The organism is Mycobacterium sp. IS-1556 (assembly GCF_001499985.1).
GTDB lineage: Bacteria > Actinomycetota > Actinomycetes > Mycobacteriales > Mycobacteriaceae > Mycobacterium.
Genome location: NZ_LQIM01000039.1, coordinates 57672 through 285488 on the forward strand (window position 1 = coordinate 57672; position 227817 = coordinate 285488).

Annotated in this window: 209 protein-coding genes, 1 tRNA gene, 1 other RNA gene and 3 pseudogenes (2 of these 214 running past the window's edge); 102 read left to right on the plus strand and 112 right to left on the minus strand. The window is 65.8% G+C overall.

What is annotated here, in order from left to right:
- From AU187_RS20305 to AU187_RS25235, 4 genes are all read left to right on the plus strand, one after another.
- Positions 1-338, plus strand: the 3' portion of a protein-coding gene (locus tag AU187_RS20305) for a molybdopterin-dependent oxidoreductase (RefSeq protein ID WP_059100848.1). Its footprint begins 1201 nt before the window's first position; the window shows 338 of its 1539 coding nt (coding positions 1202-1539); its start codon lies beyond the left edge, outside the window; its stop codon occupies positions 336-338.
- 119 nt (positions 339-457) lie between these two features.
- On the plus strand, positions 458-2005 hold the full coding sequence (locus tag AU187_RS20310) for an ATP-dependent DNA ligase (RefSeq protein WP_059100849.1): 1548 nt from the start codon (positions 458-460) through the stop codon (positions 2003-2005).
- A gap of 49 nt (positions 2006-2054) precedes the next feature.
- Complete coding sequence (locus tag AU187_RS20315; RefSeq protein WP_059167232.1) at positions 2055-4346, plus strand: carbon starvation CstA family protein; 2292 nt, start codon at positions 2055-2057, stop codon at positions 4344-4346.
- Positions 4347-4357: 11 nt separating this feature from the next.
- A complete protein-coding gene (locus tag AU187_RS25235; protein WP_502687780.1) occupies positions 4358-4495 on the plus strand; it encodes a YbdD/YjiX family protein in 138 nt (45 codons plus the stop codon).
- Between the two features lie 9 nt (positions 4496-4504).
- Here the strand turns inward: AU187_RS25235 and AU187_RS20320 are convergent, their stop codons facing one another.
- Complete coding sequence (locus AU187_RS20320; protein WP_059100851.1) at positions 4505-5728, minus strand: cytochrome P450; 1224 nt, start codon at positions 5726-5728, stop codon at positions 4505-4507.
- Between the two features lie 37 nt (positions 5729-5765).
- Positions 5766-6794, minus strand: coding sequence for an LLM class F420-dependent oxidoreductase (locus AU187_RS20325; RefSeq protein ID WP_059100852.1), 1029 nt, complete (start codon positions 6792-6794; stop codon positions 5766-5768).
- Positions 6795-6879: 85 nt separating this feature from the next.
- Between AU187_RS20325 and AU187_RS20330 the strand changes: the two genes are divergently transcribed.
- Entirely contained in the window at positions 6880-8370 is a 1491-nt protein-coding gene (locus AU187_RS20330) for an acyl-CoA carboxylase subunit beta (protein ID WP_059100853.1), read from the plus strand.
- A gap of 59 nt (positions 8371-8429) precedes the next feature.
- Here the strand turns inward: AU187_RS20330 and AU187_RS20335 are convergent, their stop codons facing one another.
- The 6 genes from AU187_RS20335 to AU187_RS20360 all read right to left on the minus strand — a co-directional run bounded on the left by AU187_RS20335 (position 8430) and on the right by AU187_RS20360 (position 14672).
- Complete coding sequence (locus AU187_RS20335; RefSeq protein ID WP_502687781.1) at positions 8430-9503, minus strand: TIGR03857 family LLM class F420-dependent oxidoreductase; 1074 nt, start codon at positions 9501-9503, stop codon at positions 8430-8432.
- Positions 9467-9841: a nuclear transport factor 2 family protein gene (locus tag AU187_RS20340; protein WP_059100855.1), complete on the minus strand. Its 375-nt coding sequence runs from the start codon at positions 9839-9841 to the stop codon at positions 9467-9469. Before AU187_RS20340 ends, AU187_RS20335 begins: the two co-directional genes overlap by 37 nt.
- The gene (locus AU187_RS20345) at positions 9838-10914 is read right to left on the minus strand and encodes a phosphotransferase (protein ID WP_059100856.1); all 1077 of its coding nucleotides are present in this window, start codon (positions 10912-10914) and stop codon (positions 9838-9840) included. The genes AU187_RS20340 and AU187_RS20345 overlap by 4 nt, the downstream gene beginning before the upstream one ends.
- Positions 10911-12017, minus strand: a complete 1107-nt coding sequence (locus AU187_RS20350) for an alpha/beta hydrolase (protein ID WP_059100857.1) — start codon at positions 12015-12017, stop codon at positions 10911-10913. Before AU187_RS20350 ends, AU187_RS20345 begins: the two co-directional genes overlap by 4 nt.
- Complete coding sequence (locus tag AU187_RS20355) at positions 12014-13639, minus strand: flavin-containing monooxygenase (protein WP_059100858.1); 1626 nt, start codon at positions 13637-13639, stop codon at positions 12014-12016. The genes AU187_RS20350 and AU187_RS20355 overlap by 4 nt, the downstream gene beginning before the upstream one ends.
- A 103-nt stretch (positions 13640-13742) precedes the next feature.
- On the minus strand, positions 13743-14672 hold the full coding sequence (locus tag AU187_RS20360) for an acyl-ACP desaturase (RefSeq protein WP_059100859.1): 930 nt from the start codon (positions 14670-14672) through the stop codon (positions 13743-13745).
- Positions 14673-14876: 204 nt separating this feature from the next.
- Between AU187_RS20360 and AU187_RS20365 the strand changes: the two genes are divergently transcribed.
- From AU187_RS20365 to AU187_RS20380, 4 genes are read left to right on the plus strand one after another with little or no spacing between them, the layout of a single operon-like run.
- Positions 14877-15923, plus strand: a complete 1047-nt coding sequence (locus AU187_RS20365) for an aromatic ring-hydroxylating oxygenase subunit alpha (protein ID WP_059100860.1) — start codon at positions 14877-14879, stop codon at positions 15921-15923.
- Complete coding sequence (locus AU187_RS20370; protein WP_059100861.1) at positions 15920-16531, plus strand: cysteine hydrolase family protein; 612 nt, start codon at positions 15920-15922, stop codon at positions 16529-16531. The genes AU187_RS20365 and AU187_RS20370 overlap by 4 nt, the downstream gene beginning before the upstream one ends.
- Positions 16532-16538: 7 nt before the next feature.
- A complete protein-coding gene (locus tag AU187_RS20375; RefSeq protein ID WP_059167233.1) occupies positions 16539-17153 on the plus strand; it encodes a PaaI family thioesterase in 615 nt (204 codons plus the stop codon).
- A gap of 8 nt (positions 17154-17161) precedes the next feature.
- On the plus strand, positions 17162-18844 hold the full coding sequence (locus AU187_RS20380) for an acyl-CoA synthetase (protein WP_059100863.1): 1683 nt from the start codon (positions 17162-17164) through the stop codon (positions 18842-18844).
- On the opposite strand, the gene AU187_RS20385 is transcribed toward AU187_RS20380, so the two are convergent.
- Positions 18828-20267, minus strand: a complete 1440-nt coding sequence (locus AU187_RS20385; protein WP_059101125.1) for an aldehyde dehydrogenase family protein — start codon at positions 20265-20267, stop codon at positions 18828-18830. The genes AU187_RS20380 and AU187_RS20385 overlap by 17 nt on opposite strands.
- A gap of 169 nt (positions 20268-20436) precedes the next feature.
- Here AU187_RS20385 and AU187_RS20390 point away from each other — a divergent pair, with 169 nt between their 5' ends.
- Genes AU187_RS20390 through AU187_RS20400 form a run of 3 tightly spaced genes read left to right on the plus strand, consistent with a single transcriptional unit; the run spans position 20437 to position 23136 of the window.
- Positions 20437-21222 carry a coniferyl-alcohol dehydrogenase gene (locus tag AU187_RS20390; RefSeq protein ID WP_059100864.1) on the plus strand — a complete coding sequence of 262 codons (786 nt, stop codon included), beginning with the start codon at positions 20437-20439 and terminating at the stop codon, positions 21220-21222.
- A gap of 58 nt (positions 21223-21280) precedes the next feature.
- Positions 21281-22492, plus strand: a complete 1212-nt coding sequence (locus AU187_RS20395; protein WP_059167234.1) for a cytochrome P450 — start codon at positions 21281-21283, stop codon at positions 22490-22492.
- Positions 22489-23136 (plus strand): TetR family transcriptional regulator, encoded by a 648-nt coding sequence (locus AU187_RS20400; protein ID WP_156425561.1) that lies wholly within the window; start codon positions 22489-22491, stop codon positions 23134-23136. Before AU187_RS20395 ends, AU187_RS20400 begins: the two co-directional genes overlap by 4 nt.
- Here the strand turns inward: AU187_RS20400 and AU187_RS20405 are convergent.
- Entirely contained in the window at positions 23120-24598 is a 1479-nt protein-coding gene (locus AU187_RS20405; protein WP_156425571.1) for an aldehyde dehydrogenase family protein, read from the minus strand. The two genes, AU187_RS20400 and AU187_RS20405, sit on opposite strands and share 17 nt — an antisense overlap.
- A 193-nt stretch (positions 24599-24791) precedes the next feature.
- On the opposite strand from AU187_RS20405, the gene AU187_RS20410 reads away from it, so the two are divergent.
- On the plus strand, positions 24792-26006 hold the full coding sequence (locus AU187_RS20410; protein ID WP_059100868.1) for a CaiB/BaiF CoA transferase family protein: 1215 nt from the start codon (positions 24792-24794) through the stop codon (positions 26004-26006).
- Between the two features lie 93 nt (positions 26007-26099).
- Here the strand turns inward: AU187_RS20410 and AU187_RS20415 are convergent, their stop codons facing one another.
- Positions 26100-28283 carry a molybdopterin-containing oxidoreductase family protein gene (locus AU187_RS20415; RefSeq protein ID WP_082683942.1) on the minus strand — a complete coding sequence of 728 codons (2184 nt, stop codon included), beginning with the start codon at positions 28281-28283 and terminating at the stop codon, positions 26100-26102.
- A 62-nt stretch (positions 28284-28345) separates the two neighbouring features.
- Here AU187_RS20415 and AU187_RS20420 point away from each other — a divergent pair, with 62 nt between their 5' ends.
- Positions 28346-29491 (plus strand): thiolase family protein, encoded by a 1146-nt coding sequence (locus AU187_RS20420; RefSeq protein WP_059100869.1) that lies wholly within the window; start codon positions 28346-28348, stop codon positions 29489-29491.
- A 102-nt stretch (positions 29492-29593) separates the two neighbouring features.
- On the plus strand, positions 29594-30418 hold the full coding sequence (locus AU187_RS20425) for an alpha/beta fold hydrolase (protein WP_059100870.1): 825 nt from the start codon (positions 29594-29596) through the stop codon (positions 30416-30418).
- Between the two features lie 64 nt (positions 30419-30482).
- Here the strand turns inward: AU187_RS20425 and AU187_RS20430 are convergent, their stop codons facing one another.
- Genes AU187_RS20430 through AU187_RS20465 form a run of 8 tightly spaced genes read right to left on the minus strand, consistent with a single transcriptional unit; the run spans position 30483 to position 40292 of the window.
- A complete protein-coding gene (locus tag AU187_RS20430) occupies positions 30483-32030 on the minus strand; it encodes an MCE family protein (RefSeq protein ID WP_059100871.1) in 1548 nt (515 codons plus the stop codon).
- Between the two features lie 3 nt (positions 32031-32033).
- A complete protein-coding gene (locus tag AU187_RS20435; RefSeq protein WP_502687782.1) occupies positions 32034-33191 on the minus strand; it encodes a virulence factor Mce family protein in 1158 nt (385 codons plus the stop codon).
- On the minus strand, positions 33188-34798 hold the full coding sequence (locus tag AU187_RS20440) for a virulence factor Mce family protein (RefSeq protein WP_059100873.1): 1611 nt from the start codon (positions 34796-34798) through the stop codon (positions 33188-33190). Before AU187_RS20440 ends, AU187_RS20435 begins: the two co-directional genes overlap by 4 nt.
- A gap of 2 nt (positions 34799-34800) precedes the next feature.
- Entirely contained in the window at positions 34801-36354 is a 1554-nt protein-coding gene (locus AU187_RS20445; RefSeq protein ID WP_059100874.1) for a virulence factor Mce family protein, read from the minus strand.
- On the minus strand, positions 36351-37391 hold the full coding sequence (locus tag AU187_RS20450; protein WP_059100875.1) for a virulence factor Mce family protein: 1041 nt from the start codon (positions 37389-37391) through the stop codon (positions 36351-36353). The genes AU187_RS20445 and AU187_RS20450 overlap by 4 nt, the downstream gene beginning before the upstream one ends.
- Positions 37388-38620, minus strand: a complete 1233-nt coding sequence (locus AU187_RS20455) for an MCE family protein (protein ID WP_059100876.1) — start codon at positions 38618-38620, stop codon at positions 37388-37390. The genes AU187_RS20450 and AU187_RS20455 overlap by 4 nt, the downstream gene beginning before the upstream one ends.
- A 6-nt stretch (positions 38621-38626) precedes the next feature.
- On the minus strand, positions 38627-39496 hold the full coding sequence (locus tag AU187_RS20460; RefSeq protein ID WP_059100877.1) for an MlaE family ABC transporter permease: 870 nt from the start codon (positions 39494-39496) through the stop codon (positions 38627-38629).
- 1 nt (position 39497) lies between these two features.
- Positions 39498-40292, minus strand: coding sequence for an MlaE family ABC transporter permease (locus tag AU187_RS20465; protein WP_059101127.1), 795 nt, complete (start codon positions 40290-40292; stop codon positions 39498-39500).
- A 294-nt stretch (positions 40293-40586) separates the two neighbouring features.
- Between AU187_RS20465 and AU187_RS20470 the strand changes: the two genes are divergently transcribed.
- Entirely contained in the window at positions 40587-41282 is a 696-nt protein-coding gene (locus AU187_RS20470) for a TetR/AcrR family transcriptional regulator (protein WP_059100878.1), read from the plus strand.
- Positions 41283-41318: 36 nt separating this feature from the next.
- Here the strand turns inward: AU187_RS20470 and AU187_RS20475 are convergent, their stop codons facing one another.
- The 10 genes from AU187_RS20475 to AU187_RS20520 form a co-directional block, all read right to left on the minus strand.
- The gene (locus tag AU187_RS20475; RefSeq protein ID WP_059100879.1) at positions 41319-41807 is read right to left on the minus strand and encodes a nuclear transport factor 2 family protein; all 489 of its coding nucleotides are present in this window, start codon (positions 41805-41807) and stop codon (positions 41319-41321) included.
- A complete protein-coding gene (locus tag AU187_RS20480) occupies positions 41804-42784 on the minus strand; it encodes an NAD-dependent epimerase/dehydratase family protein (RefSeq protein ID WP_059100880.1) in 981 nt (326 codons plus the stop codon). Before AU187_RS20480 ends, AU187_RS20475 begins: the two co-directional genes overlap by 4 nt.
- Before the next feature lie 85 nt (positions 42785-42869).
- Positions 42870-44069: an acyl-CoA dehydrogenase family protein gene (locus AU187_RS20485; RefSeq protein ID WP_059100881.1), complete on the minus strand. Its 1200-nt coding sequence runs from the start codon at positions 44067-44069 to the stop codon at positions 42870-42872.
- Positions 44070-45125, minus strand: coding sequence for an acyl-CoA dehydrogenase family protein (locus tag AU187_RS20490; RefSeq protein WP_059100882.1), 1056 nt, complete (start codon positions 45123-45125; stop codon positions 44070-44072). It abuts the gene before it with no gap.
- Complete coding sequence (locus AU187_RS20495) at positions 45125-45982, minus strand: amidohydrolase family protein (RefSeq protein WP_059100883.1); 858 nt, start codon at positions 45980-45982, stop codon at positions 45125-45127. The genes AU187_RS20490 and AU187_RS20495 overlap by 1 nt, the downstream gene beginning before the upstream one ends.
- Complete coding sequence (locus AU187_RS20500; protein ID WP_059100884.1) at positions 45979-47595, minus strand: acyl-CoA synthetase; 1617 nt, start codon at positions 47593-47595, stop codon at positions 45979-45981. The genes AU187_RS20495 and AU187_RS20500 overlap by 4 nt, the downstream gene beginning before the upstream one ends.
- A gap of 1 nt (position 47596) precedes the next feature.
- Complete coding sequence (locus AU187_RS20505; protein WP_059100885.1) at positions 47597-48817, minus strand: amidohydrolase family protein; 1221 nt, start codon at positions 48815-48817, stop codon at positions 47597-47599.
- Positions 48814-49668, minus strand: a complete 855-nt coding sequence (locus AU187_RS20510) for an enoyl-CoA hydratase (protein ID WP_059100886.1) — start codon at positions 49666-49668, stop codon at positions 48814-48816. The genes AU187_RS20505 and AU187_RS20510 overlap by 4 nt, the downstream gene beginning before the upstream one ends.
- 85 nt (positions 49669-49753) lie before the next feature.
- Positions 49754-50761, minus strand: coding sequence for a dihydrodipicolinate synthase family protein (locus tag AU187_RS20515; RefSeq protein ID WP_059100887.1), 1008 nt, complete (start codon positions 50759-50761; stop codon positions 49754-49756).
- A 16-nt stretch (positions 50762-50777) separates the two neighbouring features.
- Complete coding sequence (locus tag AU187_RS20520; RefSeq protein ID WP_059167235.1) at positions 50778-51575, minus strand: SDR family NAD(P)-dependent oxidoreductase; 798 nt, start codon at positions 51573-51575, stop codon at positions 50778-50780.
- A gap of 140 nt (positions 51576-51715) precedes the next feature.
- Between AU187_RS20520 and AU187_RS20525 the strand changes: the two genes are divergently transcribed.
- Positions 51716-52462, plus strand: coding sequence for a TetR/AcrR family transcriptional regulator (locus AU187_RS20525; protein WP_172800326.1), 747 nt, complete (start codon positions 51716-51718; stop codon positions 52460-52462).
- A 52-nt stretch (positions 52463-52514) separates the two neighbouring features.
- Here the strand turns inward: AU187_RS20525 and AU187_RS20530 are convergent, their stop codons facing one another.
- The 4 genes from AU187_RS20530 to AU187_RS20545 form a co-directional block, all read right to left on the minus strand.
- Positions 52515-53690, minus strand: coding sequence for a thiolase family protein (locus AU187_RS20530; protein WP_059101129.1), 1176 nt, complete (start codon positions 53688-53690; stop codon positions 52515-52517).
- Positions 53691-53755: 65 nt separating this feature from the next.
- Entirely contained in the window at positions 53756-54631 is an 876-nt protein-coding gene (locus AU187_RS20535) for an enoyl-CoA hydratase/isomerase family protein (protein ID WP_059100889.1), read from the minus strand.
- Between the two features lie 9 nt (positions 54632-54640).
- Positions 54641-55435, minus strand: a complete 795-nt coding sequence (locus tag AU187_RS20540) for a FadR/GntR family transcriptional regulator (RefSeq protein ID WP_059100890.1) — start codon at positions 55433-55435, stop codon at positions 54641-54643.
- The gene (locus tag AU187_RS20545) at positions 55432-56082 is read right to left on the minus strand and encodes a hotdog family protein (protein ID WP_059100891.1); all 651 of its coding nucleotides are present in this window, start codon (positions 56080-56082) and stop codon (positions 55432-55434) included. Before AU187_RS20545 ends, AU187_RS20540 begins: the two co-directional genes overlap by 4 nt.
- Before the next feature lie 95 nt (positions 56083-56177).
- On the opposite strand from AU187_RS20545, the gene AU187_RS20550 reads away from it, so the two are divergent.
- The 6 genes from AU187_RS20550 to AU187_RS20575 are packed head-to-tail and all read left to right on the plus strand — an operon-like array spanning position 56178 to position 63035.
- A complete protein-coding gene (locus tag AU187_RS20550; protein ID WP_059100892.1) occupies positions 56178-56984 on the plus strand; it encodes an enoyl-CoA hydratase/isomerase family protein in 807 nt (268 codons plus the stop codon).
- 15 nt (positions 56985-56999) lie between these two features.
- Positions 57000-57809 (plus strand): enoyl-CoA hydratase/isomerase family protein, encoded by an 810-nt coding sequence (locus AU187_RS20555; RefSeq protein WP_059100893.1) that lies wholly within the window; start codon positions 57000-57002, stop codon positions 57807-57809.
- The gene (locus tag AU187_RS20560; RefSeq protein ID WP_502687783.1) at positions 57806-58603 is read left to right on the plus strand and encodes an enoyl-CoA hydratase/isomerase family protein; all 798 of its coding nucleotides are present in this window, start codon (positions 57806-57808) and stop codon (positions 58601-58603) included. The genes AU187_RS20555 and AU187_RS20560 overlap by 4 nt, the downstream gene beginning before the upstream one ends.
- Complete coding sequence (locus tag AU187_RS20565; RefSeq protein WP_059100894.1) at positions 58603-60042, plus strand: class I adenylate-forming enzyme family protein; 1440 nt, start codon at positions 58603-58605, stop codon at positions 60040-60042. Before AU187_RS20560 ends, AU187_RS20565 begins: the two co-directional genes overlap by 1 nt.
- Positions 60035-61543, plus strand: coding sequence for a class I adenylate-forming enzyme family protein (locus tag AU187_RS20570; RefSeq protein ID WP_059167236.1), 1509 nt, complete (start codon positions 60035-60037; stop codon positions 61541-61543). Before AU187_RS20565 ends, AU187_RS20570 begins: the two co-directional genes overlap by 8 nt.
- The gene (locus AU187_RS20575) at positions 61536-63035 is read left to right on the plus strand and encodes a class I adenylate-forming enzyme family protein (RefSeq protein WP_059100896.1); all 1500 of its coding nucleotides are present in this window, start codon (positions 61536-61538) and stop codon (positions 63033-63035) included. Before AU187_RS20570 ends, AU187_RS20575 begins: the two co-directional genes overlap by 8 nt.
- On the opposite strand, the gene AU187_RS20580 is transcribed toward AU187_RS20575, so the two are convergent.
- Genes AU187_RS20580 through fabG form a run of 4 tightly spaced genes read right to left on the minus strand, consistent with a single transcriptional unit; the run spans position 63032 to position 66847 of the window.
- Positions 63032-63700 (minus strand): GntR family transcriptional regulator, encoded by a 669-nt coding sequence (locus tag AU187_RS20580; protein WP_059101131.1) that lies wholly within the window; start codon positions 63698-63700, stop codon positions 63032-63034. The genes AU187_RS20575 and AU187_RS20580 overlap by 4 nt on opposite strands.
- Positions 63701-63702: 2 nt before the next feature.
- Positions 63703-64896, minus strand: a complete 1194-nt coding sequence (locus tag AU187_RS20585; RefSeq protein WP_059100897.1) for an acyl-CoA dehydrogenase family protein — start codon at positions 64894-64896, stop codon at positions 63703-63705.
- Positions 64893-66107 (minus strand): acetyl-CoA C-acetyltransferase, encoded by a 1215-nt coding sequence (locus AU187_RS20590; RefSeq protein WP_059100898.1) that lies wholly within the window; start codon positions 66105-66107, stop codon positions 64893-64895. Before AU187_RS20590 ends, AU187_RS20585 begins: the two co-directional genes overlap by 4 nt.
- The gene (fabG, locus tag AU187_RS20595) at positions 66107-66847 is read right to left on the minus strand and encodes a 3-oxoacyl-ACP reductase FabG (RefSeq protein ID WP_059100899.1); all 741 of its coding nucleotides are present in this window, start codon (positions 66845-66847) and stop codon (positions 66107-66109) included. The genes AU187_RS20590 and fabG overlap by 1 nt, the downstream gene beginning before the upstream one ends.
- 123 nt (positions 66848-66970) lie before the next feature.
- On the opposite strand from fabG, the gene AU187_RS20600 reads away from it, so the two are divergent.
- Both AU187_RS20600 and AU187_RS20605 read left to right on the plus strand, forming a co-directional pair.
- A complete protein-coding gene (locus AU187_RS20600; protein ID WP_059167237.1) occupies positions 66971-68143 on the plus strand; it encodes an acyl-CoA dehydrogenase family protein in 1173 nt (390 codons plus the stop codon).
- A complete protein-coding gene (locus AU187_RS20605) occupies positions 68140-68964 on the plus strand; it encodes a mycofactocin-coupled SDR family oxidoreductase (protein WP_059100901.1) in 825 nt (274 codons plus the stop codon). The genes AU187_RS20600 and AU187_RS20605 overlap by 4 nt, the downstream gene beginning before the upstream one ends.
- Before the next feature lie 13 nt (positions 68965-68977).
- On the opposite strand, the gene AU187_RS20610 is transcribed toward AU187_RS20605, so the two are convergent.
- Complete coding sequence (locus AU187_RS20610; protein ID WP_059100902.1) at positions 68978-69430, minus strand: MaoC family dehydratase; 453 nt, start codon at positions 69428-69430, stop codon at positions 68978-68980.
- Positions 69431-69463: 33 nt separating this feature from the next.
- Entirely contained in the window at positions 69464-70360 is an 897-nt protein-coding gene (gene purU / locus AU187_RS20615; RefSeq protein WP_082683941.1) for a formyltetrahydrofolate deformylase, read from the minus strand.
- 181 nt (positions 70361-70541) lie between these two features.
- Here purU and AU187_RS20620 point away from each other — a divergent pair, with 181 nt between their 5' ends.
- From AU187_RS20620 to AU187_RS20630, 3 genes are all read left to right on the plus strand, one after another.
- The gene (locus tag AU187_RS20620; RefSeq protein ID WP_059100904.1) at positions 70542-71780 is read left to right on the plus strand and encodes an acyl-CoA dehydrogenase family protein; all 1239 of its coding nucleotides are present in this window, start codon (positions 70542-70544) and stop codon (positions 71778-71780) included.
- Between the two features lie 11 nt (positions 71781-71791).
- Positions 71792-72916 (plus strand): acyl-CoA dehydrogenase family protein, encoded by a 1125-nt coding sequence (locus tag AU187_RS20625; RefSeq protein ID WP_059100905.1) that lies wholly within the window; start codon positions 71792-71794, stop codon positions 72914-72916.
- Between the two features lie 145 nt (positions 72917-73061).
- Complete coding sequence (locus AU187_RS20630; protein WP_059100906.1) at positions 73062-73937, plus strand: universal stress protein; 876 nt, start codon at positions 73062-73064, stop codon at positions 73935-73937.
- 22 nt (positions 73938-73959) lie between these two features.
- Here the strand turns inward: AU187_RS20630 and AU187_RS20635 are convergent, their stop codons facing one another.
- Genes AU187_RS20635 through AU187_RS20645 form a run of 3 tightly spaced genes read right to left on the minus strand, consistent with a single transcriptional unit; the run spans position 73960 to position 76760 of the window.
- A complete protein-coding gene (locus tag AU187_RS20635; RefSeq protein WP_059100907.1) occupies positions 73960-74592 on the minus strand; it encodes a TetR/AcrR family transcriptional regulator in 633 nt (210 codons plus the stop codon).
- 3 nt (positions 74593-74595) lie between these two features.
- Positions 74596-75687, minus strand: coding sequence for an NAD(P)H-dependent amine dehydrogenase family protein (locus AU187_RS20640; RefSeq protein ID WP_059100908.1), 1092 nt, complete (start codon positions 75685-75687; stop codon positions 74596-74598).
- Positions 75684-76760: a Rieske 2Fe-2S domain-containing protein gene (locus AU187_RS20645; RefSeq protein WP_059100909.1), complete on the minus strand. Its 1077-nt coding sequence runs from the start codon at positions 76758-76760 to the stop codon at positions 75684-75686. The genes AU187_RS20640 and AU187_RS20645 overlap by 4 nt, the downstream gene beginning before the upstream one ends.
- Positions 76761-76880: 120 nt before the next feature.
- On the opposite strand from AU187_RS20645, the gene AU187_RS20650 reads away from it, so the two are divergent.
- Entirely contained in the window at positions 76881-77795 is a 915-nt protein-coding gene (locus tag AU187_RS20650) for an NAD(P)H-dependent flavin oxidoreductase (protein ID WP_059100910.1), read from the plus strand.
- On the opposite strand, the gene AU187_RS20655 is transcribed toward AU187_RS20650, so the two are convergent.
- Entirely contained in the window at positions 77792-79165 is a 1374-nt protein-coding gene (locus AU187_RS20655) for a hypothetical protein (RefSeq protein ID WP_059100911.1), read from the minus strand. The genes AU187_RS20650 and AU187_RS20655 overlap by 4 nt on opposite strands.
- A 324-nt stretch (positions 79166-79489) precedes the next feature.
- Here AU187_RS20655 and AU187_RS20660 point away from each other — a divergent pair, with 324 nt between their 5' ends.
- Positions 79490-80461, plus strand: coding sequence for an enoyl-CoA hydratase/isomerase family protein (locus AU187_RS20660; protein ID WP_059101132.1), 972 nt, complete (start codon positions 79490-79492; stop codon positions 80459-80461).
- 123 nt (positions 80462-80584) lie between these two features.
- Positions 80585-81787, plus strand: coding sequence for an NAD(P)/FAD-dependent oxidoreductase (locus AU187_RS20665; protein ID WP_059100912.1), 1203 nt, complete (start codon positions 80585-80587; stop codon positions 81785-81787).
- Here the strand turns inward: AU187_RS20665 and AU187_RS20670 are convergent, their stop codons facing one another.
- The 3 genes from AU187_RS20670 to AU187_RS20680 are packed head-to-tail and all read right to left on the minus strand — an operon-like array spanning position 81788 to position 83908.
- Positions 81788-82054: a YdeI/OmpD-associated family protein gene (locus AU187_RS20670; RefSeq protein ID WP_059100913.1), complete on the minus strand. Its 267-nt coding sequence runs from the start codon at positions 82052-82054 to the stop codon at positions 81788-81790.
- Positions 82055-82100: 46 nt separating this feature from the next.
- Positions 82101-82787 carry a nitroreductase family protein gene (locus tag AU187_RS20675; protein WP_059100914.1) on the minus strand — a complete coding sequence of 229 codons (687 nt, stop codon included), beginning with the start codon at positions 82785-82787 and terminating at the stop codon, positions 82101-82103.
- Positions 82784-83908, minus strand: coding sequence for an NAD(P)H-dependent amine dehydrogenase family protein (locus AU187_RS20680; RefSeq protein WP_059100915.1), 1125 nt, complete (start codon positions 83906-83908; stop codon positions 82784-82786). Before AU187_RS20680 ends, AU187_RS20675 begins: the two co-directional genes overlap by 4 nt.
- A 95-nt stretch (positions 83909-84003) precedes the next feature.
- Between AU187_RS20680 and AU187_RS20685 the strand changes: the two genes are divergently transcribed.
- A complete protein-coding gene (locus AU187_RS20685; RefSeq protein WP_059101133.1) occupies positions 84004-84912 on the plus strand; it encodes an enoyl-CoA hydratase in 909 nt (302 codons plus the stop codon).
- Between the two features lie 89 nt (positions 84913-85001).
- On the opposite strand, the gene AU187_RS20690 is transcribed toward AU187_RS20685, so the two are convergent.
- The gene (locus AU187_RS20690) at positions 85002-86012 is read right to left on the minus strand and encodes an acyl-CoA dehydrogenase family protein (RefSeq protein WP_059100916.1); all 1011 of its coding nucleotides are present in this window, start codon (positions 86010-86012) and stop codon (positions 85002-85004) included.
- Between the two features lie 102 nt (positions 86013-86114).
- On the opposite strand from AU187_RS20690, the gene AU187_RS20695 reads away from it, so the two are divergent.
- The gene (locus tag AU187_RS20695) at positions 86115-87275 is read left to right on the plus strand and encodes an acyl-CoA dehydrogenase family protein (protein WP_059100917.1); all 1161 of its coding nucleotides are present in this window, start codon (positions 86115-86117) and stop codon (positions 87273-87275) included.
- Here AU187_RS20695 and AU187_RS20700 read toward each other — a convergent pair.
- Positions 87264-88064 carry a TetR/AcrR family transcriptional regulator gene (locus AU187_RS20700; protein WP_059101134.1) on the minus strand — a complete coding sequence of 267 codons (801 nt, stop codon included), beginning with the start codon at positions 88062-88064 and terminating at the stop codon, positions 87264-87266. The genes AU187_RS20695 and AU187_RS20700 overlap by 12 nt on opposite strands.
- Positions 88065-88289: 225 nt before the next feature.
- On the opposite strand from AU187_RS20700, the gene AU187_RS20705 reads away from it, so the two are divergent.
- Positions 88290-89477 carry an amidohydrolase family protein gene (locus AU187_RS20705; protein ID WP_059101135.1) on the plus strand — a complete coding sequence of 396 codons (1188 nt, stop codon included), beginning with the start codon at positions 88290-88292 and terminating at the stop codon, positions 89475-89477.
- 71 nt (positions 89478-89548) lie between these two features.
- Here the strand turns inward: AU187_RS20705 and AU187_RS20710 are convergent, their stop codons facing one another.
- From AU187_RS20710 to AU187_RS20725, 4 genes are read right to left on the minus strand one after another with little or no spacing between them, the layout of a single operon-like run.
- The gene (locus tag AU187_RS20710) at positions 89549-90373 is read right to left on the minus strand and encodes an enoyl-CoA hydratase/isomerase family protein (protein ID WP_059100918.1); all 825 of its coding nucleotides are present in this window, start codon (positions 90371-90373) and stop codon (positions 89549-89551) included.
- Between the two features lies 1 nt (position 90374).
- On the minus strand, positions 90375-91448 hold the full coding sequence (locus tag AU187_RS20715; protein WP_059100919.1) for a hydroxyacid dehydrogenase: 1074 nt from the start codon (positions 91446-91448) through the stop codon (positions 90375-90377).
- The gene (locus AU187_RS20720; RefSeq protein WP_059100920.1) at positions 91445-92560 is read right to left on the minus strand and encodes a TauD/TfdA family dioxygenase; all 1116 of its coding nucleotides are present in this window, start codon (positions 92558-92560) and stop codon (positions 91445-91447) included. The genes AU187_RS20715 and AU187_RS20720 overlap by 4 nt, the downstream gene beginning before the upstream one ends.
- A gap of 32 nt (positions 92561-92592) precedes the next feature.
- The gene (locus tag AU187_RS20725) at positions 92593-93423 is read right to left on the minus strand and encodes an HpcH/HpaI aldolase family protein (RefSeq protein ID WP_172800327.1); all 831 of its coding nucleotides are present in this window, start codon (positions 93421-93423) and stop codon (positions 92593-92595) included.
- 37 nt (positions 93424-93460) lie between these two features.
- Between AU187_RS20725 and AU187_RS20730 the strand changes: the two genes are divergently transcribed.
- The gene (locus AU187_RS20730; protein ID WP_059100921.1) at positions 93461-94606 is read left to right on the plus strand and encodes an acetyl-CoA acetyltransferase; all 1146 of its coding nucleotides are present in this window, start codon (positions 93461-93463) and stop codon (positions 94604-94606) included.
- Positions 94606-95016 carry a Zn-ribbon domain-containing OB-fold protein gene (locus tag AU187_RS20735; RefSeq protein WP_059100922.1) on the plus strand — a complete coding sequence of 137 codons (411 nt, stop codon included), beginning with the start codon at positions 94606-94608 and terminating at the stop codon, positions 95014-95016. Before AU187_RS20730 ends, AU187_RS20735 begins: the two co-directional genes overlap by 1 nt.
- Here the strand turns inward: AU187_RS20735 and AU187_RS20740 are convergent.
- Positions 95009-96531, minus strand: a pseudogene (locus AU187_RS20740) (class I adenylate-forming enzyme family protein). The gene AU187_RS20735 and the pseudogene AU187_RS20740 sit on opposite strands and share 8 nt — an antisense overlap.
- A 106-nt stretch (positions 96532-96637) precedes the next feature.
- Between AU187_RS20740 and AU187_RS20745 the strand changes: the two are divergent.
- On the plus strand, positions 96638-97504 hold the full coding sequence (locus tag AU187_RS20745; RefSeq protein ID WP_059100924.1) for an SDR family oxidoreductase: 867 nt from the start codon (positions 96638-96640) through the stop codon (positions 97502-97504).
- Between the two features lie 3 nt (positions 97505-97507).
- Here AU187_RS20745 and AU187_RS20750 read toward each other — a convergent pair whose 3' ends face one another.
- Positions 97508-98317, minus strand: a complete 810-nt coding sequence (locus AU187_RS20750; RefSeq protein ID WP_502687785.1) for an enoyl-CoA hydratase/isomerase family protein — start codon at positions 98315-98317, stop codon at positions 97508-97510.
- Between the two features lie 98 nt (positions 98318-98415).
- On the opposite strand from AU187_RS20750, the gene AU187_RS20755 reads away from it, so the two are divergent.
- From AU187_RS20755 to AU187_RS20785, 7 genes are all read left to right on the plus strand, one after another.
- Entirely contained in the window at positions 98416-99675 is a 1260-nt protein-coding gene (locus AU187_RS20755; RefSeq protein ID WP_231740386.1) for a hotdog family protein, read from the plus strand.
- Positions 99676-99742: 67 nt separating this feature from the next.
- Positions 99743-100549 carry an enoyl-CoA hydratase/isomerase family protein gene (locus tag AU187_RS20760; protein WP_059100927.1) on the plus strand — a complete coding sequence of 269 codons (807 nt, stop codon included), beginning with the start codon at positions 99743-99745 and terminating at the stop codon, positions 100547-100549.
- A gap of 8 nt (positions 100550-100557) precedes the next feature.
- Complete coding sequence (locus tag AU187_RS20765; protein ID WP_059100928.1) at positions 100558-101805, plus strand: acyl-CoA dehydrogenase family protein; 1248 nt, start codon at positions 100558-100560, stop codon at positions 101803-101805.
- Positions 101802-102614 carry an enoyl-CoA hydratase/isomerase family protein gene (locus tag AU187_RS20770; RefSeq protein WP_059100929.1) on the plus strand — a complete coding sequence of 271 codons (813 nt, stop codon included), beginning with the start codon at positions 101802-101804 and terminating at the stop codon, positions 102612-102614. Before AU187_RS20765 ends, AU187_RS20770 begins: the two co-directional genes overlap by 4 nt.
- A complete protein-coding gene (locus AU187_RS20775) occupies positions 102611-103411 on the plus strand; it encodes an enoyl-CoA hydratase/isomerase family protein (protein ID WP_059100930.1) in 801 nt (266 codons plus the stop codon). The genes AU187_RS20770 and AU187_RS20775 overlap by 4 nt, the downstream gene beginning before the upstream one ends.
- Positions 103408-104859: a class I adenylate-forming enzyme family protein gene (locus AU187_RS20780; RefSeq protein ID WP_059100931.1), complete on the plus strand. Its 1452-nt coding sequence runs from the start codon at positions 103408-103410 to the stop codon at positions 104857-104859. Before AU187_RS20775 ends, AU187_RS20780 begins: the two co-directional genes overlap by 4 nt.
- A 275-nt stretch (positions 104860-105134) precedes the next feature.
- The gene (locus AU187_RS20785) at positions 105135-106313 is read left to right on the plus strand and encodes an amidohydrolase family protein (RefSeq protein WP_059100932.1); all 1179 of its coding nucleotides are present in this window, start codon (positions 105135-105137) and stop codon (positions 106311-106313) included.
- 65 nt (positions 106314-106378) lie between these two features.
- On the opposite strand, the gene AU187_RS20790 is transcribed toward AU187_RS20785, so the two are convergent.
- Genes AU187_RS20790 through AU187_RS20805 form a run of 4 tightly spaced genes read right to left on the minus strand, consistent with a single transcriptional unit; the run spans position 106379 to position 111273 of the window.
- A complete protein-coding gene (locus tag AU187_RS20790; RefSeq protein ID WP_059100933.1) occupies positions 106379-107914 on the minus strand; it encodes a class I adenylate-forming enzyme family protein in 1536 nt (511 codons plus the stop codon).
- A complete protein-coding gene (locus AU187_RS20795; RefSeq protein WP_059100934.1) occupies positions 107914-109116 on the minus strand; it encodes an acyl-CoA dehydrogenase family protein in 1203 nt (400 codons plus the stop codon). The genes AU187_RS20790 and AU187_RS20795 overlap by 1 nt, the downstream gene beginning before the upstream one ends.
- Complete coding sequence (locus AU187_RS20800; RefSeq protein ID WP_059100935.1) at positions 109113-110072, minus strand: acyl-CoA dehydrogenase family protein; 960 nt, start codon at positions 110070-110072, stop codon at positions 109113-109115. The genes AU187_RS20795 and AU187_RS20800 overlap by 4 nt, the downstream gene beginning before the upstream one ends.
- 7 nt (positions 110073-110079) lie before the next feature.
- Positions 110080-111273 (minus strand): amidohydrolase family protein, encoded by a 1194-nt coding sequence (locus AU187_RS20805; protein ID WP_059100936.1) that lies wholly within the window; start codon positions 111271-111273, stop codon positions 110080-110082.
- Positions 111274-111476: 203 nt separating this feature from the next.
- On the opposite strand from AU187_RS20805, the gene AU187_RS20810 reads away from it, so the two are divergent.
- A complete protein-coding gene (locus AU187_RS20810; protein ID WP_059100937.1) occupies positions 111477-112586 on the plus strand; it encodes an acyl-CoA dehydrogenase family protein in 1110 nt (369 codons plus the stop codon).
- 10 nt (positions 112587-112596) lie between these two features.
- Positions 112597-113496, plus strand: coding sequence for a TIGR03619 family F420-dependent LLM class oxidoreductase (locus AU187_RS20815; RefSeq protein ID WP_059100938.1), 900 nt, complete (start codon positions 112597-112599; stop codon positions 113494-113496).
- Here the strand turns inward: AU187_RS20815 and AU187_RS20820 are convergent.
- Positions 113486-113923, minus strand: a complete 438-nt coding sequence (locus AU187_RS20820; protein ID WP_059100939.1) for a nuclear transport factor 2 family protein — start codon at positions 113921-113923, stop codon at positions 113486-113488. The genes AU187_RS20815 and AU187_RS20820 overlap by 11 nt on opposite strands.
- Positions 113924-113973: 50 nt before the next feature.
- Here AU187_RS20820 and AU187_RS20825 point away from each other — a divergent pair, with 50 nt between their 5' ends.
- The 3 genes from AU187_RS20825 (at position 113974) to AU187_RS20835 (ending at position 116360) form a co-directional block, all read left to right on the plus strand.
- Positions 113974-114615 carry a cysteine hydrolase family protein gene (locus AU187_RS20825; protein WP_059100940.1) on the plus strand — a complete coding sequence of 214 codons (642 nt, stop codon included), beginning with the start codon at positions 113974-113976 and terminating at the stop codon, positions 114613-114615.
- An 84-nt stretch (positions 114616-114699) separates the two neighbouring features.
- Positions 114700-115896 (plus strand): amidohydrolase family protein, encoded by a 1197-nt coding sequence (locus tag AU187_RS20830; RefSeq protein ID WP_059100941.1) that lies wholly within the window; start codon positions 114700-114702, stop codon positions 115894-115896.
- Positions 115893-116360: a MaoC family dehydratase gene (locus tag AU187_RS20835; protein ID WP_059100942.1), complete on the plus strand. Its 468-nt coding sequence runs from the start codon at positions 115893-115895 to the stop codon at positions 116358-116360. The genes AU187_RS20830 and AU187_RS20835 overlap by 4 nt, the downstream gene beginning before the upstream one ends.
- Before the next feature lie 25 nt (positions 116361-116385).
- Here AU187_RS20835 and AU187_RS20840 read toward each other — a convergent pair whose 3' ends face one another.
- The 7 genes from AU187_RS20840 to AU187_RS20870 are packed head-to-tail and all read right to left on the minus strand — an operon-like array spanning position 116386 to position 124455.
- Complete coding sequence (locus AU187_RS20840; protein ID WP_231740387.1) at positions 116386-116850, minus strand: Rv2253/PknI dimerization domain-containing protein; 465 nt, start codon at positions 116848-116850, stop codon at positions 116386-116388.
- Positions 116851-116870: 20 nt separating this feature from the next.
- Positions 116871-118469, minus strand: a complete 1599-nt coding sequence (locus AU187_RS20845) for an MCE family protein (protein WP_059167238.1) — start codon at positions 118467-118469, stop codon at positions 116871-116873.
- A complete protein-coding gene (locus tag AU187_RS20850) occupies positions 118469-119680 on the minus strand; it encodes an MCE family protein (RefSeq protein ID WP_082683939.1) in 1212 nt (403 codons plus the stop codon). Before AU187_RS20850 ends, AU187_RS20845 begins: the two co-directional genes overlap by 1 nt.
- Complete coding sequence (locus tag AU187_RS20855; protein ID WP_059100945.1) at positions 119680-121062, minus strand: MCE family protein; 1383 nt, start codon at positions 121060-121062, stop codon at positions 119680-119682. Before AU187_RS20855 ends, AU187_RS20850 begins: the two co-directional genes overlap by 1 nt.
- A complete protein-coding gene (locus tag AU187_RS20860; protein WP_059167239.1) occupies positions 121059-122153 on the minus strand; it encodes an MCE family protein in 1095 nt (364 codons plus the stop codon). Before AU187_RS20860 ends, AU187_RS20855 begins: the two co-directional genes overlap by 4 nt.
- Positions 122150-123178 (minus strand): MCE family protein, encoded by a 1029-nt coding sequence (locus AU187_RS20865; RefSeq protein WP_059100947.1) that lies wholly within the window; start codon positions 123176-123178, stop codon positions 122150-122152. Before AU187_RS20865 ends, AU187_RS20860 begins: the two co-directional genes overlap by 4 nt.
- A complete protein-coding gene (locus tag AU187_RS20870) occupies positions 123175-124455 on the minus strand; it encodes an MCE family protein (RefSeq protein ID WP_502687784.1) in 1281 nt (426 codons plus the stop codon). The genes AU187_RS20865 and AU187_RS20870 overlap by 4 nt, the downstream gene beginning before the upstream one ends.
- Positions 124456-124851: 396 nt before the next feature.
- Here AU187_RS20870 and AU187_RS20875 point away from each other — a divergent pair, with 396 nt between their 5' ends.
- Entirely contained in the window at positions 124852-125601 is a 750-nt protein-coding gene (locus AU187_RS20875; protein ID WP_156425560.1) for a GntR family transcriptional regulator, read from the plus strand.
- Positions 125602-125634: 33 nt separating this feature from the next.
- Here the strand turns inward: AU187_RS20875 and AU187_RS20880 are convergent, their stop codons facing one another.
- The 3 genes from AU187_RS20880 to AU187_RS20890 form a co-directional block, all read right to left on the minus strand.
- Complete coding sequence (locus tag AU187_RS20880) at positions 125635-126636, minus strand: hypothetical protein (protein WP_059100950.1); 1002 nt, start codon at positions 126634-126636, stop codon at positions 125635-125637.
- A gap of 210 nt (positions 126637-126846) precedes the next feature.
- Complete coding sequence (locus AU187_RS20885) at positions 126847-129234, minus strand: CaiB/BaiF CoA transferase family protein (protein ID WP_059100951.1); 2388 nt, start codon at positions 129232-129234, stop codon at positions 126847-126849.
- Entirely contained in the window at positions 129231-130688 is a 1458-nt protein-coding gene (locus tag AU187_RS20890) for an aldehyde dehydrogenase family protein (RefSeq protein WP_059100952.1), read from the minus strand. Before AU187_RS20890 ends, AU187_RS20885 begins: the two co-directional genes overlap by 4 nt.
- A gap of 277 nt (positions 130689-130965) precedes the next feature.
- Between AU187_RS20890 and AU187_RS20895 the strand changes: the two genes are divergently transcribed.
- The 9 genes from AU187_RS20895 to AU187_RS20935 all read left to right on the plus strand — a co-directional run bounded on the left by AU187_RS20895 (position 130966) and on the right by AU187_RS20935 (position 138308).
- Positions 130966-132138 (plus strand): cytochrome P450, encoded by a 1173-nt coding sequence (locus tag AU187_RS20895; protein ID WP_059101138.1) that lies wholly within the window; start codon positions 130966-130968, stop codon positions 132136-132138.
- A complete protein-coding gene (locus tag AU187_RS20900; protein WP_059100953.1) occupies positions 132138-133319 on the plus strand; it encodes an acyl-CoA dehydrogenase family protein in 1182 nt (393 codons plus the stop codon). Before AU187_RS20895 ends, AU187_RS20900 begins: the two co-directional genes overlap by 1 nt.
- 12 nt (positions 133320-133331) lie before the next feature.
- A complete protein-coding gene (locus AU187_RS20905) occupies positions 133332-133886 on the plus strand; it encodes an FAS1-like dehydratase domain-containing protein (protein WP_059100954.1) in 555 nt (184 codons plus the stop codon).
- Positions 133886-134299 (plus strand): Zn-ribbon domain-containing OB-fold protein, encoded by a 414-nt coding sequence (locus AU187_RS20910; RefSeq protein WP_059100955.1) that lies wholly within the window; start codon positions 133886-133888, stop codon positions 134297-134299. The genes AU187_RS20905 and AU187_RS20910 overlap by 1 nt, the downstream gene beginning before the upstream one ends.
- A gap of 14 nt (positions 134300-134313) precedes the next feature.
- On the plus strand, positions 134314-135426 hold the full coding sequence (locus tag AU187_RS20915; protein ID WP_059100956.1) for an acyl-CoA dehydrogenase family protein: 1113 nt from the start codon (positions 134314-134316) through the stop codon (positions 135424-135426).
- Positions 135423-135875 carry a MaoC family dehydratase gene (locus AU187_RS20920; RefSeq protein WP_059100957.1) on the plus strand — a complete coding sequence of 151 codons (453 nt, stop codon included), beginning with the start codon at positions 135423-135425 and terminating at the stop codon, positions 135873-135875. Before AU187_RS20915 ends, AU187_RS20920 begins: the two co-directional genes overlap by 4 nt.
- The gene (locus AU187_RS20925; protein ID WP_059100958.1) at positions 135872-137044 is read left to right on the plus strand and encodes a lipid-transfer protein; all 1173 of its coding nucleotides are present in this window, start codon (positions 135872-135874) and stop codon (positions 137042-137044) included. The genes AU187_RS20920 and AU187_RS20925 overlap by 4 nt, the downstream gene beginning before the upstream one ends.
- A 29-nt stretch (positions 137045-137073) precedes the next feature.
- Positions 137074-137676, plus strand: a complete 603-nt coding sequence (locus tag AU187_RS20930; protein ID WP_059100959.1) for a TetR/AcrR family transcriptional regulator — start codon at positions 137074-137076, stop codon at positions 137674-137676.
- Positions 137677-137750: 74 nt separating this feature from the next.
- The gene (locus tag AU187_RS20935) at positions 137751-138308 is read left to right on the plus strand and encodes a hypothetical protein (RefSeq protein WP_156425559.1); all 558 of its coding nucleotides are present in this window, start codon (positions 137751-137753) and stop codon (positions 138306-138308) included.
- Positions 138309-138325: 17 nt separating this feature from the next.
- On the opposite strand, the gene AU187_RS20940 is transcribed toward AU187_RS20935, so the two are convergent.
- The 3 genes from AU187_RS20940 to AU187_RS20950 form a co-directional block, all read right to left on the minus strand.
- Positions 138326-139555 carry a cytochrome P450 gene (locus AU187_RS20940; RefSeq protein WP_059167241.1) on the minus strand — a complete coding sequence of 410 codons (1230 nt, stop codon included), beginning with the start codon at positions 139553-139555 and terminating at the stop codon, positions 138326-138328.
- Positions 139552-140757 carry a CaiB/BaiF CoA transferase family protein gene (locus AU187_RS20945; RefSeq protein ID WP_231740388.1) on the minus strand — a complete coding sequence of 402 codons (1206 nt, stop codon included), beginning with the start codon at positions 140755-140757 and terminating at the stop codon, positions 139552-139554. The genes AU187_RS20940 and AU187_RS20945 overlap by 4 nt, the downstream gene beginning before the upstream one ends.
- Positions 140758-140846: 89 nt before the next feature.
- Complete coding sequence (locus AU187_RS20950) at positions 140847-141395, minus strand: nuclear transport factor 2 family protein (RefSeq protein ID WP_082683938.1); 549 nt, start codon at positions 141393-141395, stop codon at positions 140847-140849.
- Between the two features lie 107 nt (positions 141396-141502).
- Between AU187_RS20950 and AU187_RS20955 the strand changes: the two genes are divergently transcribed.
- Entirely contained in the window at positions 141503-143116 is a 1614-nt protein-coding gene (locus AU187_RS20955; RefSeq protein ID WP_059100963.1) for a class I adenylate-forming enzyme family protein, read from the plus strand.
- On the opposite strand, the gene AU187_RS20960 is transcribed toward AU187_RS20955, so the two are convergent.
- Genes AU187_RS20960 through AU187_RS20970 form a run of 3 tightly spaced genes read right to left on the minus strand, consistent with a single transcriptional unit; the run spans position 143113 to position 146469 of the window.
- The gene (locus AU187_RS20960; protein ID WP_231740389.1) at positions 143113-144210 is read right to left on the minus strand and encodes a dihydrodipicolinate reductase; all 1098 of its coding nucleotides are present in this window, start codon (positions 144208-144210) and stop codon (positions 143113-143115) included. The two genes, AU187_RS20955 and AU187_RS20960, sit on opposite strands and share 4 nt — an antisense overlap.
- A complete protein-coding gene (locus AU187_RS20965) occupies positions 144207-145271 on the minus strand; it encodes a spirocyclase AveC family protein (RefSeq protein ID WP_059100964.1) in 1065 nt (354 codons plus the stop codon). Before AU187_RS20965 ends, AU187_RS20960 begins: the two co-directional genes overlap by 4 nt.
- 1 nt (position 145272) lies before the next feature.
- Entirely contained in the window at positions 145273-146469 is a 1197-nt protein-coding gene (locus AU187_RS20970) for a cytochrome P450 (protein WP_156425557.1), read from the minus strand.
- A gap of 170 nt (positions 146470-146639) precedes the next feature.
- On the opposite strand from AU187_RS20970, the gene AU187_RS20975 reads away from it, so the two are divergent.
- The 4 genes and pseudogenes from AU187_RS20975 to AU187_RS20985 all read left to right on the plus strand — a co-directional run bounded on the left by AU187_RS20975 (position 146640) and on the right by AU187_RS20985 (position 149043).
- Positions 146640-147281, plus strand: coding sequence for a hypothetical protein (locus AU187_RS20975; protein WP_059100966.1), 642 nt, complete (start codon positions 146640-146642; stop codon positions 147279-147281).
- Positions 147281-147475, plus strand: a complete 195-nt coding sequence (locus tag AU187_RS25240; RefSeq protein WP_082683937.1) for a (2Fe-2S)-binding protein — start codon at positions 147281-147283, stop codon at positions 147473-147475. Before AU187_RS20975 ends, AU187_RS25240 begins: the two co-directional genes overlap by 1 nt.
- Positions 147472-148226: pseudogene (locus AU187_RS20980) on the plus strand (SDR family oxidoreductase). The gene AU187_RS25240 and the pseudogene AU187_RS20980 overlap by 4 nt, the downstream one beginning before the upstream one ends.
- A 13-nt stretch (positions 148227-148239) precedes the next feature.
- The gene (locus AU187_RS20985; RefSeq protein WP_059100967.1) at positions 148240-149043 is read left to right on the plus strand and encodes an SDR family NAD(P)-dependent oxidoreductase; all 804 of its coding nucleotides are present in this window, start codon (positions 148240-148242) and stop codon (positions 149041-149043) included.
- A 6-nt stretch (positions 149044-149049) separates the two neighbouring features.
- Here AU187_RS20985 and AU187_RS20990 read toward each other — a convergent pair whose 3' ends face one another.
- Positions 149050-149892: an SDR family oxidoreductase gene (locus AU187_RS20990; RefSeq protein ID WP_059100968.1), complete on the minus strand. Its 843-nt coding sequence runs from the start codon at positions 149890-149892 to the stop codon at positions 149050-149052.
- An 82-nt stretch (positions 149893-149974) separates the two neighbouring features.
- Between AU187_RS20990 and AU187_RS20995 the strand changes: the two genes are divergently transcribed.
- Positions 149975-151060, plus strand: coding sequence for an NAD(P)H-dependent amine dehydrogenase family protein (locus AU187_RS20995; protein WP_059167248.1), 1086 nt, complete (start codon positions 149975-149977; stop codon positions 151058-151060).
- On the opposite strand, the gene AU187_RS21000 is transcribed toward AU187_RS20995, so the two are convergent.
- Together AU187_RS21000 and AU187_RS21005 are read right to left on the minus strand one after the other, a co-directional pair.
- On the minus strand, positions 151053-152108 hold the full coding sequence (locus AU187_RS21000) for an NAD(P)H-dependent amine dehydrogenase family protein (protein ID WP_059100969.1): 1056 nt from the start codon (positions 152106-152108) through the stop codon (positions 151053-151055). The genes AU187_RS20995 and AU187_RS21000 overlap by 8 nt on opposite strands.
- Before the next feature lie 12 nt (positions 152109-152120).
- Complete coding sequence (locus tag AU187_RS21005; protein ID WP_059100970.1) at positions 152121-153359, minus strand: cytochrome P450; 1239 nt, start codon at positions 153357-153359, stop codon at positions 152121-152123.
- Between the two features lie 139 nt (positions 153360-153498).
- On the opposite strand from AU187_RS21005, the gene AU187_RS21010 reads away from it, so the two are divergent.
- A complete protein-coding gene (locus AU187_RS21010) occupies positions 153499-154563 on the plus strand; it encodes a dihydrodipicolinate synthase (protein ID WP_059167242.1) in 1065 nt (354 codons plus the stop codon).
- Positions 154564-154690: 127 nt separating this feature from the next.
- Here the strand turns inward: AU187_RS21010 and AU187_RS21015 are convergent, their stop codons facing one another.
- A complete protein-coding gene (locus tag AU187_RS21015) occupies positions 154691-155839 on the minus strand; it encodes an ABC transporter substrate-binding protein (RefSeq protein WP_059100972.1) in 1149 nt (382 codons plus the stop codon).
- Positions 155840-155879: 40 nt separating this feature from the next.
- On the opposite strand from AU187_RS21015, the gene AU187_RS21020 reads away from it, so the two are divergent.
- From AU187_RS21020 to AU187_RS21035, 4 genes are all read left to right on the plus strand, one after another.
- The gene (locus AU187_RS21020) at positions 155880-156512 is read left to right on the plus strand and encodes a TetR/AcrR family transcriptional regulator (RefSeq protein WP_059101142.1); all 633 of its coding nucleotides are present in this window, start codon (positions 155880-155882) and stop codon (positions 156510-156512) included.
- Positions 156513-156627: 115 nt separating this feature from the next.
- On the plus strand, positions 156628-157416 hold the full coding sequence (locus AU187_RS21025) for an SDR family oxidoreductase (protein ID WP_059100973.1): 789 nt from the start codon (positions 156628-156630) through the stop codon (positions 157414-157416).
- A 28-nt stretch (positions 157417-157444) separates the two neighbouring features.
- Positions 157445-158899, plus strand: a complete 1455-nt coding sequence (locus AU187_RS21030) for an aldehyde dehydrogenase family protein (RefSeq protein WP_059101143.1) — start codon at positions 157445-157447, stop codon at positions 158897-158899.
- Positions 158900-160063 (plus strand): NDMA-dependent alcohol dehydrogenase, encoded by a 1164-nt coding sequence (locus AU187_RS21035; protein ID WP_059100974.1) that lies wholly within the window; start codon positions 158900-158902, stop codon positions 160061-160063.
- 73 nt (positions 160064-160136) lie between these two features.
- Here AU187_RS21035 and AU187_RS21040 read toward each other — a convergent pair.
- The 3 genes from AU187_RS21040 to pgm form a co-directional block, all read right to left on the minus strand.
- Positions 160137-160209, minus strand: a tRNA-Ala gene (locus AU187_RS21040).
- 55 nt (positions 160210-160264) lie between these two features.
- A complete protein-coding gene (locus AU187_RS21045; RefSeq protein ID WP_059100975.1) occupies positions 160265-161521 on the minus strand; it encodes an MFS transporter in 1257 nt (418 codons plus the stop codon).
- The gene (gene pgm / locus AU187_RS21050; protein ID WP_059100976.1) at positions 161518-163164 is read right to left on the minus strand and encodes a phosphoglucomutase (alpha-D-glucose-1,6-bisphosphate-dependent); all 1647 of its coding nucleotides are present in this window, start codon (positions 163162-163164) and stop codon (positions 161518-161520) included. The genes AU187_RS21045 and pgm overlap by 4 nt, the downstream gene beginning before the upstream one ends.
- 64 nt (positions 163165-163228) lie before the next feature.
- Between pgm and crcB (AU187_RS21055) the strand changes: the two genes are divergently transcribed.
- The 5 genes from crcB (AU187_RS21055) to mbtN all read left to right on the plus strand — a co-directional run bounded on the left by crcB (AU187_RS21055) (position 163229) and on the right by mbtN (position 167046).
- Complete coding sequence (gene crcB / locus AU187_RS21055; protein ID WP_156425556.1) at positions 163229-163600, plus strand: fluoride efflux transporter CrcB; 372 nt, start codon at positions 163229-163231, stop codon at positions 163598-163600.
- Positions 163585-163962: a fluoride efflux transporter CrcB gene (crcB, locus tag AU187_RS21060; protein ID WP_059167243.1), complete on the plus strand. Its 378-nt coding sequence runs from the start codon at positions 163585-163587 to the stop codon at positions 163960-163962. The genes crcB (AU187_RS21055) and crcB (AU187_RS21060) overlap by 16 nt, the downstream gene beginning before the upstream one ends.
- 65 nt (positions 163963-164027) lie before the next feature.
- A complete protein-coding gene (gene mbtL, locus AU187_RS21065; protein WP_082683936.1) occupies positions 164028-164297 on the plus strand; it encodes a mycobactin biosynthesis acyl carrier protein MbtL in 270 nt (89 codons plus the stop codon).
- Complete coding sequence (gene mbtM / locus AU187_RS21070; RefSeq protein ID WP_082683935.1) at positions 164294-165874, plus strand: long-chain-fatty acid--ACP ligase MbtM; 1581 nt, start codon at positions 164294-164296, stop codon at positions 165872-165874. The genes mbtL and mbtM overlap by 4 nt, the downstream gene beginning before the upstream one ends.
- Positions 165871-167046: a mycobactin biosynthesis acyl-ACP dehydrogenase MbtN gene (gene mbtN / locus AU187_RS21075; RefSeq protein WP_059100979.1), complete on the plus strand. Its 1176-nt coding sequence runs from the start codon at positions 165871-165873 to the stop codon at positions 167044-167046. Before mbtM ends, mbtN begins: the two co-directional genes overlap by 4 nt.
- A gap of 112 nt (positions 167047-167158) precedes the next feature.
- Here the strand turns inward: mbtN and AU187_RS21080 are convergent, their stop codons facing one another.
- The 3 genes from AU187_RS21080 to AU187_RS21090 form a co-directional block, all read right to left on the minus strand.
- Positions 167159-167770: a GNAT family N-acetyltransferase gene (locus tag AU187_RS21080; protein WP_059100980.1), complete on the minus strand. Its 612-nt coding sequence runs from the start codon at positions 167768-167770 to the stop codon at positions 167159-167161.
- Between the two features lie 75 nt (positions 167771-167845).
- A complete protein-coding gene (locus AU187_RS21085) occupies positions 167846-168541 on the minus strand; it encodes an Ntn hydrolase family protein (protein ID WP_059100981.1) in 696 nt (231 codons plus the stop codon).
- A 32-nt stretch (positions 168542-168573) separates the two neighbouring features.
- Entirely contained in the window at positions 168574-168939 is a 366-nt protein-coding gene (locus AU187_RS21090) for a DUF488 domain-containing protein (protein ID WP_059100982.1), read from the minus strand.
- A 19-nt stretch (positions 168940-168958) separates the two neighbouring features.
- Here AU187_RS21090 and AU187_RS21095 point away from each other — a divergent pair, with 19 nt between their 5' ends.
- On the plus strand, positions 168959-169153 hold the full coding sequence (locus AU187_RS21095) for a hypothetical protein (protein ID WP_059100983.1): 195 nt from the start codon (positions 168959-168961) through the stop codon (positions 169151-169153).
- Positions 169154-169155: 2 nt separating this feature from the next.
- Here the strand turns inward: AU187_RS21095 and AU187_RS21100 are convergent, their stop codons facing one another.
- Positions 169156-169695, minus strand: coding sequence for a TetR family transcriptional regulator (locus AU187_RS21100; RefSeq protein WP_059100984.1), 540 nt, complete (start codon positions 169693-169695; stop codon positions 169156-169158).
- Positions 169679-170125 carry an SRPBCC family protein gene (locus tag AU187_RS21105; RefSeq protein WP_059100985.1) on the minus strand — a complete coding sequence of 149 codons (447 nt, stop codon included), beginning with the start codon at positions 170123-170125 and terminating at the stop codon, positions 169679-169681. Before AU187_RS21105 ends, AU187_RS21100 begins: the two co-directional genes overlap by 17 nt.
- Positions 170126-170249: 124 nt before the next feature.
- Between AU187_RS21105 and AU187_RS21110 the strand changes: the two genes are divergently transcribed.
- Positions 170250-170969, plus strand: coding sequence for a TVP38/TMEM64 family protein (locus AU187_RS21110; RefSeq protein ID WP_059100986.1), 720 nt, complete (start codon positions 170250-170252; stop codon positions 170967-170969).
- Here AU187_RS21110 and AU187_RS21115 read toward each other — a convergent pair.
- From AU187_RS21115 to AU187_RS21135, 5 genes are read right to left on the minus strand one after another with little or no spacing between them, the layout of a single operon-like run.
- On the minus strand, positions 170966-171565 hold the full coding sequence (locus AU187_RS21115; protein WP_059100987.1) for a carboxymuconolactone decarboxylase family protein: 600 nt from the start codon (positions 171563-171565) through the stop codon (positions 170966-170968). The genes AU187_RS21110 and AU187_RS21115 overlap by 4 nt on opposite strands.
- A 2-nt stretch (positions 171566-171567) precedes the next feature.
- Entirely contained in the window at positions 171568-172428 is an 861-nt protein-coding gene (locus AU187_RS21120) for a TIGR03619 family F420-dependent LLM class oxidoreductase (RefSeq protein WP_059100988.1), read from the minus strand.
- The gene (locus AU187_RS21125) at positions 172425-173255 is read right to left on the minus strand and encodes a TauD/TfdA dioxygenase family protein (RefSeq protein WP_059100989.1); all 831 of its coding nucleotides are present in this window, start codon (positions 173253-173255) and stop codon (positions 172425-172427) included. The genes AU187_RS21120 and AU187_RS21125 overlap by 4 nt, the downstream gene beginning before the upstream one ends.
- A gap of 6 nt (positions 173256-173261) precedes the next feature.
- Entirely contained in the window at positions 173262-173585 is a 324-nt protein-coding gene (locus tag AU187_RS21130; protein WP_059100990.1) for a hypothetical protein, read from the minus strand.
- Positions 173582-174880: an aromatic ring-hydroxylating oxygenase subunit alpha gene (locus AU187_RS21135; RefSeq protein WP_059100991.1), complete on the minus strand. Its 1299-nt coding sequence runs from the start codon at positions 174878-174880 to the stop codon at positions 173582-173584. The genes AU187_RS21130 and AU187_RS21135 overlap by 4 nt, the downstream gene beginning before the upstream one ends.
- A gap of 130 nt (positions 174881-175010) precedes the next feature.
- Between AU187_RS21135 and AU187_RS21140 the strand changes: the two genes are divergently transcribed.
- The 3 genes from AU187_RS21140 (at position 175011) to AU187_RS21150 (ending at position 177207) form a co-directional block, all read left to right on the plus strand.
- A complete protein-coding gene (locus AU187_RS21140; protein ID WP_059100992.1) occupies positions 175011-175928 on the plus strand; it encodes a LysR family transcriptional regulator in 918 nt (305 codons plus the stop codon).
- A gap of 162 nt (positions 175929-176090) precedes the next feature.
- Complete coding sequence (locus AU187_RS21145) at positions 176091-176261, plus strand: hypothetical protein (protein ID WP_156425554.1); 171 nt, start codon at positions 176091-176093, stop codon at positions 176259-176261.
- A gap of 148 nt (positions 176262-176409) precedes the next feature.
- Positions 176410-177207 carry a SigB/SigF/SigG family RNA polymerase sigma factor gene (locus AU187_RS21150; RefSeq protein WP_059101146.1) on the plus strand — a complete coding sequence of 266 codons (798 nt, stop codon included), beginning with the start codon at positions 176410-176412 and terminating at the stop codon, positions 177205-177207.
- 18 nt (positions 177208-177225) lie between these two features.
- Here AU187_RS21150 and AU187_RS21155 read toward each other — a convergent pair whose 3' ends face one another.
- A complete protein-coding gene (locus AU187_RS21155) occupies positions 177226-177588 on the minus strand; it encodes a Zn-ribbon domain-containing OB-fold protein (RefSeq protein WP_059100994.1) in 363 nt (120 codons plus the stop codon).
- Positions 177589-177676: 88 nt separating this feature from the next.
- On the opposite strand from AU187_RS21155, the gene AU187_RS21160 reads away from it, so the two are divergent.
- Positions 177677-178870 (plus strand): thiolase family protein, encoded by a 1194-nt coding sequence (locus AU187_RS21160; RefSeq protein ID WP_059100995.1) that lies wholly within the window; start codon positions 177677-177679, stop codon positions 178868-178870.
- 10 nt (positions 178871-178880) lie between these two features.
- Here the strand turns inward: AU187_RS21160 and AU187_RS21165 are convergent, their stop codons facing one another.
- A complete protein-coding gene (locus AU187_RS21165; protein WP_231740391.1) occupies positions 178881-179753 on the minus strand; it encodes an extracellular catalytic domain type 1 short-chain-length polyhydroxyalkanoate depolymerase in 873 nt (290 codons plus the stop codon).
- Positions 179754-179841: 88 nt separating this feature from the next.
- Positions 179842-181173 (minus strand): APC family permease, encoded by a 1332-nt coding sequence (locus AU187_RS21170; RefSeq protein WP_059101148.1) that lies wholly within the window; start codon positions 181171-181173, stop codon positions 179842-179844.
- Between the two features lie 186 nt (positions 181174-181359).
- Here AU187_RS21170 and AU187_RS21175 point away from each other — a divergent pair, with 186 nt between their 5' ends.
- Both AU187_RS21175 and AU187_RS25560 read left to right on the plus strand, forming a co-directional pair.
- Positions 181360-182796, plus strand: coding sequence for a glycoside hydrolase family 183 protein (locus AU187_RS21175; protein WP_156425553.1), 1437 nt, complete (start codon positions 181360-181362; stop codon positions 182794-182796).
- Positions 182797-183304: 508 nt separating this feature from the next.
- Complete coding sequence (locus AU187_RS25560; protein WP_156425552.1) at positions 183305-184891, plus strand: hypothetical protein; 1587 nt, start codon at positions 183305-183307, stop codon at positions 184889-184891.
- Between the two features lie 125 nt (positions 184892-185016).
- Here AU187_RS25560 and AU187_RS21185 read toward each other — a convergent pair whose 3' ends face one another.
- Positions 185017-186777, minus strand: a complete 1761-nt coding sequence (locus tag AU187_RS21185; RefSeq protein WP_059100997.1) for an N-acyl-D-amino-acid deacylase family protein — start codon at positions 186775-186777, stop codon at positions 185017-185019.
- A gap of 90 nt (positions 186778-186867) precedes the next feature.
- Here AU187_RS21185 and AU187_RS21190 point away from each other — a divergent pair, with 90 nt between their 5' ends.
- On the plus strand, positions 186868-188202 hold the full coding sequence (locus AU187_RS21190; protein ID WP_059100998.1) for an aromatic ring-hydroxylating oxygenase subunit alpha: 1335 nt from the start codon (positions 186868-186870) through the stop codon (positions 188200-188202).
- Positions 188174-188809 carry a TetR/AcrR family transcriptional regulator gene (locus AU187_RS21195; protein ID WP_059100999.1) on the plus strand — a complete coding sequence of 212 codons (636 nt, stop codon included), beginning with the start codon at positions 188174-188176 and terminating at the stop codon, positions 188807-188809. The genes AU187_RS21190 and AU187_RS21195 overlap by 29 nt, the downstream gene beginning before the upstream one ends.
- A gap of 125 nt (positions 188810-188934) precedes the next feature.
- On the opposite strand, the gene AU187_RS21200 is transcribed toward AU187_RS21195, so the two are convergent.
- The 4 genes from AU187_RS21200 to AU187_RS21215 are packed head-to-tail and all read right to left on the minus strand — an operon-like array spanning position 188935 to position 193813.
- The gene (locus AU187_RS21200) at positions 188935-189357 is read right to left on the minus strand and encodes a Zn-ribbon domain-containing OB-fold protein (protein WP_059101000.1); all 423 of its coding nucleotides are present in this window, start codon (positions 189355-189357) and stop codon (positions 188935-188937) included.
- Between the two features lie 5 nt (positions 189358-189362).
- On the minus strand, positions 189363-190583 hold the full coding sequence (locus AU187_RS21205) for a thiolase family protein (RefSeq protein ID WP_059101001.1): 1221 nt from the start codon (positions 190581-190583) through the stop codon (positions 189363-189365).
- A gap of 18 nt (positions 190584-190601) precedes the next feature.
- Positions 190602-192815 (minus strand): acyl-CoA dehydrogenase family protein, encoded by a 2214-nt coding sequence (locus tag AU187_RS21210; protein ID WP_059101002.1) that lies wholly within the window; start codon positions 192813-192815, stop codon positions 190602-190604.
- Positions 192812-193813 (minus strand): NAD-dependent epimerase/dehydratase family protein, encoded by a 1002-nt coding sequence (locus tag AU187_RS21215; protein WP_059101003.1) that lies wholly within the window; start codon positions 193811-193813, stop codon positions 192812-192814. The genes AU187_RS21210 and AU187_RS21215 overlap by 4 nt, the downstream gene beginning before the upstream one ends.
- Before the next feature lie 103 nt (positions 193814-193916).
- Here AU187_RS21215 and AU187_RS21220 point away from each other — a divergent pair, with 103 nt between their 5' ends.
- The 4 genes and pseudogenes from AU187_RS21220 to AU187_RS26065 form a co-directional block, all read left to right on the plus strand.
- Positions 193917-194489 (plus strand): TetR/AcrR family transcriptional regulator, encoded by a 573-nt coding sequence (locus AU187_RS21220; RefSeq protein ID WP_059101004.1) that lies wholly within the window; start codon positions 193917-193919, stop codon positions 194487-194489.
- Positions 194486-195352, plus strand: a complete 867-nt coding sequence (locus AU187_RS21225) for an alpha/beta fold hydrolase (RefSeq protein ID WP_082683933.1) — start codon at positions 194486-194488, stop codon at positions 195350-195352. Before AU187_RS21220 ends, AU187_RS21225 begins: the two co-directional genes overlap by 4 nt.
- A 142-nt stretch (positions 195353-195494) precedes the next feature.
- Positions 195495-195947 carry a hypothetical protein gene (locus AU187_RS21230; protein ID WP_059101005.1) on the plus strand — a complete coding sequence of 151 codons (453 nt, stop codon included), beginning with the start codon at positions 195495-195497 and terminating at the stop codon, positions 195945-195947.
- 1817 nt (positions 195948-197764) lie between these two features.
- Positions 197765-200131: pseudogene (locus tag AU187_RS26065) on the plus strand (cation-translocating P-type ATPase); the annotation flags it as partial.
- A 92-nt stretch (positions 200132-200223) separates the two neighbouring features.
- Here the strand turns inward: AU187_RS26065 and AU187_RS26070 are convergent.
- A complete protein-coding gene (locus AU187_RS26070; protein WP_353612203.1) occupies positions 200224-200391 on the minus strand; it encodes an Rv1535 domain-containing protein in 168 nt (55 codons plus the stop codon).
- Between the two features lie 21 nt (positions 200392-200412).
- On the opposite strand from AU187_RS26070, the gene AU187_RS21240 reads away from it, so the two are divergent.
- The 5 genes from AU187_RS21240 to AU187_RS21260 all read left to right on the plus strand — a co-directional run bounded on the left by AU187_RS21240 (position 200413) and on the right by AU187_RS21260 (position 203263).
- Positions 200413-200685, plus strand: coding sequence for a hypothetical protein (locus tag AU187_RS21240; protein ID WP_059101007.1), 273 nt, complete (start codon positions 200413-200415; stop codon positions 200683-200685).
- Between the two features lie 100 nt (positions 200686-200785).
- The gene (locus AU187_RS21245; RefSeq protein WP_059101008.1) at positions 200786-200998 is read left to right on the plus strand and encodes a three-helix bundle dimerization domain-containing protein; all 213 of its coding nucleotides are present in this window, start codon (positions 200786-200788) and stop codon (positions 200996-200998) included.
- 60 nt (positions 200999-201058) lie between these two features.
- Positions 201059-201904 carry a mycofactocin-coupled SDR family oxidoreductase gene (locus tag AU187_RS21250; protein WP_059101009.1) on the plus strand — a complete coding sequence of 282 codons (846 nt, stop codon included), beginning with the start codon at positions 201059-201061 and terminating at the stop codon, positions 201902-201904.
- Positions 201905-202009: 105 nt separating this feature from the next.
- The gene (locus AU187_RS21255; protein WP_059101010.1) at positions 202010-202273 is read left to right on the plus strand and encodes a hypothetical protein; all 264 of its coding nucleotides are present in this window, start codon (positions 202010-202012) and stop codon (positions 202271-202273) included.
- 225 nt (positions 202274-202498) lie between these two features.
- Positions 202499-203263, plus strand: coding sequence for an SDR family NAD(P)-dependent oxidoreductase (locus tag AU187_RS21260; RefSeq protein WP_059101011.1), 765 nt, complete (start codon positions 202499-202501; stop codon positions 203261-203263).
- 363 nt (positions 203264-203626) lie between these two features.
- Here the strand turns inward: AU187_RS21260 and AU187_RS21265 are convergent, their stop codons facing one another.
- On the minus strand, positions 203627-204355 hold the full coding sequence (locus tag AU187_RS21265; RefSeq protein WP_059101012.1) for a YwaF family protein: 729 nt from the start codon (positions 204353-204355) through the stop codon (positions 203627-203629).
- A gap of 15 nt (positions 204356-204370) precedes the next feature.
- Positions 204371-205957 (minus strand): serine hydrolase domain-containing protein, encoded by a 1587-nt coding sequence (locus tag AU187_RS21270; protein ID WP_059167249.1) that lies wholly within the window; start codon positions 205955-205957, stop codon positions 204371-204373.
- A 183-nt stretch (positions 205958-206140) separates the two neighbouring features.
- Here AU187_RS21270 and AU187_RS21275 point away from each other — a divergent pair, with 183 nt between their 5' ends.
- Both AU187_RS21275 and ponA2 read left to right on the plus strand, forming a co-directional pair.
- Entirely contained in the window at positions 206141-206953 is an 813-nt protein-coding gene (locus AU187_RS21275) for a DUF1906 domain-containing protein (RefSeq protein WP_059101013.1), read from the plus strand.
- Between the two features lie 150 nt (positions 206954-207103).
- Positions 207104-209626, plus strand: coding sequence for a transglycosylase/D,D-transpeptidase PonA2 (gene ponA2, locus AU187_RS21280; protein ID WP_059101014.1), 2523 nt, complete (start codon positions 207104-207106; stop codon positions 209624-209626).
- Positions 209627-209704: 78 nt separating this feature from the next.
- On the opposite strand, the gene AU187_RS21285 is transcribed toward ponA2, so the two are convergent.
- The 6 genes from AU187_RS21285 to AU187_RS21310 form a co-directional block, all read right to left on the minus strand.
- Positions 209705-209956, minus strand: a complete 252-nt coding sequence (locus AU187_RS21285; protein ID WP_059101015.1) for a hypothetical protein — start codon at positions 209954-209956, stop codon at positions 209705-209707.
- A gap of 125 nt (positions 209957-210081) precedes the next feature.
- Positions 210082-210585, minus strand: a complete 504-nt coding sequence (locus tag AU187_RS21290) for a DUF2505 domain-containing protein (protein ID WP_059101016.1) — start codon at positions 210583-210585, stop codon at positions 210082-210084.
- Between the two features lie 55 nt (positions 210586-210640).
- Entirely contained in the window at positions 210641-214747 is a 4107-nt protein-coding gene (locus tag AU187_RS21295; protein ID WP_059101017.1) for a papain-like cysteine protease family protein, read from the minus strand.
- Entirely contained in the window at positions 214747-215031 is a 285-nt protein-coding gene (locus AU187_RS21300; RefSeq protein ID WP_059101018.1) for a hypothetical protein, read from the minus strand. The genes AU187_RS21295 and AU187_RS21300 overlap by 1 nt, the downstream gene beginning before the upstream one ends.
- Positions 215032-215040: 9 nt before the next feature.
- Positions 215041-220503, minus strand: coding sequence for an alpha/beta hydrolase (locus AU187_RS21305; protein ID WP_059167244.1), 5463 nt, complete (start codon positions 220501-220503; stop codon positions 215041-215043).
- A 105-nt stretch (positions 220504-220608) separates the two neighbouring features.
- On the minus strand, positions 220609-221658 hold the full coding sequence (locus AU187_RS21310) for a methyltransferase (protein WP_082683931.1): 1050 nt from the start codon (positions 221656-221658) through the stop codon (positions 220609-220611).
- Positions 221659-221870: 212 nt separating this feature from the next.
- On the opposite strand from AU187_RS21310, the gene AU187_RS21315 reads away from it, so the two are divergent.
- The 3 genes from AU187_RS21315 to AU187_RS21325 are packed head-to-tail and all read left to right on the plus strand — an operon-like array spanning position 221871 to position 223017.
- A complete protein-coding gene (locus AU187_RS21315; RefSeq protein WP_059101020.1) occupies positions 221871-222200 on the plus strand; it encodes an ArsR/SmtB family transcription factor in 330 nt (109 codons plus the stop codon).
- A gap of 2 nt (positions 222201-222202) precedes the next feature.
- Positions 222203-222658: an SRPBCC family protein gene (locus tag AU187_RS21320; RefSeq protein WP_059101021.1), complete on the plus strand. Its 456-nt coding sequence runs from the start codon at positions 222203-222205 to the stop codon at positions 222656-222658.
- A gap of 2 nt (positions 222659-222660) precedes the next feature.
- Positions 222661-223017 carry a VOC family protein gene (locus tag AU187_RS21325; RefSeq protein WP_231740392.1) on the plus strand — a complete coding sequence of 119 codons (357 nt, stop codon included), beginning with the start codon at positions 222661-222663 and terminating at the stop codon, positions 223015-223017.
- A gap of 82 nt (positions 223018-223099) precedes the next feature.
- Here AU187_RS21325 and AU187_RS21330 read toward each other — a convergent pair whose 3' ends face one another.
- The gene (locus AU187_RS21330) at positions 223100-223645 is read right to left on the minus strand and encodes a TetR/AcrR family transcriptional regulator (RefSeq protein ID WP_059101022.1); all 546 of its coding nucleotides are present in this window, start codon (positions 223643-223645) and stop codon (positions 223100-223102) included.
- 99 nt (positions 223646-223744) lie between these two features.
- Here AU187_RS21330 and AU187_RS21335 point away from each other — a divergent pair, with 99 nt between their 5' ends.
- Genes AU187_RS21335 through AU187_RS21345 form a run of 3 tightly spaced genes read left to right on the plus strand, consistent with a single transcriptional unit; the run spans position 223745 to position 226242 of the window.
- Positions 223745-224890, plus strand: a complete 1146-nt coding sequence (locus AU187_RS21335; RefSeq protein WP_059101023.1) for an FAD-dependent oxidoreductase — start codon at positions 223745-223747, stop codon at positions 224888-224890.
- A 34-nt stretch (positions 224891-224924) separates the two neighbouring features.
- Positions 224925-225917, plus strand: a complete 993-nt coding sequence (locus AU187_RS21340; RefSeq protein WP_156425550.1) for an MBL fold metallo-hydrolase — start codon at positions 224925-224927, stop codon at positions 225915-225917.
- Positions 225918-225966: 49 nt separating this feature from the next.
- Positions 225967-226242 (plus strand): hypothetical protein, encoded by a 276-nt coding sequence (locus AU187_RS21345; RefSeq protein ID WP_059101025.1) that lies wholly within the window; start codon positions 225967-225969, stop codon positions 226240-226242.
- 271 nt (positions 226243-226513) lie between these two features.
- Here the strand turns inward: AU187_RS21345 and ssrA are convergent.
- Together ssrA and AU187_RS21350 are read right to left on the minus strand one after the other, a co-directional pair.
- Positions 226514-226882, minus strand: a transfer-messenger RNA (tmRNA) gene (ssrA, locus tag AU187_RS25255).
- Positions 226883-226979: 97 nt separating this feature from the next.
- A protein-coding gene (locus tag AU187_RS21350; RefSeq protein ID WP_059101026.1) for a maleylpyruvate isomerase family mycothiol-dependent enzyme crosses the window boundary here: on the minus strand, positions 226980-227817 show its 3' portion. The gene runs 8 nt beyond the window's last position; the window shows 838 of its 846 coding nt (coding positions 9-846); its start codon lies beyond the right edge, outside the window; the stop codon is at positions 226980-226982.

Consider the following 227817-nt stretch of genomic DNA (forward strand, 5'->3'; position numbering starts at 1 on the left):
CGCGGATCGACGTGCCGCGCAGCGGCCAGGACGTGCCGCGCGGTGCGGTGACGTTCGGCGGCGTGGCGTGGGCGCAGAACCGCGGGGTGCGCAACGTCGAGGTGCGCATCGACGGCCCCGAAAGCCAAGGCGACTGGCAGCAGACCGATCTCGGCGCCGCCTATTCCGACGAAACGTGGCGGTTGTGGAGCTTTCCATGGCAGGCCACCCGGCCGGGGCGCCACACGATCACCGTGCGGGCCACCGACAACACCGGTGCGGTGCAGACCGCCGACGTCGCCGACCCGGTGCCCGACGGCGCCACCGGCTGGCACAGCGTCGAGTTCACGGTCACCTAACGCATTGCCGCCTGACCCCACCCACCGCGAGTGACCGTGTCTGCACACCGACACGCCGCGATTGCCGGTACAAATGCGGTCACTCGCGCATCTTCAGAGACCCGTGACAGGCTGAACCCGTGCAGTTGCTCGACGTCGCGACCGCGTCCACGGAAGTCGGCGCCTCATCGTCGCGGCTGGCCAAGACCGCCACGATCGCCGATCTGCTGCGCCGGGTCGGCGACGAGGGCGACGCCGATCAGGTGGCGGTCGTCGTGTCATGGCTGTCGGGTGAGTTGCCGCAACGCCAGATCGGCGTCGGTTGGGCCGCGCTTCGCTCGATGCCGGAACCGGCGACGGCCCCATCGCTGACGGTGCCGGAGGTCCACGCGCGGTTCACCGAGATCGGACTGGTCGCGGGCAAGGGCTCGCAGGCGCGGCGCGCCGAGTTGCTCGCCGGGCTGTTCGGCGCCGCAACCGGCGTCGAGCAGACGTTTCTGCGCAGGCTGCTCGGCGGCGAACTGCGCCAGGGCGCGCTCGTCGGCGTGATGGCCGACGCGGTCGCCAAGGCCGCCGGGGTGCCCGCCGCTGCGGTGCGCCGTGCCGCCATGCTCGGTGGCGACCTGCCCGCCGTCGCGGCCGCTGCCCTGACCGAGGGCGAGGCGGCGCTCGAACAGTTCACGCTCACGGTCGGGCGCCCCGTCGGCCCGATGCTGGCGCAGACCGCCGCGGGCGTCGCCGAGGCTCTCGAACGTCTCGGCGGCACAGCCGTTTTCGAGGCCAAGCTGGACGGCGCCCGAGTACAGGTGCACCGATCCGGTGACGCCGTGTCGATCTACACCCGCAGCCTCGACGACGTGACCGCCCGTTTGCCGGAGGTCGTCGACGCGGCATTGGCCCTGCCCATCACAACCTTGATAGCCGACGCCGAGGCGATCGCATTGCGAGCCGACGGACGTCCGCACCGCTTCCAGGTCACGGCGTCGCGCTTCGGTCGCTCCGTCGACATCGCCGCCGCCGCGACGGCGCAACCGTTGTCGGTGTTCATCTTCGACCTGCTGCACGTCGACGGCGTCGATCTGCTGGACAAGCCGACCCGAGAGCGTATCGAGGTGCTGGACGCGCTTGTCCCGAAGGTCAACCGGGTCGACCGCCTGGTCTCCGACGACCCCGCGAAAGCGCGGGAGTTCCTGGAGGTCACGCTGGCGGCGGGCCACGAAGGTGTGATGGCGAAGTCGCTCAGCGCGCCCTACGAGGCGGGGCGCCGCGGCGCCGGATGGCTCAAGGTCAAACCCGTGCACACCCTCGATCTGGTCGTCCTGGCGGTCGAGTGGGGATCAGGCCGTCGCACCGGCAAGCTGTCCAACATCCACCTCGGCGCCAGGGATCCCCGCACGGGCGAATTCGTCATGCTCGGAAAGACTTTCAAGGGCATGACCGACGCGATGCTCGAGTGGCAGACCGCGCGGTTCCTCGAGTTGGCCGACGGGCCGACCGACGGCTACGTCGTGAAGGTGCGACCCCAGCAGGTGGTCGAGATCGCGTTCGACGGCGTTCAGGGCTCCTCGCGCTACCCCGGCGGAATGGCTCTGCGATTCGCCCGGGTACTGCGCTACCGCGACGACAAGAGCCCCGCAGAAGCCGACACCATCGACACGGTGCGCGCCTTCTACCAGCGCGGAAGCTAAAGCGACCGTTTTTACACGTGGCCGATGCGGCCGATGAAAAGATCGCCACATGGCATCCCCAACCGCTGCATCGCAGCGCACAGAGGAAACCGACGGCGACGTCACCTACGTCCGCACCGACAAGGATCTGCCCCCGGTGGCGATCATCGACCGGTCGCCGATCACCGCCAGACACCGGATCGTCTTCGGGATCATCGCCGTGCTCGGCGCGCTCGCCTGGGCGGTGATCGCGTTCTTCCGCGGCGAGACGGTCAACGCGGTCTGGTTCGTGATCGCCGCGATCTGCACCTACGTCATCGGATTCCGGTTCTACGCCCGGCTCATCGAGATGAAAATCGTGCGTCCGCGCGACGACAACGCCACGCCCGCCGAGTTATTCGAGAACGGCACGGATTACATGCCGACCGATCGCCGGGTGTTGTTCGGCCACCACTTCGCCGCGATCGCCGGCGCCGGTCCGCTCGTCGGCCCCGTCCTCGCCATGCAGATGGGCTACCTTCCCGGCACCATCTGGATCATCATCGGTGCCGTCCTGGCCGGCTGCGTGCAGGACTATCTCGTGTTGTCGATCTCCACCCGGCGGCGCGGCCGTTCACTCGGGCAGATGGCCCGCGACGAACTCGGGGCCATCGGCGGGGTGGCCGCGATCGTCGGTGTGCTCGTCATCATGGTGATCCTGCTGGCGGTGCTGGCGTTGGTGGTCGTCGGAGCCCTCGCCGAAAGTCCGTGGGGTGTCTTCTCGATCGCGATGACGATCCCGATCGCGATCTTCATGGGGTTGTACCTGAGGTTCTTTCGCCCCGGCCGGGTATCGGAAGTGTCGCTGATCGGTGTCGGCCTGCTGCTGCTCGCAGTCGTCGCCGGCGGGTGGGTCGCCGAAACATCATGGGGCACCGACTGGTTCACCCTGTCGAAGGTGAGCCTGTCGTGGGCCATCATCGTCTACGGCTTCGCCGCCTCGGTCCTGCCCGTATGGTTGCTGCTGGCCCCCCGCGACTACCTGTCGACGTTCATGAAGGTCGGCACCATCGCCCTGCTGGCGGTGGGCATTCTGCTGGCCCGACCGGCCATGGAGGCACCGGCGGTTTCGGCGTTCGCCGGCCAGGGCACCGGCCCGGTGTTCGCAGGATCACTGTTCCCCTTCCTGTTCATCACAATTGCCTGCGGTGCACTGTCGGGCTTTCACGCGCTGATCTCGTCCGGCACCACGCCCAAGCTGTTGGAGAAGGAAGGACAGATGCGGCTGATCGGCTACGGCGGCATGCTGACCGAGTCGTTCGTCGCGATCATGGCGCTGATCACCGCGGCCATCCTCAACCAGCACCTGTACTTCGCAATCAACGCGCCTGCGGCGTCGACGGGGGCCACGGCGGAGACCGCAGCCGCCTATGTCAACGGCCTGCCGATCGACAGTCCGCCGATCAGTGCCGACGACATCACCAGAGCCGCCGAAAGCGTCGGCGAAGAGTCGATCGTTTCCCGCACCGGTGGCGCACCGACGCTGGCGTTCGGCATGTCCGAAGTGCTGAGCAAGGTCTTCGGCGGTGACGCGCTCAAAGCGTTCTGGTATCACTTCGCGATCATGTTCGAAGCGCTGTTCATCCTCACCACGGTCGACGCGGGCACCCGGGTCGCCCGGTTCATGCTCTCCGACGGCCTGAGCAACCTGGGCGGCCCGCTGCGAAAGCTCAAGGATCCGAGTTGGCGTGTGGGCGCGTGGATCTGCAGCCTGATCGTGGTGGCGGCGTGGGGCAGCATCCTGTTGATGGGCGTCACCGATCCGCTCGGGGGCATCAACACGCTGTTCCCACTGTTCGGCATCGCCAACCAGCTGCTGGCGGCGATCGCGCTGACGGTCGTGACCGTGGTCATCGTGAAGAAGGGCCTGCTGAAATGGGCCTGGGTGCCGGGCATCCCGTTGCTGTGGGACCTGACGGTGACGATGACCGCGTCCTGGCAGAAGATCTTCTCGGGCGATCCCAAGGTCGGCTACTGGACGCAGCACTTCCAGTATCGCAACGCCAGGGATGCGGGTGAGACGGCGTTCGGCGCGGCGAAGGACGCCGACCAGCTCGACGCGGTCATCCGCAACACCTTCATCCAGGGCACGCTGTCGATAGTGTTCGCGCTGCTGGTTCTGATCGTGTTCCTCGCCGGGGTCGTCACGGTGTTCCGGGCGGTTCGCGGCACCGCCCTGCCGTCGACCGAAGACGAACCGGTGCCCTCGCGGCTGTTCGGACCCAGGGGTCTTGTCATGACCAAACCCGAGAAGGAGGTGCAGAAGCAATGGGACGCGTTGTCGAAGTCGCACGCAAGATCGGTTGGCACTGGGGCACATTGATAGGCGACCTGATGGGCGACACCCACTATCGTCGCTATGTCGAGCACCGGATGCGCACCCATCCGGGTGAACCGGTGCTCTCCGAACGGGATTACTGGCGGATGCGCCACGCCGCCGCCGACACCAATCCGAGCGCGCGCTGCTGCTAGCGACGACCGCTACGGTGACAGCGAATAGCGGATCGGCAGATGCTTGAGTCCGCCCACGAAAGTCGTTGCGACGAACTGCGGTTCGCCGGCCAACTCGACCGCTTTCAGGCGCGGCAGCAACTCGGTGAAGAAACTGTTCACCTCCATGCGGGCCAATGCGGCCCCCAGGCAGAAGTGCACGCCGTATCCGAACGCGATGTGTTTGTTCGGGTCGCGCCCGACGTCGAAGCGGAAGGGGTCGTCGAAGATGTCCTCGTCGCGATTACCCGAGACGTAGGACAACAGAACCGATTCCCCCGCCGCGATCGATACACCACGGATGGTGGTGTCCTCAGCGGCGGTGCGCATAAAGGCCTTCACCGGTGTGACCCAGCGGATCATCTCTTCGGTCGCCAGTGGCATCAGTCCAAGATCGGCGCACAGCCGCTGACGCTGGTCGGCATTCTCGATGAGCGCCAGCATCCCTCCGGAGATGGTCGCGCTCGTCGTGTCATGTCCTGCCGCGGCGATGATCGCGTAGTACGAGATCGTGTCGATGTCCGACAGCGGCTCACCGTCGATGGTCGCGTTGGCGATCGCCGATGCCAAATCATCGGTCGGGTTCTCGCGGCGTGAGGCGGTCAGCGCGGTGAAGTACTCGAACATCTCCAGCAACGCCGACATCTGCTCGGACGGGTCGGTACTACGCTTGAATTCGTCGTCGTCGCTGCCGAACAACTCCTGAGTGAGCTTGAGCATCAGTGGGAAGTCCGACTCCGGGATGCCGAGCAACGACATGATGACGTAGAGCGGGAAATTGACGGCGACCTGTTGGACGAAGTCGCACTCGGACCCGATCGTCATCATCTTGTCGACGTACACTTTGGCGAGTTCGTCGACGCGAACCTTCAACGCACGCATGGCCTTCGGCCGGAACCAGTCTGCGCCGATCGCCCGCACGACGCGGTGCTGCGGGTCGTCCATGTGGATCAGGGTGCGCACGCCGATCGCCGCCTGCTGTTCGTCACCCTCCTCGGTGACCAGCACCGGTCGCGGGTAGTTGGTGAACAGTGTGTTCGCCCGCTCGATGTCCATGATGTCCGCGTGCTTGGTGATCGCCCAGAACGGGCGGTAGTTCGGCACATCGACCCATGACACGGGGGCGTTCGCGCGCAGATGCGCCAGCGACGCATGCAGTTTCGCCTCGTCGGTGTAGGCCCGCGGGGTGGCGAAGACCTTGGCCGCCTCGTCCATCATCGGTGTGCTCACAAGCAACTCCTCGCCAGAACTGTCATATGCCGCGTAACTCCTTCAGCACCTGGGAGACGCTCTCTTCAGCAACCGACGAGGGAAATCCGATCATTACCCGGTCGATCAACCCGTCGCAGCGGTCCCGAATCTGCGCCGCCAGCTTGTCGATCGGCGCGACGACTGCGAACGCTTCGAGGATCTCGTCGTCGATCAGCGTGCCCATCGCATCCCACTGCCCCGCCAGGCTCAACCGGTGCAGTTCGGTATGCAGATCGCCCCAGCCGTGCAGCTCGAGGACCTTGCGATAGGCCGGCGTCGACCCGTAGAACGCGATCTGTTTTCGGGTGGCGACGGCGGCGGCGGTGAGGTCGCGTTCCCGCTCTCCGGTGACGACGAAGATCGGACAGGACACCTGAAAGTCGCTGCGTTGGCGGCCCGATCGGGCCATTCCGCGCTGCAGCGCCGGCGTGGTCACCTCGGCGAAGTAGCGCTTGGTCGTGAATGCGTGCGCCAGAATCCCGTCGGCCACCTCGCCGGCCAACTCCGTCATCGCCTCACCGACCGCGGCGAGGAACACCTTGGGCACACCGTAGTCGTGTGGTTCGGGCGTGAACATCGGCGTCATCAGCTTGTGCGTGTAGAAGTCGCCCTCGAACTCGAGGCGGGTGCCATCTCGCCAGCACGCCCAGATCTCTTGCATCGCGACAACGAACTCGCGCATGCGGCGCACCGGGTGACTCCACGGCATGCTGAACCGCTTCTCGATGTGCGGCTTGATCTGGGAACCGAGACCCACGATGAGCCGGCCGCGCGAGTAGTCCTGCAGATCCCAGCCGATGTTGGCGATTGTCATCGGATTACGTGCGAACGCGACCGCGATGCTGGTTCCCAGTTCGAGGGTTTCGGTGTGCTCGGCCGCGAGGGTCAGCGGCAGAAACGGGTCGTGGTTGACCTCGGCCGTCCAGCAACCGTCGTAGCCGCGTCGCTGCAGTGTGCTCGCCGCTCTTGCGATGTTGGCGAGCTGGCTGGAAACCGCCCCGTCGACCTTGAGGGCGGCGCCGCTAAGCATGGTCGTAGACGCTACAGTAAGCGATTCAGTATGGTCAACGCGGACATCTGAGTGCAACGATCGCCGTGCGGAGACAGGAGTTGTGATGGCCGAGGCAGAAGGCTGGGAGCACACGCTCGACGAGTTGTCCCGTCGACGCCGTCATGCCCACGGCATGGGTGGCACCGAGCGACTGGAAAAGCACCACGGCAAAGGCAAGCTCGACGCCCGCGCGCGCATCGAGCATCTCTTGGACAAGGGCACGTTCCGCGAGTTCGGCACGCTGGTCGGCGGTGACATCGCCGCCGACGGCATCGTCGCCGGCTCGGGATTCGTCGACGGCAGGCCGGTGATGGTCGGCGCCGAGGACTTCACGACGCTGGCGGGCAGCATCGGTCCAGGCGGGAACGCCAAGCGTTATCGGTTGGCGGAGTTGGCGTTGCGGGACAGAGTTCCGCTGGTGATGCTGCTCGAGGGCGCGGGTTTTCGGCCCAGCGGTGAGCACTACGGCCGCACACCGACCGACCTGCTCGCGCAGGCGCAGTGCTCGGGCAAGGTGCCGATGGTCGCGGGCCTGTTCGGGCCGTCGGCGGGCCACGGCGCACTCGTCGCCCCCGTCTGCGACTGGACGGTGATGAGCAGTCAGGGCGCAATCTTCACGGCGGGGCCGCCGGTGGTGAAAGAGTCGACGGGCGAGGAGATCTCGAAGGAAGACCTGGGCGGGCCCGCCGTGGCGCTCGCCAGCGGCGTCATCCACAACCTCGCCGACGACGACGAAGCCGTGCTCGACGACATCCGCCGCTATCTGTCCTACTTCCCGTCCAGTGCGTGGTCGTATCCGGAATCGCTTTCCGACGATGCCGAGCCGCGGACGACGTCGGAACTGCTCGACATCGTGCCCCGCGGCAACCGGCGCGTGTACGACATGCGACGGGTGCTCGACGTGGTCTTCGACCGCCCCGACTGGTTCGAGGTTCAGCCGAAGTTCGGCGCTGCCATCATCTGCGCGCTGGCCCATCTCGGCGGCCACCCCGTCGCGGTGGTGGCGAACCAGCCCCAGGTCCTTGCCGGTTCGATCGATGCCGATGCCGCCGACAAGGCCGCCCACTTCATCGCGGTTGCCGACTCGTTCCATCTGCCGATCGTGTTTCTGGCCGACAATCCCGGCATGCTGCCCGGCAGCCGGTCCGAGAAGAGCGGGGTGTTGCGCAGCGGCGCCCGGATGTTCGCCGCGCAGACCGCCGCGACGACGATCAAGCTGCATGTCACGTTGCGGAAAGCCTATGGTTTCGGCTCAATGGTGATGTCGCTGTTGGGGTTTGACAACCAGAGCGCGACGTTCGCCTACCCGGGAGCGACGATGGGCGCGATGAGCGCGGCCGCGCTCAGCAAGGCGTCCCACGCCGCCGAGGATGTCGAGGCACGCCTACGGCGGATGGAGGTCGAGGCATCGTTCCGATCGGCCGGCCACCTCGGCTTCGACGAGCTGATCCATCCCGAGGAGACCCGGAATGCGTTGTTGTCGGCGCTGCAGCGGGCGGTCTACAGCCGCCAGGCCGCCGCCGAGCCGGTGTCCCGCACGGTGATCACGCCGTAGCCATTTGCGATTTCGGTGTCGTTGGTTGCGCTCACCGCACCTGCCGACACCGAAATCACTCACGAAGCGCGGTAGGCGGCGACGATCGGCTCGAGCTCGTCGGGGGTGGCGCCGTGCATGATGAGCGCGTCGGCGCCGTAGTCGAATTCCTTGCGAATGCGGTTCACGCACTGCTGCGGCGAACCGGTGGCCGCGGGTTCGAGCCATTCGTCGGGAATCAGCGTGGCGATGTGCTCGATCTGTTCGGCATTCGCCTTGTGGTCGATACCGCCGGGGATGGACTGCACCACCTTGTCGTCCCGGAAGCGCTGCAGCACAGCAGGATCCCAGCCGTTGGTGTTGATCAGCAGATCGCCGTAACCCTGTAGATAGGTGGCCAGCCGGGCCACCGTCTTCTTCAGGCGCAGCTCTTCGGGCAGGTGGTCGCCGACCGTGGCGAAACAGGACCACACCCGCACACTGGCCGGGTCGCGGCCGGCCTGTTCGGCGGCGTCCTTGACGGTCTTGACGGCGCGCTGCAGCGTCTCGGGGGTGAAGTAGGTGTGCAGAATGACATCGTCGAATGCCCGCCCGCCCAGGGCGAGCGTCTGCGGGCCGAACGCGACGATCGCCAACCGGATGTCCTCCTTGAAATCGGGGTCGAGGAAGAGCACCTGATACTTGCCGATCGGGCCGTCGTGGTTGAAGATCACCTCGCCGTTCCACAGCCTGCGCATGACGTGGGCGAAATCCTCCATCTGCGCCGTGGTCACCGACGGGATGCCGAACGCCCCGTACATCGCCGCCACCCCCCGGCCGATGCCGAGGGTGAACCGGCCCCCGGAGAGCCGGTGCATCGTGGTCGCCCACGATCCGGTGATCAACGGGTGGCGGGTGTTGTGATTCGTTGCCGCCGTGGCGATCTGCACCCGCGTGGTGACCGCGCACGCCGCGCCGACCAGCGACGACGCCTCCTTGACGTTCCACCGCTCGGAGATGAAGGCCGTACCGAACCCGAGCTCTTCGCCGCGGCGCGCCTCGTCCATCAGCGACGCCGGGCCTTCACCCCCGGCGCCGGCCAGCAGGTAGTAGCCCAGTTCGTCGAGCACCCGATCCGTCACGCCCAGACTCCTTGTTTGTAGCCGCAGTTCCACACTTCGACGATCCTGCCGTCGACCACCCTGAAGATCTCCATGCTGCCGATCGTGGTCTCCGTTCCGTCCTTGAGCTTCATCGGCGACTGGTAGACGATCGCGACGTGCTCGCCGTCATCGCCGGCCACCACCAGGTTCAGGTCGAACCGGATGCGTTCGGAGACATCCCACATGTCGATGACCCGCCGCACCGCCTGGTCGTGGGTGAGGGTGTGCGCTTCGCCTACCTCGTGGCGGATCACGGTGTCGCCCAACAACTCCTCGGCGAGCGCGAAATCGCGCCGATTCCATACCACCAGGTTGTACAACTCCACCACCTCGCGGGCAGACCGGGTCACCCGAACACCTCCAGGGCGTCGATCGCGTCGATGGCCGCGACCGCCCTGTCGGTGAGCGTCAGGCACAACCGCCGGGACCGGTCGGGCATCGTCGCCCACCCGTTGAGCGTGATCACCGGCAGGACCATCAGGTAGACGGCGGCGTAGCGGTATTGCCGCCACGCCTCGTCGATTCCGTAATCGGTGACACCGTGCGCCGCGACGTGGTCGAGGTACTCACGCAGGAGTGCCTTGTCGTGGCCCGCCCTGACCGCGGTCGGCAACCCCTGAGTCACGAGGTAGGCCACATCGGCAGCGCCCGCACCACGGGCGGCGAACTGGAAGTCCACCACCTTCATCTGCTCGCCCGCGAAGAACAGGTTGTCGGCGCGGATGTCGCCGTGCAAGAGCATGTCGCGTTCGGTGAGCACGGGCAGCGCCTCGACCGCGCGTTCGGCGAAGCGCTCGGCGAATGCGGCCACCGCCGCCGGCACCGCTTTCTCGGTGTGTGCGCGGTAAACCTCCCAACCGGGTCCGAAGGCCGGCAACAGCAGGTCTCGCGCGATCGGCGTATCGATGCTCGGAAATTGGCGTATCGCAGTCGCATTGAGCCCTCGGCATGTCCATGCGTGCAGGCCGGCCAGTTTGCCGATGCAGGTGCGGGCACGTTCCATCGACAGGCCCGTCAGATGGTCGGCGTTGTCCCAGCCCTCGAGGTCTTCGAGCAGGAGCACGAAGTCGACGCTGTTGTCGGCCACCCGTGCCGTGTACACACGCGGCGTCTGCATCGGGGTGCGTCCGGCGATGTCGCGGTAGAAGGCCAGCTCGCGCCGGTAACCGCCGAGCAGCTCCATCGCGCCGCGCGCCTCCGACACCGCGGGCAGCTTGGCGATCAGGGTGGGCGGCACCTCGCTGCCGGTCAGGTGCAGCCGGTAAAGCAACGACGAGAACCCGCTGTCCATCGCAATCTGCTCGGCGCGAACCGCTCTCACGATCGCAGTGCCCATGCCGGCGTCGTTGCGAAGCGCCTCGGTCAACCAGGCGGCGCCCACGTCGTCGATGCCGGCTGGTACCGCGGCCATGCTCGCTGTCATGTAGCGCTCCGCTGCGGGCTGACCGTCGCGAGGAACCGCTCGGAAGCGGCCTGCACCCCTCCGGCGAACAGGTGCCCCACGTGGCTGCCGCGATGCCAGTAGAGCTCACCGCCCCAGCGTTCGTGCAGCCGCTCGGCGGGTTCGCGTCGGGCCATCTGGTCGTGCCACGCCCCGACGATCAGCCGCCGTTCGGGCGGTGGTGAAGGTTCGAGCGGGTGATAGTCGACGAGCGACATCATCTGCTCGACGGGTTCTGAACACAGCAAGTCGATGGTGTCGTGCACCGACGGTCCCCACCTGCCCAGGTGCGCGGCGATCATCGCGTTGAGCCCGAAGATCGGGGTGTACACGGCGACGGCGTCCACCTCCTCGAGATGGGCGACCAGGCCCGCCACCGGGCTGCCCATCGAAACACCCGACACCGCAAGGGTACTGGCCTGCGGTCGCAGCCAGCGGACCACCGCCCGCACCTCGGAGACAGCCCTGATCACGCCCGCCAGGTTGTTCAGTGGGTCCATGTTCGGATAGGTCGGCCACCGCCGACGCCGGACCCCGCAGCCGGGCTGGACCGGCAGCGCGATGTTGTACCCGAGCCGGTCCTGAAGCCGTCGGGCCCGGGAGAACACGAGATCCATCGGTCTGCCCTGGCCGGCGCCGTGCACCCACACCAGCCACGGTCGCGTCTCGTCACCGTGTCGGCACAGGTGCACCACCGCGGTCGCCGGGCCGCCGAATTCGGCCAGCGGTTCCGGCAGGTGCGGATCATGTACGAAGACCAGCTGCTCGTACCGGTCCCGGCCGAATCGGCGTCGCCGGATCATCTTCGGCTGCAACGGATCCGGTTCGGCGTGTACAGCCGCCGATGAGCGCGAAAGCTGCTGCGCTGCGGTCACACAAGAGTCGATCGAGCGCTCCAGCCTCGGCGGTGGCGCGGCCAGCGTCATACCGGTCAACGCCAACTCGTCGAGCACGACCTCACCCAGTTGTCGAACACCGCTCACAGAGACCGGTTTCCAGCCGTCTTCCCGCAGCGCGGCATGGGCACGCGGCACCACGCCGGCGAAGTCGCGGCCGACGCGGTAGGCGCGCTCAGCCGCTCTCATGAAAGCTTGAACCCGGTGTAGCCGGCCTCGGCGATCTCGTCGCAGCGCCGCCGGTACTCCGGAATGCCTGCGGTGTAACCCATGTACATCCGCTTCTTACCCGGCACGTTGCCGCCGTTGTACCAGGAGTTGCATGTCGGATGGGCGAGCACCGTCGGCGCCACGAGGGCGGTGGTGTGTTCGACCCAGTCTCGCTGCGCGTCCGGCAGCGCCTCGATGGCGCGGTACCCGTTGGCCCGTAGGTACGCGATGCAATCGCCGATCCACTCCACGTGCTGTTCGAGCGCGGTGACGAAATTGCTTGCAGGCGCCGGGCTTCCGGGCGCCTGCACGATGAACAGGTTCGGGAAACCGGCCACCGCGATCCCGAGATAGGTGTAGGGCCCCTCGGAGGTCCAGAAATCACCGAGCGACGTGCCGTCGCGGCCGGTGGTGGCGATGCGGGTGAGCGCCCCGGTCATCGCGTCGAAACCGGTGGCGTAGACGATCACATCCAGCTCGTGGCTGCCCTGCTCGGTGCGGATGCCCCTCGGCGTCACCTCGACGATCGGCCCCTTGCGCAGGTCCACCAGCGTCACATTGTCGCGGTTGAACGTCTGGTAGTAACCCTGGTCGATGATCGGACGCTTACACCCGAACGGATGCGTCGGCGTCAGCGACGCCGCCGTCTCGGGGTTCTCGACGATGCGCGCCACGGCCTCGCCGTACAGCTTGGCGGCCATCTGGTTGGCCTCGATGTCGAAGAACACGTCACCCCAGCTCAGCGCACCGATGACACCGCCCTCCTCGACGGCGCGTACCTGCTCTTCGCGTGTCGCCGTCTTCAGCGGAGGTTTGGCCAGCATCTCGAACATCACCGAGAACGCGCTGAGCCGGGCCGCCCCCACGGCATGCTCGCGCTGCGCCGCACGGATTCCGGCGTAATTCGCCTTCAGTTCGTCGAGTTCGCCGTCGTAGAACGCGCGCATTCGCCACGGCAGCGTGTAGGCGGGCGAGCGCTGGAACACGGTGAGGTGACCCGCCTCCTGCGCGACGACCGGGATCAGCTGGACACCTGTGGAGCCGGTGCCGATCACGCCGACCCGCTTGCCGGTGAGATCGACGCGCTCCGTCGGCCACCGACTGGTGAACAGCGACAGCCCTTCGAACGTGTCCATGCCGGCGATGTCCGGTTCCAGGGGCACCGACAGGATGCCGGCAGCCGCGACGACGAAGGGCGCGACGAACGACTCCCCCGACGCTGTCCGCACCCGCCACTCTGCGGCGGCTTCGTCGAAGCTCATCGCGGCGACCTCGGAGCCGAAGCGGATGTCGCGCCGCAGATCGAGGCGGTCGGCGACGAAATTCAGGTACGCCTCGATTTCCGGTTGAGCGGGCATGGTCTCGGTCCACACCCACTCCTGCTGGATCTCGTCGGAGAAGCTGTAGGAATACTCGATGCTCTCGATGTCGCAACGAGCTCCCGGGTACCGATTGAACAGCCAAGTGCCCCCGACGTTCTCGGCCTTCTCGAGAACGACGGCCCGCAGCCCCTGTTCCCGCAGTCTGTGCAGTGCGTAGAGACCCGAGAAGCCTGCGCCGACGACGATCGCGTCGAAGCGGGCCGGACTGGAAACACTCACGGAGTCACCTCACGTTCGCGGCGTCAGAGATACTGTAATCATTACAGTATCTCGACCAGTCCGTGGGCGCGTTTCGACGAAGCGAGACGAAGGAGGCCGACCGTCAGCTGGACGACGCTCCTGCGGCCGCCAGCCGTTCCTGGCGGCGCTGCTCGTATTGCGTGGCACGGGCATCGACGAGGTCGAGAAAGGCCGCCAGTTCGTCGCGCGCCTGCGCGCCCCGGCCGTCCAGGTCGTCGCGCTCGAACACCTTCCAGAACCGCAACACTGGACGTAACACATCGTCGAGATGCGAACGCAGGTCGTAGATGCCCGCCTTGGCGATCGTCACGGCGTTCTCCGCGAAACCGGGCATCGTGCCTCCCGGCATCTGGAAGTTGACGACTTCGTGAGCGATCGCCAGCATGGTTTCATTCGGCGCGAGGTCGAGCGCCGCGTCGACCAGGTTCCGGTAGAAGACCATGTGCAGGTTTTCGTCGGTCGCGACCCGGCTCAGAAGTTGTTCGGCGACGGGACATCCAGAGGCCCGTCCGGTGTTGCGGTGGCTGATCCGCGTCGCCAGCTCCTGAAAGGACACGTAGGCCAGCGCCTCCAGCATCGACTTGTCGCCAGAGTCGTACCCGGCGGCCGTGTGCACCATGCGACCACGCTCGAGCGCGACAGGGTCGACGCCGCGGGTGACGATGAGATAGTCGCGGATCGCGATGCTGTGCCGGGCCTCTTCGGCGGTCCACTGACCGACCCACTGGCCCCAGGGCCCGTCGAGCCCGAACCGCATGGAGATCTCGCGGTGGTAGGAGGGGAGGTTGTCCTCGGTCAACAGGTTCACGACCATGGCGGCCTTCGAGACCTCGTCGAGGGGCGAATCCTGCGGTACCCAGTCCTGCCCGCCGAGCAACGCGAAGTCTCGGCCGCGGCTCCATGGCACGTAGTCGTGTGGATTCCAGGATTTCGCCATCGCGAGGTGGCGGTGCAGATTCGCCTCTACCACCGGCTCCAATTCGATGAGCAGCGCCTCTTGGGTTGTCGTCATCGAGACTCTCCCGTTCCCAACACCTGCGGATGTGGAACCTACGCTAGCGTAGGTTCCCGCGATTCAAGAGGCGTATCGCAGATTGCCCGCAAAGGAATGCAATACGGCCTCATTGGGGCGAACGCTCATACATGACCTTCCGCGCACCGATGCTGAAACGGCTACTGTAAGATTTTCCGTATCGAGGCAGGCAGAGGAGGCGACGTGAAAGTCCCGTTCACCTGGAAGGTCACCGGCTGGTTCATGATCGGCTGGTCGGCAGAGTTCGAGCGCAACGAGGTCAAGCCGCTGCGGTACTTCGGCGACGACCTCGTCGCCTACCGCGACGACGCCGGCGAGCTGCATCTGCTGTCGGCGCATTGCCGCCATCTCGGCGCGCACATCGGCCACGGCGGCAAGGTCGTCGGCGACTGCGTCGAGTGCCCGTTCCACGGTTGGCGCTGGGGACCCGACGGGACCAACCGCTACATCCCGTATCAGCCCGAAAAGCCGAACAAGGCGCTGCGCCTGCGGGTCTACCCGGTCGTCGAGCAGTACGGCTGCGTGTTCGCCTGGCATCAACCGGACGGCAAGGAACCGCAGTGGGAGATGCCCGACCTGTTTCACAAGTTCCCGCAGTTTCCGACCGACCCCGACGCGTATTACCGCCCGTACCCGGAGTTTTCGAGTCGTGCCGAACGCGAGCCGGTGCACCCGCAGATCGTCGCGGAGAACGGTCCCGACAGCGCCCACTTCCACTACGTCCACGGCGCCACGGTCACCCCCGTGTGCCTCAATTGGGAAGCGGTCGACGAGGAATGGCGCTTCCTGACGGGGTGGCCTGACACCCGCAGCGATGACCCCGCGAAGATGGCGCTGTACATCCACAGCCACTTCTCCGGGCTCGGCTTCGCGATCAGTGCGTTCGAAGGATCGTCGAACCACCGCCTGATCTTCGCCTGCACACCGGTCGAGGACGGCTACTCGGACATGTTCTATTCGATCTGGTGGCCCCGGGTGCCCGGCGACGCCTCCGATGTGCCGCCGGACCATGTGCGCGAGCAGGTGGAGCGGCAGTTCATGGGCACGGTGTGGGACGACCTCAACATTTGGCGGTATCAGGAGTACATCGAACGTCCCGCGTTGTCCAAGGTCGACGCGAAGCCGTATATGGCCATGCGCAAGTGGGCGACCCAGTTCTACGAAATTCCCGCCACCCCACCCGGTGAAATTCCCGCCACCCCGCCCGGCGAGGTGCCCGCGACGGTATGAGACCCGACCTCGCCGACATCGCGGCCCCCGGCCACACCGCGATCGTCACCCAGGAGTGCCAGGGCGCGGTCGTCGGCCCCGACGCCGGGCTCAAAGCCCTGGCCGACGAGGCCCGTCGCGAGGCCATTCCCAACATCGAGCGGCTGTTGCCGGCGGCCCGCAGCGCGGGTGTGACTGTGGTGCACTGCCTTGTTCAGCGCCGTCCCGACGGGAAGGGAGCCAACCACAACGCGAAGATCTTCTCGTTCGGCGGCGCCGTCGCGATCGCCCCCGGCACCCCCGGCGCCGAACTGCTGCCGGAACTGGGGCCCGAAACCTCCGACGTCGTGCTGCGCCGGTCGCACGGGATCGGCCCGATGGGCGGGACGGACCTGGACGCGGTGCTGCGCAATCTCGGGGTGACGACGATCGTCGCCGTCGGGGTCTCGGTCAACGTCGCGATCACCAACCTGGTGATGGACGCCGTCAACGCCGCGTACCACGTTGTCGTACCGCGCGACGCGGTGGCAGGAATCCCCACCGCTTACGCCGACGCGATCATCGACAACACGTTGTCGCTTCTGGCGACGATCACCACCACCGACGAGCTGATCGAAGCGTGGAAGTAATAGACGAGTGACCGACACCGAGGACGACATCCGCGAATTCGCCCGGGTGCAGCCGACTCTGGGGACCGGGGAGATGGGCCGCTTCCTCGCGGCCATGCGACGGCTCCAGGACATCACGGTCTCAACCAATCCCGATGCCGCGCTATGGGATCGCACCGCCGAACTCCTGGAGAACGTCTGCGAGCAACTGGAGCCACACAAGGCACCCGCCGGAGTGGCGCCCGCGGGCCGGGCGCCGAACCTGCCCGGCAACGGGCACCCTCTGATGCCGCCCTGGCAGATGGTGGCGTCCGGGTCCGACGAGGTCACCATGCGCGGACAGTTCAGCCGATTTCACGTCGGCGGCAACGAGGCCGTGCACGGCGGGGTGGTCCCGCTGTTCTACGACTGGCATTTCGGCATGGTGGTTTCGGCCGCCGGCCGCCCCGACAGCCGCACCGCATACCTGCATGTGGACTACCGCCGCGTGACGCCCATCGATGTGCCGTTGGAGTCGCGGGCCTGGACCGACTCGGTGGACGGGCGAAAACTGTTCGTGAGGGCGGCGATGACCGACCTGGACGGCAACGTACTATCCGAGGCCAACGGTCTGATGATCAAGTTGCTACCACACCAGCCCTGAGAGGCACGATGTCCGATCCGCTCACCACGCCCACGCCGTCCGGCACCACCGAGTTCACCGTTCCAGCAGCCGCCGACACCGTCGCCGCCGCGATCGGCGACCGCGCGTTCCTCATTCAGGGAAAACGTCGCTATACCTACGCGCAGGTCGTCGAACGCGCCAACCGGCTGGCGGCCTTCCTGCACAGCCGCGGCCTTGGGTGCCATGTCGAGCGCTCTGAGTTGGCCGGCCACGAGGTGGGCCAGGACCTGCTGGGCATCTACGCCTACAACGGACCGGAGTACGTCGAGGCGATGCTCGGCGCCTGGCGGGCCCGGGCCGCGCCGTTCAACGTCAACTACCGCTACGTCAAGAACGAACTGCAGTACCTGCTCGCCGATTCCGGCGCCACCGCGCTGCTCTACCACGCCGCGTTCGCGCCGCGCGTCGCCGAGGTGCTGCCGGATCTGCCCCACTTGCGGGTCCTGATCCAGATCGCCGACGAGTCGGGTAATGATCTGCTCGACGGCGCAGTCGATTACGAGTCGATCGTCGGATCGGGCGCTGCGGTGCTGCCGCCATTGGAGCCCTCGCCCGACGATCTCTATGTGCTCTACACCGGGGGCACGACCGGCATGCCGAAGGGTGTGCTCTGGCGTCAGCACGACATCTTCATGACCTCGTTCGGCGGCCGTAGCCTCTACACCGGCGAACTCGCTCACTCCTACGACGACATCACCAAACGGGTCATCGAGGCGCCGGAGTCGCGCTTGATGATCCTGCCGCCGCTGATGCACGGCGCCGCGCAGTGGGCGGTGATGACGGCGATGACGACAGGCCAGTCGGTCGTGTTCTCCACTGTCACCGAGCGGTTCGATGCCGACGAAGTGGTGGCCACCATCGAACGCGAGAAGGTGATGGCCGTGACGGTCGTCGGTGATGCGATGGCGCGACCGCTCGCCGACGCGATCGAACGCACCGACGCCGACCTGTCGTCGCTGGCCGTGGTGGCCAACGGTGGCGCGCTGTTGACACCGACCGCCAAACAGCGCCTCATCGACGTCAAACCGGGATTGATCGTCGTCGACGGGGTCGGCTCTTCGGAGACCGGCGCGCAGATGACGCACATGTCCGCCTCTGGCGCAGTGGCAACCGGCAAGTTCAACGCCGGACCCGACACCTACGTCGCCTCCGAGGATCTCAGCAAGCTGCTGCAACCGGGCCACGAGGGGATGGGCTGGCTGGCGCAACGAGGTTATGTGCCACTGGGTTACAAGGGCGACGCGGCCAAGACGGCCAAGACGTTCCCGGTGATCGACGGTGTGCGCTACTCGGTGCCCGGCGACCGTGCCCGCCATCTCGCCGACGGGTCCGTCGAACTGCTCGGCCGCGACTCGGTGACCATCAACTCCGGCGGCGAGAAGATCTTCGTCGAGGAGGTCGAGATGGCGGTCGCATCGCATCCGGCCGTCGCCGACGTGGTGGTGTCCGGCCGGCCCAGCGAGCGTTGGGGCCAGGAAGTTGTCGCCATCGTCGCCTTGGCCGAGGGTGCCAGCGCCGAACCGCAGGAACTCATCGACCACGCTGCGACGTCGATCGCTCGGTACAAGCTCCCGAAAGCCGTGGTGTTCCGGCCGGCGATCGAGCGCAGCCCCGCGGGCAAGGCCGACTACCGGTGGGCCCGCGAGCAGGCGATCAGCGGCGACGCCTGAGCCGACGCCGGGTTCGGTTGCGCGCCAAGCGCAGACCCAGCGCTGTGGTCGCGCGCATCGACGGTGTGAACGGCGGAGCCGCACGTCCGGTGATGGTGAATGGCAGATCCGTGCCGACCACCGTGCGGTAATGGCTGAACGCGTCGAATCCGGCCTTGCCGTGGTAGGCGCCCATCCCGCTGCGCCCAACGCCGCCGAACGGGGCCGCCGACGGAATCATCTGCGCGGCGAAGTCGTTGCGCGCCACGCCGCCGCTGCGGGTGCTGCCCACGAAGCGGCGGAAATCGACGTCGTCCGGGCCGTACCAGTAGGCGACCAGCGGTGAGGGCCGCCGGTTGATGTAGTCGATCGCCTCATTGAGATCGCGGTAGGACTGCACCACCAGCACGGGCCCGAAGATCTCGTCGCGCGCGATCGCCATTCGGTCATCGACGTCACGCACGATGGTAGGAGCGATCTTTCGGGTGTCGTGGTCCGGCAGGATCTCACCGGCCGGGGCGACGGTCTCGATCCGCGCTCCCTTGGCGCGCGCGTCGTCGATGAGCCCGACCACCCTGTCGTAGTTCGCATGGTTCACCGACGAACAGTAGTCGTCGTTGCCTACGATTGTCGGAAACATCTCGCGCAGTGTGCGTTTCGCCGTGTCCACGAACGCGTCCACCCCATCGTCGGGCACGAAGACATAGTCCGGACAGACGCAGACCTGTCCCCCGTTGATCATTCGCGAGCGTGCGATGCGCGCGGCCGCCCGGTTCAGGTCCGCCTCGCGGGAGACCACGACGGGGTTCTTGCCCCCGAGCTCCAGCGTCACGGGCACCAGGTTCTCGGCTGCCGCCCGCTGCACCTGCGCGCCGACGGACGGCGAGCCGGTGAAGAACAAGTGGTCAAACGGCAGCGCCGAGAACGCCGCCGCGACCTCGGGTCCGCCGGTCACCACGTCGAGCTCGGCGACGTCGAAGTACCTCGGTGCCAACGACTTCATCAGAGCGGCTGTGTCCGGCGTGATCTCCGACATCTTGATCATCACGCGGTTGCCCGCGGCGAAAGCGGCGACGGCCGGAAGCACCACGAGGTTGAGCGGGAAGTTCCAGGGACCGATGATCCCGACGACCCCCAGCGGCGAGGGGTTCACCTCGGCCCGCAGACCGAACAGCCGCGCGGCACGCATCAACCTTGTCGACCGCATCCACTGCGGCACATGCGTTCTGGTGTGTTCGATGACGGACATCATCCCGAGTATCTCGGTGAACATCGTTCCGGTTCTCGGCCGGGTGCCGTAGTCGGCGGCCATGGTGTCGACGAATTCGTCGGCGTTGTCCAGCACCAGAGAAACCAACCGGTCGATACGGTCGCGCCGTACCGCGACGCTCGGCGCGCCGTCGGCGAGGAATTCGCGCCGCTGCCGCTCGAGGTTCGCGTGCATGACCTCATGCTCGAGGGTCACCGCGCCGCTGGTCTGAATTGTGCTCTCGCTCATCGCACCACCAATTGTGGGAGTGATTGTCTGAAAGACCGGAATTGTTTACTGTCGTCCTTACAGTCAGCCATTCGATGATACGCCGGCGACGCGCGACGGCGAAGGAAACGGTGAGATGAGCGGCAAACGCAAGATCCTCGTGGTGGGCGCGGCATCCGGCATCGGGGCGGGCGTCGCCGCTCATTTCCACGAGCGTGGCGATCACGTCCTGGCGGTCGACATGCGCGAGCAGCGAACCGCGGCAACCGAGTACGCGCGTTGCGATCTGCGTGACGGCGACAGCATCCGCGACCTGCTCGCCGGCATCGGGCCAGGATGGGACATGCTGGCGCACGTCGCGGGTGTGCCCGGCACCGCACCGGCCGCCGACGTGCTCAAGGTCAACTACCTCGGTATGCGGTTGATGGCCGAAGGCATGCTTCCCCTGCTGCGCGAGGGCGGCTCGATCGTGGCCGTGGCCTCCACCGCTGCGCTCGGGTGGGAGCAGCGCACCGAGACGCTCTCCGGGCTGCTCGAACTCGCCGACGCCGACGCCGTCGAGCGCTGGCAATCGCAACAGGATCCGGACTATCCGGTGTACAGCACGTCGAAACAGGCGGTGATCCTCTACGCCAAGCGACTTGCGGGCCCGGCATGGGCGAAGTACGGCGTACGTGTGAACACCGTGAGCCCCGGGCCGGTGGAGACGCCGATCCTCACCGACTTCGAACAGACGATGGGCAAGGAAGTTCTGGACATGTGCCGGGCCACCGTCGGTCGCCACGCGTCGGTCGATGACATCGTGCCGGTGATCTCGTTCCTAGGCTCCGCGGCGGCGCGCTGGATCACCGGCCAGGACCTACAGGTCGACGCCGGATTCGTCAACGCGATGACCGCCGGTATGCCGGTCCAGCTGTTATAGTCTACTGTAATCATTACAGTACCTCTCGCAGGAACTATCCGAGCCCCTGGAGTGACCGGTGGGAAGCCCCGTTCAGGACGTCGCCCCCGACGAAGTGGCCGACCTCCTCCGTGACCCCTATCCCCTGTTCGCACAGCGGCGCAGCGACACCAGTGGGGTCTTTCGCGGCAGCGTCATGGACTGGTCCAAGACACCGGAATCCATGCGGCCCGAACATCTCTACGCGGCAGTCTCGTTCGATGCGGTCAACCGGGTGTTCCGCGATGGCAAGGTGTTCAATTCCCAGATCTACGACAGCACCATCGGCCTGTTCATCGGTCCGACGATCCTGGCGATGGAAGGCAAGAAGCACTGGGAGCACCGCAACCTCGTCTCCGCGGCGTTCAAGTCGAGATCGCTGGCGCAGTGGGAACCGCTGATCGTCCGCCCCGTCGTGACCGCACTGATCGACGAGTTCGTCGACAGTGGCCGGGCGGATCTGGTGCGCGATTTCACCTTGGAGTTCCCCACCCGGGTCATCTCGAAGCTGTTGGGCTTGCCCGAGGAGGACCTGCCGTGGTTCCGCAAGCGTGCCGTCGAACTGATCAGCTACACCATCAAGTACAAGCGGGCTTTCGAGGCGTCCGCTGCGCTCAAAGACTATTTCCTGGAACAGATCGAGCGGCGTCGATCCAAGCCGACCGAAGACATCATCGGTGATCTGGTCTCCGCCGAGATCGACGGCGAGAAGCTCAGCGACGAGGCGATCTATTCGTTCTTGCGACTGCTGTTGCCCGCCGGACTGGAGACCACCTTCCGCTCGTCGGGCAACCTGCTGTACCTGTTGCTGACCCATCCCGAGCAGTTTCGGGCCGTACAGGCCGACCGCGACCTGATTCCGGCTGCCATCGAGGAGGGGCTGCGCTACGAGACACCGCTCACGACGGTGCAGCGGTACGCGACCGCGAAGACGGAACTGGAGGGTGTTGAGATCCCCGAGGGATCGGTGATCGACGTGTGTATCGGCTCGGCGAACCGGGACGAAAAGCGCTGGGAGCGCTCCGAAGAATTCGACATCTTCCGCAAACGTGTACCGCACATCTCCTTTGCCGCGGGCGAGCACACCTGCATGGGGCTGCATCTGGCCCGCATGGAGACCAGGGTGGCGGTCGAGTGCCTGCTGGACCGCCTGACCAACATCACCCTCGTCACCAATGACAACCCCCACATCTGGGGCCAACCCTTCCGGTCACCCACGGCGCTGCCTGTGACATTCGACCCGGTCGGCTGACGGTGCCCGCAACGGGAGCGGGAGAAACCCGCGCACGTCGCGACCGCGGGTCGATCAGCGCCGACGAGATCCTCAACGGCGCACTGGAAGTCGCCGCAGAGGTGTCGATCGACAATCTGAGCATGCCGCAACTGGCCAAGCACCTGGGGGTCGGGGTCACCAGCATCTACTGGTACTTCCGCCGCAAGGATGATCTGCTCGACGCGATGACGGATCGGGCGTTGCAGCGGTTCGAGTTCACGGTGCCGACCATCTCAGCGTCGAATTGGCGAGAGTCGCTGCGTGATCACGCGCTGGCCATGCGCCGACGATTCCGCGCCGACCCGATTCTCTGCGATCTGATGCTGATCCGTGGACATTACGGCCATCGGGCCATCCACGGCGCGCTGCAGAAACTCGAACAGCCGATCGGGGCGCTGATCGAGGCGGGGCTCAGCGCCGAGCAGGCGGTCGAGACGTACGGCGCGATCTCGGTGCACATCCGGGGCTCGGTGGTTCTCGAACGGTTGCAGGAGCGGACCGAGGGCTTCCCGTCCCAGCGCGCCGACGGCGGTAGGTACATCGGGTTCGCCGACGACATCGACTTCGACTACATCCTGGACAGCATCCTCGACCAGGCCGAAGCGATCATCGCGACGGCGTAGCGCTCGATCTGGGTGCGCGGTAGGCCACGGTCTTCGATTCCAGATACTGCTCGAAACCCTCGATGCCGCACTGCCTTCCGACACCGCTGTTCTTGAAACCACCGAACGGCGCGTCGGCGCCGTAGAACATGCCGCCGTTGACCCCGAACGAACCGGTGCGGATGCGACGGGCGATCGCCATGCCCCGTTCCAGCGAGCGTGAGGACACGGCGCCCGCCAAGCCGAAGGCGCTGTCGTTGGCGATGCGGACCGCTTCGTCGTCGTCGTCGAACGGCAGCACCACCAGGACGGGTCCGAACACCTCCTGCTGGGCGATCGCCGCGCCGTTGTCGACACCGACGATCACCGTCGGCGCCACGTAGTGCCCGCCGGACAAGTGGTCGGGGAGGTTCGCGACGATCCCACCGCCGGTGGTGATCTCGGCGCCGTCGGCGCGAGCCTGATCGATCGCGTCGAGGACCCGTCGCTTCTGCGCCGCGCTGATCACGGGGCCGACGAGGGTCTCCGGGTTGACCGGGTCCCCAACGGGCACAGCCTGATACGCCGCGGTGACGGTTGCGACGGCGTTGTCGAACATCGACCGGTGAACCAGCATGCGCGTGGTGGCGGCACACGCCTGCCCGGCGTGCACGCACACCCCGACCGCCGACCCGACGATCGCCGCGGGAGGCGCGTCGTCGAGCACGATCGACACCGATTTGCCGCCCAGTTCCAGAAACATCCGCTTCATCGTGTCGGCACCCGCACGCATCAGCAGCTTGCCGACCGCGGTGGAGCCGGTGAACGAAATCATGTCGACGCGTGCGTCGGTGCCGAGCAGCGCGGCCACGTCGTTGGACGGCGTCGGCACGACGTTGACGACGCCGGGCGGGATGTCGGTGTGTTCGGCGATGAGCCGGCCGAGACGCGTCGCGTTCCACGGGGTGTTCGGATCGGGCTTGAGCACGACGGTGTTTCCGGTCGCGAGCGCGGGACCGAGCTTGTTGAGGATCACCTCGATCGGGAAGTTGGACGGTGTGATCGCGGCAACGACGCCGACCGGTTCCTTGACGACGATCCGCACATTGCGGTCACCGAACAGGCCTCCGCCGTCGAGCGTGCGCTCCCACGGAAAGTCGAGCATCAGCCGCGCGGGATAGCGCAGCGCGTCCGCCAAGGGCCAATCCAGTTGTGCCGACCGGGTCGTCATCTCGGGACAGCCGACCTCGGCGATCAACTCCTCGCGCAAATCGTCCTGCTCGGCTTCGACCGCGGACTGCAGCTGATCGAGACAACGCGCCCGCAATCGGCGGTTGGTCCGCCAGTCGGTCTCGTCGAACGCCCGGCGCGCGGCCGCGATCGCGCGGTCCATGTCGTGGGCGTCGGCGGCAGCGGTACCTCCCAGAAGCTGGCCGGTGGCCGGGCTCACGTTGTCGAACTGTTCCCCGGACGCCGACGCGACCAGTTGTCCATCGATGAGCATCCGCGATTCGGCGCGCGCGCCTGCCCGCCTGCCGACGTCGATGCTGGTCTCGATCCGTTCTTCTGCATTCCTCGCGGCGCTCACCCAGCTACCTCGTACAATCAGACATTGCGGGACGACTAACTGTAAAGCTTACAGTAAGCTATTACAACAGCCGGGTGACGAGTACAAGGGAGCCGATTTGGTCAGGGTCATGGAGGGCGTGCGCGTCCTCGAGGTCGCACAGTTCACGTTCGTTCCGGCGGCGGGGGCCATCCTCGCCGATTGGGGCGCCGACGTCATCAAGGTCGAGCACCCGGTGCGCGGCGACACCCAACGCGGCTTCATCAACATGGGCGGCTTCCAACTCGACCCCGACCGGCACCCGCTGATCGAGCACCCGAACCGTGGCAAGCGCAGTGTCGGCATCGACGTGTCGAAACCGGAGGGCCAGGAGGTTCTCTACGAGATCGCCAAGACCGCCGACGTCTTCCTCACGAACTACCTTCCGGCGCAGCGACAGAAGAACAAGTTCGACGTCGAGCACATTCGCGCCGCGAATCCGGAGATCATCTACGCGCGCGGCAGCGCATACGGCGACAAGGGCCCCGAGCGTGACGTCGGCGGCTTTGACGGCACCGCGTTCTGGACCCGAAGCGGAGTAGGCCACGCCCTGACGCCGGAGGAGATCGGCGGGGCGCTGTCGCAGGGTATTCCGGCGTTCGGCGACTCGATCGGCGGCATGAACATCGCGGGCGGGATCTCGGCCGCACTGTTCCATCGGGCGCGCACCGGCGAGGCCGTCGAACTCGACGTATCGCTGCTGAGCACCGCATGGTGGGCAGCCGGCGCCAGCGTGACACAGGGCATGGAGACCGGCGAGACGATGCGTTCGCTGATGCCCGACGCGACCGGGCCGAGCGTCAACCCGTTCATGGCGAACTATCTGACCTCCGACGGCGGCACCATCAACCTGTGCATCGTCAGCCCGACCGGCTACATCCGCGACGCTTTCATCCACCTCGGGCTGCCGGAACTGGCCGACGATCCGCGCTTCTGCGACGTCATGCCGTTGATCGAGAATGCCTCCGCCGCAGCCGAACTCATCGCCGCGTCGATCCGCAGCAAGCCGTTCGACTACTGGCGCGAGCATCTGAAGACGATGAAGGGCCAGTGGGCGCCGTTCCAAAGCCTGCTCGACCTCGGCAGCGACGAGCAGGCGCTGGCCAACGACATGGTCGTCGAGGTCGACGCGGCCGACGGCGGTGAGCCGTTCAAGGTGGTTCGCGGGCCGGTGCAGTTCAATCACGAGCCGCTGGAGACGACGCGAGCCCCGCAGGCCAGCGAGCACACCGAACTGGTCCTGATGGACATCGGGATGGACTGGGACCGCATCGAAGCACTCAAGGACTCCGGCGCAATCGCCTGATTATCGCGAGGGCCCACACGCAGTCGGGGACGACCGTGTTTGCCCGCTGACACGCCGCCGCAGATGTACATTTCGCGGTCGCTCGCGACGGAGCTACACCCGCTCCACCCGTACGGGCACTCCGGTCAACCACGCCATGCCCGACAGCGGTTCCACATCTGCCGGGTCGCTGGACGTCAACCGGTTCACGTTGGCGCCACCGGCTCGATTGGCCAGCCGCCAGCTTCCAGTTCCCTTGTGGCCCCAGCCGTGTGGCACCGCGACGACGCCGGACACGAGATCCTTCGTCGTCAGCACCGGCACGGTGATGGCGCCGTACGGCGACCTGATGCTCACCTCGTCGCCGTCCGCGATGTGCTGCTCGGCCGCGTCGTCGACATGCATCAGCGCATGCTGGCGACGATCACCTCGCATCAGCAGCGGTGAGTTGTGCATCCACGAGTTCTCCGAGCGTGGCTCGCGCAAACCGATCATCCGCAGTGGGTAGCCGTCGGGCAGCGCGCGCTGCGACAGCTTGGCCAGTTCGTCGGCAATTCCGGGGTGGGCCAACCGCATCCGACGCGACAGGTAGCCGACGGCATCGCGCAGTACACCCGTGCGGATGTGCGGTGAGAGCACGACGCCGTGCGGATGCTCCTCGGTCAGCCGTCGCAGTGTCAGACCGCCACGGCGCAGGCCGAACCTGTCGCCGCCCTCCGACATTCGCACCAGCGCGTCGATCATTGCCCGTGGCGAAGCCTCGAACCCGATGAGACGCCCGAGCTTTCGCACACCCGTGAACGCCGCGAAAGCGGGCACTCGACGAGCCAGCCGCCGGGCCAGGTCCTCGACGATGTCCCACTCCCCGCGCGCCTCGCCCACCGGTGCGAGGACCGCTTCCGTCGCTTGGCGGAACGGCGTGGCCTGAAACCCTTGAAACGTGTACGGGAAGTCGTCGCGCTCGTACATCGTCGTGGCGGGCAGGATGTAGTCGCATTGGGCGCTCGTCTCGGTGACGTAGAAGTCGAGCGCGACCGACAACTCGAGGTCACCGAACGCCGCCTCGAGTTCCTCGCCGTTGGGCACCGACAGCACGGGGTTTCCGGCCGAGACGAACATCGCCCGGATTCTGCGGTTACCTGGAGTGGTGATCTCCTTGGCCATCAGCGCCGCGGGCTCGGACCCGATCGCGCTGGGGACCCCGCTGATCCGCGAGCGCTTCCGCCTGTACGACCGCCGCATGACCGCACCCATCGCGACGTTCTGCCACTTCTGACCGACGGTGTGCATGGAGCTGAACACCGAACCACCCGGCACATCGAGGTTGCCCGCCACCAGGTTCACGGCATCGATCAGATAGGTGGTCAGCGTGCCGTGGCTACCTACACAGGTGCCGAGCCTGCCGTAAACGGCCGCACGCGGAGTGTCCACCAGGTCGCGCGCCAGGGCCCGCACGCTGCCCGCGTCGATCCCGGTCCGGGTTGCCGTCGACTCCGGAGTGAAGGGCCGGCACATCTCGTGCAGCCAGTCCACGCCGTCGGCCTTCCGTTTCACGGCGGGGATGTCGACCATGCCGTCGGCGAACATCACGTGCAGCAGCGAGAGCAACAACAACGAGTCGGTGTCCGGGACGATGCCGAGCCATTCGAACGCCACAGCGGTCTCGCTGCGCCGCGGGTCGACGATCACCACGCGCCCGCCGCGCTTGACGATGTCGTGCATGCGGTCCTTGATCCGCGGTGCGGTGAGGAAACTGCCATGTGACACAACCGGATTGGCGCCCATCATGACCAGCAGATCGGTTCGGGTCAGGTCCGGGATCGGCACGGACGTCGGCACGCCGTAGAGCAACTGGCTCGCGATGAGCCTGCTGTTGGTGTCCTGCGACGATGCGGTGAAGTAGTGGCCGTGACGGCCGAGGCCCTTCATGAACAGCAGCGCCGCGAACGTGTGCGCATAACTGAACGCGCCGGGATTGCCCATGTACCAGCCGACCGCACCCGAGCCGTGGCGGCGAAGGATGTCCGAGAGTCGCCCAGCGATATCGGCCATCGCCTCGTCCCAGCCCACCTCTTCGAAGCCGGTCGGCCCTCGGCGCAGCGGCCTCGTCACCCGATCGGGATCGTTGACGACCTCGGTGAACGCAATGCCCTTCTGGCAGGCGAAGCCGGCCGACAGCGGGTGCTCCTTGTCCGGCCGCAGTGCCACCAGACGGCCGTCCTCGACCGTCGCGATCATTCCGCACAGCGGTTCGCAGATCCGGCAGAACGTCGGCTTGTGCTCGATGACCGTGGCCACGCCGATTACGATACTGTAAGCATTACAGTTCGCATAGGCCCGGCTCAGGAGGAATGCGCAGAATGAATGACGTCGCGATCATCGGTGTCGGACTGCATCCGTTCGGCCGCTTCGAAGGCAAATCCGCGATGGAGATGGGCGTCGACGCGATCTTCGCCGCGGTCGCCGACGCCGGCGTGGAATGGAAGGACATCCAGTTCGCCACCGGCGGCAGCTGGACCGTCGCCAACCCCGACGCGATCGTCGGCATGGTGGGGCTGTCCGGTATCCCGTTCACCAACGTGTTCAACGCCTGCGCGACGGCGGCGAGCGCCGCCAAAGCGTGCGCCGACGGAATCCGGCTGGGCGACTATGACATCGGCATCGCGATCGGTCTGGACAAACATCCGCGCGGCGCGTTCACCGAAGACCCCGCCCTCGTCGGCATGCCGCGGTGGTACGCCGAGAACGGCCAGTACCTGACCACCCAGTTCTTCGGCATGAAGGCCAATCGCTACCTGCACGAGCACGGCATCAGCCAGCAGACCCTGGCCAAGGTCGCGGCCAAGAACTTCCGCAACGGCGCGTTGAATCCGAACGCGTTCCGCCGCAAGCCCATCCCCGAGGACCAGATCCTCAACTCCACGATGCTGAACTATCCACTCACCCAGTACATGTTCTGCGCTCCCGACGAGGGCGCGGCAGCGGTGGTCATGTGCCGCGCCGACATCGCCGAGCGGTACACGTCCAAGCCGGTGCACCTGCGGGCGGTCGAGGTCCGCACCCGCAAGTACGGCGCCTACGAGGTGAACACCACGTTCGCGCCCGTCGAGGAGGACGTCGCGCCGACGGTCTACGCCGCCAAAGCTGCGTTCGAAAAGGCCGGAGTGGCACCCGAAGACGTCGATGTCATCCAGTTGCAGGACACCGACGCCGGGGCCGAGATCATCCACATGGCCGAATGCGGCTTCTGCGCCGACGGCGAGCAGGAGAAGCTGTTGGCCGACGGCGCCACCGAGATCACCGGTTCTCTGCCGGTCAACACCGACGGCGGTCTGATCGCCAACGGCGAGCCGATCGGCGCGTCCGGCCTTCGGCAGATCCACGAACTGGTCCGCCAACTACGCGGCGAGGCGGGCGACCGCCAGGTTCCCGGGGAACCGAAAGTCGGCTTCTCCCAACTGTATGGCGCGCCGGGCACCGCCGCCGCGACGATCCTGACGAGGTGACGCCCACTGCTCGCCAGGGCGGGTTTTGACACGTCTCATCGCGGTATGCGTGAAACAACTCCACACTCGACGCAACGACCCTTGGCGGGCATGCTGTAGACCATGCCCACCATCACCACGAGCGACGGCGTCGACATCTTCTTCAAGGACTGGGGTTCGGGACAGCCCATCGTGTTCAGCCACGGCTGGCCGTTGTCGGCCGACGACTGGGACACCCAGATGCTGTTCTTCCTGCAGCACGGATACCGTGTCGTCGCCCATGACCGTCGTGGCCACGGCAGGTCGTCGCAGGTCGCCGACGGTCACGACATGGACCATTACGTAGACGATCTCGCCGCGGTCGTCGAACACCTCGACCTGCGCGACGCGATCCATGTCGGGCATTCGACCGGCGGCGGGGAGGTCGCGCATTACCTGGCGCGGCACGGTGAGAGTCGAGCTGCCAAGGCCGCGCTCATCAGCGCGGTGCCGCCGCTGATGGTCAAGACCGAGGCCAATCCCGACGGACTGCCGAAGGACGTGTTCGACGACCTGCAGGCGCAATTGGCCGCCAACCGCTCGGAGTTCTACCGCGCGCTACCGTCCGGGCCGTTCTACGGATTCAACCGCCCCGGTGTCGAGGCGTCCGAAGCAGTCATCGAGAACTGGTGGCGCCAGGGCATGATGGGCGGCGCCAAGGCGCACTACGACGGCATCGTCGCGTTCTCGCAGACGGACTTCACCGAGGACCTCAAGAAGATCACCATTCCCGTACTGGTCATGCACAGCGAGGACGACCAGATCGTGCCGTACGTCGCCGCGGGGCCGCGCTCGGCCGAACTGCTGTCGAACGGCACGTTGAAGACCTACCAGGGATTTCCGCACGGCATGCCGACCACGCACGCCGACATCATCAACGCCGACCTGCTGGAGTTCATCCGGTCCTGAGCCATACTTCATCACCCGGCGCGACAGCCGGGACCAATCCTGTTGTCGGGCCGATCATTTGAACTCATCCGGCCGGCGCCAGCATGTGCTTCCATCCGTCATCTCCGGTGTGCGTCGAATGTTCGACTCCGTACTTGACTCCGTTGGGGGCGACGACTTCTCCGCTGGACGGGTTGTACGTCGCCGCGGGAGGAGTGTTCGGGGTGTAGTCGCACGGGTTGGGCTGTTGCCCGCTGCACTGGACGGTTCCCGAACCCGGCGGCGACAGCGGATCGCTGACTGGCGGTGGCGTGCCGGGCAACAGATCGGCGGGCAGCGGGTTCAGGCCGGTGTTCACCGACGGCGCGGGGATCACCCTGCCGGGCTCCACCGGGTGATCGCAGCGCGCGGCCGGCGCCGGGCAGCTCAAGATCTGATTGGGATCCCCGTACCACGGGTTGGTGCCCAGCGGGACGTAAGGCTCGTCGCTGCGGCACTCCCGGGGAGTCGCGGCGCGCTTGCCGGGGACGTCGACACAGGGGATGTTGCGCGATCCGCGAACCACGTTGGCGGCGGTGTCCTTTGGGATTTTGCAGTACATGCCCGCCGGTAACGGCGCCTTACTGGTGTCGGCGGTTGCGCGCCATTCCGAGGCCGGCAGGAACCCGGTGAAGCACGGCGGCGGCTGGTTGATGCTGAACGCGAAATCCAGCACGATGTCCTCTCCAGATGCGGTTGCCGTCTGCGCGATCGACGTGAGCTGAGGAAGCAGCACCAGCAACTGTTCGGCGTTGGCGTGGTAGCGCTTGAGCATGTCGAGCACGATCGCGAGATTGGCCAGTGTCTGCGGAAGCGATTCGCCGACGCCGGCGAACACCGCATTGAGCTGATCGGCGAGCGGTGCCGCGTTTGACAGGATGCTGTCGAGGTTTTGGTCCGTCTCTGCGGCCTGGCGGGCCAGGATGTTCGACCGGGCGGCCCAGCGTTCGATGGAGTCGGCGGAGTTGACCTGGCTGTCGAGTATGGGGCCCGAATGCGCGATGATGTCGTTGACGGCGTCGATGTTCGCTTTGAAATCACCGACGGTCGCTTGAGTGGAGTCGACGAGGCGTTGCAGCGCCGGCCCCAGCCCGCCGACAGCCTGGGACGTCTCGTCGAGCAGCGAGGCGATCTTGTCCTCGGGCAGCGCCGCCAACCCACGGTTGGCGGCGTCCAGTGCGGGCCCGATCGCGGCCGGCACTGTGGACTTGGTGATGGTCTGGCCGGGCGCGAAGTATTGGTCAGGACTGTTCTCCGATACCAGATCGATGTACTGCTCGCCGACCGCGGACACCGAGTGCACGTTGGCCGTGGCGTCGATCGGGATCTTGTACTGATCGCCGATGCTCATCGTGGCGATGGCGCCCCGGCGGGTCGGTTCGATGTTTGTGACCTTGCCGATGGTGACGCCACGCGAAGTGACATTGGCCGTCGCATACAAGCCGCCCGAGGAGGGGAGTTCGGCCTTGAGCTCGTACTGCCCGACACCGGCTAGGCGAGGAATGTGCATGTAGTACCAGCCGAGCACGATCACCCCTATCACCGTCAGGACAGCGAAGACGACCAGTTGGCGCTTGATCTGGGGCGTCAGCACGGCTCATTCACTCCGTTCCACCAACGGTCCGCCGGGGACGTTGTTCGGGTTGGGGGTGAAGCGGACGTCCGGGAGCATCGTTGCCGGGTCGCGTCCCCATGACTGTTCGAGCGCGCGCAGCATGCCCGAGAGTCCGGTTCCGGTGAGGATGCCGTTGTCGATGGCGCTCAGCGTCAGGTCGATATTTCCCGACAGGTTGATGTAGTCGCCGCGGACCGCCTTTGGCACCGCGTCGATGTCGAACGGCGCGGTCAGCATCAGCTTCAGCGCTTGCAGCAGCAGGGGTGAGGCGCGGCCCAGTTCGCGCAGTGGACGTTGAAGGGCCTGCAGGTCAGTGTGCAGATTGGCTTGCGCCGCCGACAGGGTTCGGTCGGTGACCGCGCTGAGTCGTCCGACAGCATCGATCGCGTCGGTGAACTGGTTCTGCGTGTCGGCGAAATGCTTGATCAGGGGCGGGAACTCGGTTAGTACACGATCCAGGGTGTCGGAGCGCTCGGCCACATACGTCAGCAGCCGGTCGATGGAATCGATGGCGTGGGTGATGTCGTCGCGTTGCGCGTTCAGCTCCGCTGTGAATGTGGCCAGCTTGCCGAGGAATTCCCGAATCTCCTCGGCTCGGCCGCTCAGCATGTTGTAGATCTCGTTCTGTATCACTTCAAGATTGGGGATGCCCCCGCCGCGTAGCACGGTGGCCACACTGGCCAGTGTGCGCTCGGTCGTCGGGTAGGCCGAAGAGTTTTGCAACGGGATGGTGTCGCCGTCCGTCAGCGGCTCCGGTGACGGGTTGGCCGGCGCGGCCAACTCGACGTGTTGCGAGCCGAGCAGGCTGGTCTGGCCGATGCTGGCGGTGGCATTCTTCGGTAGCCGAACGCCCTTTTGGATACCGACGGTCAAGACGGCGACCCAGTTTTTCAGTTCGATGGATCGCACGGTGCCGACGAAGACGTCGGCCACCCGTACCCGGCTGTTGGCGTTGAGCGCCAGTGTGTCTGGCATCTGCACGTAGACGGTGTAGGAATCGGCGCCAGTGCCCGGGCCGCCGGGCAGCGGCACATTCGCGATGCCACGCCAGTTCGCGCACGATGTCAGCACGGCGGCGGCCGTCAGCAGCGCCAGCGCCTGCCATACGCGGTGACGCATCGAACTCCCCGTGGCGCTCATTGGCCCGGTCCTGCGGGTGCGGACGCCTCGGCGGCGAGAGGTCCCGGCGGTGGCGCAGGAGGCCCTGCCGGCGGCGAACCGCCCGGTACCGGGCCAGGGACTACTCCTGGCGCAGGGCCCGGTGGTGGCCCGGGCTGGGGGTACCACGGCGGGGGCAACGGGCTGGATTCGTTGTAGGCATTAGGTGGCCCCGCCATGTTCTGTCCGGGCGGCGGGGGTGCGATATCGGGTCCACCTAAGAGCTCCGCCAACGACTCCGGAGTCAGCATGTTCCGGGTGAACGGTGACACCTCCACGCCCTGCATTCCCGGCGCCACCACCCAGCCCGGCTCGTGGTTCCCGTGCGAGAACGGTGTATCCGGGGAGAAGATTCCGGGCACGGTGGTGTCTTTGTAGCCCGGCGGGGGCCGCAGCCGCTCCTCGGAGTAGGCGATGTGCTTGGGCAACGCGGCGGCCGTGCTGACCAGATTCACGCCGAACGGCGGATAGTTGAACTTGATCGCGTCGAGGATGGGGGCCAAGTACTGAGCGCACAGCTCAGCTGACTCTTGATAACCGAGCCGGCTGCCGGCTTGAATCGCGCTGCAGATCAACTGCAAGGGGTTTGCGAAGTTCAGGAGTGCGGGCAGACCGACCACCCCGCCGTGTGCAGGCTGGTAGATGTTCTGGAAGTTGGCGGCCATCGTCGGAAAGATGTGCAGCGCCGTTTCCAGGCCGTCGAGGCGGTCGGGTTGCACCACAGCGGTGGTCACCTGCTCGAGATTGTTGACGTCGTGGGTCAGCACCTCGGCGTTGTCGTCGAAGAATTTGCGCGCCGCGGCGATCAAGCTGTCGAACTGTTGCGTCGCGTCGGCGAGTTCCTGACCGGTGTTGGTGAACAAGGTGGTGAACTGTGCCAAATCGGTGTTGAGTTGCGTGAACCGTTCGTGGTTTTGATGCATCGCGTTGACGAAGAGCGCCAGGCTGCGCAGCACCGCGAAAAAGTCGCCACGACCCTTGTTGAGCGCGGTCAGCGCGTCCGACAGGCTGGTCAAGGTGGTGTTGATCTGGTTGCCCTTGCCGGCCAGCCCGTCGGCGAGCGATTCGATGACATCGCCGAACGGGCCCTTGGGCTGATCGGGCGTCGGGCCGAGTTTGTCGAGGGTGTTGGCGATCCGATCGCGTAGGTTGTCCCATTCCACCGGCACCTGGGTGCGTTCGAGGGGAATCACCGCGTTGTCGGCCAGCACCGGGCCGCCGCGATAGGGCGGCGTCAACTCGATGACCCGCGACGCCACCAGGCTGGGGTTGACGATCGCCACGGAAGCGTCTGCGGGGACCTTGTACTTGTTGCTGTAGTGGAAGGTCACCTTCATCCTGTCGCCCGCGGGCTCGATCTTGTCGATCGAACCCACGCGCACACCCATGATTTGGACCTTGTCGCCGGCGTAGAGGGCGTTGGCCTCGGTGAAGTAAGCCACCACGGTGTTGGTCGTCAACTTCTGGTACACCTCCCGGCCGGCCACGACGCCAACGAGCGCCAATACAACCACGACGACGCCGAGCGTCACTGCCGTGCGAGACACCTGCGGCAGCTTGAGGTTTCGAATGTTGAAGATCGTCGACATCGTCAGTGACCTCCAATGTCCGTTGGCCACGGCACGCCCGGCGGTGGGGCGGCCGGAACCTGCGGGCCGGGTCCCGCGGGCGGTGGCGGTCCTGTCACTGGCCCGGGTGGCATCGCAGGCGGAGGGAATGGTTGCGATACGGGGCCAAGGGGTTCCGTACGCGCTCCCCGCGGCGCCGGCGGCAGCGGTACCGGCACGCCCTGCACTTGTGGCGGTGTTTCTCCCGGGACACCGGCGATGGGAATGCCGGGTTGGTATCCGGGCCCGCTCGGGTTGGGTTGCGACGTAACGACGTTCGGGGGTCCGAAGCCGGCGAACGGTCCGAGGGGACCCTGGCTCTGGTCGAGATGTGCGCACGGAAGTGGATTGGCCATAGTGGGTGTCCCGTCGGCCGGCGGGGTGTACGAGCAGGGCGAGCCCGGCGGGACGGCCGGCCCCGGGTTCTCGGGTGTGCCCTCCAACACCGGCGGCGCCGGCGGCGGCGCGCCGTTGGGGAAGCGCATCCCGTTCGGGTCGGGCCATCGGAATGCCGGCAGACCCGCTCCGCGCCAGAAGTTCTCAGGATCGATACCGCGCTTCTTGAATGCGGCATCGACGAACGGTTGCAGAATCTGGTAGGGCAGCAAGTTTGCGATCATCACCTTGAAATACGGCCCCGACGCCAGGCCCTCGTTCAACGCGGCGGTGTACTTGGCAAGCGTGACAAGCACCCTGCCCAAGTCGTCCTTGCGTTCCACCAGCACGTCGGTGAGCGTGCGTACCTGTTCGAGTACGTGGTTGAGGTTCGGGTTGTCGTCGATCAAGCCCTGCAGTTGCTTCGAGAAGGCCGAAACCCGTTCCAGGAGTGCGTCGATTGCGTCACCACGCTTGTTGAACGCGGCAAGTAGGCCCTGCGCGTTGACCAGCAACCGGTCGAACTCTTCGGCGCGGTTCCCCAGTACGTCGGCCGCCTTGTGTGCCTGCGCCAGCAAATGAGTAATCTGCTCGTCGCGCTTGCCGATGGTGTCGGAGAACTCGGCCACCCCGTCGAGGGCGGCACTCAGGTGGGGGTAGGTCTGGTCGACGGTTTCCGATAGCACGTTGAGTGACTGCTTGACGGTGTCGATATCCCAGCCAGCGGCGGCCTCGGTGACATCGAAGAACGCGTCATAGATCTGGTACGGGGTAGTGCTTTGGCCCAGTGGCAGCGTTTCGCCGGGCCTCAGGGGCCGATCGCCCCGCGGCTCGATCTCGAGCACTTTTTTGCCCAGGATGGTGTCGGTGCGAATGGCCAGTCGGCTCTCGGCGCCAATGGTGTTGGTGCCGATCGAGAACTTCACTGCGACATGGTCGCCGTCAATCGCGACGCCCTCCACGATGCCGACGTCGGTGCCCGCGATGCGCACTTTGTCGCCCGGGAAGACTCCACCCGAGTTCGCGAACTCCGCATAGTAGGAGGGGCGGGCGAAGAGCATCGGCACGCTGGTGAAGGTCTGACCGACGCCGATCACCAACGCGGTGATCGCAATGAACATGAGTCCGACGCGAATTCGGTTGGAACGCTGTAGTGATCTCATTGCGGCGTACACCGACCCGTCGGCTGGGACAGGAGCTTGACCGTGCGAACCGGCCCGCCGGGCTGCAGTCCGTTCAACTTCAGGCCGATATCACATAGGTACAGGTTGAAGAAGTCGCCGTAGATGCCTCCAGCGCGGCCGATCATCTCGAATGCATCCGGCACCTTTCGGAGAAGATCGTCGAGCTGCGCCTGTTGATCGACGAGCGGAGTGGCGATGACGTCGAGGCGTTGCACGGTGTCGTGCAGCAAGGGGCGGTTGTCGGCGAGCAGGTCGGCCAAAGTCCCCGCAGCGTTGCTGATGTCTGCGGTTCGCTCGGCGAGCGGATCGCCCTTGTCCTTCAGGCCGGTGATCAGCACTTCGAGGTTGTCGATGGTCTGGTCGAACTCCGGTAGCTGCCGAACCGTGGTGTCCAGCACGGCGTTCAGATTGTCGACCACCGCACCGATGGCCTTGTCACGCTCGGCGATGTGGGCGGTCAGCTGCGCGGTCTGGTCGAGAATGTCGTTGATGGTGCCGCCCTGGCCCTGGAACACGGTGATGATGGACTGGGCGATGGTGTTGACCTTCTCCGGGTTCAGTGCCCGGAAAAGCGGCTTGAAACCACCGATGAGCGCGTCGAGGTCGAGGGCCGGCTGGGTGCGAGACAGTGGAATGACGCCGCCCGGCGGCAGGACTTGCGCCGCGCCCTCGCCCGCCCCGCGCTTGAGTTCCACGTAGCGGTTGCCGATCAGGTCTTGGTAGCGAATCGAAGCGGTGGTCGACTGATACAGCGGTAACGACCGGCTCACTGTGAAGTGCACCTGCACGCGTCGCCCACCGTCCACCAACTCGATCTTCTTGACCTTGCCGACCTCGACGCCGGATGCGCGGACGAACTGGCCCGCGCGCAAGCCGCTCGCGGTGCTGAACACCGCGGAATAGCTGTTGGTTCGGTCGAAGCGCAGTTGGCCGAACACCACGACGATGCTGATCGTGAGTATCAGCAGCACCACCGACAGCGCGGCGAGCTTGATGTTGAGACCCGTGGTTTTCATGGGTTGATCGTGTTCTCCCCGAATTGGCGGCCCCAGACGTACTCGGTGAGCATCGGCTGGCCGATTTCGAAATGGTTGTAGGGGGCCATGTTGAAGCCGGTGTCTGTGACCAGCCACGGGGCCGGCCACAGTTCGCGGGTGATCTTCTGCCAGCAACCCGGTTTGCCGCCGGGCCCACCCTCGGCGTTTACCCGCGGGAGGTTGTCGGGATAGATGTATGGGTTCGCGGCACCCAGTATCAGGGCGTTCGCGTTGCCGGAATATCCGTTGCCGCCCAGTATCTTTGCCACTTTGGGTTGGAGATCGTGAAAGTTGCGGATGGTGCAATACAGGGCGGGGCTGTGTTCATCGAGCAGCTCGGCGGTGGGCACCAGATCGGCGATCCCGCGCTGCAGGTACGGCCCACCCCGTTCGAAGATGTCGGCGCCGGTGTTACCGAAGCCGATCGCCGCCAACAACGCTGCATCGATGTTGTCGCGTTGCGCGTTGAATGTGTGCGCCGTGGTCACGGCATTGTCCAGAGCCTCCCAGAGATCCGGTGACGCGTCGGCGTAGATGTCGGCGAGATTCGCCAGTTGCCGGACGTCGTGGCGAAGCTGCGGCATCTGCGGATTGACGTCGTCGAGAATGGCGTTGCCGTCGACAATTGAGGCGCCGAATCTGTCACCCAATCCGGTCAACGCCTCGGCCGCGGCCGATAGCGTCATGTTCAACTTGACCGGATCTACCTTCTCGGCGATCGACGTGATCGTCTCGAAGAGCGTGTTGAATTCGGTGGTCACCGAGGTTACATCGATCACGTCGGTCGGTTTGATCGATTGCGGAGAAGGGTCTTTCGGAGTTGTGAAGGTCACGTATTTGTTGCCGAATACGGTGCTTGCCGTGATGTCGGCGAGGACGTTCGCCGGAATCGTGGGCACGTATTTCGGCTCCACGGTCAGGGTGATCTTCGCCATCGGGCGGCCATCGTGTTCCACCCCATCGACGGCTTGCACGCGGCCGATCGCCACCCCGTTGTAGGTGACCTTCGAGCCGGGGTCCATCACCAGACCCGCGCGTTCGGCCAACATCGTCAGCGTCGTCTTAGCCGTCAGATCGCCGCGGAACTGCATGTACGCCAATGTAAAAACCGCTGAGAGCAGGATCAGCGCGAAAAGCGCGGCCAGTTTCCTGCGAGGTTTGGGGAACTTGTTCTCCTTGACTTGGGACACGGGAAGGGGCGTGGTCATCGCGAGTCACACCGTGAGGTTGAAGTTGGGGTCGGTGCCGTACAGCGCCAACGAGGCCACCAGCACGATCACCACGATCAAAATCAGGGATGCGCGCATCGACTTGCCCACCGCCTCGCCGACACCCACCGGCCCGCCGCTGGCGTTGAAGCCGAAATAGCAATGGTTCAGCAGGACGCACAGTGCGATGAGGATCGTGATGGAGAATGACCAGACGATGTCGTCGGGCCGCAGGAAGGTCGTGAAGTAATGCTCATAAGTTCCAACGGACTGTCCGTAAAAGAGGGTGGTGACGAGCCGGGCGGCGAGGAACGACAAGATGATTGCGATCGTGTAGAGCGGAATGATGACAATGGTCCCGGCGCTGATCCGGGTGGCCACCAAGAATGAGATCGATTTGATGCCCATCACTTCCAATGCGTCGATCTCCTCGCTGATGCGCATCGCGCCAAGCTCGGCGGTGGCACCGGCACCGACCGTTGATGCGAGCGCCATACCGGTCGTAACGGGCGCGACGATTCGCACGTTGGCCAATGCAGCGAAGAATCCGGTGAAAGCCTCTACGCCGATGTTGCCCAGAGAAGCGAAGCCCTGGATTGCGATCAGCGAACCGGCTGACAATGTGACGAAACCGATGATCGACACGGTGCCGCCGATCACCGCCATGGCGCCGGTGCCCATGCCCATCTCGGCGACCAGCCGTAGCGTCTCCTTGCGGTAGTGCCGCGTGGCGAACGGGATCTGCCGCACCGCCGCGAGGACGAACAAGGTCACGTCGCCGATGCGGTCGAGAACACGCGGCAACGCAGTCGTGGCGTCGGTAACGTGTTGGTAAGTACGCGGATACCGCGCGCGCAGAACGGTCGCGGTACTCATGTCAGTTTCCGGTCCCGAACCGGACACCGATCGCGGTGAGGACCACGTTCACTGCAAACAGGGCAAGCACGCACAACACGAGCGTCTCGTTCACCGCGGTGCCCACCCCCTTCGCGCCTCCGCCAACGGTCAGCCCGCGATAACAGCCGACGAGACCGGCGATCATCCCGAACAACGTGGCTTTGACGATCGAGATGACGACTTCGGGCAAGCCGGTGATGAATGTCAGCGTCGAGACATACGCGCCCGCGGAAACGTTTTGGATGTATACGCCGAAGAGAAAACCACCGACGAGCCCGATGGTGATCACCGCGCCGTTGAGCAGCGCGGCTACGTATGTCGATGCGACGACGCGTGGCACCACTAGCCGGTGGATCGGGTCGATTCCGAGTACTTCGAGCGCATCGATCTCCTCACGGATAGTGCGGGCACCGAGGTCCGCGCAGATCGCCGTGGAGCCCGCGCCGGCAACCACTAACACCGTCACCAGCGGGCCCAGCTGCGTCACCGCGCCGAGCGCCGCGCCCGCGCCCGAAATATCCGCGGCGCCAAACTCGCTCAGCAGGATATTGAGCGTGAAGATGATCAGCACGGTCAGCGGGATGGCGACCGCGACCGTGGGCAAGAACGAGACCCGAAACAAGAACCAGCTCTGCAGTTTGAATTCGCGCCATTGAAACGGCCGAGTCAACGCCTTGGCAGTGTCCACACACATCTGCGCGAAGCCGCCGACCGCCTCCAAACTCGGCCCGGCTTGCTCACGGACATAACCCTTCAAATCTGGTGGGGTCGTCACCGGCACCCCTCGGTCGCGCCGACCCATGCTGATTTGCTGAATTCTGTATATAACATTTCGTTTGGGCGTACTACATGGCCCCCATCATCGGCCTCAGCGGCGGCTTCGAACACTGGTAAGACCATGTCGACCTATCCCAAATACACGTTGCTCCAGTCCTCTTCGTATTCGTAGAGGACTACTGTGATCGCGATCACCGTAGCACTGGCTGAATGAGCAGTCAACGACTGACTGCGCAGACAGTCAGTATGGTGGTATAGTTGCCCCATCAGGTGAGGAGGCGGCGTGACACCGATGCGCGACGATGCGGAATTGCGCGGAAAATCCGCCGAGATTCTGGACGCCTTCACGCGCAGCGTCGCCCGGGATGGCTACGAAGGAACCAGCTTCTCCATCATCGCGACCGAACTCGGAATCTCACGGGGTTTGATAGCGCACCACTTCGGCACCAAGGAACAGCTCTTCGCGACTTCGCACTCTTCCTACATGCGACGACGAATCGACGAGGCGGTTCGGATCGTCGATGAATTGGCCACGCCGGCCGAGCAACTCGCCGGGCTCCTATACGGTGCCATTCTGGTTCAGACACTCGATCGAGATGCGACTGTGGCGTTTCAGCGTGAGGTCGCTCGGCTCGCGAAGGAAGACGAGGGTTCCGAGGGCCGCAAGCTGCGAGCCGAGTACACCGAGCTCGTGCGCGACGTGCTCGATGCGGGCGTTGCATCTGGTGAGTTCCGTCCCGGTGACACGAGGACGCGAAGCCTGCTCATCTTTGGTTCTGTGCATTGGGCGTGGACTTGGTTTCGACCGGAGGGGCCGAAGTCGGTCGAGCAGATCGGCGCAGAAATCGTCGATCTGGCCCTCGGATCGCTGATGGTGACACGTCGTCGGTTGGCGCGGCTCGCCGACCCAGACGGTGCAATCGTCGCCACTGTGCGCGACATTCTCGCCAACGGACACCAGAGGCCTGCGAAGTCGCGTTCAGCTTGAACACACTTGGTGAGGTTTGTCGCGAGGTCCTGAGCCCTACTTCATCACCCGACGCGACAGCCGGCCGATCACGCGGCGCATCGGATCCGAGATGAACACGGCGACAAGACCGTTGCCGAGGTCCTCGCGTAAGCGCGTCAGCTTCGAGCTCTTGATGCGCCACCGTCCGTCGGCCTTCTCGTAGGTCTCGGTGTAGTGCCCGTACCCGCGCAGGTTGATGCCAGGACCGAATCGCACGACGTCCTCGAGCGCCCACACACCGCGTGCCGTCGTCGACGAGGTGATCTCGATCTCCGGTGCATGCACCTGGTGCACGGTCGCCTGGTTGCGCAGGCTCTTACGGGTGAACGCGACGAACTCGTCGGCGCCGTCGATCACCTTGCCGCCCGCTTCGGAGGTATCGCTGTGAAAGTCGTCGGCGAAGATGGTGCGCCAGGCCGCCCACTGCTTGGTGTCGAGCAGCCTGCAGTAGCGCGCTTTCAACTGTTTGATCGCTTCGATCTCCACGAGGTCGGCTTCGGTCACTTGGCCATCTCTTTCGCGCGTTCGACATAGAACCGCGCCGCCCGCCTGATCGACTCGGCGGTCGGCCGTGGCTGCCAGCCCAGTTCTCTTGTGGCCTTACTGTGGTCCGCCGGCGGCATGATGTGCAACAGTCGGACACCGGTGATGTTGATCGGCATCTGGCGTCGCAGCAGCCTGCCCGCCGCGGTGGCCATTCCGACCGCGGTGTACACCAGGGCGAGCGGGACGCCGAATCGCGGCGGCGTCGCCCCGACCTCGGTTGCCGCTGTCTGCAACATGTCTCGCATCGACATGTATGACTCCGAGATGATGTACCGCTCGCCTATCGCGCCGTTCTCGCCGGCCAGCAGAAATGCCTGCGCGACATCCTCGATGCCCACGACCTCGGTGTGCACTCCCCGGACGTAGGCGGGGATCTTGCCGAATGCGGCGTACTGCACCATCAACCCCTGATGCGGCTGCCAATCGCCCGGGCCGTACGGGTTCGACACGCACATCGCCACCGCGGGAAGTCCGCGCTCGCGCACGTAGCGCAGCACGAGATCCTCTGCCTGGCAGCGTGATTCGATGTATGCGCCGCCCTTGTCGCCCCAGTCGAACGGCATGTCCTCGGTGACCGGGCCGCGACCGTCGCCCAGCGCTATCGTGCCGATGGTGCTGCAGAACACGAACCGATGAAGGTCGGTCTCGGCGGCGACCTCGAGCACCCGCCGCAGGCAGTTGACGTTCGTCTCGAACAACGGCGCCGGATCGCGCAGGTGGAAGCGGGTGTCCACGATGCAGTAGTAGACGACGTCGCGGTCGGACATCGCCGCGCGCAGCGCCTCGTCGTCGTAGAGATCGCCGTAGCGGCGTTCGACATCGAGGTCGTCGATGGCCACCGTCGAACTGGTCTTGCGCAGGTACACCCGGACGTCGTCGCCGCGCTCGACGAGTTTGCGGGTGACATGGGAGCCGACGAAGCCGCTGGCGCCCATCACGAGTGCTCGACGGTTGGCGGGCGGCAATGTTGTCACCTTCCGTGGGTCACGAGCGGGGCGGCTCGCAGGCTCGCGCAGAAGTCTAGGACGCTTTCTTGGCGACGGGGGCGTATGCCGGCTTGCCGAGACCCAGCGCGTATTGGGCGATCATGTTGCGGAACACCTCCAGCGTGCCACCGTAGATGCCGACCAGCGGCGCGAAGCGATACACGTACTCCGCGGCGCCGTCGTCGGCGGCACCGTCGGCGCCCAGCGGCAGCGACGACGCGGTGCCGAGGATGTCCATCAGATCCGGCGAGATGTCCCGCATCGTCTGCGCCAGCGCCACCCGACCGAAGATGCTGGTGGCCGAGAACGCCGCCTCCATGCGGGCGACGCTGCGTCCCAACCGGTACGCCACCGAACCGTCGTCGATCAACCTGCGGCCGTTGGGGTCTGGCTCAGTGACCTTCGCCGCGGCCTTGTCGACCGCGGCGGCCATGGTGTTGGCCTGATGCATCATGATCGAGACGTCCTGAAGACCGTCGGCCGCCGCTTCGACCGCGCCGTGCTCGACGTTGAGCGGTTCACGCACCACCGTCCAGCCGTCGTTCACCTCACCGAGGCGATACTTGTCGTCCACACGGACATCGCTGTAGTAGACGATGTTCGTCCGATCGCCGTCGACGGTGCGGATGCCCTGAATCTCGATGCCCGGCGAATCGAGCGGTACCAGGAACATGGTGAGGCTCTTGTGCTTCGGTGCATCGGGATCGGTGTTGGTGATCAAGAAGACGTACTGGCAGTTGTGCGCACCGGTGGTGAACATCTTCGAGCCGTTGATGACCCAGCTCGATCCATCGGCTTCCCGCACCGCCCTGGTCTTGCAGGTCGCAACGTCGGACCCGCCTTCGGGTTCGGTGTAGCCCAGGCAGAGCCGTACTTCGCCGGTGTACACCCGCGGCATCACCTCGGCCTTGAGTTCCGGGGAGCCGAACTTGTCCACCGACCGCGCGATCATCGCGGTGGTGCCGAACGTCACCCACGGCGCGTGCGCGCGGCGCTTCTCCAGTTCCCAGATCCGACGCCGCACCCGGTTGAATCCGCCTTCGGATTCCGGCTTCCATTCGCGCGCGAGGTAACCGGCCTTACCGAGCGCCAGGTGGACGCCTTCGTCGAAGTTGTCGCCGGTCTCACGATCGCGGCGCAGGACGTCCTCGGTGACGATCTCGCGCAGGAACGCGCGCGCCTCGTCCTGGAACACCCGGTCTTCGTCGGAGAGTTCGACCCGTGAGAAATCCATTTACTCGGCCTCACCGCTCTCCCGCGCCGCGACGATGTCGGCGATGTACTTGGCACTGGCGGCGGGGTCTCCTCCGGCCAGCGCCCATCCCCTGGCGCGCAACAGGTATGCACTGGCGGCGGCCTCGGCCGAAACCCCGAGCCCGCCCTGGACATGCACGGCCATCGTGGCGGCTTTGGACGCCTCTTCGGCCATGAACACGAATGCCGACGGCGCCAATTCGGGCCGCTCGTCGGGCTCGTTGTCGAGGAACCACGCCGCGCGGCGCGCCAGGTTGCGCCCGCCCTGGACGGTGATCGCGATATTGGCCAGCGGATGCGAGATCGCCTGCAATGTCGAGATCGGTACACCAAGGGTGTAGCGGGTCTTGGCGAACTCGGCGGCGATGGTCATCGTCTCCTCGACGAGGCCGACCAGCGCCGCGGCGGTCAGGACGCGCCATTCATCCAGTGCTCGTTGGTATTCCGCCACCGCATCGGCCCCGCTCGCCAGGACTGTCCGGCTGTCGGCGGCCGACGGATCGATCCAGGCCATCGGCAACCGGCCGATGTTGTCCACCTTGACGGGCCGGGTGGCGAAGGTCAGCTTGACGATGTCTTGAAGACCGGGGCCGTCGCGGACGATGAGATGGTCGGCGACCGCTGCACTCGGCAGCAGTCGCATCCCGGGTGCGCTGTCCTGTTGCGGGTCGAGGCCGACGATCTGCTTGCCGCTGACGATATCGGGATCGACGGCGCCCAGTCCGCCGAGCAGACGCGCGGCGCAGACGTGGTCGATCCACGGCACCGGGGCCAGCGACCGGCCGATCTCCTCGGCCACCAACGTCAGGTCGACCAGTGCCGCTCCGTCGCCGCCCAGAGCTTCGGGCAGCGCCATCGTGGTCGCGCCCATCGTGCACAGACGTTCCCACAGGCTCTTGTCGAAGCCGGATGCCTCTGCGGCGCGGACGGTTTCGATCGAACAGTGGGTTTTGAAGAAGTCCTTGTACGCCGCCTGCAGCGCCTGGTGGTCCTCGGACAGGCTGTAATCGAGCCTGCGCAGTTCGTAACGGTCCATCACTGCTCCTTGTCGGCGCCGAAGAAGAATTCCTGCGCGTTGTTGTACAGGTAGTTGTTCAGCACCTCGGTCGGCAGGTCGAGGGCGATTGCCTCGGGAACGACACGGCGCATCTTGAGCACCGGCCAGTCCGACGCATAGATCACCTTGTTCGGTCCTCGGGTGCGCATGTAGTGAAGCAGGCTGTCGGGCAACCGCTTCGGCGACCACGCCGATGTCATCAGGCGAAGATTCTGATACTTGATCAGCAACCGGATCGCGACGTCCCACCACGGATCGGCACCGTGGATCATGCACAGCTTGAGTTCGGGGAACCGCACGCAAACCCGGTCGAGGTGGATCGGGTTCTGCACCTCGCCCGGAATCGGCGGTCCCGGCAGACCGGTGTTGACGCACAGCGGCAATCCGAGTTCGGCGCACTTGGTGTAGAGCGGGTAGTACACGGCGTCGCTGGGCGGATACTGACCGTCGCCCCAGAAGCTCGGCCCCACGGCCGTATACGCCACCGGCAGGTCCTTCACGACGGCTGCCAGCTCCCGCAGCGACGGGATGGGCCGCAACAGGTTGACACCGCCCATCGCCAGCGCGAACCTGTCCGGCCTGGCATCAACGAACTTGCGCGCGGTGGTCGAGGGTTTGGCGATGCTGTCCATCAGGATCGCCTTGACGACGCCCTGTTCGTCCATCTCGTCGAGCAATTCGCTCAGGTCGACGGGGGCGAACATCGACTGCGGACCCTTGAAATAGTCGTCGCGGACCTTGAGCATCCACGTCGGCTGCTGCTCGGTCTCGCCGAAGTGGACGTTGACCAGGCAGTCGATGGTCCGATTGGCCTTCGGGGAGGCTTGGGCGCTCATGTCAGCGACACCTGTTGTGTCGCAGTGCTTTTAGCCCAGCGGTAATCGGGCTTGCCGTTGCCGAGGCGACGAACGTGATCGACAAAGATGAACTCCTTCGGTGCCTTGAAGCGTGCGAGGCTCGACGTGCAATGTGTGCGCAGTGCTTCGTGGGTGGCATGCGCGCCGTCCCGCAGGGCGACAAGTGCCACGACTTCCTGACCCCACCGCTCGCTCGGCCGGCCCACCACCAGCGCGTCGGCGATGCCTGGGTGGGCGCGTAGCACTTCCTCGACCTCCTCGACGAAAACCTTCTCACCCCCGGTGTTGACGATCAGCGAGTCGCGGCCGAACAACCGCAGCGTGCCGTCGGCCGACAGCGATCCGCGGTCACCGGAGATCACCACACGCCGTCCGTCGACCACCGGGAACGTCTGTCGTGTCGCTGCTTCGTCGTCGAAGTAGCCCAGCGGAATGCGCCCGCCGCGGGCGACGAAGCCCACCTCGTCTTCGCCGGGCGCCACGAAGCGTCGGTAGTCCTCGGACAGCACCAGTGCACCGTCACGCAATTCGAAGGTGTCCTTCTCCTCGCCGCGCTGGCTGCGGCCGAACCCGACGTTGCCGGTTTCGGAGGATCCGTACCCGTTGATCAAGGTGATCTGCGGCAGCAGATCCAGCAGCGCGCGTTGGTGTTTCGGGTTGGTCGCCGCTCCCCCGGTGCCGATCGCGAACAACGACGACAGGTCATAGGAGCCGCGGCGCAACTCGTCGACCAGCGGTGCGGCGTAGGCATCCCCGACCATCGTCATCAGGCCGACCTTCTCCCGTTGTGCGGTTTCCAGTACCGCGCGCGGGTCGAATCTCGTCCGGTCATAGAGGATCACCGGCAGTCCGTTGAGCAGCGCGGCGAACGCCGTCCACATTCCCGCGGCATGCATCAGCGGCGACACCGCGAACCACGGTTGTCCGCCGTGTGCGACCTTGGCGTGAATCTCGTCGACGGAGTCGTGGTCGGCCCCGTTCATCGAGATCACATAGGTATCGCTCTGGCGCCACATCACGCCCTTGGGCCGGCCGGTGGTGCCGCCGGTGCACACCATCATCACGTCGTCGGGCGAGGGCATGATGTGGTGGTCGGTATCGCCGTGCGCCAGCGCATCTTCCAAGGCGATGGCACCCGGCAGCTGCGGAGCCGAAATGTCGTCATCGACCGAGATCATCAGGTCGGCGCTGGCGGGTGGAAGCACGTCGGCGAACTTGGGTCCGAAGGACCGATGATAGATGACGGCGCGGGGGCGCAGGTAGTCGAGGAGTTCGGTGACCTCGCGGGGCGTGTAGTTGTAGTTCACGTTGACCGGGACGGTGCGCGCCTTCAGGCATCCGATCACCATGTCGGGGTACAGGTCGTTGTGCATGAGCAGCGCGACGCGGTCCTGCCCGCACTCCCAGTTCTGCAGTTCGGCGCGTTCGCGGTGCGCGCCGAACCCTTGCCCGGCAAGGTAGTTGGCGAGCCGACGGGTGCGCTCGGCCGACTCGCCGAACGTGCTGCGGCGGGCCCCGCATACCGTCATCAGCCGATCGGGCACCGCCTGAGCGATCGCGTCGAGGACCGCCCCGATGGTCCACTCGGGCATGCTAGGCGCCGACCCGCACGCTCGCACCGAGCAGCTCGAGAGCGTTGTCGCGCATCACCTTCCGGGTGTCTTCGGCACTGAACTCGGGGAACTGCGGGATGTCGGCGGTGAACGCCATCGGGTCGGCCAGGCCTTCGCCGTGCGGCCAGTCCGAGCCGAACAGGATCTTGTCCACGCCGATGGTCTCGGCCAGCAGTTTGACGTCGTCCTCGTAGTACGGCGCGATCCAGACGTTGTTGCGCAACTGCTCGACCGGGTCCTCCTTGAAGTGGTACGGCGCCGTGTTGGCCGCCTTCTTCAGCCGCTTGATCAGCCGGTAGACGAAGTAGGAACCGTTCTCGATGCTGGCCACCTTCAGCTTGGGGTGCCGGGTGAACACCTGGTGCACGATCATCGAGGCCATCGAGTCGTGGATGGCGCGGTCGTCGAGCAGGACCTGGTCGAGCGGATCCTTCTTGCCGAAGCCCTCAAACGTCGACTTGCCGCCCCACAGCGCCGCAATCGCGAGGTACCCGCTGTCGGACAGGTGGAAGATCACCGGCACGCCGGCTTCGGCGAGGCGCGCCCAGACCGGATCGTGCAGCGGATCGCCCAGCGACCGCGGTTTCACCACGCCCGGCACGGGCGCGGGCCGCACGCACACCGTCTTGGCGCCGCGACCCAGGACGAACTCGACCTCCTCGACCGCCTTGTCGGGGTCGGCCAGCGAGATGATCGGCGCCGAGATGAACCGGTGGTCGGGCCGGTCGAAGCCCCAATCCTCGTCCAGCCACAGGTTGAATGCGTGCACCGACGCCATCGTCGCCTCGATGTCGTGCTTGAGCGCCTCCTCGACGCCGCACGCGAACGTCGGCAGCATGAACACCGTCTCGAGGTTCTGCTTGTCGAGGGTCTTCACCCGGGCGTCGCGGTTCTGGTACTCGGGGTGGTCGGCCAACCGGTCGACCTTCATCAGCGATGCCGGGTCGACGCCGTCGGGAATCTCGCCGCGGAACAGCAGGTCCAGGCACCCGGGTTCGATGATCGGGTCGAACGTCGGGTTCGGGATGAAGTGGTTGACCCGCTCGCCGATCACCGCGAAAGTGCGCTTGCCGTCGGTGAGCATTTGCACGCCACGGCGTTTGAACTCCTTGGGCAGGTGCCTCGTGAACGAGTCGACCGGTTCGTAGTAGTGGTTGTCGACGTCGATGGCCATGTAGTCCAGCGGTTTCGGGGAAGTCATGGGGTGTCCTCCTGCTGCGGTGTCAACGGCGGAAAGTTCGGTGGGCGCTTCTCGAAGAAGCTCGTGATGCCCTCGAGGAAGTCGGGCCGCGTCATCGATTCGTGCATCAGCTTCTCGGCATGGTCGCTGGCTTCGAAGACACTGCGCATGGTGTCTGCGTACACCTGTTGCTTGATCACCGCCAGCGAACTGGGCGCACAGTTGGCGGCGATGTCCTCGGCATAGCCGATCGCGCGGGATAGCAACTCGTCCGGCGCCAGCACCTCGTTGACCACGCCGAGCCGTGCGGCCTCGTCGGCGAAGAACATCCGGCCGGACAGCAGCAGGTCCATCGCCACCCCGGTGCCCACGATCCGCGGCAGGATCCAGGAGATCCCGTATTCGGCGATCAGCCCACGTCGCGCGAACGAGGTCGTGAACTTGGCGCCGTCGGCCGCGAAGCGCACGTCGCACATCAGCGCCAGCGTCAAACCCATTCCCGCGCAGGCTCCGTTGATCGCGGCGACGACGGGTTTGCGCATGCTCATCACGAAGTGTGGATGGCGCGCGCCGACCAGCTTCCCGACGTCGGCGTCGGCGGCGCCTTCGACGGTGGCGGCGCTGATCGTGGTCAGATCCCCCATGTCCGCGCCGGCACAGAATGCGCGACCGCTGCCGGTGACCACGATCGCCCGCACGGTGGGGTCCGCCTCGGCACAGTCCAGTCGCTCGTAGAACATGGTGGCGAGCCCGCCGCCCCATCCGTTCATCCGGTCCGGCCGATTGAGCGTGATCAGCGCGACGCCGGTGTTACGCACCTCGTAGCGCACCGGGGTGATGACCGGTTCGGCGACGTGGTCAGGAGCGCTCACCCGGCAGTCCTCCTCCGGCGGTCCGAGGCTTGTGAATGCTCATACTGTACACCTATCGGTAGTGCCTTCCGCAACCGTCGGGAACTCAGCTGCCGACCAGCCCGAACCGCCGATATGCAGCGTCGATCTGGGCTCTGGCCTCGGCGGGCAGCCCCGCCTGCGGCGGCCGCGAGTGCGGATACGCGCCGATGGGCAGTCCGAGCACCGATGCCGCGTACTTGAACGCGCCGCCCCAATGTGTGAAGTAGTCCGGCCGACCCGGATAGCAGGTGAACCACGACCCCATGTCGAGGTCGAACTGGTCCAGCCCCGATTCCCGCGCATGGTCCATGGCCTCGACGAGCTTGTCGGCCAGGATGAGTTCCCAGTACTCCGAGAACGGCCGGTGCGCAGCGGTCTCGAACAGGTACCCGGCGGTGCCGAGTTGCGCGGGGCAGACGACGCCGTCGCGCAGCCACCCGGCGCGGTACACGGTCTTGTCGCACTCCCACACCGCAAGTCCGGGCGCCAACTCGTGCAGCATCCGGCTGGCGGCCGGGCGGAACGCACCTTCCTTCGTCGCGCAGACAGCCGGAATCTCGTGGAAGATTTCGGCGCTTTCGGCCGGTGTCAACACGTAACCCGACGACGGCGAGTTGAACATTCCGAGCGCGATGTCGGTGCGGTCGGCGATGTATCGGAAAAAGCGCAGCACGCCGACTCCGCCGTGCGCTTCCATCATCGGGGTCTGGATGTAGACGATGTCGGCGCCGACCTCCTGTGCATGACGCGTCAGCTCGAGGCAGTCCTTGGCCGCCGTCGCGGCCGTGCACGCCTGAACGACAACGTCGGGATTGGCGGCCCGGCCCTCTTCGATTGCGATCTCCAGCAATCGTTTTCGCTCGTCGATCGTCAGGGCCCAGAATTCGGCGATGCCGCTCGTGCACCACAGCAGCGGGTGATTCAGAACGCCGACGCAGTGCCGCACCAGCGCCCGATACGCGTCCCAGTCGATGTCGTCGCCGTCGACACCGCAGAAGGGCGTGTACAGCGAGTCGCCGATACCCCGCAGATGAGTGCGGGCCCACTCTCGAGCGTCTTTCGCCGTCGCCACGATGATCTCCTCAGTCTCAGGTGAAGTCTGAGCCGCCGTCGACGTTGACGTTGGCCCCCGTCATGTACGAGTTGCGCCGAGACGCGAGAAACGCGACGACGGGCGCGATTTCGTGCGGTAAGCCGGCCCGCGGCAGGTGAGCAGGGTGGCCGAAGTGCTCGCCGATGGCGGCCATCAACGCGTACGGATCGTTGCCGTCGACACCGACGGATTCGGCCCAGCCGATCAATGCTTCCGATGCGATGCTGCCCGGTGAGACCACGTTGACCAGGATCTCGTCCTTGGCCAGCAACAACGACAGGTTTTTCGAAACACTGGTCAGCGCCGCTTTGGCCGCGGTGTAAGCGGGCAGGATCACGCTCTGCCGTTGTGTCGAATGCGCGGAGAAGTTGACGATGCGCGCCCAATCCGCGGTGCGCAGCAACGGAAGCGCCGAACGCACGCAGTGCACCATTCCCATCACTCCGCCGTCGAACGCGTTTCGCCACTGCTCGTCGGTCAGATCCTCGAAGGTGCCGACGGCGTCGGGTCCAACGGCGTTGATGAGGATGTTGAGCCCGCCGTCCCAGCGCTTCCCGACCTCATCGAAGACCCGCTGAACCTGGTCGATGTCGGTGGTGTCGGCGGTCAGCGCCACCGCGTCGGGGCTGCCGAGTTCGGTGAGGGCTGTGGCCGCGTCGTCGAGGACGTCCGGTGTGCGGCCGACGACCGCCACCCGGGCACCGTCTTCGGCCAGGCAACGCGCGGTCGCGAAACCCATCCCGCGCCCGCCGCCGACCACGACGGCCGTGGCGTCCTTCAGCCCGAGATCCATACGGCCTTTCGCTACCCGATTCGGTAGTGAACCTTACTATAGGACTTACAGTAGAACGGTGAAATCACCGTCGGAAGCGGCTGACGGTACATTCAGGTCCACCAACCCCGTTCGCGGGGGCGCAACGTACAGCTGATTCGATGGAGGTGCCCTACGTGGCAAGGCAACCGACCGCCGAGAAGCGTCAGCGACGTGAGCGCGGATCCATCAATCCCGACGACATCATCAACGGCGCCTTCGAACTCGCCGAACAGGTGGGCATCGACAACTTGTCCATGCCACTGCTGGGCAAGCACCTCGGTGTCGGCGTGACGAGCATCTACTGGTACTTCCGCAAGAAGGACGACCTGCTCAACGCGATGACCGACCGCGCGCTGCGCCAGTACGTCTTCGCGACGCCGTATGTGGAGGCCAAGGACTGGCGCGAGACGTTGCGCAACCACGCACGCACGATGCGAAAGACATTCATGGGCAACCCGATTCTGTGCGACCTGATCCTCATCCGGTCCGCGCTGAGCCCGCGGACGGCGAAGGTCGGCGTGCAGGAGGTCGAGAAGGCGATCGCCGGCCTGGTGGAGGCGGGCCTTTCGGCCGAGGACGCATTCGACACCTACTCCGCGGTGTCGGTGCACGTTCGCGGATCGGTGGTGCTGCACCGCCTTCGCGAGAAGAACCGCGCGGCCGCCGAGGGTCCGAGCGACATCGAGGAGACGATGACCATCGACGCCGAGACCACCCCGCTGCTGGCCTTGGTCACCGAGAAGGGTCACCACATCGGTGCGGCCGACGACAAGAACTTCGAGTTCGGCCTCGAGTGCATTCTCGATCACGCGGGCCGGTTGATCGATGAGACGAAGACCAAGCCCGCGAAGAAGTCTCGTAAATAGCGATTTCGGTGTAGTTCATCGCGCTCACCGCAACCAACTACACCGAAATCTCCTAGACCTCGATGACGACCGCGCCGCCCTGGCCGCCGCCCGCACACATCCCGGCGACGCCGATGCCACCGCCGCGCCGCTGCAACTCGTAGACCAGCGTGGTGACCATCCGCGCGCCGGATGCGGCGATGGGATGGCCGAGGCTGCAACCACTTCCGGAGAAGTTCACCAACTCCTCGTCGATGCCGAACTCACGGCAGGCCGCGATCGGCACCGATGCGAACGCTTCGTTGATCTCCCACAGCGCGACATCGGATGGCTTGAGCCCGGCACGATCGAGCACCTTGCCGATGGCCTTCACCGCACCGAGCCCGCAATCGCGCGGTGGCACGCCCGCCGCGGCCCAGGCCCGCACGGTCGCCATCTTGGTCAAGTTCTCGGCGTCGGCGTACTCACTGTCCACCAGCGCCACCGCGGCCGCGGCATCGTTGGTGCCGCTGCTGTTGCCCGCGGTGATCGAGAAGCCCTCGATCTCCGGATGCAGTGGCTTGAGGCCGGCCAGCTTCTCGACGGTGGTGTCGCGGCGCGGATGCTCGTCGACGCTGAACTCGATCACCGAACCGTCGAACTGCTGTACCTTCAGCGGCACGATTTCGTCGACGAACTTGCCGGCGTCGATCGCGGCGATGGCGCGTTGATGCGACCGCGCCGCCCATGCGTCCATCTCTTCGCGGGTGATGCCGACCGCCTGGGCGGTGTTCCAGCCGACGGTGATCGACATGTCCTTGCACGGGGCGTCGGGCGTCTCGACGTGCGTCGGCGGCATCCACTTCTCTTCGAACTTCAACTCGGGCCCGGGGATGCGCCAGTTGACCAGCGGCGTCATGGACAGCGACTGCACACCACCGGCGATCAGCGCACGCTCCATACCGGAGCCGATCTGCGCCGATGCATTGCCGATCGCGGTGAGGCTTCCCGCGCAGTGCCGGTTCACCGACTGCCCGGGTACGTCCTGCAGGCCGATGGCGTCGGCCGCATAGCGGGCGAGATCGCCACCGCCGTAATGTGATTCGGCGAAAATGAGGTCGTCGATGGCCTTCGGGTCGATCCCCGACCGCCTGATCACCTCGGGCAGCACGGTGGTGATCAGCGTTTCGGGTGGAGTGTTGACCAGCGTGCCCTTGAAGGACCGGCCGATCGCCGTCCTGGCGGCACCGACGATGACGGGTGTGCGCATGTTCTCCACCTCGGGGTTCGACGTAAGCGACGTTACAAAACTAGCAGATAGTGTAGCGAACCCCGCTATTCGGGCTCCGGCACGTGGAAATGCTCGTCACGCAGCCGGAACGCTTCCTTGGTGCCGTGCTGCGCCCGCGTCTTGACGAAGTTGAACTCACCGTCGGCGAACTGCAGGTTCGTCCCGTAGGCATGAAACAGATAGCTCGCCACTTCCTCACCCTGGTAGGCCTGGCTCTGCTCGACGAGGCGGAACGCCTCCTTGGCGATCACGACGCCGTCGGCCGGCATCTTGGCCGCCTTCTCGGCCCAGTACCGCGCCCGTGCCGAGACCTTGTCGGGATCGCAGGTTTCGGTGAAGACGCCGAGATGCTCGACCGCCCCGGCCTCGATGATGTCGCCGGTGAGCAGGAGTCGTCGCGCGAGCACCGGACCCAACCGGTGGAAGAACATGTGCAGGCTGCCCAGCGCGGGGCCGAGGAAGCGGGTTGCGGGCATCCCGATCTTGGTCGTGCGGGCGATCACGGAGATGTCGGTCATCAACGCCATCTCGAAGCCGCCGCCCAGCGCGTACCCGCTGATCTCTCCGACCGTGACCTTCGGGAAGCCCATGAAGTTGTGGTAGAAGCCGAAGGACTTGCGGTCGACCGTCAGCCGACGGCGTTGGCTCGGGCGCCGCTTGGCTTGCGCCGAGTCCTTGTCGCCATACCAGGCGTAGGCGTTGTTCATGTCGGCCCCGGTACTGAACACACTGTCGGCGCCACGCAACAACACCACCGTGATGTCGTCGTCGTCGGCGACCTGGTCGAGGTGCCGGCCGACGGCGTCCCGCATCGCCGCGTCATAGGAGTTGCGCTGTGCCGGGTTGTTGAACGTGATCGTCGCGATCCGCTTTTCGCGGTCGACGTCGAACAGCACGCGGTCATCGGCGGTAGTGGTCATCGGGTGTCCTCACTGAACGCTGGAAATGAGCTTGGCCTCAATGGTTTTGTCTGCGCCGACGGCGAGCGTGTTGCGTCGCGCAGCGGCCAGATGGTCGGTGGCCAACCGCACCGCACGGGCTTCGTCGCCGTCGCGGATCGCGCCGAGCAACCGGTGGTGGTCGCGCAGCGCCGCCCGCATGGTCTTCTGGTTCATCTCCCCCGCCGGGCTGTCCGTGCCGGCGGTGCCCGTTTCGTCGCCCCACACCGACGATTCGTGTGCCGACCAGATCAACTCCAGCGAGCCGATCAGCAGGATCATCGGCTCGTTGCCGCATCGAGCAACGATCGCCTCATGAAAGCGCCGAGCGTTCGGGACGAACTGCACAGGATCGTCGAACGCGGTTGTCTGCCTGCCGATTTCTTGTTCCAGGTAAGGCATCACCTCGGTCATGCGGTCTTTCCGGGCGGCGCACATGCCCGCACAGACCGGCTCGAGATGCAGTAGCGCACCGCTGACGTCGGCCGGTGTCGCCGACCGGGCCTGCAGCACCATGCTGATCATGTGCGCGGTTCGGTCGGCCGACGGCAGATGCACCACCGCGCCGCCCATGTTGCCTCGGCGCACCGAGATCAGCCCATCCACCTCGAGAAGATGGATGGCCTCGCGCAACGCCGGTGGGCTGACGCCGAATTCGGCGAGCAGGCCGTCCTGAGATGGCAACACGTCGCCCTCTTTGAGCCGCCCTGAAAGGATGTCGTCACGCAGCCTCGCGGCGACGATCTCGGCCACCCTCGGTTGACGGATCCGCTGGGACCTGATCATCTGTCGCGGCGTTTCCCGAACTCGAACACCGAAAGCCGGTCAGGTGGGGACGCCGCGGTGTGGAACTCCCCGATGCACAACACGTCGTCTTCGCGGAGCAATCGGGCGGTCGAGGTCACCCGCCCGTCGGTCTCCACGCGGGTCACGTCGAAGCCGAGTTCGGTGAGGATCGGCGTCGGCTTGCGGAATGTGACGGTCAGCGAGCGGGTCTTACCGGTTCGCCCCGTCGCGCAACTGTGATGCTGTGTCACGCAGTCGAAGAACACCGCCAGGAACCCGCCGTTGACCAACCCGGGCGGACCTTCGAACAGCACAGGGAAGGTGACTCGCCCCGTGGCCGCAACCTCGCCGATTTCGTCAAAGGTGTACTCGGGAAAGGCCGGGTTGTACGCGCCGACGTCAAATGCGTGATCGAGGTAGATGCGCTGGGAGTCGGTGGCCGCGGGGCCGATCCGTGGTGTGAGATCCGCCGGTGCCGCAGCGGCCAGTTCGCGTTCCCACTCGTCGATCTGCCCGAGCATGGCATCGACGGTCGGGTGGTCGTGCTCCAGCGACAGCAGCAGCCCGCTGAGCCGACGGATCGCGCCCGCCGCGGCGACGGTCTGCGGCAGGGGCTGCTCACCGAAGCTGGGCGTCGTGTGCGCCATGACTACCTTCCATCGCGGGAGCTGTCCTTGCTAACTTGTACAAGATAGCATTACTGTACGTCTAACCGTATAGCTTGAGATGGACGGATTCCACGGTGACCGGTACGGCCGACGACGGGGCGGTGGCGACATCGCGCGACGAAGCGATCCTGCGCATCACAGTCGATCGGCCGGCGCGGCGTAACTCATTGAGCCACACGATGATCGACGATCTCGTGACGATCTTGACCTCGGCGGCCAGCGACGACTCCCTGCGCGCGGTGCACATCCGCGGCGGCGGATCGGACTTCTGCGCCGGCGCGGACTGGGTGGCCACGAATGCTGATGGACGACGCCCCCGCAGCGGCGATCTCACCCGGCGCATCCCCCATGCCGCGAACCGGGTGGTCGAGCTGGTGCACACCATCCAGTTGCCGGTGGTGTGCACGGTGCGCGGCTGGGCAGCCGGCCTCGGCTGCAACCTCGCTCTGGCAGCCGACTTCGCCGTCGCAGCGGAGGATGCGGTGTTCTGGGAGCCGTTCATCGGCCGCGGCTTCAGCCCCGACTCGGGTTCGACCTGGCTGCTGCCGCGGCTCGTCGGATTGGCGCGGGCACGACGAATGCTGCTGCTCGGCGAGAAGGTCAGCGGCACCGAGGCATTCGAGTGGGGGCTGATCCACCGCGCGGTCGCAGAGACGGAAGTCGATGCCGCGAGCGACGAACTCCTCGACCGGCTGGCGTCCGGCCCGACCGTGGCCATCGGGCTGGCCAAGCAGGCAATCCAGTACGGCCAGCACGCCACATTGCCGCAGGCCATGAACCAGGAGCTGTACGGATTGGAGCTGTCCTGCCGCACCGCGGATTTCAAAGAAGGCCTGGCGGCGTTCCGTGACAAGCGCCCGCCGGAATTCCAAGGGCGCTGACGATAGGAACCGCAATTGTCCACCAATTTCGCTGACATCACCTACGAGGTCGACGGGCACAAGGCCACGATCACGTTGAACCGGCCCAACGCGCTGAACGCGCTGAGCCCCCACATGATCACCGAACTACGCACCGCCTACGAAGACGCCGAGAACGACGACGACGTCTGGATCGTCATCGTTACGGGCACCGGCAGGGCGTTCTGCACGGGCGCCGACGTCGGCGAGATCCCCGAGGACGGCCGGGTGATCTACGAACGCCCCTATCTGTCCACTTACGACCAATGGGAGGCGCCGCAGGAGGGCACGCCGCCGTTCCGGCGGATGGCCAAGCCGGTCATCACCGCGGTCAACGGATTGTGCTGCGGCGCAGGGCTGGACTGGATCACCACCGGAGACATCGCGATCGCTTCGGACCGGGCGACGTTCTTCGACCCGCACGTGAGCATTGGGCTGGTGGCCGCCCGCGAGATGGTCCGGCTGGCCCGGGTGTTGCCCCGCAACATCGCGCTGAGAATGGCGCTGATGGGCAAACACGAACGGATGAGCGCGCAGCGGGCCTACGAGCTTGGCATGATCAGCGAAGTGGTAGAGCACGAGCGGCTGCTCGAACGCGCACACGAGATCGCCGACATCGTGAACTCGAATGCCCCGCTGGCCGTTCGTGGCACCCGCCTGACGATCCACAAGACACTGGATCTGCCGCTGCACGAGGCCGAAATCCTCGCCGAGACGTTTCGCGAGCGCGTTGTGCGCACCGAGGACGCTCTCGAGGGACCGAAGGCCTTCATGGAGAAGCGTCTCCCGAACTGGCAGTGCCGATGACGAAGCCGATGACGACGTTCGAAACGCTCCTGCTCCACGTCGACGCCACCGACCGGGTCGCGACCATCACGCTGAACCGCCCCGACTCACTCAACGCGTTCAATCGCACGATGTGCGAGGAGATGTCGCGTGCATGGGGCCTGGTCAAGGCCGACGAATCCGTCAACGCGGTGGTGCTTCGCGCCGCTGGCGAGCGGGCGTTCAGCGTCGGGCTGGACATCAAGACGCCGTACGGCCAGCCCGACAACGTCTGGAACCACGAGGATCCCGGCGAGCACCTCAGCCCGAAATGGCAGAAGATGTGGAAGCCGGTGGTGTGCGCGGTGCAGGGCATGTGCACGGCCGGTGCGTTCTACTTCGTCAACGAGGCAGACGTGGTGATCTGCTCCGAGGACGCCACGTTCTTCGACTCCCACGTCAGCGCCGGCCTGGTCTGCGCGCTGGAGCCGATCGGGCTGATGCGTCGGGTCGGTCTGGCCGAGACACTGCGGATCGCGCTGATGGGCAACGAGGAGCGCGTGAGCGCGCACACCGCGCAGCAGATCGGGTTGGTGACCGAAGTGGTGCCCGGCGACCGGCTGTGGGCGCGCGCGCACGAGATCGCCGCGACCATTGCCGCCAAACCGCCTTCTGCGACGCAGGGCACGGTCAAGGCGATCTGGGAGTCGCTGGACAAGCCCTACCGCGCCGCGATGGAGCAGAACTTGATCTACACCAGGCTGGGAAACCCGTTGGGGCAAGCCGAACTGGCCGCCCAACCAGCGCCACCTCGACCCTCTCCGAGAATCCGCTGATGAGCGAACACCGGCTCAGCGAGCGTATCCGCGACGTCATCGGCATCCGCCCGCAGGCATCGGCGATCGAATACGACGGCGAGTGGATCACCTGGGGCCAGGTGGGCAGCCTCGCCGGTCAGATCGAAGCGGTCGGCGTGCGCGGCGGTCGGATCGGGATGCTGTTGCGCAACAGCCCGGCCCATGTCGCGAGCTTCCTTGGCGTGTTACTGGCCGGCGGAACCGTCGTCGTCGTCAACCCGTCGCGCGGTGACGACCGCATCACGGCCGACATCGCGGAGTTGAAGCTTCCACTGGTGATCGGCGAGCGCGACGACCTGACCCGGTTTGTGCCCGCCGGCACCGGCACCGTGGCGATCTCCTCGGTCGCCGAACCTATCGAGACGTCGGATGCCGTCGCCCTTCCGCCGGGCCAATCCGACGTCGCAGTCCAAATGCTCACCAGCGGCACCACCGGGCCTCCGAAGCGGGTCGACCTCACCTATGACATGTTGGCGCACAGCGTGTTCGCCGATTCACCGACGCCGACCGAACTGCGACGCGGCGTGGCGATCGTCAATGCGCCGCTGGTGCACATCGGCGGCGTGTTCCGCGTCCTCCAGTGTGTCTGTGAAGGCCGGCCGTTCGCGCTACTCGACCGCTTCGAACTGGACCGCTGGGCCGATGCGGTGCGCCGGCACCGGCCGCGGACGGTGTCCCTGGTGCCTGCGGCGCTGCGCACCGTACTGCACTCGGAGCTGACCCGCGACGACCTCGCCAGCATCCGCGCGGTCACATCGGGAACCGCGCCGCTGTCCGCCGAGGACGCCGACGCGTTCACCGAAAAGTTCGGCATACCGGTCCTGACATCGTACGCCGCAACCGAATTCGGTGGCGGCGTCGCCGGCTGGACGTTGCCGGACTACCAGCGGTACTGGCAGGCCAAGCGGGGCAGCGTCGGCCGGGCCAGCCTGGGCGCGCAACTGCGGGTCGTCGACGAACGCGGTGATCCGCTCGGTCCGGATGAGCCGGGCCTGCTGGAGGTCAAACCCGGGCAGTTGGGGCCGGACGCGAACTGGATGCGCACCACGGACATGGCGCGCATCGATGCCGACGGCTTCCTGTGGATTCTGGGGCGTGCCGACCAGGCGATCATCCGGGGCGGCTTCAAGATCATGCCCGACGACGTGCGCACCGCGTTGGAGAGCCATCCCGCGGTGCACAGCGCCGCCGTGGTGGGCAGGCCCGATGATCGTCTCGGTGAAACACCGGTGGCGATGGTGGAACTGCGAGAGCCGGTCGACGCCACGATGCTCGAGGAGTTCCTGCGAACACGGCTGGCGCGCTACGAGATTCCCACCGATATAGCAATCGTCGAGCAGATGCCCCGTACACCGTCGGGCAAGCCCGACCTCAGCGAGGTGCGCCGGTACTTCGCCGATTCCGTCGACCATGCGTGAGCACACCGTCGGCGCGGTGCTGAGCGCCCAGACGGATGCGCGCGGCGACCATCCCTTGTTGATCTGTGACGCAGAGCGGTTGAGCTACGCCGACGCCGAACGGCGCTCGGCCCGACTGGCCCGCGGCTTGATCGCGCTCGGCGCAGGCAAGGGCACACACATCGGCGTGCTGTATCCGAACGGCCCGGCGTTCGTCGTCGCGATGCTGGCCGCCGCGCGCATCGGCGCCGTGGTGATCCCCGTCTCGACGTTCGCGACCGCGACCGAGATGCGACAGCAGCTCGACCACGCCGACGTCGAACTTCTGTTGGCCGCTTCGTCTTACCGCTCACACGACTACCGCCGGCGGCTGGCCGGTATACGGCTTCCGCTGCTGCGTCACGTGCTCATCGACTGGGAACCGACGGCGTTGGCCGACGCCGAACTCCTGACCGCTCTCGAGGGCGACGTCGAACCCTCCGACGTGCTTGCGATCGTGTACACGTCGGGATCGACCAGCACGCCGAAGGGTGCGGTGCACACGCACGCCGGCCTACTCGCCCACCAGGTGGTCCTCAACGACATCCGCGGACTGACCTCTGAAGAGAAGTTGTTCAGCAACTCGCCGTTCTTCTGGATCGGCGGCTTCGCGTTCTCGGTGCTCGCCACGTTGCTGGCCGGTGCAACGCTGTTGTGTTCCAACGCCGTCGACGCGGGCGAGACACTCGATCTGCTGGAGGCCGAGAAGCCGACGATGACCAACGGCTTCGTTGCGGGCATCGCCCACCTGGCCCGGCATCCGAGCCTGCCGAGCCGCGACCTGTCGTCGATGCGGCGTGGCAACCTGTACCCGATCATGGCCCCCGACGTGCGTCCCGCCGACCCCGAGTTGCGTCACACGATGCTCGGCATGACGGAAGCCGGCAGTGTCATCCTGGCCAGCGCCGACGAAGCCGACCAGCCCGAGCATCGCCGCGGGTCCTTTGGCCGGCCGGTGGCCGGATTCGACGTCAAGGTCATCGATCCCGACACGGTGCAGCCCGTCGGCGTCGGCGAGGTCGGCGAACTATGCGCCCGCGGACCGTTCATGATGCAGCGGTACTACAAGCGCAGCCGCGAGGAGTGTTTCGACGTCGACGGGTGGTTTCACACCGGCGACCTTGTCCGCACGGACATCGACGGCTTCTTCTACTTCGTCGGGCGGCGCGGCACGATGATCAAGACGGCGGGCGCCAATGTCGCGCCCGCGGAGGTGGAGCGGGCGATCGCGAAGGTCACCGGCGGCACCGTCGCACACGTGGTCGGTCTGCCCGACGCGGAACGCGGCCAACTCGTCGCCGCCGTCATCGCGCTGGAAGACGGCGACACATTCGACGAGACAACTTGTCGCGAGCGCCTGAAGAGCGAGCTGTCGGCCTACAAGATTCCCCGGCGGTTCGCCGCCGTGCCGGCCTCCCGTATTCCCGTGCTGTCCAGCGGAAAGATCAACCTGTCGAAGCTGATCGAGGTGCTCGATGCGTGAAACCGTCGACGCGTTGGTGCGATTACGCGCCGCCGAGGACAGCGCAAAGCCGATGGTGATCGATCCCTCGACGCGCATCACCTACTCCGAATTGGAGTCCAGTAGCAGGCAATTAGCGGCCGCGTTCGTGGCCGCCGGTGTCGGCAAGGGCACCCGGGTCGGCTTGATCATGCCCAACTGTGCCGAGTGGGTGCGGAACGCGGTCGCGCTGACCCGTATCGGCGCTGTTCTCGTGCCGCTGAGCACACTGCTGCAAGCCCCGGAACTGGTCGCTCAGCTTCGTATGGCGTCGGTGCAGTTCCTCGTGACGGTCGAGGAGTTCCGCGGCCACCGCTACCTCGACGACCTTTCCGCCGAACGGGGCAACCTTCCTGCGCTGCGCGAAGTTTGGCGCGCCGGCCGACTCCCGGCAGGCGGCTCGGCACCGGTCGACGAGATTGCCGCTGCCGTCACCCCCAGCGACACGCTGGCGATCATGTTCACCTCGGGCAGCAGCGGCCCACCCAAGGGCGTGATCCATTCACACGGAAACGCTTTGGGCGCGGTGCGGGCGGGGCTGACGGCGCGGTGCATTGACGCCGACACCCGGCTGTATCTGCCGATGCCGTTCTTCTGGGTCGGCGGATTCGGCAGCGGAATCCTCTCGGCGTTGCTGGCGGGCGCCACACTGGTCACCGAGGAGATTCCCCGGCCGGAGACCACGCTGCGCCTCGTCGAACGCGAACGCGTCACGTTGTTTCGCGGCTGGCCCGACCAGGCGGAGGCACTGGCACGCCAATCCGCCTCTGTCGGAGCCGATCTGTCCTCGCTGCGGCCCGGAAGCCTGCCGGCGCTGCTACCGCCAGAGCAGCGTGGCGAACCGGGCGCACGGGCGAACCTGTTCGGCATGACCGAGTCATTCGGCCCGCATTGCGGCTATCCGGCCGACACCGACATGCCCAGGTCGGCTTGGGGCAGTTGCGGAAAACCGTTCGACGGCATGGAGATTCGGATCGTCGACCCCGACACCGGTGAACCGGTCCCGGGCGGCTCGATCGGCATGATCCAGATCCGGGGACCGCACCTCATGCGCGGAATCTGCCGGCGCAGCAGAGAAGAGGTCTTCACTCCCGACGGCTACTACCCCACCGGCGACCTCGGCCACCTGGACGACGACGGCTTCCTGTTCTACCACGGCCGGTGCGACGACATGTTCAAGGTCAGCGGCGCCACCGTGTACCCCAGCGAGGTCGAACAGGCGCTGCGCAGCGTCGACGGCGTGCAGCAGGCATTCGTCACCGACGTGGACGGCGCCGTCGGCGCCGTTGTGATCTCCGGGCGTCCCGTCGACGAGTTGCGGGCGGAGGCCCGAAAGCGGTTGAGCGCCTTCAAGGTCCCGACGGTGTGGCATGTCACCGACTCGGACGACGCCATCCCACGCAAGGCTACGGGCAAGGTCGATGTACGCGCGCTGCGGGCGTTACTGGACGAGCTTGGTGAGACGCGAAGCTAGCTGACCACGCCCCGCTCGGTGAGGTGGTCGATCAACGGCTTCGCGCCGGCGGCCAGGTGTTCCGACATCGCCGCGCGGGCAAGGTCTTCGTCGTGGCAGGCGAGTGCCTTGAGCAGCCGCCGGTGATGCTCGTTCGACTTCTCCGGCCAACCGGTTATCACGGGAAACACCGATTCGGGTGCGTACCGGGTGATCTGGGACATCAGCTGCGCGAGCTTCGGTGAGTCGGCCGCGACGTTGATCGCGCGGTGGAACTCGTGGTTGAGCCGGACGGCCTGCTCGTCGTCGCCGGCGGCGTACGCCCCCTCGAGATCGGATTGAATTCGCTCGAGCTCCCGCAACTGCTCGTCGGTGATGTTGACCGCGGCCCGCGCGGCGAGTTCACCACCGATGTGCGCCTGCACATTCGACACGTCGGTGAGATCGCGGCCCGTCACCGGCAGCACGACGAACCCGCGGCGCGGCTGCTGCGCGAGCAGACCCTCGGCCTTCAGCTCGAACAGCGCCTCGCGCACCGGGGTGACGCTGATGCCCAGTTCCGCCGCCAGCTGATCGAGTCGCACATACTCACCGGCAGCATAGGTGCCATCAAAGATGCGCTTTCGCACGAACCGCGCGACATCCTCGGCCAGTTGCGGCCGAAACGTGAAATCCGAGGCCGACACCGTCACACCTGGTAGTCCGCGAGCAGCCGCTTGCTGATGATGTTCTTCTGGATCTCGCTGGTGCCCTCGCCGATCAACAGGAACGGCGCATCGCGCATCAACCGCTCGATCTCGTACTCCTTGGAGTAGCCGTAGCCGCCGTGAATGCGAAAGCTCTGCTGGGTGACCTCCGTACAGAACTCGCTCGCAAGGTACTTCGCCATTCCGGCCGCGACGTCGTTGCGTTCACCGGAGTCCTTCAGCCGCGCGGCATTGACCATCATCAGGTGGGCAGCCTCGACTTTGGTTGCCATCTCCGCCAATTGGAACGCGATGGCCTGATGCTCGGCGATCGGCTTGCCGAATGTCTGCCGCTGCTGGGCGTAGCGCACGGCGAGCTCGAAGGCGCGGATACCCACGCCGCAAGCCCGCGCCGACACGTTGACCCGGCCCACCTCGATACCGTCCATCATCTGGAAGAACCCCTGGCCGGGCGCCTCACCGAGCACGTCGTCGCCTTGGGCCACATAGCCGTCGAAGAGCAACTCGGTGGTGTCGATGCCCTTGTACCCGAGCTTGTCGAGCTTGCCGGGGATCGTCAACCCGGGCACGACTTCCCCGTAGCCGACCGGCTTTTCGACGAGGAAAGCGGTCAGGTTCCGATGCGGCTTGTCGGCGCCCTCGTCGGTGCGCACCAGCACCGCGATCAACGTCGACGTGCCGCCGTTGGTCAGCCACATCTTCTGCCCGTCGATGCGGTAGGTGCCGTCGGCGTTGCGGATCGCTCGGGTGCGGATCGCGGCGACATCGGAACCCAGTTCGGGTTCCGACATCGAGAACGCCCCACGGGTCTCGCCGGTCGCCATCCGCGGCAGGTAGCGCTGCTTCTGCGCCTCGGTGCCGTGCTGGCGCAGCATGTAGGCGACGATGAAATGGGTGTTGAGCACCCCGGAGATGCTCATCCAGCCGCGGGCAAGCTCTTCCACACACAGCGCATAGGTCAACAGCGATTCCCCGAGCCCGCCGTACTCCTCGGGAATCATCAAGCCGAACAGACCCATCTCCCGCATCTGGTCGACGATCGCCTGCGGATAGGTGTCGGTCTTCTCGAACTCCGGCGCGTTCGGGATGATCTCCTTCTCGACGAACTGGCGCACCGTAGCGAGGATTTCTGTCTGCACTTCGGTGAGCCCCACGGTCTGAGCGAGTTTCGTCATGCGCCGACCCTTTCGAACACCGCGGCCAACCCCTGACCCCCGCCGATGCACATGGTTTCCAATCCGTAGCGGGCGCCGCGCCTGGTCAACTCGCGCGCCAGCGTCGCCAGCATTCGCCCGCCCGTCGCGCCGACCGGGTGCCCGAGCGAGATGCCCGAGCCGTGGACGTTCGTGCGGTCCCGGTCGGCCGCGCCGAAGTTCCACTCCCGCATCACAGCGAGCGCCTGCGCGGCGAACGCCTCGTTCAACTCGATCAGATCCATGTCGGCGAGCGTCAGTCCGGCCTTGGACAGCGCCACCTCCGTGGCGGGCACCGGTCCGATGCCCATCACGTTCGGGGCCACCCCGGCCGACGCCCATGACACCAGGCGGACCAGCGGGGTCAGCCCCAGCTGGTCGGCTTTCTCCGGGGAGGTCACCACGCACATCGACGCGGCGTCGTTTTGGCCGCTCGCATTGCCTGCGGTGACGGTCGCCTCCGGATCCTCACGGCCCAGAACGGGTTTCAGCTTCGCCAGCGACTCGACCGAGGTGTCCGGACGCGGATGCTCGTCGGTGTCGATCAGCTCCTCCCCCTGGCGGCTGCGCACGGCGACCGGCACGATCTCCTCGGCCAGGATGCCGTCCATCTGGGCGGCCACCGCGCGCTGATGAGACGTCACTGCGAGCTCGTCCTGCTCCTGTCGCGAGATGCCGTACTGACGGCGCAGGTTCTCCGCGGTCTCGAGCATGCCGCCGGGCACCGGATAGTGCCGGCCGCCGGCGGTGGTGCGTCCGCGTGCCAGCGAGTCGTGCAGCATGACGCCGCCGCGTGCCGGACCCCAGCGGATGTCGGTCGAGTAAAACGTCACATTGCTCATGCTCTCCGCGCCGCCGGCGACCACAACGTCGTTGTCGCCAAACGCAACCTGCAAGCAGGCCTGGATGACGGCCTGCAGGCCCGAGCCGCACCGCCGGTCGACCTGCATGCCGGGAACGGTCACCGGCAGGCCCGCGTCCAGGGCCACCACACGCCCGATCGCGGGCGCCTCGCTGCTCGGATAGCAATGCCCGAGAATGACGTCTTCGACTGCGGCAGGATCGATTCCGGTCCGGTCGAGCAGACCCTTGAGCGCCGCGACGCCGAGTTCGACGGCCGTCAGCGACTTGAACATGCCGCCGTAGCGGCCGATCGGGGTGCGTACCGGCTCGCAGATGACCGCGTCGCGCATCAGATGTGCCTTCCGCCGGTGACCTCGAGGACGGTGCCGGTCATGTACGACGACAAGTCGCTGGCCAAGAACAGCGCGACCTTCGCCACCTCGTCCGGTTCGCCCGCGCGGCCCATCGGCACCTCCGCGAGCTTCTGATCCCAGATGTGTTGCGGCATGGCCTCAGTCATCGCCGACCGGATCAGTCCGGGCTGGATCGCGTTGACCCGCACGCCGAGATGCGCCAGTTCCTTGGCGGCCGCTTTCGTCATGCCGACGATGCCGGCCTTGGCCGCCGAGTAGTTGGTCTGCCCGACGAGACCGACCTTGCCCGAGATCGACGACATGTTGACGATCGCGCCACGCTTGTTCTCGCGCATGATCGCCGCGGCCGCCTTCAACCCATTCCATGTGCCCTTCAAGTGCACGGCGATGACCTGATCGAACTGGTCCTCGGTCATCTTGCGAAGTGTCGCGTCGCGGGTGATTCCGGCGTTGTTCACCATGATGTCGAGACCACCGAACCGCTCCACCGCCGCGGCGACGAGTGCCGAGACGTCGTCGGCCTTGGTCACATCGCTGCGCACCGCCAGCGCCACCTGATCGCCCCCGAGTCGCTTGGCCGCCTCCTCCGTCGCACCCAGGTCGAGGTCGCCCAGCACCACGCGGGCGCCCTCGGCGATGAACCGCTCCGCGATGGCATAGCCGAGGCCCTGCGCACCGCCGGTGACGACGGCCGTCTGTCCCGTCAACAACGACACCTAGCTCACCCTTCTTGTCACTCGGAGCCCATCGAGGGCGCCATCGGTCCAACATCATATTTCATATATGATCGCGCCGATCCGGGGTACCGAACGTTGAAGAAGTAGAAGGAGCACCAGGCGATGACGACGTCCGAGGTCAGCGACGAGGACTTCCAGGAGATCCTGGCGCAGACTCGTCACTTCATCCGGACCGCGGTGATCCCGCGGGAACAGGAGATCCTGACCAGCGACCGGGTGCCCGACGACCTGCGCGAGCAGGTCAAGAAGATGGGACTGTTCGGCTACGCGATCCCTCAGGAGTGGGGCGGTCTGGGGCTGAACCTGTCGCAGGACGTCGAACTGGCGATGGAACTCGGTTACACCTCACTGGGCCTGCGGTCGATGTTCGGCACCAACAACGGCATCGCCGGGCAGGTCCTCGTCGGGTTCGGCACCGATGAACAGAAAGCGCGATGGCTCGAGTCGATGGCGACCGGCGACGTCGTCGCGTCGTTCGCGCTGACCGAACCCGGCGCCGGCTCCAACCCGGCCGGTCTGCGCACCAAAGCCGTTCAGCACGAAGCTGATTGGGTGATCACCGGGCAGAAGCGGTTCATCACCAACGCGCCGATGGCCGACCTGTTCGTCGTGTTCGCGCGCACGCGCCCGGCCGACGCGGACGGCGCCGGAATCGCGGTGTTCCTGGTGCCCGCCGACAGCGCGGGGGTCCACGTCGGTGTCAAGGACGCGAAGATGGGTCAGGAAGGGGCGTGGACGGCCGACGTCAGCTTCGACGACGTGCGCGTGCCGGCCGAGGCCCTCGTCGGCGGCAGCGAGGACATCGGCTACCGCGCCGCGATGATCTCGTTGGCACGCGGGCGGGTGCACATCGCCGCGCTGGCCGTCGGGGCCGCACAGCGTGCGCTCGACGAGTCGGTGGCCTACGCCGCCACCGCGACACAGGGCGGTATCCCGATCGGCGACTTCCAACTGGTACAGGCGATGCTCGCCGACCAGCAGACCGGCGTACTGGCCGGCCGCGCACTTGTCCGCGACACCGCACGGAAGTGGGTCACCGGCGAGGACCGCCGATTGGCCCCGTCGGCGGCGAAGCTGTTCTGCACCGAAATGGTCGGCGAGGTAGCCGATCTCGCCGTCCAGATCCACGGTGGCAGCGGCTACATGCGCGAGGTTCCCGTCGAGCGCATATATCGCGACGTCCGACTGCTGCGGCTCTACGAGGGCACCAGTGAGATCCAACGGCTCATCATCGGGTCGAACCTCGTCAAGTCCGCACAGCGGGAGAACACATGACCGCCCAAAGGCTCTCCGGCAGAGTGGCTTTCATCACCGGCGCGGCCCGGGGCCAGGGGCGCGCACACGCCGTGCGGATGGCCAGTGAGGGCGCCGACGTCATCGCGGTCGACATCGCCGGGAAGCTGCCCGCCTGCGTGCCTTACGACCCTGCGACGCCGGAGGACCTCGCCGAGACCGTCCGACTGGTCGAGGCCACCGGGCGCCAAATCCTGACCTCCGTCGTCGACGTCCGCGACATCGATGGCCTGCGCGACGCGGTCGACGAGGGCGTCGCAAGGTTCGGGCGACTCGACGTCATCGTCGCCAATGCCGGGGTGTCGGCCCCGCAGACGTGGGATGCCATCTCACCCGAAGATTTTCGAGATGTCATGGACATCAACGTGACCGGCACGTGGAACACCGTGATGGCCGGAGCGCAGAAGATCATCGACGGCGGCAGGGGCGGCTCGATCATCCTGATCAGTTCGGCCGCCGGCATCAAGATGCAGCCGTTCATGGTGCACTACACCGCCAGCAAGCACGCCGTCACCGGGATGGCGCGGGCGTTCGCAGCCGAGCTGGGCCGTTACTCGGTGCGGGTCAACAGCGTCCACCCGGGAGCGGTCAACACGCTGATGGGCAGTGGCGACATGATCGGGTCGCTGGGTCGCGCGATCGAAACCTATCCGCAACTGGCGCAGATGATCACGCCCTTCTTACCCACATGGGCGGCCGAGCCAGAAGACATCGCCGACGCGGTCTGCTGGCTGGCCAGCGACGAGTCGAAAAACGTGACCGCTGCGGCGATCTCGATCGATCAGGGCATGACGCAGTACTGATCGCCTGCGTTGATCAGCGGATGAAGCGGACGATCGATTCCGCGACGGCGGCGGGCTTCTCCGACCCGTCGATCTCCACCGTGGTGGTCATGGTCGACTGCACCGCGCCGTCGAGCTGGTCGATCTTCGTCAGCTCCGCCCGGGCGCGGATCTTGGCGCCGACCTTCACCGGCGTGATGAAGCGAACCTTGTTGTAGCCGTAGTTGATCGCCATCGCGACGTTGCCGACCGTGTACAGCTGGTGCGAGAAGTGCGGCAGCAGCGACAACGTCAGCAAGCCGTGTGCAATCGTCCCGCCGAACGGACCGTTCGCGGCCTTCTCCGGGTCGACGTGGATCCACTGGTGGTCCTCGGTCGCATCGGCGAACAGGTTGACGCGATCCTGGGTGACTTCGAGCCACTCCGTTGGGCCGAGCTGGCTGCCCTCGGCCGCGATGAACTCGTCGAGGTCGCTGAACTTCTTCACTGGTTCTCCTTCGTACGGGCTAGAAGGTCCGGATTAAAATACGACGGTCTGGTTGCCGAATCGGATGATCCGGTCCTCACAGTGCCACAGCACCGCTCGGGACAGCACGACGCGTTCCACATCCGAGCCCAGGCGCACCAGATCGTCGACGCCGTGCCGGTGGTCCACCCGCACCACGTCCTGTTCGATGATCGGTCCCTCGTCGAGATCCTCGGTCACGTAGTGCGCCGTCGCGCCGACGAGCTTCACCCCGCGCTCCTTGGCCCGCCGATAGGGAGCAGCGCCGATGAATGCCGGCAGAAACGAGTGGTGGATGTTGATCAGCGGGCACCCGACTTCTGCGATGAACCGCGGGGTGAGGATCTGCATGTAACGCGCCAGCACCACGAGATCGACGTTGCCGCGCAACAAGTCGAGTTGGCGGTTCTCGGCCTCCTCGCGGATGTGCTTGGTCGCGGGCACATGAATGAACGGCACCGAGAACGGCCGCACCTGCTCGGCGAGGTCCGGATGGTTCGCGATCACCATCGCCACGGACATATCGAGCTCACCGCGACGGTTGCGCCACAGCAGATCCAACAGGCAGTGGTCTTCCTTCGAGGCCATGATCGCCACCCGTTTCGGTTTGGCCGCCTCGGTGAGCCGAAAGTCCATTCCGAACGGTTCGGCCACCTGCGCGGTGAAGTCACGTTCGAGATCGTCGCGGGCGGCGGTCAGGCCGGGCAGGTGAAAGATCGTGCGCTGCATGAAGGTTCCGCCCGACTGCTCGGTCGCGTGCTGGTCGAGCGAGACGATGTTGGCCCCCGCGTCGGCGAGGAACGCGCTGACGGCCGCAACGAGACCGGGTCGGTCCGCGCAGCGCAGCAGCAGCCGCCCCACATCCTTGACCGATACCGCGCCCGCCCCCGGACTCGGATACTCTCCCGCCACCCGTAACAGGGTGTCATCTGAGGACAGCGCGCGTGGTGAAACACCACGTCGGCACTACCGCGACGTCCGCGTGCAAGGCCGGACGCTCAGCAGAACCGTCATTCACTTGAGTCACCCCCACATCGGACAACTTAGTCAACTAGGTTTACTGTGTAGAGCGTCAGACAGACAGGGGACGACGATGGATCTCAAGTGGTCGGCGGCCGATACGGCGTTTCGTGACGAGGTGCGCAGCTTCCTCGACGAGAAGTTGACGCCGGAGCTGCGCCGCGCCGGTCGCCTCATGACCAGCGTGTACGCCGACCACGACGCGAGCATGCAGTGGCAACAGATCCTGCACGAACGCGGATGGGCCGCACCGGCCTGGCCGGTCGAGTACGGCGGCTGCGACTGGAGCCTGACCCAGCACTACATCTTCAGCCGGGAGTCCACCCTCGCGGGTGCGCCCTCGCTGTCGCCGATGGGCATCCGGATGGTGGCCCACGCCCTGATCAAGTTCGGGACGGACGCCCAGAAAGACTTCTTCCTGCCCCGCATCCTCACCGGTGAGGTGTTCTTCTGCCAGGGCTATTCCGAACCGGAGGCGGGCTCCGATCTGGCGGCGCTGTCGATGGCGGCGGTCATCGACGAATCGGCTGGTGACCTCATTTGCACCGGCAGCAAGATCTGGACGACGCACGCCCGCGAAGCGAACTGGATGTTCGCGCTGGTGCGGACGTCGAGAACGCAGAAGAAACAGCAGGGCATCACGTTCGTGCTCATCGACATGGCCACCCCGGGCATCGAGATCCGCCCCCTGGTGATGACATCCGGCGAGGAAGTGCAGAACCAGGTCTTCTTCGACGAGGTGCGCGTGCCCAAGGCCAACGTGCTCGGCGAGATCGACGACGGGTGGACCGTCGCGAAATACCTTTTGGAGTTCGAGCGTGGCGGTGGTGCGTCCTCACCGGCACTGCAGGTGATGGCCCAGGAGATCGCCACGGTGGCGTCCGGCGAGCCCGGACCGGGCGGCGGCCGACTGATCGACGACCCCGCCTTCACCCGCAAGCTGGCCGACGCGCGGATACGCACCGAGGTTCTCGAAATCCTCGAGTACCGCGTGCTCGCGGCGGTGGCGCAGGGCAAGAATCCCGGCGCGGCCTCGTCGATGCTCAAGGTGCTGGCGACCGAGTTGAGCCAGGCGATCACCGAGCTCGCCATGGAGGCCGCGGGCCCTCGCGGCCGGGTATACCAGCCACATGCCACCTGCCCCGGCGGGCCGATCGCCGAGTTCGAGCCGCCGTCGGACGGTTATCTGAGCGGCGAGCCCTGGCAGGCCGTCGCGCCGTTACGTTATTTCAACGATCGCGCGGGCTCGATCTACGCCGGCAGCAACGAGATTCAGCGCAACATTCTGGCCAAGTCCGCTCTCGGACTGTGATGGGGCATGAGATGGACTTCAACCTGAGCAAGGAACAGGAACTGCTGCGCGACGGCTTGAGCAAGTTCCTCGCGAGCCGATACGACCTCGAGAGCAGCCGTGCGGCGGCCAAGTCGGGTGCCGGTTGGCAGCCCGAGATCTGGGCCGGCTTCGCCACGGAGCTCGGCATCCTCGGCGCGGCGCTGCCCGAGGACGTCGGCGGAATCGGGGGCGGCCCGGTCGAGGTGATGGTCATCGCCGAAGCCCTCGGGCATGCGTTGGTGGTCGAGCCGTACGTCGACACGGCGGTGGTGGCCGGCGGTCTGCTGCATCGCGCCGGCGGTGAGCTGGCCTCGACGCTGCTGGAGCGGATCGTCGACGGAACGGCCATCGTTGCGCTCGCGGCGACCGAGGAGGCCTCCGGGCACAACTGGGCGGAGGTGGCAACCAGAGCGGAACGGGACGGCGACGAGTGGGTGCTGCGGGGGTCGAAGATCGTCGCCGCCAGCGCGCCCCTGGCCACCCATCTGTTGATCACCGCGCGCACCGCCAACGGAATCTCGCTGTTCGCAGTGGATCTCGAATCGGCGGGAGACGCGATCGAGCCTCACCATTACCGGACGATCGACGATCGCCGGGCGTCGGACCTCACCTTCGACGGCCTGCGGCTTCCGGGCAACGCGCTGCTCGGCGCGGAAGGACGGGCGTGGCCGTCGCTGGAGCAGGCACGTGACGAGGGCGCCGCCGCGGTGTGCTCAGAAGCGGTCGGATGTATGCGGAAAGTGCTGGCCGACACCGTCGAGTACGCCAAGCAACGCCAGCAGTTCGGCCAGCCGATCGGCAGCTTCCAGGCGCTGCAGCATCGCATGGTCGACATGTACATGGAGCTCGAGCAGGCAGTGTCGGCCGCTTACCTGGCCGTACTCAACCTCGAGGCCGAGCCCGATGTTCGGGCACGCGCGGTGTCGGCGGCCAAGGCGACCGTCGGGCGGGCCGCACGGTTCATCGGGCAGCAGTCCGTTCAGCTGCACGGCGGGATGGGCATGACCGAAGAACTCGCGATCGGTCATTACTTCAAACGGCTCACCGCGCTCCAGTACGAATTCGGCACCACCGACTATCACCTCACGCGTTACGCGCAACTGACCCGCTCATAGCGTTCGCGGGAGTTGATGCGGCTAGGCGCGCGCAACGGCTTCAGCGGCGCGCCGTAATCAAAGACCGGGACCAAAGCCCCTGTTGACGGGGGCGGCTCGCGACGTAACGTCGAACCAGTACCGCGGGGTCGCGAAGGAGGCCACCATGACTGACGGTCCGACCGGAATTCTCGTTGGTGTCGACGGCTCGCCCGATTCGGAAGCCGCGATCCGATGGGCCACCCACGAAGCCCTCATGCGCGACCAGCCGATCCGGCTGTTACACGCGATCACCCCGGTCGTGGTGACGTGGCCCGTGGCATATCTGGAAACGAGCTACGTCGATGCGATGGAAGCGAACGGACGCGACGTTCTCGACCAGGCGCAGAAGGTCGTGCAGGCGGCGGCTGGTGACAACGCGCCGCCGACCATCGAAACGCAAGTGGTGCACGCCGCGGCGCCACCGGCACTTGTCGACGCCTCGCGCGACGCATACATGACCGTGTCGGGCAGCCGGGGCCTCGGCGCCATCGGCCGGGTCTTTCTCGGATCGGTCAGCAGTGGCCTGTTGCATCACGGACATGGTCCGGTGGTGATCCTGGGTGGCTCAACCGCCCGGACCGGCGATCACACCTCTCCCGTGTTGCTCGGGGTCGACGGGTCGCCGTCCTCGGAGGAAGCCACAGCGCTGGCCTTCGACGCGGCATCAAGGCGCGGTGTCGGGCTCGTCGCCCTGCACGCGTGGAGCGATGCCGGCTTCCCCGCCATCGAAAGCGACTGGGAACGCTACGAGGGCGAAGGCCATCGCATCCTCGCCGAACGCCTTGCGGGCTGGCAGGAACGGTATCCGGACGTGCAGGTGCAGCGCCGGATCGTCGGCGACGACCCCGCACGCCGGCTCGTCGAGTCGTCAGAGCAGGCGCAACTCGTCGTCATCGGCAGCCGCGGCCGCGGCGGATTCGCGAGCCTTGTGCTCGGCTCCGTGGCAGCCAAGGTGGCACAGGCCGCCAAGGCGCCGGTGATCGTCGTCCGGCCGCGGTGACGCCCTGGTTCACAGCCTCGCGTCAAGCGTTGAGCTGGAGTTCGACATAGGCGGTGACGACGTCGGTCAGCGCCCTTAACTCCCGGCCGACGTCGACCGGTTCCTCGACCGCCATCTTGGCCACCATCGCACCCATCAACGTGGTCCAGATGAGATTGCCCACCGCGTCGGCGTGCCTCTTGTCGAGGCCCTCGCCGACGAAGCGGCCGAGCCGGGTCAGCGTGGAGAACAACTCGACCAGATGACGCTGGTCCACGTCGGCGCGACCGGTCCGGGTCGCGATCAGGATCTCCAGCGCCGCAATCGATGTCGGGCTCAGGAACGCGTCGGCGACGGCGTTGATCACCAGTTCGGTGCGCGCACGCCCGGAGTGCTCGCCGAGTTTCGCTTGGACGTCATGCAGACAAGACGTCAGTTGGCCGAAACCCTCGTCGACGACGGCCATCAACAAGCCGTCGCGATCACCGAAGTGGTACTGGATCACGCCCCACGTCACACCTGCGCGTTCGGTGATGTGTTTGGCGCTCGCCGCGCCGAAGCCCTCTTCGAGGATGCAGCGGACCGTCTCGTCGATGACCATTGCGCGCGTTCGTTCCGCGCGTACCTGCTTGCCGTTCGCCGGACGGCGCGGCGCGACGTTGGCGCCCTGGGGCATGCGCTATCTCTTGAATCGTCCGGCGAACCCGCGCAGCGGCAGGTCGGCGCTGGTGATCAGCCCCGGCGGTGCTGCGACCACCGACCGGATCGCATGCAGCGCAGGCATTCCCGTGACCGTCATGCCGATGGAGGCGAAGGCCTCGGGGTTGGACAGGTCCACACCGGGCTTCGGGAAGATCATGTGCTTGTTGTACACGCACGGATCGCCCTTGATCTGGGTGATGTAGCAACCCTTGATGTCCCAGTGCGGATCGGTGTGCGGTGTCATCTGCCATTCGAGATGGGTCTCCACCCTCGGCACGCCGTCGACCATGCCCTGGTACTTGATGTAGTTGCCGCCCAACGACCCCTTCGGCAGCTGGTACCAGCCGAGGTCGACATCCTTTGTGCAGGCGCCTAATTCGTAGCTGAACTTGACCTCGTCGAGGCGCAGGTCGAAGCAGTCGGCCATCATCAGCACGCTGTCGGCGAAGACGCGGGTGTACTTCTCCAGCTTCGCGGGGATCTCGGGGTCGTCCACGGGTTGGCCGTAGCCGACCTCGATCCAGGTGTCCTTCGAATGGTGACACGACACGTCGACCGACTCGATGGTTGTGACGTTCTCGATCTCGGCCACGTCGGCCGAACACACCACGCCGAGAATCTGGTTCAGCCCAGGATTCATGCCGGTGCCGTAGAACGTCGAACCGCCTCTGCGGCAGGCCTCGTCGAGTAACTGGGACACGGGTTTGCCCGACGGATGCGGATGGTTGGTGTCGCGGTGCCAACCGGTGATCCAGTCCGCCGTCGTGACGATGTTGATCCCCGCCTCGAGAACCCTGACGTAGAGGTCTTCGTCCGGAAAGACGCCGTGAAACGTCAGCACATCGGGTTTGGCGGCGATGATCTCCTCGACGGTCCCGGTGGCGGTCACGCCGACCGGGCCGATGCCCACGATGTCGCCGGCGTCACGACCGATTTTCTCGTGCGTGTAGCAGTGCAGCCCGACGAGCTCGAGATCCGGATGCTCGCCGATCCGCTTGATCATCTCGGTCCCGAGGTTTCCTGTCGCGACCTGAAATACACGTATCGGTCGTGCGGGCGGTGTGGTCATTCGGCTCGGCCTTTCTCGGACTTCGTTGTCGGACGGGAGAATTCGAGGTCCGCATCTTTCTCGCTCCTCGCGTGCGCAGCGCCGTTACCGCCGCGGCCGTCGGGATAGAACTGTGCCGCCCACTTGCGCAGCGCGGTGAAGCCCTCGTACTCGGCAGTCGCGAGTGCGGGCGGGTCGGAGTAGCGCTGGTGCGACCAGATGTGCACGTCCTGGGTGAACTGGCGAATGACTTCAGCACCGAAGTCGGCGGCCTTGGCCTCGGCCCGTTGATCGTCGCGACCGGGGGTACGGCCGATGTACACCATGAAGCGGACGTCGGACGTGCGGTCGTCGACGGGCGTGATCGCCGAGATCGTGCGGTTGTCCACCATCCCCCAGCTTTTCGTCACGGCGATGCCGAGCCCACCGTTGATGGCCTCCACGCCGCTTCTCACGTCCTCGATCGACTGGGTGTCGTCACCTTCGAAGGTGATCGTGAAATCGACATACGACCAGGGGTCGGCGAAATCGTGGCGGGTGAACACCGGGATGATCGGCGTCTTGTGCACGAACTTGAAGTGCGCGAAATCGACGCCGTTCTCGAGCACGTACTGCGGGTGCAGTTCGAGTCGCTCACGGTGCAGGGTCATCGGAGGGTAGTAGTCAGCGGCACTGCTGCCGTCGTTGAAACCGGCGAAGACGTCCGGCGCGTCGAAGTAGGGCTCGCGGCCGTCGACGTCGTGCCAGATATAGATCGAGTCGTTGCGTTCGGCGACGGGATAGCTGCGGATACGACGGCCGCGGTTCGGGCGGTCCTGATACGGGATGCAGACGTTGCGGCCGTCCTTGTTCCACTGCCAGCCGTGGAACGGGCATTCGATGACTTCGCCCTCCACGTGTCCGCCGTAACCCAGGTGGGCGCCGAGATGTTCGCAGTACGCGTCCATGACGACCGCTTCGCCGGATGTCGTCCGCCAGCCGACCATCTCGCGGTCGAAATAGGTCATCCGTCGGACGTCGCCGGGCTTGATATCGGCCGACCACGCCACTTGGAACCATCCGGTCGGCTTCATCGACAGGGGTGGCTTGGCCATCGATGTCCTTTCCCGGCTGCGCCGACGTTCGGGTGCGATCGGGACAAATCATAGAGCACTCAATGTAAATATCGCCAGGGCGATTTCGTCCGGGCGTCGGCGTGACCCCAGAATGACTTCGTGGCCAACCGAATCCAGGCGCTCCTCGGCGTCGACTTTCCCGTCGTGCAGGCGCCGATGACCTACATCGCACGCGCCGAACTCGCTGCGGCGGTCTCGGAGGCCGGCGGCCTCGGCATGGTCGAGACGCTGACCGACGGAGGGCGCGCGGATCTGGTCAAGGTGCGCGACCTCACCGACAAGCCCGTGGCCGCCAACCTGATGATCCAGGGCTGGAAGGCCGATCCGTCGATCGTCGACACGCTTGCCGCGGCCGGGGTGAGGCATGTCTTCACCTCGGCGGGCGATCCGGCGTTGTTCACCGAACGCCTGCACGACGCCGGGATGACGGTCGTCCATGTCGTCGGTTCACTCAAGGGCGCTCGGAAGGCCGCCGATGCCGGCGTCGACGCGTTGGTGGTCGAGGGCGTCGAAGGCGGCGGATTCAAATCGTTGCTCGGTGCATCGACCATGGTGTTGCTTCCCCTGGTCGCCGAGAACGTCGACCTGCCGATCATCGCGGCGGGCGGAATGTGCGACGCGCGATCGGCCGCGGCCGCGCTGGTGCTCGGCGCCGAGGGCGTCCAGATGGGGACGAGGATGCTGGCCAGTATCGAATCCGCCGTGCACGCGAACTTCAAGGATGCGATCGTCACCGCCGACGACGCCGGGACGGTGCTGCTCGACCTTCCGGGCAACCCGACGATGCGGGTGTTGCGCACGGGGCTGGCCGCGCGGGTCGCGGCCCACGACCCGAACGCCCGACTGTTGAACAAGATCACCGAGTTGTACTTCGACGGCGATATGGACGCCAGCGTTGCCAACACCGGTCAGGTCTCATCGCGAATCCGCGACCTGTTGCCGGTCGAGGAGATAGTGCGGCGGACGTGGACCGAGATCGAAGCCGCGTTGGCGGCCGCAGGTTCGCGGGCCTAGGCGACGGGTTCGAGCGGGCGCTTCGACCGCGACGCGTCCGGACACACGGCGCGCTTGGTTCGCGGTCCCCGGGCGCGCTGGCGCAGAGCGACAAGTGTCCCCGAGCGGACGACGCCGAGCGGACCGGGCCCGGCGAACCGCGCGATACCCGAGGCGCGCAGCGCCAGACCTGCTTTGGCTTGCCGGTAGCCCACGCGTACGCCCGCCGCGGCGATCACGAGCAAGGCGCCGACGCCCGGCAACGCGACCGCCGCCAGCGCCGTCAGTGACGCCGGAACGAGGACCGCTTCGATGACGTGCTCGAAGATCGACTGCGCACCCGATGGGGCGCCGGTCGTCAGCGGCACAGTGCCCGAAACCGACAGCGGTTCGCTGAGACCGGTGGCGGCCACCGTCCCCAGCGCCGGTTGCGGGGCCATGGTGCCGAACAGCGAGGTGCTCGGTGCGGGAGCCACCGCTTGCGGTACCTGCCCCGGACGCGGTCCGAACAGCGGCGCGTCGGCCGGGGTGTGCGCGCGGACCGGGTTGAGCGCGCCGCTGCTCCCGATCAGCGGTCGGTCCGGAAGATTTCCGGAGGGCATCCCCAACATGGCCACGAAATCACTGGGCACCCGGGTGATCGCACCGGCCACCGTCGTCAGCATCTCCTGCACAGATGCGATGGCATCCGTGATCGGCGTCTTCGACGTCTGTAGCGCGCTGAGCGTTCCGGGTACCGAGTTCAGCACGTCGGCAAACGTGTTGACCATGTTGGTGACCGGGCCGAACGGCTGGGAAAGGGGCGCCGACTGCCCGACCGGCGGGGCCGGGGGTGCCGTCGGGGCCACGGACGGATTCGCGGCCGGTGTCGTCGCCGCGGCTGGGACCGATGACGAGTCATCCGCCGCGTCGTCCGCGGCCACTGTCGGCACCGGAGCCTCGGTGCTCGGCGCCGCCGCAGTGGTCTCCTCCACGTCGACTGACGTGGTGGGCTCCGGATCGGTCGAGAGTGGCTCGAGGTTTTCGTCGGTCTCGGTGCCTTCTTGCTCATCGTCGACGCCGGCGGAGGTGGTGGTCTGATCCTCAGACGATCCGCTCTGCCCGGTCGTGGAGAGCCGCGTGGTGGAGTTTGTGGTCTTTGTGGTCGAGTTGGAGTTGCTCAGCGTTCCGCCCGGATCGGACTTCGACTCGGCGTTCGTCGCGCTTGCGGCGCCTCCGGCAGTTCCACTGGATGCGCCGGCAGTTCCACTGGACGCGCCGGCGCCCTGGCTGGATCCCGCGCCACCGCCGCCCGCGCCGTCACCCGAATCGGAGTCCGCAGCGGCGATCGCGCCGCCGACGCTGAAAAACAGCCCGGCAGCGAGTACGCAGACACCCGCCGTAATGCGCAAAGGTGACGTAGGAATGGCCGCCTCCGTCCAAAAAGAGCCCTCGTACGGAGGGTCTCGAAGGAGATTGTCGCATAAAAGCGGCTCAGCAATACAGAGTTAACAATGAGCTAGGCGAACGGCTCGGTGATCAAGTTTGCCCGCTGCGCGAACCGCACGGAACTGTCGTCGTTCTAAGCGGACAGTACAAACAGCCCGACCGCTGTCGCGCGCTGACAGACTGTCGAGGAATCGATGACGCCGTGTCGTCGTCGCTGTGTCAGGTCCAGGCGTTCAGCAGCCCGGTTATGCGGGCCGCATACTCGCGTGAAGATGAAGGAGCCGAGCATGCCAGATTACGACTACGAAGAAATGAAGCGGGAAGCCGAACAGCACATTCGGTTCGAGAAAGATCGCAAGAACCGGATCGCGTACATCACCTTCAATCGCCCGGAGGCTCAGAACTCGACCACGATGGGCATGCGCCAGCTCTACGCCGACATGATCCACAAATGCAATGTCGACGACGATGTCAAGGTCGTGGTAATTCGCGGCGAAGGCGAGGATTTCGGCAGCGGCGGAGACCTCCCCGAGCAACGCGACATGTTGGAAAACCCCGGCATGCCCCTGCTGCACGAACTCGCGATCAACGACGACGATGTCAAGTACCCGCCAGGCGGCTCCTACCGATACCTGTCGACGGTGACCGACTTCTACGCCAAGGCACGCGCGGGCAACCGACCGCTACAGGAGCTCCGCAAGATCAGCATCATCGAGGCGAAGGGGTACTGCTACGGCTGGCACTTCTATCAGGCGGGCGACGCTGATCTGGTGATCTCTTCCGACGACGCGCTGTTCGGCCATCCGGCCTTCCGCTACGTCGGCTGGGGACCGCGGCTGTGGTGGTGGGCCGAGACGATGGGCCTGCGCAAGTTCTCCGAGATGCTGTTCACGGGTCGGCCGTTCAGCGCGCAGGAGATGTATGACTGCGGCTTTCTCAACAGCGTCGTGCCCAGGGACAGGCTCGAAGCCGAAACCGAGAAGTACGCGTTGGCCTGCTCGAAGTCCCGCCCGACCGACACCGTCGCGGTGCAGAAGACCTTCCTGGAGCTCTACAAGCAGCACAAGGGCGAGTACTTCGGCAGCCTGCTGACCGGCATGGTCGAGGGCATGTTGCCGCTCATCCAGAACGATCAGCAAAACGACGTCGACCTCACCGAGGGCACCTTCGAAAAGGGGCTCAACAACGTGGTCAAGGACAACGACCAGAACTACCCGCCCGAGTGGCGGCTGAGCCGGTCCGGACGCAACAAGCCCTGAACACGGCCATCGGTTCTCCCGGCCGCCGATTGTCGGGTTGACGCCCGGTCCTGTCGCTCGGAGCGTCGGACAACCCAACACTCGCCACTTGTTCAGGGCACCGCGGGGCGTGACGATGGTGCGATGCCCGGCGCCCGCGTCCTCGTCCTGGGTTCGGGCTTCGCGGGCCTGTGGGCGGCGCTGGCAGCGGCGCGGCGACTCGACGAACTCGGAGCCACTGGGGTCGACGTCACCGTCGTCAGCCCGCAGCCGTATCACGACATCCGGGTACGCAACTACGAGGCGGACCTGAGCGAGTGCCGGCTCCCGCTGTCCGATTTGTTGGATCCCGTGGGAGTCGGTCACATCGCGGCCGAGGTGGTCGGAATTGATGCGTCGACCGCGACGGTGAGCACCGCCGACGGTGCTGCCCTCGGTTATGACCGCGTGGTGTTGGCGACCGGCAGCCGCGTCGTCAAGCCCGACATTCCCGGGTTGGCCCGGTTCGGGTTCGACGTCGACACTTACGACGCGGCAGCACGGCTGCAGAGCCATATCCGCGGTCTCCGACCGGAGGATGCCGCATCGGCGACCGCCGTCGTCGTCGGCGCCGGCCTCACCGGCATCGAAACCGCCAGCGAGTTGCCCGCGATGCTGACCGCTGCCATCGGCTCCGGGGTGAGGCCGCGGGTGCTCCTCGTCGATCACAACCCGCGCGTCGGGTCGGATATGGGCGACTCGGCCCGGCCGGTGATCGAAAAGGCGTTAGCGGACAACGAGATTGAAGCGCTAACCGGGGTTCGCGTCTTCGAGGTCGGACCGCGAAGCGTCACGCTGTCGACGGGTGAAGTGGTCGAAGCGGCCACGGTGATCTGGTGCGCCGGGATGCGGGCCAATCCGCTGACCGGACAATTGGGCGTGGCGCGCGACCGGTTCGGACGGCTGCCGGTAGACGACTATCTGGGGGTCGTGGGCGTCGGCGGTGTGTTCGCTGCAGGCGACGTCGCCGCAGCGCGCATGGATGACGAGCACATGTCGGTGATGTCGTGTCAGCACGGCAGGCCGATGGGTCGCTATGCGGGGTACAACGTGATCAGCGACCTGTTGGGCGAACCGATGTTGGCGCTTCGGATTCCCTGGTATGTCACGGTTCTCGATCTTGGGCCGGCGGGCGCGGTGTACACGGAGGGCTGGGACCGCCGGGTGGTCAGCACCGGCGCCGCGGCGAAGGCGACCAAGCGAATCATCAACGGCGAGCGCATCTATCCCCCGCTGAGCGGTGACCGTGACGCGCTGCTTGCTGCAGCGGCGCCGGAGTTGCAGTCGGCGCCGGCCTATGAGCAGTGACTATTTGCCGGTGCGCTCGCGGTGTTTGCAGCCCGGCCAACAGCATGGGCGGCGCTTGCCTTCTTCGAGTTCTTCCTGGGTGCGACGGATGCGCCGCTCGCGCGTCTTGTCTTGCTTGGCGTCCTCGACCCAGCAGATGAACTCGTTGCGCGCCAGCGGCGTGATGTCGTTCCACGCGGCGAGCGCGGTGTCGTTGCCGAGCAATGCCTTACGCAGATCCGCCGGCAGTTCGTGCACCACGCCGCCGGAAACTCGCGAGCTACCCATGGGGGCAGGATAACGAGCCACGAGGGCACCCTTGCGCGGCGCCCGGCTATGAGCGCTTCGCACCCGCCTCGTCAACGCTGGTGGAGGCGTTACGCACTCTCATGTCGAGCGCCCAGGAGCGATCCCACTGGTCCACCACAACGACTTCTTCAACCGGCTTTCGCCGTACTTTGTGATGGCTCCCGCGCGGCCACCCAGCTGTGACCAGCGTGGCGATTCGCCACTCTTCGGGAATGCCGACCAGCGCGCGTAGTTCCGACTCACAGGACTCGTGCCACAGGGTGACTGCCGCACCGAGGCCGACCGCTCGGGCGGCAAGTAAGAAATTCTGCACCGCGGGAAAGATGGAGGCGCCCTGCTGAAGGTCGCCCGTCCCCTGTTGTGGCTTGATGCAGAACAGGATGCACACCGGAGCGTCGCCGCCGACACGGGTGTGTTCCCATACAGCTCGCAAGCCCCGCGATTTGGGGTCCGCAGCATCTTCCGACGGGACTTCGAGCTTGTAGAAGGCAACCATCGCCTCCCATGCCCGGCGTGCGCCTTCGGATACTGCCGCGCGTGTTTCGGGTGATCTCAGGACGACGAACCGCCAGGGTTGCTGATTCGCGCCAGAAGGCGCCCACGTCGCCGCGGTCAAGCAGCGCTGCAGCACCGCGTCGTCCACTGGGTCCTGCCGGTATCTGCGTACAGACGACGCGCTCGCCATCACTGTCCAGAGGTCGGATGCCGTCATACGGGCGCTACTTTGTCGGCGGTTCGCCGAAGCACGCCTTGCCACGTTCCGCCGCGCACCGGTCCGGTGACCAACGGCAGGTCGAGTGTTGACAGCGCCCCCGGAGGTGCGGCAAGCACGGCGGGGATGGCATTGAGTTCGCGCATCACCGTCGCATAAGTCAAGCCGCGCATGTTGTTTCCGCGACCGTGCATCTCAATGTCGATCGTGTAGGTGGGCAGACCGTCGACGATGACGCGGTATCCCCCATGTGGGGACGGATGTCGCGGCCAGTCCGGCGCCGAACCTTCGCCCATCCGGGTGATGTGCTCGAGTACCACGCGTTCTTCGCTCTCCACCATGCCCGCCAGTTTGAACCGCATCCCGCCCATCGTGCCGGGCTCGATCCATCCCGAGGCGACCTCGTAACGCTCCGTGGCCAGCCACTTCTCGATGGTCGTCTCGACGCGATCGAGCGGCAGGCCGACGCCGTCGGCCACCAGATGCACGGTCGGCGCCCACAACGCCGCGAGCCGCTCGGTGTCGAAAAGCGGGGCGCTATGGTTCGGCGGATGGCCGAAACCCATGAAGTCGAACATGATGTCCGGCTGATTGATCGGACCGTAGTCGAGGATCTCGAGCATGGTGATCGTGTCGACGCGGCTGCTGAATCCGGTCATGGTCAGCGCGATGACGTCGTTCGCCCACCCGGGGTCGACGCCGCTGTTGAAGAAGCTGGTGCGGCCTTCCTCGCACGCTGACGCAATGAGGTCGGCCGTCTCCTTGTCGGCCGCGGGCGGATAGCACATCGGCACCAGCGACGTGGTGACCACGTTCTTCCCGGCTCGTAGGCACCGTGCGATGTCGTGCGCCGCTTCGCGATAGCGGTAGTCCCCCGAAGCAAAATAGGCCACGACGTCCGCGTCGAGCGCCAATGCAGCCTCGATGTCCCGGCTCGCCACGACGCCGGTATCGGGCATCCCGCAGAGTGCGCCGGCGTCCTTGCCGTCCTTGGCCTCGGCGTGCACGACGACGCCCACCAAGTCGAGTCCGGGATGCGCGATCAGCGCCCGTAGCGCGCCTACACCGACTTGACCGGGACCCCAAAGGATGACCCTCGGGTTACGTTGGCTGTCTGTCATGCACACCCTTCCCAGGCTGAGCCTCGAAGTGTGAGAACATACCTTCTCACCTACCGATAACACCATTACCACAGAGCGCGACGATGGAGGAGCCGATGACCGATTACCAGTTCTTGAAGTGGGAGACGTTCGACGACGGCCAGATCGTGCGGATCTCGCTGAACCGTCCGGAACAGCGCAACGCCCAGAACCGCGGCATGCTGGTCGAACTCGACGAGGCCTTCGCCAGAGCCGAAGCCGACGACACCGTCCGCGTCGTCATCCTCGCCGGCGAAGGGCCGATGTTCTCCTCCGGCCACGACATCGGCTCCAAACAGGCCCGCGCGGAGTTCACCCCCGGCCCAGGCCAGCACCCGACCGCGGCCATCAACGGTGGCACCCGGGAGGGTGCGGAGAAGATCATGCTGCAGGAATGGCATTACTTCTTCCAGAACAACCTGCGCTGGCGCAACCTGCGCAAGATCACGATCGCGCAGGTGCATGGCGACGTGTTCTCGGCGGGCCTGATGCTGATCTGGGCGTGCGACCTGATCGTCGGAAGTGAGGAGGTGCGCTTCGCCGACGTGGTCGGGACCCGGCTGGGGATGTGCGGCATGGAGTATTTCGGCCATCCGTGGGAGTTCGGTCCGCGTCGCACCAAGGAGCTGATGCTCACCGGCGACGCGATCGACATCGAGGAGGCCTACCGGCTTGGAATGGTGAGCAAGATCTTCAAGCGCGAAGAGTTGGCCGACCGCACACTCGAGATGGCTCGGCGCATCGCCACGGTCCCGACCATGGCGGCCCTACTCATCAAGGAATCGGTGAACCAGTCCGTGGACAACATGGGCTTCTACAACGCGCTGCAGTCCTGCTTCACACTGCACCAGCTGAACCATTCGCACTGGGTCGGGGTGCGCGACGACAAGCGCGCCACCGCCGGCGAGGAGCAGGGCGTGCCGAACTGGCGAACCGCTCCCCCGATCGCGCTGTCGGTCAAAGACCAGGTGCGCGCCGACGCGTGACAACCAGCCCGCCGTCGATCGCGGGTTACCGTCACACATTCGGGCGCGCAGGCGTGCATCACCCCCACAGTCACCGAAGGAAGGTCGGTTCAGCCGGCGACCGCTCCGTAGCGGGCATCCGCGACGCGGTCCAGCGCGACCGCCGGCTCGCCGTACACCATGGCCCAGCCTCGGACCCGGCGGTAGTACAGCTGGATGTCGCCTTCCATTCCGAAGCCGTAGCCACCGTGGATGTGCAGGCTGCGATGCGTGGCATCGCGCGCGGTCTCATAGGCGAATGCGAATGCCATTGCGGCCAATTCGGTCACGCGGTGCGGTTCGTCCGCGAAGGCGCATGCCGCCTTGAAGGCCAGCAGCCGCGCACCGTCGACCGCCGTGGCGGTGTCCGCCAGTGGATGTGACACAGCCTGGAAGGCGCCGATCGGAGTGCCGAACGCGTGCCGCTGTTTTGCATAGTCGACGCCCATTTCGACGGCCTTGCCGGCGGCACCCACCAGCGCCACGGCGGTCAGGGTGAGCCACAGGTCGATGGCGCCGGAGAACACGCGGCGGGCGGCCTCACCCTCGGCGAGGACCGTGGCGTCGTTGTGAATCGCCACGTCCGCCAGCGGTAACGACCCGAAGTTCTCGACACGATTGCGGTGCCGGGTCGCAACGGTGACGAGACGGCCGCCGACCAGCGCCACCACCGCATCGGCCACAGCCCCACCAGGTGCCAGGCCCAACACCCCGCCGTCGTAAACCCGTGGGGCGAAGCTGACGAGCTTGTCGCCCGACATCGCCTCCCGCACCAGCTCGCCAGCACCGCAGGCAGCCAGCACCCTAGCGGCGACTTGGGTCTCGATGACGGGAGCCGATGCGACCGCCCGACCGTATTGCTCGGCGATCAAAGCGAGCTCCAGCTCGGAAGCTCCCCAGCCGCCATCGCTTTCGGCCACGGCCATCTCGATGGCACCGGCCTCCACCAGCGCCTCCCACAACTTCGGGTCAAATCCCAGGGGCTCGGCGGCCCGCACCCGCTCAGATGTCGACTCGCGGGAGTACATCGCCGCGAAGGAATCGACCAGCTGCCGCTGCTCGCCCAACAGGCTCAGGTCCACCGCAGGTCCCCTCACATGCGAATATGGCTACTCTCAGTTTTGAGAGTAGCATTACCGCTCACGCCGACCGGCCGGCCCGTTCAGACAGATTGGTTCCTGCTCATGCACTTTCAGTCCGACACCGCGACCGAGGCCTTCCGCGAGAGCGTGCGCAGGCATCTCGACGAGGTACTGACTGCCGACTTCGAGGAGCGGATCTACCGCAGCGGCGTCGCGCACGACGACGACTTCGCCAAAGGTCTCGTCGAAAAGGGCTACTTCGCACCGAGTTGGCCCGCCGAGTTCGGCGGGCAGGACCGAAACGTGTGGGAAGAACAGGCACTGAACGAGGAACTTATGCGCTCGGATGCGCCCGTATACCTGTCCGAGACCACTCGCATGGTGGCGTCGATCATCCGGGAGATCGGCACACCTGCGATGAAGGAGCGCATCCTGCCGGGCGCCCTGGCCGGCGACATCACGATCGCGCTCGGCTTCACCGAACCGGAATGCGGATCGGACGTCGCCGCGGCCGCCACCAGGGCGGTGCGTGAGGGTGACGGTTGGGTCATCAACGGCTCCAAGATGTTCACCACGAACGGCCACATCGCCGACTATGTCTTCCTGCTCGCCCGTACGAGTCCCGACAAGCCGAAACACAAGGGGCTCACGATGTTTCTCGTACCGACCCGCTCCGAAGGCTTCGAAGCGCAAGCGGTGCGGACATTGTCCGGCGAACGCACGAACATCACGTTCTACAGCGATGTGCGCGTCGGCGACGAGTGGCGGATAGGCGATGTCGATGGCGGTTGGCAGGTGCTGGGGCTGTCGCTGCAAGACGAGCATGCGTCTGGATGGGGACCCCATATCGCCCGGCTTCTTGAACACGCCGAGGCATGGGCGTCGACGGCCGGGTCAGCCGACGGATCGCTCCCGATCACGAAATCCGATGTGCGACGGCGGATCGCACGTGTCGCGATGGAGCTGGAGGTGTCGATGCTGCTACAGCGGCGTTGCGTGTGGATGACCGACAATGGCCAAGCTCCAGTCGCCGAGGGGCCGATGTCGAAGGTGTTCTCCACCGAGTCGCTCGTGCGCGCCAGCCAGGACATCGTCGAACTCGTCGGCCCCGATGCGATGCGGTCTTACTTGGAGCCGACGGCGCCGGAGCGCGGCCGCTTCGAACACCTGCTGCGCTTCTCACTGGGCACCACGATCTATGCGGGCACCAGCGAGGTGCAACGCACCATCATCGCGCAGCGCGGCCTCGGCCTACCCCGTTAGATCCTTGGGCTTACGCGCGGCCCGCTTGCGCGGTGCGGCCTTGGCGGCGATGGCCTTCCTGGGGCTGCTTGCGGGCGGGGTCAGAGCTTGCAGGCACCATGCCCACAGCTGGTCCTCCGACAATTGGGCACCCTTGACGCCCAGGTGGAACACGCCGATCTGCGCGAGCGCGATGAGCGTCGAGTTCAACAGCGTGGTCAACTGCGCGGGAGTCATGTCCTTGCGGACCAGGCCGGCGCGAGAACACGATGTCAAAATCTTGGTCAACAGCTTCTGGTGCGGCTCCCAGATCTTCGCGAAGTCGGCGGGCCGTTCGATTTCCAAGCTGAGGTTGTAGATCGTCATGACGCGGCCACCGACCTTTTCCGAGGACTCGGCGCGAGACAGGAACCCCCGGCAGAACGCTTCGAGCTGTGCCATCGGTCCGTCGGCGGCGGCCGCTGAGACCTCGTGCCGGATGCCCTCGATGAACTGGCTGGTCGCGTTCTCGTAAAGCGCCAACAACAGTTCTTCCTTCCCCGCGAAATGCTGGTAGAAGGCACGCAGGCTCAGATTCGAGCGATCGATGAGCGTCTGGATCGTGAAGTCGGCGCGACCGGATTCCTCGACCAGTTCGAGCGCCGTGGCCAAAAACCTCGAGCTGCGAGCGAGCGCACGCGCCCGTGCTTGGCTGAGTCGCCGCTCGATGGTTCGTTCTTGCCAGCTGCTCGGCATCTCGAAGTCGGTATCGACGTCGACGAGTTCCAGCTCGGCGTCTGAGTCGCGGGCGGTGCGCTTCTTAGCAGTCATGATGTCTTGAGAATACTCGTTCCCAGCTTGATCTCCGTCATCTACCGACACGTGCATGTTGCCGTGGGCCCGCGGCGGCGCCGTCAGCACCAACCCGACCGGCGATGCAATCGCATCCCAACCCGCCGGCAGGACTCCATGCGGTACTGTGAAAACACTGATTCTCGATTGCGGAAACGTTTGTTTCGCGATTGGGTCGCAAGCCGTTCCCGAAGGAGTGCAGTGTTGAGCACAGACATCCTGATCGTCTCCCCGGACGACCACCTGGTCGAGCCCGCCGACCTGTGGACCAGCCGGTTACCCGAGCGCTACAGGGACACCGGACCGCGGATCGTCCGACACCGTGGACGGATGGATCCGACGGTCACCTCCGACGTCGCGTTCATCGAGGACGAGGAGGGCCGCGACGCCGACATCTGGCACTACGAGGATTCGATCATCCCGATCCCACTCATCAGCGCCGCTGCCGGATACGACCTCGACGAGCTCACCACCGATCCGATCACCTACGACGAGATGCGGCCGGGCTGCTACCGCCCTGCGGACCGGCTCGCGGACATGGACATCGCCGGTATCGGGGCGTCGGCCTGCTTCCCAAACACCCTGGTCCGGTTCTGCGGCCAGCGCTTCCTGTACGCCAGGGACAAGGACCTCGCCCTGCTCTGTGTGCAGGCCTACAACGACTTCCAGATCGACGAGTGGGGCGGCAGCTCGGACGGCCGGCTCATTCCGCTCGGCATCATTCCGCTCTGGGATGTCGAACTGGCCGTCAAGGAGGTCGAACGGGTTGCCGCCAAGGGCATGCCCGCCGTGTGCTTCTCGGAACTGCCGGCCCGGCTGGACCTGCCGTCCATCCACAGCGGCTATTGGGACCCGTTCTTCGCCGCCTGCGAGCGCAACGACGTCGGCATCATGCTGCACATCGGGTCGAGTTCGTCGCTGACGAAGTCCTCACCCGACTCCCCGCACGTCGTCACCAGCGCCCTGATGGCGGTCAACTGCACAATCGCCCTTGTCGACTGGCTGTTCTCGGCGAAGCTCAAGCAGTTCCCCAAGCTCAAGATCGCATTCGCCGAGGCGCAGGCGGGTTGGATCCCCTACTACCTGCAGCGCGTTGACGAGGTGTGGGAGGACCGGAGGGCGTGGGGCGGCATCCACCCGTTGCTGACCGAACCGCCGAGCACCCAAGTGCCCGGTCGGGTGTGGTTCTCGACGTTCGGTGACCCGGTCGCATTCCGCATCCTCGATCTCGTCGGCGAGGACCAGCTCATGTTCGAGACCGACTACCCGCACAACGACACCAACTGGCCGCACAGCATGGACGTCGCCAACAAGGCCACCGAGGGGCTGGACGAAGAGACCAAGCGGAAGGTGTTGTCCACCAACGCGAAGAACTTCTTCGGGCTCGCCTAATTTTTCCGCGAGCAGACGCAAATTTCCCATTTCTGCGGCGTGTCTGAGCCACTTTGCGTCTGCTCGCGCAGTTATCGCGCCTTCCAGTCGGGCTTGCGCTTCTCCAGGAATGCGCGCGGGCCCTCGATGGCGTCCTTGGTGAGCGCCACCTTCATTCGGTAGTTCTCGGCGAGAAGTTCGGCCTCGTAGATCGGTAGCGTCAGGCCCTTGCGCACAGCCATTCGCGAACCCCGCACCGCAAGGGGCGCATTGGAGTTCACGGTCTCGGCGATCTGCCAGGCTCGGTCCATCAGCGTGTCATGGGGCACCACTTCGGTGAACACGCCGAGGTCGTATGCGCGCTGCGCGTCGAGCTTTTCGTGCTTACCCATCAGAATCAACCGCATCGCCACGGGCAGCGGCAGGATGCGGGCGAGCCTGACCCCTTCACGCCCGGAGGTGACGCCGATGCTGACATGCGGGTCCATCAGCGTCGCGCGTTCGGACGCGATGGTGATGTCGGCGGTCGTGACCAAATCCATACCCGCCCCGCACGCGATGCCGTTGACCGCACAGATGATCGGCTTGGTCATCTGCAGCCAGGGTGGCGTCGCCTCCTGAGGTGCGTCCCATTGCCGCATCGAGCTGAGGACCGGCTCGCCCTGGTTGTCGATTCCAGGCGCGTTCTCCATATCGTGGTCGGCCGCCTTGTTGACGTCCGCCCCGACGCACAGTGCACGGCCGGAACCCGTCACGATGACGGTCCAGATGTCCTCTGAGCGTTCGATTTCGGCGTATACCTCGGCCAACTCGGCGATCATCTCGTCGTTGATCGCGTTGAGCACCTCGGGCCGGTTCAGGGTCACACAGGCGGTGTGCCCGGCTACCTCGAAGGTGATGGTGTCGTAGTTCGTCATCTCACTCCACTGCTGCGGCGTCGCGGGCGGTCGGGCGGATGCCCAGGATCTCGTGGAAGCGGTCGCAGTAGCGCGGCCACACTTCCGGATTGAGCAGCCGGGGCGGCATCCGCCCGGCGAAGATGTCTTGCCACTGCGTGGCGGTGGCAACCGCGATATCGCGAGCCGCTTCGACGGTGATGCCCGCGACATGCGGCGTGGCGACCACGTTGTCGAGCCGTAACAGCGGGTTGTCCTGCCGCGGCGGCTCCTCGTGGAACACGTCGAGTCCCGCTCCGCCGATCTCGCCGCTTACCAGGGCGTCGTAGAGTGCCGCTTCGTCGTGCACTGGGCCGCGTGCGGTCGTGATGAAGTATGCCGACGGCTTCATCGCGGAGAACTGCTTGGCCCCGAACAGGCCTCGCGTCTCGGCGGTCAACGGACAGGTGACCTGTACGAAGTCCGACCGTTCGACCAGTTCGGCAAGTCCGACCAGGGCCGCTCCCCTTCCGCGGGCCGTCGCTTCGTCGACATACGGATCGAAGGCCAGCACCTCCAAGCCGAACGGGGTGCACAACTGGATGAGCCGACCACCGATGGCGCCCAGCCCGACGACACCGAGCGTCTTGCCCAGCAGTTGGCTGCCGCGCAGCGCCAACCGGTCACCGAGCTGACCGTTGCGCAGCGCCCGGTCGGCCGCGGTGATCTTCTTGGCCAGGTCGAGCATCAAGCCCAGCGCGTGTTCGGCCACCGCCTCGGCACCGGGGCCGGAGTTGTTGCACACCGCGATCCCGGCGCGCGTGCACGCCTCGACGTCGATCACGTCGTAGCCGGCACCCGCCGAGCACACAGCGAGTAGCTGTCGGCAACGGTCCACCAGCGCCCGTCCGACCAGCCACCGCGCACCGTCCGCGATTGCGGCGACGTCGGTTCGGGTGGCGACCTGATACCCGTGGGCGGATTCCAGTGCCGCCCAACTTTGTTCATCGGGCGCGTCGAGATCGAGTTTGACGACCTCGACGTCACCGCCCGCCAAGATGTCCCCGGCGACCGGATCGGTCCATCTCTCGTAGACCAGCCGCGGCCGGGTCGTCATCGGTTGATTTTGGGTTTCGCCTGAGCCGCTTTGAACATGTCGGCCAGCGCGGGGTCCACGTTCTTGTAGTCGTTACGTGCGATCGTGCCGTCGCGCCCTGGTACGGGGTCGTAGCCCAGCCGCAGGTCCTTGTTCTCCATGTGGAAGTACTCCCGCCCGATGGGCAGGCGGCGGTCCTCGCGCGGCACTTCCATCCACGCCCGCAGGAAGCAACGTGCCTTCTTCGGATCGGTGCTGCTGACGAAGTCCGACCGCGAGTGGCACATCGCGAAGTTGTTGGCGACGGCCGCTTCACCGGATTCCAGCCTGAACTCGACCTGCTGTTCGACGAGGATGTTGCGCAGCAACTCGATGGCCTCGTTCTGTTCCGGGGTGAACTCGCGACCGAGTGTGTGCATCGCGGGCAGGACGCTGCTGTACGTGAAGTTGATGCAGATCCGACCGTCGATCTGGGAGAACACCGGTACGTCGTACGGGGTCACGTCCGGTTGATCGTCGGGTTGCTCGCTGCGCCGGTGATGCGGAAAGCCCTGATAGAGCACCGGGAGCAAATCGGGCCGCTCGTTGAGAAGCCGGTTGTGCGCGGCAGGCCCACTAGCGAACTGGCTCTCGCCACCGTCGGCGGCGGGGTACACGCAGAGCAGCGACAGGATGTCCGCCGCGTCGTTGTGCATCGCGAGCTCGGCCCTCGACTTCGTGCCGCGGGCGGGCTGGACTCCGTTGGGTAGCACCTCCTCCTGGACGCGCACCATGCGATGGCCGAAGGAGTTGTTCGACACGAGGTAGCCGAGGTGGGTGCAGAACGCCCAGTAGATGCGCTCGAGCTCCTCGATGGAGTGCTGCTCGACCGGGAATCCGCGCACGCACGCCAGGCCCTTACCGAACATCAGGTCCCTATACAGCCGGGCGAGGTCGCCGTCCAGGTCCGGATGCCGGGCATCTTCTGGCGTGATGTCGTCACGGTCTTTGTGCGCGGTCTTGGCCAGGATGGATTCCAGCGCGGCCACATTGCGCGACGACAGGTCGAAGGCAAAGTCCTCCTTGCTCGTGAAGTCGGCGCCGGTCCATGCCATCGGGTCGGTGACTTGCTCGGTGTAGATCGCAGTGGGCATCCGTCCTCCTGTTGTCGTGACGAGGCTTTCGGTTATCGGCGCGCCGTGCGACTTTCGAGCCCACGCAAAGCGTGTGCGCGGGCAGTGGCGGCCTCGGTCATCATCCCGACGTCGGTTCCCGCCGAGATGAATCTCAGACCCAGCCCTGCAAAGCGTTCCAGCAGGTCAAGGGACTTGATTCCAGCCACTCCCAGCGCCACACCATGTGCACGACAGGCCGCTGCGACCGAGTGTACTGCACGGTGGAAATGCTCATTCTCATATTGCCCGTGGATACCCATTTCCGCGGTGAGGTCGCTGGGCCCCAACAGGATCATGTCCACACCGTCGACGGCCGCGATCTGGTCGCACACCTCGACCGCGGCGGGGGTCTCGATCATCACCGCCACCACCGTGTGGCGCTCGACTTCGGCGATGAGTTCGGCGGCCGGGCGCGGCGCATATCCGCTCACCGCGTTGGGCCCGGAGATCGACCGGTGGCCGACGGGCGGGAACCGCGCGGCATCGACAACGGCCGCCGCCTCTTCAGCCGAGTTCACGTGTGGCACAAACACTCCCACCGCACCCGCGTCGAGGACGCGGGCGATGACGCTGCGGTCGTGCGACGGCACCCGCACGAGGCCGGGGATGCCTGCGCCGAGCGCGGCTACACACAACATTTCCGCCGTCTCGAGTGAGCATGAGGTGTGCTCCAGGTCGACATAGACGGCGTCGTATCCACAGGCCGCCGCGACCGCCGGGACGTCGGGCGTGCGCGCATTCTGCAGTGCGAGACACAACACCAGGCGCTCGCCACGCAATGCATCTCGTAGCGGTCCCGGCACCCACCCACGGTAACCGACTGAGAACGAGGATTCCACCATGTCGTTAACGCCGTTATCGTTGTGGTAACCATTACGTATGTCCGAAAACCGGGTCGCGGTCGTCGGTGCCGCGCTGTCCGATTGCGGGCGGGTGCCCGACAAGACGGCGATGGCGCTGATGGCACAGGCCGCACGACGCGCCGTGGCAGACGCCGGCCTGACGAAGGACGACATCGACGGCTTCGGCGGTCACGGGACGTTGTTGCCGCCCATCGAGGTCAGCGAGTACCTGGGCCTGCGACCGACCTGGGTCGACGCCACCAACGTCGGCGGATCGTCATGGGAGGTGATGGCGCGGCACGCCGCGGCGGCGATCGCGGCGGGCGAGATCGACGTGGCACTGCTCACGTACGGGTCGACCGCACGCTCCGATGTCAAGCGCCGGGTGCGGGCCTCGGCGGCGGCGCTGAGCACGGGCGGTGCCATGCAGTTCGAAGCGCCTTACGGCGCCACGCTGATCGCCAAGTACGCCATGGCGGCCAGGCGCCACATGATCGAGTACGGAACGACCGAAGATCAACTGGCCGAGGTCGCGGTTGCGGCGCACGAGTGGGCGGCCATGAACGAGTACGCCTTTGAGCGCGAGCGGATCACTACCGCCGACGTCGCGGCGGCGCCGATGCTCGCCGACCCGTTCACGTCGAAGCACGTGTGTCTGCGTACCGACGGGGGCGGCGCGGTGGTGCTCGCCAGTGAGCGGGTGGCGAAGGACTGCGCCGAGGAACCGGTCTGGATCCTCGGCGCTGCCGACGCGGCGTCGCACGTGAGCATGAGCGAGTGGCCCGACTTCACGACATCGCCGGCGGCACAGTCTGGTCCACGCGCGTTCGGACAAGCAGGGGTCACCCCGGCCGACATCGACGTGTGTCAGCTCTACGATTCGTTCACCTCGACGGTGCTGCTCGCGGTGGAGGACCTCGGGTTCTGCGTCAAAGGCGAGGGCGGTCCCTTCATCGGCTCCGGCGCGTTGCGCCCGGGTGGTGCACTGCCCACCAACACCGACGGCGGTGGCCTGGCCTCGTGTCACCCGGGTATGCGCGGAATGTTCTTGATGGTCGAGGCCGTTCGGCAACTGCGCGGTGAATGCGGCGAAAGACAGGTCGACGGTGCCCGCCTGGCGTGTGTGCACGCGATGGGCGGCTTCTTCAGCCACAGCGCGACAATGATTCTCGGGAGGCAGTGATGGTATCGCCCAGCGGTCCGGACCGACCGACCATCGACACCGACAGCGAAACATGGTGGGCGGCGGTCCAGGACCGCGCGCTGATGATCAACCGGTGCGGCGCCTGCGGCCGAAACTCCCTGTACGTCCGCCCATTCTGTCCGCATTGCTGGAGTGAGGACGTACGGCTTGTGCCCGCGAGCGGCCGGTCGCGCCTCTACACGTGGAGCGTGATCCACCAGAACGCGGCGCCCTTCGATGCGCGGCTGCCCTACACCGTCGCCATGGTCGACCTCGAGGAAGGCCCGCGGCTGATGACGCAGCTCGCCGACTGTCCGGTCGACCGCCTGTGCGCCGGAATGGAACTCGAGATCGACTTCCGCGAGAGCGACGACGGTTTCGTCGTACCGGTCTTCCGGCCGATCACCTGACTCGATCTTCCGCGAGGCGGTCGGCAAGGATTCGCGGTCGTCCCTCTGATAGCGCCTCGAGCGTGTTGCGTTGCACCTTGCCGTTGGCGTTGAGCGGCAGGGGCTCGTCCCAGAACACCAATTCCTCGGGCAGCTTGTATTTCGGCAGCCCCACCCCGACCAGCGCGCCGGCCACATCGGCGAGCGACAACTCGACGCCGTCGTGCAGAACCATGGCCACCGCGAGCCGTTCGCCGGTGGTCGCGTCGGCGACGGAGTATGCCGCGCATTCACGCACACCGGGTATTGCGGCCACCGCCTCCTCGACCTCCGCCGTCGGAATCTTCATGCCGTTGCGGATGACGATGTCTTTGAGCCGTCCGACGATGCGGACCCGATTCTCGCTGACCTCGGCCACGTCGCCGGTTCGGAACCAGTCCCCGTCGAACGCGGTGGCGTCGTCCTCGGTGTCCGTGTAGCCGAGAAACGCGTGCGGGCCCTTGATGCAGCATTCGGACGGGTCGCCCACGGACCCGACGCGGACGTCGACATCGTCCAGTGCCACACCGTCATCGGCGTGCCGGACCGCCCGGCTCTCGGTGCGCAGACCCGACGTGCTGACCGGTACCTCCGACGATCCGTACGCGCGCATCACGATGATGCCGAAGTCGTCCTCCACCCGTTCCACGACGCGACGGTCGAGCATCGTGCCGCCGAGGTACACCGCCTTCAACGGCACCGGCTCTTCCTGTGCGAGCGCCTCATCGAGCAGCCGGTCGAGCAGCCGGTCCGGCCCGCCGTACCACGTCGCCCCGGCGGACAGCAGCAGCTCGCATGTGGCCGCGGGGTCCCAGCGGTCCTCGAGCACCACGGGTGCGGCGAGCATCGGCCCGATGAACAACGCCTGCAGCACACCGGTCACCGAGGCGAGGGGACTGATGAGGAGGATCCGGTCGTCGGCGCCGAGGCCGGCCGCGGTGATGTAGTTGGCCGAGGCTTTGGCCAGGGTGCTCAGCGAGTGGATGACACCTTTGGGCCGCGACGTGGTGCCTGAGGTGTAGAGGACGAAGGACGGCTCGTCGGCGGGCCGCGTCGGCCGACTGGGCGCCGGCGGGCCCGAGGCACGGGCGATGTCGATCCATCGGCATGCGCCACGCAGCGCCGGTTCGCCTGCGGGAGCCCAGCCGGGGGCCACCCCGTACTCGGCGCCGGCCGCGCGATGATGTCGGCGACCTGCGCCGGCCCGGCGCTGCGCGGCACGAGCAGAACCACCGCGTCGACCCGGGTGGCGGCGTGTACCGCAACGACCGAGCCGATGTCGTTGCCGACCACGACGACTACCGGCGTCGCCGCGCCGACCCCCGCGTCCAGGAGTGCCCGCGACGCGCGGTCGACCCGTTCATCGAGGTCTGCGTAGGTCAGCTCGCCGGCGCGGGTGACGAGGGCCTGCCGCGTCGGATACCGCTCGGCGGTGGGGCGTACGACGTCGAGCGGCTGGTCCGACCAGAAACCGGCGGCCCGGTACCCCGACCGCAGTCCGTCCGCTCGCTGCCGCGCGTTGTGCAGCAGCGCGGGAGCGCCACTCATGGTGTCCTCCGATGCAAATACTGATTCTCGATCACGTAAATGTAACCTCTCAGCCATGGTGCGAATGACTTTCGATGATCAGGTAGCCGTCGTCACGGGTGCGGGCGGAGGTCTTGGCCGCTGTCACGCACTCGAACTCGCCCGCCGGGGCGCCCGCGTTGTGGTCAACGACCTCGGCAGCGCGGTGGACGGAAGTGGTGCTTCGATCTCGGCCGCACAGGCCGTGGTGGACGAGATCACCGCCGCCGGTGGTACGGCCATCGCCAACGGTGACTCCGTCGCGAGCGAGGAGGGCGGCGCCGCGATCGTCTCCGCGGCGATGGATGCCTTCGGCCGACTCGACATCCTCGTCAACAACGCAGGCATTCTGCGCGACGCGGCGTTCAAGAACATGACCGCCGAGCAGGTCGACGCGGTGTTATCGGTCCACCTGGCAGGGGCCTTCAACGTGACTCGTGCCGCGTGGCCCATCATGCGCGAGCAGAACTACGGACGCATCGTCCAAACCACCTCTGGCACAGGCCTGTTCGGCAACTTCGGGCAGGCCAACTACGGCGCCGCCAAGATGGGTCTGGTCGGTATGATGCACGTCCTGGCCATCGAGGGGGCACGAAACGGCATTGCCATCAACGCCGTCGCACCGATCGCACGCACCCGGATGACCGAGGACATCATGGGCGAAGCGGGCAAGGCGATGGACCCGGAGCTGGTCACACCGGTGGTCGTCTACTTGTCCCACCGTGACTGCGACCGCACCGCGCACATCTACTCGGTGGGCGCGGGCAAGGTGTCGCGGGTGTTCATCGGCGTCACCAAGGGGATTGAGAACCGCTCACTCACAGCGGAATCCGTCGCCGAGGCGATCGACGAGATCGATGACAGCTCGACGTTCACGATTCGCGGCGGACCTGTCAACGGCTGACGGTCAGCGGCCGTGGAAGTTCGGTGGGCGACGCTCGGCGAACGACTTCAGGCCCTCCTGCAGATCGGCGGTCCGCGATATCACCTCCTGCGCCCAGGCCTCCTGCTCGAAGGCGCGGTCGCGGCCGGATTCCGACGACACGGACAGCAGTCGCTTGGTCAGCGCCAGCATGACGGTGGGGCCCGCCGCCAGACGCCCGGCCAGTTCTTCGGCGGCGGCGTCGGTTTCGTCCGGCGCCACAACGCGGTTGACGAGGCTGAGTCGCTCACAGGTCGCGGCGTCGACGGGTTCGCCGAGCATCAGCAGTTCGGTGGCCTTACGCAGTCCCACGATCCTGGTCAGCAGGTGTATCGCACCCGAATCAGGCAGGATGCCGCGATGCACGAACGCCTCCACCAGCTTCGCCTCCGTGGACATGACGACGAGATCGCAGGCCAGCACCAGGCTGGCGCCGGCACCCGCGGCCGCACCCTTGACCGCCGCGACGACCGGCTTGTCGCAATCGAGCACCGCGCAAACCAGTCGTTGCCAGCCCTTCTGCAGCATCCTCGCGATGTCACCGGGCCTCTTGTCGGAGGCAGGCTGCGCCGAATGCGGTCCCAATCCGGCACCCGAGCAAAAGTGCCGATCCCCGGTCGCTCGCAACAACACGGCCCGCACGGACGGATCGTCGCTCGAGGTCTCGAACGCATCCGTCAGCGCGTCACGCGCTAACGGAGACAACGAGTTTCCGACATCGGGCCGGTCGATCGTGATCCGGCAGACACCATCTGTTCCGACGTCGACCCGGATCCCTGGCTGCTCATCGACCAACTCGCTCACCCCTGCGTTAACGACGTTTCCGTTTTTCGGGTATCTTAATTTCCGCCGACGTCCCCAGCCACGATATGGCCGAACTGAGGAGGCGATGCGTGACAAAGTCCTCGGCGACGGGCCAGATCACCGATGAAGGCCTAGCCAGGTTGCGCGCCAGCATCGGCATCGCCATCCCGCATACCCAACCCCCGCATTACCGACGGCCCAACGAGGACACCTTCCGTCATGTCGCGGAGAGCTACGGTGACGCCAACCCGCTGTGGTCGGATCCCGAGTACGCGACGAAATCGGTGTGGGGTGAGCCGATCGCTCCGCCCGCGCTGGTCGGCGGCGACACCCTGATCGGTGAGGACGAGGTCACCGGGCTTTCCGAGGAGGACCGCGCCGCGACAAAGGGCGATCCGCTACGCGGTGTTCACGCCTTCTACGCCTCGTCGTCGCGGGAGTGGTGGGCGCCGCTGCGCGCCAACCGTCGGGTCTTCCGGCGCAATGCCCTTGTCGCCGCGTTGGACAAGAGCAGCGACTTCGCCGGCCGCGCCGTGCACGAATGGTCGGCGCAGGTATTCCGTGACGACGAGGGCACCATCCTCGGCGGCCAGTACCGGAACATGATCCGCACCGAACGCAGCAAGGCCAGGGGTCGCAAGAAGTACGAGTCGGTGGACCTCAAGACGTGGACGGCTGACGAGATCGCCGAGATCGACGAGCGGTACGCCCGCGAGGCGCCCCGGGGCGCCGAGCCGCGCTGGTGGGAGGGAGTGGCCGAGGGCGACGAGATGGGCTCGCTCACCAAGGGTCCGCTGACCGTCACCGACATGGTGTGCTGGCATGTGGGCATGGGCACCGGCATGTACGGTGTGCGGCCGCTGAGGTTGGCGTGGCGCAATCGTCAACGTATCCCGCGGTTCTACACGCCCAACGAGCACGGGGTTCCGGACGTACAGCAGCGTGTGCACTGGGAGCCGAGCGCGGCGCGAAATGCCGGCAACCCGACGACGTTCGACTACGGCCGCATGCGGGAAACGTGGCTCATCCACCTGTGCACCGACTGGATGGGCGACGACGCCTGGCTGTGGAAGCTCGACTGCGAGTTCCGGTTGTTCAACTACGTCGGCGACCTGCACACGATCACGGGCGTCCTCACCCGCAAGTACCTGGCCGAGGGAGACCGGCCGGCGGTCGACGTGGACCTCGCGGCGACCAATCACCGCGGCGAGGTCACCGCGCCGGGCCACGCCACGATCCTGCTGCCCAGCAGGGAGCACGGTCCCGTCCGCCTGCCCGATCCGCCGGGCGGCGCGACGAACCTGACCGATCTGCTGGCGGCCGTGTCGGCCCAGTTCGGGGAGCGATGAGCTACCGAAGGCGAGCGCGAGTGAGGATCGCAGCGCAGCGAGGACCGGAGCGAGCGGGAGCCGAGGCATGAGCTACGAGAGCGTTTCCGGGCTACGGGCCGAGCAGCAGGGCCCGGTCCTGTGCCTCACGCTGGACCGCGCCAACCGACGCAACGCCGTCAACGACACCATGCTCGACGCGATGGTCGGACATCTCGCTGCCGCCGGCACCGACGAATCGGTTCGGGTCATCCGCATCGATGCCGAAGGACCTGACTTCTGCGCGGGTTCCGATCTGATCGCCAACAACGCGCGCTCGGAACGCAAACCGCGCGTGGGCAGCACCCAGCGTCGGCTGCCCAACAAGGCCAACAGGCTGATTCCACTGCTGCTCGAGACCCAGGTTCCCGTTGTCGCGGTGGTCCGCGGCTGGGCGGCCGGCCTGGGTTTCCACGTCGCGATGGCGTCGGACTTCTGCATCGCGGCAGAGGACGCCCGGTTCTGGGAACCGTTCATGGCGCGCGGCTTCACACCCGACAGCGGCGCGGCCTGGCTGCTGCCGCGGCTCGTCGGCATGGTCCGCGCCCGCCGACTGCTGATGTTGGGCGAAGAGCTGTCCGGAACCACGGCCGCCGAGTGGGACATCATCCATGGCGCCCATCCCGACATTGAACTCGACGCTGCCGCAGAAGAACTCGTCGACCGGCTGGCCGCTGCACCGACGGTGGCCCTCGGCCTCACCAAGTGGCTGCTACAGAGCGGCAACGGCCTGGATCTCGACCGTCATCTGCAGAACGAGGCGATGGCGCTCGAACTGTCCAGCCGCAGCGAGGATTTCAAGGAAGGCTTGGCGGCCTTTCGAGACAAGCGTGACGCAGAATTCCAAGGCCGCTGAAGACGACGATGACCCAGCTTCCGATCAATTCAGAGACCGCCGCCGCCGACGCCGTCAACATGGTCCGGGACTGGGTAGAGACCGAGGTACCTGCCAGTTGGCGGGCGGCCGCGGCCGAGGGGCCCGCCGCGTTGAGGTCCGTGCGCACGCCACAGGACTACCGCGACTGGTATCCGACCTTCGCCCGCTCGGGCCTGGTGGCGCCGACCTGGCTCCCCGAACACGGCGGCCTCGGCATCGGAAACGACGTCGCGCGCGCGATCGAGGGCGTGCTCGCACCGCTGCGGTTCACCCGGCTCAATCCGCTGGGGCTCAACAACGCCGCCGCAGCGTTGTTCAGCCACGGAACCGAAGACCAGCGGCGACGCTTCCTGCCGCCCATCGTCAGCAACGAGGAGAAGTGGTGTCAGCTCTTCAGCGAGCCCGGCGCGGGGTCCGACCTCGCGTCGCTGGCGACCCAGGCGGTGCGCGACGGGGACCAATGGGTGGTGTCCGGGCAAAAGGTGTGGACCACCTGGGCCGACGAGGCGGATTTCGCGATCCTGCTCGCCCGTACCGATCCCGATCAACCGAAACACAAGGGCATCACGTACTTCCTGCTCGACATGCACCAACCCGGCGTCGAAGTGCGGCCGCTGCGTCAGATCACCGGTGAGGCGGAGTTCAACGAGGTGTTCCTCGACGGCGCCCGGGTGCTCGATGCACACCGGGTCGGGGACATCAACGACGGCTGGCGGGTCAGCGCGTCGACGCTGTCGAGTGAACGCCAGATGGTGTCGGGATCGGGCTCCGGCGGCATGGGCCGCCTCGGCGGCTCCAGCGCGGAACGTTTGATCACACTCGCTCGGGAGACCGGGCGGTGGGACGACCCCGTCGTGCGCAACAAGATCATGCGGCTCTGGGCGCAGGAGCAAATCCGCGGCTGGACCAACGCGCGTGTGCGCGCGGCCCTTTCGGCAGGTCAATCACCCGGTGCGGCGTCCTCGATCGGCAAGGTCCATCAGGCCACCCTCAACCAGCAGATCCAGGACCTCATGGTGGACCTGCTGGGTACCGCCGCGCTGGCCTGGCCGGCCTCCGACGATCCGGACGCCCTGCCCCGCGAGGTACAGGGAATGATGCGCAGTCTGGCCAACGGCACCGAGGGCGGCACCACCGACATCAACAAGAACATCCTGGGCGAACGAGTGCTCGGGCTGCCGAAAGAGCCGGACCCGTGGAAGGGCAAGCCCTGGAAGGAGATTCCGCACTCTTGAGCGGCTACGAGCGACTGATCGTCGAGAAATCCGACGGCGTCGGGTGGCTCATCCTGAATCGCGCCGATGCCGGCAATGCATTCGATGCCCTCATGCTCGATGAGCTCGAGACCGCGTGGGCCCAGTTGGACGCCGACCCCGACGTGCACGTCATCGTCAACACCGCCAACGGCAAGGCGTTCTGCACCGGCATGGACGTGGTGCAGGTCGCCAGGGACAAACAGGCCATGCGCAAACATTCGCGCCGCACCCGGGACGCCGAACTGAAGATCTCGTCCTGGCACTGCGACGTGTGGAAGCCGGTGATCGCGGCCGTGAACGGGGTGTGCGCGGGCGGCGGTCTGCATCTGATCGCGGACGCCGACATCGTCATCGCGGCCCAGGAGGCGTCGTTCGTCGACCCGCACGTGTCGGTGGGACAGGCGGTCGCGTATGAGGCGATCACCCTGTTGCGCAGATCGCCGATGGAGACCATCACCCGAATGACGCTGAGCGGCAGAAGTGAACGGATTTCCGCCGAGCGCGCATACGAGTTGGGCATCGTCTCGGAGGTGGTGGCGGCCGACGAGCTGCGGGCGACGGCCGGGCGGCTCGCCGCTGCGATCGCGACCAACTCGCCCACCGCGATGCGGGCCACCAAGAAGGCGTTGTGGCATTCCCTGGAGGTCGGCCTGTCCGATGCCAGAACCGCGGCCACCGCGGAGATCTGGCGATTGCGTGATCACCCCGACCATGCCGAAGGAGTGCGGGCATGGCGTGAGAAGCGTCCAGCACGCTGGCAACCGCTTGACCCGGTGGAGGTTTCGTGACCTATCAGCGGTTGATTGTCGAGCGGCGCGGTCCGGTCGGCTGGATCATCAACAACCGGCCCGACCGGCTCAACGCGTACGACCAGATGATGCGCGAAGAGTTTCCCAAGGCATGGGCGGAACTGGACGCCGACCCCGATGTGCGCGTGATCGTGCACACCGGCAACGGCAGGGCGTTTCAGGTGGGCGCCGACGTCGAGGATCTCGACGGCGAAGGCGTGCAGCAGTTTCAGGAAACCATGCGCACGCTGGATCTCAAGTTGACGGGTTGGCACTGCAATGTCGGTAAGCCCGTCATCACCGCGGTCAACGGGGTGTGCGCGGGCGGTGGGCTGCACTGGGTCGCCGACGCCGACATCGTCATCGCGTCGTCCGACGCCACGTTCGTTGACCCGCACGTCTCCATCGGTCAGGTGAGCGCATTGGAGACGATCGCGCTGATGCGAAAGATGTCCGCCGAGGCGGTGTTACGAATGGCGCTCGTCGGCAGCCACGAACGCCTCAGCGCCCAACGGGCGTACCAGCTGGGCATGATCAGCCAAATCGTCGACCCGCCCGACAAGCTGCGCGACGTCGCACAGGAACTGGCCGAGAAGATCGCCAGGAACTCGCCGGCCGCGATGCGAGCCACCAAACGCGCACTGTGGGGCGCGCTGGAGCACGGCCTGACCGACGCGTGCCGCGAGGGTGCCAAACACCTGACATCGATGTGGGGCCATCCTGACCAGAACGAGGGCCCGCAGGCGTTCGCCGACAAGCGGACTCCCGATTGGCAACCGCTGGAGGCGGACTCGTGAGTCTTGCCGAGCTACTGGCCGACCTTCCCGACACCGCCGTGCACACGCTGGCGATCGACGTGTCACGTGAGGACCTGGCCGCGAGTGCGGACCGCCTTGCCGCGGTACTGGCCGACGCCGGCCTCGCGACCGGCCAAGTGGTCGCGGCGATGCTGCCCAACGACGCCACCACCGTCGCGGCGCTGTTCGGGACCTGGCGTGCCGGTGGTGTCTACACACCGCTCAACCCGAGGGCGGCCGATGCTGAGGTTGCCTCCCAGCTCGAAACCCTCAAACCGGTCGCTTTGATCACGACGCCCGAACTCGCCCACCGGTTCTCGGGATTCGACCTGCCCGTCGTCTCCGGATCGGAACTGGGGTGGACGCTTGCTCCGGCGACCGGCAGGACCGGCGAGCCCCGGCAGTACGACTCGGACGTCGCGCTGCTGCAGTTCACCTCGGGAACCACCGGACCCCCGAAGCCGGTGCCGCTGCGGCACACCACCGTGCTCGACCTGATCGACCGGCTGTTGGCCAAACTGCGAGGGCGGAAGACTGGCGCAGCGCAGAAGAAAATGGCGCCTATGCCCAACCTGGTGCCACTGTCGCTGTCCCTGTGGGCGGGCATCTACCAGGTGCTGTTCGCCTTCCGCGCGGGCTCGGGCGTCGTACTGATGGACCGGTTCTCGCCGGCGGACTTCGCGGCGCTGGTCAAGCGCCACCAGCTGCGCTCCACGGTGTTGCCGCCTGCGGCGTTGACGATGGTCCTGCACGACGAGTCGGTCATGGACTTGTCGCCGCTGAAGATCGTCCGCTCCATCACCGCTCCCCTGTCCCCCGTACAGGCCGCCCGGTTCCGCGACAAGTTCGGTGTGCTCGTGCTGAATTCGTACGGCCAAACGGAACTCGGCGGTGAGGTGGTCGGCTGGTCGGCGGCCGATGCCCGCGCATGGGGCGAGACGAAACTCGGCTCGGTCGGACGTCCGCTGCCGGGCATCGACGTCATGATCGCCGACGACGAGGTGATGGTCCGCACACCGACGACCGCGGCCCGCAAGATCGACCCCGCGTTCGTCGACAGGCTGACCGACGACGGCTGGTTCCACACCGGCGACCTCGGCTGGTTCGACGAGGATGGGTTTCTGTGGCTCGACGGCCGCGTGTCGGACATGATCAACCGGGGCGGGCTCAAGGTGTTCCCCGGCACCGTCGAGGAGGTGCTGCTGGCGGCCGACGGGGTACGAGAAGCCGCGGTGGTGGGCGTCCCGGACGAGCGCCTCGGCGAAGTGCCGTGGGCCTTCGTCGTACGTGTCGACGATGCGCGCAGCGAGGACGACCTGATCGCCTGGTGCCGGGAACGGCTGACGCCCTATCGCGTTCCGGTGCGTGTGGTGTTCGTCGAGCGGCTCCCGCGCAACGACGTCGGCAAGGTTCTCAAACGCGAACTCGCTGCGCTGGCCGACGCATAGGCACCGGCTCTCCGGCGAGCAGCCACGAGCGCTCAGTTGTGTACGCCGGCATCGGCGTGTCGCGTACAAGCTTGCGCGCTCGCCGCGGTCGTGGCGATCCATGGCCCCTGGAACCTTCGCGCGGATGCACAATCGGAAATGCTGCTTCTCACTTCATGAGGTCACTGCAGATGAGCCCCGACCCAGCAGTTCCAATGCGAGAATGTATCCTCTCGTTTTAGGATAGCGTCGTTGCCATCCCGTCGTGGCACGTCCTTGCCGGAGAGGAATTGACGATGACCGAGCCCAAGGCGTTCGAGGTGTGGGATGCCGACAACCACATGTACGAGACCATCGACGCCTACACCCGCTATCTGCCTGAGAAGTACTCGGAGGCGTTGAAGTTCGTCGATGTCAAGGGACGAAAGAAGCTACAGATCCTCGGTGTCATCACCGAGACGATTCCGAACCCGACCTACGAGGTGATCCCCACTCCCGGCGCGTGGGCCGACTACTTCCGTGGCATAAACCCAGAAGGTAAGACGCTGCGGGAGCTGGCCGAGCCCATCCGCTGTCCCGACGAGTTCCGCCGCCCCGACCTGCGTCTGGCGTTGATGGACCGGCAGGGCGTCGACGGCGCCGTGATGTTCCCGACCACTGCCGGCATGCTCGAGGAGCGCACGAAGTCCGACACCGAACTCACCCACGCGGTCACCCACGCATTCAACCGGTGGCTGCTCGAGGACTGGACGTTCAACTACCAGAACCGGATCTTTCCCGTGCCCGCCATCTCGCTCAACGATCCCGCACTGGGTGTCAAGGAGCTCGAATGGTGCCTGGAGAACGGCGCCAGGACGGTCCTGATCCGTCCCGCACCAGTTCCGCGCGAAGACGGCACGTCGCGTTCGGCGGCACTGCCGGAATTCGACGACTTCTGGCGGCTGGTCGAGTCTTCGGGCATCTCGGTGCAGATGCACAATTCGGACTCCGGCTATGAGCGCTACGTCGACGATTGGGAGGACGCAGCGGAGTTCAACGGATTCGCGCTGAGCAAACTGCGGGGTTTCATCTACGAGGAGAGCCGCAATATCTTCGATACCCTCGCTGCGTTCATCGCTCACGGAGTGTTCGAGCGCTTTCCCGGGGTGCGCATCGGCGTGATCGAAAACGGCGGCTCGTGGGCGCACCGTTTGTTGGACGTCTTCGACCGTGTGTACCACAAGCGGCCGTACGACTTCAGCGAACATCCCAGCGATGTCTTCCGCAGGCACGTCTGGGTCAACCCGTTCCATGAGGAAGACATGTCGCACCTCATCGACATCCTTGGCGCCGACCGTGTGATGTTCGGTTCGGACTACCCGCACCCAGAGGGCCTCGCCGAGCCGGCGGATTTCGTCAAGGAGCTCCAGAACCTGCCCGAGGACACCACCGCGCGAATTATGGGTGGAAATCTCAAGGAGCTCATCGGCGTTTGAGTCGCGAGCGCACGGTTGTTCGCATCCTGTCTCGCAGTTTGCGTACAACAAGCGTGCGCCCGCGGTCAAGAAAACCGGGCACGCAACTCGTTCTTCAGAACCTTGCCGGTGAGGTTGCGCGGCAGCGCCTCCACCAGTTGCAGGCTCTCCGGCGACTTGTGTCTACTCAACCCCCAGGCTAGGCAGTGCTCGGCGAGCATGGGCAGCGTCACCGCGGTGCCGGGTTCGGCCACCACGACCGCGCACACCCGTTCGCCGGTGCGTGGATCCGGCACCCCGATGACCGCGACGTCGGCCACCGCGGGATGGGTGGCCAACACTCCCTCGATCTCCAGCGCCGAGATGTTCTCCGCGTTGCGGATGATTGCGTCTTTGATTCGCCCGGTCACGACGACGTTGCCGCGGGCGTCGACGCGGCCCCGGTCACCGCTTCGGAACCAGCCGTCGGCGTCGAATGCGTCGGCGTTCAAGGCCTCGTCGACGTAGCCGAGGAAACACTGCGGCCCCTTGAGTCGCAACTCGCCCTCCTCGCCCGCGCCGACCTCCCGCTCAGACTCGTCGACAACCCGCACCGACACCCCCGGCACCGGGCGGCCGACCGTGTGATCGAGCACCTCCGGCGCCTCGTCCGGGCGTGGCGAGGTGGCCACCGGGAACTCGGTGAGCCCCCAGGAGTTCGCGATACCGGCAACCGAAAGCGTCTCGCGGACTTGACGTCCCAGCTCGGCAGTGATTGGTGCTCCGCCTCCGACGCAGCCACGCAGGTTCGGGAAGAGCGGCTCACTGCCGTGTTCGCGTTGCGCGGCCATGTAGGCGACGAAGAATGGCGTGGCTGTGCCGAGCAGCGTGGGCCGGTGCGCGGCGATGGCCAGCGGCCCCGACACCGGATCGAACGCGTCGAACAACACCAGTCGCATACCGGTCAACAGGCTGGCCGCCAGCATTGCGGCCCCGCCGATGTGCGACACCGGGAACGGAATCGGGTTGACATCGCTACTGGAGGCGCCCACCATGCCGACCACGCCCGCCGATCCGGCGATCACGGATCGGTCGCAGTGCCGCACGCCTTTCGGCGCTGCGGTGGTACCCGACGAGTAGTAGACCCAACGCGGCAGAGTTCCCGACGTCGGCGACGCTGGCAGTGTCGCCGGGTCCCCTGCGGGAAGGCGTAACCCGTCGGTGAGCGGTGCTTCGTGGTTGACGACCACCACCGTCATCGGCTGCTTGTCCGCAAGATCGTTGGCCAGCGCGACATGGTCGAAACCACGCCACCTGCCCGGTACGACGATGACGTCCGTGCCGAGTTGCGCTGTGGCGAAACCGACTTCATGCTCGCGCCAGATCGGCAGGATCGGATTCTGGACCGCGCCGAGGCGGGCCAGCGCGACCATCACCACCATCGTCTCCAAAGTGGTCGGCAGTTGCCACGACACCACCACCCCGTCGGCGACACCGCGTTCGGCCAGCGCGGCGGCCGTGCGCTCCGCCGCGTCCCGCAACTGAGCGCACGTAAGATGGCGCCCGAAGTCGTCGACGAGCACGACGCGATCGGGGTGGTCCTGGGCCGCCGTGTCGACCAGACCCCAATAGGTTTTGGACATCAACTGCTCGGCAGCATCATCCGCCGCTTGGCGAGGATGTTGCGCATCATCTCAGAGCTTCCACCGGAGATGGTGTACGCGCGGGACCACAACCAGCATTCGCGTAATCGCTCCTCGGCCTGCTCAACCGTCGGGTCTACCGACCCGTCCGTGCACACCGTAGCCGCAAGCTGGGCACCGTAGGCGGAAACCCGGTGATAGGTCTCGGCGAAACTCAGTTTGGCGATCGAGCCGTCGCCGGGCTGCTCCGCGCCGGCCATCAGCCGTTCGACGTGGTCGTCGATGAACGCCTTCGCCACCTCAACCTCGACCGCGAGTTCGGCGATGCTCTGCCGGATGTCGTTGTGCGTCAGCGCGGGTGCGCCGTCCACCAGCCCATGACGGGCGAGCACGACGAGGTCGTCGATCAGCAGCTCCAGCAGGATGACGTTGCCGCCGATGCCGAAGCGTTCGAAGTCCAGGCCCGTCATGATGATCGACCAGCCCTGGCCGACCTCACCGATGAGGTTGTCGGCGTCGACCTGCACCCCGGTCATGAACACCTCGTTGACCTCGATGGCGTCGCCGACGGTCCGGATCGGGCGGACTTCGACGCCGGGCGCGGACAGCGGAATGCCAAAGACCGAGAGGCCGTGATGCCGCGACGACGCCGGATCGGTGCGGATCAGCGCCAAACCCATGTCCGCCCAGTGCCCGTCGGTGATCCAGGTCTTCTGGCCGTCGATGACCCACGTACCGTCGTCCTGCTGCATCCCGCGGCTGCGTATGCCGGCGATGTCGCTGCCAGCGTCGGGTTCGCTGAGCAGCTGGCACCACACGTGCTCGCTGCGCCGGATCGGTGGCAGCAGCCGGCGCTTCTGCTCGTCGGACCCGAAGTGCAGCAACACGTGTGCGGCCAGGTTGACCTGGTCGACCGGGCGTGGTGCACGGGCCCTAAGGATCTCCTCGCTGACGATCCGGTCATGGAGCGGATGGTGATCGGCGCGTCCGCCGTATTCGACGGGCCAGTCCGCTCCCACGAATCCGGCGTCGAACAGCCCGGCGAACCATGCCCGCAACTGAGCTTCCTGCTCGGCGTTCTCGGGTGCGCGATGTCCTTCCCGCGCCTCGATGGGTGGCGCATGCTCGGCGATATGCGTGCGCACCCGGCTCCTGAAGTCGACCAGCGCCGAATCGCTCGGTCGGTTCCCGTACCCACTCACCAGCCGGACACCTCCGCGAACAGCGCCCGACTCGACCGGACGGTGCCGATCAGATGGCCGTTGGTGAAGACCCGGCGCAATTCGTAGTGCAGTGGATACTCCCAGGTGAAACCGATACCGCCGGACAGCTGCATGCATTCGTCCACCGCCGCAGTGGCTTTCGCCGCGACGAAGGCGTGTGCGGCCGTCGTGAGTGCGGTCGCACCGTCGTCGGCGGCGGCGATCGCGCGGGCCGCCTTCATCACGATGGCGCGGGCCTTGGCCTCGAGGACGAGGAGGTCGACGAGGCGATGTTGGATCGCTTGAAATCCAGCGACCGGCCGGCCGAACGCGATGCGCTCCTTCAGATAGGCCGTCAGCCGCTCGAGCGTCATGGACACCGCGCCGACTGAATCGGCGGCGATGAGCAGCCGGGCCACCCCGAGCAACTGGTCACTCCGTTCCGCTGATCCGATCAGCGTGCTCGGCGCCCCGGCGAGGGCGACGCGCCACACCGGCCTGGTGACGTCAAGGAGATCGTCGTCCAACCGGGTCCGTCGGCCATCGAGGTCCGCTATAATGTGGATTCCGTTGCGCCCCACGGTGACTAATACATCGACCTCGTCGCCGCGGATGACGCGCGCGGAGTCGTCGGCGATGGTAAAGCCAGCGGTCGCCGTGCCGGCCATCAGACGGGGCAGCCAGCCGTCCCGCACCTCGTCGGGGGCGGCGGCGATCGCCGCGGCGGCCAATGTGGTGCCGAACCATGCGGACCTGTCCTGCGCGCGCCCGAGTTCCTCTGCCACGACGCATGTTTCGACCGGCCGCCACCCGACGCCGCCCATCGACTCGTCGACCAGCAGTGCGGTCCAGTCCATCGCCGCGAGGTCTTCGACGGATTCCTTGTCTCCGCGTTCGGAGAGGAAGTCCCGCGCGGACGCCCGCAGCAGGTCGAGGTCGACGTCCTCATCCGACATCAGACGGTTAGCTCCGGGATAGCAGCTGATCGGCGTTGTCGCGCATGATCCGCTTCTTGGCCGCGTCGTCGAGCGGGTCGAGCAGCTTGAGGAAATCGGCGGGTTCGGCCAGTCCCTCGGCGTGCGGGTAATCCGATCCCATCACCAGTACGTCGTCGTACCCGAGGCTGCTGACGATGCCCGGGATGTCGTCTTCGGGGTACGGCACGACCCGGACGTGCTGCCGGAAGATCGCCGACGGCCGCTCGGTCAGCTTGCCTCCGATCCACGGGCCGTTGCGGCCCATACCGCGGCTCTTGTCCATGTGCTTGACGAAAAACGGTACCCATTCGGCGCCGTGTTCGGCGACCAGTACGTTGAGCTTCGGGAAGCGGCCGAACAGGTTGTCGAAGACCAACGCCGATAGCGTGTCCTCGATCGGCCGCTGACCGTAGATGTTCATCCACTGCCACGCCGACATGTGCCACGACGCGGGGTCAGGGTTGTGTCCCCACGCAGGTGAGATTGCGTTGAAATACCAAAACGGCATGATGTGGTACACCAGCACGCAGCCGGCCTCCTGCAGCCGCGCGTAGACCGGGTCGAAATACGGATCCCCCGGTGACCGCCCGTAGGCGGGGCCGGTCGGCAGCATCACGAACTTGGCGCCCGCCGCGATGATCGCTTCCGTCTCCGCGACCGCGGAATCGAGGTCGCGCAAAGACAACAATGCGGTCGCGTAGATCCGGCCCTCGAAGTCGAAGCCCCACTCGTCGTCGATCCAGCGGTTGAACGAGCGCAGGTTGGCGTACAGCGCCGGGGTGTCGTCGACGTAGTGTTCGGCGGCCAGCGCCATGCCACTTGGATAGATGACCATCCGCTCGACATTCTGCTTGGCCATCACCGCGAGCCGCGCCGAACGTTCGATGTACTCCGGCTGCATGGGCTGCGGCTCGTAGGATTCCTCGGGATTGCCCGAGCCCATCTGGCGCAGCATCTCCTTCAGGGAGCCGGGGCGGTACGCCACGTCCAGGCCGAGCCCGCCCTCGCTGTTGAACGTCGCGACGCGGTGACCGGCAAGGATCACCTCCACGCCGTCGGCGCCCCGCACAGTCGTGATGGCGCGGTCCTTGAACTCGCTGGGTAGGTACCGGGTGAAAGCGTCACGCGTCTCATAGCAGTGCGTGTCGCAGTCGAAGATGCCGTAATCCAAGGTCGTCACCGGGCCGCTCCTCTGTGCGAGAATGAATATTCTCTCTTTCAGGAAAAGATACTATCCTTCATCGGTAATGCCTATCCCAGGTTATCTCGATTGCATGCGATCGCTGTCGGACCGGTCACCTCTGAAAGGGGACGCCGCGCCCGTGCGTGAGGAAAACATGTCTGCACCAATGGTATTCATGGCATGCGACGGGGGCGGACTTCGTGTCCGCGGCTGAGGCGGTCGATCACGGCGACCTGCGTGACGTCGCCCGGGATTTCCTCGCCGCCCGGTCTCCGATCAGCGCCGTGCGCTCCGCGATGGATTCTCCGGGGGGGTATGACGACCAAATCTGGCGCGCGCTGTCCGTTGACCTCGGCCTGGCCGCGATCGCCGTGCCCGAACAGTTCGAGGGCGCCGGCGCGGGTCTGCCGGAGTTGGCGGTCGTCTTCGAGGAGATGGGCGCGACGCTGCTGTGTTCACCGTTCTTCGCCACGGTCGCCCTGGCGATCCCGACACTGCTCGGCAGCGGCGACGCCGCCGCGATGCGCGAGTACTTGCCCGCGCTCGTCGGCGGTGCGAGTACCGCCACCGTGATCTTCAACGGCACCCTCGACGCCTGGGACCCCGACGCGGTGACACTGACCGCGCGTAGAGACGGCACCGGCTATCGACTCGACGGTGGCGCCGATCGCGTGATTGATGGACACACCGCGAAACTGATTCTCGCCGTGGCGAACACGGAGGCCGGCACGTCGCTGTTCGCGGTCGATGCGGACGCCGACGGGCTAGGCCGCGAGCCGCTGGCGACACTCGACCGTACGCGCAAGGTCGCCAGGCTGAGCTTCGACGGCGTGACCGCCAGGCTGATCGGCGCCGACGGTGGCGCCGCGGCCGGACTGGAGCGGGCATATCGCGATGCCGTCATTGCGCTCGTCGCCGAACAGCTCGGGGCCGCGCAGCGATGCCTCGACATGGCGGTGAACTACGCGAAGGAACGGATCCAGTTCGGCCGCGCCATCGGCAGCTTCCAAGCCGTCAAACACCGCTGCGCGGACATGCTGGTCCTGGTGGAGGGCGCTCGATCCGCCGTACGGCATGCCGCCGGTCTGCCCGACGGCGCGGAGCAGGCCGTGGCGGCCTCGGTGGCCAAGATGGTGTGCTCGGAGGCGTTCCTGCAGGTTGCGCTGGACAACATGCGCATCCACGGCGGCATCGGATTCACCTGGGAGCACGACGCCCACCTCTACGTCCGTCGCGCGAAGGCCACCCAGTTGATTTTCGGCACTCCCGACTATCACGCCCAGCGCCTGGCGACCCTCGTCAGCACCTGAAAGGACAACCGTGACCGTTTCGTTCTCACTCGAACTACCCACCCAGCGGGTTGAGGCCGTAGACGAGTTCGTCTCCGCCACAGCGATAGCGGAGATCGCCCGCGCCGCCGAGGCCACCGGATTCGCCGCTGTGCACGTCACCGACCACCCGGCGCCAGACGCGAAGTGGCTCGACCACGGCGGACATCATGCCCTCGACCCGTTTGTCGCGTTGTCGTTCGCGGCAGCGGCCACCACCGACGTGAAGTTGTTGACCAACGTATATATCGCCGCCTATCGCAACCCCTTCCTGGGTGCGAAGTCGATACAGAGCCTCGCCGTCCTGTCCGGTGGCAGGCTCATTCTCGGTACTGCCGCTGGCTACTTGAAGCCCGAATTCAGAGCGTTGGGAGTCGATTTCGATACCCGCGGCGCGCTGCTCGACGAGGCGCTCGACGTGCTGAGCAAGGTGCTGACCGGAGAGGACGTCGCTTACGAGGGCACGTCGTTCAACGCGCGCGGGGTCCGGATGCGGCCACTGCCTGCGACTCCCCTGCCGGTGTGGGTCGGCGGAAACAGCAAGCCCGCGGTGCGGCGCGCGGCGTCGCGTGCCCAGGGCTGGGCGCCGTTCAACACGTTCGGCTACGCCGCGGCGTCACGAACCGCGGAGATCTCCACGCTCGAGGAACTGGAGTCCGCGATCGCATGGGCCAAGAAATACGCGGCCGAGATCGGCCGCACGGAACCGTTGGACATCTGTTTCTCCGTCGGCAACCTGCTCGATGACAGCAGGTCCACCGACGAACGGCACGCCACGATCGCGAAGCTGGAAGCTATGGGCGTGACGTGGCTGACAATAGCCCCCGACGGCGGCAACCGGTCCGAAGTCATTGATCGCGCGCGTGCTTTCGCCGAGGAGTTCATCTCATGAGGGAGTCGGCGGCGAACCCGTCGACACCGATGCGCCGATGCGCGAACAGCCAACGGCCGTCGATGGGCACCAGGGCGTCGCGATAGCGGCCCCAGTGGTCGAGTCCGATGTCGGTGTGCACAGCGAAATAGCTGCTGACTTCGACACGGTCGCGGGCAACGTGCCCGAAACGGATGCTCGACACGTGGTGGCGGACGTAAGACGGAGCCGGGCGGGCGGTGTCGGACCCCCTGGCCATCGCGGCACCGAGGCCCCTTTCGATCGCGGCTGGGCCCGTCAGCGGTTCGGCACCGCCACTGAACTCCAGGACGCCGTCGGCGGCGAAGCACTTCGCCAGCGCGTGGAGATCAAACCGATCGGTGGCAGCGGTGTAGTCGGATAGCGTCTGCCGAACCGACTCTCGGACTTCGAGCTCCCAGCTGTCCATTTGGCCTCCGTGTAAACATAAGTTGCCGATACACGATAACGTGTGTTCTCATGCCGCAACCACGCCTGCTCGACCTTCTCAACCCCGCCACCACCGCGCTGGTCACCCAGGAGTGCCAGGGCGGCGTGATCGGCCCGCAAGCCGGCCTGCCGATGCTCGCAGAAGAGGCGCGCCGAGAGGCGATTCCGAATATCGCCACCCTGCTCGACGCCGCCCGCGCGGCCGGCGTCACGGTGGTGCACTGCCTCATCGAGAAGCGCCCCGACAACCGCGGCTCGAACACCAACGCCCGGCTGTTCATGGCGGGCAAGTCCTTCGCCGCCGACTTGACGCCCGGGAGTCCCGGCGCATCCCTGCTGCCCGAACTCGGCCAGGCCCCCAGCGACATCGTCCTGACCCGCCTGCACGGCGTCGGCCCCATGACCGGCACCGACCTCGACTCGGTGCTGCGCAACCTGACCATCAGCACGATTGTGGGAGTGGGTGTTTCGGTCAACATCGCCATTACGAACTTCGTGATGGATGCCGTCAATCGCAGCTATCAGTTCGTGCTGCCCCGCGATGCGGTGGCCGGCTATCCACGCGAGTACGCGGAGTCTGTCATCGACAACACGTTGGCCCTGCTTGCGACAGTGACCACGACCGACGAGGTGGTCAAAGCCTGGAAAGGGCTCGCCGGCGCCCAACCCTGATATGGATGTTGCCCGAGCTTGGTGATAACGTCATTCTCACAAACCGCAAACGGTCATATTCGCTGCGCTGAGGAGGTCGGCTCCATGTCCACCCGGTCCTTGCCGTACCCGGTCTTCGACATCGACAACCACATGTACGAGACGACGGACGCCCTCACGAAGTACCTGCCCAAGCAGCACCGGGGCAAGGTCGGCTACGTGGAGGTGAACGGCAGGCCGAAGCTGGTCGTCAAGGACCACATCAGCCATATGATCCCGAACCCGACGTTCGAGCGGGTCGCCCGGCCGGGCAGCGCCGAGGACTACTTCCTCGGCAACAACCCCGAGGGGCTGAACTTCCGCGAGTTCGTCGGTGAGCCGATGGACGTCATCCCCGCCTTCCAGAGTCCGGCGCCCCGGCTGGAACTGATGGACGAGCTCGGCATCGACCAGTGCGTCATGTATCCGACGCTCGCCAGTCTGATCGAGGAGCGCACCACCGACGACGTGGTCCTCACCCACGCCATCATCCACGCGCTCAACGAGTGGATGCACGAGCACTGGACGTTCAACTACCAGGACCGCATCTTCGCCACGCCGGTGATCTGTCTGCCGCTGGTCGACGAGGCCATCAAGGAGTTCCGCTGGTGCCTCGAGCGCGGCATGAAGACGTTCCTGGTCCGCCCCGCCCCCGTGCCGAGTCGGTTCGGCGGCTCGCGCTCGATGGGCCTGCCGGAGTTCGATCCGTTTTGGCAGGAGGTCGTCGACGCCGGCATCCCCGTGACGTTCCACGCCGCCGACAGCGGTTACCAGAAGCACCTCATGGAGTGGGAGGGCGGCGACGAGTACCTGTCGTTCAAGCCCAGCGCGCTGCGCGAGGTGGTGATGGGCTTCCGGGCGATGGAGGACACGCTGGCCGCCCTGATCTGCCACGGTGCACTCTCCCGCTTCCCCGATCTCAAGATCCTCGTGGTGGAGAACGGCAGCGGCTGGGTGCGAAACCTGCTGCGGCTGTTGGACAAGGCCTACCGGACCATGCCCAAGGAGTTCGACGAGCACCCCGTCGAGATCTTCAAGCGCAACGTCTACATCCACCCGTTCCTCGAGGACGACATCCAGGGCATCATCGACATCATGGGCGAGGACCACGTGATGTTCGGCTCGGACTTCCCCCACCCCGAGGGCATCGGCGACCCGCTGAGCTTCGTCGACCGGCTCGAGGGCCTGTCCGACTCCACGAAGGCGAAGATCATGGGCGGCAACGCGATCGAGCAGTTAGGACTCAACAGGGTTCCGGCATGACGCAGACGCTGCCGAAGGAGTACCAGGGCGTCGCGGGATTCGCGACGCACGTCGGCGAGCACCTGGGCTACAGCGGATGGCACCAGGTCACCCAGAAGGAAATCGACCTGTTCGCCGAGGCGACGGGCGATCACCAGTGGATCCACGTCGATGCTGAGAAGGCCGCAAAAGGGCCCTACGGCAAAACAATCGCCCACGGCTATCTCACGCTGTCGCTCGTGCCCATTCTCGTGCAACAGATCTACAAGGTGACGGGCTTGTCGATGCAGGTGAACTACGGTGTCGACAAGCTGCGGTTCCCGGCGCCCGTTCCGGTCGACTCACGCATCCGCGCAGGTGCTGAGCTTATCGAGGTGGAGCGCACCGACAAGGGCGCCAGGGCCACGGTGCGGGTGACCGTGGAGGTCGAAGGATCGGACCGACCCGCCTGTGTGGTCGACACCATAGCCGCGATGGTCGGCTGACCACTCTCCTCGCGGGACGCGCCCGTTAGTTCGGAACGAGGGTGAACGGCATCTCGATGAAGAGCGGACGGTTGACGCCGCAGGCGCCGCTGGGCCCGGTAGCGGTGTCCCAACCGACGTACTTCCCTGAGGAATTGGGGTCTTCGTAGAACTTGAAGATCTGTTTGCCAGGCGGCGTGGTGCCGTCGGGGCATCGTACCCAGTTGTCGAGAACGCGAGTCACGAACCACATTCGGCTGATGTAGACGATCTCGGCCGACCACCCGTGGTCGGAGGTGACTGTTCCTGTGCAGTCGTATGCGCCGGTACACGACGAGGCGATTGTCCAGGTACTCACCACAGTCGCTTCGGCCCTACGGGTCTCATTGCTCTTGGCCCAGAAACCGTCGGATGTTGCGATATAAGTTCCGTTGAGTGCCGGGTTCACAGAAGCCGATACCGGCGGAGTCGCCACGTTGCCTGCGACGGTCGCGATCAGCACGACCGTCACGGCTTGAATCCTCCTGAGGCTCATGGTGATACCGCAGGCGGCGCCATCACGAGGTCCTTCCAGCTGGTCGGCGTGTGCGCCGTCACCAAGCTCGACTGCTGGTGCATGGTCCCGTCCGGCGCCATGTAGCGACCAGTGCCGGGATCATAAGTGGCGACCGCGACCGGCAGCGGTGAAAGATGTCCGCTTGACGAGGAACTCGGTGCTGCGGGCACGGCGCCGCCACCGCCTGCGACGGGCGGAGCAGCGGGTGGCGCCGGCGCTCCGGAGGCGGGCGGCGGCGGAGCTCCCGGCGCCGGCGGGGCTCCCGGCGCCATTGGGGTGCCCTCGACGGGTGCGTAGATGTGGGCGTCCAGGTCAACGCGGTCATCCGGTGGTACACCCTGGGCGATGAGGTTCGGATCCATGGGAGCCGGGCCGAGCGCATGCTGCCGCATCGCCAGCGGTTCGTAGGGCTTGTCGCTATCGCAGATCTCCACTGTCGGCGCGCGCTTTCCCGGATGCGCCATGCAGGGTAGATTTCTCGCGCCGCGCACCAGGATGGGTGAGTCTTGCGGAAGCTTGCAGTACAACCCCTCCGGGGTGTCGACGGTGGTGGTGTCTGCCGGTGAACGCCATTGCGACGGCGGCAGGAACCCCACCGTGCACGACGGCGGATCGCTCATCTGGATTCGAAAGTTGCCCAGCGGGAGGCCCGTCGCATTGTTGTGGGGAGCGATGGCCTGCAGATCGGCGAAGAACGGCGGCACCAATACCAGCAGCTGTTCCAGTGAAGGCAGGTAGGTGACCCCGACCTGGCCGAGGCTGGACAGGTTCGCCAGTAGTACCGGCAGAGTTGGTCTGACACTGTCCAATAGCTGCGAAACTTCCTGCAGCGCACTCGGTGTCAACTCCAGTATGGTGCGAATCTGCGGGTCGTTCTTCACGAGCTGTTCGGTGACGTTGGCCAGGCTGTGCGTCCAGGTGCGGGTGTCCTGTTGCGATTCGACCTGACCTTCAAGAAGTGGTCGGCTGTCGTCGATCAGGCTGCGAAGCTGACCGGCAACACCGCGACTGTCGGCTGCGATCGTCGCCGAGGAGTCCACGAGTGACCCTAGGTCGAAGCCCGCGTCGTTGAGGCCCTTGGCTGATTCGTCGAGCAGGACGGCGATCTTGTCCTGTGGAATGCTGGCGAGCAGGGCACTCGCGCTGTCGAGCATGGGTCCGACGGGCTGCGGAACTTCGGTGTCGCTCACCGAGATGATCGAGCCGTCGTGCAGGTACGGTGGTGAAGCGCTGCGCGGTTTGAGGTCGACATACTGCTCCCCGATCGCCGAAACGCTCCGGACCGCTGCGACGAGATCGCTGGGGATCTTGGGAGACGTCTGTAGCGACAGCGTCGCCCGAGCACCTGTCGCCGTCAGTTCCACGTTTGTGACCTTGCCGACCTGCACACCTCGGTACGTCACGTTGGCAAGCCGGTAAAGACCTCCGCCGCGCGGCAATTCGACGGTGACGCTGATGCGCCCGATTCCGAGCAGAGTTGGGGCCTGCAGATACGTCACCACCATCATCGCCACACCCACCACCGACGCGATCGTGAAGATGACCAACTGTGCGCGTACAAGACGTGTCAGCATCAGCGTCCTCCGCTGGAGGGAACCGCGGCGTCGGCTGGGGGCGGCTCGCCGGGTGCCGGTGCGGGTTCCGGCGCGGTCGGGTCTGCCGCCGGTGCCGGCGGCGGAGATGCGAGCGGCGCGTTCAGCGGATTGGCGTAAAACGCGTCATAGCCGGGGTCCCCCGGGGCCGGTACCAACAATGCATGTGGATCGCCCCACCGCGTGCCCGAGAGCAGCGTGCGCTTGAGCCGGGGCACTGTCAGGTCGAAAACCGCGAACAGGTTCATGTAGTCACCGCGGATTCCGCGGTCGATGAGGTTCTGCCCGAAGGGCATGACCGGCAAGAAAGCCAACGCGGTATCAATATCGGGACCAACGTCGGCAAGCGCTCGTACAGTGGGCTCGAGGTTCGACAAGGTGGCGACCAGATCGGTCTGCGTGTCGTTGACCACGCCCACCGTGGTCTGGCTGAACGCGCGCAAGCGGTCCAATGCCGTGGTGAACTGCGGGCGTTGGGCAACCAACACATCCAACGCCGGCGGGATCTCGTCAAGGGCCTGTCGTACGACATCCCGTTGGGCGACCAGGGCTCCGGAAAGCCGGTCGAGGGCCTCGATGGACGCGATGACGTCGGCGCGCTGGTCGTCGAACACCCCGATGAACCTGTCCAACCGCGTCAGCAAGTTCCTGGCTTCGGGTACCCGCCCGCGCAAAGCCGCGTTGAAGCTGTGGATGATGTCGCCGATCTGCCCAAGACCGCCTGAGTTGACCACCGTCGACAAAGTCGACAACGTTCGCTCTGTCGAGGGGAACGCCGACGCCTGCGACATCGGGATGGTCGCGCCGGGAAGCAGCCGCCCCTGAGGGGCTTGACCCAGCGGGGGATCCAACGCGACATGCATCGACCCGAGCAGACTGGTCTGGCCCACTCGCGCCTGCACATTGGCGGGAATCTGCACTTCAGGGCGTACCGACACCTCGACGTCGGCGTGCCACCCCTTGACCCTCATCTTCGCGACACTGCCGACAACGACATCATCGACCATCACCGGTGAATTCTGCTCCAAGGTACCTACATTGGAGATCTCGACATGGTAGATCGCAGCGTCAGGGCCCCGTCCGGCCGCTCCGGGCAGCGGCAGCGAGTTGAGGCCCTGAAAACCGCACGCCGTCGCGGTCAGCATCACGCACAGCAGCGCGGCGGCTTTGCGCGTCGTTGCACCGACTTTCATCAGGATGTCCCTTCACGTGCTGGCTGTTCAGCTGGGAGTGGCGCAGCGGCAGATGATTGCGGCGCGGGTGGCAGCAACAGGTCCGGCAATCCTGTCGCGGCCGTGGGGGCCGGAGGTGGCGGCGGCCCGTAACCGGGTGACGGCGGAACGTCACCCACACCGGTGTAGGCGGATACGGCGGGCGGTGTTTCGGGTGGCCCCGGCGGTGCGCCCGAACCACCCGGTGCGAGCGCGGGATCGGTATAGACGAAGTCTTCCGGCGGCGGGATGGATGCCAGCAGCGGGTTGAAGGGAAACGGAAGGTAGTTGAAGTTCATCAGCCGCAGCGCCGGCCCCAGATACTGGGCACACAGTTTCGCCGTCTCGGATGCGGTGGTGTTCTCGATGGCGCCGATCGCCCCACATAGGAACTGGACCGGGCTGCTGATGTTCGACAGCGTGAAGATGCCGGTGGCTCCCCCGTCACGGGGATCGAACATGTTGAGCGTGTTGGCAATCGCCGTCGGCGCGACGTGAAGAATCTGCTCGAGATCCTTCTGATGGTCGACCACGTTCTGAGTCACGTTGGCCAGTCGCTGAACCTGTTCGGCGGTCTGGGTGCGCGTCGTCCTGACGAAACGCTCTACCTCGCCCACAACTTCAGACACGTTGGTCAGCGCAGCGTCGAGGTCCGATTTACTTCCGTCGAGCACACTGGTCAAAGTCGCCAGTCGGCCTTGGAATTCGACGATTTGCGTGCTGCTGTCCCGCAATGCGGTGATGAAGGTATGCAGGTTCTTGACGATCTCGACGATGTTGCCGCTTCCGTCGGCCAGGATGCGCCCGACGCCCGACAGTTGCGCCAGCGTTTGACGCAACTTGTCGCCGTTGCCTGCCATCGCGTTGGCCGCGCTGTCGATGAACCGGCCTGTGGCCGTGTCGGATCTCCCGCTGTTAGGGCCCAATTCCGTTGCCAGCCGGGTGAGTTGCGTCTTGACCTCGTCCCACTCGACGGGCACGGCGGTCCTACCGAGTGGAATCTGGGCGCCATCGGCCATCTGCGGTCCGGTGTCTCGATAGGCCGGTGTCAGCTGTACGTACCGGGCCGAAATGAGATTCTGCGCGACGATGACCGCCTTTGCGTCGGCGGGAATGGGCACGCCTCGATCCACGTCCATGGTCACGCGGGCGAAGGTGGCCTGCGGGTCGATCGACGTGATGGTGCCGACTTTGACACCGGCGACGCGTACCTGGTCACCGGGGTAAATCGCAGTCGCAGAAGCGAAATCGGCGGTAATGCTCTTCGGGGCGAAGAGAGCCCGATTGATCAGGAAAGTGGTCGCGGCGATCAATGCTATCGCCAGCAAGCCGGCCGTAGCGGCAGTCAACGTCCTGCGACTCATCGGCCCCCCTGCTGCTGCACTTCCGGAATGCCGTTGTATGGGAAGGGGATCTCAGCCCGTGGACCGGCATTGTCTGGCGGTTGGCCGGCGTTGGTTCCTCGGCGGAAACCGAATGCGTAATCCAGGAAGGGTTGCAGAATCGAGCCTTGCGTGAGGTTCGGGATGTATCCGACGTAATAGGGACCATTGGCGACCAGTTCGCTCAGTCCGCTCTGGAACTTCGCCAGACCGGGAATGGCTTTGGCGATGTTGTCACGGTTCTTCTCCAACATCGCCGTGACGGAGTTGATCTTCTCCAGCGTCGGGGCCAGCTCCTTCTCATTGTCGGCGACGATGGCTGACACTTGCTGTGCGAGAGCTGATGTCGCGGCCAGCAGATCCACGATGGCGCGCCGACGCTCGACGAGTACACCGGTCAGGTCGTTGGCGTTGAGGATCAACGTGTTGATTTCGTTACTGCGCTGGGAAAGGATGCCTGTGACGTCGGCAGCGTGCTTGAGCAGCTCGGCCACTGTTTCGTTGCGGCTGTTCAGCGACGCCGACAATCGGGTCAGCCCGTCGAATGTGGGTTTCAGTTGTGGCGCGATCTGGTCGATCGTGGCGGACAGGACATCAAGTGACTGGTTGAGCGACTGCGTGTCGGTGGCTGCGGCATTGGTGGTGAGATCGCCGACAGCGTCGGCAAGTGAGTAAGGCGAAGACGTTCGCGATTCCGGTATGCGATCCAGTGATGACATCGTGCCCGAGCCGGCGGACTTCAGCGTCAACACTCGCTCGCCGAGTAGGGTTCCGGTGCGGATGTGGACAGTCGTCTGCGATCCGAGTTCGACGGTGCTGTCGACGGTGAACGTGACGACCGCCAGGCCACGGTCGAGCGACACATCGGAGACACTGCCGACTTTGAAGCCGGCGATCTTAACGTCATTGCCGGGTACCAGGCCGCCGGCTTCGGTGAACAATGCCTGGTATCGGATAGCAGTGGCCCAGGCAACCAACCTCTCAGGCTGCAGGCCGACCGCGATGATCAGAACAATCAGTACGGCACCGATGAAACCGGAGCGGATCAGCCTTCGGCCGCGATACCTGTTCATGGGTTTTCCGCGCACCTCCCGGTGTCCTGCTTGATCCACGGAAAGACCGCAGTGCGACCCTGCAGATCGGTCACGCGCCAGGTGACGCCACACAGGTAATAATTGAAAAAGCTTCCGTAAGCGCCCATCCTGGCGAGCTTGCGGTAGTTCTCGGGCGACTTCTGCAGCACACCGTCGATGAGATCCTTTTTCTCATCCAGCGCCGGCGCGAGACGGTTGAGCTGGTCCACCGTCCCGGCCAGCGGACCCCGCACCTGTCCCAACAGCCCGGCCAGCGACGCTGTCCCGTTGCTCAGCGCGACTATCGCGTCACCGATCGGCTCCCGCTCTGCCGACAACTCACCGACCAGGCGCCTCAGTTTCTCGATGGCGCCGGAGAACTTTTCGCCGTCGGCGGCGAGAGTGGCCATCGCGCCGTTGAGGTTATCGATCAACTGCTCGACCACCTGGCTGTTGTCGGCGAGCGCATTGGTGAACGACGAAGTCCGCGACAACAGCGATTCGACCGTCCCACCTTGACCCTGCATGATCTGAATCAGTGCGGTCGTCAACTCGTTGACATCTTGGGGATCGAGACCTTGCACGACAGGCTTGAGCCCGTTGAGCAGAACATCTAGGTCCAGCGCGGGCATGGTGCGCTCGGCGGGGATCTGCGAACCGGCGGGCAATATTCGGGTGTCCCCCGGGCTGTCGACGAGTTCCAGGTAGCGGTCCCCCACGAGATTGAGGTAACGGACTGCCGCGCGAGTGCCAGTCGTCAACACCACGTCACGGTTCACGTCGAAGTCGACCAGCACCGACTTGTCGGGACGCAGCGCAACGCGGCTGACCGCGCCAACCCGGATGCCGGCGACCCGTACAGAGTCGCCCTCGGCGAGGTCAGACACATCCGCGAAGATCGCCGAGTATTCGTCGTTCGATCCGCCCCGGTACTGGCCGAAGACAGCCACCAGCGCGGCCGTGAGCACCAGCATGACCGTCGCGAACGCCCCGAACTTCATTGCGGTGGGCCATATCCGGTTCATCCGGGCATACCGATCTGGGCAGTGTTGCGCGGTGGGCCGTCAGGTGGTCGGCCCAACAACCATTCCTTGATACCGGCGGCATTGAGCGCGATCCCCTCGTTGCCGTACTCGTAGGGGTTGGTGCCGACGTCGGCAACGACGTAGGGCGGCCTCGTCTCGTAGGGCACGCGCGGCAGGCCGAGACACTGCGGTCCACCCGTCGCCGCGACTTTCGGCAGATCGGACGGGTATCGGTACGGATCAGCACCCCACACCAGGCTGGCCATGACCTCGGCGCCGGGAACCCGTGCAGGCGGCACCTGCGCAAGCTCCACCGCTCCGGCGAGCGCGCTGTAGAGGGCCTGGTTGTATTCGCTTGTCAGCGCCGTCACGGGCGCCAGTAGGTGCAGTACGTCGGCCAATGGACGGTGGTTTGTCGTCAGCACATCGTTACCGATCTCGCTGAAGCCAATGACACTGACCAAGAGCGCGTCGAGGTCCTGTTGCTCGTCGACAATGGTTCGGCTGATCGCCGTTGCATCCGCGGTGACGCTAAGCAAGTCGGGGGCGGCATCGGCGTAGGTGTTGAGCACATTCGGTGCGACGGCCAGGTCATGGCTCAGGGTTTGCAGGCTCGGTTCCAGCGCGGCCAACGTGGCGTCCAGATCGCTGATGACCTGGCCCACCTTCTCTCCGCGACCGACGAAACCAGACGACAATGCACTCAGTGTCTGATTGAGATCCTCCGGCCTGATGGTCGACAACAAAGAGGTGAGCTGCTCGAAGACCGTGTTTAGCTCGACAGTGACGTGGTCTCCCTCGATGACTTGACCTGCGTGAAGTGGCACCGACGACGGGTCCGGCGGCGATGTGAGCTGTACGAACTTTGCACCGAACACCGTCGATGACGCGACGTCGACCTTCACATTGGACGGAATCAGATGCAGTTGAGAGGGATCCATCGCCAAGTGCAGCGCCGCTACACCGTCGGACAATTGCTCGATCGTGGCGACGGATCCGACCTGGATGTCGTTCATCTTCACCTTGGCATCCGGATTCATCACCAGTCCGGCCCTGTCTGAAATGACCGTCACGGGAACGGTTTCCGTTAACGATCCGCGGAACAGACCAACTGCCAATGCCACGATTGCGAAGAGTCCCACGCCGGTCATCAACCCCGTCAAGGGCCGTATGTACCCGCGGATGTCGAAGTGGTGCCCCGCGCGACCCCCGACCGGTGTCGTAGACCCTGAGACCACCAGACGAGGGAGCGCGCTGTGGTCGATGTTGCCCGTCAACTTCCCCCTTTAGCCTGACGAGTCGACAGTGCCTGCCTCGGGGCTTGCGTATCCACCGATGGCAGTAGGAACTGAGCGCCCCACCGCAGGCTGAAACGGCGGAACCTTACTGCCATCGACAACATCGGCCCATCGTATGCAAATATGCGCTCTCTGAATAGAGAGGGCTATTATCGAGTTCTGTAAATCCTTGTTTCCGGCCTGGCAGCTACGCGACTGTTCCTCTAAACGCGGTAGTTCAAAGGCTTTGGTGACAGGACATATTCGAGCCGTCATCAGCCCCGGCACGCCCTTCACCCCCTCCCGCGTTGAACGCCCGGTGAGGCCGACATCGGCCCAAGTACACCCTCGCCAGACGCACCGTACCCGTCGTAATTGCAGATTGTCTACACTTTCGTGTCGGCGACTGCGCAACAAGGTGGGGTCTACCATCTGTTCTGCACGGCCTGGCCCGACCGCAACTGGAAGGTTGGGCCGACAACGGATGAGAGAGCCGCACACATGCAATCTCCGCTCGGGCGTCGCAGCAGTGGCGAGCTGGTAGCCGATCACCTGCGTCGACAAATCATCACCGGTGAGCTGCGGCCCGGTCAGCGACTCACCCAGGAAGACATCGCCGCACAGCTAGGAACCAGCCGGGTTCCGGTGCGCGAAGCGCTGGTCATCCTCGAGCAGGAGGGCTGGGTGAAGATGGAGATGCATCGGGGTGGATTTGTACTGCCGATCCAGACGTCGGTCGCCGACAACGCCGAGGTCTGGGATTTGGTGTTCGGTCTGGTGGCACGTCGCGCGGTGGAGAGGCTGACCCCGGAATTCGATTCTGCACTCGCCGGTATCGCCGCCGACCTCACCGCAGCCGAGGATCCTCAGGAGATCTCCGCACTCTGCGAGCACTATCTCGACGTCCTGTTCGAGGCTGCCAGCGCACCCGCGGTCGCGCGCACTGTACGGCGAACACGCGCAACGTCGATTGACACCATCTTCGGGATCGTCCCCAATACCATCGAAATCAGCCGCAAAGGCACATTGGCGGTTATCGCCGGGATTCGTGCCCGCGACAGCGCGCGCGCCAACTCCGCGCACGCCGCCATGCAGAAGAAATGTCTGGCACTGCTGATGAAGGCCTTCAAGGACCGCGCACAGTGATACCGGTCGGATCGTTCCCCGTCGCAGGGATTCTCATCGCTGCCGGGAACTGCGCGCGAGTGTGAAAACCGAGTTCGCCGCGTCGAGCAGTTCAGGTGTCATCATGCTGCCGGTGTATTCGACCCAGCACCAGCTTCGCACCGGCTGCTCACCCAGAGAGTTGCTCGTCAATGGGCCGAAGACATGCAAAGGAGAGCCGCTGGATTCGAACGAGAACGAATACGCGTCAGCTCCGATGGTCACGTCGAGCGCGGTCATCTTGCCGGCGCCGTTGAAGGTTGGTTTTGCGACGATTTCCTTGTGCGCCGTGGTGACGGCGTCTTTCAACTGATAGCCCGGTCCGAAGGATGCACCGTCTCGTCCTTGCCAAAAGCTCCCGCCGCCAAGCTGTCCGTCGGCGAACTCGTGCAACCACGACACCCACATGCCCTGAAGGTGACGCACGATCGGCAGCTCCGTGTAGATCTTGCCCGGTGGCCCGTAGGCGAAGTCCTGGTGCGCGTAGCCCGACACCTCGGCACCCGCGATCTTGCCCGTCACATACATCAGCTCGTGGCGGTAGTAGACATCGTCGGCGATGCCGTGCTGCACGGGCACATGGGTGAGCACTATGTCACTTACGGTCCGCCCGTGGAGTTCCCATCGGTTGCTCGCGTCATACCAGTGAAATCCGTCGGCGTCGCGTTCGACTCGTCCACTCGAATACAGCATCTGCACGCTGTTGCCGTTGTCCCTGTACTGCATGGGTTCGAACCAGTCGAGCGTCGAGTACTCGGGGAACAGGTGGGGCGCGTCGACGTCAAGCCGCTTGTGCAGCGACCGGAAACCACACACCGGTGACACGACATGCGTCATCCCGGTGAGGAAATCCTCGCATCCCCGCACCCCCCAGTAACCGGTGCCTGATGCATCGCTGACGACTGCTCCGATCCAGATGCCAGCGAGACCCAAGCCAGGTCCGGGTACCCATTCGCGTCGGTAGTGGTCCATCGTCGGCGCTAGTCGGATGACTTCGAAATCGACTTGATCAACCATTCAAATCCCCTCTGTCAGAGCGATAATCGGCACCGCAGGATGCGGAACGCCTCTTCGACGCGCGCAATGTGTAGACAATCTGCAATCATCACTGACAATACGCCGGAGACACGGCCGTGGCGCCGCTTCGGGGACTGAGGCATGTCAGTCGAGATTCTTCGTTCTCGGCGGTCGTGCTGCGCGACCACCGACAAGATCTGCAAACACCGGCTACGCGTTCAGCAGCCGTTCACCGATCACGCGTTGTGCACGCAGCGTTGTCAGCTCGTCGCCGGACAGCCCCAACGCACGCAGCACCTCTTCGTTGTGTTGACCCAGAGTCGGCGACGGCAAGCGGTGGTGCCGCGACGGGCCCGGCGAGATACGGAACGGCCAACCGGGGAAGCGCTGTCGTCCAGCAATCCGGTGATCGAGGTCTTCGTAAAATCCCCGCGCCTCGAGTTGGTCGACGTTGTACATCCCATCGCTGGTCATCAGTCGCTGCGCGGGTACGCCGTTTCCGAGCAACGCCTCGGCGACCTCCTCTGCTGAGCGCGCGTCAGCGTATTCCGCGATCACCTCGTCGAATTCGTCGTGATGCTGCAACCGTGCGCTCGCCGAAACGAACCGCGGGTCATCACGCAGTTCGGGACGACCGATGACCTCGGTCACGGCGGCCCAGTCGGTGTCGTCTCGCACCGAGACGGCGACCCAATCGTCGTCGCCCTGCGCGCGGTAGACGCCTTGTGCGTAGTGACGGTGCCGGTTGCCCTCACGTTCGAGCACGCGTTTGGTCATCGAATACTCGATGACCGGTTCGGCCGTGACCGCGGCTCCGACCTCTATCTGCGCCACCTCGATCAGCTGGCCCTCACCGGTCCGGCGTCGGTGTTCGAGCGCGGCGAGCAACGCCACCGTGGCGTGCACGCCGGCAATCGGATCGGCCGGCCCCTGCAGATTGCACGGCGGCCCGTCGGGATACCCGGTGACCGCCGACATCCCGGCCAGCTGTTCGATGTTCAAGGCCCAGCCGACGTAATCCCGCCACGGTCCCTCCAAGCCGAAGCCGGGCATGCGGACCATGACAACCCCCGGGTTGATCTTCACCAGCGAGTCGTAGTCCAAGCCGAATTGTTCGACCACCCGTGGCGAGAAGTTCTCGATCACCACGTCGGCATCGGCCGCCAGCCGCAGTGCCAGCTCCCGTCCGGCGTCGGTGCTGATGTCGAGGGTGATGTCGCGCTTGTTGAGGTTCGTGCCCTGCCACAGCGGACCGATCTCGTACCACTCGTCGCTATTGCGCAGCAGCGAACCCGAGTACCGATGCCCGTCGGGACGCTGGATCGACTCGACCTTGACGACGTCGGCGCCGAACGCGCCGAGGTAGCACGTGAGATACGCGCCGGCCCAGAATGTGCTGAGGTCAAAGACTTTCAGGCCAGCGAACGGGCTCCCGGCCTCGCCGACATCCGCCGCGGCACGCTCCCCGCGGGTCTCCCACTGCACCCGATCAACCGCACCGAGGAGTGGCGCCGGACGCGGCGCAAGCACCGGCGTCTTCGACAACCGGAACGGCGCACCCGGCCTGCGGAACCGCGCCCCCTCGGGCCCGCCGTCGACGAAGAAGCCGCGATCGCGGTACTGCGGGCAGTCCAGGATCGACGATCCGTCGTTGATCGGGGCGGCCGGAATCCGCATGGCCTGACTCAACTCGACCAGGTCGGCGACCGCCATCGAGTCCAGCCAGGGCTGAGCCTTCGCAAAGAACTCGTCGCGTTCCGGACCGCCCAGCATGATGGCGAGTTGGTGTTCGCCGAATTCGGGGAGCCCGACCATCGCACAGACATCCAACCAGTGCTGCCCGGTCAGGCAGTTGATACCGATCCAGCCGTCGGCGGCCCGGACGATGCCGAGCATCGGAGCCGCCTTCGAATTGGTCGGCAGGCCCATGCTTTTCAGCCGCTCGGCCATCAGCATCGGATACGGCAGCGTACTCAACAGCGATTCGAATGCCGAGACATCGGCTTCGACGACGCGATCCCGTTCGGCGTTCGCGACGCGCAGGGCGGTGAGCGCCGCGAGCGCCGCGTATCCCCCGACGATGTACTCGGGTATCCGTGCTCCGGCCTGCACCGGTGCTCGGCCGAACTCCCGGGTGTTGACCCATCCCGACGCCGCCTGAAGCGTCAGCGACGTCGACGGCTGCTCACGTCGGGGACCTTCCTGACCGTAGTCGGAGACCCTGACGACGACGAGGTCGGGGTTGATCCGTTGCAGGGCCTCGTGGTCTAGTCCCCAGTCGAACCGCTCGGCCGAACCAGCGGGCAGATCCTCGACCAGTAGGTCAGCCCCGGCGATCAGTTCGTGGACTTGTTCGATGCCGGCAGTGGTGCGGAAATCCAGTGTCAGACCGTGTTTTCCGGCGTTGAGGTACTCGAACAACCCGCCGTGCTCCTGCGAACCCTCGCGAAACGGCCCCCACGCGCGCAGCGGATCGCCCGTCGGCGGCTCGATCTTGACCACCTCTGCGCCCAGATCCACGAGGAGTTTGGTGCAGTACGGCGCCGCGATGTCGCTCCCCAGTTCGACGACCCGCAGTCCGGCCAAGGCTTCGCTCACGCCGGGACCCCGATCGCCTTGGGCTCCATGTAGGAACGCAATCCCATCACCCCACCCTCGCGACCGATGCCGCTCTGTTTGAAGCCGCCGAAGGGGGCGTCGCCGGGGATGGTGCCGTTGATCGAGACCTGGCCGGTTCTGATGCGCCGTGCGATGCCGACGGCGCGTTCGACATCGGTGCCCCAGACCGCACCGCCGAGCCCGTAGGCCGAGTTGTTCGCGACCGCCACGGCCTCGTCGTCGCCGTCATAGCGCAGAACGGTCAATACGGGCCCGAACACCTCCTCCTGCGCGATGTACGAATCGGGGCTCGTGTCGGTCAAGATCGTCGGCTCGAAATAGAATCCTCCCGAGCGCTTTTCGGGGCGGCCGCCGCCCGTCACCACCTTCGCGCCATCAGATTCGGCGTGCCGGACGAAACCCTCGACCCGCTCCAGATGCTGTCGGCTGATCAACGGGCCCATCGTCACCCCGTCGTCAGTGGGATTGCCGACCGTCACGGCGCGAGCTAGGTCGGCGAGCCGGGACACGACCTCGTCGTGCAGTTCGGTGGGCACCACGAGCCGACTGTTGAGGATGCAAGCCTGACCCGCGTGCATCGTGCACCCTTCGAACAACAGCCGCTCGAGCAGTTCATCGGTCAGCTCGACATCGTCGAGCAGCACGCAGGCCGACTTGCCGCCGCATTCCAGCAGGATTCGCTTCATCGTCCCCGCCGCCCCGGCCATCACGTCGCGGCCCACCGACGAGCTGCCGGTGAAGCTCACCATGTCCACGCGGGGATCGAGGGTCAGGGCCTTGCTGGCTTCGATCCCGGTGGGAGTGACGACGTTGACGACGCCCGGCGGAATCTCGGTCTCCTCCTCGATGATTCGCGCAAGGGCCAATCCGGCCAGAGGCGTGAGCGGCGAGGGCTTCAGCACGAGCGTGTTGCCTGCGGCCAGCGCCGCTCCCACCTTCATCACGTTGAGGGTGTGCGGAAAGTTCCAGGGCGTCATGACCGCGACGACGCCGAGGGGCTCGTACCGCAACAGCGTCGTCCCTGCCGCGCCCCACGCGTCCATGGGGGCCTCGGCCGGCTCGAGCGCGAGCTCGGCGGCGTGCCCCGCCATGAACGCGGGCCCGTCGACGTGGATGAGCCGCTCGTTTGCTGTACATCCCCATTCCGCCTGCGCAAGCGCGTAGATCTCATCACCGTGTGTGAGTAGCGCATCGCTCAACTGCTGCAGGCACCGGGACCGCTCCTCCGGCGACGCCGTCGCCCATGGCCCGGTGTCGAACGCGGTTCGCGCGGCGGCGATCGCCTGTTCGACCTGCGCCACCCCGGTGTCCGGCGCGGACGCAATGACCTCCTCGGTGGCTGGGTCGATCACGTCGTATCGGCCGCTGTCCGGCGCCACCCAACGGCCGTTGATGAAGAGGTCATAGCTGTCGACGAGGGTGGACGCGGCCATCAGATCACTGGACCTTCCTGATTGTCCGACTGGGGACGCACCGACCCTCCCACAGGCGCAAGCTGTCCGACATTTATGACTTGTGTGTACACCCGCTGATGCATCGCGTCAACGGATGACCGTCGTTTCCTGCGTCGACGCTGATTGACACGCCTGTCTTTCGTGCGGTAGACACAGACCTACCGGACATTACACAGATATATGTCTGATGGACGATGCATTGAGGAGAGCCGCGTTGCCCACCGAATCCACGTCCCGACCCACCTCCACGCATCCGCTGCACTCCCCGGATTTCTACGCGGGCGATCCCTACCCGGCGTATCGAGAACTGCGTGAGACAACTCCGGTGGTATGGAACGACGTCACAAACTTCTGGGCGCTGACCAAGTACGAGGACGTTCGCTTCGTTTCTGGTCACCCGATGTTGTTCTCGTCAATGCACGGCATCACCATTCCGGATCCCAGCCAGCCTGAGCCCGTTCAGGAAGGCAACCTGATCTTCACGGATCCGCCTCGACACCGGCAGCTGCGCAAGCTCATCAACTCCGGGTTCACCCGCCGTCAAGTGTCGTTGCTGGAACCCACGATCCGGCGGATCGTCGACGGCATAGTCAACGGCATCGACCCGTCCCGCGAGTACGAGTTCGCCGAAGAGATCGCAGCGCCACTGCCCACCCGGATGATCGCCGAAATGCTCGGCGCAGCACCCGAAGACTGGGAGAAGTTCCGTACCTGGTCCGATGCGGCCGTCGGCACCGCGGATCCCGACATCGAGCTGGATCACCTGGTGGCGCTCGGTGAGCTGTACGAATACTTCACCAAGCTGATCGAAGCTCGCCGCTCCGGCGAGGTCTCCGGGCAAGACGATCTGCTGAGCATTCTGGCCGCCGCCGAAGTTGACGGGGAACGTCTCACCGACGCCGATCTACTGAATTTCTCGTTCCTGCTTCTGGTCGCGGGCAACGAAACCACTCGTAACCTCATTGCGCTCGGCACGGTGGCGCTGCTGGATCATCCGGACCAGTTCGCGGCGCTTCATTCCGATCCGTCGCTGTTGACGTGCGCTGTCGAGGAGATGCTGCGATTCACGAGCCCGGTGACGCACATGGCGCGAAGAGCCACCGCCGATGTCGACATCCGCGGACAGAAGATCAAGGCCGGCGACACGGTGGTCATGCTGTACGGCTCGGCGAACCGGGATGAGGAGATCTTCGGTCCGACCGGTGAGGAGTTCGACATCACCCGAAACCCGAACCCGCACATCGCTTTCGGTGCCGGTGAACACGCGTGTCTCGGTGCCCAATTGGCACGGCTCGAAGCCAGGGTCATGTTCGAGGTTCTCCTCGGCAGCTACCCGAGCATCGAGCTGACCGGCGACGTGACCCGGCTGCGCGCCACAATGGTGCCGGGCGTCAAACGCATGCCGGTGCGACTGGGAGCGAGCTCCTGATGGATTTTGATTACACCCCGGAGCAGGAGCGACTTCGGACGGAATTCCGGGACCGGCTGGAGGCGGTGATGACCCCCGAGCGGCGCGCTGCCGTCACAGGCCTTACGGAGGGCGGCGCCGCGATAACCGAGTGCCGGCGGGCGCTCGGCGAAGCCGGCCTCCTCGGCGTCGCGTGGCCGGTGGAGTACGGCGGGCGTGGACTGACCGCGCTCGAACAGTACATCTTCGCCGAGGAAGCACGGCGGGTGCACGCACCACTGCCGTTTGTCACGCTCAACACCGTCGGCCCCACCCTCATCCAGTACGGCACCGAGGAACAAAAGCAGAAGTTCCTTCCCGCCATCCTCAGGGGCGAGGTCGACTTCGCGATCGGATATTCCGAACCCGGCGCGGGCAGCGACCTCGCCTCACTGAGAACCAGCGCGGTGCGCGACGGCGACGACTTCGTGATCAACGGCTCCAAGATGTTCACCAGCGGTGCCGAATTCGCCGACTACATCTGGCTGGCGGCGCGGACGGACCCAGAAGCCAAGAAGCACAGGGGCATCACGGTGTTCATCGTGCCGACCGACTCCCCCGGCTTCGCGTGGAAACCGATTCACACCATGCCGGGCGTGTCGACCTACTATACGTTCTACGACGACGTGCGCATACCCGAGAGCGCGATGGTGCTCGGTGAAAACCAGGGCTGGAAGCTGGTCACCAATCAGCTGAATCTGGAGCGCGCCGCGCTGGGCAACCTCGGCGCGCTGGAACCGTTGTTCGCCAAGACGTTGGAATGGGCCAGAGCCACACCGCTCGACGACGGCCGCGTGATCGACCAGCCGTGGGTCCAACAAGCCCTCGCGCGTGTCGAGGCTCAGGTCGCGGCCTACCGGCTCCTCAACCTCCGGGTCAACACCAACATGGGCTCTGGTGCACTCGGCATGGGAGAGGCCTCTGCTGCAAAAGTTTTCGGCACCGAACTCACCCAGCAGGTGGCCCGCGAACTGCTCGATGTCGTCGGGCAGGCCGGCACCCGAAAAGGCTCCACGGCGCCGCTGAAGGGCGAACTCGAGAGTGCCTATCGATTTGCCGTCATCAACACCTTCGGTGGCGGCGCCAACGAACTGCAGCGCGACATAATCGCCATGGCCGGACTCGGGATGCCGCGTGCACCCCGCGACATGCGAGCGTCCTGAAAGGAATCAGCAGTGACCGACACAGCCAAAGACGAACTGCGCGAGCGCCTCGACGCGTTGATCGGCACGCCCACCGACGGCGTCGGGAAGCCCGTGCACGCCCCGGATCCGGTGAATGCCGCGATGATCCGGCACTGGGCGTACGCCCTGGGCGACATGAACCCGGCCTACCTGGACCCCGAGTTCGCGAAGAACTCCCGCTACGGCGACATCGTGTCACCGCCGGTGATGCTTCAGAGTTGGACGATGCCTCCGCCGAAGCTCGCCGGCATCCATGAGCGCGGCGGAGTGCCGATCGAGATGAAGGGCGACAATCCCCTGCAGTTCCTCTCCGACGCGGGCTACACCGGCATCATCGCGACGAACTCCGAATTCGAGATCGAGCGCTATCCCCGTGTCGGAGACGAGATCACCTCCGAGACCGTGTTCGATTCGATCTCCGATGAGAAGAAGACGGCGATGGGCAACGGCTTCTTCGTCACGTGGGTCACCACGTACCGCGACCAGAACGGCGACGTCATCGGACGCCAGTGGTTCCGCACCCTGCGATTCAAGACGGGAAACTGATGGCCAGCAGGCTCGCTCCCTCGATCAGTCCAGACACGGAGTTCTTCTGGTCGGGACTGAAGGACAACGAGCTTCGTATCCAGCGCTGCACGGACTGCAAGACGTTGCGGGTTCCGCCGCGGCCCATGTGCGGGAACTGCCAATCGCTGAACTGGGACTACGTCGTGTCGACGGGGCACGGCACGGTCTACAGCTTCGTGATGCCGAAGTACCCGCCGCTGCCGTTCATCGAGTATCCGTACGTCGTCGCGCTGATCGAGCTCGACGAGGGTGTGCGCATCGTGTCGAACCTGTGCGGCGTAGAACCCGAGGCGATCGAGGTCGGGATGGCCGTCGAGGTCTTCTACGAGACCTTCGAGGCCCTTCCCAGCGGGGACGAGCTCGTGCTGCACCAATTTCGGCCGGCGCGCTGAGCAAGGGATCGAGAATGGATTTCACCTTCAGCGACGAGCAGGAGACGGTCGCCAAGGTCGCCCGCCAGCTCTTCGAGCATCGTGCGACACCCGAGCGCCTTACCGAACTCGAATCGGGCGACATACGATATGACCCGGCGTTGTGGGCCGAGTTGGCGTCGTCTGACCTGCTGGGCATCGCGCTTCCGGAAGCGGTCGGCGGCGCCGGCGGCGGGTTCCTCGAGCTGGGTGTGCTGCTCAGCGAGGTCGGATACAGCGTCGCGCCGGTCCCGGTGTATGCGACACTCGCGCTGGGTGCCGATAGCATTGCCCGCCACGGTGATTCGGAGTTGCAGCAGCGGTTCCTGCCCGGCGTGGTCGCCGGTAGCACGCTGTTGACCGCGGCGCTGGCCGAGCCACAGAACTCCGATCCGAGCGCGCCGAGAACCACCGCGCGCGCCGACGGTGACGTCTGGCGACTCACCGGCAGCAAGGAGCTGGTACCCGCCGCGCAATTGGCTGCGGCCATTGTTGTCTCGGCCGCAACCGATAACGGGCCCGGTCTGTTCGTCGTCGAAACGGGTGGCGACGGAATAAATATGGCGCCGGTGACGACGACCAACGGCGAACCCTTCGCGGACATCGACCTGCGGGACGCCGCTGGGTGGCGGCTCACCGAACACGATGATGCAGACATCGTGAACGCGCTCTACACCAGAGCGGTGGCCGCTCTGAGCGCAATGCAGATCGGCGTCGCCGAACGTGCGCTGAAACTGGCCGCGTCCTATACCAGCGAACGCGAGCAGTTCGGGCGCCCCATCGGGTCGTTCCAGGCCGTTCAGCAGCGCCTGGCCGATGCCTTCATCGACACCGAGGCGATCCGCTGGACCACCTGGCATGCGGCCTGGCTGATCGCCGAAGGAAGACCGGCCGAGCGGGAAGCGGCGATCGCCAAGTTCTGGGCCGCCGAGGCGGGCGCACGCGTCACCGCGTCCGCCCAACAGGTACACGGCGGCATGGGCATCGACGTCACCTATCCCCTGTTCCGATACTTCCTGTGGGCCAAGCAGATTGAACTCGCGCTCGGATCGGCGTCACAACAGCTCGCCAGGCTCGGCAACGCATACGCGGAAGGACTGAATCAATGACCTCTACCCTGAACCGCACCACCACGCTGGCGTGGAACGACATCAACGTCGGCGACGAGGTGACGACGATGGACGTTACCGTCACCACCACGCTGATCGTTGCGGGCGCCATTGCGTCCCGCGACTACATGCCGGTGCACCACGACCGCGACTTCGCCAATTCCCAGGGCTCCAAGGACATCTTCCTCAACATCCTGACGACCAATGGGTTGTGCGTTAAGTTCCTGCACGACTGGGCCGGACCCGAGGCGATGGTCAAGAAGCTTTCCATCAGACTCGGGGTGCCCGCCTATCCGAACGACGCATTGCGGTTCGAGGGCAGCGTCACCGACAAGTCCGCCGCGGACGGCGAAGGTCTGGTCGAGGTCACCTTCAGGGGCACCAACAGCCTCGGCGATCACGTCAAGGGCACTGCGGTGCTCAGCCTGCTCGACGGGGTCGATGCATGACGAACGACGGCATTGGCGGCAAGGCCGCGCTCGTCGGCATCGGCCAGACCGAGTTCTCGAAGGAATCGGGCCGGACCGAGATGCAGTTGGCCTGTGAGGCGGTCAAGGCGGCCATCGAGGATGCGGGCCTGCGCCCCAAGGACATCGATGGCATGGTGACCTTCACCGTCGACGAGAACGAGGAGATCGAGGTCGCCCGCAACGTCGGCATCGAGAACCTCACCTTCTTCACCCGGGTTCCGCACGGGGGAGGCGCTGCCGCGGGCACCGTGATGCAGGCCGCCATGGCGGTCGCGACGGGCGCCGCCGAGGTGGTCGTCTGCTATCGGGCGTTCAACGAGCGCTCCGGATTCCGGTTCGGCGGCGCCGGGCGCCAACCCGGAGTGACCCCACTGTGGATGGCGCCGTATGCACCCTTCGCGTTGATGACGCCCGCGGCGTGGGTCGCACTGCACGCGCAGCGGTACATGTCGACCTACGGCGTCACCAACGCGGACTTCGGCAAGATCTCCGTCATCGACCGCAAGCATGCGGCGAAGAATCCAGACGCCTGGTTCTACCAGAAGCCAATAACCCTTGAGCAGCACCAGGAGTCACGCTGGATCATCGAACCGGTGCTACGCCTGCTCGACTGCTGTCAGGAGAGCGACGGCGGGGTCGCGATGGTGGTTACGAGCGTCGAACGGGCCCGCGACCTATCCAGCCCGCCCGTGGTGATCACCGCGGCCGCACAGGGCGCAGCATACGACGGTGAGGTGATGACCAGTTACTACCGCGAGGACATCACCGGACTGCCCGAGATGGGTGTCGTCGGCAGCAAGTTGTGGCGTGATTCCGGGCTGAAACCGAAAGACATCTCGACCGCATTCCTCTACGACCACTTCACACCGTTCGTGTTCACTCAACTCGAGGAACTCGGATTCTGCGGGCGGGGAGAGGCCAAGGACTTCGTCTCGGTCGATGAGCTTTCGCTAGGTGGGCGGATGCCGATCAACACCAACGGCGGGCTGCTCGGCGAGGCCTACATCCACGGGATGAACGGCATCACCGAAGGCGTCCGCCAGGTCCGAGGCACGTCGTACAACCAGGTCGACGACGTCGAGCATGTCCTGGTGACGTCGGGCACCGGCGTTCCGACCAGCGGCCTCATCCTGTCCCCCGACCGCTGAGCGGTTACTGTCGTGCGGTGGGATTTGATGTGACGCAGTCGGTGGCGGTCGACACCCGGGATGTCATCATCTCGGCGGCTTTCGCGTGCTTCCGGACCCGCGGGCTGGCCAAGACGACCATCGTCGACATCGCGCGCGCGGCCGAGGTGTCGCGCAGCACGTTCTATGAGTACTTCCGGGACAAGGAGACGATCGTCGAAGCGTGCGCGGAGGCGGCGTCGCAGCGGTTCTACCGCAACATGGCCAAAGCCATCGATCGGCACGGCGGCAGCACCTTGGAAGGCCGGCTGGTACGCGCCGCGGTTTTCGTCGCGCAAGCGCGTCGGGTCGTCGAACCGGAAGCGTACTTCGACCAGGACGAAGTCAACCTGATGATGACGAAGAACGCGGCAACCTTATTGAAGGAGTGCGCGGACTTCCTTGCCCCCTATGTGAACGCGGCCAGGCTGACCGGGGAAGTCCGCGCCGACCTGGACGTTCCCTCGGCCACCGAGTGGTTCGCCCGAATGTTGTTCTCGCTGTTCACGACTCCGTCCCCGACCATCGACATGCGCGACGACGACTCCGTGGCGAACTTCGTACGGGCGTATGTGGTGAACGGCTTCGTCGACGGCAACCCACGGCGGCGGTAGCGCTCATGATTTCGGCAATGACGCGCACCCTCGCGCAGCCCAGTGACAATGCGTATTCTCATTAACTTGATACCGTGATTATCGGGAGGGTCCAGGTGAAACTCACTGCGGCATCGGCGGCGCAGGCGCCGCGGCAGGCGAACCGGGGCCGCGGGACGCCCTACAAACTGGTGGTGCTCGCACCCGACACCGTGGGCGCGGTATCGGCAGCCGGCGGACTCGTCGTCGACGTGCTGCGCGCGGGCTGGCAAGTCGAGATGTACCTGGAGGCGGAGTCCGATGCCCGGGCGCTGCAAATACTCGGTGTCGACGGCCAAATCCTGCCGCCCAGTTTCGATTTCGGCCTGCAATGGCCGGATGTGATCGTGTTCGCCGCGCCGATGTACGACCGGCATCGCGGGGTGCGGCGCTTGATCGCCGATGCCACCCGGCGCCACGGTGCCGACGTGGCAGCATGGGGCGGAACGTGGCCGACTGCAGCCACTTCGGCAGCCGACATCGACCACCGGCTCAGCTGCGCCGCGCGGGCGTTCAAATACCACGCGATGAAGGCGGTGGACGCGGCGGCGCCTCCCTCGCCCGTCGAGCAATTCCACGGCGGATTTCACCGCCTCGCCGTCGCTCCGGGCTGACGGTCTGAAGAGGCGCCTCAGCCCTTCCTACGGACCGGGACGTTGGAATAGCCGCAGACGTTCGACATCGCCACACGCCGAAGGCCGTCGCGGTCGACCTCGTACTCGGGAATGAGGTCGAGCAGCGCGTCGAGCGCGATGCGGCTTTCCATCCGCGCCAGCGCGGCGCCGAGACAGCTGTGGATGCCGTAGCCGAAGGCGAGGTTGAACCCCATCTTGCGTTCGCGATCGACGTCCAGTCGGTCGGGATCCTCGAACATCCGCTCGTCACGGGTCGCCGACCCGGTGACAAGCAGCACCGCGGCGCCCTCGGGAATGGTGCTGCCGTAGTAGGTGACATGCCGTGTCGCGGTGCGGACCTGATACTGCGACGGCACTTCGTATCGCAACAGTTCCTCGATTGCGGCTGGAATCTTGCTGCGGTCCTCGCGGAGCTTGCGCCACTGGTCGGGGAAGTCGGCGAACGCGACCATCGCATTGCCCACAAGTTTGGTGACCGTTTCCGCGCCGGCACCCCCGAGCATCGTCGCGAAGCCTGTGATATCGACATCGGTGAGCTTCTCCACCACGCCGTCACGCTCGATCTCGGTTTCGATGAGCCGGCTGATCATGTCGTCCTGTGGCGCTACCCGGCGCTGCTGTACGAGGTCGTAATAGTAGAGGCCGGTATTCATCGAGGCCTCGTATCCCTCTTTGGGAACGGCGATCTCGCCGGGACGGCGTTCGAGCAGGAGATCCAGCCAGCGCCTGATCTGGTCCCGATCCTCCTTGGGAACCCCGAGCATGGTTGTGATGACCTCGTTCGGAAACAGTGCCGAGAAGTCGGCGACGACATCGAAAGACTTCGGGTTCAGCGCTTCAATGCGCTCGTAGACCTTCTCGCGCACCATGTCTTCCAAGCCGGCGATTGCTCGCGGGGTGAAGACGTTGCTCACCAGTCGACGCATCTTCTGGTGCTCTGGCGGATCCATCGAGATGATCACCTTGGGCACCGGGATCGCGTCGTCGTGGGCCTTGACCATGTCCAGCGTGGCGCCCTTGGCCGACGAGAAGGTTTCGTGATCCTTCGTCGCGGGCGCCACGTCGTCGTAGCGCGTCAGCGCCCAGAAGTCCCACTTCGCGTTGTAGTAGACGGGCGCCTCGTTGCGCAGGCGACGATAGGTGTCGTACGCGCCGTCGAAGAAATCCTGTGAGAACGGATCGAATTCGACGGGTCCGTTGTCCACCTCCGGCGGCGCCGCGCTCACAGGATAGCCCCCGACTCCTTGAGTTCTTCGATGGTGTCCCAATCGATTCCGGCGTCCATCAGGACTTCCTCGGTGTGCTGGCCATGCTCCGGCGCTCCGGGCGGAATCACCGACTCCTCGTCGAACTGAACGGGATTGGTAGGCAGGGCGAACGGTACGCCGTTGACGGTTTCGGTATGCGCGACATATCCGTTCGCCGTGACGGCGGGATCCTCGCAGAGTTCGCCCGGCGTCTGCACGATTCCCCACGCACCGGACAGCGCGCCCAGCGTCGTGCGCCACTCGGCCAACGTGCGCTTGGCGAACGCTTCGTCGAGCAACGCGATCAAGGCGACCCGATTCTCGTAGCGCGACGCGGGACCGGCGAATCGCGGATCGTCGACCAGTTCGGGCAGACCGATCACCCGCATCGCCTCGGCGTAGAACTTGTCGAGTTGCAGCATCATCAGCTGGACGTAGCGACCATCTTTGGTGCGGTACGTGCCCACCAATGGGTTGGGCGCGTCCGCGTGGCTGAACTTGGGAATGGCACTGCCACCGTGGATTTGGCTCACCGCGACATCGGGGCTGAGATTCCAGGCGGCAAGCCCGAGCAGCGACACGTCGACGACCGATCCCTTACCGGTCGTCGCCTTCTTGTACAGCGCGGCCGCGATTCCACCGGCGATCGTCATACCGCCGAGCAGATCCCCGAACGCCGGACGGGAACGGACAAGCTCATCGCGTTCTTCCGTCAGGACGGTGGCGATGCCGCCGCGCGCCCAGTAGGACACCCCGTCGTATCCCGGCTTGTCCGCGTCCGGCCCTTTGGGACCGTGGCCGGAACCGCGGACGTACACGATGTTCGGATTCGCAGCCCGGATGTCGTCGACGTCGATGCCGAACTTCTTCCGGCGGTCCGGCAGATAACTGGTCAGGAACACATCACAGGTCTTGGCCAGCTCGTGAACCACGTCGCGACCGCCCGACGTGCTCAGGTCCACGCCGATCGACTTCTTGCCCCGGTTGGGGATCTCGATCATGTAGTTGACCGATCCACCACCCTCGTCGACGATGCCCATGGTGACGAGGCCGCGCTGCGGATCGCCACCGGTGCGCGGTTCCACTTTGATCACCTCGGCGCCCCACTCGGCGAGGACCGCGCCGGCCGAGGGCACGAATGTCCATGCGGCAACCTCGAGCACCCGAACCCCGCTGAGCACCTTGTCGACGGTAATGATGTCCTCCTACAAGCGTTAACGAGCATTCACGGAATTTGAGAATTGCACTATCGAATCGGTTTGTAAACGCGCTACGGGAGCCGGGACAGCCGTGCGGTGACGGCTGGGTCTCCCCTGTCCCAAAATGCCCGCCAGGTCGGCATCCGATGCGGCATCGCCGCGCGCAGGGGCACGTCGGTCGGCCACCGGATGAACTCCGGTCCGGGACGCTCGGTCACGTCCACGGAGTACCACGGATGCTCGCGTCGCTTGACGAAGTACCAACGGCCGTCGCGTCGCTCGTAGACGTCGTCGTACCGCATCGTGATGACGTACCAGCCGTCGCCGTCCTCATGCTCGGCCCGGCAGTAGATCGACCCGGTCGCGTGGTCGGCGTCGACGAAATCGACTATGTGCCCGCAGATCAAATGGATGCTGCGGTAAAACCTGCGCAGCACCCCGTCGTACCACCGCTTGAGGGCCTCCCTGCCGCTGCCCTCCGTCCCGGCCTCGACGTCGTCGACGAACAGCGCGACCAGGGCGTCGAGATCGCGCGCATCCAGGGCCATGGCGTAGCGGCTGGGCAACTGGGCGATCTCGAAGCTGGATTCCAGCCGATCGAGTCGGTCCGCCGGCGACATGGCTGCAGTGTAGTGGCCCAGGCGCAGCGCCGAGAACCGGTATTCTCGTTTTTCGGCAAGGGTGGCTATCCTGTGGAGGCCAGCCCCTTCGAGAGGACCTCTCAGTCGTGCCCTTCCCGACCGTCACGCCCACGATCCCAGCCCTCGTCAGGTCGTCTGCGGCGCAGTTCGGGGACAAGCCGTTCCTGATCGCCGACGGTCAGGTGCTGAGCTACACCGACCTCGATCTGAGGTCGGCACGGTTGGCAACGGCACTGTTGGCCGAAGGCATCGGCAAGGGCGATCACGTCGGGATCCTGATGCCCAACGGTGTCGAATGGGCGATCGCCTGGTTCGCCATGACGCGCATCGGCGCAGTCGCGGTGCCGCTGAACACCTTCTACAAGGCCTCAGAGCTGGCGTGGACCGCTCGCCACGCCGATCTGCGCGCGATCCTCGCCCGATCGGGCTTTCGCGGCCACGACTTCCTCGACCGCCTCGAGGATGCGCTACCGGGGCTGGCCGACCAGAACACCCCCGGCAGGCTCACCGTCCGCCGAGCGCCGTATCTGCGCACGATCGCGGTGTGGGGACAGTGCGACCGCCCCTGGGCGACGGCCCCTCCCTCCGACCTCGGAGCGGGATACGACGCCGAATTCCTCGTCGACGTCGAATCCTGCGTGACTCCGGCCGACGACGTGATGATCATCTACACCTCGGGCAGCACCGGTGACCCGAAAGGCCCCGTGCACACGCACGGCACGCTCGTACGCCACACCTACAACCTGACCTTCCCCTACGGCGTCACGAACGACACGGTGATGTTCACCTCGATGCCGTTCTTCTGGGTCGGCGGCCTGATCACGGGCCTCCACGCGGTGATCCACCACGGCGCGACGCTGATCACCCAGCCCGCCTTCGACGCCGCCGAGGCGCTCGAGTTGATCGAGCGCCATCACGCCACGATCACGTTGGGTTGGCCACAACAAGGTAAGTCGCTGGCCGAACACCCCGATTTCACGAAGCGCGACCTCGGTTCGGTGCAGCGCACCAGCATGCCCGCGATGGTGCCGCCCGAACGCCGGCCGCAGGGCCCGAATGCGCTGGGGATGACCGAACTGTGCGGCAATCACATCGGCGTCGACCCATATCCCGCGCAGCCCGCCGATCGCCGCGAGACGGGCGGCCACTCGATCGAGGGGTTGTCTCATCTGCTGGTCGATCCCGCGACGGGCGAACCCGTCCCTCCGGGCACCGACGGCGAGATCTGGGTGCGCGGCTACTCGCTGATGCAGCGGCTGTACAAACGCGAGCGCGAGGACGTCTTCACGCCCGACGGCTACTACCGAACCGGCGACTGCGGAGTGCAGTACGACGACGGCTGGATCACGTTCACCGGCCGATTGGGTGATCTGATCAAAACGGGCGGCGGGACGAATGTCACCCCGGGCGAGGTGGAACTGGCACTCGCTGGTTGCGACGGCGTCCTCGAGGCGTACGTCGTCGGTGTCGAGGACGGGCAGAACGAAACGATCGTGGCCGCGGCGGTGGTGCCTCGCGGTGATACGCACCTGGATCCCGATGAATTGAGAACCGAAATCCGCAGCCGCCTGTCGGCATACAAAGTGCCCAAGTTCATTTGGATCACGCCGAAGGACGCGCTGCCTTTCACCGCCACGGGCAAAGTCAAGAAGTCCGACCTCGCCGAGCAGCTGAGCGACCTCCTGTCAGACGGCGCCTAGCCGCCGGATCGCCGGGTGACGACCGAGGGTCCCGCCAGTGGGTCGGCGATCACACCCGCCGGCGCCGCGACGACAGCGGGTATCGCGTTGACCGCCGCCATCGCGGTGGCCGCGACGCCGGGGTTAACCCGGTCGGTGGCCGACTGCTCCATATACAATTCGAGGCTCATGCTCGGAGAGCCGTTGACACGGAACACCATTCCACCTTGGCCTGCACGGGATGGCTTCGGCCAATGTTCGGGCCATGGCGTGGCGCTCACCGTAGCGAAGTACTGCACGGCTACGACGGGCTGGCCGCCGACGATTCCGGCGAGTTGCCATCGATGCGCGCAGATCGTCCCCCGCGGTATCACCCCGATCGCCGTCTCCAAATCGGTTGGTGCAAGGGGCGTCTCCCAGTCCAGTTCTATTCCGTCGAGGTCGAGTCCGAGGATGTCGGCGACATAGCGCACCACGGTGCCCCAGTCCTTGTCCACCTTTCCCGACGCGATGCGGATCGGCACGTGGCCGTCTGGCTTGCCGAATCCCATCGACTCATGCAGGACGTCCCAGATCGGATATGACTTGTCCAAGTCGAGCGCGTACTCGTCCATTCGATAGGAGTCCACGCGCCCCGCCCCCGCGAGTAGGGCCGTGGGAATGTTCAGGCTGATGAATCCGGGCTCACTGCCGGTGGCATAGAACGTCGAATTACCGGACGCCGCCGCGCTTTCCAAAGCTGCACGCCACTGCGCGGGAGCCGCCGCCGGATAGACCATCGGAATCGTGGAGATCGTCACGACATTGATGCCCGCCTCGAGGTATTCGGCGATATCGGCGATCGCCTCCTCCTCGCGCCGGACGGCGGTCGCACAGTAGGCCACACAGTCGGGTTTCAGCGCCAGGACTGCCGCGACGTCATCCGTCGCGGCAATACCGGTATACGCCCCACCGCACAGTTGGCCAGCGTCCACGCCGGCCTTCTCCGGCGTCGAGACCCTCACCCCGACGAGGTCGAGCGCGGGGTCATCGATGATCGCGCGCAACGCCTCGCGCCCCGTCAGCCCAGTTCCGACGTGGACGACGCGGTGGCGTCTTTCGCGTTCATACTTCATCGGTAGAACGGCCCTTTCTTTCCGGCGTCTTCCAGATGCCCGTAGGGGTCGTAGAGGTTCACATTCGGGAACGGGTTCTGATCGAAGGCCGGCCGGGACAGACCCGCTTCACGCAGCCCGGCGAGCACGGCCAACGGCACCGCGAACGACACCAGGCCCACCGTCATGGATATCAGCAGCTGCCGGGTCAGCATCACCTTCGGTCGGCCCCGCCGTGCGGGCAACCGTCGCGCGATGCGGTTGATCAGAACCAGTTCGCCGCTCTCGTCACGCACACACATCACCGCGACCATGCCGAAGATGAGGGCGTCGTAGACCGCCATGATCAGCGGGAAGTGGATGTGGCCGATCTGCAATACCGGCCCGACGGCTTCGGTGTAGAAGAAGATTCCGGCCCGCATCCAGGTGAACTGGACGACCCCGTTGATGGGGACGGCGATGATCGTCGCGCCGATGAATACCCGGATCAACCGGTGTGATGCCAACCAACCGACGCGCCGCATCAGTGGGTCGAGTAGCCAGTCGTGCAGCTTCAGGAAGCCGAGCCCGTTGAGCAGATAGTAGGCCGCGTAACCACCCAGGAATGCCAGTGCCGGTTCGAGGTTCGGCGAGATGTTGACGTAACGCCACGAGAACGGAAAGTGCAGCATGCGCGGATCGAAGATCGCGAACGTCGCCCAATTGGCGAGGGGGTCCAGCGCACCGGTAATCAGGCCGGCGAACGCGATGATGACCGCCCAATGCACCTTGCGTTGCCGCCAGGACAGCCATCCCAACACGCCGATCAGACCGATCGCCATCGGGATCGAACTGATGGACACGGCCAGCGGCCAGTTGTCGAAGCCGAGGAACGGCGGGTACGGAGCAGGGCCGGGATCCGGGTTGCTCCTCGTCGGGTCGCCGTGCAGGCCAGACTGAATGGTCGCGATGGTCACGAACGCGAAAACCAGATAGGCGGTGAAGAACAGGCACCATCCGATCCTGGCGGGCCACGGCGAGAACCTGGCGTCGTCGGGTGAAGTAGCGCGGGAAATCTGGTCGTTGTCAACGGTATTCGTCATCTCACACGCTCACCGGCAGGGCCGCCCAGCCTCTGACGCTGGAGGTGTGCGCACGCTTGGCCGCCGTGTAGTCGACTTCCCAGTCCGGCCATCGGGTGAGCACTTCCTCGAGCGCCACGCGCGCCTGCATCCGTGCGAGGGCGGCGCCGAGGCAGAAGTGAATGCCGTGCCCGAAGGACAGGTGGGTGGCCTGCCGATGGATGTCGAACCGGTCGGCGTCGGGGTACTGCCGCTCGTCGCGGTTAGCAGATCCGTTGAGCAGCAGCAACACCGAGCCTTCCGCGACCCTCTGGCCGTAATGTTCGACATCACGAGCCACGTAGCGAGCCTGTACGGGTGAGGGCGCCTCGTAGCGCAACACCTCCTCGATCGCGCCCGGGATGAGGCTGAAATCCGCCGCCAGTTCGCGGCGCTGCTCCGAGTGGTCGGACAGGAGTTGCCCGGCGAAACCGATCAACCGAGTGGTGGTTTCGTTGCCCGCTCCGACGACGGTGCCCGTGTAGGTCAGCACCTCGCCGCGGGTGAGCCGTCGCCGGGTGCCGTCTGGTTCCTCGACCTCGGCGTTGACCAGGTCCGTCATCAGATCGTCCGAGGGATGGTCGTAACGCCAGTCGATGAACTCCTCGAGCATCGAGCCGGTGCGGGTAAGCGTGTCGTCGGCCACCTCGACGGGCCCGCCGTCCTTGAGCTCAAGCATCCGGTCGGTGTTCTGGCGGATTGCGACCTGCCTGTCCTCCGGTATGCCGAGCAAGTAGCCGATGGTGCGCATCGGCATCCATGCGCCGAGATCGGCGATGAAGTCGAATCTGTCGGCGTCCGCGAGCGGTTCCAGTGCGCGCCGACAGAACTCTCTGGCCAGGGGTTCGATGGCGGCCATGCGACGCGGTGTGAACACTCCCGAGAGCAGCCGCCGGTGCAGATCGTGGATCGGTGGGTCTTCGAAGAGGATGATGCCTGGCGGTACGTCGACGCCGTTGAGGACGAACTCGATCGTGGTGCCCTTGCCGGATCGATAGTCCTTCCAGTTCACCAACTCGCGGGCGACATCGGTGTGCCTGCTCAACGCGTAGAAGCCGTACTTGTCGTTGTGGTAGAGCGGCGCCTCATCACGCAGTTGCTTCCACACGGGGTAGGGATCGTCATCGATGTCGAAGTCGAACGGGTCGTAATAAGGACCAACCTTCACCCTGTATGTCACAGCACGAGAATAGGCGTTGCCGATCGCCGTGAAGAGACTTTTCCGGATCGGATATCCATTCGCTCTGGTCGCACGGGACCCCACCGCTCAAACCCACGCCACGAGAATGTAGATTCTCATATGCGAGAGTGACGCCGAAGTGGCGTACCTGGAAGCGAAGGAGGCGGCACATGACGAGTTCCGCCCCTCGCAGCTTCGTCTTCGCCGTCGAGTTTCGGATCGCCGAATCCGAGCGTGTGGGACCGGTACTCGCACAGCACGAGGAAAGCCTGCGCGATCTCGGCGCACAGTACGCCTTCGTCTACGAATCGATCGTCGAGGCAGGGAACGTGCTGGTCGTCATCGGTGTCCGCACTGAGCAACCGCTACTGCACCTTCTCCGCTCGCCGTACTTCTTCGAATGGTTCGACGCCGTGGGTGTCGAAGACCTTCCAGCCGTGTTCGCAGGTGAGACCGTAGAGCGGTTCGACCTCGGCGAATCTCCGACGCCGGGAACCGAGGTGGTGGTGGCGGCCGTCGCCCGAGTCGGGGACGTCGAGGTCTTCTTGACTCGGGTGCGGGGATCGCTCGACGATTTCGCTCGGTCGGGGATTCGTCGAACGCTCGTCTACCGCGCCTTCGACACTCCTCATGAGGTGCTGTTCCTTCAACAGCTCGCGAGCGCGCGCACCGCGATGCAGTGGGTCGCGCGCTCGGACATCGCTTCGGAGTGGCTTGCCTCCGCCGGTGTCGGCGCCTATCCGCCCGTTTTCGTCGGACGGTTCGTCCATGCGATGCGACTGGCCGAGACGGCCGGGACGGATCTGCACTGATGTACGTGTGCCTGTGTCACGGCGTCACGATCGAAACGGTCTCCGCTGCCGTCGCCGCCGGCGCCACGACCTCGCGGCAGGTGTCCGAGGCGTGCGGCGCAGGTTCAGAATGCGGCAGGTGCCGGCGCACGATTCGCGCGATCGTCGAATCTCATTCAGCAACAACGAAATCAGGTAGAGGAAGCAGACTATGAGCGATCGGCACTCCAATATCGAGGGCTCGCGGATGCTCGTGATCGGGGCATCCTCGGGCATCGGTCACGCGCTGGCACGGGCCGCCCGCGCCAGAGGCGCCAACGTCGCGCTCGCGGCCAGGCGCGTGGAGCTGCTGTCCATCTGGCCGAGCAGCTCGACGGTTCCGCCCAGGAGCTCGACGTCTCCGACCCGCACGCGATCGAGCGGGTCATCGACGATGTGGCCGGGCGGTTCGGCCAGCTCGACGCCGTCGTATTCACCAGCGCCGTCGTGCCGTTCGCGCTGATCGAAGAGACCGACGTCACGACGTGGTTGCACGCGTACGCCGTCAACGCCGTCGGCGCGTCCCACGTACTGCGCGCCGCGCTCCCCCACCTTGCCGATGACGCGGTCGTGCTGGTGGCATCGAGCCATGAAGTCGGGAGGCCACGCGCCGGTGTCGCGGCCTATCACGCGAGCAAGGCCGCGCTGGACGAGATCCTGCGGTCGTGGCGGGCCGAACATCCAGAGTTGGCCGTCATCCGGGTCAGTGTCGGCCCCACGGAGGGCACCGAGATTCTGCGCGGCGCGGACCGCGACCTCCTGGCCGACCTGTACAGGGCGTGGGTGCAGGAAGGCCAGATTCCGGCAGAGATGTCCGCCGTCAACGACGTCGCGAACGCAATGCTGTCGTTGATCGCCATGTCGCGCGCGAACCCCACGGTCGTCAGCGACAGCGTGCATCTGGCGCCCCGAATGAGCAAAAGATAGAAGGGATTACTCAGTGGATCTGGGCTTCGAGGGTGCGACCGCTGTCGTCACCGGCGGCAGCAAAGGGATGGGACTGGCGATCGCCGAAACGCTTGGCGCCGAGGGTGCATCGGTGGCGATCATGGCGCGTGGACAGCAGGGGCTGGATGCCGCGGCCGAACGGATTCGCGCCGCCGGTGCGCCCGAGGTGCTCGCCCTGAGCGTCGACATGTCCGACGCCGCCTCGATCGCGGCGGGATACGCCACAGTGAACGAGGCCTGGGGCCGGCTCAACGCGTTGGTGCACACGGTCGGACCGGGTGCGGGCACCTTCGAGGAACTCGACGACCACGACTGGCGGGCCGCGTTCGACCTGGGCACCATGGCCGCGGTCCGGTCGGTGCGCGCGGCACTGCCGATTCTGCGCGCCGCCGACTGGGCCCGCATCGTCACCTTGTCCGCGCACTCGATTCAACGCCAGAGTCCGCGGCTCGTCGCCTACACCGCCACCAAGGCCGCGCTATCGAGCTTCACCAAGAATCTCTCGAAGAGCCTTGGGCCCGAAGGCATCCTCGTCAACTGCGTATGCCCGGGCACGATAGTGACCGCCAGCTTCACCGAGATACTCAAGGATGTGTTGGCCGCCGACGGGCTGGACTCGGCGCATCCGCATGACGTGATGACGTGGGTGGAGCGGACCTACGGCCATCCCTGTGACATCGGTCGGGCCGGCCTGCCCGAGGAGATCGCCTCGGCGACCGCGTATCTGGCGTCGCGCCGCAACGGCTACGTCACCGGAGCCACGCTCAATGTCGATGGCGGCTCGGACTTCATCTGACGGTCGTCAGCTGTTCCTCGACATCTCCTCGGCTGCGGTGTCGGCCCACTGCGCTTGGTGACGGCCCATCGTCATGGCACCGTTCCATCCGCCGTCGGTCCACAGCACCTCGCCGCCGACATAACTGAACCGCGGGCTACCGAGGCAGACCAGGGGCCAGGCCTGTTCCTCCGCAGTCGAATACCGCCCGACAGGACCGACGGCCTGATCGACGGTTTCCTTACCCATCAAGTCCTGGAACGCTGGCATCATCGCCGTCTCGGTGGGGCCCGGGTTGATGCAGTTGACCCGGATGCCACGGCGGCCGAGTTCGGGATACCACCAGCCTACCCACGCGTCGATGATGTACTTGGAGTACGCGTAGCCGCTCCACGACCACTTCTTCTCGTTGGCCGTCAGCCACTCGACGGCAGCCTCGAACCCCCTGGTCTCGAGCAGGCCGGTGATGACCTTGATGTGGTCTTGCCAGCCGATCGCGGCCGACGACGAGATGACGCTGATGGCCGACCCCTCGGGCATTTTCGGCACCAGACTCTCGGAAAGGTGACGAGCGCCGACGAAGTTCACCAGGATCGTGTCCCATTCGCTGAACGGCGGACCGGGCAGCCCCGCACAGCTGAACAACCCGTCGACCGGGCCGTCGATGGACGCCGCGACCTGGTCGATGCTGGCGCGGTCCCGCAGGTCGATCTCGAGCGCGCGGGCGACGGGAACAGTGGTCGGTTTGATATCGAGTGCGGTGACCGTCGCACCGAGGTCGACGAGGATCTGCGCGGTCGCCTGTCCCATACCCGACGCCGCCCCTGTCACGACGACCGACTTGCCCTGGTACCCCAGCACATCTTCCATGGCACACTCCCGTCGAGAATTTTGTTTGCCGGTATTTGAGAACAAACGTTATCACCGGTGATGCCATGGAATAGTGATGGTCATGACCGCCAGCACCCGCCGGTTGCGGATCATCCAGTGGGCCACCGGGGCCGTCGGCACCGAAATGGTCACCGCCATCCTCGATCACCGCCCTGACCTCGAGTTGGTCGGCGCTCGCGTGTACTCCGAGGCCAAGAACGGGGTTGACGTCGGAACGCTCGTCAACAGGGCGCCGATCGGCGTCGCCGCCACCACCGACGTCGCAGCGATCCATGCGCTCGACGCCGATCTCGTGTTGTACGCACCGTCGTTCACCGACCTCGACGATGTCTGCGCTCTCCTCGAGAGCGGCAAGAACGTGGCGACGCCGTCGTTCTTGTTCCATCCACGCCGCATTCCGGAGGCCGACCGGGAAAGGTTGACGGCGGCGTGCATGAAGGGCAACAGCACCATTCATGGCAGCGGGCTCAACCCGGGCAATCTGTCCGGCGTGCTGCCTCTCGCGCTGTCGGGGATGAGCCGCACGATCGAGCGGGTGACCCTGCAGGAGAGGGCCGACTGGACGCTGTGGGAGAGCACCGAGATCACCTTCGACGGAATGTGGTTCGGCCGGCCGGTCGATGAGGTGACGCCCACGGCCAACGCCTACCTGGCATTCCTGACGAAGCTGTTCGTCGAGCAGACCTGGTTCCTCTCCGACACCTTGAACGCGGACATCGACGACGTCTCGGTGACCCTGGAGACCGTGCCGGCGAGCAAGGACCTGCAGATCTTCGACCACGTGGTTCGGCAGGGCACGACGGCGGGACAGCGCTGGAACTTCGTCGGCCATCGCGACGGGGTGCCGCTGATCGAATTCGAGACGCTCTGGACCGTCGGTGGTGAGTATCCCGACCACTGGCCCAAGCCGTCGGACGGTTGGACGTTGACCATCGAGGGCGATCCGTCCATGCGTACACATTTCTTTCCGCTGGCCAGCTTCTCGCGCGAGGCGTCGATCGAGGAACATGTGCGCGCCGGCCTCATCACGGTGGCGATGCAGGTCGTCAACGCCATCCCGGCCGTCTGCGCCGCGCCCGCCGGCTTCGCGACCATGGCGGATCTGCCGTTGATCCGCAGCCATACCGGCTTCGGAAACGTCACGTAGCCGTGCGGTTCGTCCAGTGCGCAACAAACGGCGCAATGGCGGACAGGTCGTAGAGTCCGGGTTTGGCCGCGACGACGACAGGTATCGCATTGATCGCATGCATCGCGGTGGCCAGGCAGCCCTGCTCGGCGTGATCCTGGTCGTGAGAACCGATTTCGAGGTGGACCCGCAGGTTCGGCTCGCCTTCGAAGGTGACCTCGTACCCGATCTCGCTCGGCCAGTCCGGGGCGAGGTCGTCGGCCATGCGGGTGAGATGCTCAACCGACATCGTGGTCTCACCGCAGTCGACGACGACACCGAATCGCACGGCGCCGACCGTGCCTACCGGGATCTCGCCCGCCGCGACGGTCAAGGCGCGCGGTGTCGTCACGACCTCGCGAAACCCTTGCACCGAACGGAGCTTCAGTCCAAGCGCCTCGGCGAGCACGGTCGCGCTGCCGATCCACGCGCTCGCCGCATACTCCGTATTGCTCAGGAGCGGCGTGGTGTCGTCGGGCGCATGCCCGAAGCCCATGGCGTTGAAGATCAGATCGTGACTGGCGTACGTCGAGTAGTTGAGCACCTCGCGGACACTGATGCGGCTCGTCCGCTGCGTCAGCCGCGACAGCAGCGGCGCCAGCGTCTCCCCCACGAAACCGGGGTACAGACCCAGCCCGAGGAACGATGATTTCCCTGCCGTGCAGGCACTTTCGATGCCTTCGGCAAGCGATTCGTGCAGTGAGCGTGGATGGATGAACCTGCTGCCGGTCGCGACCACATTCTTACCCGATGCGAGCAGGTCGCAGACGTCGGCAAAGCAACCGGGTGTGTCGGTTTCCACCTTGCCCATGTAGAGCACCACGTCCGCGTCGGTGTTGATGATCTCGTCGCGATCAGCTGTGGCGCGCAGCCCGGTCTCGCCCAGCCCACACAGGGTGCCCGCGTCCACGCCGGCCTTCGCGTCGTCGTAGACGCGCACGCCCACCAGTTCGAGATCGCGGCGCCCGATGACGTGGCGCAGCGACATCATGCCGGTGACGCCGGTCGCCCACTGAATCACCCGTGTCATGTCAACGCGTCCTCAGTCCCACACCACGTCGAGGCGTGGCGGCGACCGGAACATGGAGCCGGTGATGTACGGCCGCGGCGCATCGGGGTCGAGACGCAGACCGGGCAACTCGTCGAACAGGGCGTTGAAAATCTTGGTGGTTTCGAGGCGAGCCAGATGCATGCCCAGGCAGACGTGGGCGCCATGGGCGAATCCGATGTGCGGCTTGCGTTCCCGGAAGATGTCGAACTTCTCCGGTTCAGTCCACCGCGTTTCGTCGTGGTTGGCGCTGCCGAGACTGAGCATCATCGTCGCGCCCTCGGGGACCTGGACGCCGCCGATCTCGGTGTCACGGGTGACCTCCCGCATGAAGTTGAGCAGCGGGGTTTCCCACCGGATGCCCTCCTCGATGGCCTGCGGCAGCAGGCTACGGTCGTTGCGCACGACATCGAGCTGATCGGGGTGGGTGAGCAGCGCATACGCCAGACTGGCGGTCGAGCGTGACGTGGTTTCTGCACCAGCGGGCAGCAGATTTCGCATGAAGCCGTAGATCTGCTCGTCGGACATCTTCACGCCGTTGATCTCCGCACCCGCGAGGATGGACACCATGTCGTCCTTTGGCGTTTGGCGCTTCTCGGCGAGAATCCCGACGAAGTACTCCTTCATCGTCGCCGACGCCCGCATCGCGCAATCCATGTCGCCGCGGAAGCCCAGCAGGTCGATCGCGAGCCGATGGAAGTGCAGCACATCGGAATCGGGCAGGCCGAGCAGAGCGGCGATCACCCGCACCGGAATCGGCATGAACACCGCATCGACGAGATCCGCCCGCTTGGCGTCCTTGATTTTCGCGATGGTCCGATCCACCAGCGGGCCAACCAATTCGGTATCCCACCGCTTCATCGACGAGCGCGCGAACGCGAACTCGTGCAGCTTGCGGTAGACCGCGTGTTCGGGGTCCTGCATCTCGAGGATCGTCGGGCCCTGCAGTGGCCGGACGACGTCTTCGTAGCAGCGCGTGCTGAAGGTGATGTTGTCGGTGAAAATCGCCTTGACGGTGTCGAACGTGTACGCCGTGAAGGTCGGTGGCCCGTCGCCGGAATTGCCGACCATGCCCGCCTCCGGCCATCCCGCATGCACCGGCGCCTGCGCGCGCAGTTCCTTGAGCAACGGATACGGCGAGGCATCACCGTCGGCGCCCATGCCTTCGTTGAACTTGTCCTGCGCGTCGCGAATGCTCTGCTCGAGTTCCTCGACGCTCGCCGGCTCGAACATGTGACGACTCCTCACCGCTGGTCGGCCGGTATCAACATACACCCTGGTGGTTGCCACCTCCATACTGTAGGTTGGGCCGAAATCGGGCAATGCCCATCGCGAAAATTCAACCGGGAGCGTTCGATTGGCAACTCGAGTCGTGCAATGGGCAACCGGAGCGGTCGGTCGCGCCGCGCTGGCCGAACTCATCGAAAATCCGGATTTCCAGCTGGTCGGCGTCCTGGTGTACGACCCGGCAAAGGCGGACCAGGACGCCGGAGCGCTGTGCGGTCTGCCGCCGACGACCGGGGTGCTCGCCACCGCGGACAAGGAGAAGATCTTCGCGTTGGGCGCCGACGTCGTCGTCCATGCCGCCAGCAAGGCCCATGCCGTCGACACCAACGCCGAGGACATCTGCCGACTCCTCGCGTCGGGCACCAACGTCATCACCACGACGTCCTACAACCACCTGCCCACCTACGGCGCCGAGACCGAAGCGGCATTCGTGGCGGCCTGCCGCGACGGGCAGTCGCGCTTCCACGCGGCCGGCGAGAATCCGGGATTCATGTTTGAACGCTTGGTGGCGACGGTGACGGGGCTGAGCAAGACGATCGACCGGATCGACCTCTACGAGGCCACCGATGTGTCGGCCGTCGACAGCCTTCCAATGCTCGTCGATCTCATGGGCATGGGCCGACCGCCCGAAGACGTCGGCATCGACTCACCCATCATCAAGAAGCTCGACATGGCATACCGCCAGGCACTCAACGCGACTGCCGATGTTCTCGGTATCACGCTGTCGCATGTCAAGGTGTCGGTCGACGCCACCACGCTGCCGCACGATATCGAGGTGCTCGCCGGAACGATTCACGCGGGAACGGTGGTGGGACAGCGGTTCTCGTGGGTCGGTCACTGGTCGGATCGGCCGCTGCTCGCGATTCACGAGGAATGGGTGCTCACCCGCGACCTGCCGCAGTGGGGACTCAAGCCGCTGGCTCCCGGAGAGAAGTCGCCGTTGATCCGCGCCGTCATCAAAGGCGTGCCCAGCTTCGAGCTTGCACTCGATGTCGGATGGGACGGACAGGCACCCACCGGGCAGCATGCACAGCCGGGACACCTGATGATCGCGATGGGCGCCGTCCGGGCGATCCCCTACGTGTTGGCCCAGCCGCCGGGAATCGTCACCGCGCCCGTGTTCGGGGCGATCCAGTTGGCGTTATCGTAAACCCGCCCGTCACTTTCACTCCCCTGGTCACAGCGATCGACGCTTTGTCGGCAGTCTCTCGAACTTCGTCTACGAAAGGTTGATCGGTGTGACTCTGCGGGCGGCCGAGATTCAGCGCGCCGCCGAGTCAGCGCGCGGCAACGGCGCCAACCGCGCGTGCGATGTTGTCGCTCGGCGCCGCATGGAAGACGTGTCCGCTGCCGTCCGGTAGCACCCGACGCGCGATCAGGTAATCCGATCCGAGCCAGCCCTGCCTGATGTAGCGGCCGAACCGCAGGAACGTGCCTGGCGCGCCGCTCGCCGCCGGGACGAGCTTCACCTGCTCTATACCGTCCTTGACACCCGCGCCGGTCAACGGCCGCGCCGCCCCCAGACCCCGTGCGATCACGGTCGCCACGTCGTGGCAGAGCCCGGGCATCGAGTTCGTCGGTCGACGACCGAAGCGTGTCTCGAACCGGTCCAGGAAGGCCTGGCCGACGAGGTTGCGCTCGTCGTAGCTGTCCAACCCGATCCAACCGCGCAGTTGCCGCATCCATTCGGCGTTGATGTGCGCCATCTCGAAGGCGGTGGTGGTGTAGCGCGGCGTGTCCCAGCCGGCGGCCAGCAGTGCGTCCGAGAAACCCCACAATCCGTGACCGAAACCGACGTGCACGACTGCGTCGGGTTCGGCCGCGCGCAGTTCGGCAACCACCCCAGCCTTGTCGGCTTCGACCTGTGGAATGGCCACAACGGTCACGACCTTCAAACCCGCAGCAGAGTAGACCTTTTCGGCGAAGGCGAGATACTCCTTGCCGATCAGCGATTCTTCATAGGCGATGGCGAGCCGCGACCTTCCGTCACCGAGCAACACCGCGGCCAGCATCACCGGCTCCTCGGGCATCGACCCGTTGTTGAGGGCGAACGTCCACTCGCCCAAGGCACCCTCCGACCCCGACAGGATGATGTTGGGAACCTTGGCCACCCGGTTGGCATGCGCGGTCAGCGGCACGGCATTGTCAGAGATGTACGGACCGAAGATCGCCAGGCAGCCTTCGGCGACCAACTCGTCGTATCCGCGTTCGACGGCGTGGTACGTGCCGTTGGGCAGGCCGACGACGTGGCGCTGCACCACCTCGATCGGCCGGTCGACAACGCCGGCCGCGACCGCTTCGTCGAAAACCAGCCGCAGTGTGTCCAGCGTGTCGTCATCGGTTCCGGTTCTGGTCGGATAGTCGTTGAGCAAGCCGACTTTCAGCGGAGCCACCGAACCAAACGCGCGGGCACGTTCGTCTGCCATACCTGCAACATACAAGATGAATGTTGCTAGCATGCACAACATGGCCAGACGTGGCGGGACGGACTCCGAGCGGCGGGCACGCGGCGACCAGACCCGACGCGAACTCATCGACGCCGGCCGCGCCTTATTCGTGGAGCAGGGGTACTTCAACACCAGCATCGGCGACCTGGTCACCACCTCGGGCGTCGGCACCCGCGGCGCCTTCTATCACCACTTCAAAGACAAGGCCGAGCTTTTCCGAGCGGTGTTCGTGGAGGTGGAGCGCGATCTCACATTGCGATCGTTGGCCTCCCCGCCATCCGGTACCGACTCGTGGGAGCGGCTCTGCGCGGGACTGCACGGCTTCCTCGAGTCGGCACTCGAGCCCGAGGTACAACGCATCATGCTGCTCGACGGCCCCGTCGTGCTCGGCTGGCAGGCCTTGCGCGCGATACAGGAGGGCAACAGCATCGCGCTGATCAACGAGATGGTCCGCAATGCCATCGCAGAAGGCGTCATCGACGATCTGCCAGTGACCGAGTTGACACACATGCTGGTCGCAGCACTCGAGGAGGGCGCGATCCTGGTGGCGCATGCCAGAAGTCCGGCCAGGGCGCGTGCGAGAGCGGCGAAGATCCTCGACCGGCTCCTGCTCAGCTTCGCCACCGAGCCACGAAAAGTACTGAAGCGATAGCGCTTTGACTAGCCTAGGTTGGCCACGCCATGCGGAAACGTAGATTTTCATTATCCGACTATCGTTCTTCTCTCAACCTGATAATGTGTCTTCGCCCTCATCTCAAGGAGATCTGATGCCAGCCGCCCCGCCACAGCGAGTAGCCGTTGTCGGAGCGTCCGCGGGCCTGGGTCGCTGCATCGGAATGGGGCTGGCAAAAAGAGGAGCGCGCGTTGCCTTCCTGGCAAGACGCCATGATCGCCTGGTCAACGCGGCGAAGGAAGCGGGCAACGGCGCGGCAGCCGTCGCATGCGACGTCACCGACAGAGACGCCTGCCAGCGGGCCATGGCAGAGGTCGTGGAGAACTTCGGCGGCCTGGATGCACTCGTCTACACCACCGGTGTCGGCGTCCTCGCGCCACTCACCGAGGTGACCGCCGAACAGTGGGCAAACCTGTTCGCCACCAACGTCACCGGCGCCTCACTCATCACCGCGGCGGCGGCACCCCATCTCGCCGCAGCCGCCGGTTCGGCGGTCTACCTTTCGTCGTTGAGCGCGTCGTACTCTGCGCCGTGGCCGTTGCTCGGTGCCTACGCGGTGTCCAAGGCGGCACTGGACAAGCTCGTCGAGGCCTGGCGCATCGAGCATCCCAACATCGGCTTCACCAGGCTGGCGGTCGGTGACTGCTTCGGCGGTGAAGGTGACTCCCAGACAGAGTTCAACAAGACCTGGGATCCCCAGGCGATGGAAAACGCCATCCGGTACTGGATGGAGCATGGCTACATGCAGGGCGGCCTCGTCGAAGCCGAGCATCTCGTCGAGACGGTGCACTCCGTACTCGCGTGCGGGAACAGCAGTTTCATTCCCCATCTGACATTGGCTCCTCGACCGTCGGGCGCGGTGGCCGAACTTCGACAGTGGTGAGGGAATCTCGGTGACACACGAATCGCGCATGCTCATCGACGGCAAGCTCGTCGAATCCGAAACGGGCCGCCAGTTCGACAACATCAATCCGGCCACCGAGGAAGTGCTCGGCCGCACCGTCGACGGCACCCGCGCCGACATGGAGCGTGCCGTGGCAGCGGCGCGTCGGGCGTTCGACGAGACCGATTGGTCACGCAACGGCGAGGCCAGGGCTGCGGGGCTCCGTCAACTGCAAGCGGCATTGGAGGCCGAGCGCGAGGAGATCCGCAGCGAGCTCATCGCGGAGGCCGGCTGCCCGCTGCTGAGCACTTTCGGGCCCCAACTCGACGTGCCGCTCAAGGAGGCGCTGACGTGGCCGACGGACATGATCAGCCAATTCGCCTGGAAGAGACCGCTTCCAGACAAGGATGCGTTCGGCATGGGGGCCCTCGCCACCCGCGAAGTGTGGAAGGAACCCGTCGGTGTCGTAGGCGTCGTCACGCCGTGGAACTTCCCGTTCGAGATCATCCTCAACAAGATCGGCCCGATTCTCGCCATGGGCAACACGATGGTGCTCAAGCCCGCACCCGACACCCCGTGGAACGCCACCCGCATCGGCCGGATCATCGCCGAACAGACCGACATTCCGCCAGGGGTGATCAACATCGTCACCTCCTCGGACCATCTGGTCGGCGAGGTCCTGTCGACCTCTCCCCTGGTGGACATGGTCGCGTTCACCGGGTCGACCGCGACCGGGCGGCGGATCATGAAGGCCGCCGCCGAAACTGTGAAGCCGACGTTCCTGGAACTCGGTGGTAAGTCGGTATACCTGGTGCTCGACGACGACGGTGATATCAGCGCCTCGATCGGCGGCAGCGCGTTCATCTCGATGCACGCCGGGCAGGGCTGTGCCATGCCGACCCGCCTGCTGGTGCCGAACTCCCGCTACGCCGAGGCGGTCGAGATCGTCAAGGTCGCGATGGAGAAGAACAAGTACGGCGATCCCACCGATCCATCCGTGCTGCAAGGTCCGCAGGTGTCGAAACGCCAGCAGGACCGGGTGATGGGTTACATCGAGAAGGGCAAACAGGAAGGTGCCCGGCTGGTCACCGGCGGCAATGTTCCCAAGCACCTTCCCAAGGGCTTCTTCGTCGAGCCAACGGTTTTCGCCGATGTCGACAACCGGATGGCGATCGCCCAGGAGGAGATCTTCGGCCCGGTGTTGTCCGTCATCGGGTTCGACGACGACGACGATGCGGTGCGCATCGCCAACGACTCCGTCTACGGCTTGTCGGGCGTGGTGTTCGCCAACGACCTCGACCGGGCCAAGTCCGTCGCAAGTCGGATCCGCACCGGGACCCTGGGGATCAACGGTGGTCTCTGGTACGGCGCCGACGCCCCGTTCGGCGGCTACAAGCAGTCAGGCATCGGAAGGCAGTGCGGCATCGAAGGCCTGGAGATCTTCACTGAAACCAAGTCCGTTGCCTGGCCGAGGGAGTCGTAGATGAAATCAAGAGCCGCGGTGTTGCGCGGAGTGGGCATCGATTGGGAAGTCACCGACGTCGAACTGGATCCGCCGCGCGCGGGCGAGGTGCTGGTCAAGATGGCTTACGCCGGCATCTGCCACTCCGACGAACACTTCTACACCGGGGACAGCGTGCCGAGTCCCGAGATGGAGGAGCTGATGCGGGCCTCCGGCGTGCCGGTGCCCGAATGGTTTCCGATGCTCGGCGGGCACGAGGGATCGGGCGTCGTCGAGGATGTCGGACCGGAGGTGAAGACACTCAAACCCGGTGACCATGTGGCGATCTCGTTCCTGCCGGCGTGCGGAAACTGCCGCTGGTGCGCCAGCGGATACACCTACCTGTGCGATGTCGGCGCCAACCTCTACAGCAAGGCCATGACCACCGACGGCACCTGTAGGCGCCATCTGGGCGACGAGGACCTGATGGCCATGATGCAGGTCGGCACCTTCTCCGAGTACGTGGTCGCGTCCGAGCGGTCCCTGGTCAAGATCCACGACTGGATCCCGCTGGAGGCCGCTTCACTCGTGTCCTGCGGAGTGACAACAGGTTTCGGCTCCGGATCCGTGGCCGCGGGCACCGCACCCGGTGACACCGTCGTCGTCATTGGCGTAGGCGGAATCGGCATGAACGCCGTACAGGGCGCGAAGGTGGCCGGCGCGAAGCACATCGTGGCCGTCGACCCCAACGAGTTCAAACGCGAGATCGCACCCACCTTCGGCGCCACGCACACCGCCGTCGACGCGGGCGCCGCGCTGGATCTCGTCAAAGAGATCACGTGGGGCGTCATGGCCGACCGTGTCGTGCTGACACCCGGTGTGGTGCCACCCGACCTGGTGATGATGGCAATGATGCTGCTTCGCAAGGGCGGCACGTGCGTACTCACTGGCATGGCGAAGATCAGCGACATGATGGTCCCGCTGATCCTGCCCGACATGGTCAGTTCCTGTAAGACCCTGAAAGGCGTGCTCTACGGCGAGATGAACCCCCGCGACGCCATGCCGAAACTGTTGTCGATGTACGAAGCGGGCACCATCAAGCTCGACGAACTGGTCACCCAGATGTACAAGCTCGACGACATCAACGATGCGATGAGAGACCTTCGGGCCGGCAAGAATGTCCGTGGCGTAATCGCCTTCGAGTGAGTGCGCCTCGGTGTCCGCGGCAGGTCCACATGGGCAGGCCCCGATATATGCTTTCTGACCTGCAATTTCTGAGTGGAGCTAAGGGGACTCGAACCCCTGACCCCCACACTGCCAGTGTGGTGCGCTACCAGCTGCGCCATAGCCCCTGAAGTCGTGCCCATCGAAGTTACACCACCTGCGGGAAGCGCTCAAAATCGCTGGTTACGGCACTTCTCCGCCCGCCTCGGGTCCCAGCGCGCGGGCGGGCGTGTGCACAGCAGGCCGACCCCGCGTCTCAGGCGCGAACATCCATCCCACCGCCGCGACCATGAGGATCGCCCCGCTGACCACGAAAGCCCAGCCGAACGACGCGTGCTCGGCGATCTGGCCGACAACCAGCGATCCGATGATCGACCCGAGGTCGGCCATCATCTGGAAGGTCGCGACCGCGGTCCCGCCGCGCGCCTTGTTCCCGACGATGTCGGCCACCGCGGCCTGCTGCGGGGAGACGAAGATGCCCGTCGCCGCACCCGTCACATACGCCGCAACGAGGAAGATCGGCAGAGATGACGTGAAGCCCACCAGGATCGTCGACACCGCGGACACGGTGAGCCCGACGATCAGCAGCTTGCGGCGGCCGATCCGGTCCGACAGATACCCGCTCGGGATCACCACCGAGACGTTGCCGATCGCGAACGTCGCCAGCGCCAGGCCCGCGGCACCCGCGCCATAGCCGAGGCCCTCGACCACGAACAGCGGCACCAGCGCAATGCGCAACCCGAACGCCGCCCAACCCGTGCTGAAGTTCGAGAACAATGCCGCGCGGTACGCACGGTGGCGAAGCACCCGCCGGACCGATACCGCCCGATCCGTCGGCTCCTCGGCCGCCACGATCGTGCTCCCCCGCAGGCTGACGAACACCACGCCCGCCGCAACCAGCAGCGCCGCCCCGTAGATCACGAACGGGGCCGCCAGGCCGAAACCGGCGGTGAGGCTGCCCAGCACCGGGCCGCCGACCGAACCGACGAGGAACCCACTGGAGAACAGTCCGGCGACCCGGCCGCGCGCGTCCGACGGCGAGATCCGGATCATCAAGCCCAGCGACGACACCGTGAACATCGCCGAGCCCAGGCCGCCGATCGAGCGGAACGCCAGCAGCTGCCAGTACGTCTGCGCGAATGCGCACGCCGCGGTGGACAGCGCGACGATCAGCAGGCCGCTGATGTACACGCGACGCTCCCCCAGGCGCTGCACCAGCAGCCCGGCCGGCGGCGCGGCGATCAACCGCATCAGCGCGAACGCCGTGATGACGAACGTCGCGGCGCTGATGCTCACCCCGAAGTGGCGGGCGTACTGCGGCAGAACCGGCGCCACCACGCCGTAGCCCAACGCGACCACCACGTTCGCCCCGACCAGCAGCCAGACCTCTCGCGGCAGCTTCGGCGTGGACGCCGTCTCACAGGCGCTCTCGGAGGTCACCCAATGACCTTATTGACCACCTCACGCGCCGCTTCCTGGACCTCCGCCAGATGCTCTGGACCCTTGAACGACTCGGCGTAGATCTTGTACACGTCCTCGGTGCCCGACGGCCGCGCCGCGAACCATGCGTTCTCCGTTGTCACTTTCAGCCCGCCCAACGGCGCGCCGTTGCCCGGCGCCGTCGTCAGCTTCGCGGTGATCGGCTCGCCCGCCAGTTCGGTCGCCGAAACCTGCTCGGCTGAGAGCTTGGCCAGCCGCGCCTTCTGTTCCCGGTCGGCGGGCGCATCGACGCGGGCATAGGTTGGCGCGCCGTACTTCTCGGCCAGCGCCGTGTAGCGCTGCGATGGCGTCTCCCCCGTCACGGCCAGTATCTCCGAGGCCAGCAGCGCCAAGATGATGCCGTCCTTGTCGGTGGTCCACACGGACCCGTCGTGCCGCAGGAACGACGCGCCCGCACTCTCCTCACCGCCGAAACCGATTGTGCCGTCGAGCAATCCGTCGACGAACCACTTGAAGCCGACCGGCACCTCGACGAGTTTGCGTCCCAGCCCGGCGACCACCCGGTCGATGATCGACGAGCTGACGACGGTCTTGCCGACAGCGGTCGACGCCGGCCACGACGGCCGGTGCGAGTAGAGATAGTCGATCGCCACCGCGAGATAGTGGTTGGGATTGAGCAGGCCCCCGTCGGGGGTGACGATGCCGTGGCGGTCGGAGTCGGCGTCGTTTCCGGTGGCGATCTGGTAGGTGTCGGGGTTGGCGCTGATCGCCCCAAGCAGGCTGGCCATCGCATTCGGTGAGCTGCAGTCCATCCGGATCTTGCCGTCGGTGTCCAGCGTCATGAACCGCCATGTCGCGTCGACGAGCGGGTTGACCACCGTCAGTTCGAGGTTGTGGCGTTCGGCGATCGCGGCCCAGTAGTCGACGCTGGCGCCACCCAGCGGATCCGCGCCGATGCGGATGCCCTCGGCGCTGATCGCGTGCACGTCGACGACGTTGGACAGGTCGGCGACGTAGGCGTCGAGGTAGTCGTGGCGCTGGGCGGTCTGCATCGCGCGGCCCAGCGGCATCCGCTTGATGTCTTTGAGCCCGCCCTGTAGCAGCTCGTTGGCCCGTCGGGCGATCGCACCGGTGGCATCGGTGTCGGCGGGCCCGCCGTGGGGCGGGTTGTACTTGAAGCCACCGTCGCGCGGAGGGTTGTGCGAGGGCGTGACGACGATCCCGTCGGCAAGATCGCCGTCACGGCCCTGGTTGAACGTCAGGATCGCGTGGCTGACTGCCGGAGTCGGCGTGTATCGGTCTGCCGAATCGATCATCGCCACAACGTCGTTGGCGGCCAGCACCTCCAACGCGGAAGCCCAGGCCGGCTCCGAGAGGGCATGGGTGTCGCGGCCGATGAACAGCGGTCCGGTGGTGCCCTGCGCGGCGCGATATTCGACGATGGCCTGCGTGGTGGCCAGGATGTGCGCCTCGTTGAACGCTGCGTCGAGGCTCGAGCCGCGGTGTCCGGACGTGCCGAACACCACTTGCTGATCGACGTTGTCGGGGTCGGGTTCGCGGGTGTAGTACGCGGTCACCACCTGGGCGACGTCGATGAGGTCCTCGGGCTGCGCCGGCTGTCCGGCGCGGGGGTTGGCCGCCATGCACTCGATTGTCCTCCACCGCGGGACGCGACGTGTGATGAGCTGCCCGACCATACTGACCCTTGTGCGTGGTTACGACGGCCGTGAACTCCTGGCTGTGTTCGTCGGCGGCGCGCTGGGCACCGTCGCGCGCGCGGCGATCGAGACGCTCGTCGCGCCGGAACCCGGGCACTGGCCATGGCCCACCTTCGCGGTCAACATCGTCGGCGCGTTCGTGTTGGGATACGTGGCCACCCGGCTGCCCGAGGACAGTTACCGCCGCCCGTTGCTGGGTACCGGGCTGTGCGGGGGACTGACCACGTTCTCCACCATGCAGGTCGAAATGCTCAGGATGATCGAGCGCGAGCATTTCGGGTTGGCGGTCGGCTACGCCGCCGCCAGCGTCATCGCGGGCCTGGGCGTGGCCTGGTTGGGTTCGAGATGGGCACGGCGATGACCGTCGCGGTGTGGCTGGGCGTCGCGGTCCTCGGCGGGGTCGGGGCGGTGTTGCGCTTCGTCGTGGACCGCGCGGTGGCGCGCCGCCTGACTGGGGTCTTTCCGTCCGGAATCTTCGTCGTCAACATCTCGGGCGCGCTGGTCCTCGGCTTGCTCGCCGGCCTCGACCTCGGGCCCGATATCGCATTGCTGGCCGGCGTCGGACTCGTCGGCGCCTACACCACGTTCTCGACCTGGATGCTGCAGACCCTCGAGCTTGGCGTGGAACGCCGGGGCGGTCTCGCGGTGGCCAACATTCTCGTGAGCCTCGCGCTGGGCCTGGCGGCGGCCGCGGCGGGCTGGTGGATCGGCGGCCGGCTGTGAAAACGCCCACGGGACTGCAGGGTAAGCCTAGCCTTACCTGAGTCGACGTAGTACCGTCGCTGGCCGTGAACCCGTCTACTCCAGAAGCCGTCAGCGTCGCGCTCGCCGAGATCCTGCGCGACGACATGAACGTCGATGTTCGACGAGTCACCCGTGACTCCCGGCTGATCGACGACGTCGGTCTCGACTCGGTCGCGTTCGCGGTCGGGATGGTGGCGATCGAGGATCGGCTGGGGGTTGCGCTGAGCGAAGAGGACCTGCTCAGCTGCGACACCGTCGGCGATCTGGAAGCGGCCATCCTGGCCAAAGCGGTTGCGGCACCGACAAACTCGTGACCGAACTCGCAGCGGCCCTCTCGACGGCGATGTCGGGGGCGTCGACCACCCTGTCGGTGCTCGATGCCGAAACCGGTAAGTGGGCGCAGCATTCCTGGTCAGAGGTGCACGCGCGGGCCGAGAACATCGCGGAACGGATCACCACCGACGAAGCCGCAGCGGTCGGGCTGATCGGTGATCCCACAGTCGAGTTCATCGCGGCCATCCCGGGCGCGTTCTTCGCCGGTGCCGGGTTGTCGATCCTTCCCGGACCCATCCGCCGCGCCGACCCCGAGCAGTGGGCGCAGACCACTCTGGACCGGTTCCGCTCCATCGGCGTGACGACCGCGTTCAGCCACGGCCCCGAGTTGCAGCTGTTGCGCAAGCACGCCGACTCGATCGCGGTCCACGATCTCGCCGAGGCCGGTCACCCACGTCGTTCGACGACGTTCCGCGGTCCCGACAGTGCGGACGTCGCGATCCTGCAAGGCACCGCCGGGTCGACGGGAACACCTCGCACGGCGATGATCTCGCCGGCCGCGTCGCTGGCCAACCTGCGCGGGCTGGTCGCCCGGGTCAACGTCGACGACCGATGCCGCCTGCACAGTTGGTTGCCGATCTACCACGACATGGGGCTGGCGTTCCTCCTGACGGCCACGCTTGGCCAGGCGGACCTCTGGCAAGCGCCCACCTCCGCCTTCGCCGCGTCACCATTCAACTGGCTCCAATGGCTCACCGAGAGTCAAGCGACGATGACCGCCGCGCCGAATATGGCGTTCAACCTGATCGGCAAGTACGCGGGAAGCCTGAAGGGTTTCGATCTGAGCAACCTCGGCTTCACGCTCAACGGCGGCGAGCCCGTCGACTGCATCGGCTATCAGCGTTTCGCCGACGAGATGACCCGCTTCGGCTTCAACCCGTCTTCTCTGGCTCCGTCGTACGGTCTGGCCGAATCCACATGCGCGGTCAGTGTTCCCGAGCCGTTCTCCGGGCTTTGCGTCGATGACGTCACGGTCAGCGCCGAGGCGGGTGAGTCCACCCGAAGCTTCGCGGTGCTCGGGCACGCGATTCCCGGTATGGAGATCCGCATCAACGCCGACGTGGCGCACACCACCGAAGTAACCGGTCGCGAGGTCGGTGAGGTCGAGGTCCGTGGCACATCGCTGATGACGGGGTACGTCGGTGAAGCCCCACTCGACCGGCACGCGTGGCTACCGACCGGGGATCTCGGCTACCTCACCGACGACGGGCTGGTCGTCTGCGGCCGCGCCAAGGAGCTCATCACGGTCGCGGGGCGCAACGTGTTCCCCACCGAGATCGAGCGCATCGCCGGGGAGATCGACGGGATCCGTGATGGTTGCGTCGTGGCCGTGGGCACCGGTGAGACGTCGGCGCGGCCCGGTCTGGTGATCGCCGCGGAGTTCAAGGGTGACGACGAGCCCGCCGCACGCAGCGCGGTCGTGGCGCGGGTCGCGTCGCACTGCGGCGTGGTTCCCGCCGACGTGGTGTTCCTCAAACCCGGTGCGCTGCCCCGCACCTCGTCGGGCAAGCTGCGCCGGCTCGAAGTCAAACGCACCCTGGAGGGAGCAAGCCGATGACGGCCACCGCCGAAGCGCCCGGCGCACCGCCGGCCGAGGACTATCGCGAGCTGCTCGAACGCGTCTTCGACGACCGGGTCACCGCGTGGACAGCGGAAGCCGAAGAGACGGAACGCTTTCCGCGTAAGCTCATCGAATACCTCGGCGAGTCCGGCATCTTTTCCGCCAAGTGGCCGCCGGGGCAGCAGCAGTCCGACGTCGCGAAGGTCATCGAATTGGCCAGAAAGCTGGGGCTATTGGGCTCGGCGGGTATCGGCGTCGGAGTGGGCCTGCATGACTCGGCGATCGCGATCCTGCGCCGCTTCGGCAAATCGGATTACCTGAAGGAGATCGCCGAGCAGGCCATCCGCGGCGAGGCGGTGCTGTGCATCGGCGCCTCCGAGCAGTCCGGCGGGTCCGACCTGCAGATCGTCGGAACCGAAGTCCGCTCCGTGCGTGACGGTTTCGAGGTCAAGGGCATCAAGAAGTTCGTCTCGCTCTCCCCCATCGCCGACCACGTCATGTGCGTGGCCCGTAGCGTCGACCACGACCCGGACAGCAAGCACGGCAGCGTGGTCGTGATCGCAGTTCCCCTGGCGCAGTGCGAGGTTCAAACCCCGTACCGCAAAGTCGGTGCCGGCCCGCTCGACACCGCAGCCGTGCACATCGACACCTGGGTGCCCGCCGATGCCCTGGTGGCCCGGCCGGGAATCGGGCTGGCCGCGATTTCCTGGGGTCTCGCGCAGGAGCGGATGTCGGTGGCTGGTCTGATCTCGACCTCGGCCCAACGCGTCATCGGTATCACGTTGGCGCGCATGATGGCTCGGCGCCAGTTCGGCCACTCGCTGTACGAACACCAGGCCCTCCGGATGCGGATGGCCGACCTACAGGCGCGCGTCGACATGCTGCGCTACGCCCTCGACGGCATCGCCGCGACCGGGAAGCTGGACCTGCGCACCGCCGCGGCCATGAAGGTCAACGCGGCCCGCCTCGGTGAAGAGGTGATGAACGAGTGCATGCACATCTTCGGCGGCTCCGGCTATCTCGTCGACGAAACCCCGTTGGGCCGATGGTGGCGCGACATGAAACTGGCCCGCGTCGGCGGTGGCACTGACGAGGTGCTGTGGGAGTTGGTGGCCGCCGGTATGAAGCCCGACCACGACGGGTACGCCGAGTTCAACCAGCTGCCCTGATCTCGGTCGACCAGAAGCCGGCGGAGCGCAAGCCTGCTGAGCAGACGCAAACTGCCCCATTTTCACGGGTTTTCAGGGCACTTTGCGTCTGCTCGCGCTAAAAAGGCTCGCGCTAAGAACTGCGCGGCAGTGCATAGAGCGCCATGCGGCGGTTCGACATGTCGTGCTCGCCGAGAAATTCGCAGCCGGCGTACTCGCACACATCGCGGGCGCCCTTGTTCCGATGGTCGGGATCGAACATGATTCGCCGGCACTGCGGGTCGAGCTCGAAGATGTTGGCGGTCAACCGCGGCAACAGGATCGGCGCGATACCGCGATTGACGAACCGCATGTCGGCGATCGCCGCGTGCAGTCCGATGTCGTGCGGGTCGGCGTCATAGCGCGGCGCGATCGAATCCTTGGCGGCGCGGTACAGCTCGATGTAGGCGAACGGCTGGCCGCGGAAACTGCCGATCAGCGGCCTGGAGTACTCGCCGGCCAGCTGCGCGCTCAAGTACCGGTGCCAGCGCTCGGGCGGCCAGTCGTACTCCCACGCCTCCACCAGATGCGGACGGTTCATCCACTCCGAGACCATCTCCGCGTCCGCGTCCGCATCGGCGACCCTGATGAAGTAGGGATCGGCGAGGACCGGTGTCGGCGGCGCCGCGACCTCCCGCACCGCATCGGAAATGTTCGTCAGTTCCCGCGGAAGAACGGGCGCGGGTGCGTCGTCAATCTCGGTCATCGCCCGTCGAGCCTACCGGACCGAGTAAGGCAAGACTTACCTTCCTCGTCATTCTTGGTCGCCGGCGTGCGGCCGTCAGCCGAACAAGTCGTCGAGGGCACGCTGTTCGAGTTCGGTCCACCGGTGCACCCGTCGACGGACCTCGGAGACGGCATCCTCGTCGAGGTGCTCGGCCGCCTCCGGCGTGATGCGGCAGATGTCCATGGGCCCGCCGACACTGGGCGAGGACGCGTCGAGGGCGTCGAGGACGCGCAACGCGGCCACGACGCCGTAGTTGACATCGCGTTCGGCCATGCCGAAGTGCGCCAGCAGCGCGTGGGCCTGCTGGGCCATCGGAGATCCGCTACCCACAGCGTGGAACCCGATCTCTTCGTAGTGCCCGATCAGACCGTGCGGATCGATGTCGATGATGAACGGCTCGCCGCCCGCGTAGCCGGCTGCGAGGACGTAGGTCGCCGGAGTGGCGCCGGGTTTGCCCGCCGGCACGTCGGCGATGAAAGTTCGATAGTGGTGCTCGAGCACGGGCAGGACCCGCTGTTGGAGGGCATGGCCGACGTCGGGCGCCTCCATGATCGCGTCCGGTTCATTGTCGAAGATCTGCTCGAGGTCGTAGAGCACGGCGCGCGATCCGCTGCCGCCCCACGCGGCGCGTCCGCCGAGCGGATGCAGCTTCTGGGCCGGATAACTCAGCCCCCGCACGGGGTCGGTGATCTGCGAGTCGGAGGCCATCACCAGCCCGTCCGCGCAGCGCAGGGCCAGAACGACGGTCATCGCGAGATTTCCGGAGGCATTGACCGATCGTCTCACGCCGCCCGCGAGAGCAGCGTGCGTAAGACGGCGGCTTGGCTTTGCTCGACGTTGCGGGTGGCGGTCACCAGCACCACCGGTCCTTGGCGGAGGAGCGCACGTAGCTCGGCCAGTGCCGCAGCGCCCTCCTCGGTGTCCAGTTCGGCGGCGTAGCGGGCGGCGAACTCGTCGAACCGTTCCGGCTGATGCGAATACCAGCGCCGCAGTTCGGCCGACGGGGCGACCGCCGGCAGCCATCGGCCGATTCGGGCATCGCCTTTGCGAAATCCCCGCGGCCACAACCGGTCCACGAGCACCCGCGTGCCCTCGCCGCTGGGCTGGTCGTAGACCCGGGCGATCTCGATGTTTGGGCGCTCACCCATACGGTGGGATGGTAGGTGCATGCCGGTGGACCGAATTGCGGATTTGCAGCGGTGGCAGGACTCCGGGGCCATCTGGGAGGTCCGCGCCCGGCGGGAGAACAGCGTGACGGTCGCACTGTTGCGCTGCGACGGAGGCGAAGAGGTCGACGTGTTCACCTCCGATGACCCCCGCCTGCTCGCGTTCATCGGCCAGCGCCGCAGCAGTGAGGAGTGATCTCATCGAGCGCGGTCGGCGGCGCGGACTAGATCGGCGAAGGCGGTGATCGCGGCGTCGATGCCGTCGAGATCCTCGGTCGCGACCAGGTCCAGCAGCAGGCCGCGCACAACGGCCAGGCCGAGGCGCATCATTGCGGGCGCGCGGTTCGGCTGCTCCGAGAGCCAGTCGTCGACCGCACCCGGCAACATCCGGGCGAACGGTTGCTCGCCCTGCACGCCGCGGGCATAGCACTCGAAGAAGAGCCGCTCGAACGAGCGCAGGTCCGGCCGCCGCAGATTCGCCCACATCGCCTCGATGGCGTCTGCGGGCGCCGCCGGCAGTTCCCGCATCAGCGCCCTCTGGCGTCGCTCGACCTCACCGACGATCGCCACAAGCAGTTCGTCACGCGAGACGAAATGGTGCAGCAGCATGCGGTGACTGGTACCGACCGCCCCGGCGAGATCGCGAAGCGACCGACCGCCGATTCCGCGGACCGCGACCTCGGTCACCAGCGCGTCGAGGAGTTCCCGGCGACGCTCGAGGTCAGCCTGTCGGGCCATCGAGCCGATGCAGATGCTCGCACCGCGCTTTCAGGCCGGCGCCCTCGAGATCGAGGTAGCGCCTCGTCATCGAGCGCATCAGTCGCCCGACCACCGCTCCGACCGGACCGCGCTGTTCGAGCCGTTGGTGGACGCGGGTCCGTGTTCCGGAGTCGGCGAGGACTTGGTGCTGCGCCACGGTCAGCCCGCCGGGTGAGCGTTGCACCCACGTCCACGACTCGCCGGGCGAGACCTCGGTGACGGCCCAGACAAGCTTCGGCATGCGTGGTTGTTTGATCTCGAACCGGTTGCCCACGAGCAACTCTGGACTGTCAAGCGCCACCAGGCGGGTCACCGAGGCGGTCCACTCCGGCCAGCGCTCGACGTCACTGAACACCTTCCAGACGGCATCGGCCGGCGCGTTGATCTCAACCGTGGCATCCGTAATCATGTACCAAATGGTACATGCCGCGCCCGCAGATTCCATGATTTTTGCGTGCCATTCCGTCGCGACGGCCATGGGCGCGCGCTCGCGAACGTCTTCCCGTGGGCACATGCGGCAAGATTGCCTCGACATGACGATCAGCGACGGGCCCGCCACGCGTCGGCGGCACATCCTCCGACTCGTACTGTTCGCGGCCTTCCTGCTGGGGTTGTTCTATCTGGTTGCCGTCACCGGTGTCGTCGACGTCGACCACGTCCGCAGCACGGTCGCGGCCACCGGCCCGGTGGCGCCGCTCGCGTACGTCGTGATCTCGGCCCTGCTGGGTGCGGTGTTCGTGCCGGGTCCGATACTGGCCGCCGCCAGCGGAGTGCTGTTCGGTCCGGTGCTGGGCACCTTCGTCACGCTCGGCGCCACGGTCGGCACCGCGGTCATCACCAGCCTGCTCGGCAGGCGCGCCGGACGCGACAGTGCCCGTGCGCTTCTCGGCGACGACCGGGCCACCCGGCTCGACGATCTCATCGCGCGGCGGGGACTGTGGGCCGTCGTCGGGCAGCGCTTCGTGCCCGGCATCTCCGATGCGCTCGCCTCCTACGCATTCGGCGCATTCGGAGTTCCCTTGTGGCAGATGGCCGTCGGGGCGTTCATCGGTTCGGTGCCGCGGGCGTTCGTCTACACCGCGCTGGGCGCGTCGATCTCGGACCTGTCCTCGCCGCTGGCATACGTGGCGATCGCCGTGTGGTGTGTGACCGCCGTCGTCGGTGCGTTCGCCGCCCACCGGGGCGTGCGGAGCTGGCGGCGGCGCGCACAGCCCGACGACAGCGAACCGGCGCCGGAAGCGGACGGTGCCTAGTCGGGTAGTGCCGCGCCGCCGGGCGGTGCGGTGAGCTGCCAGGTATCGCACGCCATCGCCAGCATCGCGTAGGTGCCGATGACGAAGATCAGCTCCATCGCCTGGTGGGTGCCGAGTTCGTCGACCATGCGCCGCCACGTCGTGGGGGTCGCCCGGCCTCGAGCGAGCAGTTCGTCGGTCGCCTCGAGGACCAACCGGTCGACACCGTCGAACTCGGCGTTGCCCCGAGTGAGCCGGGAGATGTCGGTGTCCGAAAGGCCGCCGGCTTTGGCGATCTTCACGTGCTCGCCCCAGAAGAACGACGAGCGCCGGACGTAGGCCAACCGCAGCACTGCGAGTTCCCGCAGGCGCAGCGGTAGTTCACCCTGCTGCAACAGAAACGCGTTGTAGCCGAGGAACTTCCGCGCCATCTTCGGATGGCGCGCCAGGACGCCGATGATGTCGAAGTTCAGCGGATCCCTGGCATCTCCCGAGCCGGCCCGCGGTACGTCCCCGCCAGGTATTCCCATCAGCGCGCCGACGGCGGCGTACTCATCGTCACCCCACTCCTCGGCCGTCAGCGGGGTCAGGAGCGGATAGCCGGGGTCTTCGGCCATGGTCACCCTTCATCTTCGTGGTGTAGTTCAGCGAGCGCGTGGATCTGCTCGAGGTAGTGCTCGACCGAGTGATGGACGAACCGGGCGGACACCACGGTCGTGCCGGCGGCCGCCATCGCACGCAACGTGTCCCTGGTCGAGCCGGGTTCGCCGACCGGGTCGAGCGGGTGGTCGGCGGGCAGCACGACCTCGAAGCCGGGCGGCACCTCGCGCGCACGCAGCCATTCGCCCGCGGTGGCGACCGCGATGCCGAACGGGCACCACCCGTCGGCGAGCGTGAGTGCGCGCCGCAGCGAGCGTTTGGTCCGGCCACCGACCCAGATCGGCATGTGGGGCTGCAGCGCGCAAGGGTCGACGATGAGGCCGCCGAACGAGTAGTACTCACCGTCGTAGGACGGCTCGTTGCTCGACAGCGTCGCCCGCAACGCTTTCAGCGCATCGTCGGCCCGCGGACCACGGTCATCGAACGGAGCACCGAGAAGGTCGAACTCTTCCTTGAGCGAGCCAACGCCGACGCCGAGCGTGACACGGCCGCTGCTGACGTGATCCAGTGTGCCGTACCGCTTTACGATCGCCAATGGGTGGTGGTACCCCAACACCAGCGTCATCGTTACCAGCCGGATGCGTTCGGTTCGGGCCGCCACGTATCCGAGCGTGGCCAGCGGGTCCCAGTACCGCGCGCCGCGTCGCCCGGCTTCGGACGCCGGAATGCCGATGTGCTCGCTGCAGGTCAGGTGGTGGTAGCCGAGCCTGTCCGCCGCTTCGGCCACCCGGCCGATGTCGGCGACCGTGGCGTCCTTCTCCCAGGTGAGTGCCGCACCGGCGACATTGGTGACGACGGGTGTCGCGATGCCGAGTTTCAATTCAGCGGCTCTTCGCCCGCCAGGATCGTCCGGTGCATGAGGCGCCCGCTGTCGACGGCATAGGGCAGCGCACGATGCATGGTCCCGGTGTTGTCCCAGATGAGCAGGTCGCCGACCTCCCACTCGTGCCGGTAGACATACTGCGGTTGGGTGGCCCAATCACGCAGCCGCGCAAGCAGTGCCCGGCTCTCCTCGGCCGACATCCCGACCACGTAGTCGGCGGTCGCCCCGAGCAGGAGGGACTTACGTCCGGACTGATGTGTCCACACGATGGGACACGCCTTGGTCGGGGACTTCTGCCAGAAGGCGATCTCTTCGTAGCTCATCTCGGGCGTCACGTAGTGCTGCGACCGCTCGGCGCTGTGCATCACACGAAGGTCGGCGATGAGATCCTTGTCGGACTGCGGCAAATCGTCGTAGGCCGCGTAGGTGTTGCAGAACTCCGTTTCGCCCCCGGTGTCGGAGAGTTGCACCGCCCGCAGCAGCGTCGCCAGGTTCGGATAGGGCTGCAGCGATCCGTCGAAGTGCCAGAACAACGAACCTTTGAGGTACTTCGCGCGCTGGTTGATGTTCTCGTCGAGCGAGATCTTGTAGATCCCGTCCTCGCCCTCATTGCCGACGACGGTGCCCAGCGTTCTGGCGATCGCGACCTGCTGTTCGTCGCTGATGTGCAGACCGCGAAAGAACACCACCCCGCGTTGTTCCAATGTGGCGCGGATGTTTTCGGCCTCCCGACCGCTCAGCAGTGTGTCGAGGTCGGTTCTGATCTCGCTGCCGATCCGCGGCGTCAGGTCGACGATGTCCAGTCGTGCGGAGGTCAGGCTCACGGCGGCTCAGCTTACTCTCGTCAGAATTGTGTGGGCCGAATGTTTGACTCGCGGTTGGTTCCACAGCTCGACCGCAAGCGAGACGGTGATCAGCGAATAGAGCAGGTTGCGCAGGTTCGCGACGTCCTCGGGTAGCGGCTCGGAGTAGTCGAACTTGTCGATGTAGGCCAGTGCTTCCTCGCCGTACGGAAAGATCTCGTCATAGAAGGCGCGGATCTGTTCCATGGAACTGTTGACGCGCTTCACATAGCGCTCATGACCGTCCTCGATTGCCCATTCGGGCACCAGGTGTTCGAGATGCGAAAACTCCGGTGGCAGAACTGCGTTCATCGCTGTACCGCCACCTTTTCGCTGACACGCTTCTCGCCGTCCTCTACGTAGTCGGCAACCACCTTGTGCAGATGGCGCAGCAGGATCTCCTCGTCATTCATCGTGAAGTGGGTGAGCACACCGCTGTTCAACATGGCCTGCAGGCCTTCGGACGGGCTGGCGTCTTCGAGGATGATGTCGTTGAGGAAGGTGACGGTCAGCTCCTGGCCGAGCCGCTCCTTGTGCGTCGTCGGCGGTTGGTAGTACATCTCGGTCTCGAAGATGTGCGAGTGCGGCCCAGTCGGCCAGTGCGTGTGGACCGTGAAGCCGGACGCCCCGAAGATCAGCACGAAATTCGGGAAGAATTGAAACGAATCGAACCCGTATTTCTCCGATCGTGTCGGGTTCAGCCCGGCTGGAAGCGGCCCGCGGTCGGTGCGCTTGTTCCACGGGCCGGCCGCGCTGGCTTCCATCAGACATTCGATCGGCTTGGAGTACGGCGTCTTTCGCGATGGCTCACCGGAGAAGGAGAACATCCGATGCGGCCCCTTGAGCTGGTATGCCAGGGCATCGGTGAACGGGTTCGGCTTGTCGAGCGCCTCCTTGGCCTCCGCGGTGAGGTTGCCGAACGAGGACGCGTGCAGATACGGGCCGTGGTAGCTCTCAGCGAAGCCGTCGACGAAAATCTTCCAGTTGCACTGCAATTCGACCTTGAACTTGTAGACCTGGTGAGGTCCGGCGAACGGATACCCCTCGATTCCGTGCGCCAGCTCACCGAGGAACGAGCGAAGCGGTTCGGTGTTGTCTGGATTGAGGTTGACGAAGATGAAGCCCTCCCATACCTCGCACTGGATGGCGGGCACGCGGCAACTGTCGGTGTCGAAGTCGAGCAGCAGGTCCTTGCGGGTCGCCGAGTGTAGCGAGCCGTCCAACTTGTAGCGCCAGCCGTGGAAGCGGCAGTACAGCAGCGGCGCGCGGCCCTCGACCTCCTCGAAGGGGTCGTCCTCCCACAACATCTTGTTGCCCCGGTGTGGACAGATGTTGTGGAACGCCCTGATCACGTCATCCTTGCCCCGCACGACGATCACCGAAGTGTTCAGGAACGTCAGCTCGCGGGTGAAGTAGCTGCCGGACTTGGGCACCCGCTCCACCCGCCCGACGTAGAGCCACGTCTTTCGAAAGACGTGCTCGCGTTCCTTCTCGTAGAAGGCCTCCGAAACGCAGTCCTCGAGCGACACCGGGCCGCGACCGAGTTCGGGGTGGGCGTCGGTCCAGTGCCCGCTCGCGGGCTTCGTCACCAGGCTGTCGTGGCTCACGGGCTCTCCTCCGTCGGGCTGAAGACGGTAGGCCGAAGGTACCGCCGCCGAAATGGCCGAAACAGACCCGGCCATGCAACACCCTGTTGCATATTTGGAACAGCGGCGATCGAGAGGATGCGTAAACGCAGTGGAGCAGAACCTGCCGTTCGACGTGGACGCGCTGCTGATCTTCGGCAAGGTCGTGGAGAACCGAAGCCTATCGAAGGCCGCGGCACTGCTCGGTATGCCGAAGTCGACGGTCAGCCGCAAGCTGGCCAAGTTGGAGTCCGACCTCGGCATCAAGTTGCTGCGCAAGAACACCCACCAGCTCACCGTCACCGATCTCGGCGAGAAGGTGTACGGCCACGCGGTCAACATCCTGGCCGAGGCCAACGGTGTCCGCGCGCTCGTGGAGGGCAGCCGACAGGAACCCCGCGGGGAGTTGCGGGTGGCGATCCCGGTCTTCGTCGGCATCGATTACGCGTCGCGGGTCGGTGCGGCGTTTCTGCGGCACTATCCGAACTCGCGGTTGGACATCCGGTTGGTCGACAGCATGGTCGACCCGATCCGGGACGGGTTCGACGTGGTGTTCAGCACCGGCCCGCTGCAGGACTCCACGCTGATCGCCCGCAAGGTGTTCAGCCTCGAGCTGTTCCTCTGCGCTTCACCGCAATTCGTCGCAGGCCTATCCGTGCCGATCACCGATCCGGCGCAGTTGAACGCCCTTCCGTTCATCGACTTCGGATTCGGCGGGCCTCGCCGGCTTGCGGTCACCGGCCAGCATGGGCGATGCGAACTGACACCACCAGTCCGCGCGCGTGCAAACAACTTTCAAGTGTGCAAGCAGTACATCTTGCAGGGGCTCGGCGTCGGTGCGATGCCCACCCAGATCATCTGCACCAACGAGTTGCGCGACGGCAGCATCGTGCCGGTGCTGTCCGACTGGCACCTCGATCCGCTCGACGTGCACATGATCTACCCCTTCGAGTTGTCTTTTTCGACGCTCATCAGCGCGTTCTACGAGACCGCCTGCGAGATCATCGTCGAGAACATCGCGCGAGCGTGACGTCACCGCCCGCAAGCATTTCCTTGGAGAGCGAACAGCAGCAGGCGACGGCCGCCGGGCGCGAGGTCCGGCACGTAGCTTGCCCGCCGTGCCGGTGACGGCCGAGAGCGCGATTCGACGATCGGCGTTGCTAAACGGCCGTCGGTGGGTATGCCTGGGGCCATGGATGCCGACACGTTGATCGCGATGGCTGGGCTGACGGCCCTGGGTGCCGCGGTATTGACGGGCGCGATCTGGGACAGCCCGCTGGTCAGCGCGCCCGCGCGGCTGGGACGGCAACAGCGCCCGTACGGCCGGCACGCGATGCCTGTCCCGGCAACGAGCAAGCGGTGAGACTCGCAGTTTGACGGCGCGCGGACCTGTCGAGGTCGCGTCGGCGATGTTTCGCCACACCGTCCGAACGGGTAAACCGCTTCAACCGCAGGTTCAGATCCGAGTCCTGTGACCAGTACGAAAAGGTCGCAAGTAAGGAGCCTGTGTGGTGTCAGAGCCGAGATCCGAATACGCGGACGTGACGGGCATGTTCCACCGCCTCAAGGCGCTCGACGAGGAATCCGTCGCCTACCGGCGTCAACGAGAGGCGATTGTCGAACGGACTCTGCCCCTCGCCGACCACGTCGCACGTCGATACCGCAATCGCGGTGAGCCGATCGACGACTTGGTGCAGGCGGCGCGCGTCGGGTTGGTGAACGCGGTCAACCGTTTCGACCCCGAGAACGGCGCCGATTTCCTGTCCTTCGCGATCCCCACGATCATGGGCGAGGTGCGTCGCCACTTCCGTGACTACGGCTGGGCGGTGAAGGTGCCGCGGCGGCTCAAGGATCTGCAGGGTCAACTGGTGAAGGTGCGCGCCGAGCTGTCACAGCAGGTCGGGCGCGCGCCGACCCCGTCAGAAGTTGCCCGGCATCTCGGTATCGAACGCGAAGCGGTGATGGAAGCAACGATCGCCAGCAGCAACTACTCGACCTTGTCGACCGACATCCAGACCTCGGCCGACGACGAGTACCGCTCCGTGGGTGACACCCTGGGCGACATCGATCCCAACATCGACAAGGTGGTCGACCTCGAGACCGTACGACCGCTGATCGCCGCGTTACCCGAGCGCGAGAAGAAGGTGTTGGTGCTGCGGTTCTTCGAAAGCATGACGCAGACCCAGATCGCCGAACGCATGGGCTATTCGCAGATGCATGTCTCGCGACTGCTCGCGCAGGCGCTTCGCCGACTTCGCGAGCAGGTGGGCGAGACCGCGCCGGTGCCTCACCTCAAGCGGGGCGCGTAGGCCGCCGTCACAGCCAACTCACTCCCGCGGAGCGAACACGGGAGCGAAACCTTCGCCGTCAAAGCGGTGTTGGAACCGCATCTCGACCGGCAGGCCGACGCGGACCGAATCCGGTTCGCAGTCCACGATGTTCGTCGCGATACGCAGATCAGGCTGCTCGTCGAGTTCCACGATCGCGATGACATAGGGCACGGGGATGGCGGGATTGAACGGCTGGTGGTTGACGGTATAGGTGAACACCGTGCCGCGGCCCGACACCGGACACGAGACGAGCTCCGCCCCGCAGTCGGGGCAGTCTGCGGCCGGCGGCGACACCCACCGCTCGCAGGGCTCGCATCGAGTGATCAGCAGTTGCCCACCGGGACGCGCCTCATCAGGCATGGTTGAAAAGTACAGTCTGCACTGATTGGTGTCACAGACAGATTTCCGCGCCGCGGAAGTCCAAGCGAGACGACGGGGCGGTGGCGGGTTGAGCAGCTTCGAGAAAGACGCGATTTTCAGCGGCCTCGGCATCTCCCGGATCGGAAGGCGCACCGGGATCCCCGGTTTGGATCTGACGATGGAGGCGGTCCGGGCCGCCATCGCCGATGCCGGCCTGACCGCCGACGATATCGACGGAGTCGTCACATTCGGCGACACACCGGTGGCCGACGTCGTTGCGGCGCTTGGCAATCGGGCCGCCGATCAAGGCTATGGGTTTGCCACCGGTGGTGTGCTCACTCCGGTGATGTCGGCGATGTTGGCGGTATCCGAGCGGCGCGCCCGGCATGTGCTGGTCTACCGGACCGTGCATATGCTCGGCGGGACGATGACGCAACCTTCGCCGACTTCCGAGCCCAATCCACTGGCCAACCCGCCCGTCGAGCCACGCAGAGCCGGCGCGCGGCGAAAACTCGGGCCGTTCGACGACATCGATGAGTTGCTGGCCGCGCACGCCTACTCGGCGGCGAACTGGCTGGCACTGCACTGCAGGCGGCACATGGAGCTGTATGGGACGACTAAGGAACAGCTGGGCTGGCTGGCGATCAACAGTAGACGCAATGCCGGGCTCAATCCGCTTGCCGTTTACCGAGATCCGATGACGATGGATGACTATCTGGCGTCGCGGTCGGTGTCCACTCCGTTCGGGCTGTTCGACTGCGACGTGCCGGTCGACGGATCGATCGCGTTCGTGATCTCCCATGCCGACTTCGCGCGGGACTGCCCAAACCCTGCAGTGGGCGTGCAAGCGGTTGGCGGAGCTTATGGTTCAGGTGGCTGGTTTCACCGCGACGACTTTCCGAAGATGGCGTCCGCCGAAGCCGCGGACGAGATGTGGTCACGCACCGACTTGACACCGTCCGACGTCGACGTGGCCGAGCTCTACGACGGATTCACTTTTCTCACGTTCGCTTGGCTGGAAGCGCTACGGCTGTGCGGGGAGGGCGAGGCGGGCCCGTTCGTCGAAGGGGCGTCCCGGATCGCGCTCGACGGGACACTGCCCCTCAACACCTACGGAGGTCAACTGTCAGCGGGCCGCATGCACGGTTACTGGCTGCTGCACGAGGCGTGTCTGCAGCTTCGCGGGCAGGCCGGTGAGCGGCAACTGGCGCGCCGTCCCGAGGTTGCCGTCGCCGCGGCCGGCGGTGGACCGATCGCCGGCTGTCTGCTGCTGACCTGCTGAAGGCGTTCGTTCACCTGCCGTGGGAGGCGAAGAACTGGCCGGTGGACTGCGACGCGTCGAACGGGGCGAATGGACCACCCGGCCAGACGTGGGCACCTCCGTCGATCTGCACGAACACCACCTCGGCTCCACCCGCGCAACCGGCGGCCGTGAACCGGTGAACGTTTCCCTGTACTTCGTCGACCGGCGGTGGGCAACCGTTCACCTCGCGCCACCGCTGCGCCATCGCCGGCGCCGCGACGATCTCGCTGGGTCCCCCACGGCCGACCATCGGTCCACCCCCGAACGGCACGACGGGGTCCGCCGTTCCGTGCACCGCCAGCACGGAAACCGGTTGCGACGGCGCGCACGGGAATCCCGCTGCCAACGTGCCTGCGACGGGTGCCACGGCGGCGAAGACGTCGGCGCGTTCGCACGCCAGCCGCGAAGCCATGAAGGCGCCCGCCGACGTCCCGGTGGCGAACACGCGGCCGGGTTCGACGCCGTACTCCTGACGGAGTCGATCTACAAGCGCGACAAGGAAACCCACGTCGTCGACGCCTTGTCGGTCGGGAATGGAGGCGCCGCGCCCATCGGCCCAGCTGAGATCGACGCCATCGGGATAGGCCACGACGAAGCCGTACTGATCGGCGATCGCGTTGTAGTTGGTCGCCGCGGCCTGCGCGGGTCCGGTCATCCCGGCGCCGTGCAAGTTGAGCACGAGTCCGGCCGGACGATCGAGCCCGGGCGGGGCGTGCACCTGATACGTGCGGTTCACCCCGCCGATCATCAGCGCGCCCGCGGCGTCGCCCCCGGGGAACGCTGACGCCCGTCCACTGCCATAGCCGAAAAGACAAACCAGAACTGTCAGGACGGCCGTCGTCCGGATGATCAACTCGCCCACCCCTTTGATAGCTGTTGACCGCGAACGTAATGCACCGGTGTAACCCAATGCGCGCGAACGCAGTTCTTCCTTGTCGTCAGCTTCGTCGTCAGCGTCGCGTCGCCGCGCGGGCCGCCAGATGAAGCACCGCGCCCACCGCCACCAGGATCGCGCCGTAGAGCCACACCTTCGCGGTCTGTTGGGTCAGCAGCAGCACGCAGGACGCCACGCCGAGCACCGGCACCGCCGTCCACACCTGAAAGTGCGGATGCTCGACCCGGTCTCGGCGCAGTACCAGCACCGCCACGTTCGTCGAGATGAAAACGACCAACAACAGCAGGACCACCGTCTCGGCGAGCGTGGACAGATCGCCGATCAGGCTGAGCAACATCGCGACCGCGGTCGTCGCCACGATCGCCGTCCACGGGGTGCGCCGGCGCGGCAGCACGCGAGCGAGCACGCTGGGCAGCAGGCCGTGCTCTGCCATGCCGTAGGTGAGCCTGCTCGCCATGATCATCGTGAGCAGCGCGCCGTTGGCTACTGCGACGAGCGCGACCGCGCTGAAGAACCAGTCGGGTACGCCCACGCCCGCCGCCTGCACCACTTCGAGCAACGGTCCCGAGGACTTCGACAGCTCATCGGCTGGCAATGCCGTCGCGCTCGCCAGCCCGACCAGTGCGTAGAGGACGCCGGCGGTGATGAGCGCGCTGAACAGCGCGGCTGGGTACACCTTGCTCGGGTTGCGGATCTCCTCGGCGACGTTGGCCGAGGTCTCGAAGCCGACGAAGGAGTAGTACGCGACGATCGCCGCGCTGAGGATCGCCAGCGCCGGCGTCGCGCCGTCGGGGAACTGGCTGATCCTGCCGACGTCGCCGCGGCCGGCGCCGACCATGACCGAGACCGCGATGACGACGATCAGCAGACCGGTCAACTCGATCACCGTCATGACCACGTTGCTCTTGACCGACTCGCTGATGCCCCGTGCGTTGAGGCAGGCGATCAGCGCAAGAAACGCGATCGCCGCAGGCACGGCCGGAATGTCGACGAACGTCGCGAGGTAGTCACCGGCAAAGGCCAACGCCAAGCCGGCCGCACTGGTCACGCCCGCGGCGAGCATGCAGAACCCCATCAGGAACGACAGCGCGGGTCGACCGAACGCGCGCTCTGCGAACACCGCTGCGCCACCGGCCTTGGGATACTTGGTCACGAGTTCGGCGTAGGAACCGGCCGTGAGCAGCGCGAGCAACAGCGCCACGAGCAGCGGCGCCCACAGCACCCCGCCCACGTCCTCGGCCAACACTCCCATCAGCGCGTAGATGCCGGCACCGAGCACGTCGCCGAGGATGAACAGGAACAGCAGCGGGCCGGTGATGCGCCGTTTGAGCTTGCCTCCGGTCGACTCGTCCGAATCGCTGGTCTGCGCCTTCGCCGCGGAGGTCATGCCGCTTTTGATACCCCGCGCGACCGGTAAGCACACCGCGCGCAGCTGCGTCGAAGCCGCAGGTTGCGACACGGTCACGGATGGATACCCATCCGTGAACGAAGATCACAAGAGTCACTTTATTCACTAACGTCACATCCGCCATCGCAGACGTCTGCCTGACGTCCGCCTTCAGAAAGGTGTGACATGTCGCCGCGTCCGCGAATCGCCTCCATGTCGGTGGCATCGACAGCCGTGATCGGGTTGAGCTTCGTGCTGGGCGTGGCCGCGCCGGCGACGGCCGAACCCTGCACCGGCGCCGCGGCGGCCGCACAACCACCCGCGGCACCGAACACCGAAGCGACGCCTGCGCTGCCGGGCGGGCCACCGGTCGGCCACCGGCCGCGTGGCACCAACGAGGAGGCGCCCTCGCCTCGCCTCGGACGGCTGCCCGCAGAGATCCTCAACTCGCTGTCGCCCCGTTCGGCGACCGTGGAGCAGCAGGCAGACGTGCGGCCGAGCCCGCCCCCGCCGAGCGCCGACCAACCTGCGGCCCAACAGGTTCCGGCCGCCACAGCCCCGACACCGCCCCCACCACCTGCTCCGCCGGGCACGACGCTAGTGGGCTGGGTGACCGGCCCGGAGAGCCCGAACAACACCGTCGGGCGGTTCGCGATCACCGGCACCGACCTCGGGATCATGTGGGACAACGGCGATCCCGGCAATCGCCAGGTGCTGATGGCCTTCGGCGACACCTACGGCTACTGCAGCGTGCGCGGTCAGCAGTGGCGGTACAACACGCTTTTCCGTACCCAGGACGGCGCACTCTCCAAGACGATCGCAATACCCGACGGCGTGCTCGCCAACCGGTACTCCGGTTCGCCGCTGTGGGCGCCGGGTCTCTCCAAGCAGATCATCAACAGCACCAAGTGGGCGGACAGCGAGAAGGGCATCATCCCGACCGCGGGTGTCGCCGTCGGCGGCAAGCAGTACGTGAATTTCATGTCCATCAAGAGCTGGGACAGCGACGGGCGGTGGACGACGAACTTCTCGGCCATCGCGGTCTCTCCAGATAACGGCGAGCGTTGGGGTGTCTACCCCGGCAGCGTGCGCACACCTCGCGAGGGCGGCGTCGAAGGGGCGGCGTATGTCCGCGGTAACGAGAACTTCCAACAGGCCGCGTTTCTTCGACCCGGCCCGGGCGACCCCTACCTCTATATGTTCGGGACACCGGCCGGTCGCGGCGGTGCCGCGTACGTGTCACGCGTTCCGCAGGGGGCGGTACCCGACCCCAATCGATACGAGTACTGGAACGCCGAGCAGAACGCTTGGGTGCCAAGGGATCCCGGTGCGGCCACGTCGGTGATCCCCGGCCCGGTGGGGGAAATGTCCGCCCAGTTCAACAGCTATCTCAAGCAGTACCTGGTGGTGTACTGCAACGGCGCCAACGATGTCGTCGCGCGGACGGCGCCCGCCCCGCAGGGGCCGTGGGGGCCCGAGCAGTTGCTGGTGCGCTCCGCTGAGATTCCCGGCGGAATCTATGCGCCGTTCCTGCATCCGTGGTCGACCGGCAAGGAGCTGTATTACAACCTGTCGTTGTGGTCGGCGTACAACGTGATGTTGATGCGCACCGTCCTGCCGTGACCTTGACCATCGCGGCTCACCTCTGACGACGCCGTCTGGGCACCTGTCGTCTGTCGGCTACGGCGTGCATCCAGACAAGGCGAAAGATCATAGAGCGTTACCGACCACTTTGCTTACCGCGGGTGCCCCAGTGGGACGATTGGACACAGGGCTAAGTCTTTTTCCTGGGTCGGTAACCTCCCGCCGAGATGTCGAGCGTCGCCGCAGCAACTCGATGACACACTCGGCAGCAGATCGTGGGCCCGGACGTGGCGAAGGTCACCTGCGCGCGCGAGGACGTAGCTACCTACGACGGGTGACTCTGGTGTAAATTATCGCTCGGTCGCTGCGTGACTTGGCAATTACCGTGCTTCAGCAGCGATATCACTGCGTCTAGGCCTCCGCGCCATCGCTGGATCGGCCCGCAAGTCACATCCTGATTAGTTCAGCGAACCACTTGCGCCTAAGGATAGCCTCAGCTAATCTTCAGCAGCCATCTGGCAAATTCCCAGGCACAACAGGAGACAACGTGCAACTCGCAGTTCATGCCGACTCGCCGGTTTACGATCTCTCGCCTAGTTACTCACCGTCGACTCGTCGCAGCTCGAAGTTGTTGGTTGCTGGCGTCGCGATGGCAAGTGCCGGCGTGATCGCGGTCAGCCCCGTAGCCCCACCGATGCCCAATATTCAGGACATCCAGGAGCGCGTCGCGCAGGCGGCGGTCCAGCTCACGGCGGCCACCAATCCGCTCCTCGTGTGGCAGCAGACCATCGCCAACACGTTCGCAAGCCTGGAGACCCTGGGCGAGGGCTCCACCGAGGCGACGGCCAATCTGGTGGAGGCGCTGAGCACTGGCTATATCTTCCACGAAGTCGCGAACGTCTTGATTCAGAACACCCTGAACCCGCGTCCTCTGCTGGAACAGTTCGTCAATTTCAACTCGAACTTCGGGCCGGTGATCAGTAAGGCCCTCTCGGACACCGTCAACGGACTGGCGACGGCGGCTGAGCAGTTCCCGGGCGTGGTGACCGAGTCACTCACCTACCTGTCGCAGGGCCAGTTCGTTGAGGCGTTCTCCGAGATCAACGGCTGGTTCGTGCTTAGGGTATTGGGCGGGATACGCCCGCTGATTCCGATCTTCTCCATCCCCGGGCAGTTCGTGGATGCCCTCCCAGGCACGGAGAAACTGGACGATCTGCTCAACGTCGTGTCCGAGTTCGGGCTCACCAAGGCCATTTTCGAACCAGTGCTCGGCGGGATCCTCCAATCGGCGGAGCTGCTTGACGCAACGCGGGCCGCGTTGGAAGCGGGGAATTTTGAGGACGCCGCCGCCAACCTGGTGAACCTGCCGGTACTGGCGATCAACGCGCTTGTCAATGGATTCACGCCGGCCACCTCTCCCTCAGAGTGGCAGGGTCTGCTCGACCGTGGTCTTATCTCCTACCTTGCGGTCACGCTGCCCAACCAGATTGCCGAGGCAATCAAGCCCCCTGCTCCGACTGAGTCGACCTTCGGCGTACAAGGCGGCCCGTCCGAGTTCAGCTTCGGCGGTGGTGACGCCTTTGCGATCAACGTCGGCAACGACGTCACCGGCGAAGGTTCCAATGACAGCACCGGCGAAGGAACCGGCACCGGCGAAGGCGAAAGCACCGGCACGGGCGAAGGCGAGGCCACCGGCGAAGGCGAAAGCACCGGCGAAGGTTCCGGCGAAGGCACCGGCACGGGCGAAGGCGAAGGAACCGGCACGGGCACGGGCACGGGCGAGGGCGAGGGCACGGGCAGCGATACCAGCACCGGCTCAAACAGCAACACCGGCACCGGCAGCAACACGTCGGGCATCAGCACGAGCAGGGGCGAGGGCAACGGCACGGGCTCGAACAACAGCACCGGAACGGGCTCGAACAGCAACTCCAACTCGGGCAGCAACACCGGCTCGAACTCGGGTAGCAACACCGGCTCGAACAACGGCACCGGTTCGAACAGCAGCACGGGCTCCGGCTCGGGCACAGGTAGCGGCTCCAACTCCGGCAGCGCGGGCTCCGGCTCGGGCACGGGTAGTGGCTCCGGCTCGGGCGGCGGCTCCGGCTCGGGCGGCGGCTCGGACAGCAGCAGCTAAGTAAGTAGGAAAGTGGCGGCCCCCTCGGCAACGAGGGGGCCGTCGCTCGTACATGGGTGAATCGGGATCAATACAGCTGCATCACTTTTCGCGTCTGCCGAGGCATAGGCGCCACGCGGACCTGCTCAGCGGGCGCCGCGCACCAACCGACCGGGCCGCGCGCCGGTGTCCACGCTGTCGCGACGAGTCACCACGCCACTGACGATCGTCGCGCTGTAGCCGCTGGCGCCCTGGACGAGGCGCTGGCCGCCGGCTGGCAGGTCGTACGCCATTTTTGCCGGATGCAAGGTCAGCGCCGCCATGTCGATGACGTTGATGTCGGCCTTCTTGCCGGTTTGAATGACGCCACGGTCGGTGAGCCCGAACAGTTGGGCGGTGTCGTGGGATTGCTTGCGCACCAAGTACTCCAGCGGCAACTTTTCGCCGCGGTTACGATCGCGCGCCCAGTGTGTAAGCAGGAATGTCGGGTACGACGCGTCGCAGATCATGCCGCAGTGCGCGCCGCCGTCGGACAATCCGACCACGCCGGCCGGATGCAGCAACATCTCCCGGATGGCGTCGTGGTTACCGTAGAAGTAGTTGTAGAACGGCAGCATCAGCATGGCCGTCGCGTTGTCCTCGAGCATCAGGTCATAGAGCGTCGACAACGGGTCTTCCCCACGGTCACTGGCGATCTTCTCGACGGTGCGTTCGACGGTCGGCTCGTAGTCAGGCGGGTCGCCCAGCGCATAGATACGCCCGAGCGAGTACTGCACGAGCGCGAACATGTTGTCGAACAACACATTCGGGTCGGGTGGCAAGTCCTCTTCGGCCAGAATCGCGGACTTGACCGCCGGATCGGCTAGGCGCTGCGCCAACTCCTCCCGGCTGTGTTCGGCCTTCAGCCGGCGGAAGGTCGGCCGGTGGGTGAACGCGTGATGTCCCGGGAAGCCGAACAGCATCCCGAATGGGCGCGCCGCGATCTGCGGGTACAGCTGGCTGCCCGCCGCATGCGCTTCGGCCGAGATGTCCAATTGCTCGCGCCACAGATCGGGCGCCGCGTCGACCTGGATCATCCCGAACGAGATTGGTCGGTCGATCTCCGCGGCGAGGCGCTTCATCCACTCCAATTCCTTCTTCGGCGCGATGATGTCCTCACCCGCGACGCCTTGCGGCGCCAACTCGAAGACCGCCCGCCCGCCTGCGGCCATGGCGCGACCGAGTCCGAACAGCTCGTCCTCGGCGGCGAAGGTTCCCGGCACCGGCTCGCCGTCGATGGCGCGGTGGCCCAGGGTCCGCGACGTCGAGAACCCCAGCGCGCCCGCCTCGATGCCTTCCTGCACCAGGCGAGCCATGGCCGCGATGTCGTCGGGTGTGGCGGGCTCGTTGCGGGCACCGCGCTCGCCCATTGCATACGCCCGAACCGCGCCGTGGGCGATCTGACTACCGACGTCGATCGCGAATTCCTGCTTTCCGACGACGTCGAGGTATTCGGGATAGCTCTCCCATCCCCACGAGATGCCCTCGGTGAGCGCGGTGCCGGGAATGTCCTCGACACCCTCCATCAAGCCGATCAGCCACTCTTCCTTGCCCGGCCGCACCGGGGCGAACCCGACACCGCAGTTGCCGGTGACGACGGTGGTCACTCCGTGTCCGCTGGAGGGCTCGAGCGCGCTGTCCCAACTGACCTGACCGTCGTAGTGCGTATGGATGTCGACGAAGCCGGGCGCGACGATCTTCCCGGTCGCGTCGATGGTCTCGGCGGCCGGGCCGTTCAGCGGCGGATCGCCCGGGCCGCGGCGACGGAGCTCGACGATCTTGCCGTCCTTGACGGCAACGTCGGCGTCGAACCGCGGCTCGCCCGTACCGTCGACGACGGTTCCTCCGGTGATCTTGAGGTCGTACACGATTGCTCCTCCGAATGCGGGTGCGGGCCGTTAGGATTCGCACTGTAACACCGTTACAGAGCGGTGGCGCCGACTTGGAGGGAACATTTCGTGACGCACACGCAGAGCGTCCGGCGCGAGGATGCGATCGGCACGCCGCCGGCGCGGCCGACCCTCGTGCCCGCGGAGCGGTACTACTCGCCGGCGTTCGCTCAACTCGAGGCCGAACGGATGTGGCCGCGGGTCTGGCAGGTTGCCTGCACCGTCGACCATGTGGCCGAGCCCGGCGACTACTTCGAATACCGGTGCGGGCGCTACTCGGTGCTCGTCGTGCGCGGCGACGACGGAACGTTGCGCGCCTTCCAGAACGTGTGTCGCCACCGTGGCAACTCAGTGTGCTCGGGCTCCGGTGCGGGCTTGCGCGAACTGCGGTGCCGATACCACGGATGGACCTGGGATCTCGACGGTGCGCTGCGGCGGGTGCCGAACCGCAAAGGCTTCGGCGCGCTGCGCATGGCTGACTTCCCGCTGGTGCGCGCCGCTGTCGACACCTGGGAGCGGCTGGTCTTCGTCAACCTCGACGTCGATGCGATGCCGCTGCTCGACTATCTGGAAGCGATACCGCGTGACGTCGAGTGGTGCGGGCTCGGCGACTTTCGTTGCTACGCCACCATGACGGTCGAGGTCGACGCGAACTGGAAGACGATCGCCGACGGATACAGCGAGACCTACCACATTCAGACCCTTCATCCGGAATTGCACCGGTGCATGGACGATGTGTTTGCGCCGCAGACGATTTGGGGGCACACCGGCAAATCGGAACAGCTCTACGGCGTCCCGAGCCCGCAGCTCAACGAGCGACTGACCGACAGCGACGTGTGGGACGCCTACGTCAGTACCCAGGGTGCGCTGATGGGCGTCGAAGAGGGCACCCCGCTGCCCGATGAGCACGAACCCGGCGCGTCGGTGGCCGATGTCATCGCCGCACGAACCCGCGCGTTCGCCGCCTCACGCGGCGTCGATCTCAGCTGGGCCGACACCGACCAGCTGATGCGGCTGCACCAGTACAACGTGTTCCCGAACATGACGCTGCTGATGAACGCCGACCATCTGACCGTGATGACGTCGCATCCCGGACCCGACCCCGACCACGGCGAGCTGGTCATGCTGTTGTGGATGCGGATGCCGCCGGGCGCCTCACGCGCCAAACCCGTCGACGTGCGCATGACCGCGGCCGAGGCGCACCCGGGCCTCGTTCTCACCCAGGACATCTCGGTGCTGGCCGGACTGCAGCGGGGTCTGCACCAGCCCGGCTTCACCCACCTGACACTGTCCAGCGAGGAGCGTCGGGTGATCAACATGCACCGCAACCTGGAGCGCTACCTCGACCTGCCGCAGTCCGACCGGATGACCGGGGGTGAACCCGTTGACCCGCCCGACCGGTAAGGAAGCGATCAGCGCGGCGGTGGTCCTCGACACGGCGGCGCGGATGCTCGAAACGGACGGCGTGCAGGCCTTCTCGATGCGTGGCTTGGCCGACGCGCTCGGCGTGGCGGTGACGTCGATCTACTGGCATGTCGGAGGACGGGACAAGCTGTTCGACAGCCTGGTGGACCGGCTGGTCGACGAGATGGCGCATCTCCCGGCCGAGGGCGACACCGCCGTCGATCGCATCGCCTCGCTTGCGCACGCTCAGCGGCGCGTGCTCATCGACCGGCAACACCTGCTTGCAATCGCACACGAGCGCGACAAGACGCCGCGATTGTTCCTGCCGGTTCAGCAGGCGTTGGCGACGCAGCTCGCCGAGCTGGGCGTCACGGGAACCGACGCCGCGCTGGTGCTGCGATCGGTGGAGGTGCACGTCATATCGTCTGCGGTGATGCAGTTCTCAGCCGTGCGCGGGGAGAAGCACGACGAAGAGGATCCGTCGCTGTGGACCGACGAATGGCCCGACCGGGCGTTGGTCGAGGCACTGCAGTCGCCGACCGACTACGACGCCGTGTTCGCCTACGCGTTGGATGCGCTGCTGGCGCCGCTGCGACGGACGAACTAGTCGTATTACCTGGCAATGCTATCGACGAGATTGCACTCAGGGCTGCGATGACCACCCCACGACCCTCGGTGCAATCTCGACCGTAGGAGCTGCCGCACACTTGGCGCAGCTCTCCTCTGAACGCATCAGCGCGGCGGCTCGGCAGGCTCGTAGCGCAGCATCGTGACGTCGTGTTCCGGGTAGTCGCAGAACACCGGCCGTACCCGCATGCCGATCTTCAGGTCCGCGGGGTCGACGTTGACAAGCTCGGTCGAAAAGCGTGGTCCTTCATCCCATTCGACGATCGCGAGCAGTTGCGGTACCGCGTCGGCGAAATGCGGCCCGACCGGGCGGCGCGCCACCGTGTAGGTGTAGAGCGTGCCCGTGCCGGAGATCTCGCGCCACTCGAGGTCATCGGCGAGCGTGCGCGGCGCCCGCACCCGTGGATAGAAGACGTAGGCATCCGCTGACGGCGAGTACTGGATCACGATGTGATGCCGCCTCAGCGCGTCCCAAAACGGCGCAGTCGTCGGCGTTTTGACCGGCATCGGTCTTTCGAAGGTGGTCATGGCTATCAATCTCCTTCGAGGATCAGCGCGGTCTGTTCGGACAGGATTCCGCCGTTGCCCGTCACGAACGCGCGGTTGCAGTCGGCGACTTGCGCGGCGGCGGCTCGGCCCATGATCTGCCGGGTGGCGTCGCAGACATGGTGCATGCCACCCGCCAATCCCGCCTGGCCGAAGCCGAGTTGGCCGCCGGCGGTGTTGAGCGGGAAATCGCCGCGGAACGTCAGGTCGTGGTCGGCGACGAACTGCATGCCCTTGCCCTTGTCACAGAAGCCGGCATCCTCCAGCGACAGCAGCACCGTGATCGTGTAGCAGTCGTAGATCGACACCATGTCCATGTCGTCGCGGGTGAGTCCGGTCATCGCGAAGGCGGTTTCAGCGGCTTCGACGATCGGCGTATGCAGCAGATCAGCGGCGTACGTCGGGGTCTTGAACGGCACGTGCTCGCCGAAGCCCTTGACCCACACCGGCCGGTTGCAGGCCCGCTTGGCGACGTCGGCGTTGGCGATCACCACCGCGGCGCCGCCGACGCATGGCATGACGATCTCGAGCATGTGCAGCGGGTCGGCGATCACCGGGCTGGCGAGCACGTCATCGACGGTGAGCGGCTTGTCCTTCCAGATCGCTCCGTCGGTGTGGTTGGCATTGACCCGCTGGTCCACCACGATCTTGGCCATCGCCCGCTCGTCGTAGCCGTACACCGCGCCGTAGCGGGTGGCGACCTGGCCGTATGGACCGTTCTGTCCCAGATTGCCGTACGGGATCTCGAATTCGGCCTGTGGGGAACCGTACTGATTGCTCGACGACCCGAAGAACACGGCGTCCACCAACGGTTTCGGCTTCTTGTCCGACGTCGGCGTGATGTAGCGGGCAGGCAGCGCACACAGCACCACGTCACAAATGCCGAGTTCGACGGCAGCGGCCGCCCGCCACACCATGGCTGCGGCGCTGGCCCCGCCGAGGTCCACGAGCTCGGCGAAGTTGGCTCCCACCCCGAGGTATTCGGCGATGGTCGAAGGCACGAAGATCTCTGACTCGGCCAGGTGCGAGGTGACGATGCCGTTGACGAGTTCACCCGACAGGCCGGCGTCGGCCAGTGCCGCGGCACCGAGTTCGGCCCACTGCTCGAGGGTGAACGGCGCGGGTCTACCGCTTGCCGCGGCCTGGTTCATCCGCTCCGGCGATAGTTCGACGTATCCGACGATCGCTGCTTCGCCGCGTAATCCCATGTGCTGTCCTTCGATTGGTTACTTGCGCGGAAGACCGAGAATCATCTGAGCGATGATGTTCAGCTGGATTTCCTTGGTGCCTCCGCCGATCAACTCCGCGGGCACGCGTAGATAAGGCTGCACAACGTCGGAGTCGATGGCCATCGCGAGCCGGCCCGTCGACCCCAGCGTGGCCGCAAATGTCCGGCGCAGAAGTACGTTCATCGCGACCTTGGCGATACTGGAGGCCGGCCCGGAGCCCTGCCCTTCGAGCAACCGTATGGTTTCCCGCACGCCCAGCGCCTTGATCGCGTTGGCGTAGGCGTCCAGCTCGCCGAGTTCACGCACAACGTCGTCGTGCTCCTCTTCTGCGGCGAGCCGACGCAGGGGTGCCGCCCGGTCGTACTGGACGTAGCCACTGATGGCCGAGCGCTCCTCGGCCATCGTGGCGATGGCCAGCGCCCATCCCCCGGTGGGTTCGCCGAGCAGCATCTCGTCGGGCACGAACACGTCGTCGAGAAAGACTTCGTTGAACTCCTGCTCGCCGCTGGCCTGTTTGATCGGCTGGACCTCGATACCCTCCGACCGCATGTCCACGATGAAGTAGCCGATTCCGCGGTGCTTGGCGGCGGCGGGATCTGTTCGGGCCAACAGCGCTCCGAAGTCCGCCCGATGTGCCGACGACGTCCAGATCTTGTGTCCGTTGACACGCCAGCCGCCGTCGACCTTGGTCGCCCGCGTCGACAGCGCGGCGAGGTCCGAACCCGCTCCGGGCTCGCTGAACAGCTGGCACCATGCGAGTTCTCCCCGCTGGGTTGCGGGAATGAGCCGCTCCTGCAGAGCTTTTGACCCGGCCTTGATCAGTGACGGCAGGATCCACTCGGCGATGCTCAGGGACGGACGCACCATGGCGGGGCGCTTGCCGAATTCCTCGTCGATGATCAGTTGCTGAAGCGGGCTGGCGTCGATGCCCCACGGCGGCGGCCAGTGCGGAGCGATCAGCCCCGCCTCGGCGATCGCCGTCCGTTGCGGCCCGGCGGCGAAGTGCTCGTAGTCGCCCTGGCGTCCCGGGCTGTCATTGCGCAAGGCGGCGGCCGCGTCCAGCGCCGCGGCAACACTGGCCCGGAACTGCGATTCGGCATCGCCCAGGTCGACCGAGAAGTCGCGCTGCTGCGTCGTGGTCACCTCGCCGAGTCGCCGGGCCCAGCGGCTTCTCGGTCCGATCGACGCGGCCAGGCTGGTGGCACGCCGCCAGTACAGATGCAGGTCATGCTCCCACGTGAAACCGATCGCGCCGAACATGGTCAGCGTGTCGAGCGCGAGGTCCGGGCACGGCGCAACCGCCATCAGTGCTGCGCCGGCCGCGGCCATCCGATGCTGGTCGAGCGGTTCGCCTGCCGCCCGAACGGCGTCCCACGTTGCGGCGCTGGCCAACTCGCTGTTGACCAACAGCATCGCCGCGTTGTGCTGGAGCGCCTGGAACGTTCCGATGAGCTTGCCGAACTGCTCGCGGGTGCGCAGGTGTGCGGTCGCGGCTTCCACGCACCACTGTGCAATTCCCGCGGCCATGCTCGCGGTCAGCGCGGTGGCGAGGTATTCGGCCCGCCCGGCGTCGATGCCGTGCAGAACTTCGGCGCGCTCGACCGGATATTCGGCGAGGCGCATCATGCCGAGGTCGGTCAACAGGTCGGTACCAGCGACGGATTCGACCACGACGGCCGGGTGCGCTGTATCGACGGCGGCCCAGATCGTGTCCCCGTCCTCGGTGACAGCACACACCAAAGCGGTCGCAGCAGAGCATATTCCGGACGCCAAGCCCGAGCCGCCGGAGATCAGCCACCGGTCGCCGTCGCGGCCGGCGGTGAACTGCGAGTCCCGTGGCAGCACCACCACAGCCGCTACGCCCCCGGCCAGACACCTCAGAAGCGCTTCGGCCGACGGCGACTGTTCGGCGAGCGATACGACCGCGCCCGTCGTCACCGTGGGCAACAGCGGGCCGGGCAACGACGCCTTGCCCGCCGCCTCGAGCACACAGGCCGCGTCGATCAGCTCGCCGCCCTGACCTCCGTAGCGCTCCGGTAGGTGCACGGCGTGAAAACCGCTGGCACAGAATTCCTCCCACCACGGCGGAAGGTGGCCTTGCGCCAGCAGATCGAAAGCCTCGCGCGTGGCGGCTATCGGAGCCCGGCGCGCGGCGAACTGGCCGACCGAGGCGCTGAGCTCGCGTTGTTCGGGGGTGAGCGCCAGGGTCATCGGGCCGCCCTGCTCGTGCGACGCGTTTCGACGAAGAAGCGGGCCGCGGCGACGATCGCATCAGAGGTGGGCGACGGGTTCCAGCCGAGTTCGTGGACCGCCTTTGCATGATTCAGCGGGGTCATGATGTGCATCAACCGGATGTTCAGTGGGGTCAGCTTGGTGTCATGTCCGCGGAGCTTGGCAATCCAGCTGTTCGGGTAGCTGGCCGCGGCCATGACCGGGATCGGTACCCGCCGCCGAGGCGGCGTCACACCCACTGCCGTACAGCCGATTTCGTGCACCTCGCGGGTGCTCATCCAGCGTTCGGAGACGATGTACCGCTCGCCGACGCGGCCTCTCTCCCCCGCCAGTACAAGGGCACGGGCGGCGTCCTCGATGCCGACCACCTCGGCCTCGTAACCGTCGATGTAGAACGGCATCTTGCCGTGCACGGCCGCGGACAGCAGCGCGCCATGCGGCGTCGGTACCCAGTCACCGGGACCGAAGGTGTTCGCCACGCACATCGCGACGGCCGGCAGCCCGTTCTCGGCGCTGTAGCGCAGCACCATTCGCTCGGCCTGCACCCGGCTGCGAATGTAGTCCCCGCCGATGTCGAGCCAGTTGTGCGCGGTGGCCTCATCGGCGAGCCCGTCCTTCGACCGCCCGATCGTGCCGATCGAACTGGTGAACACGAAGCGCTCCAGGTCGGCCTCGACGGCGACATCGAGCACGCCGCGTAGTCCATCGACGTTGGTGCGCCACAGCGGTGTCGGATCGAGCAGCCAGGGGCGGGCGTCGACCACGCAGTAGTACACGACGTCGCAGCCACGCATCGCCTCACGCACGCTCTCGAGGTCGAAGATGTCGCCGTGGCGAATCTCGACCGGGAGCTCGTCGATACCCCGCGTCGAACTGGTCGCTCGGATCAACACGCGCACGTCGTCCCCGCGCGCGACCAACTGCTTGGTGACGTGCGAGCCCAGGAATCCGCTGGCACCGATCACGAGCTTCTTCATCCACTTCTCGCTCTATCCGAAAGTAGCGAGACGGACCGTCTCGTCTTGCCAAGACTAGGTGTTGCTGTCACCATCTGTAAAGCCGTCAGATGCGGAGTAGGCAATGACCACCCCTGTGAGCGCTCCCCGCCGTCGCAACGAGAAGTCGCGGCTGGCGATCGTCACCGCCACGAAGGAGATCCTGCTCGAGCGCGGATTCGACGGTTTGAGCATCGAGGCCGTCGCCGCGCGCGCGGGCGTCGGGAAACAGACGATCTACCGCTGGTGGCCCAGCCGACCGGCGCTGGTCGCCGATGTCCTGCTCGAAGACGCCGACAAGATCCTGCGGCCCGTTGACCGTACCGACGATCTCATCGCCGACCTCACTCGGTGGTCCGGCCGACTGGCGGCGACACTCACCACCGAACGGGGGAACGCCATGCTGCGAATCCTCACCGTGGCGGCCATGGAGCACGAGGACATCAAGGCGCGTATGCAAGTCGGTTTCAGCGCACCCTTGCACGAGAGCGTCAATGCGCGGCTGGCGGCCGACGGCCTTGATCCCGCCACCTCGCAAGCGGCGGCCGACGCCATCGTCGGCGGCATCGTCTACGGGATCCTCAGCGAGGGCCGCTCGTTCCGTCGGAGCCGAGCCGAGACCATCACCCGGACTGTCATCGCGGGTGCTGCGCTGTGAAGCCGTCTCCCGACGTGTTGCGCGTCGTCGGCGCCGACGGGGTGACGATCGTCGCCGACCGTCTCGGCGACCCCGATGCGCCGGCGGCCGTCTTCCTGCACGGCGGCGGTCAGACGAGACGATCCTGGGGCCGGGCGGCGGCCGCGGTGGCCGAACGCGGTTGGCAGGCAGTCACTGTCGACTTCCGCGGGCACGGCGAGTCGGACTGGTCGGCCGACGGCGACTACCGCGTCACCACTTTCGCCGAGGACGTCCTCGAAGTGCTCCGACGGCTGCCCGATCGGCCCGTCATCGTCGGTGCTTCGCTCGGTGGATTCACTGCGATGCTGCTCGCCGGCGAACTCGTACCGGGCGCCGTGCGGGCGATCGTGCTCGTCGACATCGTGCCGGACATGAACGAGTCCGGCGCGTCGCGCATCCACGATTTCATGGCCGAACGGATGACCTCGGGGTTCGCGTCGCTTGATGAGGTCGCCGACATGATCCAGCAGTACAACCCGCACCGACCCCGACCAACCGATCTCGACGGGCTTCGCACCAACCTGCGCGAGCGCGACGGTCGCTGGTATTGGCATTGGGACCCGAAGTTCATCGACGGCACCGCGGCGCTGCCCCCGATCGAGGTGACCGAGGTCGACAGGATGCACACCGCGGTCGAAACAATTCTGCGCAACGGCATTCCGATGCTCCTGGTGCGAGGCCAGATGAGCGATCTCGTCACCCAGGAGCGCGCCGACGAGTTCCTCGCCCGCTTCCCCGCGGTCGAGTTCGTCGACGTCGGCGGGGCCGGGCATATGGTCGCCGGCGACCGCAACGACCTGTTCGCCGACGCGGTCGTCGACTTCCTCGCCCGTCACAGCTGACGCACCTTGGACACCGACGCCTCGCGCGCCGACGCCTGAGCCATAGGCCCGGCCTTTTCACGCTCTTCTGTGTTCACCCAAGCGGTGTATAACGCCTACTTACGGGTAATTGACTAAGGGTTAACGAGCGCGAGGAGTTCCGATGAACATCGTTTCCGCGGCCACCCGAGCAGTGACCAAGACGGCTGATGTGACGACTGCGGCGGCGGGAGCGATCGGCGGTGCCGCCATCAGCGGTGCAGTCGGCGCGCTGCAGGGCGCGGCGTCCGGGGTCCGAACGGGCCTCGACAACGGCAGCCGGTCTTCTGCAGCGGCGGCACTCACGATCGGGGCCATCGGCGCCGTCGGACTGGTCGAGTGGCCGGTACTGCTGACGGTCGGCGGAACCGCACTTGTGCTGCATCAGCTTTCGCAACGCGCCGGCGATTCCGGCGACGCCGAACCGGTGCTGCGCTCAGTTCCGTCCTCGTCAGGTGGCCCGCGTAAAACCTCGGCTGCTTCGAAGACGAGCACCCGCAGGGCCACCAAGTCGAACACCCGTCGGTCGCGCCCGACAAAGAAGGCGACGGCGGCGCGTCGCACGACCAAGAAGTGAGTCTTCTCGGAAGGTTGGTCGAAAGCGCCACGACAGTCGTCACCGCGCCGATCGGGTTGGCGGCCGGATCCGCGCGTAACCTTGCCGGCGCGCTGCCGTCGCCCGAAGCGCTGACTGCACTCGGAGCCGCCGTCAAAGAGCTCGCCGGAGGCCGGCCGAGCCGGCGGTGTTGGCGCAACGGCGACCGATGCTGGATCGAACTTCGCGGCCTGGACGGTGACAACGGCAAGGCGCTCGGTAAAGCAGTGCTCAATGCCATCCGCGCCGAGGACGGGGTGCGCACCGTCGGCTTGAACCATGCCCTGTCCCGGGTGGTCGTCACCGTCTCCGACGATGGGCCGGCGATGGAGCGGCTGTGCGGATTGGTCGCCGAGGTCGAGCGCGGGGTCGGGGCCGACGCCGACCTGCCCACCGAGCTGCCCGCCGACGGCATCGTGTTGGCCGGCAAGGTCATCGCGGCCACCGCGAATGGCGTTGGTCTGTGTACCGCGGTTGCCGGCCGGGCGTTGATGTGGCCGGCGTTGCCCGCCGGTCTCGTGGCCGCGGTCACGCTCGTGGACTATCAGCCGCGCCTGCGGGAAGTCGTCGAACAACGACTCGGCCGCAGCGCGGCCGACACCGCCATCGCGCTCGCCGCCGCGACGGTGTACACCGTGACAGAGGCACCGACCTCGTTGGCCGTCGAGACGGTCCGGCACCTCTACCAGGTTGGGGAGGCGCTGGCCGGCTCCCGCGCCTGGGAACGTCAGGAACCGGCGATCGCACCCTATGCGGATGATCCCGATGCCGGTGCGCGTCCCCAGCGCCCCCGTCCCGCGCCGCCCGGCCCCGTCGAGCGCCACGCTGACCGCACCGGCATGGCGCAGGGACTGGCCGCGGCCGCCGTGGGCCTCTTCAGCCGCAACCTCAACACCGCCGCTACCGCAGCGGTGGTCTCCACACCCAAAGCCGCGCGTAACGCCCGCGAAGGGTTCGCCTCCGCCCTTGGCCGCGGACTGGCGGACAACCACAACATCATCGCGCTCGATCCGCAAGCGATTCGGCGCCTCGACCGCGTCGACGCCGTCGTCCTCGATCCTCAAATCCTGCTGACCGGCGAACTGCGAATCGGTCGGCTGCGCGGCATCTCCGATCGCGACCGGGCCGCGGCGTGGCAGTGGGCTCGCGAGAGCCTGGAGCGGGGCGACTTGGGCGTCGGTTGGCAACGCGCACCTTTGCGCAACAACGGCAGCGCCAATGGTGCCGCGACGGCCGAGGTGCTGGTTCGGCACGTGCATCACCCATTGGCCGCGAGTGTGCTCGGCGAAGTTCGTCGAGCAGGCGCCGAACTGATCTCGGTGCAGAGCGACGAACTCGACGACCTACGACCATCTTTCGACGAGCTGTATCCGCTCGACGGTCCCGTCGACGCCGCGCTGCTGGGCGCCGTCATCGCGCTACAGGGTGAGGGACGCACCGTCGCTGTCATCGCTACGCATGCGCCGCAGGCGCTTTCGGCCGCAGACGTGGCGGTCGGGTTGATCCCCGACGACGGTCCGCCCCCGTGGCACGCCGATCTGCTCGCCCCCGACCTCGACGCCGTGTGGCGGGTCATGCATGCCCTGCCCGCCGCGCGCCGGGCGAGTAAGCGAGGCGTGGAACTCGCGACCAGCGCCTCCATGTTGGGCGCCCTGCTCATGATCCCCGGCGTGCGGGGCCGCGGACCCGGACCGGTGACAGCAGGCGCCGCCGCCGGCCTGACCACCGGTCTCCTGCTCGCGCGGGGCGCCCTCAACGATCAGACCCCGACCCCCGCCACCGTGTACGAGTGGCATGCGATGTCCCCCGATGAGGTGCGGGACACGCTGCCGCAGCCGAAGCGCGAAGCGGCTCAACGTAAGTCGCGAGTGGCATCTGCCGCCAGCACGTCGGCCAACGTGATTCCCCTGGTGGCCGGGCCGCCGCTTCGGCTTGCCAGGGACTTGACGGTTTCGCTGCGCCAGGAGTTGTCGGACCCGTTGACACCGATACTCGCCGTCGGATCCGCGGCTAGCGCGCTACTGGGATCACCGGTTGACGCGATCTTGGTGGGCTCGGTGTTGGCGGGCAACTCGCTTCTTGCTGCCTCGCAACAGGTTCGGGCCGAACGGCTGTTGAGCCGCCTGCTGGCCGTGCAGGTACCGCCGGCCCGGCTCGTCACCGACGACGGCTACGAGACCATCGATGCGGCGCAATTGCGACCGGGCGATCTGATCGAGGTCAGACCCGGGGAGGTGGTGCCCGCAGACGCGCGGATCGTCGAGGCGACCGATGCCGAGCTCGACGAGTCGTCGCTGACCGGTGAGTCGCTTCCGGTGCCGAAACGGGCCGCCGCCACACCGGGCGCCACGCTGGCCGAACGCAGCTGCATGCTGCATGGCAGCACGACGGTGGTCGCGGGAACGGCGGTGGCGCTCGTCACCGCGGTCGGCGACCAAACGCAAGCAAGCCGGGCGGTGCATGTTCAGTCGGCCGAGAAGTCGGCGGTCGGCCTGCAGGCGCAACTGCGTGACCTGACCGATCGCGCGCTGCCGTTGAGCCTCGCGGGCGGAGCGCTCGTCAGCGGGCTCGGACTGCTGCGCATGGTGCCTCTTCGCCGAGCGGTTGCGAGCGGCGTGGCCGTCGCGGTGGCTGCAGTGCCGGAGGGCATGCCGCTGGTGGCCACGTTGGCGCAGCAGACGGCTGCACGCCGGCTCACCAGGGCCGGCGTGCTTGTTCGGACACCACGTTCCGTGGAGGCGCTGGGCCGCATCGATGTCGTCTGTTTCGACAAGACGGGAACGCTCAGCGAGAACCGGCTGCGGGTCACGCAGGTACACCACGCCGACGGCGTCACGCGCGAGCAAGTGCTCGATTGCGCGGCGCACGCCACTCCGGCGAAAAACGGCCATCGTCATGAACACGCCACCGACGCGGCCGTCGTCGAAGCGGCCGGCGACCAGTACCGACCGGATCCGGACGCGACCTATCTGCCGTTCCGGTCGGGCCGGCCCTTCTCCGCGTCGCTCATCGACAGCGAGCTGTCCATCAAGGGCGCCCCGGAGGTCGTCCTGGCCGCGTGCACCGGTCTCGACCCGAAGGCCAAGCGGACGGTGCATCAGATGGCGGGGTCGGGTCTGCGCGTCATCGCCGTGGCTCGTCGCTCATTGACAAAGCAACAGGCACAAAGGGCCCGGCGAAGCGATGAGGCACTGATCGATCTCTGCGACAAGGGTTTACAGTTCGTCGGGCTGCTGGGCCTGTCGGATACCCCTCGTGCAGAGTCGGCGTCGTTGTTGGCCGCGTTGCAGAAGCAGGATGTCGGGGTCAGGCTCATCACCGGCGACCATCCGGTCACGGCGACGGCCATCGCCGCCGAACTGGGGATGCCGGTGACGGCCGACCAGGTCATCAGCGGCGGGGACTGGGAAGCGCTCTCCCGACGGGGCCAGGAGCGGGCGGTGCGCGACGGCTTGGTGTTCGCGCGCATGACGCCCGAGCACAAGGTGCAGGTCGTGCAGACGCTGGAACGCATCGGCCAGGTGTGCGCGATGGTCGGCGACGGCGCGAACGACGCGGCGGCGATCCGGGCAGCCACCGTCGGGATCGGAGTGGCCTCGAGGGGCAGCGATCCGGCGCGCACCGCCGCAGACGTGATGCTGCTCGACGGGCGCATCGGCTCGCTGCTCGATGCGCTCGACGAGGGACGTCAGCTGTGGCGGCGCGTGCAGGCCGCGGTGTCCGTGTTGTTGGGGGGCAACGCCGGCGAGGTCGCGTTTTCTATCGTCGGGTCGGCGCTGACCGGAAGGTCCCCGCTCAACACCCGCCAGTTGCTGCTGGTGAACATGATGACCGACGCGCTGCCCGCGGCGGCCCTGGCCGTGAGCCCGGCGAGGCCCAACGGCGAGAACGGTCACGGTCCAAACCACGCCGCCATCTGGCGCACGGTGGCGATCCGGGGCACGACGACGGCGGCGGCCGCCACGTCGGCATGGCTGATGGGCGGCTTCATCGTGGCGCCGCGTCGGGCCTCGACCGTGGCATTGGTGGCATTGGTGACGACGCAGTTGGGCCAGACGCTCATCGATTCGCACAGTCCGCTCGTGGTGGCGACCGCGGTCGGGTCGTTGGCCACGCTCGGCGCCCTCATCAGTACGCCGGGCGTCAGCCAGGTCCTCGGATGCACACCGCTGGGCCCGCTGGGTTGGACGCAAGCGCTCGGCACGGCGGGCGTGGCGACCGCTGCGGCCGGATGTGCACCCTGGGTGCTGCGCCGCGTTCAGTCCTCGATCTCGACGACGCCGACGCGCCACAGCACGGCATACAGTTCACGAAGCGGGATCGCGAACAAGCCGGAGACGACGGTCAACGGGTCCGAGGAGGTTTTCACACCGGTTGTGGACACGCCTCCGACGGTCCGCACATCGAGCGTCCAGACGTCGAACACGCCATGACGGGAGGTTAACGAATGGCCGAATCCTCACGAAACGCCGCGACCCACCGCGACGCCGTCGAGCGGGTCCGTCACGCTCAGACGTTCTCGGTGGATTTGCCGATCGTCGGTCGGGTTCGCATCCCGCGACCCGAACAGCTCGCGTTCTACGGGGCACTGGGAGCGCTCGCGGCAGTGGAAATCATCGAGTGGCCAGTCGCTTTGGCGTTGGCCGCGGGCCACGTGCTTCTGCAGAACGAACACAGCCGCGTCGCGCAGGAGATCGGCGAGGCCTTGGAGGACGTGTAGCCGACGGCGTGGACGAGCGACAATCTTGCCGTCCTCGTCGTGATGGGAATCATGTGGCCGCGGCTTGACCGATTAGCCCTGCTAAGCGCACGATCACAGAGTGATCGAGTTGAGTGAACAGCAGATCCTGGAGCAGATCGCCGACCGGCTCACTGGGACCTATCCCGGCGTTCCCGTCGATGCGGTGTCGCGGCTCGTCCACGAACAGCACGCGCGCTTCGAGGGCAGCCGCATCCGCGACTTCGTCCCGCTGTTCGTGGAGCGGCATGCGCGAGCCGAATTGAACAAGGTGAGCAGCTCGACCGCGGTGTAGCGTTCTGCGCGCCGGGTCGTCCAGGGCTCGCGTCTACCCCGCATAACGTGAAAGGCCCGCATGGCAGACGAGAAGGTCGGCAGAGTCGCCGGCAAGGTCGCCTTCATCACCGGCGCGGCGCGTGGTCAGGGCCGCGAACATGCGATCCGGCTCGCCGAGGAAGGCGCCGACATCGTCGCGGTCGACGTATGCGAGGACATCGACGCTGCCGGATACCCCGGGCCCTCCGAGGCGGACCTGGACGAAACCGCGGCACTGGTCGAGAAGTCGGGACGGCGCATCGTGACCGCCAAAGCCGACGTACGCGATCTGGCAAGCCTCCGCTCGGCCGTCGACCGCGGAGTCAGTGAAATCGGCCCGCTCGACATCGTGGTGGCCAATGCCGGCATCAGTGCCAGTCCGGCCCCTGCCGCGATGATCGAAGAGTCCGCATGGCAGACGATGCTCGACATCAACGTGACCGGCGTCTGGCACACCGTGGCGGCGGCCTTACGGCACATGACCAACGGCGGTGGATCGATCATCTTGGTCAGCTCGATGTTGGGCTTGCGCGGCGGCGGCTACATGGCCCATTACGCATCCGCGAAACACGCCGTGGTCGGTTTGATGAACTCCCTCGCCAATGAGCTTGCGCCACAATGGATCAGGGTCAACTCGATTCATCCCGGCAACATTCTGACGCCGATGATCGACAACGACCACTTCCGTCGCACGGTGCGACCGGACCTCACCGATCCGACGATGGAGGACGCCACGCAGGTGATCGGTCACTTCCATCTGCTGCCGAAGCCGGTGATCGAGGCGAGCGCCGTGAGCAACGCCGTGCTGTTCCTGGCTTCCGATGAAGCGCAGTACATCACCGGGGCGGCGCTGCCCGTCGACGCCGGCGCGGTCGCGAGATTCTGACCAAGGCGACCGCCGGAGAACTTTGGGATCGGTAGCCACTTCCGCTGGATGTACTTCTGTCACGACGACGCCACCCGGGCGCCGTGATGACGAGAAGGATCAGCAATGAACATCGTGCCCGCCCGCCTCCAGGAACAGATCAACCGAATCGACCGCACGTACAGCCTTGTCATCGGTATCTCCGCAGGCCTGACCGCGCTCTGGTCCTTCTACCGGGTCTTCTGGCTGTTCTACACGGCCGCGACGTTCTCCAGCGTCGGGTGGTCGCCGGTTTCGTTGATCGTCCCGCTCCTGCTGTGGGTCGTGTTCGGCACCGCCGCAGGGGTTGTGGCCGCCGCCTTTCTACTTCGCTACGCCAAGCAACCCTGACCGCGACCGAACCGAAGGGGACGCAGCCATCGCCGCGTCCCCTTCGCGTGAGGAGACGCAAAGTGTCCGCTTATCAACGGATTTCGAGACAATTCACGTCTGGTCGGCATCGGCACCGGCACCCTCTCCACTGGGGCTGCCCTACCGCCCTGCCAACGCCACCATCCTGACGCACTACGGTTGTCCGATCGGAGCCGACCACGACAGATCAGGAGACCGTCGGAGATGACGATTCTGGACCACTTCCGACTCGACGACAAAGTCGTCGTCATCACCGGCGCATCGTCCGGCCTCGGCGTCTCGTTCGCCGAGGCGTGCGCCCAAGCCGGCGCCGATGTGGTGCTGGCCGCCCGGCGCATCGAAAAGCTTGATGCGACAGCTGAACTCGTCCGCGCAGCCGGTCGGCGTTCGCTCAGCGTCCAGACCGACGTGGCGGATCCCGACCAGTGCGCCGCGCTCGTCGATGCGGCGATGCAGGAGTTCGGTCGTGTCGACGTCCTGGTCAACAACGCCGGCGTCGGCACCGCGGTACCCGCTGTCAAGGAGACTGCCGAAGAGTTCCGCACTGTCATCGACGTCAACCTGAACGGCTCGTATTGGGCCGCTCAAGCATGCGGGCGGGTGATGGCGCCGGGCAGTTCGATCATCAACGTCTCGAGTGTCTTGGGTCTTACCACCGCCGGGCTGCCACAGGCGGCCTACAGCGCAAGCAAGGCCGCGGTTCTCGGGCTCACCCGCGACCTCGCCCAGCAGTGGGGCGGACGAAAAGGCATCCGTGTCAACGCCCTGGCCCCAGGCTTCTTCAAATCCGAGATGACCGACGAATATGCGCCGGGATACCTGGAACGCACAGTGTCCAGCCGCGTGGTGTTCAACCGGGTCGGTGAGCCGCATGAACTGTCGGCGACGGTGGTTTGGCTCGCCTCTGACGCCAGTGGCTATGTCACCGGTCAAACCATCGTTGTCGACGGCGGTGTGACGATCACATAGCGCGACTGCGCCGCTAACACTTCTCACTCGCTTTGGTCACGAACAGCCAACGCCCATCCCCAGCCGGCGATGAAGGTGATTTGATCGGGCCAGCGGCTCGATCAGACGACGGCCCGGAAGGTTGTTCATGGGTTCGTTCGGACCGCCACATTCAACGGCCCTGCTGCTGGCGGTCGCCATCGTCGCCGCGCTCTGTGGGTTCACCGCATCGGCTGCGGTGCGCCGTAACAAGCGACGCACGCGGAACGTCTTTCTCCTGGGCGCGCTTTGTGGATTCGTGGCGGGCGTGACACTGCGCAGGCGGGTCAGGATCGGCAATCTGTTGAAGGCGGCCTTGCGTGGGCCCGGGGGCCGCTGCATGACTCAAGCCACGCTTGCTCTCTCGGCGGCATTCTTTCGCATCCGCTCCCACGGCCAGGTCATCAATGCCCACACGATAAGGACGATCGCTACTTCGACCAGCAGATACACCGGCCACGGACCTAAGACGTCCAACAAGGACGCGGTCGGTGGTTTTCTGTTCAGGTAGCCGTAATTGGTCCCGACGATCGCGTTGAAGACGAACGTCGAAGCTGCCCATACCAGCGTGACGACGACCACGAAACGGTAACTGCGCCAACGTGGACGCATGCCTCTGCCCCAGGTGAGGTAGATGGCCGCCCACACGGCGAAGACGTGAAGCACGAAGAACGTGACGAACAGGTGGTGGGGAAAATCCGGCGCACCCTCTTCCGGTGTGCCCACGTCAGGTGTGATCAACGCCTGCGAGCTCAGCACCAGGCACCAGTAGTACGTGAGCGCGAACGCCCAATGCCGTTGCGACCAAAGCGCGTAGGCGGCCGTCAATTCCGCGATGTCACACAGCTGGATCGGCACCGAGGTCTGGACATCTGGCCGGATCAGTTTGTAGACCAACGCCACCAAGAAGGCCGCCAGGATCAGGAGCGCGAAGATTCGGCCGAACACCCGGGCCTGGGCTTCGCTCTGCCGGCGTCCAATCCAGACCAGAAGCGCAGCGCCTATGGCGAACACCGCGAGCACGACCAGATGCGACGGCCCATACGCCGCGAATTCACGTTCTGCGTGCAACATCCGACACTCCGTCTTTCAGCGTGGCCTGGGGGCAGGCGGCGAAGGCGTAGCCGGTGGTGTGCTGCCGTAAAGGCCGAGGGTTTGCGCGGCTACCGTGGCGAGTTGGCCTTGCAGGTCCGAAACCGGTCGACTGCCGCGAATATGGATGGCGTTCGTGAGAAGGATGACGTAGGTGTTCGATCCCGGGTCCATCCAGATAGAGGTTCCGGTGAATCCCGTGTGACCGAAGCTACCGACGGGAAAGACCAAGCCCCGCGGCCTGGAATGACCGGTGTCGATGTCCCAGCCGAAGCCGCGCAAATCTTGGCCCATGATCGCCGGATACGGCTCAGGCACCGCTGAATTCGAGTTCGATGCCTCGAGAACGGCTCTTCGAGCGGCGTCGTTCGCCGCTTCGAGTTGCTGAGATGCATGCCCCGGCTGCTCGGGAGTGGTCATCAACTTCAGGGTCGCCTGCTTCAGCGGAAACTTGCTTGGGCGGCCCGCCAACCGGTCGAGCAGAGCCTGTGCGTAGATGCTCAGATCCCGCGCCGTCGAGAACACACCGGCATGCCCGGCCACTCCGCCCATGCGGCGCGCCGTCGGATCGTGGACGGTGCCGCGTAGCAGGCGATTGATATCTGGATTTTTGCTCGGGTCGGCTCTGCTCTCCTCATCCAGTGCTGTCGGTGCGATACGCGGCAGAAGGCCGGTGCTCCAGGTGCCCGCGGGACAAGCGGCTGGTATGCGGGGTTCGGCCGCGGGGGCCCATGCAATCGCAGCTCCTCTGATCTCGTGCGGGCCACATGCTTTGGCGGGGGGAAGGTAGCGAGTGTCGCTCATGCCAAGCGGCACAAACACATTGCGGTGAACGTAGACGTCTTCCGCCTCACCGGTGACCTGTTCGATCAGCGCGCCGAGGAGAATGAAGTTGATATCGGAGTAGCGAAACACCTCGCCGGGCATCGACTGCAGCGGTGTGGTGAGCGCACGACGAAGACCTTCTGACTTGTCGGCTCCGTCGAGCCCCCACGGGTCTCTCAAATCGATATCGCCCGCGATGCCCGACGTGTGCGTGAGCAGCATGCGAACCGTGACCCGCGCGCGCTGAGGGTCGTTCGCCTCGTTGAAGCCGGGCAGATACGTCTGGACGGGCTCATCGAACCCAACCTTGCCTTGTTCGTACAGCTGCATGACGGCAGTCGCCGTTGCAAGGCATTTGGTCAAAGACGCGAGGTCGAAAATCGTGTCCTCGGTCATCGGCTCGGCAGGTGCGGGCGCTCCGTCCAGCCCCGGTTCACCGGCAAGCTTGCGCGAGCCGTACGCCTGGTGCAAGACGAGCCTGCCGCCATGCCCCACCGCCACCACGGCGCCCGGCATCCTGTGGGCGGCGACCGCGTTGTGCATCAGGACCGAAACTGCCGAGAAGTCCGGCGTGGGAACCGCAGCCGGCGTCGGCGACGGTCGTGGACTGATGACCGTCGTGGAGTGGTTATCGGTTGCGGCCGGTGGCTCCGACCGGCCGCACGCGGAAGGCGCTGCGGCGGTGAGCAGGACGGCTGCCACCACAATGGCCCTCCCCACAGATGACCGACCGAACCGGGCGAGTCGGTCTGCTGACATGACCACCTTGTCGGTCGAACGTGCGTGCCACGACATCGCTACCAGCCTCGTGATTGCCATCAGCATAGGGCGAAGGCAACCGCTTCAGAACCGAATCCGAACCGCGCCGCCCGGTGTTTCGTGCCCGGGTGGGAATCCGCCAACCGGCATCCCGGGCAGCCACCGTGTTGTTACCATCGCGCCGTGCACGACTCCCCGGCGACACCTGGTCGCGGCGGAGGGCCGTCTCGTTCACGTCGCGAAGTCCTCAGGTACGCCGTCTCCGCGCCTGCTCTGTTGGTTCTCGGGACCGCGGGGGCGGCCATTCGTACGCCGGAGGCGTCGGCCGAATCCCTCAGGCTGGCCGATTTTGCGACGCGGTTGGCCCCGGCAGATCAGCTCAAGGCGGCCGGCTTCGACGGCGCCCTCGTTTACGTGTCCGAACTGCGGCCGGGTGCGGACTTCGACTTCAAACCCGTCACCCGCGAATATGCCGATTCGCTGCGTGCGGAGGGACTTCACGTCGTCAGCTGCTATCAGTACGGCAAGCCGGGTTGGCCGACCCCGTCGGACTACACCCGCGGGTACGAGGGCGGCGTGGCGGACGCCCAGACAGCGCTCCGTCTGCACGGTGCCGCCGGAGGTCCGGATTCGGCGCCGATCTTCTTCAGCGTCGATGAGGATATCGACCGCGACACCTGGGACAGTGTGGCGGTCGAGTGGTACAGAGGGATCAATTCGGTGCTCGGCGCACATCGCACCGGCCTCTACGGGCACTCGCGGGCGTGTTCGTGGGCGATCGAAGACGAGGTGATCGGGCGCTCGACCTCCGAGGGCCACTGGTGGGCCTGGCAGACGAAGGCGTGGTCTGGTGGTCAGCGGGAGTCCAGGGCGGTGCTCTACCAAGCTGTGGTGATCGGCCCGTCCGAGCCGGGTGTTCCCGTCGGCGACACACACGTGGACGAGAACGAGGTCCTTGCGCCCGACTTCGGGCAGTGGGGCCTTGACAGAGCTTGACGAACAAGCGTCGGCCGTCGTCCGTGGAAGAGGTCCTGGCCAGCACCGATGACGCTGCCCGCCGTCGGTCCGGCCACATTTTCGCCACATCGCGGTCAATAATCGGCGGGGGAACACTCGCGGCCGATTCCGATTTAATACTCTGCTGACATGCCGGAGCGTCTACCGGCCGGGGGGACGGTCGCAAAGCTGGGACTGTGCTGCCTGCTGGCTGGTGTGTTGGCGGCGGCCATGATGTTTCCGTTCGCCGGCGGGTTCGGGCTGCTGTCGAATCGCGCCTCGGACATAGTCGCCAACGGGTCGGCCCAGCTGGTGGAGGAAGACGTCCCGCAGGTGACGACGATGGTCGACGCCGCAGGTCGACCGATCGCCTGGCTGTACAGCCAGCGGCGGTTCGAGGTGGCGACCGATCAGATCGCCAACACGATGAAGCTGGCGATCGTGTCGATCGAGGACAAGCGGTTCGCCGAGCACGCCGGGGTGGACTGGCAGGGCACGCTGACCGGCTTGTCCGGCTATCTTTCCGGCAACCTCGACACCCGCGGCGGATCGACCATCGAGCAGCAGTACGTCAAGAACTTCCAGTTGCTGGTGACGGCCCAGACCAACGCCGAGAGGCGCGCCGCGGTGGAGGTGACACCCGCCCGCAAGCTGCGCGAAATGCGGATGGCGCTGACGCTCGACAAGACGTTCACCAAAGCCGAGATCCTCACCCGCTACCTCAACCTCGTCGGCTTCGGCAACGGGGCATTCGGGGTGCAGGATGCGTCTCAGACGTACTTCGGCATCAACGCGTCGCAGCTGAATTGGCAGCAGGCGGCGCTGCTGGCCGGCATGGTTCAATCGCCCACCTCGCTGGACCCTTACATCAATCCCCAAGGCGCGCTGCAGCGTCGCAATCTGGTGTTGGACACCATGATCCAGCACCTTCCTCAGCGTGCCGACGAGCTTCGCGCCGCCAAGTCCCAGCCGCTCGGTGTGCTGTCTTCGCCCAAACAGCTGCCCGGCGGATGCATCGCCGCAAACGACCGCGGGTTCTTCTGCGAATATGTGCTGGCCTATCTCGCACGTGCCGGTATCAGCAAGGAACAGGTTGCGCGCGGCGGATACCTGATTCGTACCACGCTCGACCCGAAGGTCCAGGAGTCGGTCAAACGCGCGATCGACAAGGTCGCGAGCCCGACGCTGGAAGGCGTCGCCAGCGTGATGAGCGTCATCAAGCCGGGCAAGAAGTCGCATCGCGTGCTGGCGATGGCCAGCAACCGGACGTACGGCCTCAACGACGACGCCGGCGAAACGGTGCAACCGCAGCCGTTCTCGCTCGTCGGCGACGGGGCGGGGTCCATCTTCAAGATCTTCACCACCGCCGCGGCGATGGAGATGGGCATGGGAATCAACACTCAACTCGCCGTTCCGGGCTTCTTCCAAGCCAAAGGGCTGGGCAGCAGCGATACGCCGGGTTGCCCCAAGGAGACCTGGTGCGTACGCAACGCGTCCAACACCTACCCCGGCTCGATGAATGTCACCAACGCACTGGCCACCTCGCCTAACACCGCGTTCGCCAAGTTGATTCAACAAGTCGGAGTGCCCCGCGCGGTAGACATGGCCGTTCGGTTGGGGCTGCGCTCGTATGCCGTTCCCGGAACGGCGCGTGCATATGACCCGACAGGCAACGAAAGTCTGGCTGACTTCATCAAGAAGCAGAACGCCGGGTCGTTCACGCTGGGACCGTTCCAGCTCAACGCACTCGAATTGTCCAACGTGGCAGCGACTTTGAGCTCTGGCGGCGTGTGGTGCCCACCGTCTCCGATCGACAAGATCGTCGACCGCGATGGCAAGGAGGTCACATTCACCACGGAGAGCTGTGACCAAGCCGTGCCGGAGGGACTGGCGAACACGCTGGCGAATGCGCTGAGCAAGGACGACAAGGGTGGCGGCACGGCGGCGGGCGCGGCCGCTTCGGTGGGCTGGGACCTGCCGCTGTCGGCCAAGACCGGCACGACCGAATCCCACCGGTCCTCCGGGTTCGTCGGCTTCACCAACCAGTACGCGGGCAGTGTCTACATCTTCGACGACTCCAACTCGCCGTCCGAGATCTGCTCGTTCCCGCTACGGAAGTGCTCGAGTGGCGACCTGTACGGCGGTAACGAGCCGGCACGCACCTGGTTCGAGGCGATGAAGCCGATCGCCACCGATTTCGGCGAGGTGCGTCTTCCGCCGACCGATCCCCGCTACGTCGACGGCGGACCGGGTGGCGAGGTGCCCGACGTGTCGGGCATGAACGTCGAAACCGCCCGCCAGCGGCTGCGAGATGCCGGTTTCCAGGTGGCCGAAAAACCGACGCCGGTCAACAGTTACGCATCGTATGGTGCCGTGGTGGGCACGACCCCGAGTGGTCGAACCATCCCCGGGTCCGTCGTCACGATCTACACCAGTAACGGGGTCGCGCCCGCGCCGCCGCCGCGGCGGGAAGAGCCGCCGCCTCCACCGGGTGCGCCGGGTGGCCCCCCGCCTCCTCCGGTGAATCCGATGATCGTGCAGATCCCGGGGTTGCCGCCCATCACCGTGCCGATGATGGGCCCGCCACCGCAGGGTGCACCGCCACCACCACCGGGACTTCCGCCGCCGCCACCGCCACTGCCGCCGCCACCTCCACCCCCGCCGCCGCCGTAGGGCTTGTGCAGGGGTGCCGAATCCGCAGTGGATCTGTCGTTCGCTAGTCGGACGAGTAGAGCACTTCGGGTCTCGGAATCACTCGCGGGAAAGTTGGTCGGAATCTGCGAACAGGAGATTCCCCTCATCGGAGATCACCGCCCAGCGTCGGGCAGGATCGGCGAAATGGTTGGTTCCGATGTCCACCGCTGCCGCCGCCATCTCGCCGAAGTCCTCGACGATGACGCCGTGAATTTCGGTGTCTTTGCCCGGGTTTACGCGGACGCGGACGTCCACCGCGAACTCCGAGTCGTCGTTCTGCTCGCGATCAGCAGCACCTTTGTCAGCCACTGTCTCCCCCTGACAACCGTCAAGTGATCCCCGAGAAGGTCAGTGAATCACGATCTTTGCCGCCCGACCACGCAATTGCGGTTTTCCATCCCTCCCGCTTCCCTGCATGGCCGTGGGCGACGGCGTCAGGCACGCTCCTTGATCCACTTCATGGCCATGCGCAGCATCTCGGGTGTCTGATCGGCCAAGTGGCGACCGAAATAACTCTCGAGCTTTCCTCCGACGATCGGAACTTTGATTTTGATGGTTCCACTGCACATGATGCGCGCGCCGTCGCGCGACGGCACCATCACAACGGTGCTGTGCGCGGAGCCCGGTGCGCCGCGGGCGTGAACGTGTACCTCCCCGCGCACTTCTACCCCGCGATCCAGAATCCACGTCTCGTCCTGCACGAGTTCCAGACCACGGGGATAGAGTTTGCTCAAGAAGCCGGGTAGAACTGCGGTCCGTAGATTCTGGACGACCCTCAGCCGTACGTCGCCGTTCGCATCGACGGCGAATGAGTCGAGTTCGGTCGTCTCACTGTGTGGCGCGATGTGCTCCAGCCAATAGTCCCGCTCGGAGAATGCGGCGTGAATCTGTTGCACAGTGACCGAGGATTCGACAGAGCAGTCGAACGACCGAGGCATGCCAGGAAGGCTATCGCCGTCGACCCGCGCGCGGCACGCGAGGCCGGTACTGCGTTTACGTGTTGCCCGGGAAGTGATAAATCCCGAATCCGGTTGTGACCACATCAGCGGCCTGCAGTCGAGCCTGTAGCTCGCTGAAAAGCCTCTCTCGTGGTTTGTCCTCGCTCGGGTCGTTGCTCAACACCCTGGTCTTGTCCGGTGTGCCGTCCCCGACTATCCCCGTGATGATTTCGGCGTGTGTCATGCCGTTGGTCGTCATGTCTTCGTCGGTCACCACCCACAGAGGACCGGTTCTCAGCAGCCGCTCGATCCCGCGTGGGAAGTAGTTCGCCGGGGGCTCGGAAACCAATCCGAGATCGGCCATCAGATCTGGCAGGGCAGAGTTGGGAATGGGCTCTTTGGCTGCATACATCTCCGACCAGCGAGCGCTGAGACGTCCGAGAATCTCCTCGATGGAGGCCATTTCCCCGTGCCGCCATGCGTACATCATTGCCGCGGCGGCCGCCCAACAGGTCAGGAGGTCGGGTTGCCGGATGAACGGCACCACGGGTTCGACGTTGAAGTTCACGCTCGACGCATCGCCCGCCTTCACGGTGACCGATCCCTCAGGGCGGTTGACGTTTACTTCGCTTGAAGCGCTTGCGGCCGTTCGGTCCAGGAAACGTTGGACGGCGGCGCTGGAGGTCGGACGGGGCTGTTCAGATTGTCGATCGCCGACCGAGCCGAGGAGTACTTGTTGCGTCAACTCCTCGGCACCCTCGTCATCGAGCAGGCCCTTCTTCTTCGCCTCCGAAATCGCTTTCAACGTTCGGTCCATCGCGCCGTTGAGGTATCGCTGCTGCGCGAGGTCGGCTGCGCGGCCGCCGAAGAACTGGGCCGTTTCGAGCGCGGACTGGAAAGCGGCTACCGCGTTCTGCTGATTGAGGTCCAGCCCGGTGATGTCTTTGAACAGATTCGGTGTCCCGATCAGGTTCATTGCGGCGGCGAGCGATGCGGGCGCGGGCAGGTCCGGCGCATTCTGGATCCTGACCAACGGAGATGCAAAGGGTGTGGGGGTCAGTACCGGTTCGCCCCTGGCCCTGCTTTCGGTGGCGACGTCTTGAATTCGTGGCGGATCGTCCGGGCAAGGAGCTTCTTCCCAACGCCAGAAGCGGGTGTCGTCCGGCGTCTCGCAGGAGTTGCACGCCCCCATGACAGCCTCGACGAAGACTCCCCGCGTCGGCACGCTGACGCGAATCGGTGATACTGGTGTCGTCGGGCGGTACGCATCGAAGAGAGTCGCCTTGTCTGACTCTTCGAAGGTGGGGTCGAGGTGGTATCCGGGCGCTACGGGTAACACCAGACAGTTCCCGACGACACCCAAAACACGGTTCTCGCATACGCTGGCGACGCTTTTGCCTGCGGCGCCAGGCGCGGGCACGCCGTCGAGCAGGATGTAGCGCTTGTTCGGATCCATCAGCATCCATGTGGCCTGCAGGTAGTGCTCGAGATTGCTGTTCAAGTGGTCGAGCAGACGTTCTGCGAGATCGCGGTCTCGCGCACGGGGATTGGACTTCTCGTGCGCGTCGAGGCTGAGAGCGACGTCGACGTGATCGATCGCGTTGAGGTCGTTGTTGATCCGGTAGTCGTTGAACAAGTCACGCGCCAGATGGTCGGTTCGATATCTGGCACTACCGCTCTCGACGAGTACCCGGCCGCCGACCGGGAGACTGGCGGCGGTGGTGATCCGGAAAGTCTTGATCCGTGCGCGCACCACATTCGGGGTGGTGTTGACGGGACGAATGCTGACCAGCAGTGCTGTCCCCTGTCGGAACCGGCCCACCAGCGTGGTGTCCATGTCCAGCGGCTGTGTCGAGTTGTCATCGAGGATCAACTCGTAGCGGAATTGGTTGACCAGACGCTGGGCAATGCGGGGCGCGAGTTGCGCATTCCACACCCGGTCTCGGTTCTCCGGTCGCTCGAGCCCGAGGAACGTCGTCCAGATCCGTTGGGCCGCCTGAGGTTGTGTCTCCGTCGAGTCGGCCGGCGTCAACAGCCCGTGGTACGGCGTCCATTGCGCGGCATCGAAGAGGTCCGTGTCGTCGGTGTCCGCCGGGCGCGGAAGATCGAACGAGATGTGGAACTCGCCGTCGAGATAATTCACCCGCTCATCTGCGTATCGCCCCTGCGGGTAATCGGCGTTGGCCCAGTTTGATTGCATCCTGTTGAGAGCGTCGAAACCGCCGGCGAGCTCGGGTCTCCGCAACGCGGTCAACAGCGATTCGCGCCACCGCAGCGCCCGGTCTCCGTTGAAATAGCTGACGGCCATCGGCACGAAGAGGCACTCCTGGGCGTCCGCCAGCTCGTGTGTCACCTGGAAATGCCTCATCACCTCGAAGTACTCCATGGTCACGGCATGGCAGTGATTGTGGTTGGCCACGACTTCCGTTTGCACACGCATGGTTTCGCCCTGCCGGACGGTCTGGACGACTGTGCTGCGCTGGCTGCGTGTGGAACTCGCGGCCTGGAGGGTGCGATCTCGCACCTGCTGCAAGCTGGATGCCGCCAGGTGCCGAGCCGAGTCCTGCCATGCCGTCGAGCTGGATCCGCTGGCGCCACCGCTTCCGCCGATCACCAGCGGTCCGATGAATGCGCCGAATCCACCACCGGCCGACCATGTTTTCGCTTTCGACCCACCCCGCATCGACTCGGTGAGAGTGGTGCTGATGATCTCGCTGATGTCACGGTCACGGGCGAGGGTGGCTTGCAGGCTCTCAGTGGCGGTCCGCGATTCCACCCGCGCGGTGACGGTTCGGCGGTCCCAGTCGATGACGGCGATCTGCTTCTTCTGACATGGCGCCAACGGCAGCGAGTACAGCAGATCACCCAGCGAGTAGCCGTCGGCCCGCCACACCTGCTTGAGCGTCAGCAGGTGACCGTGCGCGACGGTGATCGCTTGGTAAGTCGTGGCCGTGCCGTCCCAGTCGATCGCGTTTGTCGCGGACACCGCACCGCGGGGGGTCCCGCTGAACAGCGCACCACTGATGAGGTCCGCCGCGTGTTGGTACTTGGAGACGCGGTGAGCGGTGGCGAACTGATCCGACGTGAACAATCCCGGTCCCATCAGCATCTCCGAAACGACCTGCGGATGGAGCTTGGCCCCGGCCAGTGCTTCGTCTCGTGTCGCCACCGTCGCACCGCCGGTTTCGCGCGAACGCGTGGTGGACGGTCGGCCGGTCGACGTGGCGTCGCCGGATGCCGGTTGTGTTGCCGCACGGGCCAGATCGGCACGCTGTGACAGTTCGAGCAGCTTCTTGACCACGGGCTTCGGCAGCACTCTCGGCGGGTCTGCGGTCAACCCCTTCACATCGGGCTGCGTCGTGCGAACCACGGCGTAGAAGGAGAACTCCTCTAGGACTCGATTGGGCATGGTGAAGTCGACACAGCTGCCGCCGAGATCTGTCGAGAACGCTTCGGGATTCGCCACGAGATCTTCCTGATCGGGCGTGCGCGGCGACGCTTCCTCACATTCGCAATCGGTCGTCGATGGCAACGGGGGCTCGGCGAGGTCGAGCACGAGGACCACCCGCCTCGGAAGGCGCTCGTCGTCGAGAGAAAGGGGTCCGGCGTCGAGGCCGGACACGGTGGCGAAGGCCCGCGCGAGTCGATCAGGCGGCCAGTCCGCCGTGAAGTAGCCGCCGGTGACGGTCGCGGTCGTCACTACCGCTCTCGGCGGCCCGTTGTCTTCGGACGCGCCCCACAGGACGACGGGAAGATCGGCGGCAGCGGGTTCGCCCGTCGTGCGAAGTACCCGGCCCTTGATGCTTAGCCGGACCCCTTCGAGCGGGTCGCGCCCCGCGGGGAGCGTGACGGCCGGCACCGGCACGACTTCGATCTCCACGGGCTGTCCGATGTCACCGGGTGCAACGTCACGCTCGGCGACGGCGTTTCCCGTCGGCGAGGTGACGAGCAGTTTGAAGGGGCCTTGCACCTCGTCGTCGGGTCCCAAGTCGACGGCGAAGGAGCCGTCGGCAGCCGGCCGGTCGGTAACGGACGCCGGGGACAACAGCCCTTCGTCTCCACGACGGGGCGGCACGACAACCCGCTGGAACAGAACCGTGAGACCGAAACGGGTGAAGTCGGTTTCAACGGCCGCGGACAGTTCGCCCCTCAAGGTCACCATCAGCCGACCACCTCTGAACCGAACACGACGTTCGTCGTCAGTTCCATGGCGTCGGCGTACCTCACGAACAACCGATCACCGTCATTCGGTACCTCCGCAAGCACGCCCGCGAACCCGGATCCATCCGGCGCGACGAAGAGTTGGTCGACCCGCTGCTCGCCGACTCGCGCCTGCAATGGGACCGCCCGTCGCTCGAAGTCCTCCCCCTCGACGTACACCTTCATCGCGAAGCCAGGAACCGCGCCCGACTCCAGCTCCTCGAAATGCGCTCTGGTCACCTGCATTTCGTCACCTCACCGGTCGAGTTCAAGAGAGTCGATGTAGACGTGGGTGTTGTCGGTCTTGTCCACGTCGAAGTGGACCGCTCGGACTTTGTTCAATTTGGCACCGCGCTTCTTGAACAGCGCCAACGGGATGCGTACGGTGTCCATTCGCAGGAGCGTGGACAGCTTGTCGGGTGAGTTCAGCTCACGGTGTTTGTGTACGAACGGCTTTCCCGGCGCTTCGGCGGGAAAGAACTCCGACTCGTTGACCACCGCCGAGTTGTTGTCGAAGTCTTCGAGCGTGACACGCAGATGCGCGGGCTTGCCCGAGATCGTCTCTGTGGTCACGTCGTACCACTGTCCGAACCGGAACTGCAGGAACGTGAAGGCCGACCAGTCGGAGTTGGCGCCCATCGGGTCTGGCAGAGGATCGGTGAACCACCGCGATGATGTGGTGGCCAGCGTGACGTCGGCGTGCGCTACGCCCGTGACATGCGGGATGTGTCGGCCCTGGGGGATCGGCGCCGGGGCGCCGGCCGGTTTGACGGCGAGGTCCTTGAGTGGTGTGACGGTTCCGATCGCCATGTTGCGTGCGACACCGAGCTCGTTCTGCGGTCCCTCGAAGCTGTCGAGCACCTTCTTCTGACCGAACGAGTATTGCAGCGCAACCGTGATACCTGCCGGTGGCTTCTGGTCTCGGGTGAATCGACGATGTAACGCCGACTCTCCACCGAGCCGGTTCCTGAAGAACCCGGCGATGTAGAAGTTCGCCAGTGTCTGATGCTTCGCATCATTCAGCAGTGCCGGATCGGTCGTGATGACGCGAGGCTCGGTTCCCCAGTTCGTGTTGAACCGGTTGTGGCAGGCCCCTTTCGCGAACACCATCATCTTTCTGCACAACGCGCGGTCATAGAGCCGGAAACCCGTTCCCGCGAGGGTGCCGTGGGGCCCGAGGGCGCCGAGGCTGTCACCCAGGATGTCGCCGTCGAGAGATCCATACACCACCAAGTACGTCAGGAGAAGAGGGCTGACCGGCATGTCGTTGTTCACCAGCGTGACTGCGTCGTCGGTAGCCGAGCCGGTGAAGTCCGACGGGGCCAGCGAGCAGACCGCACTGACGCCGAACCTGCGCGGTCCGGATGTCGACGATGTGCGAGCCTTGTTCATCTTCACCGCGGTCACCACGGCGTCACCGCCCCGCGAATGCCCAAGGAAGCCAACGTTGTCGAAGTCCAGCATGCCGTGACACGGATTCTTGGCATTGCCGTCGACTTCCTTCTTCCATTCGTCCAGTGTCGTGAGGAAGGAGATCGCGCGTGCGTTCAGGAAGTTGTTGACCAGGTCGAGCATGGTGTTGTCGACGCTGATCGAGGCGATGCCGTGCTTCGCCAACTCCTTCTGCAGGTATTCGAAGCCGTGGTAGCTGGGTTTTGGCTGGCTGATGGTGGTGGCCCTGCCTCTGATCGTCACCTTCAGCGAGCCGTTGGGCTGCTGCTCCTGTTTGCGGTCCAGCTCGGACCAGTTGTCGAACGCGAGGTCTTGAGGTGCCCAACCGTGCAGGATCGCGACGACCGGGACGCGAGTGGTGCCCGCAACGCGATTGGGTTTCTTTGGATTCGCGGGATAGCAGATTCGGCCCGCAATCCGAATCTGGAACTTGGTGGGGTCGCTCGGATCCACCTTCGCGAATTGTCCGTGATCCAAAACGGATCGGCCCCAGAGCATCTGGGTGACGATGACCGCCGGGGTCTGGCCCACCATCCCCGGCTGAGTCTTCGTGGTCAGTAGGTTGTCGAGGAAGGTACGAGCCGTCGTTGCGGCCGGCTCTTCGAACTTCGTGTGTCCCGGAGACCCGCTCACCGGGTTGACCTGTCCACCTGTCGACAGACCGATCGAGGCCCAACTCGAGAAGTTGTCGAACTGCGGGACGAACGCGCCGCCCGTCACGCCTTCCTCTGCCACGTCTGGTTCAGCATCCTCGAAGCTCGCTTGAACCGACTCACCCGGCGTCGTGACCGTGATCTCGCCCTTCGACCCCTGAGAGGCCGCGTCGATCGCCTTCTGTATTGCGGGTGAGTCCTGCGGTGCCTGTGATGCGGGGCGCGACTGACCGATCATGGATTCCAGCGCGCTGCGGGTGATAGCGCGCGCCTGTTCGTCGGTGATGAGGTCGGCGGCGCGGGCCCGCTCGATGTTGTCCAATGTGCGGTCGATGCTCTTGCTGGTTTCCTGCTGCATGGCGAAGTCTGCGGCCTTGCCGCCGAAGAACTTTGCGGTGTTCATGGTGCCCTGTAGAGCGGCGAGAGCGTTCTTCTGGTTGCCCTCCAGTCCGGTGATGTCTTGGAAAAGGTCGGCGCGGCCGAGGATTCCGAGCGCCTGACTCAGACCGGTGGGATCCGGCACGGCCGGCGCGTTCTGGATGTTGATGACCGGTTCGGGGAATCCTGTGGGCGTCACATCCGGTGCCTCGGTTGCGCGGCTGGCAGTCGACACCGGTTGGATCGGAGTCGGCTCGTCCGGGCAAGGGGCCTCTTGCCACCGCCAGAACCGGGTGTCGTCCTTCTTCTCACACGCATTGCAGTCGCCCATGATGGCCTCGGCATACACGCCGCGGGTGGGCACGCTCACCCGCATTGCCGGCACGGGTTCGGTCGGCGCGTAGTGCGCCAGCAGGTCGATGGGGCGCTCGACATCCTGGTTGAAAATCGGATCGAGGTGGTGTCCGCGTGCCACCGGCATCACCAGACTGTTGCCGACGATGCCGATCAGCCGGTTCTCCACCACGCTCGCGAGACTCCTGCCGCTCCCGTCCGGCACCTCGAAACCGTCGAGCAGCATGTAACGGTGATTGGGGTGGAAGCTGCGAAAGATGATCTGGTGGAAGAACTCCAGGTGCTTGTTCAGGTGAGCGATGAGCTCGCGGCTGCGCTGCCGATCCTCTTCCCTCGGGCTGCGTAGCTCCTCGCGCGACAGAGGAGTGGCCACCACTACCGCGTCGTTGTCGACCAGGTCGTTCAGCAGCCGGGGCGCCTGGAAGAGGAAATGCCGGAGATGCGGTGTGTGATAGCGGATGGCACCGCTTTCCACCATGATTCGCGCATCGGGCGGGAGGTCGCCGTCGAACCAGATCTTGAACCGGGCGATTTCTTCGCGTGGGATCGAAGGCAATCCGCCCGCGGGCCGGAGGCTGACGTAGAGCGGCGCGCCTTCGGAGTAGCGGGAGACCAGCGTTGCGTCCAAGCTGATTTCGATCTCGCCACCGGAGGTGGTGACATAGCCGAAGCGAAGATTCTGGATCATGTTCTCGGCGATGCGCGGGGCTGCTTCCTCCCGGAAGACGCGATCCCGCTCTGCGATGGCGAGCCGCTCCAGCTTCGCCACCCACCACTCGACGGCGCTCGACCACAGATACGGTTGGTAGGGACCCCAGTTGCCGGGAACGAACTTCGCCTCTTCGTTGTCACGGGGCCGCGGAAGAATGAAGCTGATGCGAAGTTCGCCCTCCAACTGCTCGGGCGCCTCTTCACTGTAACGATTCTGCGGGGTGTCGCTGTTCAGCCAGTTGTTCCGGACCCGCTGCGCACAGTCGAAACCGTCACCCAAGCTGGGGTCGAGCAATTGGCCGTCCAACATTTCCCGCCACCGCAGCGCCTTCTCTTCGTCGAAGTAGGTCATCAACAGCGGGATGAACAGACACTCCTGCACATCCGCGAGCTCGTGTGAGAGCTGGAAGTGCCGGAGCACTTCGAAGTACTCGACCGTGATGGCATGACAGTGGTTGTGGTTGGCCACCACTTCGGTCTCGACGTTCATCGACTCACCTTGACCGAATGCCTGGACGACCGTGGCGCGCTGATCCCTTATCGCGCTTGCCGCTTGCATCGTCTGATCGCGGATCTGCTGAAGCGAATTGGCGCTCAGACTGCGTGACGAATCCGACCAAGCGGTGGAGCTGGCCCCTCCGCCACCGCCTGCCGCCCCGGCGAAGATTCCGAAGCCCGATCCGATGAATCCCAGTCCGCCGCCTCCGCTGGCGCCCCACACGGTTGTCGAGGAGCCCGCGCGTTGGCCCTCTTCCAGCGACGAGCCGACGATTTCAGCGACGTCGCGATCGCGGCTGAGCAAGGACGTCAGCGCCTCTTCTTCTTCGAGCAGCTCCTGGCGTGTCGCCGTTTCCTGTCGCTCCCAATCGATTACCGCGATTTCCTTCTTTTGGCATGGCGCCAGGGGCAGCGAATACAACAGGTCGCCCATCGAGTAACCGTCCGCGCGCCACGTCTGCTTGAAGTGCAGCAGGTGACCGTGCGCCACGGTGGTCGCCTGCCAGGGCAGCGACGAGTCGTCCCAGTCGATCGCGACGCTGAGGTTCGCGTCGCGCCCAGGGGCCGGGCAGGCGATGGCGCGGACCACGTCGGCAACTTGCCTGAACTCGGTGCTGAGGCCGACGTTCGCCAGCGCGCGCGATGTCACGTTCTCGGGGTAACCGAGTGTTCGTTTGGCGACGGCCGCCTCGAGCGCAAGCTCCGGCACGGGGCGATCGGGCGCTTCTCGTCCGACCGTGGGATCGACTGCAGGCTCGGCGACGAGATCGACCAACTCCGACACGATCCGCGGCGGCAGGATCGGCGGTCGAGTCGGCGTGACGCCCTTCACCTCTGGCTGTGTCGTCCGCACCACCTTGAAATACGAGAACTCTTCCAGCACTCGGTTCGGTGTGTTCAGGTTGACGCAACGGCCGCCACCGAGGTCGGTCGAGAAGGTCGCCGAATTGCTCACCAGGTCGACGGCGTCGGGTGCTCGAGGCGGCGAAGCATGGCACGAGCACGGATCCTCGTCGGAAGTCGAAACATCAAGCGGGGTAACGAGAATGACGCGGCGCGGCAACCGCATCTGCGGGTCCAAGGGAATCGGGATCCGCGGGCCTCCCGCTACGGTGCCGAACGCCGTCGTCAACGCCGCCGGAGGCCACGAACCGGAGAAGTAGCCGTCCTTCTGTGTCTGCGTCACCACGAGTGGATGGGCATCGGCCCCTTGGTCCGGTCCGATCCCCCAGATGACCACGGGGAGGCCGACCGGGGTCTTCTGTCCGGCGGGCCCCATCGCACGTCCGGTCAACCTCACCGGTCGACCGAGCGTGGGGTCGTCGGTGGGCGTCAGGACGAACGGTTCCAGCTCACCGATGTCGAGCGTGACTTCTCGTTCCAGTGCGTCGGTTTCGACCGTAATCTGCCCGGCGGTCGAGCCGTCAGGGGCCAGCGCCGTGACGGCGACCGGTCCCTGAATCTCGTTCGCAGGCGCCAGTTCGACGGCGAACACCCCATCGGTGTCTGTACTCGCGGAGCGCGAGACCGGTACGGGAACAACGCTTGTGGCGTCGTCAGGATCGATCGCGAAGTTCTGCCTGAAGGCTGCGGTGACCCGATAGCCGAGGGGCAGGTTTCCGCCCGTCGGCGATTTCAGACGACCCCGCAATACGACAATCGCGTCGGCCATGACCCCACCTTTGGTGAGCCTCGTGAGAGCTCATTGCGACCGCATCAACGGTAGACCCATGGCGCGCGCAATTCCGCGGAATCGGAGAACCGGTTGACGGTACCGTCAGTTACCTGCTCTCACGGCCTCGATGAGGAACTCCGACATGCCGCCGGGGAGAGAACGCCGCGAGCAGGACTCGAAACCGGCCTCCTCCAACCAGCTCATCCATTCAGCCCATGTTCGGACCATTCCCTCGCCGGAGGCAAGCGTCAAAAAGTAGGCGCAAAGGTGCGCTACGAAGGGCGGCCCCATCTCGTCGTCGTCCTGCAGCGCCTCGATCACATAGAGGCTCGCTCCCGGCCGCAGCGCCCGAGCGGCCTTGGCGAGCAGACTGCGAACCTTCTCTTCGGACCAGATCGAGAGGAATCGGGAGAACAGCATCGCATCGAATCCTTCGGGGAGCTCCTCCGCGAAACAGTCTCCGCCGACGGCCGCGACTCTCTCGGCCATCCCCTGCGCCGCCAGCCGGGCACGGGTGGATTCCGCGACGGTCGGAAGGTCCAGGACGGTCACATGCATGTCGGGCCAGCGGCCCGCGAGGATGGTGGCGTTCACCGCCTCGCCACCGCCAACGTCCAGCAGCCGACGGTGACGGGACAGGTCGAGCGTTTCCGCGAGGAAGGCCGCGGTTCCGAACGAAACGAGGCTCATCATCTCGTGAAAGATCTTCTCCAACGGCGGATTTTCCGCGAGCCGCATATAGAGGTTCGACGCGGATCCCGGGATCTCCTGCAGCCCGACATTGGTGTTGGTCCTGAGCGCCTCCGCGAGCCGCGCCATGGGCCGATATTGAATATGGTTCGCCATTCGCACAGCGGGCACCATGTTCGCCGGGTGCGCTTTCGAGAAGAACCGCTCCGCGCCTGATGTGTTGAAGTAGCGGTCGCCCTCCTTTCGGAGCAGGCCGACCGCGCTGCAGCCGAGCAGGAGAATGCGCGCGGGCTGGTTCTCGAGCTTCAGCTGCTCGGCGAGCTCTTCGCGTGTGAGACCCGGCGAGCGGGAGAGCACCGTGAACAGGTCGAGTTCGACGGCGGACGCCAGAAATTGGAAATAGTACATCCCGAGAAACAGATCTAGGATCGCATTCTCGTCCTGTTCGGTGAGCTGCTTCATGGCGGGCTCCGTGTGCTGATGGCTCAAACGAGTGGTAACAGCATTGCATACGGCGGAATCCGCGGTTACGAAAAATTCGCCTGAGCCACAACGGGTTTAGACGTAACTGTCGCCGGAGGCCCGGCGACGGTACGAGGATCGGCATGGCGGCGCCGACGTAATAGTTAACGATTTACTTGACTTTCCCGCGGTCTACCGTAATAGTTAAGTATGTGCCTAACCAATCCGGTGCCGACGGGATCGGCCGCGTGTTCCAGGCACTCGCCGACCCGACCCGTCGCGCAATTGTCGAGCGGCTGGTGCGCCGTCCGGCGACGGTGAAGGCGCTGGCTGAGCCGCTGACGATGTCGTTGCCTGCGGTGATGCAGCACCTGCAGGTGCTGGAGGCGGCTGGGGTGATCGTCACCGAAAAGGTCGGCCGAGTGCGCAGCTGCCGGATCGAACCCATGGCGCTGCGTGAAGCCGAGCAGTGGCTCGGCCGCCAGCGTACGGAGTGGGAACGGCAGCTCGATCAACTCGACGACTATCTGAAGGGACATTGATCATGGAGATAACGCACTCGACGTTCACGCTGGAGCGTCGCTATCCGGTCTCGGTCGAGCGGGTCTTTCAGGCTTGGGCGGATCCGGAGGCGCGCAGACGCTGGATGGCCCAGGGCGCCGAGCACTCTCAGAACTTTGTGGTCGGCGGCCTCGAGACGGTGCGGGGGTTCGATGGCGAGGGTCGAGCGCTCACCTATGAGGCCCGCTACGCCGACATCGTGCTCAATGAACGAATTCTCACTACGTCGACGCTGCACACAGAGGACCGACTGTCGACGGTCTCGGTCACCAGTGTCGAGTTCCGGGCAGAAGATGCCGACACCCGGCTAGTGCTGACCGAGCACGGAATCTACCTACCCGGCCAGGAACAGCCCGAGTGGCGGGAACACGGAACCGCGCAGCAATTGGACAGCCTGGCAGCGGAATTCGCCGAAGTCGCTGATGCAAAGGAGAACTGATCATGGTGCATGTTGACTTCGTGCTGGCCGTCGTCGCGGTGAGCGACATCGAAGCAGGACGAGCCTGGTACACCACGCTTTTCGGCCGCGAACCCGACAACAACCCGATGCCGAACCTGGTCGAATGGCAGGTCACCGAGGGCGGCTGGGTGCAGGTGACCGAGGACCCCGTGCGCGCCGGCAACGGGATGCTCAACTTGGCCGTTTCTGACTTCGAGGAAGGCGTTCGCGAACTTCGCGAGTTGGGTCTTGGGACCGGCGAGATCATCGACGCGAATAGGGGCGTACGACTATTTCCGATCGCTGATCCCGACGACAATGTGGTCCAGCTGATCGGCAACTTCCGGGTGGAGTATTAAATGCGAACCGCAGGCCTCGTGCGCAGACGCGTTCGCCGACAGCCGGGGCGCGGTAACCCACCAGAGCGCTGGTCTCACCCGGCTACCCGGTCAGGTAGCGCTGGAGCGTCGGGCCGATCCAGTCGATGACATCGGCCCGTGACATGTTCGCCAGCGGACCGAATCCCAGCACATACCGGCACAGCGCCATCCCGAGCACCTGAGAGGCCACCAGGCCCGCTCGTACCGCCGCGTTCTGCGGATTCTCAATCGCCCGTGCGATGGCCGGGGCGAGCTGCGCGGCGAACATCGTTCGCATCCGCTCCGCCACGGCGTTGTTGGTGACACCGACGCGCAACAGGATCACCAGGGCGTTATCCCGCTCCCAGCGGTCGAGAAAGTGTGCGGCCACGGCCGCCCCGAGTCGGTCCCGCGAGACCTGCGTCAGATCCGGCAGTTCCAGGTCGAATTCGGCTGCGCTGGCGAACAACTGCTCTTTACTGCCGAAGTAGCGCATCACCATGGCCGGGTCGATCCGGGCCTCCGCCGCGATGGCCCGGATGGTTGCCCGGTCGTACCCGTCTGCCGCGAATCGCTCGCGGGCTGCGGCCAGGATGACCGCCTTGGTCTCGGTCGAAGATCGCCTCATGTCAACGATTGTAGGCCAACAGCCGTTGACAAGAGCCGGTAATCGGCATACCTTGATGCCAACAGACGTTGACCAACAAACGTTGACAAAGGAGCCAAGATGCTATTCACCCCGACAGATGTCCTCGTTGTCGGAGCCGGACCCGTCGGCCTCACAGCCGGCATCGTCTTGACGCAACAGGGTCACGACGTGACCGTCGTCGACAACCAAGCCGAAGGCGCCAACACGTCCCGAGCCGCCGTCGTGCACCCGCACACCCTCGAACTGCTCGAGCCTTACGGCGTGACACCTGACCTGGTCGCGCGCGGTGTCCACACACCGACGTTCACGATCCGCGACCGCGACGACCTGCTGATCGCCGTGCCGTTCAGCGAGCTCCCCACCCCGTACCCGTACACCCTGATGATCTCCCAGGCCGACACCGAGGCGTTCCTGCTGGCTCGGCTCGAGGAACTGGGTGCGAAGGTCATCCGTCCGGCGGCCGTGACCGAAATCGTGCAGGACGGCGACGCAGTCCACGCGACGTTCGCTGACGGACAACGGGTTCGGGCGCGTTACGTGGTCGGTGCTGACGGCATGCACAGCACGGTCCGCGAGCAGGCAGGCATCCTATTCAGCGGCGGCACCTACGAAGAATCGTTCACCTTGGCCGACGTGCGCATGTCGGGCGGTGTGCCGGCCGACGAGGTCATCTTGTACTTCTCACCGGCGGGTTTGGTGGTGGTCGCGCCGCTGCCCGACGGGATGTACCGGATCGTGGCGACCGTCGACGATGCGCCCCAGCACCCGAACATGGCGTTCGTGCAACGCCTTCTCGATGAACGCGGGCCGAAGGCCAGGCCCGTCGTGATCGAGGAAGTGGTGTGGGGTTCGCGGTTCCGCGTGCATCACCGCATCGCCGATGCCTTCCGTGACAAGCGGATCCTGCTCGCCGGTGACGCCGCACATGTCCATTCACCGGCCGGCGGTCAGGGGATGAACCTGGGTATCGAGGACGCGGTCGCGCTCGGCAGTTCGCTGTCCCGTGTGCTTTCCGGGGAGCCCGCCGGCCTCCTCGACGACTACGCCTCCGACCGTCGTCGCACCGCAGAGCAAGTTGTCTCGCTCGCCAGCAGGCTCACCGACCTCGCCACCGTATCGTCCCGTCGTCGTCGGATCCGCAACCGCGCCATGCGCATTGCCGGAACGGTCCCCGCGATCAGACGGCGTCTCGCACGGCGACTATCCGGCCTGGACCGACGCTGACTTCCCGCGAAACCCATCCATGAAAGGCAGAACCATGCACATTTTCGACAAAGAGATCGCCGAACGGCCGGATGGGTTCCGTGGACCCGACCTGAGCCCTGTCGGTCTAGAACTGCGGCCCCACCGCATCGCAGATGGCGTCTTCGCGCTGCTGGCAAACCGGCACCCAAAGGACAACAACGGTGTGGTGTTCGGGTCGAAGGCCACCCTGGTGATCGACGCCGGAATCGTCGCCGATGTGGGCCGCACGATCCAGCGCCACGCCACGCAGCTTTCCGAGGCGCCGATCCGGTACCTGGTCAACACCACCTATCACGGCGACCACACCTTTGGGAACATCGCGTTCGCCGACGACGTCACCGTCATCTCGTCACGCATCAACCGCGACAATATGTCCGATCTGGAATACGAGAAGCTGGTGCGGTCGGCGAACATGTACGACGACAAGGCGCTTTTCGACGACATCACCGCCTGGCGCCTGCCGGATGTCGTCTTCGACGACTATGCCGAGATCGACCTCGGCGACCAGAGCGTCGAGCTGCATCACTTCGGGCCCGGCAACGGTCCCGGCGACACCATCGTCTACGTGCCGTCGGCGCGCACGGCCTGGACGGGCAACTATCTCTGCCATGCCGGGGTCGCTCACATGCTGCTGCAGGCCGGCCCCGAACCCTACCTCGATTCGCTACGCAAGATGCGCGAGGCCCTCCCGGAGTTGGAGACGATCGTTCCCGGCCACGGGCCGATGGGAGCCGGACCCGAGGCGATCACCGCACTACTCGAGTACCTCGAGCGACTGAACGACGAAGTGGCGGAGGCATTCCGGGTGGGCCGTACGGTCGAGGAAACCGCGGCGTCCTGCACGAACCCCTGGGCCGACGGCCTCGACACCGGCCTGATGGAGACGCTCGCGGCCCTACCTGGACCGACGGCGCCGGCTCAAGCGGGGCTGCTCGACCTGTGCCGAAACCTGCACCGCCTCAACGTCTTGACCGCCTACCGGGCGTGCGAGCGCACCGCAGCGTGAACCGATCTGCCACCACCCGCATCCTTCAGCACCCGATTAGGAGACAGCCATGCCGTACGCATTGATCAGACAGCGATTCACCGACTACACCCGGTGGCGCACCGCGTTCGACTCGGTCACCGAGGTTCGCCGGGCAGCGGGGATGAACCTCGTCTTCGTCGCGCTCAACGCCGCCGATCAGCAAGAGGCGATCGTGCTGTTTGAGGTCACCGACCCCCAGAAGGCGCGCGAGCACGCCGGCTCGCAACTCCTCGCCGACGCCCACCAGCGTGCCGGCGTCATCGACGGCAGCAGCCACACCCTGCTTCTTCACGGGGTGCAGTGACGGACGCCCCGGAGTAGCCGTCGTCATCGACGATGAACGGAAGGCCGTCCGGGATGTCGTGGCGGTCGAGCGTCTGCACAACCGACGACCACAAAGTGACGCCAAATCGTCGGGACCGCGCAGCACTTCGCGCGGATGTGTGCTCCTCTGCACCGCAACTATCCGCATGAAGAAACCTCCTTGCCGACTGCGCATCCCGTGGTACTCCACGGGTATGACACTTTGTCGCGTCGGCAAGGAGGTTCTCCGTATGAAGTTATCTGTACTTCAAAAGTGGAGCTGCCGGGAATCGAACCCGGGTCCTACGGCATTCCCTCAAGACTTCTCCGTGCGCAGTTCGCTATGCCTCTACTCGGATCTCCTGATCGCGCGAACAAGTCAGGATGACGATCCCAGTCGCTGTTTGGTGTCCCGATGAGTCCCGCGACCGGACTCACCGGTTGATCCCTCTAGATGACGCCAGGATCCGGGTCGAGGGAGTCCCCGGTCTGACGGACCAGCTGTCGCTTAGGCAGCGAGAGCGTAGTCGCGCTGATTGGAATCGGCGCTTAATTGGTTGCAACGACGCTTACGGTGGTCTCTTGCCTGCACCGGCACGCTTCCCTTGATTCGATGCGCGAAGTCGAAACCGTTCAGCCCCTCGCATCCCCGCCGACCTTCGGCAGGACAATCCATCGTACGCCAGACTCAACAGCCGATGCCAAGGATTTATGCCCGTTTCGGCCCATCGTCGCTGGTCAGATCACGTAGTTGAGGTGCTCGACAACACGCCTGCCGGTGTCCTCGTCGCCCGCGTAGGCGATCGCATCGGCATGTCGAGCCAGCGTGGTCCGTCCACCGGCCAGGCGGGCGAACAGTAAGGCATCGAGGGTGATCGTCGCCGTTGGATCGGCCTCGCCGAAGTCCTCCACGACCCTGCCCCGGCCGTCGACCGCGACGTTGATGGTCCTGCCCAGCGGGCCGGTCAGCACGATCGAAACCCGCGATCCGTCCGGAGCCCGGCCCAGCTTGCCGACCACGAACCCCATGCTGGCCGCCATCTCGTCGAGCGCGAGCTCGGCCGGCGCGCCGGTCGGGTTCGCCACGGGTCGACCGATCGCGTCCCGGATGTCGTGTTCGTGCATCCAGCAGTCGAAGATCCTCACCCGCATGAACCGCCCGTAGGTGTCCGGACCCGCCGGCGTCGCGGTGACGTCGTTCCAGTCGGCCTCGCCCATCGCCGTCAACGCATCGCGGCGCTCAGCGGTGATCGTTCGATACGTCTGCAGTAGTTCGTCGGCGGGAAGGTTGCGCAGCTTGCGCACCCACCGTTCGTTCATCACGCCGATCTCGTTGCGGACGTGCTCGAGCGTCGACACGTCGATATCGGCCTCAGGCGCGGCCACGCCCTGCACCATCGACTCGGTCCCGATCACGTGCGCGACGACGTCGCGTACCGACCACCCCGGCAGCGCTGTCGGCGCCTGCCACTGCGCGTCGGACAAGCCGGCGACCACGTCGTCGATGGCGTCCCACTGCGCGAAGAGTGCGGCCAACACTTCGGCTTTGTCGAGATGGGTCACCGGTCGCGAAGGG

What these genes read in the sequence shown, in the direction of transcription:
- AU187_RS20425 (WP_059100870.1), top strand. Translation starts at nt 29,594, where the DNA reads ATGCCCACCATCACCACGAGCGACGGCGTCGACATCTTCTTCAAGGAC.
- AU187_RS20405 (WP_156425571.1), bottom strand. Translation starts at nt 24,598, where the DNA reads ATGCTCATCGATGGACAACTGGTCGCGTCGGCGTCCGGGGAACAGTTC.
- AU187_RS20590 (WP_059100898.1), bottom strand. Translation starts at nt 66,107, where the DNA reads ATGCGCGACGCGGTCATCTGCGAGCCGGTACGCACCCCGATCGGCCGC.
- AU187_RS21145 (WP_156425554.1), top strand. Translation starts at nt 176,091, where the DNA reads ATGGATGCCGACACGTTGATCGCGATGGCTGGGCTGACGGCCCTGGGT.
- AU187_RS21115 (WP_059100987.1), bottom strand. Translation starts at nt 171,565, where the DNA reads ATGGCCGAAGACCCCGGCTATCCGCTCCTGACCCCGCTGACGGCCGAG.
- AU187_RS20700 (WP_059101134.1), bottom strand. Translation starts at nt 88,064, where the DNA reads ATGACTGCTAAGAAGCGCACCGCCCGCGACTCAGACGCCGAGCTGGAA.
- AU187_RS21230 (WP_059101005.1), top strand. Translation starts at nt 195,495, where the DNA reads ATGAACATCGTTTCCGCGGCCACCCGAGCAGTGACCAAGACGGCTGAT.
- AU187_RS20680 (WP_059100915.1), bottom strand. Translation starts at nt 83,908, where the DNA reads ATGACAGACAGCCAACGTAACCCGAGGGTCATCCTTTGGGGTCCCGGT.
- AU187_RS21175 (WP_156425553.1), top strand. Translation starts at nt 181,360, where the DNA reads ATGTCGCCGCGTCCGCGAATCGCCTCCATGTCGGTGGCATCGACAGCC.
- AU187_RS21260 (WP_059101011.1), top strand. Translation starts at nt 202,499, where the DNA reads ATGACGATTCTGGACCACTTCCGACTCGACGACAAAGTCGTCGTCATC.
- AU187_RS21215 (WP_059101003.1), bottom strand. Translation starts at nt 193,813, where the DNA reads ATGAAGAAGCTCGTGATCGGTGCCAGCGGATTCCTGGGCTCGCACGTC.
- AU187_RS21100 (WP_059100984.1), bottom strand. Translation starts at nt 169,695, where the DNA reads ATGGCCCGACAGGCTGACCTCGAGCGTCGCCGGGAACTCCTCGACGCG.
- AU187_RS20380 (WP_059100863.1), top strand. Translation starts at nt 17,162, where the DNA reads ATGTCCGATCCGCTCACCACGCCCACGCCGTCCGGCACCACCGAGTTC.
- AU187_RS21210 (WP_059101002.1), bottom strand. Translation starts at nt 192,815, where the DNA reads ATGACCCTGGCGCTCACCCCCGAACAACGCGAGCTCAGCGCCTCGGTC.
- AU187_RS20975 (WP_059100966.1), top strand. Translation starts at nt 146,640, where the DNA reads ATGACGAGTTCCGCCCCTCGCAGCTTCGTCTTCGCCGTCGAGTTTCGG.
- AU187_RS20585 (WP_059100897.1), bottom strand. Translation starts at nt 64,896, where the DNA reads ATGACGAAACTCGCTCAGACCGTGGGGCTCACCGAAGTGCAGACAGAA.
- AU187_RS21130 (WP_059100990.1), bottom strand. Translation starts at nt 173,585, where the DNA reads ATGAACGCAGTTCTGCCACCGGAGTTTTCGCATCTCGAACACCTGGTG.
- AU187_RS20715 (WP_059100919.1), bottom strand. Translation starts at nt 91,448, where the DNA reads ATGACGACCCGGCCGCGGCTGGTCTACGAGAGATGGACCGATCCGGTC.
- AU187_RS20470 (WP_059100878.1), top strand. Translation starts at nt 40,587, where the DNA reads ATGCGCGACGATGCGGAATTGCGCGGAAAATCCGCCGAGATTCTGGAC.
- AU187_RS20490 (WP_059100882.1), bottom strand. Translation starts at nt 45,125, where the DNA reads ATGGACCGTTACGAACTGCGCAGGCTCGATTACAGCCTGTCCGAGGAC.
- AU187_RS20890 (WP_059100952.1), bottom strand. Translation starts at nt 130,688, where the DNA reads ATGGCCGCGTCCACCCTCGTCGACAGCTATGACCTCTTCATCAACGGC.
- AU187_RS20950 (WP_082683938.1), bottom strand. Translation starts at nt 141,395, where the DNA reads ATGTCGCCGGCGGACCGACTCGATCGGCTGGAATCCAGCTTCGAGATC.
- AU187_RS21085 (WP_059100981.1), bottom strand. Translation starts at nt 168,541, where the DNA reads ATGACCGTCGTTCTGGCCCTGCGCTGCGCGGACGGGCTGGTGATGGCC.
- AU187_RS21340 (WP_156425550.1), top strand. Translation starts at nt 224,925, where the DNA reads ATGCACATTTTCGACAAAGAGATCGCCGAACGGCCGGATGGGTTCCGT.
- ponA2 (WP_059101014.1), top strand. Translation starts at nt 207,104, where the DNA reads ATGCCGGAGCGTCTACCGGCCGGGGGGACGGTCGCAAAGCTGGGACTG.
- AU187_RS20450 (WP_059100875.1), bottom strand. Translation starts at nt 37,391, where the DNA reads ATGAAAACCACGGGTCTCAACATCAAGCTCGCCGCGCTGTCGGTGGTG.
- AU187_RS25240 (WP_082683937.1), top strand. Translation starts at nt 147,281, where the DNA reads ATGTACGTGTGCCTGTGTCACGGCGTCACGATCGAAACGGTCTCCGCT.
- AU187_RS20845 (WP_059167238.1), bottom strand. Translation starts at nt 118,469, where the DNA reads ATGCTGACACGTCTTGTACGCGCACAGTTGGTCATCTTCACGATCGCG.
- AU187_RS20385 (WP_059101125.1), bottom strand. Translation starts at nt 20,267, where the DNA reads ATGCACGCGAACCTCGAGCGGCAGCGGCGCGAATTCCTCGCCGACGGC.
- AU187_RS21290 (WP_059101016.1), bottom strand. Translation starts at nt 210,585, where the DNA reads ATGCCTCGGTCGTTCGACTGCTCTGTCGAATCCTCGGTCACTGTGCAA.
- AU187_RS21205 (WP_059101001.1), bottom strand. Translation starts at nt 190,583, where the DNA reads ATGGGATTACGCGGCGAAGCAGCGATCGTCGGATACGTCGAACTATCG.
- mbtN (WP_059100979.1), top strand. Translation starts at nt 165,871, where the DNA reads ATGACGGCCACCGCCGAAGCGCCCGGCGCACCGCCGGCCGAGGACTAT.
- AU187_RS20530 (WP_059101129.1), bottom strand. Translation starts at nt 53,690, where the DNA reads ATGCGCACACCCGTCATCGTCGGTGCCGCCAGGACGGCGATCGGCCGG.
- AU187_RS20670 (WP_059100913.1), bottom strand. Translation starts at nt 82,054, where the DNA reads ATGGGTAGCTCGCGAGTTTCCGGCGGCGTGGTGCACGAACTGCCGGCG.
- AU187_RS20345 (WP_059100856.1), bottom strand. Translation starts at nt 10,914, where the DNA reads ATGACAGCGAGCATGGCCGCGGTACCAGCCGGCATCGACGACGTGGGC.
- AU187_RS20665 (WP_059100912.1), top strand. Translation starts at nt 80,585, where the DNA reads ATGCCCGGCGCCCGCGTCCTCGTCCTGGGTTCGGGCTTCGCGGGCCTG.
- AU187_RS20645 (WP_059100909.1), bottom strand. Translation starts at nt 76,760, where the DNA reads ATGGCCAAGCCACCCCTGTCGATGAAGCCGACCGGATGGTTCCAAGTG.
- AU187_RS20790 (WP_059100933.1), bottom strand. Translation starts at nt 107,914, where the DNA reads ATGTCCAAAACCTATTGGGGTCTGGTCGACACGGCGGCCCAGGACCAC.
- AU187_RS20485 (WP_059100881.1), bottom strand. Translation starts at nt 44,069, where the DNA reads ATGGATTTCTCACGGGTCGAACTCTCCGACGAAGACCGGGTGTTCCAG.
- AU187_RS20725 (WP_172800327.1), bottom strand. Translation starts at nt 93,423, where the DNA reads ATGGTGGAATCCTCGTTCTCAGTCGGTTACCGTGGGTGGGTGCCGGGA.
- AU187_RS20920 (WP_059100957.1), top strand. Translation starts at nt 135,423, where the DNA reads ATGACCTCTACCCTGAACCGCACCACCACGCTGGCGTGGAACGACATC.
- AU187_RS20855 (WP_059100945.1), bottom strand. Translation starts at nt 121,062, where the DNA reads ATGAGTCGCAGGACGTTGACTGCCGCTACGGCCGGCTTGCTGGCGATA.
- AU187_RS20995 (WP_059167248.1), top strand. Translation starts at nt 149,975, where the DNA reads ATGACCGCCAGCACCCGCCGGTTGCGGATCATCCAGTGGGCCACCGGG.
- AU187_RS20480 (WP_059100880.1), bottom strand. Translation starts at nt 42,784, where the DNA reads ATGGGCGCCAGCGGCTTCGTCGGCTCCCATGTCACCCGCAAACTCGTC.
- AU187_RS21325 (WP_231740392.1), top strand. Translation starts at nt 222,661, where the DNA reads ATGGTGCATGTTGACTTCGTGCTGGCCGTCGTCGCGGTGAGCGACATC.
- AU187_RS20455 (WP_059100876.1), bottom strand. Translation starts at nt 38,620, where the DNA reads ATGACCACGCCCCTTCCCGTGTCCCAAGTCAAGGAGAACAAGTTCCCC.
- AU187_RS21020 (WP_059101142.1), top strand. Translation starts at nt 155,880, where the DNA reads ATGGCCAGACGTGGCGGGACGGACTCCGAGCGGCGGGCACGCGGCGAC.
- AU187_RS20460 (WP_059100877.1), bottom strand. Translation starts at nt 39,496, where the DNA reads ATGAGTACCGCGACCGTTCTGCGCGCGCGGTATCCGCGTACTTACCAA.
- AU187_RS20605 (WP_059100901.1), top strand. Translation starts at nt 68,140, where the DNA reads ATGACCGCCCAAAGGCTCTCCGGCAGAGTGGCTTTCATCACCGGCGCG.
- AU187_RS25235 (WP_502687780.1), top strand. Translation starts at nt 4,358, where the DNA reads ATGGGCGACACCCACTATCGTCGCTATGTCGAGCACCGGATGCGCACC.
- AU187_RS21105 (WP_059100985.1), bottom strand. Translation starts at nt 170,125, where the DNA reads ATGATTACGGATGCCACGGTTGAGATCAACGCGCCGGCCGATGCCGTC.
- AU187_RS20565 (WP_059100894.1), top strand. Translation starts at nt 58,603, where the DNA reads ATGAGCGAACACCGGCTCAGCGAGCGTATCCGCGACGTCATCGGCATC.
- AU187_RS20505 (WP_059100885.1), bottom strand. Translation starts at nt 48,817, where the DNA reads ATGACTTCCCCGAAACCGCTGGACTACATGGCCATCGACGTCGACAAC.
- AU187_RS21220 (WP_059101004.1), top strand. Translation starts at nt 193,917, where the DNA reads ATGACCACCCCTGTGAGCGCTCCCCGCCGTCGCAACGAGAAGTCGCGG.
- AU187_RS21255 (WP_059101010.1), top strand. Translation starts at nt 202,010, where the DNA reads ATGAACATCGTGCCCGCCCGCCTCCAGGAACAGATCAACCGAATCGAC.
- AU187_RS21310 (WP_082683931.1), bottom strand. Translation starts at nt 221,658, where the DNA reads ATGAAGCAGCTCACCGAACAGGACGAGAATGCGATCCTAGATCTGTTT.
- AU187_RS20685 (WP_059101133.1), top strand. Translation starts at nt 84,004, where the DNA reads ATGACCGATTACCAGTTCTTGAAGTGGGAGACGTTCGACGACGGCCAG.
- AU187_RS20735 (WP_059100922.1), top strand. Translation starts at nt 94,606, where the DNA reads ATGGTATCGCCCAGCGGTCCGGACCGACCGACCATCGACACCGACAGC.
- AU187_RS20710 (WP_059100918.1), bottom strand. Translation starts at nt 90,373, where the DNA reads ATGACGAACTACGACACCATCACCTTCGAGGTAGCCGGGCACACCGCC.
- AU187_RS21015 (WP_059100972.1), bottom strand. Translation starts at nt 155,839, where the DNA reads ATGGCAGACGAACGTGCCCGCGCGTTTGGTTCGGTGGCTCCGCTGAAA.
- AU187_RS20990 (WP_059100968.1), bottom strand. Translation starts at nt 149,892, where the DNA reads ATGGAAGATGTGCTGGGGTACCAGGGCAAGTCGGTCGTCGTGACAGGG.
- AU187_RS21250 (WP_059101009.1), top strand. Translation starts at nt 201,059, where the DNA reads ATGGCAGACGAGAAGGTCGGCAGAGTCGCCGGCAAGGTCGCCTTCATC.
- AU187_RS20910 (WP_059100955.1), top strand. Translation starts at nt 133,886, where the DNA reads ATGGCCAGCAGGCTCGCTCCCTCGATCAGTCCAGACACGGAGTTCTTC.
- AU187_RS20720 (WP_059100920.1), bottom strand. Translation starts at nt 92,560, where the DNA reads ATGCCCACTGCGATCTACACCGAGCAAGTCACCGACCCGATGGCATGG.
- AU187_RS20390 (WP_059100864.1), top strand. Translation starts at nt 20,437, where the DNA reads ATGAGCGGCAAACGCAAGATCCTCGTGGTGGGCGCGGCATCCGGCATC.
- AU187_RS20760 (WP_059100927.1), top strand. Translation starts at nt 99,743, where the DNA reads ATGAGCTACGAGAGCGTTTCCGGGCTACGGGCCGAGCAGCAGGGCCCG.
- AU187_RS21240 (WP_059101007.1), top strand. Translation starts at nt 200,413, where the DNA reads ATGGCCGAATCCTCACGAAACGCCGCGACCCACCGCGACGCCGTCGAG.
- AU187_RS20545 (WP_059100891.1), bottom strand. Translation starts at nt 56,082, where the DNA reads ATGGCGCACACGACGCCCAGCTTCGGTGAGCAGCCCCTGCCGCAGACC.
- AU187_RS20320 (WP_059100851.1), bottom strand. Translation starts at nt 5,728, where the DNA reads ATGGACGAGGCGGCCAAGGTCTTCGCCACCCCGCGGGCCTACACCGAC.
- AU187_RS20900 (WP_059100953.1), top strand. Translation starts at nt 132,138, where the DNA reads ATGGATTTTGATTACACCCCGGAGCAGGAGCGACTTCGGACGGAATTC.
- AU187_RS21305 (WP_059167244.1), bottom strand. Translation starts at nt 220,503, where the DNA reads ATGGCCGACGCGATTGTCGTATTGCGGGGTCGTCTGAAATCGCCGACG.
- AU187_RS21110 (WP_059100986.1), top strand. Translation starts at nt 170,250, where the DNA reads ATGACGATCAGCGACGGGCCCGCCACGCGTCGGCGGCACATCCTCCGA.
- AU187_RS20350 (WP_059100857.1), bottom strand. Translation starts at nt 12,017, where the DNA reads ATGAGAGCGGCTGAGCGCGCCTACCGCGTCGGCCGCGACTTCGCCGGC.
- AU187_RS20625 (WP_059100905.1), top strand. Translation starts at nt 71,792, where the DNA reads ATGGACTTCAACCTGAGCAAGGAACAGGAACTGCTGCGCGACGGCTTG.
- AU187_RS20830 (WP_059100941.1), top strand. Translation starts at nt 114,700, where the DNA reads ATGTCCACCCGGTCCTTGCCGTACCCGGTCTTCGACATCGACAACCAC.
- AU187_RS20495 (WP_059100883.1), bottom strand. Translation starts at nt 45,982, where the DNA reads ATGAGCGCCCAAGCCTCCCCGAAGGCCAATCGGACCATCGACTGCCTG.
- AU187_RS21300 (WP_059101018.1), bottom strand. Translation starts at nt 215,031, where the DNA reads ATGCAGGTGACCAGAGCGCATTTCGAGGAGCTGGAGTCGGGCGCGGTT.
- AU187_RS21025 (WP_059100973.1), top strand. Translation starts at nt 156,628, where the DNA reads ATGCCAGCCGCCCCGCCACAGCGAGTAGCCGTTGTCGGAGCGTCCGCG.
- AU187_RS20635 (WP_059100907.1), bottom strand. Translation starts at nt 74,592, where the DNA reads ATGCCCCAGGGCGCCAACGTCGCGCCGCGCCGTCCGGCGAACGGCAAG.
- AU187_RS20765 (WP_059100928.1), top strand. Translation starts at nt 100,558, where the DNA reads ATGACCCAGCTTCCGATCAATTCAGAGACCGCCGCCGCCGACGCCGTC.
- AU187_RS20620 (WP_059100904.1), top strand. Translation starts at nt 70,542, where the DNA reads ATGGATCTCAAGTGGTCGGCGGCCGATACGGCGTTTCGTGACGAGGTG.
- AU187_RS21295 (WP_059101017.1), bottom strand. Translation starts at nt 214,747, where the DNA reads ATGGTGACCTTGAGGGGCGAACTGTCCGCGGCCGTTGAAACCGACTTC.
- AU187_RS20800 (WP_059100935.1), bottom strand. Translation starts at nt 110,072, where the DNA reads ATGTCGGATGAGGACGTCGACCTCGACCTGCTGCGGGCGTCCGCGCGG.
- AU187_RS21095 (WP_059100983.1), top strand. Translation starts at nt 168,959, where the DNA reads ATGCCGGTGGACCGAATTGCGGATTTGCAGCGGTGGCAGGACTCCGGG.
- AU187_RS20785 (WP_059100932.1), top strand. Translation starts at nt 105,135, where the DNA reads ATGACCGAGCCCAAGGCGTTCGAGGTGTGGGATGCCGACAACCACATG.
- AU187_RS20925 (WP_059100958.1), top strand. Translation starts at nt 135,872, where the DNA reads ATGACGAACGACGGCATTGGCGGCAAGGCCGCGCTCGTCGGCATCGGC.
- AU187_RS20850 (WP_082683939.1), bottom strand. Translation starts at nt 119,680, where the DNA reads ATGAAAGTCGGTGCAACGACGCGCAAAGCCGCCGCGCTGCTGTGCGTG.
- AU187_RS20440 (WP_059100873.1), bottom strand. Translation starts at nt 34,798, where the DNA reads ATGTCGACGATCTTCAACATTCGAAACCTCAAGCTGCCGCAGGTGTCT.
- AU187_RS20660 (WP_059101132.1), top strand. Translation starts at nt 79,490, where the DNA reads ATGCCAGATTACGACTACGAAGAAATGAAGCGGGAAGCCGAACAGCAC.
- AU187_RS21200 (WP_059101000.1), bottom strand. Translation starts at nt 189,357, where the DNA reads ATGACCACCTTCGAAAGACCGATGCCGGTCAAAACGCCGACGACTGCG.
- AU187_RS21320 (WP_059101021.1), top strand. Translation starts at nt 222,203, where the DNA reads ATGGAGATAACGCACTCGACGTTCACGCTGGAGCGTCGCTATCCGGTC.
- AU187_RS21090 (WP_059100982.1), bottom strand. Translation starts at nt 168,939, where the DNA reads ATGGGTGAGCGCCCAAACATCGAGATCGCCCGGGTCTACGACCAGCCC.
- AU187_RS20360 (WP_059100859.1), bottom strand. Translation starts at nt 14,672, where the DNA reads ATGACGACAACCCAAGAGGCGCTGCTCATCGAATTGGAGCCGGTGGTA.
- AU187_RS20330 (WP_059100853.1), top strand. Translation starts at nt 6,880, where the DNA reads ATGGCCGAGGCAGAAGGCTGGGAGCACACGCTCGACGAGTTGTCCCGT.
- AU187_RS20540 (WP_059100890.1), bottom strand. Translation starts at nt 55,435, where the DNA reads ATGATCAGGTCCCAGCGGATCCGTCAACCGAGGGTGGCCGAGATCGTC.
- AU187_RS21265 (WP_059101012.1), bottom strand. Translation starts at nt 204,355, where the DNA reads ATGTTGCACGCAGAACGTGAATTCGCGGCGTATGGGCCGTCGCATCTG.
- AU187_RS21000 (WP_059100969.1), bottom strand. Translation starts at nt 152,108, where the DNA reads ATGACACGGGTGATTCAGTGGGCGACCGGCGTCACCGGCATGATGTCG.
- AU187_RS21170 (WP_059101148.1), bottom strand. Translation starts at nt 181,173, where the DNA reads ATGACCTCCGCGGCGAAGGCGCAGACCAGCGATTCGGACGAGTCGACC.
- AU187_RS20695 (WP_059100917.1), top strand. Translation starts at nt 86,115, where the DNA reads ATGCACTTTCAGTCCGACACCGCGACCGAGGCCTTCCGCGAGAGCGTG.
- AU187_RS20825 (WP_059100940.1), top strand. Translation starts at nt 113,974, where the DNA reads ATGCCGCAACCACGCCTGCTCGACCTTCTCAACCCCGCCACCACCGCG.
- AU187_RS20745 (WP_059100924.1), top strand. Translation starts at nt 96,638, where the DNA reads ATGGTGCGAATGACTTTCGATGATCAGGTAGCCGTCGTCACGGGTGCG.
- AU187_RS20730 (WP_059100921.1), top strand. Translation starts at nt 93,461, where the DNA reads ATGTCCGAAAACCGGGTCGCGGTCGTCGGTGCCGCGCTGTCCGATTGC.
- AU187_RS20500 (WP_059100884.1), bottom strand. Translation starts at nt 47,595, where the DNA reads ATGCCCGAGTGGACCATCGGGGCGGTCCTCGACGCGATCGCTCAGGCG.
- AU187_RS20445 (WP_059100874.1), bottom strand. Translation starts at nt 36,354, where the DNA reads ATGAGATCACTACAGCGTTCCAACCGAATTCGCGTCGGACTCATGTTC.
- AU187_RS20675 (WP_059100914.1), bottom strand. Translation starts at nt 82,787, where the DNA reads ATGACGGCATCCGACCTCTGGACAGTGATGGCGAGCGCGTCGTCTGTA.
- AU187_RS21335 (WP_059101023.1), top strand. Translation starts at nt 223,745, where the DNA reads ATGCTATTCACCCCGACAGATGTCCTCGTTGTCGGAGCCGGACCCGTC.
- AU187_RS21270 (WP_059167249.1), bottom strand. Translation starts at nt 205,957, where the DNA reads ATGTCAGCAGACCGACTCGCCCGGTTCGGTCGGTCATCTGTGGGGAGG.
- AU187_RS20600 (WP_059167237.1), top strand. Translation starts at nt 66,971, where the DNA reads ATGACGACGTCCGAGGTCAGCGACGAGGACTTCCAGGAGATCCTGGCG.
- crcB (WP_059167243.1), top strand. Translation starts at nt 163,585, where the DNA reads ATGGGCACGGCGATGACCGTCGCGGTGTGGCTGGGCGTCGCGGTCCTC.
- AU187_RS21080 (WP_059100980.1), bottom strand. Translation starts at nt 167,770, where the DNA reads ATGACCGAGATTGACGACGCACCCGCGCCCGTTCTTCCGCGGGAACTG.
- AU187_RS20835 (WP_059100942.1), top strand. Translation starts at nt 115,893, where the DNA reads ATGACGCAGACGCTGCCGAAGGAGTACCAGGGCGTCGCGGGATTCGCG.
- AU187_RS20570 (WP_059167236.1), top strand. Translation starts at nt 60,035, where the DNA reads ATGCGTGAGCACACCGTCGGCGCGGTGCTGAGCGCCCAGACGGATGCG.
- AU187_RS21030 (WP_059101143.1), top strand. Translation starts at nt 157,445, where the DNA reads ATGCTCATCGACGGCAAGCTCGTCGAATCCGAAACGGGCCGCCAGTTC.
- AU187_RS20325 (WP_059100852.1), bottom strand. Translation starts at nt 6,794, where the DNA reads ATGCTTAGCGGCGCCGCCCTCAAGGTCGACGGGGCGGTTTCCAGCCAG.
- pgm (WP_059100976.1), bottom strand. Translation starts at nt 163,164, where the DNA reads ATGGCGGCCAACCCCCGCGCCGGACAGCCGGCGCAGCCCGAGGACCTC.
- AU187_RS21155 (WP_059100994.1), bottom strand. Translation starts at nt 177,588, where the DNA reads ATGCCTGATGAGGCGCGTCCCGGTGGGCAACTGCTGATCACTCGATGC.
- AU187_RS21005 (WP_059100970.1), bottom strand. Translation starts at nt 153,359, where the DNA reads ATGTTCGAGCCGGCGAGCGTCGAGGAACTCGAGCAGAGCATTCGCGAC.
- AU187_RS20370 (WP_059100861.1), top strand. Translation starts at nt 15,920, where the DNA reads ATGAGACCCGACCTCGCCGACATCGCGGCCCCCGGCCACACCGCGATC.
- AU187_RS21035 (WP_059100974.1), top strand. Translation starts at nt 158,900, where the DNA reads ATGAAATCAAGAGCCGCGGTGTTGCGCGGAGTGGGCATCGATTGGGAA.
- AU187_RS20865 (WP_059100947.1), bottom strand. Translation starts at nt 123,178, where the DNA reads ATGAACCGGATATGGCCCACCGCAATGAAGTTCGGGGCGTTCGCGACG.
- AU187_RS20640 (WP_059100908.1), bottom strand. Translation starts at nt 75,687, where the DNA reads ATGACCACACCGCCCGCACGACCGATACGTGTATTTCAGGTCGCGACA.
- AU187_RS20960 (WP_231740389.1), bottom strand. Translation starts at nt 144,210, where the DNA reads ATGAAGTATGAACGCGAAAGACGCCACCGCGTCGTCCACGTCGGAACT.
- AU187_RS20820 (WP_059100939.1), bottom strand. Translation starts at nt 113,923, where the DNA reads ATGGACAGCTGGGAGCTCGAAGTCCGAGAGTCGGTTCGGCAGACGCTA.
- AU187_RS20880 (WP_059100950.1), bottom strand. Translation starts at nt 126,636, where the DNA reads ATGGTTGATCAAGTCGATTTCGAAGTCATCCGACTAGCGCCGACGATG.
- AU187_RS20420 (WP_059100869.1), top strand. Translation starts at nt 28,346, where the DNA reads ATGAATGACGTCGCGATCATCGGTGTCGGACTGCATCCGTTCGGCCGC.
- AU187_RS20535 (WP_059100889.1), bottom strand. Translation starts at nt 54,631, where the DNA reads ATGACCACTACCGCCGATGACCGCGTGCTGTTCGACGTCGACCGCGAA.
- AU187_RS20525 (WP_172800326.1), top strand. Translation starts at nt 51,716, where the DNA reads ATGGAGGTGCCCTACGTGGCAAGGCAACCGACCGCCGAGAAGCGTCAG.
- AU187_RS20575 (WP_059100896.1), top strand. Translation starts at nt 61,536, where the DNA reads ATGCGTGAAACCGTCGACGCGTTGGTGCGATTACGCGCCGCCGAGGAC.
- AU187_RS21330 (WP_059101022.1), bottom strand. Translation starts at nt 223,645, where the DNA reads ATGAGGCGATCTTCGACCGAGACCAAGGCGGTCATCCTGGCCGCAGCC.
- AU187_RS21345 (WP_059101025.1), top strand. Translation starts at nt 225,967, where the DNA reads ATGCCGTACGCATTGATCAGACAGCGATTCACCGACTACACCCGGTGG.
- AU187_RS20860 (WP_059167239.1), bottom strand. Translation starts at nt 122,153, where the DNA reads ATGAACAGGTATCGCGGCCGAAGGCTGATCCGCTCCGGTTTCATCGGT.
- AU187_RS20520 (WP_059167235.1), bottom strand. Translation starts at nt 51,575, where the DNA reads ATGGATCTCGGGCTGAAGGACGCCACGGCCGTCGTGGTCGGCGGCGGG.
- AU187_RS20630 (WP_059100906.1), top strand. Translation starts at nt 73,062, where the DNA reads ATGACTGACGGTCCGACCGGAATTCTCGTTGGTGTCGACGGCTCGCCC.
- AU187_RS20560 (WP_502687783.1), top strand. Translation starts at nt 57,806, where the DNA reads ATGACGAAGCCGATGACGACGTTCGAAACGCTCCTGCTCCACGTCGAC.
- AU187_RS20435 (WP_502687782.1), bottom strand. Translation starts at nt 33,191, where the DNA reads ATGAGCGCCACGGGGAGTTCGATGCGTCACCGCGTATGGCAGGCGCTG.
- AU187_RS20965 (WP_059100964.1), bottom strand. Translation starts at nt 145,271, where the DNA reads ATGACGAATACCGTTGACAACGACCAGATTTCCCGCGCTACTTCACCC.
- AU187_RS20410 (WP_059100868.1), top strand. Translation starts at nt 24,792, where the DNA reads ATGGAGGGCGTGCGCGTCCTCGAGGTCGCACAGTTCACGTTCGTTCCG.
- AU187_RS20315 (WP_059167232.1), top strand. Translation starts at nt 2,055, where the DNA reads ATGGCATCCCCAACCGCTGCATCGCAGCGCACAGAGGAAACCGACGGC.
- AU187_RS20915 (WP_059100956.1), top strand. Translation starts at nt 134,314, where the DNA reads ATGGATTTCACCTTCAGCGACGAGCAGGAGACGGTCGCCAAGGTCGCC.